We start from the raw sequence: 230,686 nt of genomic DNA, 5'->3' as shown, positions 1-230,686 counted from the left end.
TATTCATAAGATCGGGCAAGGATAAATAGGTTTGTCTGCCATTCACGGTAATTAATCCACCTTCCTTACCGTTTATTTTTAAAACACTGCCTTGTTTATCCAGTGTAACTCCTGGTATCCTTTGTAATAATTCAAAGGTATTGTTACCTGAAGACGCTAGGCTTTGGTCTACATTAAGGATCAATTTCCGTCCATCATATTCAAGGAGCTCCCTTTTTCCTTGGATGTCAACCTCCTTTAATATTAAGCTGCTTAATTTCAAGGACATTATCCCCAGGTCAGATCCCGGTTCAAGGTAAAGCTGCCGATATATCATTGGTTCATATCCTATAATTGATATTTTTAGCGTATAAAACCCTTTTTTTACTGCTTGAAATGTAAACCTTCCTAAAGAGTCTGTTTGAACCTTATTCAGGACCTTCAAGCTATCGTTAGCCAACTCGCAATTGGCATATACGATTGGCAAGTCCGAAGAATCTCTCAAAATGCCATGGACCTGACCGTAGCTGATTTTCACACATAGTGTTAAAATGCAAATAAAAAGTAGGGAAAACTGGTTAGGTTTAAATATCCATTTCATAAACTACTAATGATCATTGTATCTGAATAAAAGTTGAAAAATATTTTTAGCTTGAATCATGGCTTCAAGGTTTAATTTATAATAGCTAAGGAATAAGAATTTATGCACAACATCCTTGTCTAGGCAAAGTATACCTGAGAAACTTTTTAACAATCAAAAGCTTAGTTAATCATTGATACAGCTTAAAAATGGCAAAGGAAATTAAAAAAGTAAGAACGACTTAAGCTTCAGTTAATAAAGCTACTAACTATTTTTTAATAATGCAAACAATTCTAACATCAAGTAAGATGTTTAAAAAATAATGATTATGTCACTTTGTTTGAAATACGCTGTCAAATCATCTGATAAATACTCAATTCCAGCAGAAAATCAAGTCAAAGTCATGAGTAAGATCTAATGAAAAGAACAGATAGATTAGATAACTTCGAATAGATTATTTCACAACTTGTTTTCAGAGAAAAAAAATATTACATGATTAGATTGCGTTTTTCAATTCTTTAACTCTTGAAATGTAGGAGAATTTTTCAAGATAATGCTATAACGGGAAATATCATTTTATGAAAATATCTTTAAAGAATGCAATGTCACTTCATGTGCCAAAAGATGAATGATCTCATCGACATGGATCATAGTAGGAGAAATTTGATCAAGCCGTTGTAAAGTTTTTCATATCTTTTGTTTGGTTGTTATAAATATGTTCAGAAAGCCTGACTAGAGCTTTAGTGACACAAAAACAGTCTAATTTAATAGTTATGAAGTTCATGAAGATCGTTTTACTTGAACACTTGTATTTCTCTTCTATATCTGAATCTATGTCATCGCCCCAAATCATCTTTTGACCATGCTGTATGGGCCGTTATAGACTTACCAATTTTGGAGAAGGTTACAAATTTGGTAAGCCTACAGTTCTCACTCTTTCAACTATTTTATAGTTAACATTAGCGTAATGGGTTTATTATCGATGATAGATAGTCATCACACCCATTGCTAGAGCACTAACCTTTCGTGTGTGCATTCATCCACGTGGTTGGTAATAGCTTTGAATACTAGGAAACACTTTTTTGAGTAAAAATTAATAAAAACCATCTTGGGAATAGATAACAACAAAATAATGACGGTATTTACCGTTTCTTATGCACAAGTTCTTACTTTTACTACAATTACCTGAATCCAAATGAAAAAAACATACGGTACGTTGCCAGAATGGATAGCAAAACAAGCACAGTTGGGACCAAATATTAGCGTAGAAGGTAAACAGACTGAAAGTAACTCTTTTTGGTACTTACTGACCGTATGCTGCCCACTGATTTTTGAACAATATGCCATCGTACTCCATCCGTTCTGGATAAGTTTCGATCTTAAAAAATCGCCTAACCTCGAACAGCCAAAGAATGCGCACAACAAAAGCTTCGAACGAATATCATGGCCAGATTTTTTCACGATGTATCGTTATCCTTTTGACCTGCAATCAGCAAATAGGAATATGGAGTTGATCCGTAAACGGATTATTGAAACTGGCTGGCCTGAGGATATCCGTTATCCGAACGAGGGAAACTGTGAATCATGCGAATTAGAATACATCTTTGAACATATTAAAGATATACATGGCGATATATTAATCAATTTCTATTATTGCCAGTTAAAAACCCAGAACTGGGAAAAGGAAATAATATACCAAGGACATCTCACTGAATTTAATCTTTTGCAGTCTGAAAAAGAAGTGCTTGAAAACCCAACAGCAATATATCCAGATAATAAAAACTGGTGTATAGTTTCCGACTACGACTTACCGTTTACTTACATCGGCGGTTCTAAGACATTAATAGACCGTATTACCCAAAATAGTCCTTTTGATATTTATCCTATTGAACCTATCTTTAAAGCAAAAAACGTATAAAAAGAAATAGTAATACTTTTTAGCTCACCTGATAACATTCGACATAATAGTCGTACCGATCAAAGTCAAAAGAGCGATACAAAGCTACTAACGGAAGAAGGTATGGTTAAGAATGTTTGAGTGTTCGGAGTCAGGTTGTTCCTTGTATAATTTTCAGTAATCAAGTAAGTTTAGAATCTATGCTAAAATAGAGCCTTTGTAAAAATATAGGAAACACAAAAACAGATATAAAATTCTCTATTAGCTACTGAAGAACGGCTCTACATGATGAGTATCCATATATTCTTCAATTAATTCCACTTCGCTGGTAGGCACCAGCTGAACTGCGGAATAGGTTCTAATACTTTTCCAAATACTGTGATGCTCTGGAAGTTTTTTTGATGGTTCGTCACCGATGAAAAAGAATTTGGTATCCTTATTCTTTTCCTTCATTTTATCAACTAGAAACAAATGAGATCCAACTTGTTGTTTAAGCATATATAAGGCTTTGGTAAAATCGCTCATCTCCCCTACCACCTCTACATTATTTTTACCAACAAAAGTAACTTTAGATGGAACAATTAAGCCCGGCACCTCATTTTCCGTCATTTCTACATCGAAATTGACACGCTTTGCGATAGACTTGGCAAGTCTCTTTCTCACTATATCAATTTTACTTACTTTTTCTGTCCGATTAACAGGTATGTTAAAAACAAACTTCTCGAAAAGACGGTTAAAGTTATTCTGATCTAATGTGATGTTAATATTAGTAGGCGCAGAAAATGTAAGCAGATTATTTGCGTATACAGAAAGATAGCTAAAATAACTTTCGCTCAAAATGGAGCTACTTTTATGCGCATGCATAAAATCGTCCGCGTATGCATTTGCTAACTCACTGATAGCTCGCAGATTTGACTTTAAAAGCGAAAAAGCATCTCCCGGAATTAACTCTTTTAAGATATTTAGTTTCTCCTTCGAAAAAGAAAAGAAGCACCTTTCACCATCAGCCATAAAAAGGCCAATACTAATCCGTTCGTCCTGATTGGGGCGAATAGTACAGTACAATATGGAGTAAAACGCGCTCATCTCTTTATTATATACTCTGCTACCAGTTCTTTAAAGTTCGCTTTTGTATCCGCTATCCACGTAGCATTATCAATAATACTACTTTTTATTTGCTCGTGCAAAGTCCCCTTATCACTACACCAATCATTAGGGATACCAGCCACTATTTCAGGTAGTGCATTGTTACAGGCAGTTACAAAGTTAGGAAAGTTATTCAACAGTAGCCGTGTCTCTTCTGCAATTTTTTTATTGTTATATAACAAAGTCTTCGCCAAATCGGAAGACAATATACTATCATACTCAGTCAATTGGGCAAGATCCTGTCCCAACCTACATCCATCAAAAATGTCGGAATGGTCAATGGGTGTTATTTCATAATAGCCTTTATTTGAATTGATCAAAAGGTTATAATTATTGATACTTCTATCTGTATTGGCAATCCAAAGATCAAATAAACCGATTTTTAAGAGGTCATATCTATTTTGAAATTTCTGCAACTCATTGTAATCTGACTTTAACCCTACTAACAGATTGGAGGCGTCTGTTGCTAAGTTATTATACCGCAAACCGAAACAGGGTTTATTGAAATGATGTAATTGTGTGCGATTTGAAAGTATGCTTGTACCCACATGTTCGGGAAGGATCTGTACAATGGTGGCATCTAATATTGGTAATTCCCAAATACGTAAAAAACAATGAGCTAAGTATTCACTGATTAATTTGCTGCTGGCGTCGTATTTACATGCATAATCTTCTAAATCGTCTACCAAGACTACTACAGGCCGACTGCCATTGGTATCAATTACTCTACGAATAGATTCTATGGATATTCTAAGTGGCAGCATTTAGGCTTAGTTTCCGAATTATTATATCATTGGCAATTTAACGAATTTAGAAGAAATATTAAAAACTTCGACACATGCTAGGCCAAATAACCGTAAATATTAACGGTAGTCGTGCTTTATACTTGAACTTGAATCTTATGGTGCATCCAATCCATTTTCAATAGATTGAATGCACTATGAACTTAGCTAAAAAGTTTATCGCTCACGATATCTGGATTGCATTTCACAAAATTGCTAACGGTTAGGCGGTGTACCCCTAGAATTCTACCGATTGCAGAGAAAGACACTTGTTTATCCAATAGCTCTTTAATTTTCTTTTCCTGGCCCGTGAGCTTCATTTTAGACGATTTACTGCCGTGGGGGCGTCCTAGTGTAACTCCTTCTGCGCGCTTTCTAGCCAAGGCCTCTTTAGTGCGTTGGGAAATCAAATTTCTTTCAATCTCTGCGGAGAGGCCGAAAGCAAAAGCTAAAACTTTAGAGTTTATATCGCTACCTAAGCGGTAGTTATCTTTTATTGTCCAGACACGGATATCGCGGTTCATACACTCGTTTAGTACCCCCATGATCATCAGTAGATTCCTTCCTAATCTGGACAGCTCGGAACAAATAAGTACATCTCCTTTTTTCATTCGTTTTAATAAACGACCAAGCTTTCTCTCTTCCACACTCCTAGCTCCAGAGATTGTCTCTTCTATCCACTTATTGACGACAGTGCTGTTTCTATCGCAAAAATCATTAATCTCAAATCGTTGGTTTTCTACTGTTTGTTTGTCTGTACTTACTCGGATGTAACCGTAAATCATCATAGTTGAATCTGTTAAAATATGTTATACAATAATGGTTTAAATTAAACGGATATTGTCTAAAATAAAACATTGCTATTTTTATGACACAAAAAAACAGTACTTATTTAGACAATCAGCTTCGATCTGCGCCTTTTCAGGAGATTCCAGTTGGGTAATCTTAAGCGAAATTGAACAGCGAATCAAAGCCAAAATTGAAGCAATCGGAACGCCATTAAAGGAGTGGGGTATCAATATCTATCGTGGTATTCTTACCGGATATAACGAAGCTTTCATAATCGACAAACATAAGCGAGATGAGCTTATTGCAGAAGATCCAAAATCTGCCGAAATTATACGACCTATTTTACGCGGCAGGGATATAAAAAAGTATGGATATGATTTTGCGGATCTATGGCTAATAAACGTCCATAACGGCATCAAAGAAAAAGGCATAACCCCCATCAAAATAGACGATTACCCTGCTATAAAAAAGCATTTAGATAATTTTTACGTACAACTGGCAAAGCGAACTGACAAAGGTGATACTCCATACAACCTTCGCAACTGTGCTTATATGGACGATTTTTTTAGACAGAAAATAATTTATCCTGAAATAACAAAATTTCTGAATTTCTATCTGGATGATGTTCATTTCGTAACCAACAACAAATGTTTCATCTTAACTGGTGAAAAATTGAATTTTCTTACAGCTTTTTTTAATTCGAGCTTATTTAAGTACTGCTTTAAAGACAATTTTCCCGAGTTATTAGGAGGAACGAGGGAATTAAGAAAGGTTTTTCTAGAAGGCATTCCAATATTAAGAATAAATGAGGAGTCGGATAAACTATTCGAAAACCTTTTAAACAAATGGAAAGAACTAAAAAATGCGAGTAAACAGACGACAGATCTAGAACAGCAGATTGATAATATGATATTTCAATTATATGACTTAACAGCTGAAGAGATCAACGAAATAGGCTTTATTGATATTTAGTGAACCTTGTACTTTACATATTATCGACTTACCGTCTGATCAATAAAATTGATTTCTTCTTCTGTCAAATGGACTATGTGAGAAATTTCTTCCTCTATTAGACGTTCTAAATGCCGAAATTCTAAATCATTCCTTTTTGATTTATGGATATCTGCGACAAGGCCATTTATCTTTGTTTCTATATTGGGATCAACTTCTAATGGTATACATATTTGTTCGATATATATCTTTATCCACCTTCTAGTACCAGCTCCTGATGTGGTTGCTATCTTTGTGAAATACCATTCACATAGTTTTGTGTTTAGAAATGAAATGATATAAGGCAAGCGCTCACCGTTTATAAAAAACACAGTGTTGTTTAGCAATTTCCCACTATTATCAAGTGAAAAATTTGGCTTATCAGTAAGTTCGATCCAAACAATTTTCTGTCTAAAAAAATCGTCCCAATAATTTGCTCCCCATCGTTGCAGCGCATACCATTCATAGCGGATTCCTGTCTCTGCTTTATTACGATTACAAAGGGCAGATTTAAACTTTAATAGATGTCTATATACTGCAGGATATTGATTTTCAAATGCTTCTTCAGCTTGTTGGGATGCACCAGTTATACTTGGATCCTTGTGTAATGGGAAATGCCAAGGAATAAATAAAAGATACAAATCAGCAAACTCGTAAGAATATCTCTTAATATCACGTCCTCTTAATAAGGGTCGTATAATTTCATCACTTTTTGGGTCCTGTTCTATTAATTCTTTACGCTTAACACCATCTATGATAAACGCATCATTAAAGCCAGTTTTTATGCCATAGTTAATTTGGATATCCCAATCTTTGAGTGGAGTGCCTATCCGTTCTATTTTCTCTTTAATACTCCTTTCTATAGGCGAAAGTATGACCCAGCTGTCATTAGTTGTAAATTCTGCAATGGTTAGATGTCGTCTAAAATAAACGCTCAAATTATTTAACACCTTTTCTTTGATAATACAAGTCTCCGTTTGTTGTCTATTTTTATCGTTAGCAAACATCAAAATATTGGTATCGACTGTTGCTGTATCAAAAATCTGCGTACCGCCAAAATCTATCAAAATTAGTGGATCTGTTTTCTCTGCTAAAAACCTTCTTAGACTTTCTCCGTACGCTGCACGCATCCATTTATTGGATGTTATAAATGTCAACAAACCTTTTGGTCGTAAAATATAGAGTCCCTGTTCATAAAATAGGCTATAGATATCGCCTGTTTTGGCATAGGTATCATAGTTCATTTTTTGAAGAACATCGCTCTCGGTGCCCATTTTCTGTAATTGTATATATGGTGGATTACCGATCAACGCGTCAAAACCGACAAAATTGCCTTCGCCGTCCAATACCTCCGGAAACTCAAAACGCCATTCGAACGCATTTTTAAAATTAGCATTATCCAGTATCTCGTTCCTCTTCTTAATTTCTTTGTCGGCCTTGCTTTTTAATTTCTTTAACTCGTCCTTGTCCGCCTGCCTTAGTTTCTCACCAAATTGCAATAGATTTTGTTGACGTTGGCTTTCTTGTTCATATGCACCCATGGCTTTCTGTACAGCCTCTTTGATTTTTCTATCAAGGGTTGATTTGAAATTGCTTTTTATGGTGTCAATGATGTTTTGGATTTCCCTTTTCTTACTTTTAGAGTTCGTTTTTTTGTAGTCGTTAACTGCTTGCTTATAGTCTTCAATAGTATAACTGACTTCTTTATTCTTAAACGCCGATTTGAGACTGTCCTCTAGAGAAAAACGATGAATTAAAGAATTACCATGCTTGATATTAATATCAATATTAGGCAGTGTTTGTAGCTCCCCTTCGTCGGTATAATATGCATTCTTTAGAAGCTCAATCCATAGGCGCAAGCGGCATATGTTTACGGAATTGGGATTAATGTCTACGCCAAAGAGACAATTCTCAATAATGGTTTGCTTCTCGTGAAAAATCGTTTTCTGTATACGCAGGCTATTTGGATCATTCCTACGATATTCAAACAAATCTCCATGGGCGTCCGAAATATAAAGTTCATCGTTTTCAATCTGGATATCACACGGTAGACGATGGCCATGCTCGTCCACTAGGATCCCTAATTCGCTTTTTATAGCAATTAATTCATTAAGAGCAGAAACCAAAAAATGCCCAGAGCCCACCGCGGGATCACACACTCTGATAGAGTTAATGATTTCGTTAAACCGTTTTACATCTTGGTTCTTAAAGAAGCGAGCGCAGTAAGATTTAAGATCTTCAAAGTCATCAATTTGCGGATTCTCTAGAGCTTGAAACTTTTCGACTACCACTTTCCTCAGGGTCTCTCGACACATAAACATGGTAATGACACCGGGAGTATAGAAAGATCCATCTTTATAACCATTAATTTTTTCAAAAATCAGCCCAAGCACAGAAGCATTTATCAACCTTTTGCTTTCATGAGTATGGTCTGTTTCCGTACCCGCTTCAGCTGAAAAATCGTAAGCATCAAGAAATTTGAAAAGATATTCTAAGGTATTGATCTTGCCTTTTAGTCTACGGCCGTTGCTGTCTTTCAATATTGTCGCCGCATATACTTCCATTACCTCATCTTTTAGCGATGTAATATCAAAGGTGATCTGCTCAATATAGCTGCGCTCAAATAGACTACTATTGAGATATGGAATATGTTTAAATTTGTCTGCATACCGCGCATGACGCTCACCTAGTGGCTTGGCTAAAGCGGAGAAAAACAGGTCGTTTAGCTCATCAAAGCCATTAATAAAGTCGATATTCAGAAATTTATAGGCAGGTGTATGTAGATTATAACTTAATAATTGAGACTCTAGAAGCTTTAAGAATAATATTCGATTGACCCACGTCAAACACAACTCTAATCCTGCTGTGAAAGCTTTATTTGAGTCGTTCGGTATATGCTTTACATTACTAAGATAATCTCTATCCTCAAGAGTGAAGATAGTGTTCTCCATCAGGGAACCGTAATCACGATCTCTGTTTTGCTTACGCTGAATAATCCTTTTAGAGTTTTCTTTGACTTCTTCCAGACCGATAATATGCAATAGTTCGTTATAAAACTCTTTGTTAAGGTAATTGCTGTCATTACCGAAACTCTTACCCATTAGGTGAACGTCGGAAAATAGTTTATAGATGTTTACTAATTCTTTGGAACTATGCTTGGCAACATCTTTTGTACGGAAATCTATATAAACATAAGGCAGTTCATCTTTAACAGTTTCAATATTGGGAGATGCTATCTCACTGAAGAAAAGTTCATTTTTGGAGGTGTCTTTTAACCTGTCTCTAAAACGCTCGTATTCTTTGATTAGATTTTTGTTCTTGTAAAAAGCGTTGTAGAAATCCTCTCCTTTGAATAGAAACCACTCCAATCCATTTGTTATGATAAGATGCTTGATATTATTGTTTTTGTGGTCTACCCGCTCTCTCAAGTAATACAATAATAGTTCTTGAAGAGCCTTCTTATTTAGGTTTGCGTTGGTTGGAAATTCAGCCTTGTTACTTGGGCGTTTTGCTTCTATGACTACACCGATATCGCTTTTTGCATCCTGGCCTAGATAAATTGCGAGATCAATACGACCTTTCGTATTGATCTCATGCTGGCTGTAGAAAGTCGCTTCCAAAAATTTTCTAATAGGTGACTTTAAATGCTCTTCGCTTTCACCTTTCTGATCGATGAACTTAATAGTCTCAATGCACTGCTCCAGCTTTTCGACAAAATCATCCACATCCTTTTTCAGGGGTTTGAATTTTTTATATGCAGGATTTAAAGCTTTTCGAAAATCGGTTTGGTTTGCGCTCATGTTAATAGCTACTCTTTATTTCTGGTTAAAACTAATATATTTCGCTGAGTATTTAAAAGAAGGGAAGGTTTATATAGCTTGCTTCACCAAACTCATTATATACTCTAGGTTTTTAGTGTCGGATACGATTATTTCATAATCACCATTACCCCAGTGTCCCACAGATGAAACATCACGCGCGAATTCTTTAGGATCGTCCAAAAATCCTCTTTTTAGGTTGATCCAGATTTTCAGATTTGATTTAAGGATACAGATATCGGTAAAAATCTTTCCTTCCTTAGTAAAACCAATCTCCATTTTTTTTGGTTTGATATCGATGTTGTTATCCAAATTATAGATAGCTTGCTTAAATGTTTCATAAAGCTCATGGATATCATCAGATTTGCCTTCTAAATGGCCTTCTTCAGTATAAACCTTGATTTCCTTTGCTACCTTTTCTAATTCTGAATTATCCGCGCCTTGAATAGCTTTAATAGCAGGTGCAGCTTTGGATTTCTTGATTGGATTAACTACCACAGTACCCCCTTCATACTGCTTGATTTCCCACAGTTCAATAGGTAAATCTTTGAAATTGGAAGCCTGCTTTTGAAAATCTGTAAAGGATGGGGATACAAAGATTACTTTGGACTGCGACCAATCCACATCCGAGCGCTTGAGATTTTCTTGCTGTGTTTCGTTATACTCAACAATAAAATCAGCTTTATACTCTAACATAAGGTTAAGATATGACACGCCTTGATCTATAACAGAAAAATTTCGCTCTTTTTTGTATTCGATAATCACAAAGGACCTGCTACTAGGATCGTAAGCAAGGGTATCGAAACGTTGCGCTTTTATCACGAATTCGGACCTAACTAATTTTAATCCAGTAATCGTTTCAACATTAGCTTCAAACAGCCTTTGCATGTCCTTTTCGAGCTTAAAAGCTTTCTCCTTTAGGCTTACTAGTTGATTTTTGGTTTGGGTAAAAATTAACATAGACCAATATAAAGAATTTGTTTAATTCGACATAAGTCAACAAATAATATTTCAAAAAAGGAATTAACTGTCAGTTAAACTCGACTCACCAGGTTCAGGAAATTTCAATGTACTAATCTCATACAAGAAGTTCGAATTGCTTACCTCTCAATTAGGGAAAATACATAACGCTAGACTATAAGGTTTTGTTTAGATTGTTTACTAGCGTAAGATAGGAATTTTTGTGCAATTTCTGATTATAAATTGAGAAATTTAAATAACAGGGAAAAACCGCCTCTTCAATAAATTGATTATTGGCAACACTAATGCGTTCTTTCAACACACTATGGTAGGCTCGCTGTACCTCCTCTGGCGTGAAACATTGTAGTGTCTCCAAACACGCCTTATATAAAAACACCGGGGTTGCCTCCGGAATAAAGCCTGCCAGCATCTTCACCAATTTTAGATACTCAGGCTTACGCAATGAGCCCATCATGGTACGGATATCCAAATACTGTGTGGTGCTGATAGCCTTCCGTTCCTCGCTGATAGCGCCATCGCCTCCATAAACAAGCAAGCCCACATTACTGGGTAACAACTCAAAATATTTAGCGGCCAGTGTATGATGCGTAAAAACATACACCTTGGAAAAGGCTTTATAATAATCCAATAATTGGGTAGTCAGCCTTTCGGGCGTGTCCAGCTCGGTCTTGATCTCAAAGACTTTGTTTGTTCCGTTGATCAGCACCGCATCGGCAATGGAACTTCCGATACGGAACTCATTCAGCAGAACGGTATCTTCCAAAGCATAATGCTTCAGCACAAAATCGGTAACTAACCTGGATTTGTAAATATACTCGTGCCGATAATGACTGCAAAGCGTTTGGTAGGCCGCTGCAATGAGCGCTTCCAATGTGCGTGGCCGCCCCTCGCCCATCTGCTCCCAACCAAGGTATTTCTTCATCCTGCGGATATAGGCAGATTGGTTGGTACCGACACTCAACTTCTTGAATGCTGCGTGTGATACTAGCTTGGATAATCCCCGAAGGTTATTTATATCTACCGTAGTATTTACTGCCATATGATGCAAATGTATTAACTCTTGTTTGATTTTGCTAAATCAATGAGTGAATAAATGATTACTAGGACGAAAGTAACGAGGTCAATATTGACCTTTCTGGATAAATCAAACTTTTCAGTATTTTTGGTTAAGAAACTTTAAACAATGAAACCTAAACACCTATTCCTCTTTATTTTGCTATGCGCTATACTATCGGGGTGTAAAAAGGAGAGTAGTAATGAATATAAGATCTAATTCTCTTTAAAATCAATTTTCCGCCCCTTTATCAATTTCCTTTTGGATATTAGGAAAATAAAAATCGTCATTTATCACAGTTCCTGACTCGCTTACTAGGACATATCGGGGTATTGCATTAAACTTAAACAGATCTTGTAAACGTCTATAATCATCGCCGCTCAATCGATAGGTATTTGTCAATTGCTGTGATTTTATAAACGCAACATACCTGTCTTCAGGTGATTTCTCTTCTGAAGTAATGTATACGAATTCGAACCTGTTACTGTCTTTATATTTCTCTCGAAGCGCTTTACTCGATTGAATATTCTCGACACAAGGTGCACAAAATGTCCCCCAAAAGTCTATGAGTATTTTTTTCCCTAAGAACTTATCCGTTATCTTTCTAAGCACCGCTGTATTTTCATCATTAGGAAGCTTGTATCCCTGATTATTGCTCGTAAGGTATGCCTTTTTGAAAAGGCTTTCAGAAGTGACTTGCAAAACAGCTGCATTTAATTTTTTTTGGACACTGTTTAAAAACGTCTCGGCATCGTCTTTAGTAAGATTAGTGAAAATGAATTTCAGATCGCGTACTTTTACTAACTGGTAGACAAAGGTGTTATCTAAACCGTATTTTCTATTCAATATTTCATCCTGCCGTTCCCAATTTTTAAGAGATTCAGGAACATCATATACGCGTAGGTTATCTATATACTTCAGTTGATAATTTATAAATTGTTCCTGATAAAAATCTTCGAACGCGCGACGCTTACTTTCCGCATCCTTTAATATGGAAACTTTTTGTTCTTTTGTTAGTTGTTCCGATCTAAATTTCTCCAATATTTCTAAATATTCACGATCCTCTTTTCTGGGCTCATTATCAAGCTCGCCAAAAAGATATTCTGTAAAAGATTTTTTAGGTTTTTGTCTCAAAGCGACCATTATCGATTTTAAATTCAATGGGGCATTGCTTTCAAATTTATTGATAAAAGTTGAAAAGTTATATGTAGTAAGAAGAGTATAATCATTAAGCGGTACTTTAGTAAGAAAATCATAAAAATCATCAGAAATAGCATTGCTACATATTTGGTTTGTCGAATCTTCTTTTGCAATCCTGTCTCTCTCCAGCATATAGTTGTATATGTAAATAACATGGGATAAAATAACCTCATTTTTAGCGATCTTTTTCGTTCTATCGTCAAAACCCCTTCCCTTCATCTTTTCATCAATGGCCAATATATCCTCGTCCCACCGTTTTAACTGCCGTGCCAAAAATCTTTCCGGCTTTATCGTTCGTGCACCCTCTTTTAATGAGGCTAAGTTTAGAGTTTGACCGTGCAAGGCTACTAGTTCTTTATTTATTCTAGAAGTAGGGCCAAAGAACCGAACGTTTTCAGCAGTGACGGATTCATCATCGGAAAAATCATCTATAGCTAAGGCTAATGTTTGCCCTTGCTCTAAGTAAACACTGAAAGACTTATCCCTGAATGTAACAAGTATTCGCGAAGGATAGCTTAATGGAAAATTTGCTTCAAATTTTCCGTCCGGCTGTATGCGAATTAAAGACGTAATGGTTTCATTTGTCAAAACATTATCCGTATACACCATCCCCGTAGTAAAATCTTTACTACTGCTGTATTTTGTTAAATAGCCGATTAAACGAGCGGAATCAGACCTAAAAAAGTCTTCGGTAGATTTATAATTGGTTAAGGATTTTGTCTTCGCCTTCGATAGCTCCACATCAAACCACCTTTGAATAGATGAAGGGACTTCTACAATAGTATCTGGTTGAGCTGAAGAAGAAGCCCGGGAGATAGGCATATTATACCCAAAACAAAATATGATTGAAAACCAACATATAGCTAATCGAATCACCTTTATCGCGAAAATCATCGTACTAAAACAAAATAACCCACCATATTCAAAAACTGTGCTTCATTTCGCAGCAGTGAATAGAAACAAGTTAAGCGATCGCATCTCAAAGGGAGGCAAAACTTTCATTGCGAGCTTACGATATCATTTAATAGCTTTTATTTTAAATTTTTTCTGAATTACTTCTGCAAGATTCTCTAGCTCCTTTTTGTTTTCTTTACGCACAGGAATCCAAACCGGGATCAAAGGGTAATAACTACTCATAAAAATCAAATACCCCTTATAAAATTGTAATTTCTGAAACATTTGCCAGCCACATTCATTCACTAAATGCCCATAACTTATACGGACTCTCTTTTCATCCAAATCATAAACCATGCTCGTTTTTCCAACCTGCCTTTCGAATTCCCGCATAAATGGTATCCCTCTCAAAGAAGCGTTTAGCTTATAAAACCACCATGCTATCACCAATAATGCCGAAAACATCATAAAATACCAAAAGCGGACATCTAAAAGGAAAAGGCAATAATCATTGGAAGGGCCATCTTCTTGGTTGGCGCCTATTATTTGCGCCAGGCTATACACTGTAACAGTTGCCGACAAAAACAACCATCCTTTGTTTCGTTCATACCACCATCTTTTCGTCATTCGTTTATAAGTCTCCAGATAATGATCGTCTGTAATTATTAACTGCATAGATTGTTAAATCATGGGTATTTAGGTTTAATTCTTTCTTTGCTATCTGCCTGGTTTATTAGCACTAATTTATAAATTAAACGGAATTCCACAAAATGTATAAAAATTTGAAAATCACAATCTTTACTTCCCTATAAGCTTACTATCATTTAGCAGTATAATAATCCCAGGTTGCTTTGGCGATGGAGGCAATCATATCCTCCGCAGTTTTGTACTTTTCCGTTGTGTTATACACAAACACTGCAATTGCAAAATGTTTTCCGTTGGGTAATTGTATAATCCCTACATCATTAACCGCAGCCGTTAATCCTTGATCATTGGTAAAAGAGCTGCCCGGTCTATGCGCAACTTCTGCATTTGCAGGTAGTTTTCCTTTTATACGGTTCGGCCCAACAACCGTTTCTACCATAGTTTTATACAGGAATTCGGTTGATGATTTAGTTAAAATTCTTCCTTCGTAAAACTGCTTCAACTGCTGCGTGGAAAAATTTGGCGTTATTGTATTTACATATTGGGTATCCCAATTTCGGTGCATTTCTTCTTCGTTGTTTTTAATAACGAAGTTGGGACTGGCAATGAAGGTGTCAATAGCATGTACTCCTCCTACAAGTCTTATCAAAATGTCACAGATATTGTTATCGCTGTGGGAAACCATCCATTGCAACGATTCCTTTAGGGTAATATAGACATTTCCCTCCGGATATTTTTCCCTGAACGGACTCCATGTTTCTTCGAGCAATTCGTCTTTTTTTATAAAGATTTTTTGATTTAGTGATAGTTCACCTTTGTCAACCTTATTTAAAACTGTCAACGCAATTTGGAATTTGAAAACACTGATCATAGGATAGTGTTTGTAACCGTTAACGCTCAGGGTATCATTGTCTTCAATACCTAGAATAGAAACGCCTACTTCTGCGTTTCCCGTCAGGATAATTTCCTTTATCTGACGGCGAAGTACTTCTTTTGAAGATTGCGCGAGCGCATGAAAGGAAATAAATATAAAGAGGGCTGATATCAATAAGCGTGTTGGTAAACTATATTTCATAAGATGCTGTTAAAACGGCAAAATAATGTTTTTATACCTTATTTCACCTCTTTGTAAGATCAAATACGTGACGACTTGAATATTAACAGTAGTCCCTCTACAAAATATGTGAAATACTGAAAAACACCATCCTTCGCATTCTACTATATGCCAGAAACAAACTTAATTGGCTTTATTTTTAGGCTTCTATGGAAAACTATTTCCTAAAGAACGATCGATTGTTCGGAATCAGACAAGAGTGTCCGTATCTGAACAGCAACCGATTGGTATAGAGAGCTTAACATGTCTATGCAATCGGAATTCCCGTGTTTGGCAAACTTCTTGTCAAAGGATAACTAAAAGAAATACCATGAAAAGGTTAATCCTATTTGTTTTATCGGTGATTCATTTAGTATGTTCAGCACTTGCTCAATCGGATGATCGCTCAGCTGCTATTAGTGGTTTGTTCAAGGGGTATGATATCAATAACATGGCCGGTGTGAGCGTAATGGTGATCAAAGACAGCCAAATCATTTATAACCGATCTTTCGGCTTTGCAGATGCCGCTCATAAAGTACCCGCTACTCCGCATACGAATTATCGCCTCGCTTCCCTGAGCAAGCCATTCACTGCTATGGCTGTAATGATACTACGGGATGAGCGCAAGCTTTCACTGGATGACCCTCTGCATAAATTCTTTCCAAAGATTCGTATATATGGGAATCAGATAACAATACGCCATATGCTGACCCATACAGCCGGCTTACCGAATTACGGCGACCTCATTCCGCCGGGAACCACCAAACCGCTTACCGACTGGGATGTGCTCCATTTAGTAGAACAACAGGATACGGCTGCTTTTAAACCGGGGCAACGGTTCGAATACAGTAACACTGCTTATTCTCTACTTAGTCTTATTGTAGAAAAAGTATCCGGGATGCCGTATGATGAATTCATAAAACAGCGCATTTTTAAACCACTGGGAATGACCAATAGTACCCTGAACGTCATGGGCGACAGCATTCGGAACCGTGCTTATGGCTACGACAAAAAAGGCGATAGCCTGGTGATGAGCGATCAAAGTCTATACAGTTATGTTCTGGGCGATGGCGGCGTTTACTCTTCCGTAAGTGACCTTTTTAAATGGGATCAGGCTTTATATACTTCTAAATTGGTAAAATCTGAAACAATAGACGAGATGTTTACAATTAAATCCTGGGAAAATGACCACACAGCATACGGATATGGATGGTATATCGACGAAAAATACGGTCAGAAACGGGTTTCCCATTCCGGCGGTACATCAGGCTTTTCAACTTACATGATCCGTTATCCTACCCTGAAATTTTCAATTATCATACTTTCCAACCTGGATGAAGGTTTTACTGTGGGAGAGGTCGCCAATCGGATTGAGAATATTTATTTGAAAGGGCATTGACAGGTCAGCTTCAACGTCTCAGCGTAATAGTTCACGATAGAAAGGTCCGTGAGGAGTTCCAGTTTAGTTCCACTAGGTTATAAATTAAATGATATTTCACAAAGTTTGTAAAATTGAGAAGATTTCTTCTCCCCCATCCTGTCAACCAATTAGCTGCTTTCTTGTCAGGGTGTTAAACTATTGATAAGCATATAAATAATGTTTTCAATGAAAGCTAATTGATAAAGGTTTAGTTATCGCAAAACTTGCAACAGCCGTATTAGACGCTATCATGTAGACTATTACAATTCGGAGGTTATTATTTCCGTTGTAATTCCAAAATTGTCGCCCGCTTGTAGTTTAAGCCTTTTTCGGGATCGTGTAGTCTTGCTCATACCGATCTATAAAAAAGTAAGTGAGTGACGTAAATACAACACTAAATAAAGCTGCCAAACAGGGATAGAGTAAATTGACATACCAGGGATCTGTCACAAATAGATTCAGTACAAAACAACCCAGCATAACAATGTAGAACATAAACAATACGAACAGCGTAAGAAATTTCCTGTAAAAGGTATAGTTTCTACCCACTTTCCGCTCGTGATCTTTGATCAATTGGAAAGGCAATAAAAGGAAAATCAAGCAAACAAAATAAAGTAGAAAAAAGACCCCATAGTCATAAATAGAAGTTAAGTATTCATAAAATGATGCGAACCGTTGTCCGTTCGTTTCATATTTACCCGATATCAGCGCTTTGAAAACACCTTGTAAAGCGCCCACATGCAATACGATGGGTGACAATAAAGCCAAAAGCAGATTTAATGTTATTTTTCTTAAAGTCATGTAAAAGAACTTTATCCGATCCGGGCAATCTCACTTAATATCCCCCCTTTCACAAATGGTCTTACAGTACAATTAGCCGTCATAGATGGTAGTTGATTTACCAAAGAAACTGCTTAATTATTACTAAAACATTATGCTGTTGTTACTTTTAGGAAGAAAGGAATCGTAGCAGAACAAGAATCAACACTTCAAGCGTGGCGGCCGGACAGAGGTAGGAACCGATAATTGCGCCTTAGGCAGCACCTCCTGAACCACACCACCATATTTAGCTTTATTTACTTAATACTTCGATTTATTCTTCTACAATGTAAGTTCCCGTGTTGCTAGCTCCAACTGACAATCTGTGAAATATCGAGGAATACACTCCATCCTATTATAATTTTCCAAATAGCTTAATCATTTCTGTTTTGCTTTTTACGGGAAGCTGTAAAGGAAGGAGAAGTGTATAAAAAATGCCATCTAGGAGATGGCATTTTTAAACAATTATATCAGTTGTAAAACCTACAACTTCTCTACTACCGCCAAGGGCAGTTTTAGACTTTCAGCAATGACGTGGTTGGCTACACCTGCGTTTTTTAAAGACTGTGCAGAGGCCAATTTCTCTTGGTCTGCTTTTTTACGCTCCTTTTCAGCTGCTTTTTCAGCAGCCTTTTTCTCAGCAAGCGACATCGCGCTGTTCCATAACCACTTATCCTGCAAACTTGCTTCGTATGCCATTCTTTCCTCCTTTGTTAAATTGGACACTTCTGCTATTTTAAAAATTCGTTGAAATATCCGTTTGTTCATGAACGTTGGGATCTTATCCGCCTTACTTAGGTTATTCAATAGCCAGAACCACCTATCCTTATCCGTTTTGATCTCCTTGTCCTTCTTTACAGACCGAGCATAAAATTAAATAAAAAAATTAAAACACGTTTATGCGAGCTCTCGCCCGCCCTTTGAAACAAGCAATAGGCGAAACTTAGGGAGTTCTAGAAATATATAGCTCAATTTACTGTAAAAAATTCTTCCCGAATCTTTGTCTATCAGGGAGATACTCTTCAAATATCGTTCCCGTTCCGTATCATCCATCCTAAACTCCAATATGCCTATGAAAATCACTTCCGGCAGTTCAAAGTTCCAGTATTCAACTCCTTTGGGATACTGGCTGCTTATAAGCCGCGAAGTACTGAACATAACCCGCTCTTTAAAGTTATCGTGGTTCATACGCTGCATTTCCACAATGATTTCTTCTCCGTTATCACCTGTACATCGAAGATCAAAAATAACTTTCTTCTGATCGGCTGTTTCGCCCAAATATTCTGTGGGGCCATATACAAGGCTTTTGATACGTTTACTGCTTCCGATCAATTCATTCAAAAAGGGGATCAATATATCCTGATGGGCAGGTCTTCCAAACAAAAATTTGAATCCGAAGTCGCTCCCGGGGTCAATATATCGACCAACAGTAGGTTTGTCTAAGTTGTTTTTTGTCATGCTTTGATATTTAGGTCATTTACAAATATAGCAAAACAGATTTTAAATTACTAAAAAAATTAGCTTTGTTTTGTAGTTGGTTGTCGAAAACAATCATGTTTCTAACCGAATATAATCGGTTCTGCTTTGGGTTTTTACGATTTCCGTAAGTTGATAGGATTACTGATTTACCACCCGTTTTCCCAGAGCCGTCAATGTATACCGTTGCTCACTACTTGTAGGGTTATCTGGATTTGGCAACGCTACAAATCCTGCCTCGATTGCTGGACTTAAATAGTTTTTAGTGAAGTTTCCTATCTGATAAACCTAACAGATGTTGTAATTCTTGCCGTTTATGTTCTTTAGTAAACATAGCCAACAATCGCTCAACTTGGGGGGATACTTTGAACTTTCTAAAATCTTGGGCATACCGGATCCAAGTTGTTCTACCAATTACAGATCCCGATAAACCCGCATAAGTTCCCGATTTCTCGGAATGGATACACCATCAAAAGACTCTGCGACACTTAAACCTTCCGGCAATGTTCCTGCCGACGTAATTTCTATTCGATCGGAAAATATTTCAAATTTAGGGGGCACTTCTCTCGTAAAATCATTATGTACTACCGCCTTGTGTGTCTTTAGCTTACCACATTATCATTCTGTCTTTAGAGACTTGACCGGATTCATCAGAGCAGCTTTCAAGGATCGGTACCCAACGGTCAACAATGCTATGACCAACGTGATGGCAACAGCCATTATGAAGATACCGGCGCCAATATTGATCCGGTAAATAAAGTTTTCCAGCCAGCTATTCATTATCCACCAGGCCATGGGTGCCGCGATCAGAAAAGCAATAAGCAGTAGCCGAACAAACTCTCTTCCGTACAGCCATAGGATGTTTCTTATACTAGCTCCCAGCACTTTGCGTACACCAACTTCTTTGGTTTTCTGAGTGGTCATAAAAGAAACAAGGCCGTACAAACCTAGACAACCTATTATTATCGCAATGCCGGCGAAGGTCTGGACTAAGCGCAGTATCCTATAGTCCTGCTCGTAAAACCGCGCGATCTGATCATCCAAGAAGTCATATTCATATACATGGTTTGGAAAGGTCACTTTCCAAACCGGAGCAATCGCTTCCAACGTACGTCGCAAATTAGAAGGGTTGATCTTTACAGCAATCCGATTGTACCAGTTACTTTGCGTTGTTATGCAGAGTGGGTCAATACCTGTGTGGAACGATTGATTATGAAAGTCCTTTACTACGCCAACAATAGTACCTTTCGTATCGTTAATAATGGCATTCTTTCCGATCACTCCATCGTTGGACACTCCTAGTTTTTTCGCCAAGGTTTCATTAATAAGGTACTCACGTACAGTATCCGAAGGATGCAGATTACGCCCCGTCAACAGTTCCAATCCGAAAGTGGATAAATACTGCTCATCTCCCCCTTTGAAGACGACGTCGTAATTTTCCTTTTCGGTGCGGGTGTCGTATACAATTTCAAAGCTGTTGCCACTCTCACTGGCCGGAGCTTGTGTACAAAAACTCACCCTTTCAACCCCCGCCAGTCTGGAGAACTCGGAACGGAGCGTACTTACAGTTGATTTATCGCCGGTTGGCAGTGGCAATATTACGATAGCGTCCCTGGTAAATCCCATATCGGTCTGCCGGGTAAAGTTTATCTGATGTGCAATAACCAAAGTACCGATAATGAGGAGTTGAGAAATCGTAAACTGTGTCACGACCAATCCCCTTCGCAGTGAAAGGCCTCCTGTATGACGCTCGGATATTTTTCCCTTTAAGCGCCAGCACAGGCTGGAAACCCGCTAGAACAAGACCCGGATATGCTCCCGAAAGGAAAGTGATCAGAAGAAAAAGTAGCGGCAAAAATATCAGCAGATGATAATCGTAGAAAAAGATGCTCATAACAGGCACTTCAAACACTGATCTGAGCAAGGGCAAGGCCCAGTATAACAACGTGAATGCCAATACTATAGCTGTGAGGACAATGAGAGCCGTTTCGACCATAAATTGCCAGAAAAGTTGTTTTCGGAAGCTACCCAATGTTTTCCGTATGCCGATCTCTTTTGCGCGGCTCAATGCTTGGGCGGTAGCCAGGTTAACAAAATTTACCGATGCAGTTATAATGAGAAAAACCGCAATAAGCGACAACGCCCAAAGACTTTGCTTAGTTACCTTTCCATCGAAGTCCGAATTGAAGTGAATATCCGAAAGAGGTTGGAGACGGAACCGCCATTCTTTAACATAGTTTCCCTCGTAATACTTACTTGAAAAATCATGAAAAGCCTGATTGACGGTGGCAGGCAGGACGCCCGGTTTCAATAATACGAAACTTTGCAATTCGTCAGCATAACTGAGCCAGTTGTTGTCATTGCCTGCCCATGGATTGTAATCTTTCAGGTTGCCGTATGACAGATAGATCTCCTGCCTTCGATCCGTATTTTCCGGGAGATCTCGCAGAATACCGTCGATGCGGAAGTTTAGCTTATTATCTAAACGGATGATCTTTCCCATAGGGTCTGTATCTCCGAAATATTTTTTTGCTACCCGTTCGGTAATCAGGGCTGTATTTGGATTCGTTAAAACGGTATTTTTATCACCCTGCACTAACGGGAAGTCCAGGATATGGAAAAAATCCGGCTCGGCAAAAGCGACACCGTTTTCTTCCAAAAATTTTTGATTGTCAGAGGAATGCGGAAGAGAGATTAATCGTTCCCTTTTTACATAGATTCGGGCAACTTTTTCTCCAAATGTATAATCTTCTCTGAAAGCCCTCCCTAGCGGTGGCGGACCACCCGGACTATATACAGTTTGCTCAAGGCGGTTTTCCGTGACGATACGGTATATCCTATTTTTTTTTGCGTGAAAAGCGTCAACACTCAGGTGATATTTAACAAGAGAGAAGATGAAGACCGTACAGGCAATGCCCAGTGTCAGGCCCAGTAGGTTAGTCAGGGCATAGCCTCTATTACGGTTTAGGCTTCTTAGCGCAGTCTTGCAATAATTCCTTATCATTATCAGGCAGTTTTTTGAAAAAGCTCAAGAATATTGCCGGCTGTCGAAAATCAACTTCAAATACCATCGGCAATGATTTTAGCTTTCGGAAAGTGTCCGAATGCGAACACCCGGTGTCTGAAGTTGGACAGTGACTATTGCGCGTTGTGAGTGCCATCCTTTAACCTCAATTTTTGTTAGCATTTTGATTTTAGCTAATAGTTTCAGTTTAGTTCTACTAAGTTATAAAATAGATGTCATGTTACGATTTGTGAATATTGAGAAATTTCCCTCTCCTAGCCTACCATGCTTCGGAAATGAATCTAATCGGTTCTGCTCATTTTTTACGGGAAGCCGTAAGTTGATATGATTACTGATTTACTATTCGTTTCCTCTTTTCTGTGAATCAGCATAGGCGCCTGAAATCAGGTGATTGGTTTTATTTCCGCCAACTGCTGTTTTAATCGCTCCACCTCCTGCTTGAGTTCCCCGATCTGTCTGTCCTTGGGCGCTGTTATTTCGTCAATTTCCGACAGGCTATATTTCGGAGTGATGTGTTGTGGGCAATTCCAGTCATAGGCCTTGATGTGGAACAATAAGATACGTTCGGGCCTGAATTTATAGTCTTCGGGTTTGAGAAAATCGAATAGCTCCGGCCTATCATCGATCTCAACGATTTCAGCCTCGGCATACATCTTCAACCTTGCCCGCATTGGATAGGATACAAAAATCAGGGATACCTTGGGGTTCATGGTAATATTTCCTAGGGAAATGTATTGCCTATTTCCTGTGAAATCGATCAGACCGATCGTTTGATCATCAATTACCTTTACAAAACCTTTCGGCCCCCCTCGGTGCTGAATGTAAGGGTAACCATTATCCCCGAAGGATGCCATATAGAAGCTATCCAATTGACCGAGAAACTGAATTTCAATAGGTGTCAACCCATCTACATAAGTCATTTTCTCGACGCGCTTATAAGCCGTTCTGCTACCCAGTTTTTCCTGGAGGGTTTTAACGACATCGGTAAATGCAAGCTTTGGGTAATTCATATTAACTTGTTATGATGATTCTGTACTATATGAAAGCTTCATGTTTCATAAGTCAAATATCCATCATAAACAAATGCCGGTGTTAGGCAGAAATTCCCGCTGTGTAAACAATTTTTCCTTTTAGGCTGTTGCCCGTTCGGATTTCTCGCGGTACTGCACAGGAGACATTCCTTCCCTACTTTTAAAGAAACGGCTGAATGTTTGGACGTCCTCATAGCCGAGCTCATAGGCAATTTCCTTTATCGATCGATTCGAATAATTAATCTGTCGTCTGGCATGGATCATGATACGATCATGAATAATATTGAGTGGACTACGGTTGGAAACAATGGAAAATAGGTTTGATAGTGTTTTGGGAGATTTGTTAAGCCTGGAGGCATAATAGGCAACATCATGGTGCTCAGCAAAATGCCTTTCAACCAGATAGTTGAACTCCCGGACAATGTCGCTCTGATTTTTCTCCAGCTTATGAAAGTTTGTGGAATGGGTCAAAATGCGAGCGGATAAGATAAGCATACGTTTAAGGATGGCCTGCAGCATGTCCTGCTGTAATAGGTCGCTTTTACGGATTTCCGAAGAGAACATTTCCCAGGAGATTTCAAAATCCCTCAAGTTTCTTTCATCGACAGAGACGATGGGAACACCCGAAGCGCCGAAGAAAAGAAATCCCTTGCTACCCACCTCGTTATCATGGTTTACTATACAGTAAAACGGCTGATTGAACCGTACCATTCGCGCAGATTCCAAGTCAATGGCATCAATCTTGTGAAATTCGGTAAGGAAAATAATCTGATGCTTTTTCAGTTGGTAGGGGATTCGGTCGATGGTAAGGTTCATAACCTCGCCCGTGTTCCAGATAAAGGTCATATCCGTTTCTTTTACATCGAAAACGAGATTAATGTTTTCTTTATCCAGCTCATGCACGCCGATGCATTCGTTCGTATTATTGACAAAAAGCATACTTTTTCTTTTCAAAGATATAACGATATCCCAAAGTCACAAAGTCGGAATCAACTTTTAAACGGATACTATGAGGTATGGTATCGATTGGTGACACGACATACTGATGAGCAATGATTATCTTCTATTATTTTAGGAACGTACACTACTAACTATTTCGTTGATCTCGCCGTTTACTCTTACTTTTACGCGTGTAGGATTCGGTGAAGTAATGTGGTAATGAGTTACCTTTCCGTCTTTCCACTCGAAGTCTACCGTAAAGTTGCCACGGGCCTTTAGACCCCTTATTTCCCCGCTTCCTTTCCATGCATCGGGAAGGGCCGGCAGTAAGTCAATTATTCCGTTATGGCTTTGCAGCAACATCTCTGCGATTGCGGCAGTGCCACCGAAATTACCATCGATCTGCATGGGAGGGCCTGCTGTAAACAAACTCGGATAGGTGCCGCCGCCTGCACCGTAGTTGACGTGCGTTTCCCGGGTAAGTGTCAGTAATTGCTTGAACAATTTATAAGCCCGGTTACCATCCAACAGGCGAGCCCAGAAAATCTGTTTATAAGCAATGGCCCAGCTTGGACCATCATCTCCCCGTACATTGAGCGACTTTTTTGCAGCTTCGGCCAATTCAGGAGTTTTATAAGGCGAGATGAGATCGGCCGGGAATACGCCATATAGGTGGGAAATATGCCGGTGCTGCGAGTCAACTTCCTTGTATTCTTCCAGCCATTCCAATATCCGTCCGTCCGAGCCGATCCGGCCGGAGGGGGCCAAGTGTTTTAACTTATTCCGTAGGGTATCTTGGAAGGCGGGATCGATGCCAAACAGTTCCGCAGCGGTCAGCACATGCGTAAACAGTTCGCGCGTAATCTGATTATCGATCGTTGGCCCCATGCAGACATTGGCATGGTTGCCGTTTGGAAGATAAAACGCATTCTCGGGCGATACCGAGGGGCCGGTTACTAACCAACCCGATTTTGGATCTTCCATGAGCGCACTATTGTAAAATTGAGCAGACCCCTTGAGAACGGGATAGATGCGACGCAGGTACGCTGTATCCTTGGTAAAAGCATAGTGTTCCCAAAGATTATTGCATAACCACCCCGATCCCGCATTAGCCACTCCCCAGGAGGCGCTTTCGCCGGGCTCCGTGTATCCCCAAATATTGGTAATAACATGCGCCACCCATCCGTCTGCCGCATAGTAGGCTTTAGCGATTCGGGTTCCGGGCTCCACCAGTTTAGCTACCAATTCAACCAAGGGCAAATCAAGTTCACTTAGGTTGGCGGGGCCAAGATGCCAGTGGTTCATCTGCACATTGACGTCGAGGTGGTAGTCACCATTCCAGGGTGTTTGTATCTGGTTGGCCCAAAGTCCCTGCAAATTGGGTGGCAACAACCCGACCCGCGTACTGCTAATACTCAGGTAGCGTCCGAATTGAAAAAATAAGGCTGCCATTTGCGGATCGGCATCGGCGTTTTCGGCAAACCGGGCTAACCGCTGGTCGGTAGGCAGTCCGTCGGTAGTGGGTTCTCCTATCCGGATATCCAATCGGTTGAAAAGCTTTTGGTAGTTCGTGGTATGCTGCTGCAATTGCAAGTCATAGGTTTTGTGCATCGCCTTGGAGAGTGTATGCGAGGAAGCAGTCAAGTAATCAACGTTGTTGAAATCTGTTGCTGTGGTCAGATAGATTTCGGCAGCATCGGCTTGCCGGATAATCAGTGCATTTTCCGTCACTTCTATGTTGCCACCCGTTGTCTTTGCTTGTATGCGTGTAATAAACCGCATGCCTTGTCCATCCACCCCATCGTCCAACTGTCCCACCAATTGAAGTTCATTGCGTACCGTTTGGGCAGTTGCCCGCTCGGGCCGGTCGATTGTGATACGGACGTTGATTTTTCCTGATCGGTCGGCTCGAAGCCTGATTACACCTACGTCATCGCCAAAGCTGGTAAAATACTCCCGTGAATACTGTGTGCCTGCCAGGGAAAATGCCGTGGCCAAGCGTGCGTCATTTAGGTCAAGCTGGCGCCGGTAATCAATCGGTTCATTCGTTGCCGGTTCTCCGTAGTCGTATGCTAGGTGCAAGGTGCCCATCGTTTGAAAACATCCCCACTGCTTCCCGCCGGACCCAGGCCCCCGGCAGATAAAATGAGCATCTACCAGCTTCTGTGCCTCATCATTTTTCCCTTCGCGCAATAGTTTCCGTATTTGGGAAAGGTAGTTATTTGCTTCGTAATTATTGGCATCTTGCGGGCTACCGGACCATAGCGTGATATCATTCAATACAATGGTTTCTTCGCGTATTCCACCATCGGGCATCATGCCGATCTTTCCATTACCCAACGGAATGGCTTCTTCCCATTGCTGAGCCGGTTGGGTATACCATACTGTGAGTGGCTCCGCGTCGCACCGGATGGAAAAAAAAATAAGACAGAAGGCTAAGTTTAAGAAAATACGAAAACACAACATAGTACTAGGGAATAATTGTAATATCTTTCATTCGATACAAGAAAACATTCTGTTTTTTTATGCACACCCCGATCCTCTGAAATGACCTCGGCCATGGGTTAAATTTAATTTTTGGATTATCGTTTACTATTGGTTCTAACCACTGAAGGAAATGAACGAACAAAAGTAGCAGGCTTCGTGCGCTCAACAAATGGATGATTCTGTGAAAAACATGGATAATATTACCATTAATTGAGTACGGCAATTGCCCATCATCATATTTACATCTTGGACTTAATGGCTTGGTCGCTGATGCTCATACATGCGGTACTTTAGTGTCAAATGCTAATTAGGCAATCGAATCCTTATTAATAGGAAGTGCGGTAACAACCCCCGCTTCCAATATTTGCAGTTGGTGCTCAATACCGAGAATACGGAAAGCTTCTGTTAAGCTTGAGGTATTTTCGGTATAGTGTGACCATCCTTCTGCATGCAAAGGAATCAAAGTTGCCTGCGGAAATATATGGGCGGTATCGATTGCATCATTGGTACCCATGGTAACATTGAAAGGACCGCGCGGTCTCGCTGCTCCGGCAAAAATGAAAATATACCTAGGATCGATATGCTGTCCGAGCTTTTCGATTTCGTTGTAGTAAACGGTGTCACCGGTGATGTACAGCTCAAAATCATTGTCGCCACTGACTGACAGATGAAAACCGATTACATCCCCCGTAATTGATTCGATACCCGCAGGGCCGTGACGTGCCGGTGTCGCCGTGATCTTAATCCTATCACCGTTGGGCGCGTCGTACGTGCGATACTCACCCGGATCAAGACCGATTGCCGTTCCTTTCAACCGCTCAGCGCCTACTTTGGTCGTTAGCGTAGTCTGTACTTCTTTCAAAAAATTCCGCCCGCTTCCATCTAGGTTATCGAAATGCTGGTCGTGACTTAAAAGAACGATATCTATGGGAGTCTCCGGAAAAGCAGCGGGGCCGGAATATTTCTTTTCACTCATCCGCTCGTTCAGGACGAATTCCGTGCCTGCAGGATCAAGCGTTGGATCGGTCATTAACCGCAAACCACCTATTTCCAGCACTACCGTAGGACCTCCCAGGTAAGTTGCTTCCAGCGGGGCAGTCGATATTTTTTTCATTTTTCTGTTTAATGTTTATTTTGATTTATAAAATTTAAACGCTTCGCACTATCAGAAGCAACAACCAGTCCCGCAGCCATCATGACCACGTCCTTCAGCACAAGACGCCCTGCGCCCGATAAAACATGAAAGAAGGGCTTCCAGGATGGTTCAGTATTTAAATAGACTGTATCTGCCTGATCATCTGACTGGTAAAACCCCACTCATTATCGTACCAAGCCATCACCTTAACGAGATCACCATCAACCACGCGCGTCATCTCCAGGTCAATGGTGGCTGCAAACGGACTTTTGATAATGTCTGTGGAGACAAGAGGTTCGGATGTAACGGCCACTACCTGATTATATCTTTCGGTTTCGGACTCTTCGGTAAGAATTCTGTTGATCTCCTCCACATCGGTAGCCCGCGCTGCAATAAAAGTAATGTCTGATATGGAACCGACCGGAACGGGAACCCTTACGGCAATCCCATCAAATTTACCTGCATATTGAGGTAAAGCCTTCGTAGTCGCGATTGCTGCTCCGGTTGCAGCGGGTGCGAGGTTAATCCCTGCAGCCCTACCCATCCGCGGCTCCCGTTTGGAAGGTGCATCAACCAGCGCCTGCGAAGCGGTATAACCGTGTGTTGTATTCAAGATCGCCTTTTTTATGCCAAGTCGCCGCCCCAGGATTTCAATTACCGGACTTATGCTGTTAGTCGTACAGCTGGCACACGAAAATACAGACACCTTCCCATCTTCCGTGTTCACTCCGTGCACTACGGTAGGTGTATCTTTAGTCGGACCCGAAATTACTACGTAGCTCGCACCTGCGGTCAGATGCTTTTGAGCATCCGCATTGTTCGTAAAGATCCCGGTACTTTCAATTACCACATCTGCCTGTACAGCCTTCCAGGGCAATTGCTCAATGTTCCGGATACTGTGGTAAGCTATGGCCTTGCCGTCGACTAATATGTTATTACCTTCAACGCGTACCTCTTTATCGTATTTCCCGTAATTGCTGTCATATTTGAGCAAGTATGCCGCATTATCAATACTCATCAAGTCGTTTATGGCAACTACCTCCAAATCCGCAGTTTCAGCGGCTATCTTAAGTGCGGCACGTCCTATACGCCCGAATCCGTTTATTGCTATTCTTTTCATAATATATTTTTGTATTTTGTTTTATTTTAACTCAAAGTTGCAGCATAAAGAAAGATTGTTGTTAGGCATCAATTCCCGTCGTGTTGGCAATATTTCCTTCTAATTAAAATCTGTTTTTGTTCCTGATCTCCTCCGGTATTCATCTCCGTCAGTGCCACTAGATTTATATGATGATTATACCGACAGCTCATCAAAACATTCGTACCGTTCTCTTATCACTGTTTATATTGTCTTTTCTGTTCGTATCTGTTCGCTAAGTTCATCTATATTCCAATTAAAAAGATTGACATTTGTCAATACTTTTTTTTAGCAAAAGTCATCGTTGAGCGGGTAAAGAACGAGGCAAATTTGTGTCATTAAACGACCGTCTGGTTGGTAATGGGATTAACTATTTAAAACAAAACATTATGCACACAAAAGCTTTTAATCCGGAGAATTCAGCGATATTGTTAATTGATCATCAGGTGGGGACAATGGGCTGGACTCATTCACATGACATCAATCTTGTTAAACAAAACGCCATAAAATTAGCTAAGATTGCTGCTGCACTTAATCTTCCGGTTGTATTGACATCTAGTATGGAAGAAAATGTTCAGGGTCCGCTGATTTCAGAACTTGAGGAAATTTTACCTGAGGCATTTGCAGCGCGTATAAGGCGACCGGGCATTGTCAATGCGATGCATCACGATGGCTTCAACAAAGCAGTGAAAGCACTTGGCCGCAAAAAACTATTTGTAGCAGGTGTAACGACAGAAATCTGTGTTACATTTCCTGTTTTGCAAATGCTTGATGAAGGGTACGAAGTTCAGGTCTCTGCCGATGCTTCGGCGTCATACACAAAATATGGGGACGAATTGGCATTAGCACGCATGCGCTCGGCAGGAGCTATCATTACAACCGTTGATCAGATTATTTCAGAATTGGCAATTGACTGGACGAGTCCCAATGGTCAGAAATTGATGGGTATTCTAAACTATCATTAGATTCAGCCCCAACGGTACCCACATAAATCATCGTATTTTTCAATCTCTTAAATTGAAAATGCTATCAATTTTTTAGATGGGAAAAATTGATAACTCTTCGGGAAAGGGCGCCTAACATCTCCTTTTATATAATGGTCAACTTTGTGCTATCAAATTAGATAAACAAAATCAAAAATTAAAAAAATTATGGCACGTATTATAATGGTAGACCCAGCAGAAGCTACCGGAAAAACAAAAGAACTGCTAGATGTTGTAAAAGCTAAAATGGGTATGGTTCCCAATATGATGAGAACGATGGCGAATTCTCCCGCAGTGCTTAGCGGTTATCTTGGATTTAGCAGTGGGCTTAGCACCTCATCTTTAGGTGGTAAATTGGGTGAACTTATCGCGTTGACGGTAGCCAACGAAAATGGATGTAATTATTGTAATTCAGCTCACAGTTTTGTTGCCGGAAAAATGGGCATCAAAGATCAGGATGTTGCGGATGCGCGACATGCCTCCTCTACAGATCCAAAAATAAATGCCGCTTTAACTTTCAGCAAGGAGATTTTAAACAGCCGGGGTGCGGTCTCAGAGGAAGCATTAAGTAGTGTTAGAGCAGCCGGCTATAATGATCAGGAAATAGTTGAAATATTGGCGCAAGTTTCATTGAGCATTTTCACCAATTATGTCAATATTCTTGCGGATACGGACATAGATTTTCCTAAACAGCCACCCATTGAAAAGAAATAATAACCACTAAAAATTTAAACGATGAAAACAACTTTCAAAACCGAAAATATTAATGGAGTAGATATTTTTTACAGAGAGGCAGGAGATAAAAGTAAACCGACATTGGTATTACTTCACGGATATCCTACATCATCACATATGTACCGCAATCTTATCCAGTCCTTATCCGACAAATACCATTTGATTGCTCCAGATTACCCAGGTTATGGTAGAAGTGAACAGCCACCGATGGCAGAGTTTGAATATACCTTTGACAATTTTGCGAGAATAATTACAGCTCTTTTAAAAAAGCTTGAAATTCAAAAGTATAGTCTATATCTGATGGACTATGGTGCACCAATAGGTTTTAGAATTGCCAGTGCAAGCCCTGAAAAAATAGACACACTGATTGTACAGAACGGTTGCGCGTATGAGGAAGGATTGGAAGCGTTCTGGGATCCAATCAAAGCTTACTGGGCTGATAAGAACAACAAAGAGGCAGAAAACACGTTAAAAGGTTTTCATGATCTGAACGGCTTAAAATGGCAATATACACATAACGTTCCTGATCAAAGCGTAATCTCGCCGGACAATTGGGAAATTGATTTAAGACATCTTGAAAGACCGGAAAATGGTGCGATACAGCTTGCTTTATTTTATGACTATCAAAACAATGTACCATTGTACCCTAGTTGGCAACAATATTTCAGAGATCATCAACCGGAGATGCTGATTGTTTATGGGAAAGACGACTATATTTTTCCCGGCGCTGGAGCTGAAGCCTTCAAAAAAGATGTTAAGAAACTCGAATTTCATTTGTTTGACACAGGGCACTTTGCTTTAGAGTCGCATGGCGAGGAGATTTCGGCTATCATAGATGATTTTCTTGAGCGAAAAGTTCTTGCGAGTTAATCTTTAATTGCTTTTGTGTGTTGCTTAAGAATATAATTTCCCATTCACTGACGTTCAAGGTGAATGGGAATTAAGATTGGGGATTTCAATATCCGAAAATAGTACCGTTATTCTAATAACTAGCTCTAAAAACACTAAATCATGGAACAAAGACATCCTTTACCTCCATTTACCTTGGAAACAGCACTTCAGAAGGTTCAATTGGCAGAAGATGCATGGAACTCTAAAAACCCGGAAAAAGTTGCGCAGGCCTATACATTGGATAGCGAATGGAGAAATCGATCAACTTTTATAAATGGCAGGCAGGAGATTATCGAATTTTTAACCGAAAAGTGGAAAAGAGAACTTGACTATAAATTAAAGAAAACGCTGTGGGCATTCACTGATAACCGGATCGCCGTTCGTTATGAGTATGAATTTCATAATGCCGAGGGCCAGTGGTTCAGAGCATACGGCAATGAAAACTGGGAATTTGATGAGAATGGATTCATGCAAAAAAGATTTGCAAGTGTGAATGACCTTCCGATAGATGCATCGGAAAGAAGGCTGTAAGACACCGGTTAACTTGTATTTTGAAAAGCGGAATTTTTTATTATTTTTGGTATGCATGCTATTTGTACGATACCAAAAATTAATGAAGAATGTACGACCCGCTTTTTAATTATATCGAACGATACAGCGATGCTCAACTTCTACCTTTTGATAGGGACCGTATTGCCAGTATCATGAAACCTAAAAAACTCCGTCGTAAACAGCTGTTCCTCGAAGAGGGAAGTATATGTGCATATACGGGCTTTATTCTTAAAGGGGCTGTGCGCCAATTTAGCATATCGGAAAACGGTATGGAATGCATTAACCAACTATGTATTGAAAACTGGTGGATCACAGATCGCGAAAGCTTTATACATCGTATTCCGTCAACATATTATATTGAGGCATGGGAGGATACAGACCTACTTGTCTTTCGGAGGTCGGATCTTGATTTACTTCTGGAAATACCCGCGATTCAACGTATGTTCTGGAAAATGAGCGAAAATAATCACATCGCATTTCAAAAAAGGTTGGACGCAGCAATAAGCTTAAACGCTTTGCAACGTTACGAAAGATTCTTACGGTGTTATCCGGAAATCGTCCAGCGATTTCCTCTTCATCACATTGCATCATATTTAGGAGTAGTGAAAGAAACTTTAAGTAGAGTAAGAAAACCAAGTAAAATGTAAGGCGAAAACAGCGGTTCTATCTCCTCCACCTCAAGCCATCCAGGTCAATATCCAGATCGTACGTATATACACTAAAATCCGGGAACTGTTAGTGGCCCATAAGGATGTATTTTTGAGGGTAGAACAGGTAGAAGAACAGATGATAAAACAGGACCAAAAAATCGAGGTGCTTTTCAGTTATCTTAGTAAGTTTATTGAAAAAGAAGAAAAGCCAAAAAAAAGTTGGATACGAGATCGGAAAGAATAAAATCTAACAGATGTTGTAATTCTAGCCGTTTATGTTCTTATTTCAAATTTAGGGGGCACTTCTCTCGTAAAATCATTATGTTGATATGATTACTGATTTACAAGAGATTTGGTATATAATATTAAATCTTGAAACTAATTCTTTGCTTCCTTGAATTGAGCCGGCGTTAGGCCTGCTACTTTTTTAAATAGACGCGTAAAATACGATGGGCTTTCAAACCCCAGATCATAGGCAATTCCGGAAATGCTGCTGTCTGATCCCAACAATAGATTTTTCGCTTCTGTTACCAGATAGATATGGACATGCTCCAGCGCGGTTTTCCCGGTTTCCTGCTTCAGAAGATCGCTCAGATACCTGCTTGACAGAAACAGTTCTCCCGCGAGATAGTTTACGGTGGGCAACCCATCTTTTAGGTGCAGTTTCTTATCAAAATAGGTCTGTAATACTGCCTGAAACCTTTTAAGCGTTGCGCCCGAAACGTTGTTGCTTCGATCCGAAAACTGTCTTTTATAAAAACGGTCTGAATATTTTAGGATGGAATCAATATGTGACAGTATAATTTCACGGCTGAACTCATCCGAGTTTTCGTCATATTCTATCCTTATCTTTTCATATAGCTCCCACATAATCACTTCCTCAGCAGGCGATAAGTGAAGCGCTTCGTTTATCTCATACTCAAAATAACCATAGTTTTTGATCTGTTTATGCAGGATGTGTCCGGCCAGGTAATCCTCATGGAAAAATATAACAAAACCCTTTTCTGCAAACTGGACGTTACTGACTTCGATAATCTGTCTTGGCTTCACGAAAACAGCGGAACCGTTGCTGTGGTCATATTTTGTTTTACCATAAAGGACATATCCCGACTTGATCTTTTTCAGGGCAATCATATAAAAGTCACCTGTGAATCTGTCTTCTCCGACCGAATAGGTCATAAGTTCTTTACAGGTCATCAGGCTTAAAAGTGGATGTTTTGGAGTTTCAAAGCCACTTCTTTCGTGAAGTTCGGTTATGCTTTTATAATGATTGATCTTTTCCAATGTGTCTGATTTTAAAAAATTACTCGTTGAAATGATCCAAAATTACATTTTCGTAAATCTGTGCTATTCTTCCGCTGATATGGAGTAGAGCAAAGGCCTGGTCTGGATATAACTTTGTCTTATCAAAATAACAAATAAAATTCTAAACAATAACAAAATGGCAAAGACAATTTTCATTACAGGCGCAACATCGGGATTTGGAAAACTATGGGCTGAAGCACTATTGCAACGTGGAGACAACGTAGCGGCAACCTCCAGAAGAGCTAACGCTTTTACAGCGCTGTCAGAAAAGTATGGTGATCAGTTTTTACCGCTACAGCTTGATATTACCGATAGAGAAGCCGTATTTGCTACCGTTAACAAAGCTAAAGAACATTTCGGTCAGCTTGATGTGGTGATCAACAATGCAGGTTATGGAGTTTTCGGTGCAGTAGAGGAAGTGAGGGAAAAAGTAGCAAGAGATGTTTTCGATGCGAATCTGTTCGGAACACTATGGGTGACGCAGGCGGCACTGCCGATCCTGAGAGCACAGGCCCACGGACATATCATCCAGCTTTCAAGTGTACTCGGTGTATGGAGCCTTCCCACTCTCGGTATTTACAATGCAACCAAATTTGCGGTAGAGGGACTTAGTGAAGCGCTGGCTAGTGAGGTCAAAGATTTTGGTATCCATGTAACTTTGATTGAGCCGAATGGGTACAAAACTGAATTTGGAGGAAGTTCAGCGGTATTCGGCGATTCGCTCGATGTATATAATCCATTGAGGGAAAGCTTGGGGAAAATTGAGGGACTTGGACCGGATGATTATGGTACTCCCAAAGCCACTGTTCCAGCTATCTTGAAACTGATCGACAGCGAAAACCCGCCGCTTAGACTATTTCTGGGCAAATTGGGATATGTCAAAACAGAAAGGGTTTATGGTGAAAAACTTCAGCAGTGGAAAGAATGGAAGGATGTTTCAGAAGCAGCGCATGGATAATACGGTGCTTTTTATAAATAGGTTAACAAAACAAGAAAAATAAAAATGAGCAAAATAGTTTTTATAACAGGAGCTTCCAAAGGATTTGGAAAAATATGGGCTGAGGCCTTACTTAAAAGAGGGGATAAAGTTGCCGCGTCGGCAAGAAATATCAGTGCGCTGGCAGATTTAAAATCTGCTTACGGTGACAGTATTTTAGAAGTGAAATTGGATGTTAACAGCCGTGAAGATGTTTTTTCAGCTGTTAAAAAGATCAAGGACCATTTTGGACGGATCGATGTAGTGATTAATAACGCCGGCTTTGGCTTGTTTGGAACAACCGAAGAAACATCCGAGCAGCAGGCCCGTGATCAGATGGAAACCAATTTTTTCGGATCACTGTGGGTCGCTCAGGCAGTATTGCCTATTATGAGGGAGCAAAGGAGCGGTCATATTATTCAGGTCTCAAGCTTTCTTGGACTAACGACACTGCCATTATTGGGATTATATAATGCTTCGAAATTTGCCGTAGAGGGTTTGATCGAAACGATCGGTTCGGAAACTGCCCACTTGGGTATTAAAACCACTTTAATTGAGCCCAATGGTTTTGCAACAGATTGGGCTGGAGCATCTGCGGTTCAGACTTCTTCGGAGATTACGGATTACGACCCGGTGCGCGCAGCTTTTGCAGAGAGCGGTGACAATCCTGACACCTGGGGAAAACCGGAAGCGACCGTTGAGCCGGTTTTGAACATCATCGATAGCGAAAATCCGCCCAAGCGCATATTGTTCGGTAGAATTGCCTATCAGGTCATTAATGATGTATATACCAAAAGGCTTGAAGATATCCAAAACTGGAAACAGGTCAGTATTGCTGCTCACGGACATTAGAAGAAGCTGAAATGACTCATCGCTTGAATGATGATCGTTAACAACACCAATATCGTGATCATACAGTAGGACATATCAACCTTTTTTTACGTTAAATGAATCCTGCCTCCGGTAAAATCTTTTTAACATAGATAAAATTGAACCGATGCAACATTATAAAACCCTTACAGCATTACATCTGGGCAATCAATGGGAAGCCCCGCAGCATCCGCTCTTCAGTATGATCGGCTGTCAGTCCGAATGTAAATTGGGAAATAGGGAATTTACGACCGACTGTTATGTAATTGCTTTTAAGAAAATTAAATCCGGCAATTTTATGTACGGACGTACGAGCTATGATCACGATAACGGATGCCTTTTCTTCGCCAAACCACGGCAGATCATCGAAATGAAAGATCTTGAATTCGAAGAAAAAGGATATATGCTGATGATCCATGAAGATTACCTGCATGGTCATGAACTTTTCAAAGAAATCGAGAAATACAGCTTTTTTGATTACGAAGTTACAGAGGCGCTGCATCTTTCCCCGAAAGAAGAACAGATTATATTGGAGCTTCATTCAAAAATCCAGACAGAATACTTTAATAATCCGGACGAATACAGCCGTGAAATTATTTTGAGCCATATTTCCTCTATCCTGAAGTATGCGCAGCGCTATTACAAAAGACAATTTGTTGATAGGGCGCAAGTCATCGGGAAGACAGCGTCCAAGTTTAACGATCTGCTGAGAAAATATTTAAATCAGGGTCTGATGGTAAAAAGCGGGCTTCCGAATGTGGCATTTCTGGCTGATCAGCTATTTGTTTCTCCACGCTATCTGAGTGATCTGCTGAAGCAGGAAACCGGAAAGACGGCAATGGAGCTAATTCATATCTTTATGATTTTAGAGGCCAAAACTTGCTGCGGCTGGGGAAAAAGGGCATAGCCGGAGCTAAAATGAAGATCAGGTAATCGGAAGCCCACTTATTTTGCGGGCTTCCGACGGCTACGATTCGTTGTTTGTCGGTTGCTTATTCTTTTCTGTATACCGATCAACCAGAAAGTACAGTAGCTTGGTAAAAACAAGCTGGAAAGGCACCAAGATCAGAATGGTTGGCAAAGCATATTCTATTCTGGTTTGGGTATGAAAATTTGGAACAAACCGCCACTATAATGATTATGTTCGATTAAGACCGGATAAATTCCAAAAGGTCTTTATTAATAGTCTGATGCTCTGTGGTAGGCATTCCGTGCGAGAAACCAGGGTACGTAATCAGCTTCCCGTTTTTCAGCAGCTTCGCAGATTTTATAGCTGAATTCGCTATTGGTACGATTTGGTCATCTTCACCGTGCAACACTAAGACCGGAATATCAACTGCCTTTAAATCTTCTGTAAAATCAGTTTCTGAAAAAGCTTTAATTCCATCATAGTGGGCAACGATGCCGCCCATCATTCCTTGCCGCCACCAGTTCCTCTGCACACCTTCCTTTATATCTGCACCTTCACGGTTATAGCCATAGAAAGGGAAAGTTAAGTCAATATAAAATTGGCTTCTATTATTTAATGTCTGTTCTCTGATATTGTCAAATACTTCCATTGGGACACCATCAGGATTAGATTCACTTTTTACCATAACAGGCGGAACTGCACTGATTAAAACAGCTTTCTTCGCTCTACCTTTGGCATACTTGTTTACATAACGGATTACTTCACCGCCACCTGTGGAGTGGCCTATGTGTACCACTTCTTTTAACCCCAAAAACTCAACCAGCTCAGCCGCGTCAGAAGCGTATTGCTCGATAGTGTGACCATAAATATTCTGGCTGGAACGGCCGTGACCTCTTCTGTCATGCGCGATTACACGATAGCCTTTTTGTAAAAAGAAAATCACCTGTGCATCCCAGTCGTCTGAAGATAATGGCCATCCATGATGAAACATCAAAACCGGGCCTTCTCCCTGGTCTTTGTAAAAAATCTCTGTTCCGTCTTTTAATTTTAGCGTGCTCATTTTTCTTAAATTTTTAAAGTTTGTGATAGTTAATGTCAAGTAATCTTGCCCTAATTCTTTAGCAAAAGTAGTGTAACCAAATTCATTCGATCTTAATCTAGGTTAAGATCGCAAAAATTAATTGTAATTAAATCCGATCGGCTCACTTTGCCTGCATAAAGTATGCTATCTATAAATCCCCGGGAGGTATCTTCACTTTGATAAGGTTTCAGTAAACAAAGCAACTTCGGACGTTTGAACAAAGCCTGACTTTGATTGCCTACAGGAAAGAGTTTACAAAATCTTATTTGCCAAGTACGGTTTGCCGATGACGCAGCCCCCAGTAATGCAGTTCCTTCAATACATTTTCCAACGACATACCGTGTTCTGTAATGGAATATTCAACTGTGGGCGGAAAGGTATCATACACGTAACGATTGATGAGCAGATTGGCCTCCAAAGACTTTAATTCTTTAGACAGTGTTTTATCCGTAATGCCTGAAACCTCACGGGATATTTGTTTGAACCGTAACGGCCCATCTGATAGTGCAAATAAGATCAACAATTTCCATCTTCCTTCCAGGGCTTCCAGTGCGTCACTGATGGACAACATAGTTTTAGGGCAGCCTCCTTCTTCTAACATATGCTAATTTTTTAACGATACTTCCCGTTTGGATAGTGCTTTCCGAATGGGAAGTAATATCAATCAGATAGCTAATGTAAATAATTTTGCCCACATATAATTTTGAATTGATGATGAGAAAAACATTAAACGTAATTTGTTGGATTATGCAAGGTTTACTTGCCATTACATTGGTATGGGCAGGATATACTAAATTGTTTACCGCCAGAGACAAATTGGCTGAAATGTGGCCGTGGACTGCCGAATATCCGTCTTTGGTAATTGTAGCTGGAATCGCTGATATTTTGCTGGGAATAGGTATCATATTACCGTCTTTATTAAAAATCAAACCTCAATGGGCCACTTATTCAGCGATTGGTATAGTATCGCTTATGATATCAGCAGCGGTGTTCCATATTTCCCGTGGAGAAATTTCGGATATTGGCATTAATGTATTCGTATTACTATTGGCAGGATTTGTAGTCTGGGTGAAGGAAGACTGAAAAGTTATCTGCTTTCTGTTTACAAAACGATTGTCAGAAATATAAACTAAAAGAACTTCGGACGTTCGAACAAAGCTGGATTATATCAGTTGTAAAACCTACAACTTCTCTACTACCGCTAGGGGGCAGTTTTAGACTTTCGGCAATGACATGATTGGCTACGCCTACTTTTTTTAAAGACTGTACAGAGACCGATTTCCCACGAATCAAGAGCTGGAGGAACAGTCAACTGTTCGGAAATTCCGAACAGTTCAAGTAGAGGGAAATCGAAAGGTGGAGAGGGATAGGATACATTATAATTTAGACGTTATCATTTCAGTTGGCTGCCGCGTTAATCCTAACGCGGTACCTTGATTCATAGTTAAGCTTCTTTTGAAATCCTATAGTCTTGTTCATGCCGATCGATGAAAAAGTAAGTAAGTGACGTAAATACAAGACTAAATAAAGCTGCCAAACCGGGATAGAGCAAATTGACATACCAGGAATCTGTCACAAATAGATTCATTACAAAGCAACCCAGCATAACAATGTAGAACATAAACAATACGAACAGCGTAAGAAATTTCCTGTAAAAGGTATAGTTTCTACCCGCTTTCCGCTCGTAATCTTTGATCAATTGGAAAGGCAATAAAAGGAAAATCAAGCAAACAAAATAAAGCAGAAAAAAGACCCCATAGTCATAAATAGAATTTAAGTATTCATAAAATGATGCGAACCGTTGTCCGTTCGTTTCATATTTACCCGATATCAGCGCTTTGAAAATACCTTGTAAAGCGCCCACATGCAATACGATGGGTGACAATAAAGCCAAAAGCAGATTTAATGTTATTTTTCTTAAAGTCATGTAAAAAGAACTTTATCCGATCCGGGCAATCTCACTTAATATCCCCCCTTTCACAAATGGTCTTACAGGACAATTAGCCGTCATATAGGGTAGTTGATTTACCAAAGAAACTGTTCAATTATTACTTAAACATTATGCTGTTATTACTTTTATGAAGAAAGGTATCGCAGCAGAACAAGAATCAACACTTTAAGTTGTGACAGCCGGACAGAGGTAGGAACCGACAGTTGCGCCTTAGCATATAAAACAGAAAAGCCATCTCTTTGAAAGAAATGGCTTAAATATCTATTAATGGAATATCCTTTAGTGCTTTTTCTTGGCCAAATCGGCACGAACTTTTTGGACAAAGTCTATCGAAACTTTGGCAATTTCCGCAGCTTTTTCATCAGACAAACTGAGCTTTAAGACAAGGTTTTCTACTACGTCAGGGCTTTTTTCACCTCCCCTTCGGCTTTTCCTCTTGCTTCGCCTCTCCGAAACAACAATGGACTTTTAAACAAAGCAACTTCGGACGTTTGAACAAAGCCAGACTTTGATTGCCTGTTTACCTTTGTTTCATCAATAACGAATAAAATTTCTAAAAGATGGAAAAGAACAATTATCAGGGAGCATTGCAACAGCCAATAGGCTCGGGCTTCAACGCGGAATCAACAGCAGCAGACATCATCAAAGGTATTGACCTTTCAGGAAAAATCGCCGTTATAACAGGTGGTAACACAGGTATCGGTCAGGAAACCACCAAAACATTGGCGCAGGCCGGGGCAACTGTCATCGTACCGGCAAGAAATGTAGAAAAAGCAAAACGTAACCTGGATGGAATCGCCAATGTCGAAATAGAGCCGATGGACCTGATGAATCCGGCTTCTATTGATGCCTTTGCACAAAAGTTTCTGGACTCTGGCAGGCCTCTGCATCTGCTCATCAACAATGCCGGCATTATGTGGGTACCGCTTCGCCACAACAGCCATGGTATTGAATCACAACTGGCGACCAATTACCTGGCACAATTCCGGTTAACAGCAAAGCTATGGCCTGCTCTCAAACAAGCGAATGGTGCCAGGGTCATCAATGTATCTTCCCAAGGTCACCAGTTCGGAACCTTCGATTTTGATGACCCCAACTTTCAGCATCGTACATACGAAACATTACAGGCGTATGGTCAATCCAAAACGGCCAGTAATTTGTTCGCGCTTGAACTGGACAATCGGGCCAAAGCCTTCAATATACGGGCATACAGCCTGCATCCGGGTTCCATTGCGGGAACTGAACTTGGAAGGGAAGCACCCTTGGAATTATTTGTAAAAATGGGTTTTGTGGACGAACAGGGTAATATGTTGCCCGAAGTCTTGGCTTCACTCAAAACGATACCGCAGGGTGCTGCCACAACGGTATGGTGTGCCACTACGCCTTTGCTTGATAATATGGGTGGTGTGTACTGTGAGGATGCAGATGTTGCACCGTTAGCATCCGACAGCGGGCCGTCTCGGGGCGTAAAACGCTATTCGTTGGACGAGGCTGATGCCAAACGCCTGTGGAAATGGAGCGAAGAAACCAGCGGCATCTCTTTTCCAATGAGTTAATATCAAACTAAAGGGAATAAAAACGTTGAAAGATAAATCTGTCTGCCTTTCTTCGAAAGTTTAACAGGACTTTTAAACAAAGTAGATTAACTGATATTCTTTACTTTTACAGTAATTTTTCCGTACGGGATTACAATAAGAAACAGCTATGCAATACGAAGCCAAATACATAACGGATGATATCAAACTTTCCTGTTACGAGGATAAGTTTTTCAAATCAGACATTCTGTTTGAGCACCATATGCTGATCTGGTTCATTTCAGGCGAAACAAAAATTGTTCTGGCAGATGCGACTTATATTTTTAGAGAGGGTGATATTTTCCTGATTCCAAGAAACCAGCTCGCAACCATCATTAATTATCCCAAAGACGGCAAACCGCATCAGACAGTCGTGATGCATCTTTCCACAGCGAGATTAAGGGATTTTTATGCCAATCAGAATGGAGTTGCCAAAATCTTGGAACCGCCGAAAATCTATCATTTCAACAATCATCCGCTGCTGGAAAGTTGTTTATCTTCCCTGGTCCCGTATTTTGAAATGAACGAGCTTCCGGAGCATATCGCGTCATTAAAAATTACAGAGGCCATTAGTATCCTGAGGGCGATTGACAAAAGCATAGACAACATACTGACCAATTTTGAAGAACCGGGAAAAATTGATCTGACCGACTATATGGAAAAGAACTTTATGTTTAACCTTCCCCTGGAAAAATTCGCTTACCTGACTGGGAGAAGCCTCACTACCTTTAAAAGAGACTTCAGCAAAGTGTTTCATACTACCCCACAACGGTGGCTCACGCAAAAGCGGCTGGAATTGGCACATTACCAGTTTACGGAAAAACAGAAGCGCCCGATTGACGTCTGTTACGAAACAGGCTTTGAAAACCTGTCGCACTTTTCATACGCATTTAAGAAACATTTTGGCTATGCCCCAACTGAATTGCTGAACCAACCTGCCAAGCCCGCCGCAAACTTTAAATCCACGCCCGAACATTGAAACTTAAAATAATGCAAAGAGACAAGGGTTTGCCATAGCGGCTCATATGCAGGTAGTCAAATCTGGTAGGATAGTTATGTGCAGAAATAGCTCAGGTTACGCGCCGGTGAAACACGGATGTAATTCCGGCGCGACCAAAAGAAGATCAAGTATTTGTCAGAGCAGGTTTTCTTGTGCCGCCTGATAAACGGTTCTTATCGAAGGTTGAAAGCCCAAGCTACGGGCGAGCGAGGCATCGGCATGAAGATACCAAGGGTTTATCAACGGCTCTGCTGATGAAGTCATCGTTTCGCCAACAAGCTGCAAGAGCTCGTATAATGTCGTTGGGGCCTCATCTGCGATATTGACCACTCGCCTGTCCATGATCCCTTGCAAAGCCATGATGACAGCCGTGTATATATCGCGATGGTGGATGGTGCTCATCCGCATAGCCGGATGAAATTTTGCAGCAACCACGTGTTTAGGCAATTCTTCCAGGTGGCCGTCACCATCACCATAAACAAATGGGAAGCGCAGAACAGACCAGTTCAGTCCGCTTTCACTCAACTCATTTTCCGCAGCAACTTTACTAGCCGGATAGGCATGTTGCGGGTTAAGCGCATCATCCTCCCGACCGGGGTGCGGGCTATTTATATCATAAACATGGCTGGTACTTGCAAATATGAAACGGGCATCAGGGGCGTTGCTCTTTACGGCATCAATGAGATTGCGCGTACCCTCCAGATTACTTTTCCAGATCAGGTCCATATCCGTTGACCGGAACACGGCTGCCAGGTGAATAACAGCTACGGCGTCTTTTACAGCTTCTTGAAGTGTCTCCGGATCAAACAAGTCGCCTTGCACAGCCGTTACTCCGGTCGCGACTTCTTTGCCACGTACCAGTGCAAAACAATCATATCCCGCTTTAACAAGGCGAGGCAAAAGCCTTGACCCAACTAACCCGGTTGCACCGGTTAGTAATATTTTACCAAATTGTTTGTCCATAATTAAATCGTTTTGGACAAAAGTGCGGCTAATGTACTAGTAAGATTCGGACAAAAACCGCTTTTACAAGGACAAATCCCGGTAAAAAGCGGCTATCGTTTTACCGGTTACCTTTTTGAACAGACGCGAAAAATAACTCGGGTCATTAAAGCCGAGCTCAAATGCCAGTTCCTTTACCGATGTATTTTGGTTATTATACATTCTGCGTCTGGCCTCCATGATCAAACGGTCTGTGATGAATTCCTTAGGTGAAACGCCGGAATGCTGTTTTACGATTCTATACAAACAATCTGTGCTTAAGGCCAGCTTATCGGCGATCTCCGTGATGGCAGGTTGATCAGTAAGATTATCTTCTACAAATAGTTTGAACCCTAAAAACTTATCAAGACCCGCTGCCGTGTGCTTCTTATGTAATGCATAATAAGCGGCGTTTATTTCTGTAAGCAGGCTGTTCAGGTAAGCCAGAATCAGCTCCGGATCATTGTCGGCAGTACGTAGCAGTTCGTTCAAAATCTTAAACGTATTCCGAAGTCTAAGTGCAGCATCGGGTGGAAAACTGATTTTTTGCCGGTTCAGAGGGTTGAGCAAAAAAGGGAACTTTTTCGGCAATCGCGAGAGGCACTCATCGTCAAACCCCAATTTATAATAGTCTGCGCTATGGCCGGTTGTAGGCAGTTGCCTAAGTTGGTGGGGTAACGCAAAAAAAAGCTCATGTTCGCCTACTTCGATCGTTTTCCCGTCTATGACCTCTTGGCTGTTCCCGCGCAGCACGAAAAGAAAGAAATAATAAGGTAACCGTTGAGCAGAACCGTATTGAACCGCCATCTCTGATGATATATGGCCGAACTCCGGAGAAACGATACGTATAGAGAGCTCTTTGTTCTGGCTCAGATTTTCAGGAAAAGTATTTAGGGGCATAGTTTCTAACGATCACCTTTAAGCGAATTTACCAATTAATCTTTATATTTCATTATAAGTGAGGTTGGAACCATTATTCAATTAACTTTTATTCTGTAACGATACTCCCGTCCCAATCTCCTCCATTCGGAACAGAAGTGTGTTGGTGAATTAAAAGCCATTCATTCTTTTCGTCTTTTTTGAAACAGTCTGTTTCTCGGAATAATAAGGTCTTCTTAACATCATTTACGAGTACAATTTCTGCTTTTTGAATGGTGCATACAATGCCAATATCCTTGCTTAGAAATGTGTCCGTGTGAAGAATAGAAATTTTACACGACTTAAAGTTGCTAAAAGTAGTATCTAATTTTTTTATAGCAGGTTGAATACCGCGCGAAGCAAAAGGTGGGATATCGTACCATAAGGCATTTGTTGCCCAATTTTTTGTGCTTTCTAATCCTGATGTAGATTTTGTCATTGCTTCCACCATGGAAACAAGAATTTCTTTATCATCTTTTCTAATCATTATCAATTATCTTTTAGTTAATAGTGCAAATATATTAGCAAGAAAGTATACATTTGATACCTGTATACAAAAGGATACTTAATTTATGACAAATGAAGAAGAAAACCTGTTTCAAGAGAATATCAGGGCGGTACAAGATACAATGTATGTAATTGGTGGTAAATGGAAATTACCAATCATCCTATCTATTTATAAGGGTAACAAGCGTTTTAATGACATAGCTAATTCTATTCCGAAAATTACAAATCGCGTTTTGTCGAAAGAGTTGAAACATTTGGAGGATAATTTTTTGATTAAAAGAACCCTCGTGAACGAATACCCGGTTAAAATCGAATATTCCGTTGTAGACTATACATTTTCGCTTCACGATATTATAAGGCCAATGGAAGTTTGGGGTAAAAAGCATAAAGAGAAAATCAGAAAGGAGTTATAATATTATCAGTTTTTATCTCTTTACTTATTATTACCAAATAGTTTAAATCGGAATCATTCAAGATACGTTCCAACTCCTATCCATTTCAGCTTTTTAGGGGCATTAAGCAAGATTTTAAATGGAGAAGAAAGTTATTATTACTTCTCATTTCTAAAAACAAATATCGAACAAACTGCTGCTATCAAAATACTAGCGCCAAATAGCTGAAATGCGCTATCCAGACCGATATTGACGATCAGGCTCAATACGAGACTTCCCAAACCGTAACCTGTGAAAAGGGAAAAAGCGAAAAGTCCCGTAGCAATACCTTTTTTGGAACTAAATGTAGTGACAATGGCAGCAAACAAAGGATGGGATAAGTCAAATCCTAAAGATAGCAATGCTACTAAAACATGAGATGCGGCAAGGCTGAAATTCTGGCTTAGTAGTAGCACGGTTATACCGCTTAGCGCTAAGCCCACAGGTATTATCTTATTTCTTCCGTAGCGGTCAGCTAACCTGCCCAACAATGGACCCAACAACAGTCCTGGAATACCATAACCTAATAAGGCAAGACCGATCTGAAATTCGTTCAACCCATAATTCTTATAGAAGAAATAACCCAACCAAGCAAAAATACCACTATGGAACATACCGTTGAACATGACATAAAGATAGGTCCGCTTGGCCCTTCCGGTCGACAAAATACTCTGAATAGACAGTATAGTATTATCCCTTTTTTTTACCGCAGCTTTGGTTTTTCCGAAGATGTTCTTTTGCTGCATCAATATCAGAACCAAAATAGCCAATCCGATTGCTGCAACTTCCGCAAAAAGCCATTGCCAACCTATCAGGGAAGTAATTAATGCCCCTGTGGTGGCTCCAAATGCCGTACCACCTGCCATGGCGCCGAAAAAAATGCCGAGGGCGTGACCCCGCTTTTCGTAAGGATAGGAATCACCGATCCAACTAATGGTTGTAGGAGCAACACCGGCAGCACCAATTCCTGTCAATAACCTTAGGAAAATCATCTGGTTGACTCCGTTTACAAAAGCAGTCGACAAGGTAAATAAGCAAAACATAAAAAGGCTAAATACGATAACCCGGAACCTACCGAAGCGGTCGCTAAGTGATGCATATACCAATGTGAACAGTCCATACCCGAGTAAGTAGGCAGGTTCGATAAAACTGACGTGACGGACAGTAGTACCGAACTGCTCGGAAAGCATGGGCAGTAGCGGTGCGACCATAAAGCCTTGAAAAATGATAATAAAAGTAGCCAGTGATACGATATAGACTGGTAGCATAGACGCCTGTACGGCTGTTTCGCCGCTTTTATTTAATTTGCTCATTCTTTTCTTTATTGTAATCGCCCAAATTTCGGGAGGATGAAAAGAATATCGCTTATACCAATTCAGGTGATGATTGGACTTTTTATCGATTTTGGCTTTAGAGTGGGCGCCGCATGAGTTGAAGGGCATCATCACGGTAAGCCGTGGGTGTGATACCCGTCATTTTCTTAAAAAACCGGTTGAAATAAGGTGCTTCATTGAATTGTAGCAGGTCAGCTATTTCCGATACCTGAAGATCCGTATGTGTCAACAGGCTTTTTGCCTCCAGCAATATCTGTTCATGGATATGGTGCAACGCGGTGTGCCCAGTATACTTCTTGACAAGAAAGTTCAAATGACTGGGTGTGAGGTGTAGTTCATCTGCAATATTTTTTACGGTTGGTTTGTGCTCTTTTCTTTTGCTTGGTGCATCGATAGAATAACTATCCAACACTTTCCTGAACCTGATCATAAGGGATGCCTGTTTTAACTGAAAATCTGTTTTTGCCTCTTTGTCTTTATAGTACAGGCGACGGACACTAATAAGCAGCACCCTTAACAGCGGTTGTATCATTTCAAAATTATCCGCATTACCGGATTTCATCTCGCTGAGCAACGTTTCGGCTATATGTCCTACGGCATCCATATCTTCCTGCGATACCCTTAAAATTGAATTGGCTCCGTTCATGAAGAAGGGAAAGTCTTTTTCAAACCTCGGCCCTAGCGGGTCGGTTTCCGCAAATTCCGGCGTAAAACAAATGAGGTAGCCATATATGGTTTCCACACGTTGCCAGCTTTCTATCTTGCCCGGATACGCAAAATAGATAGAGTTTGAGGATGTACTTACGGTTTCGTCGGGCAACAGGAATCGGAGCCCCGGTGTTTTGCAAATGACAAGCCGAAAAAAATTTCCACGAAAGAGCGGCATGAACAATAACTTATCTTTTGATTGGTCTTCCATCCGCATAATCGTAAAAAAATTATTCTCAGCCTTCCCGATCCGAAAAGTATCGTAGAAGTCGCTGATTTTATCGAGCCAGGGAATATAGACTTTGGTATTTGGCATAAACTAAAAAGACCACCGTAAATTTAAGTAAAAATTCCTCGTCGGATGTAATTAGGTCTGAAAGCGATGCTCTCAAAAAGTATCCCATTGATGGTTGAGTTAAATGGCATGTCGTTGGACAAGGCAATCTGGTATGCAGATGATGATGGATTTTCGCGGTCAGGTTCTCCAAAGAATTCACTAAATCATCCCTTGATTTGCTTACAAGCTTCAGGGATTTGCATACACGCACGCAAGTTGGTTTACCGACCTTTGGATCATGGAAATTAAACAAATTGCATTGGGCAGCCAAGGTTTGGTTGTGCCGATGGTCGGCCTGGGCTGTATGGGTATGACGGGTTTTGAAGAAGGCCATATGTACGGGCCTGCGGATGAGCAGGAAGCGATCGCGACGATTCACCGTTCGCTCGAGTTGGGCGGCAATTTCTTGGATACTGCCGATCTGTATGGGCCGCTGAAAAACGAGCAGCTCATTGCGAAGGCAATCAGCGGTAAACGCGATCAGTATATTCTGGCCACCAAGTTTGGCTGGGAGATCGATGACAACAATAAAGTGACTTGGGCCATCAATGGTAAAAGGGATTATGTAAAGAAATCTTTAGAGCGTTCGCTGAAGAATCTCGATACGGATTACATCGATTTGTATTACCTACACCGTCTGGATAAAAATACGCCGATCGAGGAAACGGTGGAAGCCATGGCCGAGCTGGTTAAAGAAGGTAAAGTAGGTTATATCGGTCTGTCGGAAGTATCGTCTGAAACGGTTAAGCGTGCGCATGCCGTACACCCTATCACCGCAGTACAAAGCGAGTATTCTTTATTTGAACGAACGGTGGAAGAACGCGGAGTGTTAGCGACATTAAAGGAACTGGGTATCGGGTTTGTAGCTTACTCACCATTGGGCCGTGGCTTTTTATCGGGACAGATCAAAAGCATCGATGACCTGCCGGAGAACGATTTCCGCAGAGCGATTCCGCGTTTCCAAGGCGAGATGTTTAATAAAAATCTTGAATTGGTCAAGGCAATTGAAGCCATGGCTGAAGAAAAGAACGTAACTTCTTCGCAGCTGGCTTTGGCCTGGATCATGAGCAAGGGAATTTTACCGATCCCGGGAACAAAACGCAGAAAGTACCTGGAGCAAAACCTCGCAGCGACTACCATTGAGTTGACTGAAGCGGATATTTCACATCTGGAAAGCATTGTACCTTTGGGTACGGATACGGGTGCACCTTACGATGAGTTCAGTATGGGTTTAATTGATTAATTTTGTGTATGAACGCTATTAACTCCATATCAGAATTTCACCGACTCCTGTCATTGCCCGAACCTCGCCACCCGCTGGTGAGTGTGGTCAATCTGGCGGAAAGTGTTTTTTTGGAAGACGATATCTGGAAAGGTTTCGTTAACCGCTTTTATTGCGTGGCGCTCAAACGCGACGCCAAAGGCAAGATCAGGTACGGGCAGCAGCATTATGATTACGATAAAGGCGTATTGAGTTTTACCGCACCTAACCAGGTGCAACAGCTGGACCTGCAAAATATGGAATGCGGGTCCGGTTATCTCCTGATCTTTCACCCGGACTTCCTGCTACGGCATACGCTGGCGAACAGCATTCATCACTACGGTTTTTTTGATTATGCGGTTAATGAAGCGCTGCACCTGTCGGCCGAGGAAGAAGACGACCTGATCACGATCTTCCATAAAATTGAGAGGGAGTGCCGTCATATCGATAAGCATACGCAGGAGATCATTCTGACGCATATCGAGAGCCTACTAAAATATTCCAACCGTTTTTATGAACGGCAGTTTTTGACCCGCAAAAATAATAATTCAGCGCTGCTGACCCGGTTCGAGCAGTTGATCGATGATTATTATAACAACGGGGTACAGGGTTTGCTTACGGTACAATATATCGCTGCACAGATGAACCTGTCGCCAAACTACCTGAGCGACCTGCTTCGGGTCCATACCGGACAGAACACACAGCAGCATATTCATGAAAAATTGATCGCGAAAGCTAAAGAAAAACTCTCCACGACCAATCTTTCTGTTAGCGAAATCGCCTATGCATTGGGCTTTGAGCATGCGCAATCCTTTAGCACGCTTTTTAAGAAGAAGACGAATTTATCGCCGCAGGCATTTCGGCAGACTTTTAACTGATTACCGGATTTTACATACATTTAATGATCTAGTATCGAAAGTTGATAGCGTGCCCTACAGACGCTGCCCGTAATTAATGCTTTACTTGAATTTGGATTGAAGCACAGAAAAAAAAATAAAGACAGGTTAGGTTTCTACAATCTAAAGCAATTTATGCTTTTAATGCGAAGCCCAATACGCTTAGCATTTATATATTATACAATAGATGGAAATGAAGTCATTTTTACTAATCGGCCAATCGAATATGGCAGGCCGTGGATTTACACATGAAGTACCTTCGATTTACAATGAGCGAATTATGATGTTGCGAAATGGCAGATGGCAAATGATGACTGAACCTATTCATTTTGACAGACCAATTGCCGGCGTGGGCTTGTCGGCATCATTTGCAGAGGCATGGTGTAGCGATCATGAAGGAGAAAAAATTGGTCTCATTCCATGTGCAGAGGGAGGCAGCTCGATTGATGAGTGGTCGATAGATGGGACATTATTTCGCCATGCAATCAATGAAGCCAAATTCGCAATGGAAGATAGCGAATTAGCGGGCGTATTATGGCACCAGGGAGAAAGTGATAGTCACGATGGAAAACACAGGGTGTACCGTGAGAAAATATCGCGGATATTTGATGAAATAAGAAGAGCGTTATCAGCGCCTAATATTCCATTTATTATAGGCGCATTGGGCGATTACTTGGGTAAGGTAGCATTTGGAGCAGGGTGTATAGAATACAAACTCATTAATGAAGAACTGCAAAAATATGCAATGGATAACAAAAACTGCTATTACGTAACTGCTGAAGGACTTACAGCCAACCCGGACGGTATCCATCATGATGCGATGTCACAACGTATATTTGGTATAAGGTACTATGAAGCGTATCTTAAAAACAAACATATATATGAACCGTTACCAAATGAAAAAGAACTAGTGGAAAGGTGTCATAATAGGGTGAATACTTTAGCGGAAAAAAGGTATATGGCACTGGAAAAGTTCACCTTAGGAGCGATTACTTATGAAGAGTTGATGAAGACTTTTTCGTAGGGAATATATCAACGTTTTATTACCGGATTTATGAGGACGGATGTAACTTCACTCCTAGCAGATTTCTCAACGGTGAGATATTTTTTAAGCGTCTTATTTTGACGGTCTTGCATATTTCTTATCTTTGAGATACATGATGATGTCGACTGTACTTCTCTGTCACATGGGGCCACAGCACACATAGGTTACATATCAAGCTGTTTTATAAAATGTCGTAATTGTAAGCATTAACAAAGTTTGAAAATTGAAAGGAAGTAGATTAAAACCGGCTCAAAAAATTGCCGAATATGTTGACGAAATTCTCATCATTGAAAATTATGATGTTAAAGACAATTTCTCGCTGCCTCTTTTTGCAAATGGCAAACCGACGCTACTTTTTCAAAATACGTTAGGCACGATTAACAACACCAAAAATTATTTAACTCTTTTTGGACAGACGGTCCTTCCTGAAAAAATCACATTCTCTGACAACTTTACACTTATTGCCTACTTTTTTAAGCCGTTTTCTTTAAAGGCTCTTTTTGGCTTTTCTGCCCAAGAATTTACAGACAATCCTATTAACTTAAATTTAGTAGACTACAAAGTAGCGAATGAGCTACAGGAAAAATTACTAAATGCCCTATCCATTCAGGCAATGTTGACCATTTTGGATGGTTTCATTTTCGATCTTATTAATAAAATACAAATTTCCAATAAACTTATTGATTATGCTACGAAGCTAATTGCTGAAAATCCTTCAAAACAGATTTTAACAAAAGCTCAAAACGAGATTTTTGTAACAGAACGGACTTTTCAGAGAATGTTTAAAAAGGAGGTAGGGATTTCACCAGATCAATATCGAAGAATAGCCCAGTTCAATTCTGCCTTTCAGCAACTAAATACCGGACTGTTTAAGCAGCTGACTGATATCGTATTTAATAATGGTTACGCTGACCAAAGCCACTTTATAAGAACATTCAAGGAGTTTACAAATTTAACACCTAAAGCGTATCTGAACTTAGGTAAGCAATAAGATATTTTGTCGGGATCATTCTATTTTGAGGTATTGCGGCATCCTACATTTGCAATATCAAAACTTTAAAAATTTATTTGAAATGAAAAATCCGATTTATCCGTGTTTGTGGTTTGACGGGCAAGCACAAGAGGCAGCTAAGTTTTATTGCTCAATTTTTCCAAATTCAAAAATCACCGCTGACAATCAGATGGTGGTAACGTTTGAATTGGACGGAAAAAAGTTTATGGGTTTAAATGGCGGACCAAATTTTACATTCAATGAAGCCGTATCCTTTGTTATTGACTGTGATACACAAGAGGAAATTGACCATTATTGGGAAAAATTGACATCCGGGGGTGGGCAAGAAGGAAATTGTGGTTGGCTGAAGGATAAATATGGAATGTCATGGCAGGTAGTTCCTACAGTTTTACCGAAACTGTTGAGTGATCCTGAAAAATCGCAGAAAGTACTGGACGCTTATTTAAAAATGAAAAAGTTTGACATTAAGACTTTGGAGGAAGTTTAAAACGGTTATATGTTAAAATGCATTGGCGAAGTGACCGAATCTGCTACTTCGCCAATTTGTTATTCAAACGACCTTGGGTTCGACCGAATGCTTTATAAGATCCGGCCAATGAAAATATTTATTAACGGAATATTTCTGTTACTTATTCTTCAATTTCTGTAAACGTTCTTTTGCTGAAGGAATGACGTCATCATCTTCTTCATAGTTTTTAATCACACTTTCCAACGTCTTCCTCGCTTGGAGCTTATCGCCCTTGCCCGCATAGGCATCCGCAAGTAGTATGAAGCTTTTTGCCACCCAATAGTCGTATGACGCCAGGTTGTTGATCACATCAAAGGCTGTTTCCTGTGCTTTGTCGTATTCTTTGTCTTGATACTGCAGTTGCCCTATGCGGTACCTTGCCTCTGCACCGACTGCCGTTCGGCTCTTCAACGCCGCCTGATTCAGTTCATCCATGGCAGGCTCCACTTTCCCTTCCTGCAGCATGGCCCGTGCGCTGTATAAGTGTGCCTTGGCAATGTCCTCTTCAGACGACCGATCGTAATTCTTAATCAACTTCGCATACTTGGCCACCTGCTCGAAGTCGCCGATTTCGAAATAACAAATCATTAGGTTAGTTACCGCATAGCCATAGTTTTTTCTATATTCTGAAACGAGCTCCAGTTTTTTGAGGTGCACGATGGCCTCGTTGTATTCCTTCAAGCTCAGGTATAAGGCAGCAACCGTTAGCAAGGTCTTCTCCGTATACTGGCTCGTCCAGTCGTTCAAGATAATGTTTAGGTCGTGCAGGGCTTCCTTCGGGTGCCCGGTATGGTACAAACTCACCCCGCGGATATAACGGGCATGTTTTTCCTGTATGGGTTTTGGGAATTTATCAAAATATGCATTAATCGCTTCCACAGCCGGTCCGTACTCTCCCCTGGTAAACAAGGAATTGGCCACCTGAAAAGCTAGGTTATCCTGCTCCGCAGTACTCAGATCACCGATATTGGCACCGGTTGCGTATTGAATATAACTCGAGGCATCCCCTTGATCCAGATAGATGTTTTCAATGGAACGCAGCGCCTGCTTTGCCTCTTCGGTTGTGGGATATTTCTCTACCACCCGCTGAAAGGTGGCCTTCGCGGCTTCAGTTTCATCTTTATTGTACTGAACAAGCCCGATGGTCATCAATGCCCGGGGGACATAGCTGCTGCGGGGGTATTGTTCGATCATCTGTTGCAACCCTTCGATGGCGGCATCGTAATCTTCGGTAATGAAATACGTGTATGGAACCTCAAAAGCCACGTCGTCTGCATAGTTCGAACCGGGGAATTGTTCGATAACGGACCTTAGGGTGCTGAGTTTTGCTTCATTGTCGCCCTGCAATCCCTGAATAATACCACGCTGGAACAACGCGTAGTCCTGATTAGGAGCTTTGCTGTTGATCAGCTGGTCGTAGTATTCGTTGGCTCGGTCGTAATTACGCAGGGACAGATACGAATCACCCAAACGGGCAATTACGTCATGACGCATATTTTCCTCCAGCGAACTTCCTTCGACAGCCAAAAAGCGTTCAAAATAATCGGCCGCTATGCTAAAGCTGTCGTTGCGAAAAGCCGCATAAGCCAAGCCATAATTTGCATAATTGTATACATTTGTGTTTCGGGCGGCGGGCAACCGAAGGAACCGGGAAAAGTTTTCTACCGCCTCTCTGTACTTACGCACTTCATACATCGCCTCCGCTTTCCAGTACGTGGCCAACGCCGCCATTTCCGCATCGATTGGGAATTTTTCCGATCGCATGAACAGGGATATGCTGTTTTCGAAAGCGCGCTCATTATAAAACTCCAGTCCGCGGTAATACGTTACCTTTTGGTAGACCATATCGGCTTCCCGCCCCCTGCTTTTGAACGATTCCAGCATAGCTACCCCTGCATGGAAATTGCTCGTACCCGACAAGACCTCGGCCAACAGGGTTTCCACATTCTCTGTATTTTCAGCATCAGGTTTACGATCCGCATATTTCTGAGCGATATATTTCTGAAGGACCTCCTGAGCAACCTGGGTGGAGTCTAATTCATATAAGATTTTAGCATAATTAAACAGCCCATCTAATTTCAATGCCTGATCGAAATCCAGCCTGGACGCTTTCACGAACACATCCCGTGCACGTTGCTTATCGCCGGTTTCTACGGCAATATGGCCCAAAGTAATCAATGAGCCCTGATAAAAGGCATCCGGATCTGCCACTTTCTCCAGAATAGAGTTTGCTCTTTCGTATTCGCCTGCTAAATAGGCGATAGAGCCGATCCGGAAATTATCGATATTGCTGCGTGAAGCATCCGGATACCGTTCAATTAATTTAACGTAGTAAGCTTGTTTGAATTTGTTCTGTGCAAAATACGTGGCGGCAGCGATACGGCGCAGCTCGATTTCAAGCGCTTCGCGTTTGATATTCATATCCGGACTCCGACGGATCTTTACGGCATCGGCCAGCATCGGCCGGTAATCACGTACGACATCGATGGACCCCATAGGCGTAGATTGCCCTTCGTCTAGCTTTTCAGTGGCTTGCTGCTTCTCTTCCTGCTGTTCTTTTTCCTCCTGCGCATACCCCATAACTAGCAAGGCTGAAAAGGCTGCGGTAAGCAGGGATTTCAGGTAGTTATAACCGATCCTTTCTTTTGATATCATTGTTCGTCTGTATTTCTGAGCTCTTCCAACATTCCTTCGAGGCGATAAAAAGCCAATTTACTTTTTCAATAAATGCACAAATTTACGTATTTAAAATCTTTTCACAGAATTGCACAGGAACTAACAAAATGCAATTATGCCATCCACCGTTTCTCAATCTTTGGCAATGTAAATAGCTATCGTGCAATTACCTTCGTCAACATGCCGGAAACAAACTTAATCGGTTCTATTTTTAGGTAGGAGATACCGGAAAACAGCGAAGCGTATACAAAAAAGCCCAAATCGTCCCCGCGCTTTTTCATATTTTGTAGATAAGTGATCAAAATTAAAAAAGTAGACTTTTGTCTACTTACTTTTCCTACAAACATCTTCGTTCCGTTGCATTCTGGTGCTGAGATTTGTATGGCATCTTATAACGATGTTCATGCAGTACACGGATACATGATGAAAGGAAAACGACCTCAACTAAAACGGATCGATAGATCAATCAATAATATGCGCAGCTGATGAAACTAAAAACTGTATTGCTAATGGGTTTCTTTATATTGGTCAAATTTTCCTATGCCCAAAACTTTAAGCTGTTACGTTTTAATGAAGATTATTCAGCTTTAAAGGATAGTACCCGGACCTTTTACAACAGCTTGAAATACCTGCCGCTTTCGGAAAGCGGAAAAACCTATGTTTCTTTCGGTGGCGAGCTGCGGGCCGAACTGGACCGGGCGCAGCACGAAGACTGGGGCACAAGTAATATCGGCAGAAATATTTTCTTGCTACAGCGGTACCAACTGCATGCCGATCTGCACCTAAACGACAGGATCAGGATCTTCGGGCAGTTGCGAAGCGGTTTGGAGAACGGACGAAAGAACGGACCGCGGCCTATTGATGAGGATCAGCTGAACGTTCAGAATCTTTTCATAGATCTAATCCCTTACAAGGGAATGGATGGCAAAATGACCATCCGATTAGGACGACAGGAACTGCAGTATGGTAGCGGCCGACTGCTTGATGTTCGCGAGGGTCCCAATCTTCGTTTGTATTTCGACGGAGCCAAAGTGGCATATGCTGCTCCAAAATGGAATGTTGATGCTTTTGTCATGGCGGCCGGCCGTGTAAAAACAGGTGTGTTTGATAATGCCACTATTAGCCGAAAATCGAGTCTATGGGGCGTTTATAGCACACATACTGCAGATAAAATGCTCAATATCGACCTTTACTATATGGGTATTCACCGGGATGAAGCCCGGTTTGATGATGGTGTTGCCACTGAATCCCGCCATACCGTCGGCACCCGATTGTGGGCGAACGGAAATGAACTGCTCTACAACTTTGAGATCGGTTATCAATTGGGCAAATTTGGCGCGGCAGATATCCGCGCCTGGGGCGGCTCGATGGATATCACTTATCGTTTCACTAATCTGAACGGGGTTCCGACAATAAAGCTCCGCAGCGATTTTATTTCAGGCGACGACACCAAAGACGATGGCAAACTGGGCACATTTAACGCTTTATATCCGAACGGCGGTTATTTCGGCATGAATCCACAGGCCGGTCCGGCAAACCTGCTTTCTATTCACCCCAATTTGAGCTGGAGCCCCGTCGGGCATGTACTGCTTTCCTTTGAAACGGTCTTCTCGTGGCGGCAATCCCTGCATGACGGTATTTACCTCCCTGATGGTACACTCAGGCTGGCTTCCTCAAATTCAGACAGCCATTATATTGGCACGGCTTACATTACTACAGTATCCTGGCAGATCAGCAAATTTCTAAACTACAATGCCGGCCTACAATATTTTAACACCGGGGATTTTATTAACGACGTAATACCGCAACATAAAGATGGGGTTTTTATTAGTTCACTCTTAGGTTTTAAATTTTGATCAGCAATGTATGAAAATCCGCTGCCTGTGATTCATGATCCCTATAACAATCACCGGGGGAAGGCAAAACATGAGAGTCCTTAAATGGACCGACCGTTTGCCCTCCGCCATTTTTATAAATAGAATGTGGTGAAACAAAATTTTCAGTAATGGCATTTATTCCATATCTATTCCAATTTTACCATAAAAATTTTCATCACCGGCTTTGGTTTCCAATAAACGATGAGCCTTACCTATTTCCGACAGTGAAAAGACCTTATTTAAAATTGGCTTCAGCTTTTTATTTTCAACCAATCGGGTTAACTCATCGAGTTTATTTCTATTCTGTCGGGTAAAGACAAAATGGTAAGTGGCGTTTTTCCCCCATGCGTCAATAAGGTTCTGAGGTTTTTCGATATCAACCAATGTAACTACCTGCCCCATTTGACTAAGAATCTTCCCGCTGTCAGCGAGCGTATTTCCTCCAATGGTATCAATAATTACATCAACTCCTTTATTACCTGTCAATTGTTGAATAGCATGGATGTAATTTTCATTTTCATAGTCAATCACATAGTCAGCTCCCAGTTCAATAAGAAATTTATGATGGACTTTTCGTGCGGTAGTAAAGACAGTTCCTCCCATAGCTTTTGCAATTTGAATAGTTGGTATTCCTACACCACCGGCACCCCCGTGAATCAAAATAGACTGGTTGATTTTTAGTTGTGCTCTTGTAACCAGCATCTCCCAAGCTGTGCCCGCTGCTAAAGGAAGTGTTGCAGCTTCCAGATGGCTAATGTTTTTTGGTTTTCGCCCAATGATAGACTCGTGAGCACAGTGATACTGCGCATAACTTCCCTGCCCCTTAAAAATTTCGGGGGTATAATAAACTTCATCACCGATTTTAAAATTTTCTACTCCCGCACCGAGTTCCACTATTTCACCGGAGATATCATGGCCTGTGATGACGGGTAAGTCCAATTCATTTTTATAATCCCCACGCCGTACTTGATAATCTAAAGGATTGACAGAAGTTGCAAGTACCCTGACCAACACTTCCCTGAACCCCGGTTTTGGCACCGGCATTTCTACAATTTCAAAATTTTCGACGGGTCCGAACTCCTTTAATATTGCTGCTTTCATATTGTATTTAGTTAATTAGGTAAATACCTAAATTATATATTAAAAATTTTTAGAGTCTATCTTTTATATGCATTGCTAAATCCTGGATTAATTGCTCGTTCCTTTTATAATATGTCCATTGTCCATTTCTTGTAGCAATCAAAACATTAGCAGCCGACATGGTTTTTAAATATTCAGAAACGGTAGGCACCGACATTCCCGCTTTTTTGGCGATATCGGATACACATACGCCTACTTCGGATGTTTTTTCACTAAGCTCCTCTTCAGGAAAATGTGCATAAGGGTCTTTCAACCATTTAAGAATGTTTAAACGTGTCTCGTTCGATAGCGACTTGATGACTTCCAATAATTCCATTCTACAAATTTAGGAAATTTCCTAAATACCTACAAATAATTAATACGTATTTTTTAGGGTCTAGTATTTGCAGCGTTCAGCCTAAACTTCAGCTTTGATGAAAATGTGTTATATCCATCTATTGAGGCTGTGCTAAAGTCAGATAGGTAGAGTCCTATGCTTTTGCTAAACACTATTGTCCCGGACAGCGGCGTGTGGGGTTATTAGAACACCAATGAAAAGCACTACCATAAAGAATAGATAGGATGCGATAACAGACTGGATTTTATATCCAACTGCGAAAATGTTGAAAACGGTATTTTGAACACAAGCTTGTCCGGTTTGGAAACATTTGCAGTTTCTGCTATGCTTACTTTTGCCTAAACTTACTAAAATATCAATATGCAAAAAACAATTTTTATAACGGGCGCTTCAACAGGCTTAGGCAGAGCCACTGCCAAACTATTTCAGCAAAAAGGCTGGAAAGTAATAGCCACCATGCGCAACCCTGATAAAGCCGGTGACTTGGCTAATCTCAAAAACGTCACCGTACAACAGCTTGATGTGACCGATCTTGACAATATCAATGCAGCGGTATCTACCGCTATCGCTTCCAACGATATTGATGTTGTTTTTAATAATGCCGGTTATGGGCTTATGGGATCCTTAGAAGCATTATCCGATGAGCAGATATTAAGGGAGATTAACACCAATCTTTTAGGTGTGATCAGAGTTACGCAAGCTTTTACGCCGCATTTCCGCGAAAGAAAGCAGGGTTTATTTATCAGTACTACTTCAATGGGCGGCTTTTTGGGCTTTCCGTTGCATTCTATTTACCATGCAACCAAATTTGGCATAGAGGGTTGGTCTGAGAGCATGTCTTTTGAATTAGCACTGTATAATATCGGTATCAAAACCATCGCACCGGGCGGTATCTCTACTGAATTTCTTGGCCGTTCGCTTGACAGAAGCTTTCATCCTGCTTATAAAGAATTAGAGGATAAACTCTTTACCAATATTGACATGATGATGAAGGCTGCGTCAACGCCTGAGCAGATAGCAGCAATAGTTTATGAGGCGGCCACTGACGGTAAAGATCAAATACGCTATGTGGCCGGTAATGACGCCAATGCACTATATCAAAAACAACTGGAGATCGGCAAGGAAGCTTTTCGTATAGAGATCAGACAGCAATTTTTAAGTAAATGAAATAAACAGGCAAACGGTTAAAACTGCGAGCCTATTACTACATTTGTATAACAGTATGGTAACAATTAGCTCCATTACCGAGTTTCATCGTAGGCATGGCCTGTCTGATCCTGTTCACCCACTGATCAGCTTGTTCCGCGTGGAGGATCTTCGTTTTATCAATGATCCCATGTGGAAGCAATATTCGCTTAATTTTTATTGCGTATCGTTAAAGAAAGAAATCACCAGCAAAGTAAAATACGGACAACAATACTATGATTTTGACAAAGGCTTAATGACCTTTATTGCTGCCGGTCAGGTACAAACTCTGGAAATACCTGATGACGACTTATCCAAAGGTAGTGTTGGCACAGGCCATGCGCTGTTGTTTCATCCGGATCTACTATACGGGCATCCGCTTGCTGTAGCGATCAAAAACTATGGTTTTTTCTCTTACGCGGTTTATGAAGCGCTGCATCTTTCAGAGCAGGAAGAACAAAATGTGGTCGATATCTTTGACAAGATCGACCAAGAGATAAAATATATTGACCGTCATACGCAGGAGATTGTACTGTCACAGATCGATCTGCTGCTTAACTACAGCAAACGCTTCTACGAACGACAATTCATCACCCGGAAGGCTGTGAACCACGATTTGTTAAGCAAAATGGATAATTTGTTGACCACTTACTTATCAGATTCAGCAGCTTTAAAGAACGGGCCGCCTACGGTGGAGTATTTGGCTGAGCAACTTGCTCTTTCCTCACATTATCTGAGTGATATGCTTCGATCGCTAACCGGACAGGGCGCACAACAACATATCCACAACAAAATGATGGAGAAAGCGAAAGAGTACCTGAGTACCACTACACTTTCAGTAGCCGAAATAGCTTATCAATTGGGCTTTGAGTATCCTCAGTCTTTTAACAAACTGTTCAAAAAGAAAACCGATCTATCCCCCCTTGAGTTTCGTCGTTCATTCAACTGATCTATACTTATCTGCAGCGCTGGTATAATATTATAAATCTGATGAATTAAAGATAAAATCAACCTGTTCCATCTTGGAACAGGTTGCTGCAGGCTGTGAAAAAAGGTAATTTTAACATTAAATGATTTATCCCGGAATCTGCATGCGTTGAATTATACTCGTCTTGCTGGCTGAAGCACCTTTTATAAATATCTTACCTTACCGTCGGGTAGCTAATTCCTAATTGCTCAAGATAAGTGCCGTATTTGCTGGGGTCATAATAGTATTTTTTCATGAGCGGACGGAATTCTTCCATTATTTTTTTATTCAGAAAAGTAGCGGGTTTATCTTTTTCTGAAACCAAGGGCGTATATTTTATTTCCTTGGTTTGTACCTCATTAAAATAAGTCCAAGCGTCTTTAATAATTTGTGGATCTACTAGCATATCCAGTAACGTAAGCGCTTCCACTTTTGCCCCGGCGATAACACCTTTATGTGCAATAGGTGTTGCCATGGCAATGGCATTAGCCCAATGATGGCCTGGTAAACCAGGAATGTTGGAGGGATAACGTAACACTACGGTTGGCACGTTCCAGGCAATATCAGCAATATCATCAGACCCACCGCCCATGAGGGATGGATTGGCATTGGGAATACCGAGTTTACTTAATTCTACGTTCATTCCTTCGTCTTTAACATGAAGTTCCTTTTGTATCGCTTTGGCGAGTTGTTGATCCTGGGCGCTCCATGTAGGTAAACCCACTGCCTGAATGTTCTTGTACATGGTTTCGGCAATTGCTTGATTGAAATGTCCGGGCCAGGCGCTTCCTAACACTTCATAAGTCATCTTAGTATTGGTCATTTTAGCGGCACCCTCAGCGATCCGAATGCCATCTTCATACATTTGCATGATCTTTGGATAGGTCTTCTCCCTAAAATAATACCATACCGATGCTTTAGATGGAACTACATTTGGCTGATCGCCGCCATCGGTTATCACGTAATGAGAACGCTGTGTGGGCTCCATATGTTCGCGGTGGTAATTCCAACCTGCATTCATGAGTTCTACGGCGTCTAAAGCACTTTTTCCACGCCAAGGGGCACCACCGGAATGGGCTGCTTCGCCCTCGAAATTGAACTTAACGGAAATCATGCCGTTCCCGCCGCTGTCGCCATAGGATACCCCCAAGTTGTTTGCTACATGGGTGAAGATACAAGCGTCAATATCTTTAAAATAACCGTCACGTACATAATAAGCTTTTGTACCCAATTGCTCTTCTGCAACACCTGGCCATAAGACCAAGGTACCGCTGATGTGTTCGCGTTCCATTATCTTTTTTAGGGCCAGTGCAGCAGTAATATTTAAAGGAACACCCGAATTATGACCTTCGCCATGCCCGGGCGCCCCCTCCACTAGGGGAGCATGAAAGGCTACTCCCGGCTTTTGCGAGGCTTTGGGTATGCAATCAATGTCACTGCCAATAGCGATAACGGGCTTACCGTTTCCCCATCTCGCTAACCAGGCTGTTGGAACACCGGAAATGCCCTGCTCGATGGAAAAACCGTTTTCCTTTAGAATCCTGGTTAGATAGCGGGATGTTTCTTCTTCCTGAAAACCCAATTCGCCGAAACTAAAAACCATATCTACCATTTCCTGGCTCTTTTTCTGTTCTTTATCAATTTCAAGAATAAGCTCTTTTTTTAAAGTAGCTAATTTCTTGGCATTGATTTTTTGAGCGAAAAGTGGAGGCACACATGCAACTTGTATTATATAGAATACTACACTGATGAATAGAAGGTTGCTAATTTGATGTTTCTTCATGTTGAGCGTTTAATTGAATGAACACATTTGGTCTATAAAATGAAGCGACGGAGTTCCTATGGGAGCACCGGGAGGCATTTGCATAGGGGCTTCGATTTCAAATTTTGAAGGATTTTCCCGGAAAGATTTAATTTGAGTTAAACCAAAGTGTAAATTAGAGGCGTAAGCCGGTGATGCATTGCCGAGATGATCTTGCATCCAGGTGGCTAGGTTCTCGATCAAATAAATAGCTTGCCCTTTCACCACGGTGGACGTCTCCTTACCGGCTGCTAACTGTAGCAAATACTGCAACGTAACATTATTTACCATGGCTTGTAATGCTCCCTTATAGCCGCCAACGAGGGGTTTCTTCCAAGTGAGCTCTAAAAGTTTTTCGACCATGGGAATAAAACCGGGTTGTTTATCGTCTCTGCCTTGGTACTCAATTAACCTGGCTGCCCGCGCAGGATCTAATAGATGACCAAGCGTTGTGCTGGCCACTGTCTCTGCCGCGGCGATAGGATCAAAAGTGGGGCCTGTATAACGGTTAAAGACTTCACGGGTCTGTGGATATCCCGAAGGCCGGGGCGGGATTTTCTGTATTAGCTGCTCTGGCAGTGAGAGTGCGTCTGCCTGGATTGTGCTGATTAAGGCATCAAAGGCCTTCCATTGTTCTTGGGGTTCAATGAGTTTGGTAATAACCTGTCCGTCATTCTTTAGGGCATGGGTAAAATACAAACCACCTAAAGACTTGGCTGCGGCTTCTATCTGATAACGGTGCAGGAGATAGATAGGCACCAATACTTCTTCCAAGGTGGCCATGGGTGCATCTTCGGGAATGGCTTTCTCTGAAAAATTTTGTAATAGTCGATTCCTGATTTGCAACAGGCGTTTTAACTCGTTAGGTGCATTGGTACCTTCATCCCATTGATTGGCGATGGGATGGACATAACCGCCGATATCGGGAATGAAGATATGCCCTTGAGCGAGGGTTTCTTTCATAATATCATCGAGGGCCTTGTTTTCATCGGTTCCTTCGGGGAAGTCTTGGTATCCCCAGATAATGGCACGCTTATCCCACTCACCTATACCTACGGCATAGGCATCTACTACATTTATTTTACCTTGGTTGTCCATGCTAAAGCGAGGGAAGGGATAATCCATTACCGAAGCCCTGTTTTTCGTGCTGGAAGTAAAATTATGATATAAGCCAAGGGTGTGACCAATCTCATGAGCGGAAAGTTGACGAATACGCGCGAGCGCAAAGTTCTGCATATCATCATTTACTTCTTTTCCATCTTCATATTGCTGCAAAAGCCCCTCCACAATCAGGTAATCTTGCCGGTGCCTGTCTGCCCCCAATGTCACTACGCCTTTAATAATTTCACCGGTACGGGGGTCTATATGGGACATACCGGTTGAAAAAGCCCTGGGGTTTCCGGTACGGTTAATCCAATTGACGATGTTATATCGAATATCCATGGGATCAGCACCTTCCGGTAGCTCTTTGATCTGAAAGGCATTCTTATATCCGGCCGCCTCGAAAGCTTGATTCCACCAGGAACCGCCTTCGATGAGCGCTTTCTTGATCAGTGCGGGCGCACCACGGTCAACATAGTAAACGATCGGTTTTACCGGTTCACTGAGCGCAGCCGTAGGATCTTTTTTTTCCAGGCGTTGCCTACGAGTAAAACGTTTAACGATGGGTTCTTTCATGGAAGCGGAAAAATCCATGTAGCTATACATATTAAAACCGGAGCGCGGATCAAATTTACGGGGCTTATAGCCAGCTTCGGGCAGCTCCACGAATGATTGATGCATCTTCACGGTAACTGCATTGGGGTCCGGCGCGATACCGGGGCCCATCCCCCAACCTCTGCCCTGGATGCTGCCTCCTGTAAAAGTGATGATGGCTTCGAATTCTGTGTTTTTTGGAAAGTTTTTAGTATTGTCTAAATAGATGGCCGATCTGCTTTCATCAAAATTATAAGCCGGGCCCATCTGTTGTGAAGCACCAATATGGAGACCGGGAAGGTTGTTACGCCCAATACTGGAAGCTATCTTCTGACTATCTCGTACCAAGAACGGGCTCAGGTCAATGAGTACTTTCCCCTGCCCTACCGCCAACACTTTGAATGACCAGATAACGGACTGAGCAAAGGCGTTTTCTACGGCTTTTTGCTCGTCTTTATTATCAGTTATCGCCCGGTAAGCATAGTTGGGCTCTACCAGCAAGATCTTCTGACCTACTTGGATAAATTTAGCAATAACTGCTGTTGCCTGTCCCCTTTCCGGCCCGCCGGAACCTACCCCATCGGTAAGCGAGGTGTAATACAAAAATTCAGTCCCTAGCTTGTCTATTTCCAGATAAATCTTATCATTTTTTTCATCATAATAGAAATTAAAATAACCGGGGTACGCTTTTAGATTTTTGATGAAATCGAAGATACTTCCTGTTACAACGGGAGTAGCTATCGATTTCTGTGCCCGAAGGGTTTGGTAGGGTAGCAATCCACCGATAAGGGACAACGTTATCAGGAAACACCTTGTAATCGTTTTTTTTAGACACATCATGTTCTTCTTGTTTATAAATCTTTGTTAGTTAATAGTTCTGAATTGGGCAAGGGAAAAATATAGGCTTCTTCTGTTGGTGAAACAGCTGGAGCAGTGCCCTTTGCAGGAATAGTCTGCAAAGTACGCAACAGATCATTAGAACGCAATCCTTCGCCTAAAAACTCAATTCGGCGTTCATGTAAAATCGTTTGGATCAGAGCGTCTACATTATTGATGGCACTTGTTGGGAACTGATAAGATGCATCAGCTCGGTTTCTAACATATGTCAGCAGATCGCGTGCTTTATCAAGATCTTCCACATGCGCTGCCGCCTCGGCATAATTAAGTAACACTTCGGCGTATCGGATCACAGGAATATAATCTAAAAATGGAGAAGGCTTGCTGTATTTTTTGAGATACTTGGTAGCTCCACCGGTAATGAACAGTCGGCATTGATCGTTTTCGCGCCACTCCGTGTCAGCAATGATGCCCAGTGGGTTTAAATTATACTCCGAATTTCCTGGCGAGGTATTGAGATTGTATCCTATGGACGATTGACCGGTGGTAGAATCTAAATCAGTCATGGGCATACTAAAGATAGACTCTGTTGTGGTATAATTATTTGATAAAAAAGGAATAGTAGCGTCGTCTTGTAGCGCATGGGCAACACCTGTTTCGGCTCGGTACGGTGCATTGGCCGAAACGATTTTCTGCGCTTCTTGTATCACCATACTGTAATTTCCCATCGTAAGGTAAACACGCGTTTTGAAAGCAATGGCCGTGTTGCGGTGAGCGCGCGTGGTATTGAGTAGAGGCGTACCATAGGATAACGGCAGGCCCGTTTCGGCTTCATCGAGATCTTTTAGTATTTGTGCATATACTTCGGCTACTGTACTGCGGGCTAATGAATTGTTGGCCGAGGAAGTTTCGGCCAGTAGACGTAAGGGTAAACCCGGCGCATTGCCATTGTTCTCGATATAAGGTCTTGCGTATAGGGTTACCAGGGCGAAATAAGAAACTGCCCGCACAAATTTAGCTTCGGCAGCGTATGCAGTAGCTGCTTCGGGATCTACTTTATCTGCATTGTCAACTAATCCCTGTAAAAAAACATTGCATAAATTAATGGTACGATATGCTGCAGCCCAGAGGTTTTGCACTTCGTTGGAACCGGCATTTAAGGTATGATTCCAGGAATCAAAAGCCGTAAAAAGATTGGCGGTTCTATTAATATATTCTTCACCTCGTACTTCGCAGTAAATGTAATAACGACCGCCATAAAATTGCTGGTCTTTCATACCCCGATATAATCCATTTACCAAAGCCAGAACACGTTCAGGGGTGTCAAATGTTTGTTCTTGCGGAATATAAGTAGTGGGATCCGGATGCAGGTATTCCTTCTCGCTGCAAGAAACAAAGCATAGCACGGTAATCATGATTGATTGAATACCCTGTTTTAAAGTCTTATATTTTTTATTGTTCATAACCTATAATTTTATCGCTTTTTTTAAAATGAGTCTTGCTAGAAGCCTACATTGACACCCAGTGTGAAAGTGCGTGCCTGTGGTACAGAATTTTTATCAACGCCCGGCGTTAAATTGTCGTTACCATTGGAAGAAAGTGCCGGGTCTGAACCACTGTAGCCTGTAATGATGAATGCGTTGAACACCTGACCATAAAAACGCACCGAACTAATGCCGGATTTGCCCAGCAGTTTTGTCGGAAGCCGATAGCCCAATGACGCGGTTTGCAACCTGAGAAAATCTGCTTTTTCCACATTTTCTGATATGGGATAAGATGAGCCGTTTGAAATAACATCGCCATACACGAGGCGCGGGATATCTGTCTGCTGGCCCGGGCTTGTCCACCGATCATAGATTTCGGTGTAATTATTCCAGAAGCGCTGATCGCGAAGGGTAGCTTTGGTGCCATTTTGGATATAATTACCACCGGAATATACAAAACTTAAGTTGAGGTCAAAGTTTTTATACTGAAGTGTGTTGTCAAACCCACCATACCAGGTTGGAAGGGCATTTCCCAGCAGGTAATAGTCGGCGCCCGAAATTGCCTGAGCAGGTGAACCGTCCAGATAGGTCCATCTGCTTTCGCCCGCAGCCACCGCATGACTATATTGCACCCGCTCGCCGGCGCGGTTGATGAAAATACGCTGTCCTGTTTCGGGATTTACACCATCCGTTTTGGCTCCATATAAACTTCCAACGGAATAGCCAACCCGGGTAATATTAGTGGCTTCTGCCGCCGTACTGGTAGAGCCAACGATGTCGGCATTACCTTCTGCTAGGGCTGTAACGCGGTTTTTAATCGTTGTAAAGTTAAACGATGAATTCCAGGTAAAACCGTTTTGTTCTAAAACACGGGCATTGAAGGTGAATTCAAATCCGCGATTGTACATAGAGCCAACATTTAACATAATGCCGTTATTGGGTATTCCTTTCGACGGCGTTTGCGGAGCATTGAGAATTAATCCATTTACGTTATTATAGAAATAAGTCATTTCTACTTGCAAACGGTCGTTGAAAAAACCTAAGTCCGCCCCAATATTGGTCTGATCACTGGTTTCCCACTCCAAACCGCTATTTCCGGCTTGATAGTAGTTCAACATAGGCGCATCTCCATACAGGGCCGATTCATAAAGATTGAGCGAGGCAAACTTGTTTGGATTATTGGCATTTCCTACCCGCCCCCAACTACCACGCAATTTTATACTGTTTAAGGTTTCCGCTAGAGAAGACCCTTTATAGAAATTCTCCTCTGAAAGTGTCCAGCCAATGGAAGCCCCGCCGAAATTTCCGAATTTTGTTTTTTCTCCGAGTATGGAATTACCATCTCTTCGGAAGTTGATCGTTAAAAAATAACGCTTGTCGAAATCATAGTTTATCCTCGAAATATAAGAGATCAACGAAGATTCGGCATCTAGCATACTTCCAAAGGGTATAATACGTCCATAGCTTCCCTCAAAATTTTCATAATACTCATCGGATACCTGTGTACGGGTAGCACCCCATCGATTGAAATAAAAATGCTGCACTTCATAGCCACCTAATAAGGAAAGGTTGTGCTGACCAAAAGCTCTCCTGAAGGACATCGTATTGCTCCAATTCCAGGTGTTGATATTGTTAATTGTGTTGACAGCATTACCTTGAGGGGTAAAACCTGGTCCGTGTAGGGCACTTTCGAATGTTTTGTTTTCCACTTTAGTCCAATCCAATGCATAACTTGTTTTGAAATCTAAGCCTTTCAACAAGGTTACCGTAGCTCCCACATTTCCAATAATATGATCATTCTGTGCATCGTATCGGTTCAAACCCAATAAGGCGGTAGGATTATAGAAATTACTAACTACTGTATTGTTTCCCATCCCCATCGAATTGGTACTGCTAGCTATATTGTAAGTGCCATCGGGATTATACGGACTAACATTGGGAGCCGTTAGCCAAGCTAAACGAGCAATACCGGTGAGTAAGAAAGCGTTTCCCCGGAGTGATCCCGTGTTGGGAGATTGATTATTACTGCGCGTATAATTAGCTCCTCCTGTTAGTTTTAACCAGTTCGTTAAATTATGATCTACATTGAAACGCACGCCAATTCTGTCAAATTCGTTATTTCGGATAAAGCCTTTTTGATCTGAGTAATTGGTAGAAAAGAAATATTTGGTATCCTCTGAACCCCCGGTCACATTAAGACTATGATTATGGGAAAAACCGGTGCGATAAGTTTCATCATACCAGCGTGTGTCCACTAATGATCCATCCTCCTTATAAGTGGGGAAGAAATACGCACTCGCGACATTGTCGTTATCAGCGTTCCCACTTAAAATCTTTGAATTCAGTACAGCTTCGTTTTTTATCTCCATAAATTGAGCAGCATTAAGCATTGTTGGCAGTCTTACCGGGTTGGATATGCCCGTCCATCCCTCATAATTTACGCGTGCCTTGCCGGTTTTACCTCTTTTAGTGGTAATGATCATGACACCTGCGGCACCTCTGGAACCATAAATGGAAGTGGAGGCCGCATCTTTTAATATATTAACCGATTCGATATCCGCCGGATTGATATCTCCTAAAGGGTTATTAGTAACATTGGCATTCGATGAGACACTTTCTCCTGCATTGATCGGAATTCCATCCACCACAATAAGTGGATAAGAACTTTGAGAAATGGAGTTAACACCTCTGATACGGATAACGGGAGCATTGTTTAATACACCATTAGGTTGCGCTATATTGACACCCGATGCCCTGCCGGCCAATGCCTGGTCGAAACTTTGAACGGGTTGATCGGCCAGTTTTTCTCCTCCTATGCGGGTTGCAGAACCTGTAAATTCTTCTTTTCGCTGTACACCGTAACCTACTACCACTACCTCATTTAACTCCGCAGCTACCGGTTCCATTTGTAGGTTTACCTCGGCTTTACCGGACACAGGCACTTCCGTTGGTCTGTATCCCATATAGGTAATGATTAAAATTGCATCAGGGGGTAAATTATTAATAACAAATTGGCCTTTTTCGTTTGTACTCGTTACCAAGGTAGTGCCCTTTATTTTCACTGCTGCAAATGGAATGGGTTGCCCCTGCTCGTCTGTCACTACACCACGTACGCTTCGCTGTTGTACATTTACCGGCTTTGATTGTGCGGCAGCTATCTCGCTCGGTATATTTTTTTCGATAATGACGAAAAACCGATCATTGTTCTTCTTGAAGCTTAGCTTTCGGTCTGCTAATGCGCTCGATAAGGCTGCTTCGATAGTGGATGCATGCTGAAGTACGGACATATCGATCTGATTATTTTTTAATAATCCGCTACGATATGCAATGGAGACATGGAACTTTTCTTCCAGCTTTTTTAAAGCCTCCTCGAGACTCACCGTTTGAAAAGAAGGGCTGAAGGATTCAGAACTAGCTGCCATCAATTTTATGAGCTTTGGAGGCATAAACACACTCAATACCATTGTTAGACATATGATTTTTAGAATTTTACGAGCCATAATAATTGTTTTAGGATTGTTTGTTAAAAGGCAAAACGGTTTCATTAACCAGAAATAGATATTACTGATTTGGGTAGTACAAGGTCAATCTTACCTGTTCTGTTGCTAAGTAGACGATTGGCTTAGCAGCGCATAATGATGTTGATTAGTAATGATCTCATGTTTGTGGGTTTGAATGTTAAAAAAAGACAATAAAGAGCCGTTACGCACAAAAATGCGTGTAGCTTTTTGCAATAATGATGGCTTTTATCGACTCCTATTGGTGTGTAATGTGTTGCTTAGACTGAAATAAGAATCGATTATTCTTTCTCTTAATATCCAGATCGTATAATAATGCAATGTTAGAAATCATCTCTTCAATATCCACATTTAAGGGCATAGATCCTGAAGCATCTCTCTTTAGTAACCTGTCATCTTTTAGGACGATTTCTACACCTTGAGTTGCTTTTAATACGGAAATCACTTCGTTAAGTGTGCTGTTGCTAAGTAATAGCTTGTGCTTTTGCCAAAGAAAAAACACATCGATGGCAACATCGTTTTTCAGCTGATAATCACGACTGTTTTTAGCCAGCATAAAATGCTGCCCCGGTTGCATCTCGATTTTATAACTGTCTTGTTTACTAATACATCGAAAATTGATTTTACCTTCGCGTAATGCTATCAAAGTTTGGTTTCTATTTTGCACATTGAATTCTGTGCCTAGGACCTCAATAGAGGTGCTGTCGGATACATGTACGCTAAACCGTTGATTGTTTTGCTTATGTACAACAACAAAGCTTGCCTCACCATTTAACCAAACTTCCCGGTGGGCGTTAAAATTTCTTTTACGATAATATAAACGGGAATGGCCATTTAATTTTACTTGCGATCCGTCGGGTAAATGAATCATTTTGATCTCGCCATAGCCTGTTGTATATGTTATGGTAGGACCTTTTTGTAAGAATACAAAGACCGCAAATAATAAAATAACAGTAGCGGCACACCAAAGCATTTGATTCGAAGGTTTATACTTCTTCGGCGACGATATATTTGCGCGTGTTTTGATCTGGAATAACATATCATTGCCAAGCGCTTGCTTTGTTTGTGCAGAAAGTGTTTCGGTATATGCTTTACAGTGATCTGCTGCATTATACCAAGCTTCAAAACGCCGGGACATCTGGTTTTCTTCTGCTCTATGTATGTTATTTTGATCCATTCGGGATGTAAATACAATTAATAGTAAATTTAACAGGCATAGTACCTCTACTTTTTTTTCGATTATTTTAACAAGATGGTAAATAATAGCCAAATGAAGTGTTTAAGCTCCTTCCTGATTACTTTAAGTGCTTTGATAATATGTTTTTCTACAGTACTGGTTGATATTTTTAGAACAGCAGCAATTTCAGGATAGGTTAACCCGCCTTCCTGCTTTAATTTATAGGCACGCCTGGTTTGATTAGGTAATTTTTCAATACTTTTTTTTAAGGCTTGATGTAGGTCGATGTAATTTATCCGCTCTTCTGTTAAATTGTTTGTTGAATGGGGCCCATGATGCTTATAGATGAATTGTCTATAACGGTCTTGTACCTGCTGTGATTTGTAGTAGTTGTATATTTTAAATTTTAAGGCCTGGTGTAAATATGACGAAAGGGAGGTATGAATTTGTATTACCTCTCTATTCTGCCACAATTCTGTAAACAATTCCTGTATGAATTCTTTAACAATTTCTTCGTCAGCAAATCTTTTATAGGCTTGATCAAAAAGTGCGGACCAATATTTATGATAAATCAGCTCGAAAGCTTTAGTATTGCCCGATTTTAGTTTTAGGAAGATATCGATGTCCGACATTTTCTTGTTTACTGACATAAAAATGGAATATTTCTTTTAAAAACATATCTTTTAGTCAGTTTAACGGGGTTTTTATCGGTTAGTTGACACGAATTTAATTTAATTGCCTTATAAAAGCAACAAATCTGTTTTCTTTTTTTACATTTTAATATCGATTATTGTTGATACAGGCCATCGAAAACGACTTGCAGATAGTAAAGGAGATGGCTTTTTATCTATTAATGGAATTTTGTTCAGTTCTTCTTTGCTAAATCTGCACGGACTTGAATGAAGTCAACGGATACCTCCTCGATTTCTGCAGCCTCCTCATCGGTTTTTCCTCTTATTTAAAATTAGCAATTCATTCCACTTTTCTCTACTTTTAAAGTAGATAAAGAAGGAAAACTGAAATAGTATTTGCTTAAGTCAGATCATATGAAAAGAATAACATTACTAATCGTATTGCTATGCATGCACGTCATCCTGCTTATGGCGCAATCGAAAAAACCTAATATTCTAATTATTCTGGCAGATGATCTGGGATGGGGAGATTTAGGATATCTGGGCGGCACCATCAAAACCCCTGTAATCGATCAGTTAGCAAAAGACGGAATTCGCTTAAACCGATTCTATACGGCGGCAGTCTGCTCTCCTACCCGTGCCGGACTGATGACCGGTCGTTATCCGGACAGGTTTGGTTTAAGAGAAACCGTTATTCCACCCTGGTCTAAATTTGGCGTGAACACTGACGAGACCTTTTTGCCCGAATATCTGGCTAAAGCAGGTTATAAGAACAGGGCAATTATCGGAAAATGGCATCTGGGACATGCCTCCTTAAAATATCATCCCTTACATAGGGGCTTCACCCATTTCTATGGTCATTTAAATGGAGCGATCGATTATTTTACGCATAAACGAGAGGGCGAATTAGATTGGCATAATGATTTTAATTCAAGCTATGATGAAGGTTACGCGACAGACTTACTTGCGGATGAGGCGGTAAAAAGGATTAGGCAGTACAGTCAGGAGGAAAACCCATTCTTTATGTACTTGGCTTTTAATGCGCCTCATGGGCCGTTTCAAGCAAAAGAAGAAGGCCTATTAAAACCTCGCGGAGAAGACGATCTTAAAAAGCAAACTTATGCAGCCATGGTCAGGAGTTTAGATGGGAACATTGGGAAGGTCTTAGAAATATTGAAAACATTGAACATAGAAGATAACACCATCGTTCTTTTCTTTAGTGACAACGGGTATGCCCCGGATTCTCCCGGGTCATCCGGAGAACTGAAAGGGTCTAAATTTACCGAATGGGAAGGCGGCGTAAGGGCACCGGCCATTATAAAATGGCCTGCAAAGTTAAAAGGAGGAAAGACTATGGAGCACGTAACCGGGTATGTAGACGTTTTACCAACCTTGCTGGATATAGCCGGAATTACAGAAGCACCCGAGAACCCGCTGGACGGAATAAGCATATACCCGGTATTAAATGGAAGCAAATCAGGCATACAGCGAGATTTTTACCTTGGGGAGGGAGCGCTGGTAAACAGTAATTGGAAATTAATAGAAGCTGGTAACAACTCAAGAATGAAATTACAAAAGGATGTTTTATTTAATATATCCCGAGATATAGGGGAAATAAAAGATTTAAAAGATACAGAAACCGCTATTTATAAAGATTTAAAAACAAAATTAGAAATGTATAATTCGATCAAAAGTTCGAAACAAGTTCCTCCCTATGGGCAGGGCAGAAAGGGATTTGTAGCACCAAAAGAGTGGGGTGTAAAAGAATAAGATCCATGTCGCTTTGTTTAATTAGGATTACCAACTACTGTTTTCGGCTTACGCCATTTCCACGGTGCAATGGGATTATGGTCATGCCATAGTCCTACCCTATTTAATCTGGCCTCTTGTTCGAGTTTTCCGATCGAACTAGCATATTCAATACGGATTCGGCTTTCGTCAAAGTCATATTTCATATCCATCTTTCGAGCTTGCTTTGCATATTTGCACTATTGCCGAGAGCGCCATAACAGGGTAAATACTTTAGCGGTAGCGCTGCAAAGATCTACCTTAGGAGAGATTACTTATGAAGAGTTGATGAAGGCTTCTTCATAGAAATATATCAACTTTTTAAAAAGAAAATGGTTTACTACAAAAAGGACTTCTTTAATAAATAATTAAGTATACAAAATAATAGCACCTTTGTATATATATGATAGAGCTTTTAAAAGGAGATATTACAAAACTTGAGGTGGATGCCATTGTAAACGCGGCTAATTCATCCTTGCTCGGTGGTGGTGGCGTTGACGGAGCTATCCATCGTGCGGGTGGCCCAGCGATATTGGAAGAATGCCAGCGCATCCGTGCAAAATAAGGAGGCTGTATGGTGGGCGAAGCCGTTATCACTACGGGTGGTAATCTCCCGGCGAAATTTGTGATTCATACAGTAGGTCCAACTTGGAATGGGGGCAAAAACAATGAAGAAGCGCTGCTCGCCTCAGCTTACAGAAGCAGTTTGGCATTAGCGGTTGAACATCAGCTCCAGTCGATCGCTTTTCCGAATATTAGTACAGGTGTCTATCGATTTCCCAAAGATCGGGCTGCCGAAATCGCAATTGATACCGTCAAGGAATTTCTCAACTTCAGTAGCGCAGAGATTAAAGTAACGTTTGTATGTTATGATGAGGAGAATTATTGGATTTATGAGGAGCTGATATAACTTTCCAAAGAAATCAATGAAAGAGACTTATCATATCAGTTATTTAAAAATTGCGCACAAAGGCAGTTCTTCGCATAGACAAGAAATATTAAGCAGCAAATTATGTGGCTGTTTTTATTGTAAAAAGACATACCCTCCATCTGAGATTTTCGAATGGATCAATGATATTAACGGCGAAACCGCGATCTGTCCGAAATGTGGGATAGATGCTGTTTTGAGTTCTAAATATCCTATTGAAGACAATAGATTCTTAAACGAGATGAATAGGTATTGGTTTTAATGGAGGGCTATTTTAAAAAACGGCAGTCAAAGCGTGATATCCGCTCAACCTCAACAGTTATTTAAGCTGATCTTCTGTTAGATTTGGTTAATTTTGACTAGAATTTTATAAGAAAGACGCCGGCTTATTTGTGAGGAGCCGGCAACATATTAAAATGTGTCCATTATAATGAATATTGTATCGAATAGGAGTTAAAGATGATAGTTACAGAAAGTGAAGTAATCAATATCATTCTAAACTGTAAACATGAGCCAAAAGTTGTTTTAATGTGCGGACTGTCAGGCTCGGGAAAAACGACATTCGCAAAGAAGCTAGAGGGTTATAATTTTCATAGGTTATCCATTGACGAAGAGATTTGGAATAACTATGGGAAATTTGGAATAGATTATGCCGAAGAAGAATATGAAAAACTGCAAGATTCAGCTGACAAAGCATTGTTTGTCAAATTTTTAGAACTCTTGAAATCCAAGCGAAACGTAGTTGTCGACTTTAGCTTCTGGCAAAAAGCAAAGCGTGATAGCTTTAAACAAATAGTAGAAAATAACAACGGAAAATGGTTTCTTATTTACATGAATACTCCTATTTCAACGATAAAGGCTAGACTGAAAAGTAGAAATAAAAGATTTGAGGCCAATGCAGCGTTTCCAATTACAACGTCAATCCTAAATAAATATCTGAGCACCTTTCAAATGCCTGACCAAGAGAACCAATTTGAAATAATCTCCAATACCGTAAATTAGGCAAAACTTTTGGTATGGAACTTCCGTTGGTTAATTTTTCCGTTAGTTCGTTATAGTTGTAACGATCGTTACTTGAAACAGGTGAACCGATTAGCTCAACGACGAGACGTTGGAAAGGTTAGAGAATAACAAACAACAGCTCCGAAAAAAATCGAGGCTTTTATTTAATCACTACCTTCAAAAATTGCTAATTCTTTGTTCACCTCATTTAATAGCTGTTGTTCTGTTAGTAAGTAAATTTTTATGTTGGTAGCAACATTTTGCTTTTGCCTTTTTGGCAATCGTGAGTTTTACCATGGCCTTTATATCTGTTATGGATCAACTTATAATCAATCTAGTACTTATTTATAGTTAGTTAAAAATACTTATTTACGGGTATTGTATCTAATAAGAATGTCTCTTTAGATTTGCGCTTTAGATTTGCGCTTTATATTAATCTATGTACGAGGCTCATCTTAGGCTGGCTTTTATTGATTGCGTCTACTTTTATTAGAAACTATTTTTGGGCTAAGTCAAAGGATCCAAATTGTATTTTCATGAAAACAAACAAAATAACGAACTTCTCCATTATAATATGCACACTATTTATACTTGCTGGACTGTCCGCCTGTAATAAAAGCGATGGCGATATTGGTGATTCTGCAGAGAAATACTTGATTTGTAAGCTAAATGGTAAAGAACATCGTTTTAACTATCATGCAAATGCCAATGATAAACCCGCTGAAGAAACCATACATTTTGTGGTAATTAGCGGCTGGGAAGAAGAGAATACAGCGACATCTCCCGGTTTTGGTATTGATTTGGTTTTACCGGAGGGCGCAGAAGAAAAGACCTATTCGGTAGCTGGTGGAAGCACTCCAGAGCTGGATGGTCAGTACTATATACAGCATGCTAAGGATGGAAAGACTTGGACCACTGTATATAGTGGCGGCAGAAGCACGGGTACCGAATTTACACTTAACATCACAAGCTTGACAGATTGGGGCGTAAAAGGAACCTTTTCGGGAAAATTAAGGCTATCCGGCGGTGATGAATACATAACCGTAACTGATGGAAAGTTTTCGGCTCCTTACAATGGTAATTAACTTTATGAAAATCATTTTAGACAAAGTCTATCAATAATTTCTGTATGAGCAGGATACCTGTCAATTAACTTATCTTTTTCTCCAAGCTCGAATTCTGAGAATTCAAAACCTGGAGCAACCACGCAGCTTGAAAGAGAAAAACCGCGGCGGGTGGGAATTTCCGCAGCAAACCATGCCCCAGCTTCGATGATTACAGATAATGACCCTGTCTCATTAATGGAGAGTTCCTTCCTTTCATATTGGCCATCTGGTCTGAGGATATGAATGTGAAGTGGGGAACCCACATGAAAGTACCATATTTCGTCTGATTGAAGTTTATGAAAACTGGAAAAATCAGCATTTTGTAGCAGGTAATGGATGGAAGTGCACGAATTTTTTAGTTGACTTTCTCCCTTCCTTGTTACTTGCTGCTCCGAGCGGAAGACTTCATTGTAATATCCTCCTTCTGGGTGTGGTTTTAATCTTAAATGATTTATCCAGTAATCTGCTTGTGTCGAATTCATGCTCATCTTAATTTTAGTAATATGCTAATGTTGGTGTAAAAATACTTTTTTCGACGAAAATCATAAGTCTCACCGGCTTCCACTTCCTTATAATCATCATTTCATTTTCTATTGTAACTACCGTTCCGGTAGAACCACTAAAGCCTATTGTTCGCAACTTAAACAACATACTGTTCATCGACCTTATATCGGAGAACAACAAAGCCGTTTTCTAAACGGCTTTGTTGCAGCAAATCATTCTTTGTATTTTATAAAGGTTGCCCTGATTTTCTTTTCTTTTAAATCCATAGTGGTACTACTTCCAACAACGGTTGTTTTGTTCTTCTTTTTTTCATTTACGCTACCACCAGTTGAACTGGAGGTTCCAAGAACCTCTTCTTCAATCGAAAAAATGATACCATCAGCTCCTTTTTCTTTTGCCAAGTCGATAATTTTCTGCTGTGTTTTTTCCAATGAGCGAAAACCTTTTGCAAGCTCAGTTTTCCCCATAACCGTGTATTCCTTTTCAACATCGGCAGGATCATAAAACTCATCGACATTTTTTGTAGCCGTGTAGGTTTTTCCGAAATACTTTTGTGCATACGACATGTTAAAAAAGAAGAATCCCAAAAAGACGCTTAAAATTGCTTTTTTCATTTTTCTTAAATTTTGTGTTAATCTTAAGGCACAAAAGTAAACCTCCTCTCCATCGAGAACGGTTACTTTTTTGGTGAAGTGATTAAAGTTTAGCATAGAGTGGCGGATTGACACAGCAAACTGTAAAAGCGCAACGATACCTCGAGGAGTAACTTAGCCGATGGAGAAATCGTTAGTTAATAATCTAACCACGATTTAAATAAAGGAGCTTTGGTTCTACTTACGATAACCTCGTCTGTACTGTCTTTTATGTGAAGCTTTAATTTGCCATTGAAAAAATTATAGACCTTTTCAATGGAGTTGACGTGAATGATGTATTGGCGGTTCGCCCTAAAAAAAAACCTCGGATCCAGTTCCTGCTCCAATGTTTCCAGGGTCTGCGGAACTACCACTCTTTCTCCGTTCATTAGATTGGCAAAACTGACGTTCATATGCGCATAAAAAAAAGCAATGTCCTCGACTTGAATCTTCCTATAACCATCACGATATGGAAGAAGAAAACGTGCGCGGTATACTTTCGGCTGGATATGGTTAAGTAACCCTTCGATTAATGCATACTGCTGGTATGGCTGCTGTACGGTGTTTTCAAATTTTAGAATGGCAGCTTCCAACTCATCCTTTTCTATAGGTTTGAGCAGATAATCCACACTATTATATTTGAATGCCTTAACTGCATATTCGTCGTACGCTGTTGTAAATATGACCGGGCATTTCACGTCTGTTAGGTTAAAAATCTCAAAACTTAGGCCATCTGCCAGTTGAATATCCATGATAATCAAATCAGGATTATCGTTGTCGGCAAGCCAATCCACGGTCTTTTTAACGCTGGGCAAGACATTGACAATCTCGATTTGTGGTCTTATTTTGCGCATTAACCGTTGGATTCGTTCGGCATTTAGCTTTTCATCCTCGAGGATCAATATTTTTCTTATTGTATGCTTCATGTGATAAGGGGTACTTTTACCGTAAAAGTTTTATCGCTTTGCTCCACAGAGGGCACTCTGTCGCTCAATAGCGCATAGCGACTGATGATATTTTTTAAACCTATGCCTGTAGAATGAGGCTTTTTTATCAAAGGCAATAGGGAATTGGATACCACCAACTCGTCCTGGTCATTGGAATAAATATGGACGACCAAGGGATCTTCCTCCTCTGTACGATTATACTTTAGTGCATTTTCGATGAAGATTTGAAGTGTGATAGGTGGAATCAACATGTTAAGCTTCGATTCATCAATATTGATCTGAAAGACGCTCCCACTCCCCATGCGATTGTGAATAAGAAAGAGATAGGCATCTAGAAATTTAAGTTCTTCGGACAAAGGAACTAACTTCTTTTTCGAGTTGACCAATAGATACCGATAAACTTTTGTAAAATTTTCCGTATAGGCGTACCCTAACTGTTGGTCTTTTAGTATTAATTCTGAAAGCACGCTCAGGTTATTGAATACAAAATGTGGATCAAGTTGTAACTTTAAGGCTTGCAGCTCAATCTCAGCTGCTAGTTGTTTGTGCTCTGCAGCTTTTATTTTATAGGCTGCGGCCGTCATTGTGGCTGTCTTCCAATTGACAAGTAAATAATATCCTGTGTTTAAACCGCTGACCATTAGCGCCCACAGTATGACCGCGATAACCGTATATAACCCTTCTCTTAGGCCTACATAAGGTGACTGATTAGTATTTTGTTTACCAAACACATAATAAAGAAAAACCAAACATATGATGAGGAACAGGGTGCCTAAGATGTGTAATAGTGTTTGGACCAGTAAGCGCCTTATAGGATGAGTTATCCATGATATTTTCTTATTTAATATGTGATCGATAAAGAGACTTAACTCTACGATTACCAAACAAAATACTAAATTGATCAACACGTCAATGACGAGCGAGAAAATTGGCATGCCGAAATAACTTTTCCAATAGGCATAGGGAAATATAGTGAACGAAGTTACATATGAACAAATAAAAGTAAACGCAACCAGAATAAACCGCTTTGCCTTACTTTTTCCTTTTACATGAACTGTTTCTTCTTGATTGCGCATCATTTTTAAAAGACAGAAAACCAAATTACCATTTACTTCTTGAATAAAACGATTGTCTTGTTGAAATATATTTCGCAAAGCAAGCATCTTTTGAACAAATTTTTAAATGCAATGAATTGAAGTGTCTGAATAGTGTATTGAAATGACTTTCAGCTTTATTAAAGCGAAATACTGAGCGTTGATCTTGATAGATGCCTTTAAAGGTCTGCTTACCTTTTGTTTACTACTACAATAATCAGGAGAAATCGAAACAGACCGAAAGGCCCCCGATTGCTATGTTCGGTTTCAGGAATGGAGTATATTGTATCTTACCCTACCTACTTAAGAAAAGGAGCTTGCAAAATATCTGTTAAAAAGACCGGATAAAAAGTTGAAAGAAAATTTGCGAAACCGAAAAGTTGCACATATATTTGCAACCAATTGGTTTCTTAATTTAATAAAAAAATGAGAAGGGATGTTTTCCAAGCTATAGCCGACCCAACAAGAAGGGCTATCATAACGTTAATTGCCATACAGGCCATGACACCTAATGCGATTGCCGAGCATTTCGACACAACTCGCCAGTCGGTTTCCAAGCACCTGCGCATCTTGACAGAATGCGAACTCATAAAACATGAACAAAGAGGCAGAGAAATCTATTATCAGCTTGAGATTGATAAAATGAAAGAAATAGACAAATGGCTGGAACACTTCCGAAAAATCTGGGAAAACCGCTTTGATAATCTCGATAAATTATTGGCAAAAATGCAAAATAAGTAACCGATGGAAAACAGAAACAACTGAGCACAAATGACGAGAGCGGTAAAAGTGCTGATTGACCTCATTCGGAGTGTGTGAAAGAGTTAAAAAAGATGGATTTAATAGATTTTGAACGACGCAAAAAATATTTTGAACATAAAAATGGAAATCATGAACAGCAATTTATTATTTGACTTCACCGTCAACAAGGAAAACATGACAATCGAAATCAAACGTGAATTTAATGCCAGCTTAAAATTAGTCTGGCAAGCGTGGACAACCCCGGAATTACTCGACCAATGGTGGGGACCACAACCTTGGAGGGCCGAAACGAAGACGATGGATTTTCGGGTAGGTGGCTTTTGGCTTTACGCTATGGTAAGTCCTGAAGGCGAAAGGCATTACGCTAGAACGAATTTCATTTCTATTGTAACAGAAAAATCATTTGCGTCGAAAGGCGGATTCAGTGATGAAAACGGCACGATAAATCCTGCATTTCCCGTAAATTTATGGGAGAACAATTTTATAGAAGTGGGTGATAAGGTCCGTGTAGACATGTTACTGACCTATGATTCACTTGCCGATCTCGAAACGGAAATTGAGATGGGCTTTAAAGAAGGAATGACCGTAGATTTTCAGCAGTTGGATGAATTGTTATTGACCTTAACAAAGTAAGCGAATTAGCTTATAGCAAACCGGCAACTTGATTTTCTCGTATTTCTCAACCTACTGCTATCAAAGAGGACGCGTGTTGATTTTAATACGATAAAAAATTCATCTTTAAGTAAAACGACACGTTGCGTATTTGCTTTAATCAGATGTAATGATAGGACAAACAAAAGCAACATCTTGCGTGATTCAGGATGTTGCTTTATCGAACACCTTGGTTATGGTGCTGGAACAGGCATGTTGTTGTCACTCAAGGACCATGACTACGTCACAACCTTCTCCTGCAGCTCGGACAGATAGTATGATATCGCGTTCATTAAGCCTTATTGTACCTATCTCTATTAAAAACTCTTTACAAATTGTCTGACAGGTTCTATCGTGAACTTTGTTTTAATCGCATTAGTCATCTTTCAATATATAATATTTCTCAAGTTTTCATATTAAATTGTATACCATATTTAGGTTGTTTTATGGCTATCTTAGATAAAAACCTTATGAAAGCCAAATTTAACCTACCTCCACCCGGAATCAGACGTCTTCTTCTCGTTATTGGAGTTGTCCTTTGGATATCGCTTTTTGTATGGACTATTTCTGTGCGAAAAGAATTTTTGGTGGTAATCGTCATGCCAACCTTTTTCACTTTATTATATGGAATCTTAGCGGCCGTTGGCTTATGGATCTACGATGTTTTTTCTAAGGAGTAACTAGTTCGAAGCCAGCTTGTTCATTTGAAAAATCTTAAAGGATTTATTAGTCTATGAACGATTGCGACGCAAACCTTAAAATGCGCTACTTGATGGTACAGCCAAATATCATTCTAATGATGTAGAAGTTTCTATCTCCGGTTATATAATTGTTTTACGGGAATCGACGACATCGGCACCGAAGAACGGGTAAAAGCAAATATAAACCGAATGAGGTTGTTAATTATAACAAGAAACGCCTTATCGATTTTTTGGCTTAGATCTATTTTGCTTCTTTTATCTAAATTCGTTTTTGTTCGACCGGGGATGTTTCTCTGAAAGAAAGCTACGAAATCACCCGATCATCATTTGACTTATAAAAAGATTATTATGGCAAAAAGTAAATTACTGCGGATGGATAATATCGGCATTGTGGTAGAATCCCTCGATGAGACCATTTCATTCTTCGAAGAGCTTGGCTTAGAGCTCGAAGGGCGAGCCACGATTGAAGGGGAATGGGCAGGCCGCATTACGGGACTTGGCAACCAGCATGTAGAGGTTGCCGTGATGGTCACACCTGACGGTCATAGCCGCCTTGAAATTTCACGTTTTCTCAGACCAGCCGTCATCTCCGACCATCGGACCGCTCCTGTGAACGCATTTGGTTATTTACGGGCTATGTTTACCGTAGACGACATCGATGAATTACTCATTAGGCTACGACGGCACGGCGCTGAGCTTGTCGGCGAAGTAGTCCAGTATGAAAACAGCTATAGACTGTGCTATATCCGCGGACCGGAAGGACTTCTCATAGGATTGGCCGAACAACTTGATAATAAGTAAGAAGGAGATCTCAACTATTCCGTCTAATGAATAATTTGAGTTTGAGAGCGGGAAAGCAATGCTAATGCGAGTCAGTATAATTGATAGCAAAACGGTCGATATTGGGAATGGAACAGCGAACAGCTTTGTGGGGTTAAGGAAATCCTGTGCGAAACCGAACAGTATGCGTCCGATTTCGCACAGGACTTTTATTTTATTTAAGCATAAAAATATGATTTACAATCACTTAGTTTTATGGAAGTATTTTGGTAAGGTATTTATTGAATAATTGAATTTAACCAATACTGTATATATTGGACAATAAGACTAATGATCTAAAACATACCAATTATTATCCAGATAACTAAAGCGTTATTAAATACAGAGATTATGCTGAAAAATTATTTCAAAATCGCTTGGCGAAATATATTTCGATATAAAGCTAACAGTCTGTTCAACCTGCTGGGGCTAGCCTTGGGCATCGTATGTACGCTATTTTTAACATTATATATTAAAGAGGAGCTCAATTATGACAAATCATTCCCAAAACACGACCGTATTTACAGAATGGTATATACGGAATGGTCTAAATCCGCTCCACCTTTAGCTGAGGGATTAAAAAATTATTTCCCTGAAATAGAGCGAACAACACGCTTCGCACAGGCCGGAACTAACGTCGCGCGCACAAATGATAACAACCAGATGGAAATAGAGGGTTTCTATACCGATAGTTCCACAGTCCATATGTTTGATTTAAACAGCATTATCGGAAATGCTTTTCAAGCATTGAAAGAACCTTCCACGATCGTACTAACCAAATCTGTTGCTAAAAAGCTGTTTGGTAAAAAGAACCCTTTAGGAGAACAATTGATCTTTCAGGACGAGGAAGCTTTTCGGGTTAAAGCGGTGATAGATGACTTACCCGAAAACACCCATCTTAAGTTTGATTTTCTTGTCTCCATGCCCACTTTTATGTCGCTTGTTGAAAAAACTTATCCAGGATGGACGCAAAGCAAGGGATGGATGTTTGGGTGGACCTATGTGCAGCTTAACCATAAGGAGTCTATTAAACGTATTAAGCGAGACTTGACGCAATTTTATGTAAACTACCTAAAAGGAGAGGCTAGTGATGAACAAATAGCGGAATTTGCACAGAGTGCTCGGGTACAAGCACTCACTGATATTCATCTTAAATCGAATTTAGCGCAAGAATTGAGCCCAAACGGTAGCATGACTTATATCTATATTTTTATTGCTATTGAAGCGCTTGTTTTGCTTATGGCCTGTGTCAATTTCATTAATTTATTCACCACACAAGCATTAAAGCGCTTAAAAGAAGTCGGCGTCAGAAAAATTGTAGGCGCTAGCCGAAAACAGCTCATTCTGCAGTTTCTGTTAGAGGCCTTCTTACTCACCTTCATTTCTACCCTGCTAGCTGTTGTGTTATATTGGCTGATCCTTCCATTTTATAACCAATTAACGGGCAAATCCAATACGCTTTCGGATATCATGCAACACGGAAATTTATCAATTATACTAGCGATCCTTTTTACAATCACCTTAATTTCAGGATTATTTCCCTCTTTGTTTGCGTCTTCTTTCCTACCGGTAAAAGCTTTGAAATCGATTAAAACACCAAATACAACGGCAGTATACGTCAGGAAGTCTCTTGTTGTATTTCAATTTATCATAGCAGGCTTGTTGATTACTTCAACTTTATTGATTTATCAACAAATGCAATATTTTAGAAACAAAGAATTGGGATTTGATAAAGACCAAGTCATTGTGGCCAAATTATACGGAGATTTTAAAAAGACCTTAGAAAGTAACTCTTCGTTATTACAAACTGAGTTTCTCGCTAATCCAAATATTCTATCCGTCGCCAGAACAGCAAACATAATCGGCGACCCCCTGAGCGTTGAGTTTATTGCTCCTACTAAAAACCCGGAAAATAAGGACTTTGGAACTTTAAAAGTCGTTCGCGTAGATGATAATTTTTTGAACGCTCTTAATATTACGTTGAAAGAAGGTCGAAACTTTTCAAAAGCATTTGGTGACTCAAGTGCTTTTATTCTCAACGAACAAGCCGTAGCGAAACTTGAACTCGAAAACCCGGTTAACCAGTCGCTCACGAATCACACAATTGAAAGACAAGGCAATATTGTGGGTGTTATTAAAGACTTTAATTTTGAATCCTTACACCATCAAATTGAACCGCTTGTATTGGAATATGCACCTCAAAAAACAGGTACCATGCTCATTAAAATAAGGGGAGGAAACGTCGAAAGTACGCTTGCTTTCCTTCAAAAGAAAGTGAGGCAAATAGCTCCCAACACCTTATTCTCCTACACTTTTTTAGATGAAAAGGTGAATTCTCTTTACAAGAAGGAAAATACAATGACATCTATTGTGTTGGCATTTACATTGCTTGGAATCATAATCTCGTGTTTGGGGCTATTAGGCCTTATTGGTTATACAGCTGAAATTCGGACGAAAGAAATTGGAATTCGCAAAATAATAGGTGCAAGCATCCAAAACTTGGTAACGCTTTTATCGGTAGATGTACTATTGATGGTTATTATCGGCAATGTGATCGCCTGGCCGCTAACTTGGTATTTTATTCATCAATGGCTTGAAAATTTTGCCTATAAGAGTCCAATCAGTTGGTGGACATTTGCTATATCATTACTGATCACCTTCATTATCGCTTTTACAACGGTTATTTGGCATTGCTTAAAAACCGCTTTTGCCAATCCGATACACGCTTTAAGAAATGAATAAACTTTAAGAATAACTACATTTATAGTACTTAACCAAGTTTTTTTCTCAACCATTTCCGCACAGGCTCGTCATACCATTTCAGGGCGACATAAGCCAAAACGATGGAGCCGCATAAAATAAGTAAGGCGTATGGCCAGGCCTGTAGAATGGTTACCCCCTTATTGTTACTGATCCAAGCAACATAAAAGTAAACAAAGGGATAATGCACCAGATAAAGTGGATACGAGATGTCGCCAAGAAATTTACATAGCTTACGTTCCGTTTTTGTAGAAACAATGCCACTAGCACCCAGATATACAATAAGGGGAAAAACGAAGATGATACATACAGATTCATAAACACCGTTCAGCCAAAGATGTTCCGCGCCACCAATCCGTGGCATATACAGTACCGTGGCTACTAAAATACTGCACCATGTAAAGGCGTTCCGGATGCGGGTTAATTTCGCTACACGGGAAAGTAACAAGCCTGCAAAAAAGGGATATATTGTTCGGGTAATCCCGATGCGCATGTGTTCGGCATTCAACGTCCAGCCGCCGCTTACATCACCTTTGGGGCTGGTAATAGCAAAATGAGCAAGTGCTACTGCTGCTATGAAAACAAAAACCGCTAATGCCTTATTTGAGAATTTTCTTACTATCGTGGCATAAAGGATGTTAGCAATATATTCAAAAAATAAAGACCAACCGACACTGTTGAGCGGATGCATTTCCTCCCAACCTCGAATATCGAGAGCTAATGGTACCGGTAATATTGTATATCCTATCAGCATGACCAGAAGTAACTTCCACAAGGGAACCGTATGGATAAGTGGCCAGATTGCCGAATCGGTAAAATAGAATCCGATCGCTCCGAGGGTCATTCCCAGAATTACCAAAGGGTGAAGTCGTTCGACCCGACGTTTTAAGAAGCTTCCGAGCGTCATTTTATGCCAACGATCGTCATAAGCATAGCCGATCACAAAACCTGATAACAGAAAGAAAAAATCAACGGCCAGATAACCATGGTTCACAAGGTTGTCCAGATTTCCGGTCGACAGGGGTTCGCTCAAGTGAAAAGTAACTACAATTATGGCTGCAATGCCTCGTAAACCGTCTAATATAGGGTAATGGGGTTTTGTGAAAAGATTATTGTTATTCATTGATTTTGGGAATAGAAACTAATATCGGCCATTAGTGAGCTGCTAAAATTAGATAAAAGGGATCACCGGATCTTACAAGATCTTATCAAAGTTCAGACATATTGTCTCATTTTGAATGGCATGCGAATAGCTCTCAGGCCGAATAGAAGAGACCATGAGAACCCAATGACATTAGCCACAAAAAATAGCCTGAAGTTATGATTGCATCCAGCAGAAATTCTTTAAATTTTAAAACAATTGTTTCAAAAATATTTTATCTTTGTTTCATCATGGCAAGATTGATAGAATTTGATGAAGAACAAGCCATACAGAAGGCAATGGAAGTCTTCTGGAAAAAAGGTTATGCGGCTACTTCTATGCGCGACTTAACTGATGCTATGCAAATTAATAGTAGCAGTCTTTATAACACAATAGGCGATAAACATCGCTTGTTTGTTAGGTGTATCAAGCATTATATAAAAATGCGAATTGATGCGGTTGAGCAGCGTTATATAAGTTTCGCCTCGCCGATCCAGGCTCTTGAAAGCTTTATTAAAGATGCAGCAGACATCATTACGACTGAACCGAACAGCTGCCTGTGCGTAAAGGCAACTTTTGAAATAGAAGGGGACGACCCGGAAATACAGGCGATCATAACATCCTATGATAATTTTACACACCGGTTTTTGAAAGATTTAGTAGAAAAAGCACAAAGCCAGCATCAGATTGGTCAAAACGAGAACGCAGATACTGTTGCGGATTATCTTGTTAGTACATTTATCGGTTGGTACAATTCATTCATTTTACATCAAGATCGAAATAAAATTTTAAATATGGCAGATTTTATCATTCGCCAATTAAGGTGTTAAATTTTTTTGACTTATTTTAAAACAAACGTTTCAAAATTAATATAAACATTCAATTCAAGTATTCATTATGAACAGTTTTTTAGAAGGACAGATTGCCTTGGTAACAGGCGGTACAAAAGGTATCGGAAAAGCGATTGCGGACAAATTAGGCGACGGAGGCGCTCAAATTATTGTAACTGCCAGAACCGAACCGACGGAAAATCCAAACGGGTATTATTTTATTGCTGCCGATCTTGCTCAACCCGAAAGTGCAAACATCGTCGCAAAAGAAATTTTGGATAAATATGGAAAAATCGACATTATCGTGAATAATGCTGGAGGTAATCTGGGACCTGGTGGCGGTTTCAGCACACTTTCGGACGAGCATTGGAACAATGAATTACAATTGAACTTGATGTCCGCCGTCCGTATTAACAAAGCATTATTGCCGACTATGATTGAACAGCAAAGTGGTGTAATTATCAACATTTCCACTTATGTTGCACAACAGCCGATTTGGGATATTACAATGACTTATTCTGTAGCCAAAGCGGCATTAAATGCATACAGTAAAGCATTGGCGAACGAAGTTGGCTCAAAAGGTATACGTGTAAACACTGTTTCACCCGGAGCAGTGAGAACTCAATTGATGCAGGACTTTATTGAAAATTTAGCAAAGTCATCAAATACAACGGTAGATGAAGCCTTTAAACTCGTTATGAGCAAAATTGGGGATATTCCGTTGGGCAGAATGGCTACCCCCGAAGAAATTGCTAATTTGGTGAGGTTCCTTGCGTCTCCGGAAGCACAATATATCACAGGTTCCAATTACCTGGTTGACGGCGGCGTTAGTTCGGCAATATGATTTAACCGTTATCTTCCTGCCCGCTTGGTTGCGGGCAGGGATATGTTGGACTCAGTTTAGCAAATTGCAAAATATAGGCTTCCAGCCCTTTCATAGCAGCAAATTAGTAACTGGTCTACACACTATCATCATTTGGTAGAACAACTTCCTTAATCCTCCGGTTTCTCGCGTGCATCTGCCATTCTGACTATTCTTGGCTCAAATTTAGCCAACACGTCAACCAGATCATGTTGAGCGGCCATTACCGCATGGATATTCTTATATGCCATAGGTGCTTCGTCGAGATCGCTTCCGAGCAAGGTGATGCGTTTGTCAACTAAGTCAGCAGCAACGACCGCTCTATCCAACGTTTTGAAAGCTGCGCTACGACTCATGGCCCTGCCCGCGCCGTGACTGGCCGAGTTGATGCTTGGCGTATGACCTTTACCGCGTACTAAAAAGCCGGGCGCACTCATACTACCTGGAATAATTCCCAACACACCCTCACCTGCCGGCGTAGCACCTTTACGGTGTACCATTACTTCAGTACCATCAGCCAGTTGCTCTTTCCAGGCAAAGTTGTGATGGTTCTCGATCATCATGATGGGTCTAAGTCCTAAGGCTCGTGCTATTTTGTTATGGATTTCATGATGGTTGGCACTGGCATATTCCCCTGCCAAGTTCATGGCTATCCAGTATTCCTGTCCTTCGTCTTTATCCAGATCAAGCCATGCTAAATGTTTAGCCTCGCCCGGAAGTTTGGTTTTAGTCATCGCTATCCTACTGTAATGATCTGCAATTGCACCTCCAAAGCCCCGAGAGCCGGAGTGCGAAAGCAGCGCTAAATACTTACCCGCCGGTATATCATTCAAGGCACCTTCGCCTAAGGTTAGTTCACCCCATTCTACAAAATGGTTACCGGTTCCACTGGTTCCTAATTGAGCGTACGCCTTATCCTTTAAACTGCGGATTATCTTGGTCTCTCCCCAGGTTTTACTATCGAATAAGGAGCTGTCAAAATATGATTTGGTAGTACAGCCCATACCAAAATAGGTGTGATCAACTAACAGATTCTTTAATTTATCGGTTTCGGTATCGAGTGTCTCAGCAGGTAGGTCAAATATACTTAAACACATACGGCATGCAATATCGACACCCACAGCAAATGGAATAATCGTGTTGGCCGTAGTGGCCAACACTCCGCCAATGGGAAGCCCATAACCTTGATGAGCATCCGGCATTAAGGCACCGGCGACCGCAATCGGTAATTGTACCGCTGTCCGCATTTGTGATAAGGCTCCTACTTCAATCTGTTCCAAGCCCCATACCGGGAAGTCAACTATTTCTTCTTTCAGTTTAAAGTTGCTACGTTCTTGTTTAACAAACTTACCCTCTTTTCGCAAAGCAATCACATCTTCTGCCAGGTTTTTGAATTTACCACCTTTCTTTAATGTATATGGCATAGGATCATCAATTAAAGCTTCTAGATTAGCCAGTATTTCGGGTTTATTCATTACGTTATGCTTTAACAAACCATTGGCTACGCGGCTAAAATTGACTAGTACTTCCACAGCATTGATCCCTAATGCCTTTAACTCGTTGTTGCTTATCTTTTCCTTTTCCATATCTATTAATTTTATTGTATGCTTAAAGTCTCTAAACTAATCTCGCTTTTCCGGTTTGGAAACGGAGTTTCATCAAATGTCTCTGCTTTTGATAATACAAAGAGAAATAACAAGTACGCAACCTATTTGCGCAGTAAAGAAATATTATATAAATTCATTCAAAATATTTGCTGATACTATGCCGATTAACCGCAACGCCCTGATTCGCTACCGCACGATCGACCAATGTCTCCAAAATCGTTTTAAAAAGTGGACACTTGAAGACTTGATTGAAGCTTGTAGCGATGCCATTTATGAATACCATGGAATCGATACGGGCGTAAGTCGTCGTACCGTGCAGGCGGATATAGCCATGATGCGCAGTAACAAGTTAGGTTACGAAGCACCTATTGTAGTGGTTGATAAGAAATATTACACCTACAGCGACAAGAATTATAGTATTACCAGTATCCCGCTGAATCAACAGGACATGGAAGTGTTGAGTGAAGTGTCCGGATTATTAAAACAATTTAAGGGCTTGAACCATTTTACCGATCTGAACGAACTGGTAAGTAAATTGGAAGACAAGATTTATTCGCAAAAAACGCAAAGTACGCCTGTAATTGATTTTGAAAAGAACGATGACCTGAAGGGTCTGGAATGGCTAGAGGTAATACGTAAAGCGATTGCAGCCAAGAAAACCATCTGTATTACCTATCAATCCTTTAAAGCCCGGGAGGCTAGTAGCTTCTGCTTCAGTGGGTACCTATTGAAAGAATATCGCAACCGCTGGTTTGTATTGGGCATGCCGCATAAACGGAATGCGCACATTATGAACTTGGCTCTGGATCGGATACAAGCCGTGGAAGAACGCGAAGAACCGTATAGGGAAAATAGAACATTGGATCTGGCAACCTATTATGATAACTGTATTGGTGTAACGAAAACACCCGACCAACGGGAGTGCGAAGTAGTTTTTTGGATCGATGCAGATAATGCACCTTATGTTATAACTAAACCCTTGCATCACACGCAAAAACTATTAAGCGACCAAGATAACGGTAAGATCTTTAGTATCAAGGTAATTTTAAATTTTGAGCTCGAGCGGGAATTATTGGGTTTTGGCGCTAAAATAAAGGTATTAGGACCGAAAATCTTGGTAAAACAGATAAAGCAGCAACTAGTAAAAGCATTAGAGCGATATGGGGTAAAGGAAACTTAAGACGAAATCAAATCCTTATGCATTATACACGTTTCACTTAACTCCTATAAAAATAATTGATTGCATAATTTGATAAAATTGGTATTTGATTATGCCAAATGGCCGCAAACTCTTATATTCGTAGCATTTAAAATAAAAGACTCTGTTATTTTGAAACGTCTGGCCATTATATTTTTAATTCCAATTGTGCTATTGCAAAGCTGCGCCGGACTATTCATCATGACTGCATTTTATGCCAACCGATCCTATATAGCTAATAATCTGTGTGAGAATAGAAACACCGCTATGGCTCCGTCTTGTGCGGGGACATGTCTTTTGATGAAAAAGCTGAAGAAAGAACGCGAACGGGAAAACAAAAACCCTGAGCTAAAATTAAAGGATTTTCAGGTGCTTGCAGCTCCGATTGATTTCAGAACAGTGAAACATCCTGTCACCACCGTCAAAAAGGAGACCTTCATCTATGGGGGAAATCTGCTATACCAGCCCCCCGTGCTGGGGTCCATCTTCCACCCTCCTCTCAGCTAAACAATTTTTCTTTTATTCGTCCATGTATAAAGACAACCATCCTTTACATGGCTGCGTAGCTTTTTGTTTATTTATATTTTTTCGTCAGCTGCAATTCGGCTGATCGAAATCGCTTTACACACTGGAAATGGTCAGAAAAACACTGGTCTATCTGTTATTATTTACATTGACATTTCAATGTCTTGGAAGTCTTGGTGTATTGACTTGGTTTCAGGTTAACAGAAATTATATTATCCGGGCTCTATGTGAAAATCGGGATAAACCTGAGATGCAGTGTAACGGACAGTGTGTCCTGATGAAAAAACTGAAGAAATTGGAAGAGTCTGAAAAAGGTTCGCGGAGTGCCGCTACCTCTAAGGCGGAAGTTACGATGGTGGTTTCAGAGATGCTCCATTTGCAAAGTCCATTTCCGGTACATCTATCGGAGAACCATCCGTCCTACGGCATCCTCTATAGATATCTCTATACAAACAAGCCATTTTTACCTCCTAAAATAATCTAACATTCCTCAATTTATATTTTTCGAAAGCATTATGTAGGTTATACCGGTTGTACAAGCCTATTGCCTGCACGTGGATAATTCATGCCTATTTACGTTGGCATTGAACTCCTATGCCTATACGCTATTGAAAGAATCGATTTTTAACAAAAAACTTAATAATAGAAAATGACAAACTTAATAAAATGGAAAATGATGGCATGGATAGGCTTATTCATGCTAACTGTAGTCAGTTGTAAGAAGGTGGAATCTCCGGATATCGATAGCACGAAAACGGGTGACTTTTCGATCGAGTTCGATAACCTAGTGGGCGATTACGGATTACAATTCAACAATACCAATAAACCGTATATAAACGCCAAAGGTGAAGCCTTCACTGTATCCCGTGTACAATATTATATTAGTAATATTAAGGTAAAAAAGGCGGATGGATCGGAATATGCCGTGCCTCAGGATCCGGTTGAAGAAAGTTATTTTTTGGTATATGGTGATAATCGTGGCTCCCGTTTTGCAAAAGTGAAAGTTCCCGAAGGGGATTATACTCAGGTTTCTTTTGTATTAGGCGTGGATAGTGCGCGCAGTACCATGGGGCTTGATGCACGCACAGGCGTACTTGACCCGACCACAGGTGACCACGAAACGCAGGGCATGTACTGGGGGTGGAACAGTGGCTATATTTTCTTCAAGTTTGAAGGCAATTCGCCGGTAATATCAGATGATCAACAGGGCGACCCAACAGGACGGAAGCAGTTTAAGTATCATATCGGTGGCTTCGGCGGATACAATGCGCCTACCTTGAATAATATCAAGACAATTACGATAGACTTAACAAAAGCAGGTGTTGCGCAGGTAAGGGCTGGCTACCGCAGCAATGTACATCTTTTTGTTGATCTGATGAAAGTGTTTAACGGCACACATACTTTCAGCATCGCTGAACACCCTAATGTTATGTTCAGCGAATACAGCCAATACATCGCCGATAACTTTCTGGATATGTTTACGCATGATCATACTGAAAATGGTGTAACCAGTGAGGATCAATTATAATAAAGCCATGAAAAAATGGATTGTTTTAATCGGGCTGGTAATTGTTGCATATGCCTGTAAAAAAGCGAATGAAACCTTGCCAGACCTTGACGAATTATTTCCCGGTTTTTTAAAACCGGGACATTTTCCCGAACCTGTTTACAAATTCACCGAAAACGAAGTAACGGAGGCTGGTTTTGAATTAGGTAAGCGCCTGTTCCATGAACCACGTCTATCTCGCAACAATACGATTTCCTGTGCCAGCTGCCATATTCAATCGGCCAATTTTACCCACCACGGACACGATGTTAGTCACGGGATTGACGATCAATTGGGTATCCGTAATCCCATGCCTATCATGAATCTCGCTTGGAACAAAGCGTTTTTTTGGGATGGTGGGGTGTTTAATCTCGACCTCCTTTCCATTGTTCCTATTGAAAACCCGGTTGAGATGGGTGAAAGGGTGCCGAACGTACTAGTAAAGCTGAGAACGCACCCGGATTATCCTACACTTTTTGAAAAGGCCTTTGGAAGCAGAGAGATCACTTCGGCGAAAATGTCTAAAGCATTGTCTCAGTTTATGCTAATGGCAGTTAGTGATAACAGCAAATACGATCAGGTGATCCGCGGGGAAAAGGGTATCTCTTTTACTGAGTCGGAACAGCGTGGCTACCTATTTTTCCAGAACAATTGTTCTCGCTGCCATAGCGAACCGCTGTTTACTGATGGCGATTTTCATGACAATGGACTGGGACGAAATCCAGCAGGTGACGAGGGGCGCTATGCCGTAACCTTGAACCCTACAGATAAACTAAAATTCAAGGTACCCAGCTTGCGTAATTTAAAATGGTCGGCTCCCTATATGCATGATGGCAGTATTTATACATTGAGCGGTGTACTGGACCATTACCGGAAATTTATGCAGCATACGGAAAATCTGGACATGGGTTTCCGGCACATGGACGGAACACGAGGGGTTGCTATGACAGATGTCGAGAAGGAGGATTTATTGAATTTCCTTAACACATTGAATGATGAAACTTTTGTAAAAAAACAACTGCTATCGGAACCGGGCGGTGGCTTTGTTATCAATTAAAGAAAAATGAGAGAACTACTTTTGATTTGTATTATGGTTTTATGTTATGCTTCCGCAAAAGCTTGTGACATCTGTGGCTGTGGTGTCGGAAGCTACTATCTGGGCATTTTGCCTGACTTTAATAAACGCTTTATTGGCTTGCGGTATCAATACAATACCATGCAAACGCATCTTGGCCCCGAGGGCCGGCATACACCACTCACTGCGGATGAAACATATCAGATAGTGGAGCTATGGGGCGCTTACAACTTTGGTGATCGGGTCAGGGTGATGGCTTTTCTACCGTTCAATTTCAACCAACGTCGGGTTAATGCCATGGAAGAGTCCGGTGAAAAGAGCGGATTGGGCGATATTGCGGCAATGGCCTATTATCGTATCTTTGAAGGGGGTAACACCACCACCAAATTCAAGCTGTTCAACCACTCCCTATGGGCGGGCGCAGGCGTGAAAGTGCCCAGTGGCGAATATGATAACTCCGAACGTGCAAGCGTCTCCGCCGATTCGCCCAATAATTTCCAATTGGGAACAGGCAGCACAGACTTCACGTTCAACGTAACTTACGACGCGCGTCTGATGGACATGGGATTTAACCTGAACTTATTATATAAATTCAATACCGAGAATCAATACGAATATCGCTATGGAAATAAATTCACCTGTAATGCGCTTTTTTACTACAAAATCTTAATCGATCAAAAGCTTAGAATTGCGCCGAATATAGGAATACGTTACGAAAAAGCGGAACAGGATGTATCTTATAGACGCTTTTATATAAACCAGTCGGGAGGAAACCTTACCTCGGCCATTGCAGGGCTTGAGTTAAACATTGGCAGATACGCTCTCGGTGTTAATTATCAGCTACCGGTTGATCAGCACTTGGCAGATAAGCGCGTTCACGCGGGGAACAGATTAATGACTCACCTTTCTGTCTCTTTTTAAGCAACAAGGAAAATGAGGCAATTAAATAAAATCCAAAGGTTCAGTCCTAATGGTCGCCTGCTATTGATCATCCATTTGTTCGCCATGCGCCTACATGAGGAAATCTATTGATTGTAAAAATAGACACGGCTTCATTCATGATTATAAAAAACTGTTTGCCGGATAATTAAGTGAATCAATTATCCAGCAAACGTCTGTGATAATTGATTTGCCCGAGGTGATATGAAAGATGCATAGCAAGATGTGTTAAGAAATAACCATTCGTAACTTTCTGATCCAATACATCTTGTGGATATTCTGCTGTCAGTTGCTCATCACTTAATTTACTGAAAGCAATTTCTATCACCGATATGGTTTCATCAATGCGCCTGATCAGTTCGGATCTTGGCACATCCTTAGCGGAAAACTCAAGTGGGCGATTCCGAACATAGCCCGTTTGCGCAAATTCGGCACCTATGTAGGTATTTAAATTGCCTATGAGGTGCAAGCATAGATTACCGGCGGTATTAGCGATCTGCTTTTCAACATGCCATATTCTTTGCTCGTTTTGGTATAAGGTTATTTCTGTTTTCAACTTGCCGAGGTCGCGCAAGAACAATTGTTTCAATACAGTTACCATCATTGATATTTGAATGGGCAAGGTAATAATTTATAACAATTAAAAAAACCAGCGATAAGTCAAAAAAGGCAATCACCGAAAAATCGGAGGCTGGTTTAGAAATTCATTCTAAATCTGCAATACAAGAAGAAAATCAAAAGCACCGCTAGTAAGGACGGTTTTTGTTTGTTATTTTCGTTTACGTAATCAAAACTTACAATATATGACCTTTAGGCCGCGCGATCAGAACCAACCCCCGATTGAAGAAATGTATCAAATTGCGAAACAATACTCTCGTCGGCCGGAAGAAGTGGATGATTTGGTACAAGACCTGCTTCTTGAAGCGGTTAGAACGGGAAAGGATTTCCTGGACACTCGTTTTATGGCTTGGGGAAGAGGTTTTTTACGTAACCATGCCGCTTTCATTGCCCGTACAGAAGGCCGGCGTAGAAAGCGGGAAGAAGGGTATCAGGGGGATGATCCGAACCGTACTGATACTGATATAGGTAGACTTCCGGAAAACTTTATTGTTCCGCTCCGCCCATCCCTCCGAATACTGGCACGACTAATCAACGGCGGCCTGAGCAAAAAGGAAATTTTATATCTACTGGACATTCCGGATACCGCCCTGCGCCAGCGATTAACCGCCTTACGAAGAGAATGGAAAACTTATGCCACCGTAGGTTTTGAATCGGAAGGACCTGAAATTTTAACGCATACTCTACCTAGCGGATTAATGCGCCAATCTCTTTTACAAACATTCAAGCATGCCAACGATATAAAGCAGCAATTAATCGGGCGAGTTATTGGCAGCCACGACCCTGATGGACATTTATTTAGAATATATTCTTCTCCTGCTCACAAAAAAGAATTTCCCGGCAACAATGACCATGATAAATCGGGTTAAGATCCTGGACAATATTTAAAACTTTAAAAAAATCAACATGGGAGTAAAACTTAAAAAAGGTATCGCAGTTCTTTTCAACGTGAGCGATATCAGTCGTACCGAACGTTTTTACAGAGAAATTTTGGGAATCGAAGTGGAACGCCAACCTGGAGGCGATGAACCGGATTGGCTACTGGCTACGATAGGTAATGGTGTCGAACTACTTTTTTTTGAAGGAAAAGAAGAAATCGGCCGTTCGCCGATCGTAGTGTTCGAACTGGAAGAGGGTTACATTGAAACGGTGGTGGAAAATCTGGCTAAAGAGGGCGTAGAAGTGGTTACGCCGGTAACGGAAGCTCCGGGTGGTTGGAGCGCCGATTTCTCGGATCCTGACGGTCATCCGCTCGCATTTTACCAGTCTGGGGACTTGCCCTTAAGAAAATAGCAGGCCATGCCAAATTAGTACTCTTATGAAAAGCCCGACAGACTTCGGTATGTTTCGGGCTTTTTTCCCTTAACTTTCGAATGAATGTCTGCGAGACAGCTTTCTCCTACTTGTTGTAACCGTTACACCTCGTTCGTAACCCTTGCAAACTTATTTCTATACTCAATGGGCGTAAGGCCAGTAATCTTTTTAAATATGTCTCTAAATGCCTTTGTATCCGTATAGCCTACATCAAACATGGTTTCTGTCACATTTTTTCGTGATGCTTCGAAGAATTTTTTTGCAGCTTCTATTCTTACTCGTTGTATGTACTCAACAGGGGTATTGTTGGTTGCATCTTTAAATTTTCTTTCAAAAGTTCTACGACTTGTATTGATTAGGTTTGCCAGCGTTTCAATGGTTATTTTATTTTGATAATGTTTCTCGATATAATCTTGCACTTTTTTAATATCATCATCACCATGATTCCGTTGACCTTTAAATATTGCAAACTGAGATTGACTATCTCTCCCTATATCTAAAGCAAAATATTTTGAAATCATGATGGCTGTTTCTCTGTCGGCGAACTTTTCAACCAGATATAATATTAAATTCCACAAGCTGCTTGCTCCGCCGCTACTGTATATGTTGTCATGTTCGGTTATTATCGCACCATCCTCTACCTCCACTTCGGGATATCTTTCTTTAAATTCGTTGATATAAGCCCAATGTGTGGAGCATTTTTTCCCATTGAGTAAACCCGTTTCTGCTAAAAGAAATGCACCGATACATAAGCTGGCAATACTCGAACCTTTTTCATGCAATTTTTTAAAATAAGGTATTGCTTCTGCGTTGGCTTGTACGCCCTTGGCAGTGTCACCATAGGCAGGCGGGATGATAAGTAGGTCCGTTTTCGACACATCTTTGAGCAATCTATTGGTTTTGATTGTGTATTCGCCGTTATTGGCAGGTACATATTCTTTTAAACCTACATATTCAACCTCGAAGATCGGCTTTTTACCAAAAGTGTTTAAAAACTCATTAGCAGTATTAAAGGTTCTAAATGGTGGTGTAACCGCTTCAATTACGCCATACTCCGGTACAAAAACAGAAACTTGCATAAATTAAATCCTTACTATTAAGTCGCAAGATAAAAAAAAGTTTGTCACAATTCACCCCTAAAGTTGTCATTTTCACAACAGCCATAACTCGCTAAGCCGTTGTAATTTTGGATTATAAGATTTTAACAAATAAAAATTAAAAACAATGACACAAGCATCAAAAATTACGGTAGAAGCAACAGCAAATGCTCCCTTGGAAAAAGTTTGGAAAGCATGGAATACACCAAATGATATTATGCAATGGAACACTCCTGATCCAAGTTGGCATTGTCCAAGCAGTGAAAACGACTTGAGAACCGGTGGTAAATTCAAGAATAGAATGGAGGCTAAAGATGGCAGCTTCGGATTTGACTTCGAGGGTGTTTATGACAAAGTGGAACTACACAAGGAAATTACTTATACCATGGCTGATGGAAGAAGAGCCACTACACTGTTTACCGAGCAAAATGGTAAAACGAATATTGAAACTATGTTTGATCCTGAAACGGAAAATGATCCCGAATTTCAGAAACAGGGATGGCAGGCTATCTTGGACAATTTTGTAAAATATGTTGAATCGATCCATTAATTCATTAGCAAAGTGAAAAAGAATAAAACAATCTTTTGGGTAGCAACCACCATCATCATACTTTGGGAAGGTGTAATGCCCCTTGGCACCCTACTATTTGCGCCGCAATATGTAAACGCGGGTACAAAACCGTTGGGTTATCCCGATTACTTTGCCTATACGCTTATTATCTGCAAAGCACTGGGAGTGTTGGCGATTTCTCTCCCCAAAACACCGAACAAGCTAAAGGAATGGGCCTATGCAGGGCTTACCTTTAATTTGGTTTTCGCATTCATTAGCCACGCATGTGTAGATAAAAACATTGGTTTTATGTTAATGCCATTGGTGGTACTGGCTATTCTAGCAGTTTCTTACATTTATAACAACAAAATCCATGCAAATGGCTAAGACCAATTATCAAACTATTGATGAGTATCATCAGGATTTTAGCGGTGAAACCCTCGTGCGAATGCAAACCATCAGAAAAATCATTCACGAATTGGTGCCTGATGTAGCGGAAAGTATAAGCTATCAAATACCTTGTTTTAAATATAATGGTTACCTGATCTACTATTGCGCTTTCCCGAAACACATCACCTTGTCGAATCCCTACAGCGAAGTATTTTGGGAACATTTCAAGGCTGATCTCAAAGGGTATAAAACCAGTAAAGCGGCCATTCAGATTCCAATGGATAAACCACTACCCGAAGCATTGATTAGAAAAATCGTATCATTCCGAAAAAAAGAGAATGAGGAAAGGGTGAAGGATAAAAATGGCAAGTAATATGATTTCGCAACGTAAGCTAACGAAGGCAAGCCCCGAGAAGGTGTTTCAGGAATTTGCTACTGGCAAATTAGTGTCGGCCATTTTCATTACCTTTTCGGGTAATTGCAGAAAGGCCCTCACTTTTTATCAAACCTGCTTTGGTGGCAGATTACAATTTGAAACCTTTGAAAAAGAATTACAAGGATATACAGAAATACCGGTAGTTGTAGGATCGCTCGTTTCCGACAACATCATTATTTACGGCTCCGACTTGGTACACAACGAAGGAAGGACCATTGGAAATTATATATCTATTTTTCTACATTGCACCAACGTTTATGAAAGAAAAGCGCTGATAAAAAAATTGTTAGCAAATAAAAAGGACCGGATTATACCCGATCCTGACGATCAAAAATTAATCGAAATAACCGATGCTTTTGACGTGGGATGGGTATTGGGCATCTGACTTAGCGCCATCCCAATTCCGGCGCTACATGTTCCAATATCGCGGACAAGAGATGTACATTATAATCCACTCCCAGGGTATTGGGTATCGTTAGAAGAAGTGTATCCGCTTCTTGGATAGCTTCGTCCTGCTCCAATTCCTTGATGAGTTTATCAGGTTCGGCTGCATAACTTCGCCCGAAAATTGCACGTTTATCTTTTTCAATCATTCCAATTTTATCGTCACGACTAACTTCCTGTCCGAAGTAGTAGCGATCTTGATCGTTCATTAAGGCAAATATTGATCGGCTAACAGACACCCTTGGTTCGCGTTGGTGACCCGCCTTTTTCCAAGCTTCTTTGTACAACCGAATCTGTTCTGCTTGCTGAACATGAAAGGGTTTCCCACTTTCGTCGTATTTCAAGGTAGAGCTTTGCAGGTTCATACCATTTTCGGCGGCCCAAACGGCTGTACTGTTGGATGCAGCGCCCCACCAGATCCGCTCTCGTAAACCTTTAGCATGTGGTTCCAAGCGTAACAGTCCCGGTGGGTTCGGAAACATAGGATATGGATTGGGTTGTGCAAAACCGACACCGTCTAGCCTTTTCAAAAATTCCAGCGCTTTACGGCGTCCCATATCCGCATCAGTTTCTCCTTCTATCAATTCATAACCGAAATAGCGCCAGCCGTCGATTACTTGTTCCGGCGACCCCCTACTGATTCCCAATTGCAACCGGCCACCTGAAATAAGGTCGGCAGCACCCGCATCTTCCACCATATACGATGGGTTTTCGTAACGCATATCGATCACACCGGTGCCGATCTCTATTTTTTTTGTTTTAGCACCAATGGCTGATAGCAATGGAAAGGGCGATGCTAATTGAGCAGCAAAATGATGCACACGGAAATAGGCTCCATCCAGGCCAATCTCTTCCGCAGCTACAGCCAGATCGATGGATTGAAGCAGGGTGTCACTAGCTGTGCGAGTGCTATATGCCGGATGATTAGACCAGTGCCCGAAGGATAAAAATCCTATTTTTTTCATAAGTAACTATAGTAAAAACGATCTCAATTATTTTCGTTACTGCCAAATATACTCAAATACTGCTTGCTACCGCAAGCTCGCTTTGTTAAACGAGACATTTCCTTTACAAAAATACGCTCGTTAGATTTTAGCAAAATTAATCTTTCTAAAGTGAACGGTGCTCTCCCAAAGTGACTCTTTAAAGACAGCATCATTTTGATATTCGAGACGAGGAAGGATTCTGTATTCAAGGGTAAGCTCAAATTCGTTATCCGTAAAAGGCCAGGGATCAACACTTAATATACTACCGCTTTTGTCAAAAACATAATAACTGCGGGCTTCCGGCCCCTGACTGACTTCCAACTTTCTCCCTTCGGGGGGAATCTGATCTTGGCAAAGGATCAGTGATAGCGCATCGCACCATTGCAAAATCGCATAATGGGCTTGTACTGTATCCCTATCGATCCCAAGCTCCGCCATCCATTTATGCTGCAACGATTGTAAACTTTTACAATATTGCGCCGATTCATCGGATTCAGTTGCATACAAGAATTGAATATGAAAAGATAACAAGAGCGCAACGTATAGACTTCGGGTAAGACCTTTCTTCAATAAAGCCTCACAACGCTGAAGGTTGAAGGACTCCATTTTGAAATCTTTTGGCCCTTTAAACCGGTTGATAATCCCTTCAACCTCGAATTCATTATAGGTGTCGTCGTGTATTCCCGTCGCAAACAGCACATCCAGTTTGAAAGGATCTGCTTCTAACCATTTAAGCTGATTTAAAATGGCCGCTGCTAATCGCCCGTGATGCCTTTGGAGTACAATTTCGAATCCCCTATCGGTATAAGTTACAATCATTTTATTCGGTAATAAGTCTATTCACTTCGCTTTTTTTTTTCGGTGTCGAGTTTTCTGCGAGCCACCGCTTCTCTTTTTCTCCAAGTGTTAATATGCGGATCTTCATAGGTAGGCCTTCCTTTGTCATCCAAGAGGCCAAGTGATTTAGCAAGGCTTCGGCTAACGGTAGCAGAGCGGCGATTCGCTTTCTTCCAAGCCATCTGATCATCCCATAGATCTTTTTCATAGGCATCAATGCCCTGCTTGATAACAACGAGTTCATCCCGATATTGCTTCTGTCTTCGATAGATAATCATCAGGCGATTGTATGCTGCCGAGTGTAGTGGATCGGTTTGTATGATGCCCTTATATATCTTGACAGCGGCTGACATATCTCCTTCACGCTCTAATTCGCGGGCTTTCGTCATCTTTTCTTTTACGGACAATTTTTCTTTGGTCATTTGATATAAACATGATACTCAATCAACAAGTATCGGGCAAAGATGTTTATGTTATGATCTATGCTGGATAAAAACGTCTTTAGTTGCTGTCCCTTGCCAACTCTGTTGTTCGACACGCATATGAAGGCTTACCTTGAAGTGCTAAACAATATGGATTGGACGACGTTTATTAAGTCATATGGATCATAAGCTTAAAATGACAGTTGCCATTGTCGGATCGGGTGCCAGTGGTGTTACCTGCTTTATACAACTTGTATTAAAATATATAATAACCAAGCCGTCCAAGATACTTTCGATTATACTATTCGAAAAGAAAGGTGAATTTGGCACTGGTTTGGCCTATGGAACCGGACAAGAAGGACATTTATTAAACACAAAGGCTGGTTTAATGGGATTGTTTCCGCAAGAACGATTGCATTTTGTACGATGGATGCATGATCATAAAGACAGGATTGAGCAGGAATTCCCTCAAGTAAGTCCTCATCCCGATGCCTACCCGCCGAGAATGCTTTACGGTAAGTATGTTCAGGCCATGCTGGACGAGTATTGGCAGCTAGCCCGGCAAAAGGGCATTGAGGTGAGTAAACAGCAAGTAGAAATCGTTGATGCCGAAGTGCAGAAAGATAAGCGTGTTATATTGAGATCGGCCTCTGATCATAGCTACCCTGTAGATTATGTTATATTGGCGACAGGCACGCCTGAAGCAGCAACGTTTGAGAACCTAAAGAGCTCGGAAAGGTATATCGATTCACCTTGGCCATCAAAAAGAATTATACAAACCATTAAGGATAAATATGCGAAGATAAGTATTGTGGGTAGTAGTTTGACAGCCATTGATGCTTTGATTACTTTGGTTGCAAACGGGCATAAAGGTCCGATTACGTTTTTTTCATTGAGAGGGCTTTTGCCGCGGGTTCAATCGGCATCGGAAAAACCATTTCAGCGAAAAGTATTAACGCTATCTACTATCAAGACCCTGATCCGCGAGAATCGCCGGTCATTGCGAGTTAAGGATTTAATACGCCTATTTCGGAGTGAAGTAGAAGGTTATCTTGAACGTAAGCTGGACTGGGCGACCGAAGAACGAGTCAATAAAAATCATCTTCAATTATTAGAAGAAGACATAAGACAAGCTATGAATGGTGACAGTTTGTTTCAAAATATTCTGTATTCTTTACGGGAAGAGACTTACGCTATATGGAAATTATTACCCGTTGATCAGAAAATTTTGTTCGTTAAATGGATAAAGCCCTATTTTGACATTAACCGGCATGCGGTACCCATGGAGAATGGCATTAAGATAATGAACCTATTGAAATCAAATCAGTTGGAGGTTATCGGCAATAGCGAGGACATCAAATGGAAAGGAAATAAATTTGTATTGAAGACGGAGGACGGCCAAGTCTACAAAGCGGACTTTGTCATCAATGCCTCCGGACCGGCGAGCGTCATTCATAAGATGGAAGATCAAAAGTTGTTACAAGCTTTATTAAGCAAAAAGTATATTCAAGAGTATGGCGCCGGTGGACTGATAGTGGATCTGAATACGCTGCGGGTCAAAGACGTTTCATCAGAGGAAAGGACGCCGTTCTACGCGCTTGGGCATCTGATTACGGGATTGCAATTGGATGTAAATTCGTTATGGTTTAATGTGGAACAAGCAGATCTCCTGACGGATGATCTCATTCGTCAATTTCAATAATGGAGTTATTGCAAGAACTTCTTAACAAGGTACTACCTCTCTACGGCTTCATTCTTATTGGGTTCTTTGCTAAAAAAAGATGGCAGTTGGGCAGTAAATGGATTTCAAAAATTCTTTTATACCTTTTAATTCCCTTACTTATCATTGAAAATATGCTCCAGGCCGAGCTATCGGAAAGCGCTGTGGTTGGATCTATAATCTTTGTTCTTGCCTTGGCAATGAATATACCTGCTATTATCTGTAAACGTTTTGTAGCAAAAGATTTTAATGGTAGTCTTTTGAAAGGTAGCTTTTCCTACTATAACATTGGATGGTTTGGGATCCCGGTTGTAATGGCTCTTTTTGGTAATGAACAAATGCCATTAATTATCAGCGCGTATGTAGGCAATGTATTTTACGGTGACACCATAGGTTATTATCTGATATCGCGCACGAAAGGTCTTCCTGTGAAAGAGGCTGCGAAAAACGTTTTTCGCATACCTGCTCTGTATGCCTGTATTATCGCGGTGCTATTGAACTTGTTTAGCGTGAACTTACCTCAAAGAGCTGAACTTATTGGCGATGTGGTAGGCTGGACAGTTTCGGCTTCCGGAATGTTCATCATTGGCCTCACGCTGGCGGACATCAATTTCCAACAGATACGATTATGGAATTTTGCCAAAATATTAGGCTTGCGCTACATCTCGGGCGCGGTACTTCTGGTCCTGTTGTTATGTCTTGAAAAACAATTTATGCAAATACTTGACGATGATAAATCGAAATTAATGGGGCTGATTGCTAGTTTTCCTATTGCTGCAAACCTTGTGGTCTTCGCGTCCTTTCTGGAAACTGAAAAAAAGAATTCAGCCCTATTGGTTGGGATTTCTTCTATCATTTCACTTGTTTTGGTTCCTATATTGTGCTTGCTGCTATTTTGATTCGGCGAATAAATCAAAAACAGCCGTGATGCTAATTCTTTTTTTCCATAATCTCTTTTAACTTACCAGCCAGTTCAGCCACTTTATCAGGATATTTGCCGGCTAAATTTCGTTGTTCCCGGGGATCGTGCTTTAAATCATATAACTGCGGCTCTTGTTGCAGACCCGTTTCAACCGTTTTATTATCCAACCAATCGGGTGTTTTTTTGGAGACCGGTTCAATATACTTCCAGTTCTCCTTTCGAATAGCCATCGTAAACGATTCCTGTAACATAACGCGACGCCCTTCCTTTGACTTTCCCGTTAATGCATCAAGTAAGTTTTCGCTATCAGGTGCGATTGTCTCTCGATCGATTTTAACTCCGGTAAGGTTTGCCAAGGAAGCAAAAAAATCGATCTGATTAATGACCGCATCGCTAATTCCGGGCTGTATCTCATTTGGCCAACGAACAATCATCGGCATCCGCAATCCGCCTTCGAAGGCGCTGTACTTCCCTCCTCGGTATATACCGGCCGGCTTATGGTTGCCAATCAATTCTTCTGCATGATCGCCATAACCATCGTCAAGTACCGGCCCATTATCGCTACTGAAAATGACGAATGTGTTTTTATCGAGATTTAAATCTTTCAGCGTTTTCATAATCTCCCCCACCATGGCATCCATTTCAACAATGAGGTCTCCCCTAGGTCCCATGTTGGTAGTGCCCACGTATTTATTATTCGGCATACGTGGCACATGAATATGTGGCAGTGCATAATAGAGAAAAAAGGGCTCATTCTGATGTTGATGGATAAACGCTTTCGCCTTATCCGTAAATACGTCAGCAAAATCTTCATCTTTCCAATAAGCTTGATGCCCGCCCGTCATATAACCTATACGGCTGACTCCGTTAACAATAGTTCCGCTGTGCTGGGTGTCAGCCGCCATCTTCAGCATTTTGGGATGTTCGAGACCAATTGGATCTTTTCCTATTTTTTTATTATAATCCACCTGGATCGGATCTCGATGGTCTAAATCAACAACACGACTATTTTCTACATATACCGTAGGCACACGATCAGCCGTGGCTGGTAATAAAAAACTATAATCAAAACCTATCTCCAAGGGCCCAGGCTTTATGTCCGCATTCCAATCCGGACTTCCGTTGCCCAAACCTAAGTGCCACTTACCAACTACGCCTGCAGTATAGCCAGCCTTCTTCAACATCGACGCCAAGGTTTCACGATCGGGTTCAATAATCAGAGGTGCATCACCGGGCAAAATGGCCGCGTCGTTTCGAAAAGCATATCTTCCCGTCAGCATCGCATAACGTGACGGTGTACAGGTTGAAGCCTCGGAATAGGCATTGGTGAAACGTAAGCCTTCCGCTGCCAGTCTATCTATATGGGTTGTTTGCACTGCGCTTGCTCCATAGCAACTTAAATCACCATAGCCAAGATCGTCTGCATAAATAATAATGATATTGGGCTTTTTTACCGGCGAAGTGTTCTTTTGCTGGCAAGAGCTGAATACAATCGGGATGACAAGGGTGTAAAAGATATTTTTTATCATCTTCTTTGAATGAAAATCAATGCCTAATAGTAAAAATTCATATTCTCCAGGTTATCTTTAAACCAAGCCTGCTTTTAGCAGAAACAAATAAGCATCCTTGCTGTTCATCATTTCTCTGAATTAACGGTTGAATAGAAATCGGCTGCGGCTTTAATATCAGGTTTTAGTCGATTGTCTTCCCACTTTACAGGCACAAGAGCGGGGCGGCAGGTTTGGGAGAATTTCTTACCCATAGCGCCGCGTGGATTAAAAAAGATGGTTGACCACCAATGGCCGCTTTTATCCTGAAACAGATTATTATGTCCTCCTTCCAAAATAGCGGGGTATCGCGGTCCGTAAGGTCCGTAAATATAATCCGATTCTGCCACGACCACATCATAGCTATGTAATTGTTCACCGGGTGTTTCCTTTCTTAAATATGTATAGCGACCATTGGAAAGCGGTACAGACCATACCGTTTGTAATAACTGGTATTTGCCATGATGCTTGGTCAACCACACGCCTTCGATATAAGGTTCTTTAGCATAAGGTGTTTCTTTAAGTTGCTTAAAAGGCTCCGCGATATCACTCAGATCATTCTTCATACGAGCGATATAATGATCATGACCGACGAGATAAACCTCACCGTCCTCATCTTCGAAGGCGCTGAGGTCAATGTTATCGAAAATAGCATGCTGTTCATTTCCTTTGATATTGCGATAAGGCCCTTCCGGTTTTCCTGAAATACTCTCTAAAACGAAAGATCCCTGATTACCATTTAAACAGGCAATGAGCAACCATTTCTTCTTGCTTTTTATATAGTGTAATTCAGGCGCCCATACGGCTCGATACATTGAATCAAGGGGATCGCCGTTTAGGGATACTGATCCCTTTTTGATGGGTTTACCAACCCTCTGCCAGGTAGCGGCATTCTCGTCGAACGACCAAATTCTACCCATTGATTCCCAGTTCTTAAGGTCTGGTGAACGCCATAAATATAGACCATCATTATAGTCCCAGCAATGCACTTGTCCGGCAAACCGCCTCCCCGGGGAGGCGGTTGTTCCGGTTAAATAATAATTCCCGTCAGGTCCGAGCATCACATAAGTATCACGCATCCATACGTCTAACAATGGTTTTACGGTTGGAGGAACTGTAAGCAATGGATCTCCCACGGGTGCGCAAGGATTACTGAAAGATTGACGCTTGCTCCGGTTTTGAGCGTGACCAATGCAATAGCTTAAACATAATATAAGGAGTATGAATTTTATCCGTTTGGTTAACATAGCCGTCTTAGTGTGTTAATAAAATCTCTAATTATACCCCTTGTTCTGTACGCAAAGTTTATTCGCTTGGATTTCGGATTGTGGAATGGGGAATAGAAGTTTATCTGGCGTTGCTAAAGTAGCTGACACCCCTCTTGCTATTGCCGACGACAAGAAGGTTCCTTGTCTGATTAAATCTTCCCTCCTTTTACCTTCAGAGATAAATTCCCAGCCTCTCTCTTTAAACAGAGCTTCTCTGAAAAGTTCTTTCGTCCCTGCTTCGGTAAGTGTTAAATCGGGCAAACCGGCTCTTTTACGTATCTGATTAATAAGTGCAAATGCTTCTTCCGAGGGCCCGGATAGCTCATTCAACGCTTCTGCACGCGATAATAAAATATCTGCGTAGCGCAATACAGGCACGTCGTTTCCGCTGTTATTTCCGATGGTGCTGTTATCCCAATATTTAAAGCTTCGGGCATTGTCGTCATTGAGTATATTTACTGTTACGTTGTTATTATTTACATAACTGGTACAGATCAACGTACGCCGCTGGTCGTTTTCCGCCATACTATTTACAAAGGCGGTCCTTAAACGGTATTGGGTTGCGAAGTTAGACATAGATGCCTGGTAAACAAACTCAGGAAGTTGAGCTGTGCTTTTAAAATTTGGCGGAAGGGCTCCGGCCATAAACCAGTTTCCGAAATCTACTTCATTACGACAAGGTAATACTAATAGCATTTCGCGGTTGTTCATTCCTTCGTTTTCTACTCGAAAAAGATCTTTAAAGGCATATTGACCGATGCTATAGTAATTAAAATCAATAATGGTTTTACAAGCATCTGCCGCTTTTTGCCATTGCTTAGTATTTAAGTAAAACTTTGCCAAAATACCGCTTGCGTTTCCTTTATTGAAGCGACCAAAGGCTTCCTCCTGTCCTGGATCCGGTAGATCGGGGATCGCTGCAAGAAATTCTGATTCGATGAAGTTTTTTATTTCTTCCTCAGTTGCTCTTGCTAAATCGCCTGTTTGTTCAGTGGAAAGGCGAAGAGGTACCGGCCCAAAGAAATTATATAAAATAGCAAAAGCCTGTGCACGCAGTGCGCGCGCTTCCGCTAGAATCAATTTCTTACTTTCTTCCGAAGCATTTACCCCCTCTATATTTTCAATTACTCCATTAGCGTCGCGGATACAGCGGTAATTCGGTGCCCACATATCACCTTCAAAAGTACCTAAAGTAGGCTCCCAGCTAAAATTAATTAAGTGTAATAATTGTCCGTTTTCTGCTCCGCCCGAATTGAAAGCCATATCAGTGCATACCTCCGAATCGTTAATAATAAAGCGCGAATTCTGCTGCGTTTGTTGTTGCGCATAGGCGGAAAATAAAAGTGACTTGATACCAGCTTCTGTTGTGAGCACGTTGCCTGGTGCAAATTCAGAATTCGGCGTTACATCTAATACATCGCTACAGGACGAAAGGCTTCCCAAAAGCAACAATGTAATATATTGAGTGATTTTTTTCATCTGCATAAATTTTTCTATAAAAAATATATTTACATACTTACCAAACTAAAACTGCACATTAATCCCCGCCGTAAATGTCCTTGTAAGTGGGTATGAATTATAATCTACCCGCAGGATATCATCTCCGATTGCATTAACCGCAGGGTCTACTCCTGAATAGCTGGTAAACGTGTATAAGTTCTGTCCGTTAACAAATACCGTTGCCTTGCGAATAAATAGTTTTTCAGGTAAAGGGATCTGATAAGATAAGCGAACGGATTGTATACGTAGATAAGATGCGTCTTCTACGGTTTTATTCGTTATTTGTCTGGCACCCTGTACATCACCCGGAATAAAAGAGGGATACTCGTTACTTGGATTGGCTGCTGTCCATCGGTTAAGATATAGCTCAGCCAGTTTATTACGGCGAAAATCAACAGCATAATAAGAATCTACCAGACTACTATTGAGCATCTTAGCTCCTTTTGAGCCTTCTAAAAAAATAGATAAAGCTAGTTTTTTGTAGCGCATGTTGGCGTTAAAACCATAAAAGAAGTCTGGCAACGATTTACCTAAGATGACGCGATCATCTGCATTGATGATTTTGTTGTTATCGAAGTCCCTGTATTTCAGATCACCGGGTCTAACACCCGGTTGAGCTAGCGAAAAATCGTCCCCTTCTTGCCAAACGCCATCCACGATGTAACCATAAAACGAGCCCATTGACTCTCCCGGTTTTAATATGCTATACTGACCGATATTTCCAGGACCTGAGCCGATAAATTGTTCGACATTTCCTAAGCTCAACACCCTATTTTTTAACGTTGTAATATTAAAATTGGCATCTACCTTTAAATCCTCGCTTTCAACAATTACACCATTAACCGAAAACTCCATTCCTGTATTGCGCATACTACCCACATTTTCTGTCCGACCAGCGAAACCTGAACTTAAAGGTTGAGGAACGTTATACAGAAGGTTGGAAGTTTTTCGGTTATAATAGTCGATGCTTCCAGAAAGTTTAGAACTGAAAAAGGCAAAATCCAACCCAATGTCGACCTGATGGGCAGATTCCCATCTTAAGTACGGATTTGAGCTTCTCGTAGGGGCGATACTGGTTACTTTCTCTCCATCAAAAACGGCAACTCTTCCTGCAGCATAGGTTGAATAATAAAGGTAATTTACATTAGGTTGGTTGCCGGTAGCGCCATAACTAGCTCTAAACTTCAAGTCATCTATAAGGTTCATGTTCTTCAAAAAATCTTCTTGCTTCATTTTCCAAGCAATTGCCGCAGAAGGGAAATACCCGAAGCGATGCTCCGGACCGAACCGAGCCGAGCCGTCGGCACGTATCGATCCGGTGAACAAATATTTACCGGCATAGGAGTAGTTTACCCGTCCGAGGTAGGACAATAAAATATTTTCCTGCGCTCCGTTCCCCACCCCATTCAGCATTGCATCTCCTGATCCGATACCGAAATAGGTTAAATCCGGTAAAGCAAAATCCCGTGAATTGGCGATGAGTGAGCTAGAAGTATAACGTTCGTAAGTTGAACCGACCACTGCAGACAAATTATGCTTTCCGAAAGTTTTATTGTAGTTCAACGTACCCTCCACTAAATAATAAGTTCGTTTTCCATCACGGGCATCAGCATAACCATTATAGGAAGCGCCGGTTAGAGTAGAAGGATCAATCCAGAAATTACGCTGTGAAATATTGATATCGGCTCCTAATCTTGCCTTTGCTGATAAGGATGGAAGAATAAAATATTCAGCATAAAGGTTTCCAAAGGTACGATAGGTATCTCCTACTGAATATTGCCCATTAATTACGGCTAACGGATTATCCATTGGCGCCATTAAAGGGGAACGATAATAGGACCCATCCGAATTGTAAGGAGGTACTGTTGGATCATAATTCTGTGCCATATAAAGCGCACTGGCATTATCATTTAATCCGGTTCCGTTTGCATTGTAGTGGTCTTTGATATAGGCCGTGGCGAGGTTAATGCCTACGTTATACTTCGATGCCACACCCGTTTCCAGATTAACTCGCGCATTATAACGCTTGGTAGATGAGTTCAACATTACCCCTTCTTGATCAAAATAGCCTGCCGAAATGTGAAACTTGGTAAGCTCATTTCCACCGCTAAAAGACACATCATGACTTTGTATGGGTGCGTTTTTCAATAAGAGGTCCTGCCAATCGGTATTGTAAGTGCTCGCCTCTACGGGTTGATATACGCTGCCGTTCAACTGTCCTTCTTGAATGATGCCATTAACGGCAGAGGTATATTCTTCAGCAGTCATATAGCGTTGTGTTTTGGCAACCTGCTGTTGTCCGTAACTCGCGTCATAAGTAACCGCAATTTTCCCTGCTTTCCCCTTTTTGGTGGTAATTAACACGACGCCATTAGCTCCACGTGAGCCATAGATAGCTGTTGCAGAAGCGTCCTTTAATATTTCGATCGAGGCGATGTCTGCCGGGTTAAGAGCGTTTAGTGGTGTACGGTTATTCGGATTGTTCGTCGCTCCTCCTACACCGGCTGTGCCAATAGCAGCTGCATCATTCACGGGCATTCCGTCAATCACATATAAGGGAGCGTTATTTCCGGTGATGGAAGTGATACCACGGATTTGTACACTCATTGCTGCACCAGGCTCGCCACTTTTTTGGTAGATCTGCACGCCTGGCGTTCTTCCCTGTAAAGCTTGCTGCATATTAACATTTACACCTTTTGTCAAATCTTCTGCCTTTACGGAAGACACAGAACCGGTGAGATCACTTTTTGCCACCGCTCCGTAACCTATAACAACAATCTCGTCTAAAGCGGTACTTTCAGCTATCAGGGTTACTGACAGGTTATGTCTCCCGTTTAAGCCTAGTTCTTGTGTTTTGTAACCTACATACGTGAATTTTAAGGTTGCGTTTGTTTGGACGCCATTCAATGCAAACCGGCCCTTTTCGTCCGTCATCGTTGCCAAAGATGCCCCTTTAACGGATACACTTACACCGGACAGTGCCTGTCCTACTTGATCAGTCACTTTTCCGTTAACGCTTGTCTGTTGAGCTGCAAGTTGATGCATATGTACTAGCATCAGGCTTATCCATAGGAAGTGCTTTAGCCTATTGGTAAGCTTTTCTATTTTTAATCGATCCATAATTATTGGTTAGGTATTATCAAAGTATTTATACTCTCGTCATTTTAGTCAGAATAAATGCCTTCCTACCCACCGATAAGGTGGGATTCCATTATATTTCACCCGATACAATGATGACTCGCTATCTAGATGGCATCATGCGTCTTAAGGTTTCGGAAAAACGCTGTACCGGTTGGCTAATTCTTCCCATTTTTTCTTCATAGCTTCCATTCTTTGAGGATAAGTAGCCGACAGGTTTTGGGTTTCTGAACGATCTTTCGCTAAGTCATAAAGTTCCCATGGCGCATTGATATCTACCCGAACAATTTTCCAATCGCTCTGTCGCAGGGCAGCAGCACCGTTGTGTTCCCAGAACAATTCGTCATGAAGATGTGCTTTCTGCTTACCGGTCCACAGAGGCAATAGGCTTTTTCCCGGTGTAGGTGTGATACGATGTCCTTCAAAGGTCTCAGGGTATATTGCCCCCGCGATATCGGTACAAGTGGACATCAAATCAATAATATGTGCGGGTTCGTCGCTGATTTTATTTTGTGCCTTTATCTTATTTGGCCAATAAGCGATAAATGGCGTGGCGATTCCTCCCTCATGTTCTTTAGATTTCCAATAACGAAAGGGTGTACAGGATACGTTTGCCCACTCTGGTCCGATGCCGAAGTGTGTTGTTTGCGGGCCAGGCATTACATCCTTGTTGACAGAAAAACTGATCTTCCTACTATCTCGCGTCGTTCCTGAGCGATCGAAACCTGGGCCAAATTTAGCGGGTTGCTCGGGGCTAGCGCCATTATCTGAAAGGAAAACAATAAGCGTATTGTCAAGCTGGCCCGATTTCTGAAGCGCATCCATCATCTTGCCAATATTTTGATCCAGACGGGCTACCATTGCCGCATGAACCGCCATTGCACGCGCATCCCAAAGACTGTCAGCGTTTTTCTCCCAGCCCCTTTCTGGTGTCATAAATCTCGAAAGCTTTACTTGATTAGGCTTAATCAGTCCCAACTTCAGCATTTTTTGATAACGTTTTTCACGAATGTAGTTCCAGCCCTTTTTATATGTATTTTCGTATTTGCGGATATCACTTTCCAATGCTTGTAGTGGCCAATGGGGCGCCGTAAAGGCGACATACATAAAAAACGGCACCTCTTTTTGTGCGAATTGCCTTATATAAGAGGCCGTACTATCCCCAATAGCATTAGTGTAATAGAAATCTTTGGGAACTGACTGAATCGGCCGCGTGCCATTCACCAAGGAAAATGGGTCGAAATAGTCTACTACGCCCCAAATATTACCATAATATTTATCAAAACCTTTATGTACAGGATATGACAAAGTATCTGAAAAGTCGCGATTAGTGATCTGATGATCGAGCCAAGCCAATTGTTCCTCTTTAGTTGGTAAGGGTTCTGTTTCAGAAACATGCCATTTACCTACCATTCCTGTTTGGTAGCCGGCTCCTTTTAATACCTGAGCGATTGTGACTACATTGGGTTGTAAAAAACCTCTGTATCCAGGTTGCCCTTGATCGCTTGTCATATTCCCGATACCAGCTGTATGTGGATATTGCCCGGTTAGTAGGGAGGCCCGTGTTGGGCAACATCGACTGGCATTATAAAAACTCGTCATTCGTAAACCGTGTGAAGCGAGTCGATCCAAATTAGGCGTCTTAATTTCTCCTCCATAACAGCCTATGTCTGAGAAACCCAAATCATCTGCCATTACAATAATGATATTAGGTTTATTTTGCGCCGAGACCCCGGCTGCATAAATTAACCAAATAAACAATAAGCATAGAATTTTTGCGTGTCGAAAAAAAGCCATAAGTGTATGATTGGTTTACAAGAGCAATGTTAGACGAAAAACGCTATCATCAGTAGCACACATGTTAAATTTTATAGGACATTCGTTCAAAAACCGTATCTTAAACCCATTTAAAGCGATTTTCTATTTTTTTAGGAATTTCGTCGGATCTCGATAGACTAATCAATGCGTAAGCAATTCTACACCTGCGTTTTCTTTTTATTGTTGCTGATACAGGCAACGAAAGGTAGCGATATACGCTTCCGTAAAATAACCTCAAGCCAAGGTTTGTCGCACAATACGGTTTATGCTATCACCCAAGACGAACAGGGCTTTATGTGGTTCGGCACCCGAGAAGGCCTAAATCGATTCGATTGTCGTCATGTTAGAAGTTATTATATTGATGCTGCACCACCTGGAACGTCAACCAATCAGATTAATGCTTTACTGAGCCATCAAAAAAACATATATGTGGGTACCAATCACGGACTTTACCGCTACGATCTACGTCAAGATCGATTGATAGCCCACCCTTTAAATTCGGAAAGGCCCGCTGTAATTTTCATATCGGAAGAACAAAGCGTGCTTTATATAGGTACATCTAGAGGCTTATTTCAAATCAAAAACGGTAGAACGAGTCTACTGCTTAAGGGATTCGCGAGAGCCATTTGCCCTCTATCTACAAACAGATTGTTGATTGCTATCGACCGGCGTATTCTTCTTATCAATGAGGCAGGTGATATTGAGCATACCTTCACTACGAGCTCTTTTCCTCCGCTATCATTCTCCAATTTTACCATCTTCCAAATGCATCGCGATTTGAAAAATCGTATTTGGCTGGCTACATCGCGTGGACTTTATCTTTATAACGATGAAAAGCGACAATTTACTTCACTGCCCTTTACGAATGAAGAAAACACCGAGAACAGTACCGTTCGATCAATCACAGCAGACAAAGATGAACTTTTATATATAGGCACCGAAAATGGCCTTTATATATATGATATTAAAACAGGCCGAACGGAGAATCATTCGCAATCCTTCAATAACGAGCCTAAAAAGCTAAATGATAAAGCTATCTATTCTACCTTTATCGGTAAAGAGGGTACAGTTTGGATAGGCACTTATTTTGGCGGAGTCAACTACATCCCGGTAGGAAGTGATGGTTTTCAGAGCATGCTACCAACCGATAAAAATAATGGTTTGGGAGGAAAAGCTGTCAGTCAATTAATGGAAGACAGCTTGCACCGATTATGGATTGCAACCGAAGATGGTGGTATTTCTATCTACGATCCATCTACCGCAGCTTTTAGTCGAATTAATAAAAACACCGCCCCCTTTTATCTCAATACCAACAATGTCCATGCACTCCATACAGATTCTTATGGAAATGTATGGGCTGGAACCTTTTTTGGAGGCTTGCACCGCTTTGACCTTAATAAGCGAACGACCACTATTTATGCGAAGAATCCGGCCGATCGCAACTCACTTTCCAACAATCAAGTATATGCGATATATCAGGATAGTCGCGGCATACTCTGGGTGGGTACTCAACAGGGCTTGAATCAATTTAACTATATAACAGGCAAGTTCACTTTACTTGCTCCGGAAATTTTAGGCGATAAATTCATATATGATCTCACCGAAGACAAAAATGGTGATTTATGGATCTGTACCAGACAGGATGGCATTTACCGATACAACCCGATATCTAAAACCATGAAACACTATACTAACACGGGTAAAAATGCGCCTTTATTAAGCAATCAGCTAATCAGTGTGTATAAAGATCGTCACCAGCGTTTATGGTTCGGTACGTTAGACGGCGGCGTATGTGTTTATCATGCTGAAACAGATGCTTTTCAACATTATACCACAATTACCGGCTTGGCTAATAACAATGTCTATGGCATACTGGAGGACGATGCCGGTTTTATTTGGCTCAGTACCAACTTAGGTATTTCCAGGTGGAATCCAAACACGAAAAGATTTATAAACTATGATAATAGGCATGGCTTGAGTACGAATCAATTTAACTTTAAATCTTTCTTGCGAGGCAGCGACGGCACTTTTTATTTCGGCAGCATTAATGGCTTATGCTATTTTAATCCATTGAAGATGCAGGTAGACAGGCAATCCTATCCCCTGGTTTTTACAACCTTTCAGTTATTCAATAAGGAAGTACACCCGGATTCCGATTCTACAGTTTTGAAGCATCAGCTCGGTTACGCCCGTCAAATTAGTTTATCTTATGATCAGAATGTATTTACCATAAATTATATCACCATCAACTATGCAAACCCAACAAGCACCAACTACGCTTACTATTTAGAGGGATTTGAGGATCGATGGAATTATGTTGGTGATAAAACGAGCGCAACCTATACCAACTTGTCACCAGGCCGCTATACACTGCATGTCAAAACCCTAGATGACGCAGGCGGTTTTACCGGCCAGCAACAAAGTATTAGTATCCATGTGGCTCCTCCTTTTTACCGCACCAACCTGGCCTACCTCTTTTATGCATTTCTCTTATGCCTATGTATTTATATATATACCCGTTTTGTACGCTTTATTCATGAAAAGCGTTTGGAGATTCAACTCGCGCATATGGAGAAGGATAAAACAAAAGCACTTACACAACATCGAATTAACTTCTTCACTTTTATATCCCATGAATTTAAAACGCCCTTAACACTTATTCTTGCATCCATCGACAAATTTATAAATGAGAAGAATATCGATCTCAAGCAACATGTGGAGCTATCACATATCAAAAAGAATGCATCCAAATTATTTAAGCTCATTCACCAGCTAGCGGAATTCAGAAAGGTAGAGGGAGACGACCTGTCTGTGCATTTTAATCGATTGGATATGACCGCTTTTGTACGGCAAATCGTTAACGCTTTTGAGCCCTTGGCAAAGGAAAAAGATATTGCTATTTCTTTTGAGACGGAGATAGACGGACTTAATGTTTTTTTTGATAGCGATAAACTGGAAAAAATAATATCGAACATCTTGTCAAATGCTTTGAAACACACCCAAGCGGGTAGTGTTTCGGTATCTATGCGAACAACTCTTCAAGACGGACAGAATAGAGCAGATTTTGTCATCAGTGATACCGGAACAGGCATGTCTACGACCGATTTGAAACACCTATTTGACCCTTTTTATCGCTCGCCCTCCCAGACTGACATCTCAGGTTCGGGAATCGGTATGGCCTTAGTGCACCACTTGGTTAAAAGCCTTGAAGGCAGCATTGAAGCTTCCAGCACACTTGGCAACGGTACGACGATTTTTTTCAGTCTTCCAGTATACGAACAATTAACTGAACAACAAAGCGAACAACAAAATCCATCGGAAACTGACGTCAATATGGATGTCATCTCCCCGCCTATTGAAAAAAAAGAGCAACGACTAGACCGGCATTATACGCTACTTTTAGTAGAAGATAATAAAGAATTATTGAAATTTCTGGCACAACATTTTCAGAAGACGTACTCGGTAATAACTGCCTCAAACGGAGATATAGCATGGAAAAAGATCTGTAAAACATCTCCTGACATTATTATCAGTGATGTTAAGATGCCTAAAACCACTGGGCTGGACCTATGTTTAAGGATAAAACAAAATAAACAGTTTGATCATATTCCGTTTATCCTTTTGTCTGACAATCAGGATGAACAGATCAGGGTAAACGGATTGGATGTAGGCGCCGATGCCTATATCGGTAAACCGTTTAACTTAAATGAACTGGAGTTGGTAGTAGCCAATATGGTCAAATCAAGAATTAGTTTACGGGAACATGTAATAGGACTAGGCGCTTTTATTGATAACCCTGTTGTTGGCAATAACCGGGATCAGGACTTTCTTACCAAATTAAGTAGCGCTTTGGAGCGGCATTATAAAAACCCGGACCTATCCGTAGAAGATTTAGCGAATGAACTGAATACAAGCCGAACCTCTTTACATCTCAATCTTAAGCGTATTCTGCAAAAAAACGCCACAGAATTACTGAATGAATATCGCCTAAAAAAAGCATTGATGATGTTGGAAAAGGATGTCCCCGTTAACGAGATCTCTTACCATTGCGGCTATCGCGAACCGAATTACTTTAGTAGGGTCTTTAAAAAGCACTATCAGCTTTCTCCTCAGAAATACAAAGAGGTGCATTTTGATAAAAGTAAAGATTAGTGATATAGTAACATTTGCTTATAATGCTATACAATATTTTTGGCCTTGTAAGAACCGATTTATACTCTGATTTCGTTAAATGATGTTAAGCCTTTCGACTACAAGCTTCTTTATTGCTAATTTAGAGCCTATGACTAGTTATCGGTCCTTTCTAATTCTTATAATTCTATCTTTGACGGCAGGTGGTCTGTATGGTCAGATGCAAAAAATAAGTGGTACGATTGTGATAAATGGGGTCAAGAGCAGTGGTTATCAGATAAAAGTAACAGAAGCGGATATAAGGAACATGAAGAAAAAGATTTCTACTAGACCTGATAATCTGGGCAATTTTTATATCGATGCCCAGATTGGCGACTCGTTGGAAGTATACCTCCGAGGCTTTTCCAAAAAGTATGTCATAATAAGTAGTCATGATCATATGACCGTGTATTTAGACAATACTATTCTTTTGGAAGAAGTTGATATAAACGCAGCTATTAACAATAAAACCTTTTTGAAAAAGACTGCAGTTGATTACAACAAACAAAACAACATTTACTTCGGCGGAAAACCGCCGATAACGTTGCTATCACCTTTTGGAGGGAGTCCAATAACTTTTTTTCGTGAGCTACTCGGTAAGGACGGCGAAAAAGTGAGGAGATTCAATAAATATATTAACCAACAGATTGAACTTGAGGAAGTTGATGCTAAATTCAATACACAGACGATCAAGCAGGTAGTCGCCATTAACGATTACGAAATCAACGCATTTAAAGCTGCGTACAGACCAACTATAGAGGACATTAAAAAATGGACGAATTACGAACTGTACGATTACATCAAACAGTCGTATGAGGACTTTAAGAAAAGTAAATAATTTAACATTAATCTAACTGATTTTTTTGATTTATAGAAAAGCAAATAAGCGTTGTAAAGAAGATATCTCCTATGTAATTGCAAGAGATATCTTCTTTTAGGGGCCTATTTTAATAGGGTTTACAATCGTAACAAGTCACTTTCGAAAACGGATCTTATTCACTCCACAATAGGAACATTTAAGACATCACTGCCTTCCACTTTCTAACGTCAAGCACTAAAAAGAAATTAGCTACAACTACAAAACTGAGCAAACCGACTTGTGAGATATTATCTGATTCTTTGTAGATTGTTTCTCCTAAATGAAACACATTTAAAAGGAGTAGCATAATCGCCCAGGTAAAAAGGAACAATATGAAACCTTTCTTTTTAATATAGAGTGTTAATAAGGCTAACAACATACTGAACACTTCAAGTACAAATCGCATCAGGTGCATACTTACCGGAACTTTACCCGTAGCGCCAGGTATTTTTATGTCCATACCAAATACGGCCTGGCTAAAGTGGTAACTGCTGTGAAACAGATAACAAAGTGCGATCATAAGCCAGATAAAGGCGATTCTATGCTGGATGTTCATAATTTCCATTTTTTAAAATTTTAACCCGGCGCCCACAATGAAGTTACGCGGTGCTTGTGAATTGAATGTGGAATAACCTGTCCAATATTTCTCATTTCCAATATTGTTGGCTGAGAAGGTAATTCTAAATTTCTTTAGGTCGTAAAATATGGATGAATTGATAACAATGTAAGCGGGTGCATAGATTTTTCCAGCTGCAACTGAATTGACCAAGTAGTTTTTACTGGCGTAGTTACCACCAAAGCTAATGCCCAACCCTTCTGCTAACCCGAAAGGAATACGGTAACTTATATATAGATTACTTAAGTGGGTGGGGCCTGAAGTTTCGGGTCGCAGACCGTTTAAGCCGCCACTGGCACCATCTGCATCAATTTTTTCATATTTACTGTCGTTATAGGCATAACCGGCGATAATATTAAGTCCGTTAATTGGATTGGCTACAATCTCGGCTTCAAAACCCTTACTTAATTGGGTGCCATCCTGAATGTTTTGATTTGGTATTTGCGCGTAGGGGCGAACGATATCCTTCACTTTGATATTGTAATAGCTAAAAGTACCTGATAATTTTCCACCAAATGCGTCCAGTTTTACGCCACCCTCTAGCTGATTGGCCTCTTCCGGCTTAAAGCTTTTACCTTCATAGTCAACGCCCGTTTTATTTGTAAAACCGTTCTGGTAATTACCGAAAACCGATACTTGATCTTTTACAACCTGATAAATCAAACCGAACTTTGGCGAGAATGCCGTTTGAGCGTAATTATCAGAAGTGATATCAGTGGTCGCATTATAAATGCCCCTATTAAAGAAACGGTCAATCCTGATTCCTGCTAATGCAATCAGTTTGTCCGTAATATTGAGTGCATCAAACATAAAGGCACTGTAGGTATTGGTGTTTGAGTTTGGTTCGTAGTTTAATAAAGGTTTAGTTCCGTATAAGGTTGAAACTTTATCCTCGTTAAAGTCGTTGTAGTTTGGTGCCGGTCCTGTAGCAGGCACGAGATCAAAGAAATCAGGTGTCTGTTGACCGCCGAATACATTGATAAAACGCTCATAAGAAATATTACTCTTATACTTAAAATAATCCAGTCCCACAGTCAGCCTATTTCTCATCCCCCCTATTTTGAAATCACCTTGCAACAAAGGCTGTATTTCTATTGCATGATCGCTTCCATTCGGCGACCACACCATTCGTGCCAGGTTGTCCGCTCCAGGAGTAGCGATCCCCAACAAAGCGTTAGGAACGAGCATTAAATAAGGTGTTCGACCCTCCGAAGAGCTGTTGGTTACCGATACATTTGTTTGTAATTTCCAGTCGTTATTGATTTGATAGTTCATCGCACCGAATAAATTGATATTTTCGGATTTGTTATATAAACTATTATTGATAAATGCTTTGTCATAATCGATGTTAATCTCATCGATCCGGTCCGTACCTAAGTTAGCCACGGTATTGCCATAGAAAAAAACGCCCATAAAGTCGTTGGCTTTCCCTGAAAAGATTTCTGCGTCTAAATTAAAGTTCAGCTTATCGTTTACCTTATAACTTAAACTAGGAGCGAAAGCAAAGCTTTTACTAAAGCCTGCATCACGGAAAGAATGTTGTGTTGTATAAGCTGAATTTACCCTAACCAATACAGATTTATCGGCATTCAAGGGGGTATTGACATCTGCGGATATTCTATTGAGCCCGAAGCTTCCTGTACTGTAATCTATCCTGCCTCCCAAACTATCATACGGTGTTTTCATGACTCTGTTAATCAATCCGCCATAAGAAGTAATTGTATTACCAAATAAGGTGGCTGATGGGCCTTTGATGACTTCGATGCGTTCGATATTCACCGCATCAATGCTTGAAGCAACATTTCCCGATATGCCATTGCGAGCTTTTATATTCGTTATGAATCCTCGTTGGCTAAAAATTGGACCTCCAATTCCGGCTCGCCCTACTGCATCCCACATTTTATGGACGCCGGGGGCATTTTTTAGGGCGTCCTCCACCCTAAATAGTTGTTGTTCGGCAAGTAAATCCCCTGAAATAATGGAAATATTCTGTGGATTTTCCAGATTTCGCAGCGGCATTTTTGCTGACGCATCTGTCTTTTTAACAGCAAACTTATTGGTATGACCTGCTTTTATATTAACCTCCTGTAGTTGTGCTGAATTATAAGTAATATTAAAGTTGGCGGTAACGGTCTCTCCCAGCTTCACCGCAACGGATTGTGTTTCACTATTTGCTCCAACTGCGGTGGCTTTCAGGATATAATTTCCCGGTTTTACATTACTGATTTTATATTCTCCCCCGGTATTGGTTACGGCCCCTTGGCCAGTACCAGTTAATACAACAGATACATACGGTGCCGGATTTCCGTCTGATGTTAAAACTGTTCCGCGAACAACGCCGTTTTGCTGCGCAAAGACAGCCAGACTTGTCAGTATAAGGGTTACGAATAACTGAACGTGTAGTGTTATTTTCATTACTGTTTATTTAGATTAATTCCAAATACAAAAGAATAGATTAATTCTGACTCCCACAAATTATTTTGACACCGTTTCTTTACGCTTTACGATGGATTGCATTAGGAAAACTTAACCGATCTGAATTCACGCCTTGCACTGATACAGTACAGCTAAATGGCATCGAGGATGTGAAGGTTTAAAAGGCTGTACAGAAAGGCGGTATTGACACCAAATACCTTGGTACTTAACTAAGGCAGTTTCTACACTACCGGAACAAGAAGGTAAGCGAAGAGATCACACTGAGGCTTTTAATTTGTTAGACAAATAGGTAAAAATGTAAAAAGGCTTGTTGAACACAAGCCTTTTTACATTTTCTTCAAATAAGATAAATCGTTCTATCTTATAAGGTGGCAGATTTCTCATTTCTGCTCCGCTCTGGGTACGGAGTTCTGTTTTTCTTTCATCTTCTTATCTAATATCCCCCTGACTTTCTCACTTTGTTGATAGGCTTGTGCAATCTGCAAATAGGTCTCGACCTTTAAGCCTTCTTCTTCGACCGCCTTGGTCATCTTTCCTTCCAACCCCTGCTGCATGCCATTTATTTGTTCTGCCGCCTTTTGGAATACAGCCAGATCCTTCGGATCTTGCTTCGCAGCGGTGCTGTCCTGCTTTTGTTGCGCTTCTGCCATGGCATTGAATTTATCTACCGACATTCCTTCCTTCTCTATAATTTTCACCATCTCGCCTTGTGCTTCTGTCTGAATCGCGGTTATCTTTTGATTGGCATTGAGGAAACGATCCAACTCCTGCTCATTAAAATCTTCTTTTACCTGTGGTGTTTGCGTTTGGACGGGTGCTTGACCATATACGACTGAACTGCTCAAAACAATTAATAGCAATGCAAATGCACCCAAAGCTGTATTATACCTTCTTCTAATTCTGTTAAATGCTTTCATTTTTTTGTATTTTAATAGATGTACTTATTATTATAACGTAATGACATGATATTATTGCCCATTGGCTTAATTAAGATTGCCCAACCCGTTAAGATTTATGAACAATGATCTGGCTATTCTTTTAAAAGCGCTAATTTAAAAGGATGTTTCATTGCTCAATTTGATTGATATTTTCTTTATTTTTATTACAGGGCTATAAATGGCATAACTTCACACCCAAGAAATAAAAATGGACAAATCAAATGGTTATGAAAAAGTTGCGAAGACCTTTAGTGAAGTTCGTGGGCAAATTGTTGACGGAATCGGTGCATCTTCCGTCAGCATGTGGGCACAAACACTTCCTAAAGGTACAGTTATATTAGATCTCGGTTGTGGAACGGGCATTCCGATTACGAAAGTTTTGATAGATGAAGGCATGTCGGTTTACGGAGTGGACGCATCACCTACATTAGCTCAAGCTTTTCGGAAAAACTTCCCACATTGCCCTATTGCCTGTGAACAGGTAGAAGATTCATTATTCTTTAACCGTAGTTTCGATGCCATTATCGCATGGGGGTTATTATTTTTATTACCCAAGGATAACCAAGCCATGGTGATACGGAAGATGGCCGAAGTACTGCGGATTGGCGGTAAATTGTTATTCACGGCCCCATCTTCAATAAGCGAATGGACGGATATCCTTACCGGACAACAATCAAGATCGCTTGGCACGAAAAAATACAAAGAAATACTATCGGCTGTTGGATTGTCCTTGATAGAAGAATTTGAAGACGATGGTGAAAATCATTACTATCATGCTGTCAAAGTCCGATAAGGTTAATTGCTTTATATTTATAGATTTATCATATTTATTTCACCTACTTTTACTTCCACAAGCTTATTCAAATCTGCTTCTTGCATTTCACCTTTCTTTAAAACGTGTAATGCATGTGAATAAGTTATACTCCTATCTTTGTATCCATTTTGCTGTTCTGTATATTTGAAGTAAGTAAATCACTGTAAAAACACAATAAGCAGAACCAATTTTGATCTAAAAAATAAAAAAATGACCAAGTTAATAATGTGGAACATCATCACCCTCGACGGTTACTTTGAAGGTAGCCAACATTGGGACCTAAGTTTTCATAACAGTGTATGGGGGCAAGAACTTGAAAAATTAAGCCTCGAACAGTTGCGCGCAGCGGATTATCTTATTTTTGGGCGGATAACATATGAGGGTATGGCCGCTCACTGGACGAAAGCTAAAGGGGAAATTGCCGACCTTATGAACAGTATACCGAAGATTGTTTTCTCGACAACATTGAAAACGGCAACATGGAATAACTCCAAATTAATCAGCGGTAATGCTTCGGCAGAAATTAGCAAACTCAAAACGCAAAGTGCTAAGGATCTATATGTATTTGGTAGCGCTAATCTCTCAGAAACTTTTATAAATGACAATTTATTTGACGAATACCGTATTGGTATTGCACCTATAATTTTAGGAAGCGGAAGACCTCTTTTCAAACAAGGAATTTCGTCAAAAAATTTATCGCTCGTTTCAACACAACAGCTCTTGACGGGCGGTGTAGTATTAAAGTACACAAGTGCCCCTGAGCAATAACTTGAAAAAAATGGATAATACAAGAGTTTACAAAATGTCTTTTGCCGGCGTATATCCCCATTATATACAAAAGGCGGAAAAAAAGGGCCGTACGAAAGCGGAAGTTGACGAAATAATATACTGGCTGACCGGATATGATGAAGACGCGCTGCAACAACACCTCGACGATAAAACAAATTTTGAAACTTTTTTTGCTCAAGCGCCACAAATAAATCCGAACGTTTCAAAAATCACAGGTGTTATCTGTGGATATCGCGTGGAAGAAATTGAAGACAAACTCATGCAGAAGATTCGCTATTTGGATAAATTGGTGGATGAACTGGCTAAAGGCAAGACGATGGAAAAGATTTTAAGAAAATAAAGAAAAAACCACCGCTCAAAATTTGAGCGGTAGTCTAACACATTAATTATCATATTACTTGCTACCGATAAAGGTAGGCTTCTGAAATTAATACCGTATAAGAAAAAAAAGCCACCTCTTCAAAAAATAAAGAGGCAGCTCAAATGAACTTATAATGAATTGTTCTTCAAATATCGTTGTGACAGATTAGGGTGAAATAAGAAAAGCCGTCCTTAAATCTCAAAAAAGGACGGCCAAACAGAATGAAAAAAATTTACCTGTACCACTGAACACGTGGAATATCAAAGCTAGCCTTCACATATTAAATTGCCATAAGAATCGATGTAAAAAAACCGTCCTTTATGATGTGATCAAGGGCGGTTTAATTAATTCAGGTGAACTCCAACTAGTAGAGAAAGTACATAGAAGTATTTTTCTGACTTGAGGTCGGAAGTGGATTCGAACCACTCTGGGATCTCTTGCGGAGCTCTGCCTAACCGCTCGGCCATCCGACCTTGTTTATAGAACAAATTTAGTAATGTCTGTCATCTTTACTCGACACAAAACAATCACAGAAAAATGTATATTTATGTGACTGATATCTTTTTCTGTTTTGTCAAAAGGTGTTGATTTTTTAAAACTATGAAAGAAGAAGCCCGGTATTGATTTGAATAAATGGGTGGTGTGCTGATCTAAAGTATAATTAGGGAAAACGGGTATTTTGGGCAGGTGGGCAATAATGTAACACGGCAAAATGAAAGTATTTCGAATTTATCAGCTTTAAAAAACGAAAAAAATAAAGACATTTTTTTTATAACAGCTAAGCAGTTAATCGGTAACGATCACGAAGCAACAATGATGGTACAACATTTAACAGATTTGAGGTTCACGAGAATTTCAGAAACAATTAATAAGGTACTTGAGCAGGCGATTAACAAATAACGTGATACCAAACATTTCAGCAAAGTATGCGTTATCCACTGTAAGGTCGACGGTTTACCACTCAATCGTGCAAGTATTAAATCAATTGGTTAATTCATGAACAAGGAGGAAATAAATAGCCTAATCAACGCAGCAAGAATAGGCGACTTACAGCAGCTACAAGCATATATCACCGAGAGAGCAAACCTGGATGAGCGGGACGAAAGAGGTTACACACCACTCATTATTGCATGTTATAATAACCGATATGCGGCTGCAAAGCTGCTACTTGAAGCAGGTGTAGACGTTAACGCCCAAGATTTTGGTGGCAATACCGCTCTGATGGGCGTTGCTTTTAAAGGGTATCCCGATATTGCCGAGCTCTTAATTAGCCATGGCGCAGATTTAAACATACAACATGGAAATGGTGGGACGGCTATCATGTTTGCTGCCCTATTCGGGAGAAATAATTTGGTTGAATTATTACTTAATCATGGGGCCGACGTGACGATTCTCGAAAAAAGAGGATTAACCGTACTTGATCTAGCTGCTCAACAGGGCAACGAAGAGGCCATTACAATAATTGAAAAATATATTACTGAATAAAGCCATCCCTATAAGATGGCTTTATCTATCTTACGCAGGCACCTGCCGTGGTTTCTCCCGTTCCCAAAATCGATGTAAAGCAATGGCCTTTATAAACAGCCGCGCTAATTTTTTCTGGTCGGAGCTTACTGCAACACCTTCGGCCAATATCGTCTCTTCAGAAAAATCAGCGGGTAATTTATTCGCAAAGTAGGTTGCTTCGAGCACCTGTATAGCTTGTTCATCAGCCGCAATGGCTTTGCAATGTTTGAAGGCTTCATTTAAAAAGTGAACGGCATTTGCCTCGGCTTCAAGCGTTGCAACGCTGTTTGTACCTCCAGGCACATAAACGGCATCATACAAAACAGAGGCTGCTGTTAAAAAGCTTTCATCAACTGGCACCTCCTCTCCGTCCATACTGACGACTGCATTAAGTCTCGGCGCAATGATATGCACTACAGCTCCTTCAGAGACTAGAGCAGTTTTCATGTTGTTTACAGATTGCGCATTTACTCCATCAGCTACTAGAAAAGCGATCTTCCTTGAAATAATGCGATCTTTAACTGTATTTTTCATACTCAACGCTTCTGAACGAGCCAGTGAAGATTCTACCTGCGTCGGTTGATAATCAGCGGCGTTACCATCGGCAGGAATACTATGATTGATAGGTTGCTCTGGCTTTTGAGGTACTTTTAAGCCAAGCGCGTAGGCCACTTCTGAAGCAAGCCCTTTATCGATTAGGGACAAAATACCAATCATCCGTTGCCTTACGGCAACGGTTTTGACTTTACCAAGTTCGAAGGAGAAAGCATCAATCAGGTGATTTTTCTCCGGGTCGGACTGGCTATTAAAAAACAAACGCGCCTGACTAAAATGATCGAAAAAACTCTTGCTCCGTGCACGTACTTTTTTTGCATCAATACGTTCCTGATAACTTGCAAACCCGCCTTCAGAAGCTTTCGCTTGTATAGGATCTCCGTTACCTAATGAATTCGGATTATAACTGGATTTGCCTTTGTTTATCTGCTGTCGCATATAACCATCCCGCTGGTTGTTATGGATAGGTACGATCGATCTATTGATGGGAATTTCATGAAAATTGGGACCACCTAAACGAATCAATTGTGTATCTGTGTAAGAGAACAATCGTCCTTGGAGTAAAGGATCATTAGTAAAATCAATCCCAGGTACAATATGACCTACATGAAAAGCAGCTTGCTCCGTTTCGGCAAAAAAATTATCCGGATTACGGTTCAATGTCATCTTTCCAATACGCTTTACAGGCACCAACTCCTCCGGAATAATCTTGGTAGCATCTAAAAGATCAAAATCGAACTTGAATTCGTCTGCCTCCGGCACAATTTGTACGCCCAGTTCCCATTCGGGGAAGGCCCCACTTTCTATCGCTTCCCATAAATCCCGTCTATGAAAATCAGGATCTTTACCCGAAATATTCTGTGCTTCATCCCATGCCACTGAATGGACTCCTAACAATGGTTTCCAGTGAAACTTTACAAAGCTGGCCTCTCCCTTTTCGTTTATAAAACGGAAGGTATGAACACCGAAACCTTCCATCATCCGATAGCTGCGCGGAATCGCCCGGTCGCTCATGAGCCACATAATCATATGGGCCGATTCAGGCATTAGGGAGATAAAATCCCAGAACGTGTCATGTGCAGAAGCCGCCTGTGGAATCTCATTATCCGGCTCCGGTTTTACGGCATGAACTAGATCAGGGAACTTAATAGCATCCTGTATAAAGAACACGGGCATATTATTGCCGACCAAGTCGAAAATTCCCTCTTGTGTATAAAATTTTACAGCGAATCCTCGGACATCCCTAGCTAAGTCTGTTGATCCCCTAGACCCTGCCACTGTTGAAAAACGGACAAATACAGGTGTCTCTGCTGTCATATCATTTAAAAAATGTGCCTTGGTGTATTTATTCAAGGGCTCATATAGTTTAAATACTCCATGAGCACCGGAACCACGGGCGTGCACAATACGTTCGGGTATGCGCTCATGGTCAAAATGCGTGATCTTTTCGCGTAGTATAAAATCCTCCAAAAGTGTCGCACCGCGTTCACCTCCCTTCAGCGAATTTTGATCATCATTAACTTTTACACCCTGATTAGTAGTCAGGAATTGACCGGTACTCTGTTCCTTATCTGGCTCTAATTCCTCGATCTTCTTATTCACAGGTTGATCTTTTGATTGTTTTATTTTTTGTTTAGCCATTTGTTTTGTTCTTTAAGCTTCCTCCGCGGCTTGATAATTTATATCATTTTCAGCCACGTCAGTTAATAATTGATCAGCAGTCTTTTCTTCGATGAGGGTTTGCTCTAAGAGATTTGCAACTTCATTTAAACCCAAAGTAACAGCGAGCTGCTGAAGCCCCCCGTAGCTGGCAATTTCGTAGTGCTCGACTTTTTGTGCGGCCAAAATGATGCCTACATCTCGCGTCGCGGTTTGTGCCTCGGTGCTTTCGATAATGCTTTCTCCTTCCTTGGTTAACCCTTCCATAGCATCACATTTTTTAGCAATTGCTTTTTCGCCAAGTAAACTAAACACCTGCTCGAGCCTAGCGACGTGTCCTATCGTCTCTTTTAAGTGATTTTGAATTGCCGTAGCAAGTTTTGGAGAAGTAGCCTCCTTAACCATTTTAGGAAGATTTTTGACCAAATGGTTCTCTGCCCAGTAGATATCCATGATACCGTCCAGGAACAAGGCCCTTAACGCGGGCTCTGCTGTTACAGAAGTTTTTGTTTTAAATTTAGGCTCTGTGCCTGTTTCATTTTTCATAGTGATGATTTTATTGGTTTATTTTTACTGTTGCTGTAGATAGATTTACTCGTTATCTGGATCTATTATAAAACTTCGTCTTTACGCGAATTGTTTGTAACAATTAATAAGTCTGCGTCAGATTGAAGTTTGACTTAATTCAAATGGATTACTTAAACGGAGAACATCGTTGATCCGTTTATACCTTCCTCACATAGCACTGTCTAAATTTTCTCTCCATTTTCAGGAGCAAGTCTTTGACGATAGTCTATCCTCTTCTATAGATCTTCCTTTTCATATCCACCCAAACAATCCAGGCAGGCATTGGCATATGCATCATATTCATTGTAAGCAGCCCCGATTTTACCAAACAGCGTTATTATTCTATCTATGCGTATTTCACTCCCTGTATCCAAAACCACAAAAACGCCTTCGCTTTTCTTCTCTTCTATGCGAGTGACACTCCCCTTTGCTTCAGCAACTTGATTGTTTGCGTCGAAAAAGAAAATTTTACCCCTACTTCTTTTACTGATCTCTTCTTCTACTACCTCGCGATATTCCCAAGGCACAGGAAGGTATGACTCGTTTTTATTATCAGCCATAATAAGTTCTTTTCTTTGCTAACAATTAGGGAGTTAAAGTGTTTAGCGAAGTGCGATTTCGGAAGCTTGGCTGATAGCGGCATCGCCTAATCATTCAAGTACGCCCTGCAAGAATACATTTCTATTTTTTTTAAAACAATTTTGGCCAATTGCTTATTTATTAGATAACATCTTATTTAAATTAAAATTAAAAACCTATGGGAAATTTACTTTATATTGTAGCCGTTGTGCTCGTTATTATTTGGGCAATTAGCTTTTTTGGCGGTTACGCTCAGGGAGGAATTATTCACGTATTGTTGGTTATTGCTATTATTGCTGTACTACTGAGAGTAATAAGAGGCGCTGCATAAACGATTTTTCTTTTTGCAGAAGATTAGCTTGGAGCTTATTAGCTTCAAGCTACTTTCATATATGGATTGTTCAATCCATTCTATTAAAAAACATACTGATGAACGAGCTCAACGACTAACCCACCACTTAACAAAGAAAGATTCTCCGTTTACCTACAACTATCGTTAATTGAGCTAAATGTATCAATCCTAACCAACCACCTTTGTACAATCATTTAAAAACAAATAGAAAATGAGCACAAAGAAGTTCGTTACCCCTATGGTCGTTCGATAGTTTCACATCCGAAAGGACATCGCCTTATTTTGGACGAGGCGTAATATATCTCTAAAGAGCCATCTGCCTATTGAATGGTTGGAACCTGCTGTGTGGTTTAATTATGAATTTTCGGCAATGCCTCCGTCCATTTTAATTGTATGTTCGAAAGATACCAGGACAGCCCATCTCCGGTGTTATTTCCTTGAAAAAACAAATAGTATTTTCCATTTTTTGTTTTAAAGATATCCGGGTGGCCGGACTCACTTTGATTCCAGGTTCCGGCCTTGCCATTTGCCAAAAAAGGTTCCTGTACTACACGTTTCCAATGGACTCCATCTTCACTTTTTGCCAATCCAATTTGTTGTGGATCATTGTTATAACTTCCTGCATAGAACATATATAAGGTATTGTCCTTTTCGATCACAGAAGCAGCTTCAATACAGCTACCTTCCCAAGGCAGCTCGGGCTTTAAAATAGGACCATCATGAGCTAGTTTCCAATGCGCTTTGCTGAAATCAGTGCCCTTAGGAGCAACAGCAACTCCCTGCATCTGTATTTCACCTTTAGGGTCTCGTGTAGCAAAAAAGAGAAAATATTGCTCTTGAAAAAAACAAACTTCTGCATCGATTGCGCGACCATTATTCCAATCACCTGTAGGTCTAAAAATTGGATTACTGTTATTTCTAGTAAAATGAATTCCGTCAGTGGAATAGGCGTGGCAGATGGCGTCTTTAGGACCATTGCCATATGTTTGATAAAAAAGGTGAATGGTGTCACCACGTACCAAGGCACCGGGAGCACATAAGCCATTTTGCTCATAAGTCGACATTTTATTCAATGTTCCAACTTTCTCCCAATCGATCAAATTATTGCTTTTTGCAATACCAATATGCCAACCCTTCCCCTCTTTGCCAGGAATGGAATAATACATCCAATATGCATCATTAAAATATATTACTTTAGGATCTTTAGCAATGGGTTTTCCCGACGATCGATCAGTAAAGTACATTTCGGGCTTCTCCTGAGCATATAAGTTTCCGAACCAAAGAAGGATAAAGAAGAAGCCTGTAACGATAAGGGGTAAGCGCATTTCCTGTCTCATATTAGTGGTCTGAATGATCTATGATTAGCATCGAAAGCTAAATAACAAAATTTTATGGAGTTTAAAACAACTATAATGTATCAAAATAACTGCGATTTGACTCATTTGATAAGTTAATCCCAAGTGAAACGCACAAATTTGCTTAATACAAAACCTGTTAAACTTATCTTTCTTTAAAATGTTGTTGCTAGATCAAGGAGATAGAAAAAATCAATAAATCAAAAGAAAGTACGAGGATGAAAAGGAAACTTTTTTTGGAAAACACCGCTAAAAACAATATCGTTGGACAGGCTGCGGCTAGTCGTGTTGCCCTTGACGCAATCGCTATCGGGGCAATGGCTATTGGGGCGCTTGCAATAGGAGCAATAGCTATAGGCCTGTTGCGAATTAAAACCGGAAAAATCGGCAAACTCCATATAAGCGAGCTTAACATTGATAAACTGATAATGAAGGATCGATTATAAAACACGATCAATCGGCTTTTCTCATTAGAGCTACAATAATGGCCTAATATACAAGCACGCTCAACCGATCATTTACAATAAAATAGCTGGGGGTTTCCGTTATTAATGCAACAAAGGATAAAAAATTTGTGCTTAGCTAGACGCCGGGAATAGCTTTACAAAAGCTATTCCTCATATAGCAAAGTGGCATTATAGCCCATTCGGTGAAGCGCTTCAGCCAACACGGCACCCTTTAAGTTAATTGCCTGGACTATCAATAGGTTATAAATAGAGTCAAAATCAATTTTCCATTCTCGGATTTCAGAAAACTTATCAAGAATAGACTTAATACGGCCCATTTCCATAGGTGAATTGATGTCTGTCATAAATTTCAACGTTTCCATAGCTTGCGATTAAATTTTCGATGAGTGATTTTATATTACGATTCAGCTATCTGAAATAAATCAACATAATTTCGCTTCGGCGTCCATTTCAAATATAAACACTTTATTATCACCGCAAAAGCCAAAAACAGAACATTGTAACGAAACAGTGGTTTTATGTAATAAACATGAAGATGACTATATTTATAAAAACCAATCGCACCTTACGGTTCTAGATAGTCCAGGTTAAAGAATTGAAATGCCGCCTCGTTACCCTGCGGTCCTTTAAAATTTAATCCGGGCCGGGGACTACGATCCCAAGGTGGCAAAAAATCAATTGCATATTTGTAATTTTTGACAACTAATTCTTGCCATTCGTTAGACTGCTTCCAATATGCACTACAGGTAAAATCAGGAGATATTCGCATCTTTAAATAAACCGGGTACTGCTTTTTTGATAAAGGTTGCCTATCGAGCACCTCTCGCTTTCCGTCCTTTATTACCCAGAAAACCACCTCGTCACCCTCGCTCGCAACTCCAATTGACGTATTTTCATCACCGTAAACAACCAATCCTTTGATTGCTTCATTATTGTTTAGAACGAGTGTACTGATTTCATAAGCAACGCTATACGGTCTTAAAGTTAGCGCTATTCCGGCGCTGCTTGCTACATCATACTTCCCTGAAAGAAGTAATTGCCCATTTTGCCTTTGAATCTGTGGTTGCATATTTCGAAAATCCCATTGCCAGTAGGCCTGCTCTTCGTTTTTTCTAAAATCATGATGGCTATCATTATAGGCAAGTTTGGCTGAAATGGCCTTACCAAAGACTGGCCATTCACCCTTCCATGCTAATTCGGAAATATGCCCTTCCCTTCCTGTGAAAACGTGGCTCTTCTTATTATAAGCATGATATATATAAAAGGATTTTCCGTCCTTATCTTCAACAAAAGTGCCATGTCCGGGACATTTCCAACCGTCCAAATCACTTAAAATAGGATTACTATCATATTCTTCATAAGGCCCTTCGATTGCTTCTGCACGTGCCACTCGTACATTATAGGTGCATTCGAGACCACAACAGGCACCGGCAGAATAAAACAAGTAGTAATAGCGATCCTTCTTTAAAATACTTTGCCCCTCAATTCCTGCGCCTCTTGTATCCTTTAGCATGGTAAAGGGCTTCCCCATTAAAGAAAGTCCATCGTCTGACAGTTGACACCCTAAAATTTCAATTGGTCTTTTGTCCAAACCGTATGCTTTCCACGTGATATATAACTGTCCATTGTCGTTCACAACAAAAGCATCAATTGCTTCCTTTCCATATTCTATTAAAACACCTTGATCCTTAAAGCCGCGGTCGGGGAATCTGGAAGTTGCCACGCCAATACAGGAAACACCATCGCTCTTTCTTCGAGCTGTATAATAAACATAATAGGTTCCCTTATGGAAATAGTACTCGGGAGCCCAAAATGATCCTTTGGTCCACTTTGGAGCGTCTTCAAACAAAAAACCAACTTGCTGCCAGTTGTTCAAGTCAGTAGATTTAAAAATCGGAAAATGCGGTCCCCACTCACTCGATGTACCGATCGCATAATAGGTATTCTCTTGTCTTATAATGGATGGGTCTGCAAAATCACCAGGGATCACGGCATTTGTATGTTGAGCCAAAAGAATTTGGCACATTCCTAAATATACGACAAAAAACGGGGTAATCTTATTAAAGTCGAGCTTCATTATCTTAGACATCTGACATGTTATTTTGCCTGCAAACGTAGGTGCTAAAAATACATATTATAACAAAAGAACGAAGTGCCCTATTTCTCATTTATTCAATAGATCATCTCAAGGTATACTTTTTCAATTAACTTTTCAAGAAAATGAGCATCATGTCCATATTGTACCTGGAATGACCTCACAAAAGGAAGTGGCTAACGTGTTAAAAGCTAACATCAATTAGGCCTAAGTGTCCTGGAAAATGTACCCCCACATATTGGTAGGTGGTACATCTAAAATTTATTATTATGTGCCAACTGAGCAATCTCATTTTCCTGCAATGTTGTCTTAGGAGCGAAGGAAGATGACTGCATGTAGGCACTAAGGCTATATAATAATTGACGAGCCTCCGGCCTGTTTTGACGGTCCGTCAATAAATCGATTGCAGACACGATCAGTTTACCCTTTCCTATGTTGGCCTCAAAAACTAATCCTAACGGTCTTGCCGTAAACCAATCGTCAATTACGCGAACAATAGGCTTTAACGTTGGATTGATTCTATCGAGCCGCATAGCATCGGCATGAGTAATTGCATCCCACCACTGCCAGTTGGAATGGAAATCCGTTGGAAAATGTTGAAATGCCGGATGTTGGGGGTCGCAGAGGAGGCCAAGCGTAACAGGCGCCTGCCCACGCGTCCAAGCTGTATTCCAAAAAATGCTTGAAAAGCCTAAAGCGATATCGCCTCCCTTATCTTTCTTAAGAACACCTTTTCTTAAAGTGTACAGCACTTTACCTCCGCTTGCCAGTAGCTCCCTTGCCTTTTGATCAAAGCTAGCCGTCACATACACTTCGCTATTTACATTTGGCAGCGTTTTTGGAAAAACGAAAAAATCCCACTGATTCGCGTATTGGCCTAAGGTCACTATAAGCGTGAGTTTCTTCGCTTCTTTTATCTCATTCAAATTCATAGTGACGGCACCGGCTTGTTGGTTGTTTCCGATCCGCAGCGTATTGATCAAAAGACTTCCGGTACCATAAACATGCTTTGCCTCATCAATAATTTGCCATTTTACGCTCACATTGCTTTTTTCTTCTGCCCCATAATGAGCAATTTCTATGGGGACTTTTAATAATTGATCGTTGGTATATATAAAATTGGGAAAACGTGCCAGTGGTACGGTACTATTACAAAATTGCCTATAAGTTTTACCATCTACATAGCCCTTATCCTTCCAAAACGCATTTAACACACCTACCAAAGCCGTACCTTGACCGGGAAAATCGTGCAGATCTAATAGTTGAAAGCCCGCAAAACCAGGTGTTCGCAGAGCCGCTTCAATATCGGCCTTATAACATAATGTCTGCAACTTACCTGATGCTTGCAAAAACTGATCAGCTAAAGTGTCCATTCCGGTTTCGCGTAAGCGATCGCGGAAAATCTCTAAGTTTCTTGCTTTCATTACGCCTGTATAGGCGCTTATTTCTTTAAAATCCGGATACACACACCATTGGCCAATTTCATGACTGATCGTAGGAATGTCGAATTGAGCAATACGCTCGTGCCAATCGTAATCACTTCTCGGTTTTTGCTTATTAATGATCGAGTTCAATCCTTCACCCCAGGATTGTATTCGCGGTTCCGGTATGTTGTTGTAGTCATTTTCTGCGATGGCAGGCCAACCCGCCGCGGTAGTATATAAACGCCTCCCATCTTTGGCTTTCCACGTCTCCACAAATTTTCGAAGATACGCAACATGATTTTTTCCGCTAGGTTCATTTCCGTACGCCATCATTAAAAATGAGGGGTGATTTCCATACTGTGTCACGATCCGCTCGCTTTCACGATAGATATAATCATCCAGGGGTTTGCCATCTCCGATCGTAGCACCCTGATTTGCCCATGATGCACATTCTATTTGAAGATACATCCCAAGGCTATCGGCGGCTCTGAAAGCTGCTTCCGGAGGGCACCAAGAATGAAAACGAAGGTGGTTTAACCCGTAGGCCTTACAGGTTTTGATAATCTTCGCCCACGATGCAACGTCCGTTGCCGGATATCCTGTAAGTGGAAAAATGGCACTTTCCAGTGTACCACGTAAAAAAACAGGCCGTCCGTTTAAAGTGATTTCCTTTCCCTTAAGGGCTATCTCACGCATCCCAAAGTCTGTTTGATACCCAAAGGACTTCCCTTCTACCACTAAACTAGCTATCATGGTATATAAATTGGGGTTAAATTCGTCCCAGGTCTTAACGGCATTTCCCATCGGATAGTCTATTTTTATTTCATTAACACCACCTGTGAGAACTAATGTTTGTTGCACGTCTTTCAATCTCTCGCCCGCTTTCTCTGTTGCATAAAGTGTCAAAGAAGCGTTTACCGGCCGACTTATATTTACAATACGTGCACGGACAGCCACTGTTTTCTTTGATAGATCAGGAAAAACCTGTAAGCTCTCTACACGCAGTCTTTCCAATGGCTTCAAGGTCATCTTTCCGATCATTCCATTCCAGTTGGTTTGGGTATGATCAGTAATACTATGTGCATTGGGACCAACATCGATGGTTTTAACCCTATTGTCAATACGAATAGTGAGCAAGTGCTTTCCAGGCTTGAGACTCCCTTTAAACAAAAAGCGGTGCGGCGTGCTTAAGCTATTTTCAGTTCCCAGCTTTACGCTGTCTAACCAAACCGAACTTTCCCAATGGACCCGCTCGATGACAAGCTCTGCACCCTCCTGATAGGCACTATCAGGTATTTGAATCTCCTTTTGATACCAAGCAGCCCCTTTATAATATTTCACTGGTTGCAACCAAAACGGTACTTTTATATTCCCTGCCTTACGATAGCGAGCATACGCTGTATCCGTAAAGTAAGAAGAATCAACAATGCCCCCCGTCCAAGGCGTATGGACATCTATATCGAAGCCTTTACCATTTGTAGTGGTTGAGCCTGGCAGCTTCACTTTTTCCTTTAGACGCCTTGTAAACCATTTTTCCCTTTCGCCAATATCCGCTGTATCCAATGAAAAAGTCCATTCACCTGTCAGATCAAGATGGCTCTGCGTCGACTTGTCTACCTTACAAGCTGCGAACAACGCAAAACAAGAAAGTAAGAGCAATTTATTCATGGTCATTATAATCGTTTTTAAATTTTCGTATTCATTTGGTCATTACCAATTGGGATTTTGAACCATATTTGGATTTGTATTCAACTCATCTTGTGGAATTGGAAACAGTTCATGGCGTGGAAGCGTTAAAAACTGTCGGCCCTCTTTATCACTTGCCGCTATTTCATCCGCTAGTTTACCCCAACGCCTTAAATCATAAAATCGCAATCCTTCTCTAAAAAACTCGAGCATGCGCTGATGCATAATCTCTATCATCATAGCCTGCTGGTTTTTCCCCGCCGCAAGCGGAGCGAGTTTAGCACGCGTTCTTATTCTGTCTATAAGCGGATATGCTTCTTCTATCCGCCCCAATTGCACCAAAGCCTCAGCCCGCATTAACAAAACGTCTGCAAAGCGAATGACTTTTTCATTATTCTCGGAAATAAAAATTCCTTCATCATTATTTCTCCAATTTTGGTATTTACGAATCATGGCATTGAAGCCGAATTGTTTCTTAATTGTTGAAAAAGGACGATTGTAATACAAGGCCCCTGGGTAGTCCCATACCAACGACGCATACATACGTGCGTCGAAATCACCATCCACTGTTTTTTCCTGTTGGAAAGCCTGGAATATCTTGTTGGTAGGAAAAGCTTCAAACCAACCGGCAACTTCGGCCGGTGCGAATTCCTGTGCCACCGTGGTGCCCTGCGACTCATTAGCATTCTCTCCTGCCCAAGGTTGCGGTCCGCCCACATTTTGCATTTGAACCTCAAACAGGGATTCTTTGTTGTTATCATAGGCGGCCATAAAATTATGCTCGTAATCATCCAGCAGGGTATAATCATAAGGAGCTTTCGTTATAATGTCCAACTCATTTGCTGCATCTTCCCAACGTTCCATATATAAATAAACTTTCCCTAACTGCGCAATGGCAGCTCCGTTGGTTGCTCTACCAATGTAAACATCCGAATAGTTGAGCGGCAACGTATTCTTCGCTTCTGTAAGATCCGCAATTATAAAATTCCAAAGGTCTGTCTGATTGGCAGGGGGCGCAAAATATTGTTCGCGCTCCTTCGGTACTGAAGAAATAAGCGGTACGTCTCCAAAATTGATAATCAGATAAAAGTAGTTCAAAGCACGGAGAAACTTCGCTTCTGCTATTAGCTCTGCTTTTTTTGCTTCATCAATCGATGCATTAGGCGTATTTTCGATCACTTGATTTGCCCTAAAGATTCCCCTAAAGAAACCGTCATAAATATCTCTGGGGGTTGTAGTAGTAGGATTATTAGTAAAAGTAGATAACTGATAAAGAGACTGCACATCATTTCTGATAAAAAAATCGTCGCCTCTCCCATTTGACAGCTCCACCCCTCTTACTCCGAAATATCCGCGATTAATATCTTTTAGCACTTTATAGGTAGCGGCAAGGCCGCTTAATACGTCTTCTTCATTTTTCCAAAAATTAGCATCCGTCTGTGTATTTGGATTTTCCAACGACAGTTTATCCGTGCAGCCTACTGCAAATATCATCACACTGACGATCAACACAGCGGTAATTACACGCTTTACTTGTGATATATATTCAATATTCATTTTCTTAGATTTAGCTTTTAAAAAGAAACCTGTACGCCTAGCATGGCAGTTTGTGCCAATGGATAAGCAATATGCCCAAAATCAACTCCTCGATTTAAAACGCTCCCCGTCCTTCCCAAATCCGGGTTATAGCCTTTATATTTTGAGATCGTGAAAACATTATCCAAACTCACGTAGAATCTACAATTGTTTATCTTCAAATGCTCCAATGTGGCAGATGGAAGTGTATAGCCGAGCTGTACTGTACGAAGTCGCAGGTAGGATCCGCTTTCTAAAAAACGGTCGCTAGTTTGGCTATTAAGATTCGGGTCATTTATCACTGCCCGAGGCATATTTGTATTCGTGTTCTGTGGAGTCCATGCGTTTAGCGTAGTTTTCAGGTAATTAAACTCTAAGTTCATGCCTTCTAAATCTTGGCGTAAACCATTATAGATTTTGTTGCCGTAAGTACCCTGAAAGAACAAGTTGAGGTCGATATTCTTCCAGCGCAAATTCCCCCCAAATCCGTAGCTGAATTTAGGATTCGGGCTCCCCGCATATTGCCGATCATTTTGATCGATTTTACCATCGTTATTAACGTCCCTGAAACGGATATCTCCCGGTTTAGCATTCGGTTGAATCAGTTGACCATTTAAGCTATGCTGCTGTACTTCCTGTTCTGATTGAAATATACCATCTGCATGAATCAAGTAGAAAGCTCCAACTGGCCAACCCGCTTGCGTTACCGTTGCAGAAGCGCCGTGATGAGTTGGCTGCCCCCCAAAAATCTGTTGAGACCCGGTGCCGAGTGCCAACACTTCATTCGAGATTGTTGAAAAAGTGGCATTAATGCCATAAGAAAAATCACCTTTTTCATCGGCAAAGGAAAGATCTGCTTCAAAACCTTTGTTACGTATGCTCCCTGCGTTGATAAACGGACTGGCGGCGCTGGCTCCGGTAGATAAGGGTATGGGAACCTGCAAAAGTATATCATTGCTATTTTTCACAAAATAATCAGCGATCACCGATAGCTTGTTATTGAAGAGCCCTAAGTCTATACCCGCATTGTACGTTTCCGAGCTTTCCCATCGTATATCCGGTGTAGCAAAAGCCACCTGTGTTGCACCTGGCATCAAATGTTGATCTGCTCCAATGACATAGTTGATATTAGGGTTTATATTGGCCAGGAACTGATAATCTGAGATTTCCTGGTTACCTAGCTTGCCATAACCTGCCCGAATCTTGAAGGAACTGATTGCCGGAACGGCATCTTTGAAAAACGACTCATTCGATACATTCCAAGCGGCCGCTAAAGAAGGAAAATTACCGTACTTATAGGCTTCACCAAAGCGAGAGGAACCATCTCTGCGGATAATTGCGGTCAGCGTGTATTTGTCATCAAAGGTATATATTAATCTTCCAAAATACGAAATTAAGGTGTTCTCGAGCGCATTACTGCCTGTAACAGTATTAGTGGTTCCGGCATCAAGCACCTCAATTCCTCGGGGCATACCACTTTTACGCCCGCTCAGCTCCCGATATCTTGTATTCTGATAGGTATAACCTGCCATTCCCTGTAAACTATGTTTGTTCCACTGTTTATCGTACGTTAACGTGTGCTCTTGCAAGATAACTTGTTTTTCCGTACGTCTTTCATAGAGGTTAGCCATTCGATTAATAAATAAGGTACCTACTTCATAGGGATGCTGATAAGCGAAATCCTTCCCATAGGTTCGGGTATATCCTGCATTATATTTATATTTTAATCCGTCAATAATACTGACCTCCGCATAGGCGTTGATAAGAGCATTAGCCACTGAGTATTCCGGCCTATCCAAATGCAGTTGAGCAAGAGGGTTAGCTACGTTGACCACGGGACCATAAGCTCCGCCAAAACCTCCAACGGCATCTGGATTGTATATATCGAAAACAGGAATCATTTTAAGAGCTGCACCAACTGGACCGCCACCCTGGCCTCCCCAACCTCCTGACATGTTTCGCCATTTTTCGTCCGAGAGAATAATAGTTTCCCCAATCTTTACACGGCCTTTGGTAAGATCTGATTTAATTCGCAGATTATATCGTTCGTACCCAGTGGTACGAACGATCCCTTCTTGACCAAGGTAATCTCCCGAAATACTATAGTTATAATTTTCACCCCCACCGGCAGCATTCATATTGTAATTTTGCATTGGCGACTTGTGGAAGATTTCATCTTGCCAATCTACATCTGCTAACTGTGCATAGTTTTCCGCAACTTCAAGACGTGCTAAACCAGCATTATCGTGTGCTGCATTGCTTACTGATGCCCATTCCTGCGCATTGAGGACGTCTAACTTCTTGGCCAATTTTTGAAAGCCATAATAAGCATTAAGCGCAATAATATGATCTCCTTTTTTACCTGACTTGGTTGTTACCAATACGACGCCATTAGCTGCACGCGACCCGTATATAGCGGCTGCAGAGGCGTCTTTTAACACGTCCATGGATGCGATATCATTAGGTGCTATGTTATTGATGTTATCAACCTGTACACCATCGACAATGTAAAGTGGGTTATTATTGTTCAACGATCCTGTTCCGCGAATCAGTACGCGCACACCCGATCCCGGATTGCCACCCCCTGATTCTATTTGTACACCGGCTACTTTACCTTGAATGGCTTGCCCAACATTACTAAAACCCTCAGAAACAATATCTTCAGCCGAAATAGACGCAATTGCTCCAGTTATATTTGATCTTTTTTGTGTACCATACCCAACTACTACTACTTCGTCCAACGTTGTATTATCGGTTGCAAGTTGAATATGGAGAACCTGTTGCTCACCTATTTTTACTTCTTGGGTAATATAACCGATAGCGCTTATTACCAGCACATCTTGTGAGTTAGCACTTAATTGAAAATTACCTTCAGAGTCGGAAGACGTCCCTTTGGCAGACATTCCCTTAACCGTAATCGAAACTCCAGGAATAGCTTGTCCTACAGGGTCGGTGATCTTCCCTCGTATTTGTTGTTCTCCGTCGTCCTGTGCACTTGATGCAAGTGGAATGAGAAAGCAAAGGATACAAAGAATCGTCCTGGACAAAGTCCGTGCACCCTTCTGATTGAGACTTGATTTAATTGGTAGCATAAAAGATTTATTTTGGTTAAATGATCGCCCCGTGGTATTGCAAAACTACGTTGCGTCGATCCGCAAAAAATAGACAATTGTGGGTAAAAGATGGAAAATATTCTTTTGATCTACTTAAGGGATGACCACTCCTATTGATGGGGACTGGTCATTGTTCTTGCTTTGCTGTTTACTTTGGCTATATCCTGGTTATCGGCCATCTTAGGCTTATTCGTTAAAAGTTTGGAAGCAGCACAATGGACAGGGTTTGTCGTAATTTTCCCACTGACATTTGCCTCTAGTGCCTTCGTCCCTACTGACACCATGCCTAAGGCACTACGATTTTTCGCTGAAAATCAATCACTCACACACGTTATCAACGCCATGCGTGCTTGGCTGGTAGTAACCATCTGGAAATTCGACCTGGTTGGCGTTTATTTGGTGCATCGCTATTATTGCTATAGCAATGCCTGTTGCAACGTGGATATTCAAACGTCAGGCGAGCTAGGCTATTCTTAGTTTATAAGGAAACTTTAATTAATTAGTAATGGCAGAAAAACATGATTTTTGTATTTTCTGCCATTTTACCTATTTTCGTTCTCCTTAAAAATAAGCGTGGATAATACGAAACATATCGTTATTATAGTTCCTCCAATGACTTCTATTTTAGACATAGCAGGTCCTTTGGAAGTTTTTACGAAAGCTGCCGACTACGTCAGGGGGCATAAACCCGAAATAAAGAGAGCCTATGTTACCCACGTCCTTTCGGCGGATTCATCCTTCGTAGTCAATACATCGGCGGGTTTGCCCATTGTTTGCGAGGGAGGGATTGACTCGATCGATTACGAAATAGATACCATCTTATTTGCCGGAAAAGGCAATGCCTGTAGTTCCATAATCGAGAAAATCGCTAGTTGGCTCAAAGAAAATATTAGTAAAATACGCCGTATAGGATCCATTTGTGCCGGTGCTTTCATTTTGGCGGAAGCTGGCCTATTGAATGGCAAACGAGTGACTTCACATTGGCAGGTTTGCGATAAAATGGCGTCGCTCTATCCGGAAATAAAAGTAGAAAAAGACGCCATTTATGTCAAGGATGGGAATATATATACATCTGCAGGTATCTCCACCGGTATGGATTTATCACTTGCAATGGTAGAAGAAGACTTCGGTCGTGATATAGCCGTTATGGTAGCAAAAATATTGGTCCTATACCTAAAACGCCCTGGAAATCAATCACAATTTAGCAGTATTCTCATGCATCAAACGGTGGATTACGAACCTATTAAAGTTGCCCAAGATTGGATTATCGATCATTTGGAGGATGAGCTGAGCGTAGCGTTCTTGGCTGAGAAAGTTTCTATGAGTCCTAGAAACTTCGCGCGTGTCTTTTTACGAGAAACCGGAATTACCCCGGCAAAATATATTGAAAAAATACGACTTGAAATGGCACGCCGGCGATTAGAGGAAACCCAATTGACATTGGACGAAATCTGCTGTGAGTGCGGAATCGGAAGCACCGAGGGACTACGCCGCTTGTTCTTACGTCACTTGAAAACAACTCCTAGTGACTATCGCAGAAACTTTACTACCGCAATCGCTTAATATCAGCGAGAACGACAATTTACAGTCAGTCCCCGCTGAGACACAAAAGTTCTATAAGGAACCGAAATAGGCCACCGTGCGAACCATTTGCGATACAAAAGACATTTCATTATCATACCAAGAAACAGTTTTTACTAACTGTTTGTCGCCAACCGTTACAATCTTTGTTTGGGTAGCATCGAAAAGCGAACCATAACGTATGCCTAATGTATCTGCCGAGACAATGAAATCTTCTGTATATCCGTATGATTCATTAGCTGCGGCTCGCATCGTTGTATTGATTTCTTTTGCACTCGTTTCTTTCTCAAGTACGGTAAACAATTCAACAAGGGATCCTGCATGGACAGGAACCCGTTGGGACGAACCATCAAGTTTTCCCTCTAATTCAGGAATCACTAGGCCTATCGCTTTTGCCGCTCCCGTGGTATAGGGAATGATACTGTCCCCCGCTGCTCTCGATTTACGATAATTTCCTTTTAGATCCGGAGTATCCATTAAGGGTTGTGAGTTGGTATAAGCATGAATGGTTGTCATTTGGCCGGCAATAATGCTAAAATTATCATTCAGTACTTTAGCCATCGGTGCCAAACAATTCGTTGTACAAGAAGCACAACTGATTAGTTTGTCGCTGGCGTTAAGCAGCTGGTGATTTACATTATAGACGATTGTCTTAACTTCTTTATCAGATGGTGCGGAAATAATCACTTTTTTAGCCCCCGCCTCCAAGTGCGCCTTTGCTCTCTCTTTGGATTCGAAAATTCCTGTGCATTCCAATACCACATCAATATTATCATCTCTCCATGGCAGCTTTGATGGCTCACGCTCTGTGTACACCGTGATTTTCTTTCCATCAACAACAAGGGCATCTGTAGTGTAATCAACATCTTTTTCAAACCTTCCATGTATGGAATCGTATTTCAGCAAGTAAGATAACATGGAAGGATCTGCTAAATCATTAATAGCAACAACTTCCAATTTATCATTATTCACCATTTCACGGAGTGCTAAACGACCGATACGACCGAACCCATTAATTGCAACTTTAATCATAACTTTATCTTTTTAAACAAAGCTACCATTCCTTATTCATGTCAGAAAAGACAAAAAACCAACAATTTCTGCCAACTAATAGATACAACGGACCTCCGGTAAAGTAAGGCCGATCTTCATTTGTCCTCTCAACCACAAGGGGCTATATAAAATGGTATAAGAATACTACATTACCCGTATATGCTGGCTTGGGTTGATCTTTAATAGCGAGCGTGGCTTCAATAACAACTTTGGTAACACCTCTCAAGTTAACAGCGGAAACAAGTTTTGCTTTTAACTGAACTTCATTATCTACTAAGACTGGCTGTCCAAACTTCAGGTTTTCTATACCATAATTTATTTCCATTTTAATATTCCGTACATCCGCAATCTGCTTCCATAAATATGGAATTAATGACAGTGTTAAATAACCATGAGCAATGGTACTTTTGAACGGCCCCTCACTTTCGGCTCGCTCCTTATCTACATGTATCCATTGATGATCTAATGTCGCATCGGCGAATTTGTCAATTTGCGATTGATCTATTTTATGCCAATCGGAAACACCAAGTTCCTCTCCCACATGCGATTGATACTCCTCAAAATTATTGATTACTAACATATATATTTAAATGGTTAATGAATATTTCCGTAAACGTTTTTTGGCTCTCGACTCAAGGTCAACGGCATAAAAGTATTGAAAAAATATGAAATGACAACGGGGTCTCTTATAAAGGAGATTTATTTCTGTAAAGTATATTTACAAAGACTGTTCTTTTCAGGATTCAACCTTCAAAACAGCCCATTACTCTAAACAAGCTACAATTTCATACTTTTAAAGGTTCCGCGTCATATACCACCTCCTATTTACACACTTCCATTCTCGCACCTCTTCAATCTCAATGACATATTCGCCAACCAAAGTGGTAGGGTCAATACGGGAACGATGATTCAGGACAGAGAATTTTTTTCGGCATCAACCCAGTTGTTTGTGGTGAGATAAGCCTAACGCACAATGAAATACCAACAGACCATCTAAATCTTACAATAGTATTTTTAGCAGATTTTTTCTACCTAGTATATGCTCGTTTTCGAAATATTCAAAAGGGTGACTTTTAACCTCAATACTACTCATGGAATAGTAATAGGGCTTACATATGTCATTACTTTTTATTTGGTTAATAGAATAGGACAATTCCACCCTCCCGAAATTAGCTACGTCAATGCTAAATGGGTAATCTCCTTCTCCTGTCTCCGGAATAATCAATATAAGTGTACCATTTAATGGATTTCTATCGTTGTTAATAATCATTTTGGGATATGACTTTACGATATTCGCAGATCTTATTTTAATAACTGCGGTATCCAGCTTATTAGCTATAATAATGTTTTCATCAGTCTGTTTGTTAACGAACACAAATCCAATTTGTTTTGGCTGTGATTCGTTTAACAAACCTTCACATGGGCTTCTTTCTGCTTTTTTGCAGCTAAACCCCAAATAAGTAACTAATAAAATTAACATAAATAAGGCATAGGTTTTCGTTTTCATTATTAAGGTCTAATTATTAATATCATATTTTAGGTTGCCGTTTACTGAATGACGAAAAATGTCTTGTAAATGCTACTCTTTAGAAAAAATAAACAAGTGGCTTCATTTGAAGGAATGCCACCTGTTTGATCTGTTTCTAAAATTTTTCTTAGAATAATAATCAGTAAAATTCGCTATTGATCTGAAGTTATTCACTTACAAGAACCTGGTATTTTTTCCAATTATCAAAAATCACCCAAAGATTTATTAAAAACATAACACCGGCAATCGCCAATCCGGACGGCATATAGACGGCATTGTGTAATATGACACCTACCATAACAGGAAGAATCACAATGGCTCCAAGAGCTCTTGTCCTGGGCAAGATAAACAACAATCCGCCTATTACTTCTATGGCACCTATTAAAGGGAATAACCACTTAATCTGCATAAAGGCCTGTCCGACCTTCAACATCTCACCTTCCATTGGCGGAACGGGCATGTAGTGAAAAAATTTGTCCAATCCGGCGTTGATGAACATCAAGCCAAATAACACGCAGAGAATAGTTTTTACAATTTTCATATTGACTAATTTATAATTTATCGGCATTTGTCCACTTCTAATTCGTTTAATCACGGACATATTTTATTTGCCATTAAGCTTAACAAAAATAGTAAATTACCTGTTACAAAACAGTAGCGATTACGGCAAAGGAAGGGGGCGTCTACGACAAAAAAAGAACGCTGCTAAACCTGCTCATCTTTATGTTTTTCAGGGTTGACGTCTCGTAAATGGATGGTCCTCTCCATATCTTTCCGATCTCTTCGATTTTTCCGAAGGAACCATATAAGTATTGCTATTATAGCAATACTTACTAATGTAATAATGATGATGTTAGTTTCCATATTGATTCTTTTCAACTTCTATCCACAGCAACATATTTTTCTTCTTATTGTTCTCTTTATCAATATTTTGACACGAATAGTGATTTCCGAATCAATGAATTACGATGAGTTTAATTTATACCTAAAACCTTATAATATGAACGACATAAATGGTGGAGCCAAAGTTCTTTTTCCGAAGCCCGTAACAGATTAATGTTCCAGTTAAAAATCGTTAAAATCCCAGTTTCCTCGATATGGTCTTGACAACATTCCATTTGCATAGACATTATCAAATATTTCCTTCTTAGGATCCCACTGTAAAGACTTCTGTAATTCATAAGCAATATTCACTGCATTGCAAACTGTTGCTGTGCGATGCCCTGTCTCTACATCCACAATAGGTTGCTTTCTGGCCTTAACAGCATTAATCCAATCTTGATAGTGATTTTCACTATGGTATACTTTCTTATCGCTCGCCTTAAGTGTGATTTTGGCTAGCGGCTCGGGTTTTGAACGAAGGAATTCTCTTGCCACTTCAATCGTCCCATTGGTACCTACGAATTGTATTGCATTACCTTCTATCCATCTTTTATGATTTACCTGAATGCCGTTCGCATATTTAAAATACAAACCCTCTTGTGCGAGCGGTTGTTGTGGAGGCACAAACTCTACAGGACCCGATCGGTCCATATCCAGAGCCCACTGGACAATATCGAACATATGAGCGCCCCAATCCGTTACATAACCGCCACCAAAGCCGTGGTAATTTCGCCAGCCGGCCCAGCTTTCATCACCTAAAGGTGGCGAAAGTGTGGGATGGTACCCCCGATACAGGGAAGGGCCAATCTAGTTATCCCAGTCCAAATAATCCGGTGTCGGCAAAGTTGGTAAATCGCATGCCCTGACAGGTCCACCAATCGAAACGTTGATCTCTTTAATCTCTCCGATATAGCCATTTCTTACCAAATTCACGGCATCTCTGAAATATTGTTGAGATCTTTGCATACTTCCGGTTTGAAAAACTCTTTTATACTTACCAACGGCATCTACCATCGCTCTGCCTTCCGCAATGGTTAAGGAAAGAGGTTTTTCACAATAAATATCTTTTCCGGCTTTTGCCGCATCTACAACCATTTGGGCGTGCCAATGATCCGGAGAAGCAATCACAACCGCATCAATATCTTTCCTATCTAACAGCTCGCGATACTGTCTGTAGGCTGCTACTTCTGCTGCTGCCTTCTTTTTATTTTCGACAATAGCAGCTTGAACAAAACGTTGTAACTTCTGCTTATCCACATCGCTGGCGGCTAGTACCATAGTCTCCGGACATTTAGCGATAGCCTTAAGTAAGTAACTATTCTGTTTTCCGGTTCCTATATAACCTAAATTGATCCGATCGCTGGGCGCTAAAAAGCCCTGACCGCCCAATACATGCCTCGGCAATATGGTAATACCAACCGCCCCGATTAGGGTGTTTTTAATAAAATCTTTTCTTTTCATTTTGGTTTACTTAAAGGCGTTCTGGTTTATTTAGCATATAACTGACTAAGTACGTACAAGATAGCAAATCTAAAAGAACCAAGCAATAATTTGTTTTCTAACAAGTGTCCGATTTTTACAATTAGATTCACATGAGCTATCTTAACTTAGCTGTCGGAAAAGTTGTACAGCAGTTGTTTTCGCCTTGGTAGACAAGAAATACTTTAGACAATATGGGAACTAGTTATAGTATTACAGACAAATTTGGAGAAGATTTAGCATGTCTTCTAGCAGAAAAGATAGTAAAACGATATACTGACTTTCATTCAGCGGCTTTTATTAAAGAGGTTGCTGTCAGCACAAAGGGCAAAACTTATACCCAACGGGTGGAGGTGATTGCTGATTTGTTAGATATTCATTTACCGTTTGCATACAAAGAAGCTATTCATATACTACTTTCCATATTAGGAGAAGAAAATCCGAAGGAGACGGGAATGTTCACCAATTTTTACTGGGTTTTACCCATCGGTAAATATGTAGAAAAGTACGGCTTATCAGATTACAATGTTTCTATGCGAGCAATTGCCGAGATAACCAAAAGAAACACAGGGGAATATGCGATACGTCCCTTTATAAGAAACTTCCCTGCACATACGTTGCAAATAATGGAAAAGTGGGCGCAATCTGACAATTTTCACTTGCGGCGCTTGGCATCGGAAGGATTGCGCCCAAAACTACCGTGGGCTACAAGATTAGACACCTTTAATCATTGTCCTGAAAAAGTTTTTAAAATTCTGGAAATATTAAAAGAAGACCCTGTCTTGTTTGTGAAAAAATCCGTTGCTAACCATCTAACCGATTGGCTGAAAGTAGATAAGGATGCTACCATGCCTTTACTTAGAAGATGGGCAACGTCTAATAATAAACATACTATGTGGATCGTAAAACGTGCAAGTCGGAAAATTGACTTATTATTAGCTGATACAGTTGATAGGTAGCACTAAACGCACCTTGAAAAACTTGAATTAGCTAAACATAGAATTTACGCTGCCTATTGGTTTATCTTCCACTGATATTTCTGATCGTCGAACAGTTCTTTACCCCAAATGGGTAATTCGATCTTGATTCTCTCAACTACTTCCGTACATGCTTCAATTGCTGCCTTACGGTGCTGTGAAGAAGTGAATACAAAAAGGCAAATTTCTCCCGTCTTCACAACGCCTAAGCTATGGTGTACGTGCATACACGTCAACGCATACTTGTCGAAAATCTCTTCACGGATATTGTGCATTTTTTCCAATGCCATTTCTTCATAAGCAGTATATGCTATGGCAACAACTTCCTTTCCATCAATTAAATCAGCTCGTACCTGACCTAAAAAAATATTATGAGCCCCTATTTCTGTTTTCGTGGCATGTTTGGCAATGCTTTCTGAGATGAATGATGGACTTATCGGGCCATGTTGAAATATCTGTTTCATTTTTATAAATATAACTATGCTAAATTAGTAATTTATGTGCAAGGTTTTAATAAATTCATCTAATGCAGCAAGTGGATGCGATAGCGTAGTTAAAGCCCAAAACACAAAGTATTTCCTCAATGATTAATATATAAAGATTCCTATAACCGCTGCAACGGCTATTACAAAAACCGGATGTAATTTATATCGAACAGATAGGAACAGTGCCCCCAGAAACAGTAAAGGACTGAAGTAATCTATAAAGTTTTCGTGGTTCATTAAAGACACCGCTGCAAGTCCTATTAATGCAACGCTTAATAACCGAACTCCAGTCATGGCCCAGGTAAAATATTTATTGCTTCGAAAACGACTAAAAAAGTAAGATATTAAGATAATCAGAATAAACGAAGGTAAGCATAAAGAGAAGGTGGCTACGACTGACCCCAAAATAGACACAAAGGGAGAGCTTCCCGAATTTTCAAGGGCTGTATATCCGGCATAGGTCGCTGTATTTATCCCAATTGGTCCGGGCGTCATTTGAGATACCGCTATTAGATCGGTAAATTGCTGTTTCGTCATCCAATTGTTTTTTTCCACAACTTCGTCCTGAATCAATGAGAGCATGGCATAACCACCTCCGAAGCCAAAAACACCAATCTTTGTAAACACCCAAAATAGTCTAAAAAAAATCACCCTATCTCCTCTTATTTTTTTCTTTGAAAATATTATAGATTATTCCGGCAATACAGCCAAAAATAACAATGAAAATTGGCGATACATGTCCTTGCCACATTATGAGTAATGCCACAATAGGTATAATCGCTGTCTTATAAGTAAGTTTATTAGCTTTTATCGCCGAGAAACAAGGCGCCACAATAAGTGCGACCACCGCTGGACGCAGGGCTTTGAATGCTTTTGTGACCCATATATTTTCCTGAAATCTACTAAAAAAAGCAGCTATCATAATGATGATTGCAAAGGGCGCTACAATAGTTCCTAATGCGGCTATCGCACCACCCTTTAGCCCGTTTATTTTATAGCCTACAAGTGCAGCAATGTTAGTAGCAAAAACACCTGGTAAAGATTCCGTAATGGATAGCAATTCATAAAATTCTTCCTTAGACAGCCAACCTCGGGACACAATATCCCGTTCTATTAACGGGATAACTGCATATCCACCACCAATTGTAAACAAACCGATTCTAGTGAAAGTGACAAATAATTTAAAGAACATTCAAACTAAAAAAAGGTAAAAAACTTCTGTACAACGTCTTCTCTTTTGTTATACCGGGGTTATATTTTATCTTATAAAGATACAAAAAAAGGCGCTTTTTTGGGCAATTTTTAATAAAAAAGAAATATAATTAAAGAATAAAAAAGATGATAATTTCCGCTTCAGAAAACAACTAGCCTAATAAGTTCAGAGACAATCTATCGATGATAGAGCCATATATTTTCAAATTAGAAAAAGCAAATCGGATGAGACGAAATTTAGAAAAACTGAGACAGACGTTCACGATAGTCATCCATTTTTTGACTTTATTTGTGAGATGCTTTAGGAAAGATATTTCTTTGAATGTCCTGCGAGTTTCCACCGATTAAACATGTATAAAACAAAACCGAATTTTAGCCTTTTAAAGACAAAGCAGCATTTTGAGATTCTGGACGGATTAAGGGGAATCGCCGCAATAGCAGTGCTCATATTTCACTTCATGGAAATAGCTACTCCGGACTATCACGATAATTTTATAGCACATAGCTACTTAGCGGTTGATTTCTTCTTTTGTTTATCAGGCTTTGTGATTGCATACGCCTACGATAATAAGATGGATAGCATCGGCTTTATTTCGTTTCTTAAACTAAGGCTCATACGCTTGCACCCGCTCGTTATTATCGGCTCGATCATCGGTTTACTTGGTTTTTTGTATGATCCCTTCAGCGATCTGTATAAAGAATTTAGCCCCATTCAGATTGCGCTCATGTTTGCAAGCTCTTCCTTATTAATCCCATATCCTGCAGTGCCGGAAAGATACTTTAATTTATTTCATTTAAACCCACCCACCTGGTCATTATTTTGGGAATATATTGCGAATATTTCCTACGCTTTATTCCTTTATAAATTCCGTAACAAGATACTGTGGTGTCTCACCGGCATTGCAGCTCTTGCGCTATGTTACGAAGCCTATCGATCAAACTACTTGGGTGTGGGATGGGGAGCAGACAATATTCGAGGTGGCGGTATCCGTATCTCTTACTCTTTCTTAGTAGGCATGCTAGTTTATCGTTCTAACTGGGTCATCAAAAATAGATTAGGATTTATCTTGCTTGGAAGCTTACTCGCAATTACTTTCTTTATTCCTTTTTCTGAAAAAATCAATTGGGTGTTAGATCCGTTTATTGTGATCTTCTACTTTCCGTTCTTAATTGTGCTCGGTGTAGGAGTTAATGTTCCATCATCTTCCAATAATATCTGCAAATTTTTGGGAGATATTTCCTATCCGCTTTATATGATTCATTATCCGTTTATCTGGATATTTATGAGCTATGTGGAACAGTTCCATCCAACTTGGTCTCAATTACGTATCATTGTACTTTTAGCAGTCATCACTATAATCATTTTCGCCTATTTCGTTTTTCGCGTACTGGATCTTCCAATACGAACCTACCTCAAAAATAAATTCAAGAGAGATTGGGATAAATAATAAAAAGCGCTTTATCGAGTTTTCATATTTATAATGGATATACACAATGGTATTAAACCACATGATATCAAAATAAAAATGCTTACGCGAATATAGTTAAGTGTTCGCCAAAGATTTGCCCTATCCAACAAATCGGTTTCTGAAGCAGCTCCATTGGCAACATCTTGGAATGTCATAATGTTAGGTGCAAAATACATCAGTGTCCAAGCTCTGACTGCCATATGCAAGAAGAAAAGAAGCAGCAACCAATTTCTAATGGGCATTATTTTCCAACAAAAAATGAGTGCCACTACAAAGGTGATCTCGTGAATGGTATGGACAACAATCCAGAAAGTCTTTAAGTTTAGGCCATACCTTCCTCCCAGTAACTGAAAGGATTCAGGTGGTGAAGCTGTCCATTTAGGAACAATCACTGCAGTTTCAAAAATTTGCGCCCCATTCATCAGAAAGTAAACAAGTGTCGTAATGAAGAGCCATGTCTCAGCCCTTACAATATAATTTGCGCCGTATTCCATATTTATTGTTTTCTTAACTGTTCAATCATTTCATTCATAATATCAATGGCAGAAGTAAAATACTTTTCAAGTACGGTGATTTCTTGATCGGAAAAGGAATTCACCAGCTTAGATGTTTTTTCATTTAATTTATCAAAAAAGGGATTTAATAGCTTTAAGGTATTTTTGGTGTTCGGCACAATAATTACTTTGCGTCTATCCTCGCTATCAAACTTCCTTTTGACTAATTTTTTTTTCTCCAGCCGATCTACCAAGCCTGTGACAGCCCCTGTTGTCAGACCTGTTAATCTGGAAAGCTCACCGGCAGTCATTTCTCCATTTTGTATTATAAAACCTAAGTATTTATGATCTGTCCCCGATAATCCTATTTCACGAGCAATCGCTTCGTGCATTAATATAGAGGTGTCTGAATACTTCCTGCTGAGGGATCTAAAGTTTTGAGCTTGCTGCTCTTTCGTTCTATCGGTCATTTCAAAATATATTAGCAACTAAATATCTTAGTTGCAAAGATAAAAAACAAAATCATACAAATCAATTCATTTTTTCCCCGAGGTTAAGAGTAGAGCTGCTCATGTATCTTAGTTCTGCCTGAAAGCAAGCCGCTTTCTTACTTTTTCAAGTTGCCTGCTGGCAAAAATTTGTGGCAGGTTTTAACATTTTGCAATTCCTTAAAACAAAATCGGCATCTAAATTCTTTTATGTGCATGGAAATCTCAACAAATAATATCGTCGCGCAAGTAAAAGAGCAGTTATTAGATCGTTTTGTAACGAGTGGCGCACATGTTGACCTCTTCGACGCAATACATGGGCTTTCTTGGGAGCAGGCCGGACAAAAAAACGAAACTTTTCCTTATAATATTTGGCAGCTAACAGAACATATTCGTATTTCTCAATTTGATATATTGGAATTTTGTCGCAATCCGAGTTACCGGTCTCCTGACTGGCCCTCAGGTTACTGGCCTAAACAGAGTAGTCCAAAAAACAGCTTGGAGTGGAAGCAAACGCAGGATAAAATTCGGGAAGATTATCAGGCCTTCATCGAATTAATACGAGAAAGCATGGAAATTTTTAAACGCTTTGATCACGGTACGGGGCAAAGCGTGTTTAATGAGGCCTTGTTGATTTTAGATCACAATGCGTATCATGTCGGACAAATCGTCCTAATTAGAAAAGTAAATGGATGGTGGCATTAATGCTGAATGTATTTAAGATAAGATCAATCGTATTTACAACTCCTTCCGCATATACATTGCTAACTGCTGATCACTTAAATCGCTATGGGACTGTAAGTCATTAATGATTTTTTCCCGTTCCAAACGCGTTTTATTCTGACTTAGCTTTTTAACTCCTTGAATATTCGATACTTCTAATTTAAACGCAACAATGCCCTTAATCATTCGGTCGATATATTCCTTTGGCAACGATTTCCATTGCTCATTATAGTCCTTATCATAGAAATTGATAGTAGCATTAAGTACCCGTAATATTTCTTCCCGCTCCCATATTAAACTAACGGTTCCATAAACATGAACCGCAACATAATTCCACGTCGGGACGCTTTCTATCTTTTCATAATTTTTAGGCGAAATATAAGCATGCGGCCCCGAAAACACCACTAAAACACTCTTTTCTTCTATCGACTTCCATTGCGTATTCGCTTTGGCAAAATGCGACTTTAATATTAATTGTCCGTTTTGGTGTTCAATGGCGAAGGGTAAGTGCGTTGCCACTGGAACCATCTGCTCATTCCCATTTATGATAAGACCAAAACTGTTCGCTTTTATAAACTCCAGTAAGTCATCTTGGTGTTTAAATACAAAATTTTTCGGAATATACATCTATTTCACCGTCTTTAAAACAATTTTAACAACATCTATTAGAAGTATGGTGTTTCCTCCCGAAAGTAGCATTGCGAAAAGAGGAAGCTTTCGTGAATTATCCTAGAATCCTATAAAAAAACGGCACGTACTTATTCATGCACTTGCCGTTTCCTGTCTAGTTTACGAAAGATTTACTCCGTAACCAATTGGGTATTTTTAAGCTGACTCCTTGTAGAAGTTGTCAATTCGCGTTTTGCTAAAGCATGACATTCCTCCAAAGCTTGGCTGAACATCATTTGTTCAGGAGGAGTTTTCTGAGTTGCAGCAGACGGCCCACGTAATGCTCCGACGATTCCCAATTCCCTAGCTACATATACATATCGTATAGCATCAATTACGACGCCAGCGGAATTTGGAGAATCCTGAACAGATAATTGTGCGTCTAATATCACCGGTGCCCCCATAAACCCTTCGAGTTCCAACCTAAAATTGGCCACTTTGTTGTCTCCATAATAAGCAATATACTCCGATGGCCCTGCGTGCAAAAAGCTATTCTCAGTAGATATGTTCCTGATATCGTTTTGTGCTCTAATAACATTCTCTTTGGAAATCTTCTTCGATTTCAAGCGATTCTTGTCTTCCATATTCAAAAAATCGGTATTCCCTCCAATATTTCTTTGAATATGGGCTTTTACGTGATGTCCGCGCGCAAACGCAAGTTCTTGCAGCATTTGCGATAAAATACTCGCTCCGAATTGGCTTCTCATATCATCTCCAATAATCGGAATGCCTGCATCAATAAATCTTTGCTCCCAGGCAGGATCAGAAGCAATAAATACCGGAATACAATTTACAAGTGAAATGCCTAGCTCTAAACAAATTTCTGCAAAAAATTCCGTGGCAATTTGTGAACCAACAGGTAGATAATTGATCAGAATCTCAACCTGATGCGCCTTTAGCTGGTTAATAATCTGCTCACGGAAGACTTCAACAAGACCTTTGTCATATGTTGAGCTATCGAGCATATCTGTGGCTTTCAATGATTCCGCAACTTTGAATCTTTGCGCCTCCGGGTAGGAAGCCATCATTGGTGAAACACCATCAAGAACAACGGATGGATATATGGGTGCATTGGAGCTGATTTGATCATATAAAACCATTGTACAATTTGGTTTCTCAAAAATAGCATCTTTCAAAGTTTTTCCGATTTTCCGCTCGTCGACATCAAATCCGCAAACAAATTCAATGTCAGCAGCACGATATCCTCCAATGTCATCTGTCATTAAGCCAGATTTTTGATCGGGGTGGTTAGTATAATACTCAACACCTTGTACCAATGAGCTTGCGCAATTTCCTACACCCAGGATTGCGACTTTTATTTTATGTTCCATTAGTTAAAATATATTATTTTTTTTCATGTAAAACAAGTATTTAAAGTAAGTTTGCGGACGGATACAACTTATTACTGCTTCTCTAAATTACCTGTGGTTAAAATTATTGGTTCCAAAGGTAGCCAATGGTTTAAAATTCTCATCGAATAAAATATCTTTTTTTTGAAAGTTTTACTTTTTTATTAACATAGTCAAGATATTGGTATATTCTAAATGTAAATATCGGATAATTTTCCGTTATAGTAAGGCTATGAGCAAGTTATAGACAGTGAGTTTTTTTTCAAAAGATGCGAATTAAATTGGTAGTAGGTTATCGGAAACAGATACCGGATACCATATCGGTTTTAGCGACGATCAGCCCCCAATAAGAAAAAAGGGCCTTGAGTCAACTATCAAGCCCCTTTTTATTTCAGATCGGTAAACCTATCGTACCGTTCTACCAAAACTGTAACGAATAGTCGCTCCAAATGTACGTGGGTCACCCAGCACAGCAGCATAGTGACCAGCATTGCCTGCAGCGGGAAGCAATTGCTCGAAGTAATCTTTATCTAGCAAGTTTCTACTCCAGATAAAGAACGATACACTTTGACTCGCTTGAAACCCGAGTCGCGCGTTCAGTAAAAGATAACCGTCCACATTTAAATATTGAGATGGAGACGGGCTCGATGAAAATGAAGAACGAAAATAAGAATCAATCGCGAAAAAGTAGCTCCCGCCTAAAGTAAGGAATTTACCCGGAATGTCAACTTGTCCACCTAAAGATCCCGCCCATTTTGAAATTCCAGGCAGCTTGCCGCCTGAAATATCCTTGAAGGCAGACTCTCCGCCCGTTTCTTCTAACGGAACAGGTGCATTTTTAAAGGAAATGTACTTACCGTCGGTATACGAGAGCGCTCCATATAATGAAAAAACGTTGCCAATAAACACATTACCATCAAGCTCTGCTCCGCGTACCCTCACTTTTTCTGCGTTTGCTAAATAACCACGATTTACGCCTACTTCCGCGGTTTGCACTTGCGTTTGAAAATCTTTGATATCTGTATTATAAACAGAAAAATTTAAAGTAGCATTGTCCAAAGGAGTAGTTTTTATCCCAATTTCGTAATGTGTAACATATTCCGGTTTAATTTTTGCCAGTTCCAGCATTGGCTCACCGTTATTAGTAGGTAACCCCCCGAGGTTAAGTCCTACCGGTTTGTAGTTAGTTGAGAAAGTAGCGTAAGAATTGATACGATCATTGGGTTTATACGCTAGGGTTAGTTGGCCGGAAAGATTCGTATTATCGGTATTTGCGTTAAATACCTGATCCGTATAAACTGCTCTTTTAATTGCCAAAAGGGCTGGGTCATCGGTTTGAAGCCCTCCATAAGTTTGGCGGTTGAAATCTACTTTTTTGTCATCGTAATTAAACCTCAGTCCTGGCAATAGATGCATTTGGTCTGTGATCGACCAGTCGAGCTGGCCAAATACTGCCCCACTAAAAGACGTAAGCTTTGAATATGTCCGAATACCGTATCCATCGAGCAATCCCGGTGTGGCCCATAAATCACTCGTTGAATTTTGCGAGAACCGCCATTGCGCTGCACCTGATTCCTCCGTATGGTATGGATCTGTCTTCAATCGTTGTCCGATCGCATAAACACCAAACACTCCACTTAGACGGGATGAAAGATCACCGGCATAGCGAATTTCCTGCGACCATTGTTGATGTTTGGAAGGCGCTTGTGAGAGCGATAAAACTGGGAGCCCTGTAAAATCGCGATCGTTTGAGGGATTCCAGTTCCAATATCGCCACGCGGTCGTTGAAGTCAATGTACCTGATCCGATTTTAATATCTGCATTCAAAGAAACACCTCCTAAGTCATTATCTGATCGCCAAGGTGTGTCGTGGTCTATTTTTCTATCAAAAGGATTACGGCTTGGTAGATTATATCCCAGATCGGCAATAATTTGTTCAAATTGCCGATAAGCTGCTCTTTGTGTAGGAACTACCCCGGCGACAACTTGGGCATAACCATTGGGACGCTGTCTTGACACATCACCCGCAAATAGAATATTGACGTTATTGGAAGGTGCATAAAGTAATTGTCCTCGAAAGCCTAAATTATTAAGATCATTTACGTTTTGATCGGTAGCGACGTTATATAATACACCATCGCGCTGCGTACCGGAAAAAGAAACTCGGGCTGCCAAATTTTTCGTCAGGGGACCGGTAACGGAGCTTTTTGCCTGGACATAACCAAAATTTCCATAGCTCGCTTCGAAATTAACCTCCGGTGTAAAGCTAGGTTTACGAGTAGTGATGTTGAAAGCTCCTGCTGTCGTATTCTTTCCAAATAGCGTACCTTGGGGACCTCGCAGCACCTCTATTCGCTCAACATCAATAAAATCGAGTGTAGTTGCTGCTGGGCGTGCAAAGTAGACGCCATCGACGTAAAAACCTACACCGGGGTCTATGCCATCATTCGTAAGTCCAAACGTCGAACCTAACCCCCTAATATTCAAAGTCGTATTTCTAGGATTAGATGAATATAATTGCACCGCTGGCACCAATTCTTTTAGACGATTAACATTGAATGCACCTGCATTTTCAACACGAGCTCCGCCGACAACAGAAATAGGAATGGGAACATTTTGCACACGTTCTGTACGACGCCTAGCCGTTACGGCAACTTCTGAAAGCTGGAAATCATCGGCAAGTAATACAATATTGAACTTGTTTCCACTCGCCTGTTGGACCTGCACTTCTTTTGTTCTGAATCCTACGGAACTGACAGAAAGTGTAAACGGCAAAGTTGTTGTCCCTTGAATGGTGAATTCACCATTAACGTCAGTAACAGCTTTTAAATTAGTACCCTTTATTAATACTGTTGCACCAAGAATAGCCACATCATTGGCATCTTTAACAATTCCCGTGACCGTTTGCTGTGCAAAAACAAACTGCGAGATTAGTGTGATTAGAAAAAGGAAAAGTAGCTTTTGTTTAAACATAATAAAATCTATAGAATAAGTAGACAAATATAGATATTCTTTTGATATTCCGTAGATTTTATAGAAATAATGAGGACGCTTATTAATGCGCATTTATTAATGGAGATGACGCTATTTTATCCAGGACAAATTACCATGGGAGAACATAAAGTAATTTAACACCAAGTAATCTCTGCGCTTATGTTTTGTATTCTTTTTCGGTTGATAGAATGCGATAACAATGGTGCGGAAATGCAAAATGTAAACAAAATTTTGTTCTTTTGTGTAGATGTTGCCACTTGCACTACGTTAATAACCGGTTATGAAATCATCATTATATTATTTAAGTCAACTGTTCTCTCAATAAATCCGGTGCCTGCTTGTAATAGACAAGCCTTTATGGTCATTGAAACAAATTTATAGCAATGAAAAATCAATCTGATTTACGGTTATTACCTGTGGTCGTACGAATTTTTATCGTCGGGTTAATTGTAGGAACGTTGGATATAACTGCAGCCTTCATAAAATACTATTTAGAAACGGGAAAGAACCCGCTGTTTATTTTCAAGTATATTGCAAGTGGGGTACTTGGTTCAGAAGCTTTTTCAACAGGAATGCCGGCAATTCTCCTCGGATTATTTCTACACTACGGTATTGCGCTTTCATTTACGATAGTTTTTTGTGTAATATACCATAGGCTTCCGATTATATCGAAATATAAAGTGTTATCCGGTATCTTTTTTGGCTTTTCGATTTGGGTTATCATGAATTTCCTGATCGTGCCGCTAAGCAGCACTCCGAAGGGCGAGTTTAAGGCAGGTAATGCAATAAAAGAACTCCTAATTTTGATAGGCATGATCGGCTTACCACTACCCTTCCTAGCAAATTGGCTTGTTTTTAACGAACGAATCCTTAAAAGGGTTTAGTTATTAAAAAGTTTCCGGATCGCTAACCGAACAGATCACGTTCTCCGTAAAACTGACGAATAATCTTCACAAATTCATCTCCCAATTCTTTGGCTTTTCCGACCCCTATACCTTTAATTTGAGCTAACTCTCCCAAGGATTTTGGTGATTTGGCTGCAATAGCGATACAAAGTTGTTCACTCAAAATGAGATAGTCTGCAACCCCTCTCTTTTCGCTATTTTTCGTTCGCCAAGCGAAAATTTCGTCGAGTAATAAGGGATTAACCAAGTCGCTAATTTTAGGTTCGTTCATCCCTTTTTTTCCTACTTGATAAACCGGAACGTAATTTATGGCAGCCTCCATCGATACTGATGATAATTTTTGGCTATCGACTTGGACCGGATCAATCTGTAAGACGGCCAGTTTCCCTTTCAGATGCATTACAAACTGATTGTATATCTCAAAAAATTCAGGGTCGAGTCCCTCTTCTATTGGTAACGTTAGTATTTCTTTTACCATATCCAATAGCAATTCGACTTTGGGCTTGAAATAGGTTACCGCTTGTTTTAAGCGAAGTGTAAAATTGCCTTGCGCCAACGGAAGCCGGTAATCTAAATTATTCAATTCTCGCCTCAAGAATTTGTCAGCCACTTTTCTCACCTGATCGACTAAAAGCTGCTCAATCTCATTCACACGAGTGGCAACGGAAACCTCATTGACTGAAGATTGTAACATGGACTTCAAGAGGTTCCATTCAATTTCGATGTTCTTAAAGTCAAAGATATCCGCAATTAACTTATACTCCTGTTCTAACATCGCATGGCTTAGCAAGTCAGCCTCTTCACTTTGCATTCGACTTTGATGCATAAACGAAGTTATGCGTGCATCTGTCATTACATTCTCGGCTTTTACGGGTGCCTTTAATATCAATCCTTCCAAATTTCTACACCGGCTGAGCGCCACATATGTTTGGCCGTGTGCAAATGCAGCCTCCACATCGATCACCGCTTTATCAAATGTCAAACCTTGACTCTTATGAATAGTAATTGCCCAGGCCAGTTTGATTGGATATTGCGTAAAAGAACCATTGGATGATGACGCTATTTTCCCTTCCAACTCATTGAGAGCATATTTGGTGTATTCCCAAGTCTCCGGCATCACGTCAAATATAGAGTCATCATCTAGAAAGCGGACCTGTATACTGTCGTGTGTTGCCTTTAAAACGCAAGCCGTCCGCCCATTATAATATTGCTTCTTACCACTTGGATCGTTTTTTATAAAAATAACTTGCGCACCCACCTTAAGACGTAGTTCCGGTTCAGCAGGATAGGCGTCTTTAGGAAAATCGCCGGCAATAATCGCCTTATAAACCATGATCTCTCCTTCCAAATCTCTTAAGCGGGTCTCGTTGATCTCTCCCACAGAGCGATTATGTGTCGAAAGCGTAATATAGTCAGTCAGCTCGGCAGCAGCCATTCCCGGTTTAAATTGCCGATTCAAAACAGAAAGAAGCGATTCATCGACATTGCCATCCCTTATGCTGTTTAGAATGTTAATAAAAGTGGGATCTGCCTGCCTAAAAACTTCCGTAAGTTCGAAACTGACTAACGGAAAAGACGCAAAAATCCAACTACTGAAAAAATAGGGGCTGGTATAATACTGCTTTAAGATAGGCCAATCATTCTGATAAACCGGAGGTAGTTGATAGAGATCGCCAATCATGAGTAACTGAACGCCGCCAAATGGCCTGTCAGAACCTTTAATACTTCTCAAAATCAAATCAATTCTGTCAATGACATCTGCGCGAACCATACTGATTTCATCAATAATGAGCAACTGTAGACTGATGAGCATCTTTGCTTTGTCGGGCGCCATGCGAACCGCCTTATGATCTTTGAAATCACCGAGATCTTTTCGAGGAATCAGCGGACCGAAAGGTATTTGGAAAAGCGAATTGATAGTAACACCACCTGCATTTAAAGCAGCTATTGCGGTGGGAGCTACTATCGCGATGTTCTTTGCTATAGTAGTTTTTAGATAGTGAAGAAAGGTAGTCTTGCCCGTTCCTGCTTTACCTGTTAAAAAAACGGGCTTATCCGTTTTTGTTAAAAAATCGATAACGCGCCTATGAATAACATTTAAGTTCATATAATTTACGATGTATCTGCGAAATTCGTAGCAAGACTCGTCAGCAAAGGTAGAAAAATCATATTATGCCTTTTCCTGTTTTACGCATTTTCTGAAATTTAGACTACTTTTCAGTAGAACAACAAATTATGTTTTTATACGTTAAAACGAAAAGGCCGATTAACACCCTAAACATGAATGATACGTTTTTGATTGATAATCAAACTATAGACGATTTACAGCTTTTCGAAAGTCCAAAATACAATCGCAGCGTTTATGCTTACTTCGATTATACAACTACCCTTGGCGGTAAAACACGCCTAAAAGAACTCTTTCAAACGCCGCTCAGGAACATATATGACTTACAAACACGGGTTGAGGATTTAAGATTTCTTTACGAGGAAATCGAAAATATATCCTTTCAGAAAGAACCGACGGACTTTATTGAATTTTATTTAGCGAATTCAGATAGTCCAAAAAAATATTCCTTCTTTCGAGCCTTGAAAAAATCAATTCAATATCAATATAAAAAGAAACAGGAACAATATAATAAGCAGCGTGGCTTAATCGAAATACTGGATACGATATCTTTCCTGAACGAGCTTTGTCAAGAATTACAGAAAAAAGGCCAAGTTTCTTTTATCAAGAACTTATCCATATTGATAAACACAATCTATGCCGATGCGTTCATAAGGAATTGCTTAGAAAAAAATTACCGGAAGTTAAAAGGAATTCGATTAGAACGTTGCGACTATTTAATAAGGAAAATTTATAGACAAGAAATTCGGGACATACTGAATTATGTTTATCAATTAGATGCCTATTATTCCGTTGCATTGGCGGCAAAAAAGCATTCCTTCTCTTTTCCCCAATATATCCAACATGACAAAAGCAAGCTCGAGCTGAAGGCAGTTTTTCATCCCTTTTTACACAATCCCATTGTTAACGACTTCAGCCTAACAGCGAATAATCATCTATGCTTTCTTACGGGGGTAAATATGTCCGGAAAATCGACATTAATGAAATCAATTGCCATCGCAACCTATCTCGCTCATATTGGTTTTCCTATACCGGCAAAAAAGATGACAACTGGATTGTTTAACGGCTTACTGACAACAATCAATCTTGCGGACGACCTAACACAGGGACGCAGCCATTTTTACAACGAGGTCTTACGCGTAAAATTCGTTGCACAAGAGCTTTCTACGCGCAAAAATCTACTTATTATCTTCGACGAACTCTTTAGGGGTACCAATGTAAAAGATGCCTATGAATGTTCATTGTTAATAGTTGAAGCTTTTTCGAAGCACCCAAACAGCCTCTTTGTGATTTCAAGTCATTTGGTAGAAATTGCCCATAATTTAAAAGATATCACTCCCATTCAATTCAAGCATTTTCAAACCCAATTCGGAACAAACGGACCAACCTTTAACCATATCTTATTAGATGGTATCACAAGCGACCGGATTGGCACTTGGCTTTTAAAAAACGAAGGGATCTTGGAAATGCTAAACGATATGACTAATAATAACGACACTGGCCACTAATGCCAACCTTCAATGTAACGAGCGGGATAACAAATTGTTTACCCCGCTTGTCAAGATATACCTTTTTACAAGATCAGCTTGGGTCGCTTTTCTGAATAAGTGATTTATAAATTAAGGCTCCTATGATTGCTCCTATTATGGGTGCTGCCCAAAACAACCATAACTGACTAAGATATTCGCCTCCGGCAATTATCGCTTGCGAAGTAGAACGAGCAGGGTTCACCGATGTATTTGTTATGGGAATTGAAATCAAGTGAATTAAAGTAAGTGCCAACCCAATGGCTATACCGGCAAATTTACCATTCGCAAACTTATCGGTCGCTCCCAGTATAACAATCAGGAAAAAAGCCGTTAATACCGCTTCTGCTAAAAAAGCCGCACCAAATTGATAACCATGGGGCGACAAGACACCATACCCATTTGCTGCAAACGCCCCTGCCTTCGTATTATCAATCGCAACAGGGTTCGCATTGCCGGTTAATATTAAATAAAGAATTGCGCCGGCAGCAAGCGCTCCCAAAACCTGCGAAAGAATGTATGGCAGCAAATCCTTGGCCTGAAAACGGCCGCCTACTAAAAGTCCAATAGAGACTGCAGGATTAAAATGCCCTCCTGAAACATGACCTACAGCGTAGGCCATAGTAAGGACTGTTAAACCGAAAGCAAACGCTACTCCCATATAGCCAATGCCTAAATCTGGTATACCCGCAGCAAACAACGCGCTGCCACAGCCGCCAAAAACCAACCAGAAAGTTCCGAAAAATTCTGCGAAATAGTTTTTCATAATCTGTTATTATTAATTGGAAAGTGATTATTAGCGATTTACGCTAGGTAAATATATTAATTTATTTTAAAGAAAAGTAATTTTTTTAATTGCCGTTACAGTAAACCACACTATTGTGCAAACCTGTGTACTTTTTAAAAAGCAGCAATATTCGGGTTTTACAATACTTGAACATTAATTTATTTTGAAGAAATGTTTTATTATAATGTATCGACATATTGAACTTGGCAAAACCGGAGGAGAGAGAATGATCAAACTTCGGGCATTAATTCATAAAAAAAAAGTCAGCTTGGCAGGTTATTGGCCAAAAAAAATATATGGTTTATTGTCATGTGGTTCGGGCAAACGTATGAAAGTGGCACATCGTGTATTTTTCTATGACGAACAGGAAGCCGTTGCGAAAGGATATCGCCCGTGTGGCCATTGCCTGCGGAGTGCGTATGAAAAATGGAAATCAACTCAAAAACATTACTTTAAATAAGATGGAACAAATTTTTTCATTAATTGAAACACAAGATTGGAGCCGCATTTCCAGGTCTTTGCATGAAAAGGGTTTTGTAATTATAAAGAACCTTTTCTCCACCGATTTATGTGAGGAACTAATAAACTCATATGATAACGACACCCGTTACAGAAAGACCATTCTAATGGAAAGGTATCGTTTCGGTTTGGGTGAGTATAAGTATTTTAAATATCCTTTGCCTGAGCCAATTTTGGCGTTGCGTGAAGGTATTTATCCAAAGATTGTATCAGTGGCCAATCGTTGGATGAATGAACTAAAAATAAACGCTGCGTTTCCTTCAACTTTTAATGAAATGCAAAGACATTGCCATGAGCAGGGACAGACGAAACCTACGGTATTGATATTAAAGTACCACGAGGGAGGATTTAATACCTTGCATCAGGATTTATACGGAACCGTTTACTTTCCCCTGCAAATGGTTATTATGCTCAATCAAATCGGAAAGGACTACACGGGCGGTGAATTTGTCATCACCGAACAGGTGCCACGTGCACAATCAAAGGCTAATGTACTACAGCTCAATCAAGGCGACCTATTAATATTCACTACAAATTTCCGATCTGTAAAGGGAGTAAAAGGTTTTCATAAAGTGAACATGAAACACGGCGTGAGTCCATTGCATACCGGTCAGCGATACGCGCTTGGTATTATTTTTCATGATGCGCTGAATTAATTTTCGCATCCTTCGAAAGACTATGCCATAAATAGAAGACGATGTAAGATTCCCAGTCCTTAAACTGTCTGAAAAACTGCTTAGTGCCAACTAAGTCTTTTTTGTCTTCTATTATATGAAATTTCACAAGCGCGTTCAGTAGTCCTGCGTCTCCGTAAGGTATGCTATTATGCACTCGTAAACATTTCATCAAGACATAATTTGCTGTCCAAAGACCAATTCCCTTCACAGACATTAATAACTGCTGTTTCAATTCGAAACTTGGTAAACCTGCTACAATTTTCTTACTGATTCTACCTTCTAAAAAGGCTTTAGCTACCTCAATGATATAGTTAGCTTTACTCTTGGAGAGTTGTATTTTCAGTAGGTCCTGTGGATTTACGGCTATAAAATCCTGAGGAGAGGGAAAAACATAATAAGTATCGCCCTGATAAACAACACAACGGCCATACTCCTCTACCAAGCGCCTTTTTATTTTATAAGCAAATGTCAAATTGATCTGTTGTCCTATAATGCACCAAACAATAGCTTCAAAAAGATCCGGAATACCGATTAATCGCAAACCATAAAAAGCGGTGGACATGTAGTTCAATTTCCCGGAAGAGGATACAATCGCATAGTAATTCTCTAAGTTATTTTCAAGATCAAACCATTCAACTAAATACTGTTTAATATAAACAATCGTTTCTTCTTCTAACACTTTACCTGCTATTGTCACTTTAAGTCCTTCGGTATCTCCAAAAACATCCAAAATGATCTTTTCATTTTCTACAATCAGCGCCTTTCGAAAATGATCGTCATAAATGCGAATCAAACAGTCATCATATCCTCTATCAAGAAACCACAAACACTCTTTGAAGTTAAGAGGTCCGTTAACCGGTATTATCAAATGCTGATTTTGCATGAGTCGAAATTAAGGAAAGTAAGACTGGTCTACAATCCGTTTCTTGCTCGAATTTTCACAAAGCACGTTTACCCCTATCTTCGAAACCCATTGGTTGTCCTAATAGGGAACCGGTGCTATGGTGATTTTTTAAACCGGCCACTCAAATTCTACCTTTTCTCATTTTGAAGTTTATTATCAATAATCTCCCAATCCAGGATGTGAGCAGGTTGGTGCTCCCGAGCAACAATTCTATCAAATTCATGCAATAGTTCGGCATGCTGTTGTGCCAGGTCATTGGTTTCGCGGGGATCCTCTCCAAGATTAAACAACATCCATTTCGCTTTTCGATTCCCTTTCATATTAAGCTTGATTGCTTTCCAATCCCCTTTCCGAATTGCCAGTTGGCCTCCCTTTTCCGGATATTCAAAGTATAGAAATTTATGCTGTTTTTGTTTTTTCTCTTTCCCAAGCAAAGTAGGGAGAAACGAAATGCCATCTGTATTACCTGCATCCTCTCCGATAAGATCCGCTATAGTCGCCATCAAGTCGTATTGCGCCGAAACGTGGTCCGTTTTGCTGTTTGGTTTTATTTTACCGGGCCATCGTACCAGAAATGGCTCTTTAATTCCTCCTTCAAAAACATCCATCTTCAGACCTCTTAAACCTGCAGTACTATCAAAGAAGGTATAATCCACACCTCCATTGAACGCGGTCCCGTTATCACTCGAAAACATAACAATCGTCCGTTCATCTAAACCCAGCTCTTTTAATTTTTGTAAAATGAGACCGACCTGTGCATCCAAATAGGATATCAATGCAGCGTAGGTTGCTCGGGGATATTTCGTGGCCGCATACCCATGCTGCCCGTAATAAGGTTGATCGTTAAACCGATCTTTATATTGATTTACATATTCTTCGGGAGCTTGAAGCGACACGTGGGGAATCGTATAGGGCAGGTAAAGAAAAAAACGCCTCTCTTTAGATCTTTCGATAAACCGAAGCGCCTTGTCTGTCATTAGACCAGGGGCATAGCTATTACCTTTGAAGTAATCAAAATCAGTATCATCTGCTTTCAAGGAATCGACAGGGCGATGCACAAATATATCCGGATTCCCTAATTTAACATATTGATCATTTTCCCATAAGTGAGAAGGGTAATAATTATGCGCTTGTTTCTGATCCAAATAACCAAAATAATAATCGAAGCCCTGCTTTAAGGGAGAACCGGTGGTATTATGCATTCCCAATCCCCATTTTCCTATTAAACCGGTCGCATATCCGGCTTTTTTTAGCATTTTAGCAAGTGTATAAGTCCCCTCCGGAAGGGGCATTTGCCCGCCTTCTAAGCTGTCCGGAAAACCACCCATCTCATAGTTTCCCCTAATATAGGAATGGCCACCATGCTTACCTGTCAGCAGCATACAACGTGCGGGCGCACAAACCGGTGTGCTTGTATAATGATTGGTAAATTGCATGCCTTCTTTCGCCATTTGATCCAAATAAGGCGTTTTTATTCTTTTCTGTCCATAAGGACTGATGTCACCATAGCCGAGATCGTCCGCATAAATATAGATAATGTTAGGCGGCAACGTATTATTCTGCGCGTATCCCATTAAAGGCAGGACAAAAATTATTACTTGACCAACTATTGCAAGCCACCGCATTAATCTATTAGATTTCATAATAAGTTATACATTTAGTGTTTTCGATTTCGGTTCCATATTGGCGTTCTGAGCAATTTTACGGCTTAAAATACTTAAAACCAAAAGCAATGTAAACGCAACCGTTTGCGAGACAAACGTTTCGATGGCAAGTGAGTAGAACAAGATTGATATTTTATTGTTATCAATCAGTGCAGGACAGCTAAGATGCGTTGCGAATGGTGAGGCGCTTAAAATAAACAAAGATGATATTACAAACTCGCAAGACATTCAGCAGTTATTCAGCTGATGATATGGAGAAAGCTGAAGCTTTTTACAAAAACACATTAGGATTACAGGTGACACGTGCCGAGATGGGTGTGCTCGAACTTCATTTGACAGGTGGTCATACCATTATTATCTATCCAAAAAAGAATCATCAACCTGCCACTTTTACCGTACTTAACTTTGTGGTAGAAGACATAGTCAGTACGGTTAATCAACTTTCTGCCGACGGTGTTCATTTCCTTTCATATACAGGAGAAATTCGCACCGACGAACGAGGTATCGCTAATGCCGATGACACAGGGCCAGGCCCCAAAATAGCTTGGTTTGCAGACCCTGCCGGCAATATTCTATCAATACTCGAAGAGCGTGTATAACAGGGGACTATAGCTCTTTACCAAAGGCTCCATAATATGCTGCTCCCGTCAATGCAGTTCGGTTCTTTAGAATTAGGTGTATGGGAATACGCTGCAATAAAAGCTCCATGCGATCACTTTGGATAAACTGCTGCCGGAACAGCTCATCGCGTAAGAGTGGATAAATTTTTGGAGGAATCCCCCCTCCCAGGTATAAACCACCTGTAGCTTTCAATTTAAGAACCAAACTAGTGGCTTCTCGAGCCATATAACTTACAAATAACTGCATGGCTTTAACGCATCCATCGTTTAATTCACGCATTGCTGTGTGGCTTACCACAGCAGCGGGGTCTTCCGTAGTTAATTTTTCGCTCAACCAAGCAGGTTCTTTATAGCCTTTTACATCCCGTAGAAAGGAATAAATTCGGTATATCCCGGCCCCCGAAATCAAATGCTCCCAACTGATCAACGGACTTTCGTTTCGTAAATAATGAAAAAGTTCTATATCCGTTTCAGTACGCGGCGAGAATTCGCTATGACCTCCTTCCGTAGCAAAAGGCCGATAGAATTTTCCATCCCAAAAAAGCCCTGCTTCTCCCAATCCGGTACCCGGTGCTAGGATAGCAATATTCCCGGCCTCAGGTTCTCCCGAATATAACGTTGCCAAATCATCTTTTGCAATTCCCGCTAAACCATAAGCCATTGCTTCCAGGTCATTCAATATACATACTTTACTCCACCCGCTATTTTGTTGCAGCATCTTGGCATCAATATTCCATGATAAATTAGTCAATTTTACGGCATTATTTACCACGGGTCCTGCTACACCAATAGATAACACTTCAGGTGGTGAATTAACATCATTTCTTAAATATTCATCTAAAATCTGATCGAAAGATAAATAATCTCGGGACGGAAAGGTTTGCTCCCGTAGTAACTTAATTTGTGCATCTTCTACCTTAAACGTACCTAGGCTTGTTTTTGTCCCTCCAATATCAGCAGCAAGCAATAAGACATTTTTCCCATTTTGTTTATTGGGTAAATAAAGCGGTATACGGGTCATATTATGTTTTTTCTATAAACACGGAAGCGTGCATTTTGATTGCTTCTCCTTTCTTTTTCTACACATTAAAATGATTATTGTTTAATACAGCAGTTATGCCATAAGCCTTCGTTAGCACTATATGGTCAATTTTCCTATATTTGATTCACCGTCAAAACAGACACTTTTTATGAAATCATTTACCCTATACCTTTGCATTTTTTTGTTAATTACTAAAGCCTCTTACAGTCAACAAACACAGAAACCACCTCTATACGGTAAAAATTGGATGGCGATAACCGGTAAGCCGCTCGCTGCTACTGCCGGAGCCATGATCTTCCAGAAAGGAGGAAACGCCGTTGACGCAGCCTGTGCCATGCTTGCTGCAACATGCACAATGTGGGACGTTTTAAGTTGGGGTGGGGAAACTCAAGCACTTATCTATAACCCGACAACGAAGAAAGTGATCGCCATCAATGCTTTGGGTGTTGCCCCTACCGGCGCGACTGTTGACTTTTTTAAATCGAAGGGCTACGACTTTCCACCCGAATACGGTCCTTTGGCAGCAATAACGCCAGGTACGCCAGGTGGACTTTGCTATATGTTGGCCAAATATGGTTCTCTAAGTCTGCAAGAAGTTTTGAATCCTTCAATCGAAATGGCCGCTGGGTATCCAATTGATGCTCAAACCGCGAACAGTATTGAACGTAATAAAGAAAAAATAAAAGAATGGCCTTATAGTAAAGCCGTTTTTCTACCGCATCTTGGTAGTAAGCGGGAGGCTCCTGCAGCTGGAGAAATTTTTCGTCAACCACAGCTGTTAGCTACACTCAACAAACTGGTAGAGGCCGAGCAACAAGCCTTGAAAGAAGGCAAAAACAGAGAAGAGGCAATTATGGCTGCTTATAATCGCTTTTACAAAGGTGATATTGCCGATGAATTCGTACGCGGTTCAGCTGAGCAAGGAGGTTTAATTACAAAGGCCGACTTGGCGAACTGGACACCCATCGAAGAAGAACCTCTTCATGTAAATTATCGTGGGGTTGAGGTATATAAACTTCAAGAGTGGACGCAAGGCCCTGCCTTGTTACAGAGTTTGAATATTCTCGAAAATTTTGATCTCAAAAATTTGGGATATAATTCTGCTCAATATATTCATACCCTATATCAAACAATGAATTTGGCATTCGCAGATAGAGACTTTTACTATGGAGATCCTTACTTCAGGCCACGTCCTCCTATTAGTGGGTTGCTTGATAAAAATTACGCCAAAAAACGGGCAGCAATGATACCAAAAGACAGGAACCTCATGATTGCATTACCTGGAGATCCCTTTCCGTTCCAAAATGAAAGCAATCCGTTTAAAGGTCTTTTAAAGAAAAGATCTTTGTTGCTAGACAGCAACAGTAACGAAAAGATTAAGGATTTTGTACCTAAACACGACGCTTCAAATCAAGCCCTACTAAACAGTGAGACAGCGGAAGACAGTCTATATCGTGATCGACTTTGGAGAGGGACTACTAGTGTTGTTGCAGCGGATAAAGAAGGATGGCTTGTTGCAATTACACCGAGCGGTGGTTGGGTGCCCGCCTGCATTGCCGGAAATACCGGAATCGGTATGAGCCAACGCTTACAAAGTTTTGTTTTGGATTCAATCGTTAATCCTTACAACGTGATACAACCAGGCAAACGGCCCCGAGTGACATTAACACCTTCCTTAGCATTAAAAAATGGCAAGCCGTTTCTGGCTTTCGCTGTACAGGGAGGAGATACACAGGATCAGAACCTCCTTCAATTCTTTCTTAATATTGTTGAGTTCGGCATGACTGTACAGCAAGCAACGGAAGCAGCCAACATTAACAGCAATCAACTTTGGCTGTCGTTGGGTGGTACTCAAATGAAAGATAGGGTACCAAAATCGGGAAGCATCTTGTTAAATAGCAACACTAAAGAGGGAATAAGAAATACCTTAAAACAGATGGGCTACAACATGACTTTCGGCGAACGTACGAGTGGACCGATAAATGCTATCTTTGTCGATCAGGAACATGGCACCTTTTGGGGAGGGAGCAGTAACCATGGAGAGGATTACGGTATCGGTTGGTAAAGCCTTTGAAAGAAATGACTAAAAGAAGAATAATAGTAGGTATTAGTGGAGCCACGGGGATCCAATATGGAATAAAGGCACTTGAACTGCTGCAAGAACTGGATATTGAAACACATCTCATTATAAGCAAGGCCGCCGAAATGGTACGAACCTATGAAACGGGTTATAAACATGAACATGTGGTTTCGCTGGCCCATAGGGTTTATGCCCTGTCGGATGTTGGGGCTGCTATTTCCAGTGGATCTTTTAAAACGATGGGCATGTTAATTGCACCCTGTTCAGTAAAAACCTTGTCGGAAATAGCTACAGGCGTAACCAGCTCGCTTTTATCACGTGCAGCGGATGTAACATTAAAAGAAAGGCGAAGATTGGTTCTACTTTTTAGGGAAACACCATTACATGCTGGGCACATAAAAACAATGCTACAGGTAACTGAAATGGGAGGTGTTGTGATGCCCCCTGTGCCAGCCTTCTATATGCAACCTCAAACAATCGATGAAATGATTACCCACACCGTGGCACGGGCACTCGATTTATTCGGTTTCGATATAGACATTCCTAGATGGGAAAAGTAAACCGGCTCCTTTGTTATGTTCGGTTATCAAATGGAGCTCATAACTTAAGCTTTCTCGGTTGAATCTCTTAAAATCAATTGAGCAGATAGTTCTTTATGAAAGGTTTTATCCGTAACTTTACCAAGCTTTAAATCAACAAGCAATCGATCAATAATTAATTTTGCCATATCCTCAAGAGGTTGTTCAACCGCAGTTATGGCTGGTTGAAATAGGCGAAGTGCCTCATTATCGTCAAATGCTAGTACCGAAATTTTTGTCGGAATCTTTATTTTACGATGTCTCATTACTTCCAAGCCCCCTACCGCTAAATAATTGGTAGCAAAGCAGACGCTATCGATCATTGGATTTTTCTTTAGAAATTCTTCAAAATCGGACAACAATCGTTCTTTTCTTTCCCTATAAGGAATGTATAAAATATATTCATTCAAATTTCGCTCTTTTATTAATTTTTTGTAACCTTCCAACCTACTAAGCATCTGAGTTTGTTGCGAATCAGTCGTGATTAAAGCTATATGCTTCTTTCCTTTGTTCGCCAAATGCCGGCAGGCTTCATACATTGCATTTTCATTATTAATTCCTATATAATGGGAATCAATTTTCGGCAAGTATCTGTCGAAAAGTACAACTGGCCTATTTTCTTCCCTCAATTGTTTGATTTCGTCTTCCAGGCCTTCTGTAGGACAAATTATGTAGCCATCCACCCCCCGGTCTCTGAACATCCGTATAAGTTCAACCGCCTTTTCTGTCTGTCCATTTGTACTACTGTAAATTATCTTGTAGCCGTTATTATAAGCCTGTTCTTCTATTAGCGAGGCGATTTGCGAGAAAAAAGGATTGCCAATATTCTCTACTATAAATCCTATTGTATTAGTTTTACCTGTCACCAAGCCTCTTGCTAAGTAATTAGGTGTATAGCCTACCTCTTTTACATAAGCTAAAACACGTTCAGCAACTTGCGCGCTTATTCGCATTTCCTCGGCCTTCCCATTCAAGATGAAAGAGATGGTCGTATTGGAAAGCCCTAAGGCCTTCGAAATATCTTTAATGGAGATTCTATTTCTTTTCATTGATTATGCAATTGGTAATAGCATTGTTTAGCTGATAAGGTTGTGGTAAAGATAATATTTAAAGAAAGAAAAAGGCAATCGTTTTCACATAATTGTTAAAAAGATCCTCAAACCATCCCTATTCCAGTACAAATTTTAAAAAGTTCTTTGATATTAACATTTTTATTAAGAAGTTAGCCGACTATTAATAAAACAAGCTAACAAACCACGGTGACCATGATGAACGAAATTTGTGCCTTTAAAACTAAAACAATTTAGCTGGTTAATGCCACGCTTCTTATTTTTTTAGATCGTTCCTAAAGCGATTTAGTAACAATCTATTTACAATTCCGTACAAAATCAAGCATTTTACATTCTGATTATTAAGCATTTATGACCAATCAAAAAAACAAACCAATTAAAAACATAGCCTTAACAGGAAGTTTGGCTTTGTTGATTTCTGTTGGGATCCCCTTCTGCCCTTCGCAGGCTGCGGCTTCCAACAGGTTAACTTCCAATGCTACTTATCTTGCGAATAAGAAGCAACAACAAATTGCCGGTACAGTTACCAGTGCGACCGACCAAACGCCCTTACCTGGTGTTTCTGTGTTGGTAAAAGGATCCTCAAAAGGTGTTACTACCAATGAAAAAGGACAATTCACCATTGAAGCTTCTTCTTCTGATATACTAGTATTCAGCTATATAGGTTTTTTAACGACGGAAAGAACTGTCGGAAGCTCTACCAATTTAAATGTAGCACTACAAGAGGATAGCCAAAGTTTAGATGAGGTGGTTGTCGTCGGATATGGAACACAAAGAAAAGTAGATATTACCGGTTCCGTTGCGGGCGTTAAGTCTGAAGAACTAACGCAGCGCCCGGCACAAAACGTAAACCAAGCACTTAGTGGTCGGATAGCGGGTGTTAATGCATCAACAAACTCGGGAAGACCAGGTGGTAGAACACAAGTTCGTATCCGTGGATTTAGTTCAATTAACGCAACAAATGAGCCACTTTACGTTGTTGATGGAATTATCTTTACAGAAGATATATCCACCATCAACCCAAGTGATATCGAATCAGTTGATGTTCTAAAAGATGCATCTTCAACGGCGATCTACGGAACACGCGGGGCAAACGGTGTTATTATGATCACTACCAAACGCGGTAAAAAAGGACAAAGCCAGATCAACTATGATGCCTTTATGACCGTGAACAAAATGACACGTAAGCAAGATGTACTCAACTCCGCGGAATGGATGGAGATAGAAGCTTTGGGTTATCAAAATGCACAAAAATATGACCCGGAAGGCTTTGCAGCGGGTCGATATGAAAACCCTGTTGAGAAGCACAAGCGCTATGCCGTTGGCAACACTTTCGGCAACCGAGAACTGTTCACCGCTGATGGACAGCCTCTTTACGACGTAGATTGGCAAGATCTATTAACCCGTACAGCTATTGGTCAATCTCACAATTTATCTTTTACAGGAGGAAGCGATAAATCAACTTATGGTCTTTATTTAGGATATTTTGACGACCAAGGGATTATTGTAAATAGTTTTCAAAAACGATATAGCGCACGCGCCGTTATTGATCATCAAGTGCGCGATTGGCTTAAAGTTGGTGGAACGATCAGTTACTCTAACAACACAGAACGCAGACAGGATGATGGTGTCGGGGGAAATATCCCACCCCGCATGATGATTGAAATGGTTCCGTTCATTCCTTACAAGTATCCTGATGGCACATACGGTCGTCGTGAAGACTATGATGGTTTAGAAACCGGTGACAACCCTCGGGCACAAGCTGATGAAATAACGCGTCTTTATAAACGCAATGTATTCACAGGTAATGCCTATGCTAAGGTTACCTTAATGGAAGGCTTAGACTTTACTTCAACTATTGGTGCAAACGTACGCGACCAACATCAACCTTATTTTGTAAGTAGTTTATCGAACTTCGATGGTGGTTTAGGAAGAACTTTTGCAAGAATTGGCGCTGAAAGTTCATTCTTTTGGCAATGGTCTAACCACATCAATTACAACAGAACATTCGGCGATCATACAATTAGTGCAACGCTAGGTACAGAAGCGCAAAAGTTTGAAGTATTAGAGTGGGAGGCATCGGCTAATGATATCGCTGACGACTTTTATCAGTGGAATAACCTTGGTATGGGAGCTACACCAATGCCGCCTACTTCCGATGTGCAAAACTATCAAATGAATTCTTATTTTGCCCGTGCTAACTACGGCTATAAAGATAAGTACTTATTAACTCTTACCGGTCGTTTTGATGGATCATCTCGCTTCGGTGAAAACAATAAGTTTGCTTTTTTCCCATCCGCGGCAGCCGCTTGGCGTATTTCGGAAGAGGACTTTTTAAAAGGGAGCGAAACAGTTAGCAATCTGAAGTTACGTTTAAGCTACGGTTTAACCGGTAACTCCGAAATTGATAGTTATCTGTCTAGAGCCAACTTACAATCAGGTAATTATGTGTTTGATGGACGTTTATCAGCCGGAACCGTTATTAGCACATTACCAAACCCGAACTTAAAATGGGAAAAAACAGCGCAATATAATGCTGGTTTTGATTTGGGTTTATTGAATGATCGCATCAACATTGTCTTCGATGCTTATCTTAAGAAAACTTCTGACCTACTTCTTGCCGCACCTGTTCCGGCTTCTAGTGGATACACAAGCATGATGACAAATATTGGAGACATGAAGAACAGTGGATTTGAATTTGGAATCAATACGGTAAATATTGACAAAGGCGACTTCTCTTGGACTACCGCGTTAAACTTCTCTTATCTAAAGAATGAGGTAACGGCTTTGGGTACAAATAATGAAGACGTATTTATGAACCCATTCTTCATTGGAAGTAACAGTAATATTTTACGTGTCGGCAACCCCGTAGGTAGTTTCTATGGATTGATCAGAGAAGGTACTTGGAGCACTGCCGAAGAAGCGGAAGCAGCCAGATATAACCGTTTGCCGGGCGACATCAAGTATCGCGACCTGAATAATGACGGCCAGATAAATGACGCGGATAGAACTATTCTTGGAAAAGGTATTCCTGATTTCTATGGTGGCTTCTTTAATACCTTGCGCTACAAGAATTTTGATCTTACGCTCGAATTACAATATTCTTACGGAAACGATGTTTTCCGCATGAGTCAACATTCATCGGAAGATCGCACGGGTATTGCTAATAGCTATGCCACGGTCTTGAACGCATGGACTCCGGAGAATCAAAATACACCGATTGCCCAAATAAGAGGTGCGGGTGTACGTTACGACACCTTACTCGATTCACATAAAGTGGAAGACGGGTCTTTTATTCGCGGTAAAAACTTAATGCTAGGTTATAACCTTCCTTCTAGTGCATTGGAAAAGATCAAGTTAAGCAGACTGAGAGTGTACGCATCTGTCCAAAACTTTTTCTTAATAACAGATTACAGTGGCTATGATCCGGAAGTTACTACTTATGATGACACTTTTGCACAAGGCATTGAGTTTCATGATTACCCAAAACCCATGACGTTTACCTTCGGATTAAACGCGACCTTTTAACTTATACACGAAAGAACGATGAAAAAATCTATAATATCCATCTTTGCAGCTGCAACTTTACTTACAGCGAGTTCGTGCAGCGAGAGCTTCCTGGATGAAAACAACAAGAGTAATCCAACACAGGATAGCTATTTTCAGAATGCAACACAAGCTCAGACCTTTGTTAACGGTATTTACACCAATTTAAGAGCCAACACAAGCGGTGATGGGATTGGTTATGGTGAGAGCCCCTGGATAAACCTCGAATTACTCGTTGGCCATGCTTCGACAAATTCACAAAGTAACTTTAACTTGGGTGTTATCAACCACACAACCGGAACCGAGAACCCCGGCTTTTACAGCTATTGGCAAGGCTTTTATGAAGGTATAGCAAATGCCAATGTAGCAATAAGCCGCATTCCGCAGATTGATATGAATGACACTCAAAAATCTAATTTGATGGGTCAAGCTCATTTTTTGCGTGCATACTATTATTTCTTTCTTACCCGACTGTTTGGGGATATCCCATTGGTAACACAGCCGGTTGATCCAACAGACGATAGTCAATTGCGCCCTCAAAGAGCCAATAAAGAAGAAATATATGAGCTTATTGTCAATGATTTAACAGCTGCTGAAAATTCTTCTATACCAGATGTAGACCGGACGGGAAGAGCATCTAAAGGGGCAGTTAAATCACTATTGGCCAATGTTTATCTTACAATGGCGGGCTATCCTTTAAATAAGGGTACTGAATATTATCAGTTAGCAGCGGCCAAAGCAGCCGAAGTAACTACACAGGGTGATGCCTGGTATCCCTTGTTTAGTAATTTGGAGTTTCTCCACGATAGACCGAATAAAAATTTAGGGGAATTCATTTTACAGGTACAATACCTGGGCGGTGTAGCGGAAAATAACATCACCCAAATGATTATTCCTTATAATTCCTCAATCTCTAGACACGGTGATGAATATGGTTCATTGGTTCCACGTCGAGAGTTTGTTAACAGTTATGAAGCGGGTGATAAACGTAGCGCCGAACGCGGATTTTTCTTTACCAGTGCCCCAAGGGCAAAAAATGGTACCGGAACTATTACCTTTCCACCAGCCTTATATAAATATTGGTTGGAAGCTTCTTCGGGTGTTAATGGCGACTTAACACCGGATATCAACTTTACATTAATCCGCATGCCGGAAGTATATTTAATTCATGCCGAAGCTGAAAATGAGGTTAATGGACCTACCGACGCAGCCTATGCTTCTTTGAATAAAGTAAGACAAAGAGCAGGATTGGCACCATTAAGTGGCTTATCACAAAGCCAATTTAGGGAAGCTGTTTGGCGTGAAAGATATCACGAACTATGCTATGAAAATAAAGCTTATTTCGACATCCAACGGACGCGTAAAGCCTATAACTTAGCGGCTAATAGCTTTGTTGACTTAATAGGTTATAGAAACGAAAGCGGTACCACTTGGACAGAAAAGTACTTATTATTACCAATACCTCAACGAGAACTTCAGGCGAATCCTAATTTAGCGCCAAATAATCCCGGATGGTAATGGGGTCGTACTCATCGCACCGAGTCAAAAGATAGCGCAGTTTTTAAGGCTTCTTTAGATAAATGCAAAACAGCAATTTTCCTTTTGGAAAATTGCTGTTTTTTTTACCCCTCCTCTATGATCACGAGCAACGTTTTTATTCATGACAAAAAGAGTGTGCATTACCGTCAATCTACTTGCCAAATAATATTGTTAGTTGTGTATACATTTCACAAATTAGCAAAAACTCTTTGATATTAATTTTTTTCTTAAGAAGTTAGCCTTTTGAAACTATATAAACTAACAAAAACCATTTAAACTATGATAAAAAAACTAAAACAGTTTAGCGTATCTACATTTTCTTAGGGTAACCAAGGCCTTTTTTTCGATTATTTTACTAAAGCGATTTAGTGAGGTGAGTATTTATTGACTTGATTTTTTGCTCACCGATCAATTTATAAACTTGATTATTAAACATTTATGACCAATCAAAAAAACAGACCAATTAAAAGCATGGCCTTAACGGGAAGTTTGGCTTTGTTAATTTCCATTGGGATGCCAGGCGTCCCATCTTTTGCCGAAGCGTCAAGTAGATTCGCTTCCAAATCGACCACCCGCTCGTTCAAACAACAGCAGAAGACAATCGCCGGAACGGTAACGAGCGCAACAGATCAAGCTCCTTTACCGGGAGTTTCGGTTTTAATAAAAGGCTCATCAAAAGGAGTAACAACTGATGAAAAGGGCCGCTTTCAGATCGAAGCTTCAACAAATGATGTGCTGGTGTTTAGCTATTTAGGTTATTTAAGCGCAGAGCAACCTGTTGGTAATAGAAGTATTGTCAATGTATCCTTACGGGAGGAGAGCAATAATTTAGAGGAAGTCGTTGTTGTGGGATACGGTACACAAAAGCGGAGCGAAATCAATTCAGCGGTTGCTAATGTGAAGGCCGAAGACTTCAATGCAGGGGGAACACGATCACCCATGGATTTAATCCAGGGAAAAGTAGCTGGTTTGAATATTACGCGCACACAAGGGAACAATCCAAATTCGACTACTTCAATTCAGTTAAGAGGGATTAATTCATTAAAAGGAGGCACGACACCGCTGATCGTTATCGACGGTATTCCGGGAGGTAACCTGGATTTACTGCAACAAGATGATATCGAATCTTTCTCAGTTTTAAAAGATGGATCCGCTGCTGCCATTTATGGTACACGCGGAAATGCGGGCGTAATTTTAATTACCACAAAAAAGGGTAAGGCAGGGGAACCGAGGTATGACTACTCTACTTATATACAGCATGAGTCAGTAGATAAAAAGCCGGAGTATCTATCAGCATCCGAATTCCGCGATCTGATCAATCAGGGATTAATCGCTCAGGATTTGGATTTAGGCGGATCCACAGACTTATACGACGAGCTGGTAAACAAAGACAACTTTAGCCATTACCATAACTTAGCAGCGTCAGGAGGAAGTGAAAAGTCGAATTACCGTGCGTCACTTTATTTTAACAACGCACAAGGGATTGCAAAAGAAAATGGGAGGCGGCAATTTGGCGGACGGGTTAATGTGAATCAAAAGGGATTGCAAGATCGACTGGAGATGCAATTTAACTTAGCAGCCAACTTAAGTAAGGCGAACTTATTGGGTGGCGGCGTAAATGACGATATCAACTCGGTAGATTACGGAAAGACAACGGGTTCTGATTTTGAACAAGCGATACAGCGAAATCCGACGGCTCCGATTAGAAATCCCGATGGTTCCTTTTTAGAGACCCAAGGCTTTAACAATTATAATCCCCTTTCCAGATTAGAGAACCGCATTTTTGAACGTAATCAATCTACTATCAGTGGTGATGCTCGATTTACCTACAACATTATAGAAGGCCTAAAAGCTTCTGCCTTTGGCTCCTATGTTCGGGATGAATATAACGATCGGAGGTATCGCTCGATCAATGATTGGGATCAACGGCAAAATTCTGAATATCAGGGGATGGGATATGCCGCTAAAGCGAACTACCTCACCTGGTCGCAGACCTTCGAATCGACGCTCGACTATACCACTACGATCGCAGATGACCATTCGTTAAACGCGACAATAGGCTATAGTTATCAATATAATACGCTAGAAAAGTTTAATGTGAATAATAACGGCTTTACTAATGACGCCATGTTGGATTGGAATCTTGGTGGTGGTAGCGCTATTAATAACACGCTACTGCCTCGCCCGGGTATGGGCAGTTTTAAAGATGACAATACGCTTGTAGCTTTTTTTGGTCGAATAAACTATTCTTATTTAGGAAAATACTCTGCACAATTTATTCTTCGGAGAGAGGGTTCTAGCCGCTTTGGTGAGAACAATAAATGGGGAAACTTTCCCGCGGCATCTATCGGTTGGACCATCAGTGAAGAGGAATTTTTAAAGAATACAACACTTGTCAATAATTTAAAGTTACGAGTTGGCTATGGTGTTACAGGCAATCAAGATATAAGTAATTACCAATCCCTGCTTACGCTTAGTACTGGAGGCACATACTTAATGGATGGAACTTATTATCAAACATTTGGCCCAGCAAGAAACGCCAATCCTAACCTTAAGTGGGAGCGCAAAGCCGAGTGGAACTTCGGTTTGGATTTTGCCTTATTAGACAATAGACTTTCCGGTTCATTAGATGTTTATAACCGTTTAACGAAGGATTTAATATATGACTATAATGCGCAGCAACCATCTTTCGTTCGCGACAAGATCTTAATGAATGTGGGCTCAATAACGAACAAAGGCGTTGAATTGATACTGAGCGGCACCCCGGTTAAAAAAGACAACTTCACATGGAACATCGATTTGGCTGGTAGCTTGCAAAATAACCGGCTAAAACAGTTATCAAGTGATGTATTTCAGGCTAATTTCCTTGAGTTCGGAGGGCTGCCCTCTCCAGGCAATCTTGGAAACGCCATTCGTCTTGAAGAAGGAGGTAAGGTTGGTAATTTCTATGGAAAACGATTTGCGGGCTTCACAGACGATGGGAAATGGCAATTTTATAAAGCTGATGGATCGGTGGCAACTACCAGTGAAATGAATAACGACGATCTTACCATAATCGGAAATGGTGTTCCGAAATACAATCTATCCCTTAATAATACATTACGCTACAAAAACTTTGATCTTACGGTATTTTTCAGGGGTAAATTCGGTTTTGACATTCTGAATACCAAAGAAATGTATTTTGGAAACAAGAAATGGCTTCCAAATAATATCTTCAAAAGTGCCATTACTACCCATAACCAGCTGAACGATGATCCGCAATACTCGGATTACTACTTAGAAAAAGGTGATTTTGTAAAATTGGATAATGTCACTTTAGGGTATACATTCAAATTGAGTTCGAACTATATAAGAAATTTAAGAATATACGCTGCCGGCAGAAATTTAGCAACATTCACGGGCTACAGTGGAATAGACCCTGAAATTCAAGACACTGGTTTTACGACAGGTATAGACGGTCGTGGTTTCTATCCTCGAACCAAATCATTCACGCTTGGTGTAAATGTTGGATTTTAAAAACATAAAAAGATGAAACAACTCCTAAAAAAATCTATATATATTTCTGTATTTGGTATGATAGCAATGAGCTATCAAGCTTGTACCAAACTGGACGAAAATCCTTATAGCGAAATAAGCAACGATAAATTTCTCAACAACAGAAGAGAAGTATTGCAAGCGGCCTTACGCCCAATGACCCATATGCAATCATGGCTAGCGCCTACCGGAGGCAGTGGTTATTACTACCATTCGGAATTGTCGTCTGATCAATTGGCCTGGCCGCAAAAAGGCAGACATGGCTATGATGCAGGAGATCATTTTAGACAGCATTATCACACATGGACAGACAATGAATCTCGCACACGCGATGCTTGGATTGGAATGTGGACAGGCTTAGGTTATGTTAACAACGCGCTCAATCGGATTCAAGCAACCCCACCAGAAAAGGTAGGTATGGAGCCTGACGAACTGAATGCGATCATTGCAGAACTCAAGGTACTTCGCGCTTATAATTACATGAAAATAATGGAATTATGGGGCAATGTACCCATTGTTGAAGAAGTGTCTGAAGAAATAGCCAATCCAGAGACCAAACCACGTACGGAAGTCTTTGCTTTCATACAAAAGGAGCTTGAAGAAAATGTTCCTAATTTATTACCGCTTTCGGATGCATTAATTGGAAGAGTAAACAAGGCTGCGGGATACGCCATGCTAGCAGAACTCTATCTTAATGCTGAAAAGTGGGTAGGACAGCCCATGTGGGACGAGTGTATTGCAGCCTGTGATCAGGTTTTAAATGGTGAAGGGGGCGGCTTAGGGGGTGGTCCTAACCTGGCTGCTGATCTGACGTCTACATTTAGTAATACGAATCAACGTGCAACAGAGGCTCTTTTTCAATTTGCATATAGTCAAAAAGGAGGTTTCGCATTTGATTGGGGCGGCTTCTTTATGGGCTATGATTATATGAAAGATGTACTTAATGTCGGATACGGCGGATGGAATGCCTTCGTAGTGATACCAACCGCTTTTGATGCTTACACTGAAAACGACTTACGCAAGAAAGAGTGGTTTTTGTTCGGCCCACAATACAAATATGGCACACAAACACCGGTGTTAGGCACGGAAGAATGGAGCGGAAAACCTATTGTTTTTGTAAACAGTATCCGCCGTGAAAGCGAGGGAGACTTAACCAGCGCAGGCGGTATGGCACAAGGAGAAGAAAATAGTGGAGCTAGATTCAATAAATATAAATCCGGGACCTTACAAGATGCCAACTATCGTGAAAACCACTATATGATCTATCGTCTTACCGAAATATACTTTAATAAAGCAGAGGCCATTATGCGAAAAAATGGCGGTGTTGCCACCCAAGAGGCAGTAAATTTAATTAATGAAAGTAGAAAACGAGCCTTTTCCGCCGAAGATTGGCCTGCTGCACAATATACAACGGCAAGCTTGACACTAGATGAATTATTGGCTGAGCGAGGTCGTGAATTTATTTTTGAAGGAAAAAGACGTACCGATCTTATTCGTTTTGGAAAGTATACAACAGCCGCTTGGTGGGATCACAGACCTAGTAGTGACCCAAACCGGGAATTGTATCCGATTCCGAATACGCAAATTGCCATTAATCCAAATTTGAAGCAAAATCCGGGATACTAAACAACAGAGGCGCTCAAAAAATGAGCGCCTTTTTATCATATCCAATGATGTACCACCAATTTTACGGTCAGTTGGGAGCATGGCTTCTCAATCAAAACTCTTTGCCATCTTGACTTTAAAAGATATTCTCAACAATATTCGTTCATTATTTTTATAAATAAAACAATTCTGTTAATTTGCCTAACACAGTACCAACAAAACAGACACCAATGACCCTAGTTTACATTGCCCTATCCATTTTCTTGTTAATCCTACTGATTAATACATTCAAAGTACATCCCTTCCCTGCCTTTTTACTCGTTTCAATCTTTGCCGCAGCTACTTTAGGCTTATCTATTGATAAAATTGCGACAACATTAGAGAAAGGAATTGGCGATATTTTATCATCCTTACTAATATTAATTACGTTTGGAGCCATGTTCGGTAAAATCATTGCTGTAAGCGGTGCTGCGCAAAAAATAGCCGCGGTGATGATGTCGTGGGTGGGGCAAAAAAAAATTCAGTGGGCCATGATGATTGTTGGCTTTATCATCGGTATTCCACTTTTTTACGGAGTAGGTTTTGTGCTGATGGTGCCTCTTATTTTTTCGGTAGTCTATAAATATAAACTTCCGGCGGTCTTCATTGGCTTGCCTATGTTAGCAGCGCTGTCGGTTACGCATGGCTTTTTACCCCCTCATCCTTCACCCTCCGCACTGGTTATCCAATTCAACGCCAATATGGGTTTAACGCTTGTATATGGCTTCGCTCTTGCTATACCGGCTATCATTATCGCCGGTCCTTTCTTTGCACAATTTCTCAAAAAAATCCCATCGCAACCCTTACAGACATTCATTTCAGAAGACTTACCCGATGATCAATTACCAGGCACTTTTAATAGCTTTTTTACGGCATTGTTGCCCGTTATACTACTAATTGCAACGACATTTATCCAACATGTATTTACGTTGAGTCCAACAGTTCAACAGCTATTAATATTTCTGAGTTCGCCATCGGTGGTTTTGATGATTGTATTTTTTTATTCACTTTTCTCCTTGGGAGTCGTTCAAAAACTTAAAATGGACGATTTAATGAATCATTGTACGCAAGCGGTGAAGGACGTTGCTACCATCATTTTGATTATTGCCGGTTCAGGAGCGCTCAAAGAAGTATTTACACAAACCGGTGTAAGCGAGGAGATTGCTACTTCATTGAGAGCACTTCCGGTTCCGCCGCTTGCCTTAGGTTGGTTAATAGCGGCTATTATACGAATATGCGTCGGATCGGCAACTGTAGCGGGATTGACGACCGGTTCGATGATTCTACCACTGATTCAATCCACTGGAACTGACCCTAATTTGATGGTGCTAGCGGTCGGCGCAGGTAGTTTAGCCTTCTCACATGTCAATGATTCAGGCTTCTGGATGTTTAAGGAGTACTTTAATCTGACAATCAAAGATACCGTGCTAACTTGGTCGGTAATGGAATCCATTGTTGCCATCGTCGGCCTCATCGGTGTTCTGTTGTTAAATCTGGTTGTATAAGATCAACGATTTTATCCTAATAAATTATTGGTAAACTTAATACGTATACCCGACTGGAAATTTTCCACAGTCTTAAAAATTTCCTTTAAGGTAACACGTTCAATACGTGTAATCTTATCAATATCAATATAGTTGTCCGGCTCACCCTTATCAACGATCATGCGCACCGCCTGATTTTTTAGACGCATTGTCATTAAGTAATAATAAGATAAGCTTAATTCCTGATATTGATTTTCAGTGAACACGCCCATATCTCGCAACATTTTCATTCGTTCTCCGGTATTCTCTAAAAAAATCCGATTCCGTAGAGCATAAACACGCACCAAGTCTACGATTGGGGTCATCGCTTTTTTAATATCAAAGACCTCGCGGCCTTGTACTGTTATCGTCTTAATTGGTTTAAAGAACGTTAATGGCGGCACGTATTGCAAGGCATTTTTAGCCAAATACACAAAAAACTTCTCTAAAGGCTGCTGAAGCTCTACATCTAGAAAGTCTCGAAGATTATCCATGATTGCTTTATCTCCATAAATCAATCGGCAATCAAAAAAAGTCGAAAATTTAATGGCAGTCTCCGGAAGCGATTCCTCCATCCATTTTTTATAATTGCTCTTCCAATGCGATAAGGAGTGTGTCCATTGTGGATTACTCGCCATATAGCCCCCCGTACAATACGCGAAGCCTACAAAATGCAATCGATCAGACACTTTTTGCGCAAACTCAAGGAACCATTTCCGAACTTCTTCCCGATGTTCGTTCGCCTTATCCTCATAAATTAGCGCATTATCCTGATCTGTTTTCAAAGTCTGTTCTTTACGTCCCTCGCTTCCCAACACCATAAAAACGAATTTAGAGGGTGGATTGCTCATTTCGCTCAACACTTCTTCTATTACATTCTGCGCAATTGTATCAGCAATAGCGGTTATTAATTGATTAACAATCTCAGCTTGTACACCTTTACTCAATAACTGATTGACAATGTACGGAACACGAGACCACTTCTCTTTTAACTCGATACTCGTTCTAGCTAATTTTACAGATTGAATAAAGACTAATGGCGATTGAGCTTGTTCACTCATCAATTTATTTCTGCTAACAAATCCTACGTATTTGCCTTCTGACTCTACCAGCAAATAGCGTAATTTTGTTTCATACATCGTCAGCAGCGCTTCATATATATAGGTATCGATGGAAATTGACTCAATGGCGCGATCCATAAAATAATACACAGGTTTAGTAAGATCAGCTTTTTTCGCGATCACATTATCACGCAACGTTATATCAGTAATGAAGCCGTCGATATTTCCACTTTCACTGGTGACAAACAAACAACTAACCTTATTGGCAGCCATAATACGGGCGGCTTCGTACACCGGCATGCTTTCTTTGCAGGTCACCAGCTCCCTGAAAGCTATATCACTGATTCTTCTCGAATAGACCTGTTCAGGCATCAGGTAACTTTCATCAAATGAAGGGGCTTGTTCTTTTGTATTATCCATGAGTTTTTCTATAAAACTATAGTCATTAATTGAAGTGCATATAAACGACTTATAAACGCTTGAAAACTAACGAACAGACAATTAAAGCAATCAAAAAAAACAAAATTATTAACACCGTTGATATGCTCCATGGTGACTTATCAAGAATCAGTTGTTTTGATAATTTGACTTGCTGTTCTTCAATTGTTTCTTCTGTAACTTCTTTTCTTTTGACCAGCTCAAAATAACTCTTTGCTGTGGCGTCTGCATCTAATAAAGCATTATGGGCCTTCTCCAGCTCCTTTTCAAAAAGTTCCTGGTAGAGTTCGTTTAAACGGAGGTATTTTATCCAAGGTTTTTTAACGTATCCGGAACTCGCTAACATGGTACAAAATAGGCGTAAATCGCCAAGTGGGTTTTCCATAGCGCAGCGATAAAAATCCGCTCCCAATACATGAAAGTCGAGTGCGACAAAGTGCCCCACGACTAGAGGTTTAAATTGCCGGAGATCACTGCTGAGTTTTTCCATTACGGCACAACGCGGTACTCCAAACGTTCTTAAGTATGAATCCTTTATCCGATGCACTAATTGCGCTTGCCGACTAACCACCACATCGTCTTCGTTCACATAGAAATTTTCTCGCTTGATTTCCCTTCCGTCCTTTGTAAACACAATCCAAGCGACTTGAACGGCACTTGGCCAATTATCTTTTGTAGAATATCCTACCGTCCACTTTTTGGGTAGCCCCGTTGTTTCCGTGTCAATAAATAAAAGATATTCTTGCATGCAAGAAAAATAACTCTTTTTAATAACAAGTGCAATAAGAGACGGAAAATCCTGCTGTTTATATTGAATTATTCATTGCTCGGCTATTATAAAACGAAGGTGTCTCCTACATTTGTCTTTGACAAGCATAGGAGACACCCGCTTAGTATTTATTCTATTAATCTTCCAAGATTTCGGCAACTCTTCCGATCTGCCCATCTTCGAGTCGAACTTTAATTCCTCTGGAATGAAAGGTGGCCGATGTTAAAATATCCTTGACATAGCCATAAGTAATGTTCCCCGTACGCTGATCTTTCTTCAGGATAATCCCTACATTTTGTCCTCTAAAAATTTCCTTACGATATTGTCCGTTGCTCATACTTTCTAAATATATTCAAGTATACACTATTTAGGCGACTTCATCTTTATACAAATATAATTCGTCCACTAAATGCAAAAAATGCATTAGCTCAAATGGTTTCTTCACGTAGGCTTCTGCTCCACATCGCTCTTTAATTTTTGCTATATCATCGGAAGCGGATACCATCGCAACCGGAATATGGCTTGTTAACGGATTCTGCTTTAATTCCATGCACAAATCACTACCCCACATCCACATGAGGCGTTCATCTAGTAGAACCAACCCAAACTTTCCGGTTCTCAAAATACTGTGCATATTTTTTCCTGTATCTATTTTAACATCGTAGCCCTCCGGTTTTAGTATATCCGCAACCATTGCCGCGAAATCCGTATCGTCATCTACGCAAAGAATATTCTTCATTTTAAATCCTATTTTTTTGATAATCATCAACTCGCATATTTTATCACCTACTTTAAGCGGTGGTTTATGCAAGTATATCAGTCTTACTTTTAAAATTTTGAAGCGGGCAAAGCCACAATGACCAATCGTCATTCACTGAATAGACGCTTCTTTTATTAATTTATTCCGATACAATCCAAAACAACAACTCCATACGTGTTTCTATACCCATTCAAGAAATAATCGTATTGAATTATTTTTATAACGTTGGCCATCGCAACTCAGTATGTCTTGTTATCAAATATTCAACCAAAATCTCAGCTTTAACCCACAAAACAAGCCTTAAAAACACTCAACAAGTTGATTTTTAAAACCAAATCCATTTATCATTTTTTTGTTAATTTTTTGTTCACGTTGAACAGGCTCATTTATCAACTGTCAATCCCTCCCCTTGCATGATTATCCATGATATTTTTTTTCATATTTAATTTGTATAGAATGTGAGCAATTCAAGCATCTTTCGTTTACGTAAATTTACCATTAAATTACTTTGGTTTGAAGTTTGTAATATTAAGTTGTAAATAGAAAGTGGGGGAGTTTGACTACTTTATTATACAAAACATCTCCTATTTTGCTAGGCATAGGATACTATACTGCTAATGTATGAAGCAAATTGACGAAAATAAATTTTCATTTTCCGCTCGTACTTACAATAGGGAATTGGATCTGCTACTAACCGCTTTAGATACTACAAAAGTCGGTGTAGTAATAACCGATTGCTCGCAGCCCGATTATCCCATTGTCTACTGCAACAAGGCATTTGAAGAGCTCACTGGCTATTCGCGCAATGAAGTTATTGGCCATAATTGTCGTTTTTTACAAGGCAATGATGACAACGAAGAACAAAAAAAAGTCATCAAAACAGCCTTGCATCTGGGGCAGCCATGTGAAATAGAAATAAAAAACTATAAAAAAGACGGATCTCTATTTTGGAATCAACTTCGCTTACAACCAATAAGAGACGAGGAAAATAATGTTACTTATTATATTGGTGTTCAAAACGATGTTACTCGCTTAAAACTAACCAATCAGCAGCTCCGAGTAGAAAAACTTAAAGTAAAAAAAACGTTAGTTGAACATGACAACAATCTATCGGATGATGAAGGTCTCCTGACGGCCGTAATAGACACGGTTAGGGATTCCGTGTTGATTTTGACGGAGAATCTTCATATTATAAAGGTCAATAGATCTTTCCTTAAAACTTTCCATATTGCCGAGGACGAGGTACTGGACCAACATATCCTGGGCATCGACAACGGGAAGTGGAACACTATGGGGCTACAAAACCTCGCCGAGCAATTAAGCTCAAAAAAAACGAGCATAAAGGATTATTTGTTGGAAGACTTTCCAACTCGTGTCGGAAAAAAAGTATTGAATTTTGATGCTCATTTTATATCACACACGACTAATGCAAACATCATTTTAGCGATTAGCGATATAACGGAGTTACGGGAGCTCGAGAAAAGAAAAGATGACTTTCTAAGTACAGCCAGTCATGAACTTAAAACTCCGTTAACAGCCATTACAGCGAGTTTACAATTAACACAACGGATGCTTCCTCCTGATGCAAGCGAAACACTTAAGGGAACACTCAATAAAACAAAATCTTATGTAGACAAATTGGAGCATCTGGTTATTGACCTCTTGGATGCATCCAAAATTAAAACCGGAAGAATAGAACTTACCAAACAGGCATTTGACTTTGACGCAATGATCTTAGAGGTCGTAGATAAATTACGAGGAAAATATCATGATAACCATTTCGAGGTTCAGGGAGCAGCAAGTAATTATTATATAGGAGATAGACTGCGCTTGGAGCAAGTCATCTTAAACTTATTAACTAACTCCATTAAATTTTCCCCCGTCAATAGATCAATTAATATACATCTTTCACGATTAAGTGATTTCATAAAAGTTTCAATTACCGATTATGGTTTGGGTGTAGACCATCAATATCAGAAGAAAATATTTGATTCTTTTTATCGGGTGGACGAAATACAGAAACAGTATCCCGGCATCGGTGTCGGTCTGTATATAAGCAACCAGATCATAAAAAAACATAAAGGAACCCTTTGGGTTGAAAGTACAATCGGAGAAGGCGCCACCTTTAGTTTTACATTACCCCTAAAATACCAAGATCATGATAAAGAAAATTATGATATGTGATGATGATGAAGGCATATTAGACATTACGGGCTTATTATTGGAAAGCTATGGATATCAGGTATTACTGGAGTCCAATAGCTCACGTTTGCTTCCAAGAATTTCATCGGAAAAGCCCGACTTGCTGTTAATCGATATCTGGATGCCCTTATTAATGGGGGACGAAATTGTGAGAATTTTAAAGAACAATAAAGAAACTGCTCACTTACCGATCATTATGTTTTCCGCTGGCAGAGAAAGCGAACGTATAGCATCCGAAGTTGGTGCTGACGATTATATAGCAAAACCTTTTAATATCGAGGATTTAAACAATAAAATCGTTGCGCTTGGATAAATTACTTACTATTTTTTATTTAATATCACTTTTTTCCAAAAATCCTGCATGAATCCCAAACCATAGGCAGTTAATTGAATCATAGCAGCTACCACACCAAGGCCCGCCACCCTAAGCGACTTGCTCTGAGACCAAGCGTGGAAAAAAAGTAATAAGACATAGACCCCTAGCAGAAAATTACAACACCATGTAACTAATGGAATTCTAAACAAAATAAAACCTTGTAAAAAATTCAGTGCGACGGTAAAAATTAAAAATAGCGTAAAAAGTGCCGGAAAAAAATGAACAAGTTTCAGCTCTGAGGGAAAGTGCTTGTAAATATTAATTCTAGCCCTTCCAAAAAAATGAAGCTGTTTATAAAACTGACTAAAATCAGTTCTCCGTTTGTGATAGACAATGGCTTCGGGGATTAGGCCGATCTTAAATCCTGCTCTTTGAATCCGTATACTATATTCTATATCCTCCCCTAATCTAGTCAACTTATATCCACCGACGGCCTCCCACACCTCTCTGGAAACGCCCATATTGAAACTTCGAGGATGAAACTGCCCGATATGCTTTTTATTCCCTCTAATCCCACCGGTAGTAAGGGGCGATGTCATGGAATAACTAATAGCTTTCTGAATGGGTGTAAACGACGCATGTGCGGCATCGGGACCGCCATAAGCGTCCAACTTATGAAGAGATAGATAATCGTTAACCAGCTGTAGATAGTTAGCCGGAATCAAACAATCAGAGTCGAATACAATAAAGTAATCTCCCTTTGCACGTTCGAAACCAAAGTTTCGACTGAAACCTTGCCCTTCGTTGGGTTTGAAAAAATATCGAAGATTAAGTTTATCCCGGTAGCTTTCAACGATCTTCCCGGCACTATTTGTAGATCCATCCTCAATCACCAGCACTTCAAATTCAGGATAGCCTTGCTGTACCAGTGTAAACAGAAGCTCGTCTATTTCTTGCGGTCGATTATATAAAGGAATAATAATTGAAAAGAAAATCATAGCGGAAAATAAAAGCTATCTAGATCACTTTTTCTATTTGATAATTATTTCGGTCATGTGCATTGCGCGAGACCAACTCAGCAATAAAGCCGGTTAAAAATAGCTGCGTACCTACTATAATTGCAACTAGAGCAATGTAAAACAAAGGTTGATCGGTAACATTTCGATAGGAGGTACCTTTCGATATGCTGATCAGTTTATCCGAAATCAGCCAAAGAGTCATAATAAAGCCCCCCATAAAACTCAGTACACCTAGACTTCCAAAAAAATGCATCGGTCTTTTACTAAATTTGCCAACAAAAAATATTGACAGTAAGTCTAAAAAACCATTGATAAATCGACTGAAACCGAATTTGGTCGTGCCATACTTCCTAGGATAATGCTTTACAACCTGTTCTTCTATTTTTGTAAAGCCTGCCCATTTTGCAATAACGGGGATATAACGGTGCATCTCTCCGTAAACCTCTATATTTTTAACTACATCCTTTCGATAAGCCTTCAGCCCGCAATTGAAATCATGTAAGTTATTGATACCTGAAACCCTGCGTGTCACCGCATTAAAAAGTTTGGTAGGCAGCGTTTTATTTAAAGGGTCATGCCTTTTTTGTTTGTATCCCGACAATAAATCCAGCTTTTCCTCTTTTATTCGATGAAAAAGAACCGGTATCTCATCCGGACTATCTTGTAAGTCAGCATCCATGGTGATAACAACATCGCCCGATGCAGCTGCAAAACCGACATTCAATGCAGCTGATTTTCCATAATTCCGCCGAAATTTAATGGCATAAATTTCAGGATAGGTTAATTTTAGCACCTCAATTTCACGCCATGAACCGTCTGTGCTACCGTCATCTATCATAATCACTTCGTAACTGAAGCTGTTCTCATCATTTACCCGTTTAATCCAAGCCACCAATTCAGATAAAGATTCAACTTCATTGTACAAAGGTATGACGACAGATATATCCATGTGTTAATAAGCAATTATCAAATGATTTGTTTATCGGTTTATTCCTGAGGTTCTTCAGAGATTGTTTGAAATATGGGTCGTTCTTTCTTAAATAAAGCACCAAATATTAGAGCAATCACGAAAACAACAATAGTAGAGATCGCAAAACCACGCAATGTATTAACAATATTAACTTCACCTGCCTTTTCTATTTGCTCATCTATCTTTTCCAGTTGCGTGTCAATCTGCTCAGCATCAGCACCTGATTTCTCCATGTACTCAATTGAGTTATTCGCTATGTTACGCATATAGCGTTCTCTCATATCAGGCTCTATATACTTCTCAAAAACAAATCCGGAGACTGAGGAAATAAAGCTTGCCACAAGCAACATGGAAAAAACACCGATTACAGCTTGCTTAAAACTCCAATAGCCGCCGATAGTTCCTCGCAATCTAAATGTGAATAAAATAGCTAATACTAAAGGAAGAAAAAAGCCGGTGATGACCGGGCCAATAATGACCATCCAAAACGAGGAACTGGAAGCATAATAGTACATGGGAATAATGGTTAATACAATCATCAGTATTCCCACTACAATCCCTAACTTAGCTCCTTCTTTCCGTAATAAGCTGTTGTTTTCCATTTACTTTTAGTTTTTATTATAGGCCACTATAAGTGCATAAACCGCTGCGTCCATTGACGGATCGCCACTAGCTCTTAGATATTCGGTAAATTGGCTTTCCGATGGATTCTGTTCAGCAAAGAAGCTCATTATCGGATAAAACAGCCCAGCCAGCTCTTGCTCCTCGCCAAGATTAGCTGCTACTCGACTTATTTCTTTATAATTGCTCTCCACTAATATTTGGTTGGCAATCATCGGTTCATAAATACGATGTTCATCTTGAAATTCATCTTCATCTACCAACAGGAATTCTTTTAGAAAATCACTTAACTCCGGCTCGATTTCCTCATCAATGCATTCTCTTAAGTATAACAGTAAATTGAGCAACTCGGTTCCCCGATCTATAGTCTGCTCTTCAATATCTTCCCACTCCTCCGATTCGAGATAATCCTCTTCCAATTTTTCGACATCTGCTGCAAAAAAGTTCATCAGCAAGAGGTCGAACGCAATTTCCCTTAAATCTTCATAAGAAGGATAAGCATCAAAACATTCGTCTAACAAATCCACCTTTTGCATATAGCTCTCATCGCTATTAAAAGCTGCGAATAAATTCGTTCGAAAAACCTCGTTTGTTCCGTTTATCTTATCAAAAGCAGAAAGTGCAGCAGTTAATGCTTTCTCAATACGTGCGTCCATCATATTAATTTAGTGTACTATATACTTTATTATTATTCACCACCAAATTTACTTTGCCCATTAAAGTAGCGCCATAAAAAGGACTATTAATCGATTTGGAATAGTTTGTATTTATATCAAAGGTCCAATTTTCTTTCGGATTAAACAAAACTAAATTCGCAGCAGCTCCAACGGTCAAAGATGGCGTCGGAAGCGATAAAATCTCGCGCGGCCTTATTGAAATTTTTTCTATTATTAAATCGATTGATAATTGTGCTTCGAGTAGCAAAGGCAAAGTAGTTTGAAGGCCGATTATACCATTTTTTGCAATTTCAAACTCTACGCGCTTATATTCTACTTCATGGGGCGTATGCTGAGAAACAATCGCATCGATCGTACCGTCTAATAGCCCTTCTTTCAATGCCTGTATATCTTCTGCTGTTCTCAACGGGGGGCTCACCTTATAATTACTATCGAAACCGGCGACACGATCATCCGTTAAAACCAGATGATGAGCGGCGACGTCACAAGTGACCTGTATTCCCTTCTGCTTGGCTTCCCTTATCAGGGATACACTCCCTTTTGTACTAATTGTGCTAAAATGAATAACAGTGTTGTGGTAATTAGCGAGCGATAAATCTCTCGATATCATCAATTCTTCAGCAAGCCCGGGATTTCCCTTCATTCCCAAATAGGTACTCATAACACCCTCATTCATTTTTGAGTGATTTGCAATCGAAGCATCTTCCGCAAAAGACATGATCAGTGCACCGAATCCCTTGCAGTAGAGGAGTGCTCTACTCATTAGTTCTGCCTGTTGAATACTTTTATTGCCATTGGAAAAAGCAACAGCTCCCGCTAACTTCATATCATAAAGCTCTGCCAGATCATTACCCGTTCTCCCTTTACTTATAGCTCCAATCGGGTAAAGAGATACCAGTTGATTTCTCGCTAAATTTACAACCATGGATATCTCTCCTTTACTATGTAGGGCAGGCTCTGTGTTAGGTTGCATCGCTAATCCGGTAAAACCACCTGCCGCAGCAGCGGCACAACCGCTTTCAATCGTCTCCTTTGTCTCCAATCCCGGCTCGCCTAAATTTACGTTTAAATCGAAAAATCCCGGAGCCAAGTATTGTCCATTAGCGTCAATAACCGTTGCATCTTCGTCGTTTATGATATTCTTATTTTCAATGGCCTCGACTATACCCCGATTGATGAGAACATCTAGCGTTTGACCATTTTTTTCATGTCCGGGAAAGGCTAACGTGGCAGACTTTATCAGTATTTTATCCATGTAAAACAATACGTTTTTTGACAAATAAATATAAAGTGTCAGTGGCTTTCAGTGAAAAGCTTGACAACATCGTGCAAAAAGGGAAAAATTGTTTTAATATAACCGATGGGGTTATAAAACTCATTGAAGAATGAAGTACAATCTGAGGAACTTTCATTAAAAAACAAAAGTACAAAATAGTCGTTAATGCTAACGAATATTTTGTACTGAATTTGATGTGCCAGTTAGCTGATACGATCGTTAGCTAACTGCGAGTTGGCCGACAATTAACCGATAATCGTATTATCGGCAATCACGGCTCGTTTCTTAATAACGATAATGCCGTCCTTCACCGTATAGGTTTCAAAGTCTCCATCCGGCAGATGTGGGCCACCTTTAATCTGTACATTGTTACCGATTGAACAGCTCTTATCTAAAATTGCCGTGTCAATATAGCAATCTTCTCCAACCCCAACAATGGGCTTGTTAGTTCTCTTTGCATCTTCAAGCTCTTCAAGGTTTTGATAAAAATCACTCCCCATCATATAGGTATTCTTGATAACCGTACCCTTCCCTATCCTAGAACGGACGCCGATAACCGAGCGTTCGATTTCCTTCGCAGCAATAATACAACCATCCGCCACAATAGCGTTATAGAGCGTAGTCGCAGCCATTTTAGATGGAGGTAGCATACGAGGTCTTGTAAAAATACTCTGTTTATCAAAGAGGTTAAAGGCAGGTATTTCATCTGTTAAACCAATATTAGCTTCAAAGAAAGAATCAATGTTACCAATATCAGTCCAATAGCCATCATATTGATAGCTTATCACTTTCTTTTGATCGGTAATTGCATCAGGTATCAGTTCTTTACCGAAATCCAATCCCTGATTTTGTGTTAGCAGGTCGTTTAGTACCCCTTTACTAAAAACGTAAATTCCCATCGAAGCGAGATAAACCCTTCCCGCATCTTTCATTTCGTCACTTACCTCCGAACTCCAGTCAACAAGCAATTCTGTTTTAGGCTTTTCTATAAAGGAGGTAATATGCCCCTCATCATCAGATTTCAATATACCAAAAGAAGTAGCGTCCTTTGCGTTAACGGGGATCGTGGCAATGGTGATTTCTGCTTTCTTACTAATATGAAATTCAATCATCTCTTGGAAATCTATCTGATAGAGTTGATCGCCCGATAAAATAAGGATAAAATCATAATCGTGATTGACCATGTAACGTAAAGAGTGCCGCACGGCATCAGCGGTTCCCTGAAACCATTTATCTCCTTCAATCGTCTGTTCGGCAGCGATAATATCAACGAATCCTTTACTGAAAACACTAAAGTTATAAGTGTTTTTAATATGCGTATTTAGTGATGCCGAATTGTATTGGGTCAATACAAAAATTCGATTGAATCCCGAATTCAAACAGTTGGAAATAGGTATGTCGACTAAGCGATATTTACCGGCAATTGGCACCGCCGGCTTTGACCGTTTATCAGTTAAGGGTGCTAACCGGGAACCCCTCCCCCCTCCTAGCACGATGGATATTACCTTTGGAGTCATATTAATTAATTAGTTTTTTATATAAATCTGTATACTTGGCTGCCGATTTTTCCCAGGAAAAGTCGAGCTTCATTAATTTCTTCCTTAGGGCAGTCTGCTGCTTTTGGTCCGTTTGACGCCAAAAGTGCAAAGCGCGTTCAATGCCCTCGCAAACCCCGTTAACACTAATGTCATTAAATAAGACACCATACCCTTCTCGACCGATATCTACCACGGTATCTTTCAGCCCTCCTGTTGCATGTACTACAGGCACCGTTCCGTAACGCATAGCATACAATTGATTTAACCCGCAGGGTTCAACTCGAGACGGCATCAATAAAAAATCTGCACCGGCATATACTTGGTGAGCCAGTTCTTCATTATAACCAATAAACAAGGCCAAATGTTGTGAAAATTGTTCGCGTATTTTTAATAATGACGCTTCGATGCCCTTATCTCCTGATCCTAAAACGAAGAAATTAACCTCTCCTTCAAACCGTTCTAAAACAGATACGAGAACAGATGCTAATAGATCAGCTCCCTTCTCCAAAGCAAAACGACCGATGAAAACAAACAATGGTAGACTTGCGTCCATACCGTAAGTATCACACAGGATGCTCTTATTATTTTCTTTACCCTTCTTAACAGCAGCTGGTGAAAAATTATTTTCAAGCATGGGATCGGTAGCCGTATCCCAAACCTCTGTATCAATCCCATTTACAATCCCATATGACTTCGTCCTTTCAGCCTCAAAAAGGCCCTCCAAACCATTAGCTCTTACGTATAACTCATGTAAATATCCTTCTGAAACCGTCGTGTAAGCCCAACAACATTTGATTAGGGCTGCTAAGGGGTTAATTAATCCGTTCCAATCGAGCAAGCCCCATCGCCACGTATCAAAAGTGGGCATGAGCGAAGCGCTATTCCAGCTTAGCCATCCCTGATACTGTCCATTGTGAACGGTGGCAACTGTTGGAACACCCTTTAACAAGTTAAATTGATCCACATTTTCAATATAAAATGGAATCAGACCTGCATGATGATCATGGCAGTGTATAATGTCGGGCCGTTGGTAAGTTGCACATAGCCAATCCAAAGCGGCATGTTGAAAAGCCAAGAATTGTTCGCTTTCATCCGGGTAGCTATATACTTCCTCCCGATCAAGTAAGCCAGGTATTTTAATCAAAATTAACTCAAAGCCTAGCAGATTGCTGCGTTCTCGTAAAACGCTGTAATGGTAAGAGGAATTGCCTTGTTGGATGCTACCTTCGTGTAGAACTTCGAACTCATTATTCTGTACAAAAGTCTTGTTATAGAAAGGCATCACAACGGAGGATTCAATTCCAGCCTTCCGCTGATATTTGGGTAAAGAACCCAGCACGTCCGCTAAACCACCAACTTTGGCCACAGGATAACATTCCGCGGCGAAATGAATTACACGCATTTTTCTTTCGTTTTACCTTGTCCTTTTCAAAACTAAACCACTTAATGGAGGTAGCGTAAACTTCGCCGAATAGGCCTTGTTCATCCAATGATAAGGTTCGGCTTTAATAGGCTCGCAGTTAATTCCACTTCCAAAATATACTTTATCGTCTGAATTCAATAGTACCTCATAAGTTCCTTTATGAGGAAGACCGATACGATAATAATATCGCACTACAGGTGTCAGATTTAATATAACAACCAAGTCATCCTTCTCCGATCTCCCTTTCCGATAATAAACAAGCACCGAATTTTCATGGTCACCTAATTCTACCCATTCAAAACCCTCCGGCGAAAAACTTTTTTCATATAAAGCGGGTTGCGTCTTATATAAATTATTTAAATCTTTCACAAAACGAAATAAGCCTTCGTGTGGCGGAAAATTGAGCAAATGCCAATCTAGCGATTGGTTGTAATCCCATTCCGCAGTTTGTCCGAACTCACCTCCCATAAATAAAAGTTTAGTGCCCGAATGCGTAAACATATAAAGATATAACGCCCGGAGGTTTGCGAAACGTTGCCATTCGTCCCCGGGCATTTTGTAGATTAACGAATGTTTTCCATGCACAACCTCATCATGCGACAAGGGAAGCATAAAATTCTCATGAAAGGCGTATACGGTACTGAAAGTTATCTGTTGATGATTATACTTACGATAAACGGGATCCTGTTTAAAGTAGTTCAAGGTATCATGCATCCACCCCATCATCCATTTCATGCCAAATCCCAAACCACCGGTAAAAGTAGGTCTACTAACTCCTGGCCAAGCCGTCGATTCCTCAGCAATTGTTTGCACATCAGCAAAATTTGCATAAACGGCTTCATTTAGTTCTTTAAGGAAACTCACCGCTTCCAAGTTCTCACGACCACCGTATTCATTCGGGATCCATTCACCTGCATTGCGCGAATAATCTAAATATAACATAGAAGCCACCGCATCTACCCTTAAACCATCCGCATGAAATCGGTCCAGCCAAAATATTGCGTTACTTATCAAAAAGGCCCTAACTTCATTTCGTCCATAATTAAAGATATAGGAGCTCCAATCGGGATGATATCCCTGTCGTGGATCTTGGTGTTCGTATAAATGCGATCCATCGAATCGATACAACCCGTGAGCGTCCCCCGGAAAGTGTGAAGGAACCCAGTCGAGAAATACACCAATATCGTTCCGGTGCAGTTGCTCAATGAGATACATGAGTTCTTGCGGTGGACCGTAACGAGCACTAGCGGCGAAATAGCCGGTTACTTGATAACCCCATGAAGGATAGTAAGGATGCTCCATGATAGGCATAAACTCTACGTGCGTAAAACCGGCCTCTTTAATGTAGGGTACCAATTTATCAGCAATCTGCCCGTAACTTAATAAATGATCAGGATGCTCGGGGTCTCGCATCCAAGACCCCAGGTGTAATTCATATACAGATATAGGCCTATCCAAACCATTGTGAAGATGCCGTTTCTCCATCCAATCCTGATCCTTCCATTCATACCAGGTGGTACCGACTTTAGAAGCAGTTTTTGGCGGTGTTTCCCAAACTAAAGCAAAGGGATCTCCCTTTTCCAGATTTTCTCCGGTTGCCGTCTTGATAAGATACTTATAATTGGCCCCTAAAGGCACGTCAGGAATGAAGCCCTCCCAAATACCAGAGGCATCCCATCGAATATATAAGTGGTGCAAATGGGGGTTCCATCCATTAAAATCACCAATTACGCTGACTGATCGGGCATTAGGCGCCCAAACGGCAAAATAAGTTCCTTTTCTTTCCTCTTTTTCTAGATGATGAGCACCGAACTTTTCGTATAACTTAAAATGTTTTCCTGCTTTGAAAAGACTAACATCAAAATCAGTAAACAGTGAGAATACTTCAACAGTATTATGCATATAGTGTTTTTTTACAGTTAGGTGCGCTCTATAATGATTACTTAGCTAAAAAGCAACCTGTCCGAACTTATTTCGGAGACACATTTCATTTCTACAAAAGAGAATATTGACCGTTACGTCAAACCTTCGCCCTTCTGACTCTTTATTCGACAACAATATTCCGGAAATCTTTATCAACCTGAATAGTAGGAACCCCTTCTTCTTCTTTCCATTCAGTAATTCGATTATCAACCAATATTCTATTTATTTCAAATGGTAAACCTATAAAACTCAGTTTATAAGTTTCATATCTCTCTGTAAACAATCCATCGATCGTTTGGTTTAAGGTTAAGCTATTTTTTTCGCCTTTTAGTACAATTTTTTTCTCAAGGTAAATCTCCTGTTCGTAGGCAAACGTATCGCCATGATCTTCATAAAGGAAAGAATTCACTTCTATGTCCGCGTAATAAACTCTTAGCTTTAAACTATCAACCTGCCGAAGGTCCACGTATTGCATAACAGGATACTCGGGAATTACGGCTCCTGCTTTGATAAATAAAGGCATTTCATCTAACGGCGTTGCTATATCGTGTTCTTCCCCCCCTTTTAACACCGTATCAGACCAATAGTGATACCAGTAACCTGCAGGTAGATAAACTTTTTTGCTCACTTGTCCAGGATTGACTACAGGAGAAACCAACACCTTATCACCAAAAGAAAACTCCTCCTCTCTTGGGATATTCGATTCTATTGCCTGCTCTAGCATAGAGATCGGTCTCAGAATCGGAAAGCCATACTGCGCATGTTCCCAAAAAACCGAATAAATGTAAGGTAGAAACTTATAGCGAAGCTCGATGAACTTTTTGTTGATTGCTTCTAGTTCCGCACCAAAACTCCAAGGTTCCCGCTCTCTTGTATCGCCGGCCGAATGTGCTCTCATAAAAGGTGAGAACACCCCAAATTGGATCCACCTAGTAAACAATTCGCCATCAGGTTCACCGCTAAATCCACCGATATCTGTTCCACAAAAAGACATACCCGATACCGAAAGCCGTTGGAGCTGCAGAACACCCAAGCGAAGATGTTCCCAAGTAGCCACATTGTCGCCCGTCCAGACGGAAGAATATCGTTGAGTTCCGGCATAGGCCGCTCGGGTTATAGTGAATGGTCGCTTACCATGATTCAATTTCTTAAGCCCTTCATAGGTGGCTCGTACCATCTGCATTCCATATACATTATGCGCTTTGCGATGAGAGCCCCGGTAGCCGTCGTAGTTATGTCTCACATCGTTCGGGAATGTACCACGACCAAATACAGCCGGTTCATTCATATCGTTCCATACGCCGGCTACCCCGACATCAACCAACCCCTTGAATAAACCGCCCCACCATTCACGTGTTTCGGGATTGGTAAAATCAGGAAACTGACATCGTCCGGGCCATACATGACCTTCCATAAAATAATCATCACCTCTTCTACAGAAATATTTGTTTTCTTTGCCTTCTTTAAATACCCAATAATTATCATCCACTTTAATACCCGGGTCTATAATAACAACCGTTTTAAATCCCTGATCTGCCAAGGTTTTGATCATCTTTTTTGGATTTGGGAAATAATGTTTATTCCAAGTAAAGCAGCGATAACCATCCATGTAATCGATATCGAGATATATGGCATCGCAGGGAATATTTCTGGATCGAAAACCTGCCGCTATTTCGTGTACTTTGCTTTCCGGATAATAGCTCCATCGGCATTGGTGAAATCCCAAAGCCCACAAGGGAGGTAAATAATGAGTACCTGTAATACTATGATAGCGCTTCACGACGTCCATCATATGGGGGCCATGAATGTAATAGTATTGTAGCTCACCTCCCTCCGACCAAAAGCTGGTTTGGTCATGTTTTTCAGCAGCAAAATCAAAATAGGTTTTGAACGTATTGTCAAAGAAAATTCCATAAGCCTCCCCTTTGTTCAATCCAATATAAAAAGGGATACTTCGATACAAGGGATCTTGATCAAAGGAAAATGAATAGGTGTCTGAATTCCAATTGGTCAATCTTTTACCACGCAAATTTAGGTGCGTGGGTTTATCGCCTACACCATAAAAAGCTTCTTGCTCTTCCGCAACTTTGGTACAATAAACATAATACCCCCCAAAATCCGGATTTTCTTCCCAATGCATCGGCGTGTGATCCCGATTGATAACCTGTCCTTCACGGTCCTGAAAAGATATCAAGAAATCCTTTTTATTGATGACGCAAGTCACAGTATTAGTACTTACGCTATAAGTATCCTCTTCTTCCTGAAATGCGTAAAGCGCTACATGTTGATCAGGATTTGGAACTGCATAAGAAAAATCGTCTAAAAATTGGCTATGGGGTGCTAGCCTAATCCGTATGATTTCATCACTTACCACCTTTACTTCTACAGCGGCAGAACCATCTGTAAACACGTAACTATTACCTCTTTGTACATATCCTGTGATCTTTTGAAGATACTTTTTCACAATCTGCGGCAAATCCAGTACCGGGTTATTAACATGTTGTATACCGGATTCTAACGTCTCTTCCTGAATCGGTTCAATTGCATCTTTATTAATTGTCTCAGCCATATTCCGTCAATTTCAAATTTATATAGCCAATGTACAGTATTTGCGGTATGAATGCAATAGTCTGAAAACGATTTATAATTGTTTCATTTATACTGGATATCTACGACGATCTGCCCTAAGAATTGATGTCTTTTTTTACCGCTTTTTTTACATTCACTTGGTCGAAAGAGAAGTCCGAATAATTTCAAGCGCGCGCGTTTGAAAGGCTCGTGCCACAGGATAAGACAGGAAGTTTTCGTCTGATGTAAACATAAAATCGATCTGTCCCTTAAAGCTGGTAATGGATAAGGTAGAAGGATTACCCAAAGCAAAGAGACTAGCTGGCGCGTACAAGTTTTCAATGGCAAGTGCGCCGTAGTGCTCCTCCAATTGAACACGTCCCATATTTGAAAAAGTAAAGGCGTGCGTCCCTTTGTCTTTCTTTGCATAGTTGGTTATTTGCGGTATTAACGGCGTGAGCCCTTCACTAAAAACCAACGTATCATAAACCGTTAACTTTTCCATACGTTTTGCTAATGCAACCTTTAACATCTCCGCTTGTTGCCAAATGTTGCGAGCGGAACTTTTTTTCAGATGTAGGGGAACCATTGCAGGAAAAGCAAAGAGCATGTCATTTTTTACTTCCTTAATAAATCTTCTCATATCGATCGAACAAAAGAGTTTTACACATCGCCTGCTGCCATCAACATCACCATAAGCTGTCAAAAATACGGCGCTCAAAAAGGTGTGGATAGAAAGTCCTTTAAACTTGCATTGTTCAAGAATCGCTTTTGATTCTTCTTTGCTTAAATTCCAATGAATAAAATAGGGGTTACATCGATTGATTTCTTTCTTAAAGGCGGCAAAGCGTAATGCCGTTTTTACTATCATTGGAAGGCATTTGGCGATAAACCTGTTACCCTTATTACGTTTTACATGCTCCGGGATAAAATCGAGCACAGACGAAAATTGGTCATAGCTACCAATATCCATTGCAGGATTCCCTAATACACAGAGGGTCTCATTCATTAAATTCAGCACGGATCTGCCATCACAAATACAATGATGGCCAACAAACATTAAGTCTGAAAGATTCTCGCCTCTAATCCACACAACACGCAAAAGTAAGCTATCAGTGGCATCGAAGGGGGCGAGACATTCCCGCACGAATTCGCTTTTCCAATCGTCGTCGGTAAGACGGTCAATAACTCGGACTTGAATATCTTTTTTTATTGTAGCTTGGACAAAATAGGGCGCACTGCTAACATCTTGCTCAATGTGAACATTTAAAAGAGGATGTCTCCGTTGTACTTTATCGAGAGCCGCCTGTAAACATGCCTTACTAAAGCTTCCACGAATCGTAACCGTCGTAACGACATTATTGGCAATGGCACCGCCAGCATATAAAGTTCCTTCCAGAAAAGTTAATTTTCTTTTCATTTGCTTATAATAGGCTATGGGACCAAACTAATAGGCAAGGTCAATGTCTCATAACATGAGGCATTCATCCCATATTTAATGTGAAGATAAGTAAAAAACCTAAAAAGTGAAGTACTATCGTTTTTGTTACACATGAATTTTTGCTAATAAAATTCACCTTTTATTTGCAAAAACAAAATTGAATCCTATATTTGCAACATTCTTCTTAACAAAGAAGTTCAGAATAAGAAAATGTTAAAAGTCTTCACACATCACGTACATTTCCATCATCGCCCTTGTGGCGATATGTAATAAGTATGTTTCTACGTGAAGCAGTTAAACCCCGATTCATTTACTTTTTTATATTCATCTGCATGTGCTTTGATACATGTAATAAAATATTATACTATCCATGTCATCCTTAAAAATAGCTATCCAAAAGTCGGGTAGATTAAACGAAAAATCTGTAGAGTTATTAAAAAACTGTGGCCTAACTTTCGAAAATTATAAAAGCTCACTCATATCCTCCGTATCCAATTTTCCACTGGAAATTCTTTTCTTACGGGATGATGATATACCGGAGTACGTTCAAGATGGGATCGCCGATTTAGGTATTGTCGGTGAAAATGTGATTAGTGAAACTGGAGTCAACGTACATTTTTTGCAACGCCTTGGTTTTGGAAAATGTACTTTGAAGATTGCCATACCAAATGAAAGCGAATTAGTACAAATAAATGATTTAGAGGGGCGAGCCATCGCCACTTCTTACCCCAACATCCTAAAAAAATACCTTTCTGACAATCAAATTAATGCAACGATTCGCACCATATCCGGATCAGTTGAAATTTCGCCGGGATTAGGATTAAGTGATGCTATATGCGATATCGTTTCCACAGGAGGCACCTTAAAAAGTAATGGCTTAAAACCTTTTGCTGACGTTATGTCATCGGAGGCCATCCTAATCGGCAAAAACGGAATCGAAGAAGAAGAAGCTGTGAAAGAGCTAATGCAGCGAATTCAATCCGTTTTGAAGGCAAAGGAAACTAAATACGTTGTACTTAATGTGAAAAGAGAAAATCTTCAAATAATAGTAGACCTGCTCCCCGGCGTAAAAAGTCCAACAGTGGTGCCTCTTGCCGAGGAAGGTTGGGTAGCCGTCCATACGGCCATACAAGAGCGTGACTTTTGGGAAAAAATAAATAAACTCAAAGCCGCCGGTGCTCAGGGAATTGTTGTCATGCCCATTGAAAAGATTATTATGTAATTGGACCCAAGATATTGGTAGCAAGACGTATGTAGCAAGATGCAAGACAACCGTATAAGAAGGTGAAGAAAAATAACGTCTACCTGTCCCGATACTTTCGTCTTGATACTTTATCCTAATACAAGTAAAGCATGTTAAACACATATAACTATAAGGAGCTTTCCCCTGATGCGTTAAGCCAGCTGATTATTCGCAATACAGATCCGGCTCATACCATTCAGGAAACGGTTGACAATATTATCCAAAATGTCCGACAGAAGGGCGATGCCGCACTGTTTGACTTTACGGAACGGTTCGACAAAGTTAAACTGGATCGTTTGTATATTGAAGAGGACGATATTCAGTTACTAGCAACCAGCATTGGTAGAGACCAGCAAAGGGCGTTGGAAATCGCTTTTAACAACATTTACAAATTTCATCAAAATCAATTACGTAAGGAAAAGAAGATCGACACGATGCAAGGCGTCACGTGTTGGAGGGAGGCGCGCCCCATTGAGCGTGTAGGACTTTACGTTCCCGGTGGGTCGGCTGTACTTCCAAGTACTTTTCTTATGCTTGGTGTCCCTGCTCGAATAGCGGGATGCAAAGAAATTGTCGTATGTTGCCCCCCACAAGCCAGTGGACTTATAAATGGCTATATTGCTTATTGTGCATATTTATTAAAAATTAAACGGATTTATCTGGTCGGCGGTGCCCAAGCGATCGCCGCAATGGCATATGGCACTGCAACCATTCCGAAAGTTGACAAGATTTTCGGTCCGGGCAACCAATTTGTAACAAAGGCTAAAACCATTGTACAAGCTACCACGAATACGGCGATCGACATGCCTGCCGGCCCCTCGGAAGTACTCATTATAGCTGATAAGACGAGCAATCCTATTTATGTAGCAGCCGATCTGCTTGCACAGGCTGAACATGGAAAAGATAGTCAAGCTATCTTGGTTAGTGATAGTGAATCCCTTATAGAACAAGTTAATCAAGAGCTAGCTAAACAGGTAGAAGCGCTCCCAAGAGTTGAAATAGCTAAAGCGGCCATCGCTCATTCCTATGCCGTGCTTTGCAGTGATTTAACACAAGCGATGTCGTTCAGCAATGCCTATGCCCCGGAGCACTTAATTCTTGCGCTCGATGACTGGCAATCTATTATAAACAAAATAATCAATGCCGGATCGGTTTTCTTAGGGCACTTAACACCTGAAAGCGTGGGAGATTATGCTTCAGGAACGAATCACACGTTACCGACAAGTGCTTATGCAAAGGCTTATTCCGGTGTGTCAGTAGATTCTTTTATTAAAAAAATAACTTTTCAACACATTACGCCAATTGGAATAAACCAATTAGGTCCTACCGTTGAAATATTGGCAGAACTTGAAGGGTTACACGCACATAAAAACGCTGTAAGCGTTAGATTAAGGCATAAAGCTGAGTAGCATTTTTTTACCACCCCTACGGGTGGCAAGCTTTTTACATTTTACTTTTTACTTTAAAAATGACCATCAACATTCAAAACCTGTTAAGGGACAATATTAGAAAGCTTACACCTTATTCTTCCGCTCGTGACGAATTTAAAGGAGAAGCTTCTATCTTATTAGATGCAAATGAAAATGCATTTGGTTCACCTTTACCTGTAAATTACAACCGATATCCGGACCCACTACAATTAAACTTAAAGGAAAAAGTCCGCCAAATCAAAGGTGTTCCTACGGAACATATTTTTGTTGGCAATGGAAGCGACGAAGCAATTGACCTTCTATTGAGGGCCTTTTGTCGCCCGGGTATAGACAATATTATTATCGTTCCGCCAACCTATGGAATGTATGAAGTATCCGCCAATATCAATGATGTTTTAATTAAGCGCGTCCCGCTGACGACAGAATTCCAGTTAGACCTTAATAGCATAGCTGAGACGATCGATGAAAACAGTAAAATTATTTTCATCTGTTCGCCCAACAATCCTACCGGGAATTCGATCAATAGAGCAGATATAGAAACGCTGTTGAATAACTTCAACGGTATAGTAGTGGTAGATGAAGCCTATATAAACTTCGCCAAACAACGATCTTTTATACAAGAGTTGACAGAATATAATAACCTGGTAGTGCTGCAAACGCTTTCTAAGGCTTGGGGATTGGCGGGATTGAGAATAGGAATGGCTTTTGCGGCCCGCGATATCATTGATGTGCTTAACAAAATAAAGCCGCCATACAACATTAACGAAGCGTCTCAAACACTTGCAATACAAGCTCTTGAAAATGTAGACGAAATCAACACATGGATAAAGACTACCGTCAGAGAAAGAGAGAAATTAGTTAAAGACCTCTCAACGCTCCCGCTTATACAATACATCTATCCTTCGGAGGCAAATTTCATCTTGGTAAAAATGACTACCCCTCGGGAAATTTACAAATACCTTGTTGAACTAGGCATTATTGTACGCGACCGATCGTCGGTCATATTATGCGAAGGATGCCTACGTATAACTATAGGCACTCCCGAAGAAAACCAGCAACTCTTACATGCACTTCGCACGTATCCGTTGGTTAATGGTCAGTAGAATAGTACTTTTGGATAATAAAACAGAAAGCTAAGTAAACACAACGGTGGCGTGCTTGGCTAGATTGTAAAGAATGATCGATAATATGGCTAGTAGCAATAATAAAAAGCGAATTTTGTTCATCGACCGCGATGGAACATTGATTATTGAACCGGAAGATGAACAGATAGATTCCTTTGAGAAACTTAAATTTTATCCTGGGGCATTACAATACTTACCCCGGATAGCCAAAGAATTGGACTATGAATTAGTTTTAGTGACTAATCAAGACGGTTTAGGTACCGATTCGCATCCTGAAGCCAATTTTTGGCCTGTACACCGCTTCATTATGGAAACTTTCGCCGGTGAAGGCGTGCACTTTAGCAAAGAGCACATCGATCGTACTTTTCCACATGAACAAGCGGAAACCAGAAAACCAGGCATCGGTATGCTAAAAGAGTATTTTGATACCGAAAAGTATGATTTAGCGAACTCCTATGTGATAGGTGATCGGATTAACGATGTGCGTCTTGCACAGAATCTAGGTGCAAAGGCTATCTGGTTACGAAATAACGACGCACTTGGAGCAAATGAAAACCTTCTCGTTGATGCCGGTGTTATTGCCTTAGAAACAACCGAGTTCAAAAAAGTGTATGAATTTTTGAAAGTTGGCAATCGCGCGGCGGTGCATCAACGAACAACGAATGAAACAGATATTTACGTCTCTGTCAACTTGGATGGGAAAGGTCAAGCGGCAATCGAAACAGGTCTTCCATTTTTCGATCATATGCTTGATCAATTAGCTCGCCACGGTAGCATGGACTTGACGATAAAGACAAAGGGCGATCTTCACATCGACGAGCATCACACAATCGAAGATACTGCCTTGGCATTGGGAGAAACGATATTGAAAGCACTGGGTGATAAAAGAGGCATCGAACGATATGGTTTTTGTTTACCGATGGATGATTGCCTGGCACAAGTAGCTTTGGATTTCGGGGGAAGGAACTGGCTGGTATGGGAGGCGGAATTTAAACGCGAAAAAATAGGTGAAATGCCTACAGAAATGTTTATCCACTTTTTTAAATCCTTTTCAGATGCAGCTAAATGTAATCTGAACATTAAAGCAGAAGGACAAAATGAGCATCACAAAATCGAGGCAATTTTTAAGGCTTTTGCCAAAGCGATTAAAATGGCGGTAAAAAGGGATCCCGACCGAATGGAACTTCCCAGTACGAAAGGTGTGCTTTAAAGGTTTAGGGTGTAAGGTGTAGGATGAATGTAGCGGTTTGAGTAGATAGTAATAATATTGGTAATTTTTTAGAGCTGATAGCTGTGTGCTAAAGGCGAATAGCTAAACATGATTGGAATAATAAACTACGGTGCGGGCAACATTTTTTCGTTGACTGCCGCGCTCGATCGGCTGAGCTTAAAATATGGTATGGTTAATGCAGGAGATAATATGGATCGATATAGTCACATTATTATACCCGGCGTTGGCCATGCAGGAGCCGCCATGCAGAAACTGCAAACATCTGGACTAGTTAATTCGATAAAGGCTCTGACAAAACCGGTGTTGGGAATTTGCGTCGGCATGCAATTACTGACGCGCCATTCGGAAGAAGGAAATGCTCAATTATTGCATATTATGGATATTGACACACTGCATTTTGCTCATAAGATCCCCTATAAAGTTCCTCACATGGGATGGAATAGCGTGAATTCAAGTTATGATAATAACCTTTTTAAAGGAATACCGGCTGATGCATATTTTTATTTTGTCCACTCTTATTTTATCGAATATAATCCTACTTTTACACTCGCTTATACAACGTATGGTCTTAAGTTTTCTTCAGCTATACAGTTTAACAATTTTTATGGAGTCCAATTTCACCCTGAAAAATCAGGAGAAGCAGGAGAACAATTATTAAAAAATTTTTGTGCAATCTAATCAAGAAAAGTCATGTATATTATTCCAGCAATCGATATATTGGATAAAAAGGTAGTTCGTTTACGAGAAGGTAAATACGATGATATTACCACCTATGATATCAGTTTGGAGGAGATGATAGAAAAATATCAGTCGAACGGCACCGAATTTGTACATATTATTGATCTCAATGGCGCAAAAGGCGATTTCAGCAATCAACAGTATCTTTTTGACATTATCAAAAAAACCGACATGAAGGTTCAGTACGGCGGTGGGGTCAGAAGCATCGATAAGGTTAAGGAATTGATTGACTCCGGTATACATCGCGTCATCGTTGGAACGCAAGCCATCACCAATCCGGAGTTTTTAGATGAGCTTAGCCACCTTTACTGTAATGGAATCAAATGTTCCGATCACATTGTAGTTGCTATAGACGTACTAGACGAGGTCATTAAATATTCGGGCTGGATGGAAAGTTCACCTTTAAAGTTAATCGATTATATAGACAGATGCCTTGGTTTGGGCTTCTTCAGGTTCCTTTGCACAGACATCAACAAGGACGGAAAACTTGGCGGAGCGGGTATTGATTTGTATAAAAAACTTTTAGATCACTCCCCTATCATCAAATTAATTGCCTCCGGTGGTATCAGTTCCATGGATGATATCAAAGCCCTCGACGAACTTCGGATAGAAGCATGTGTTGTTGGAAAAGCCATATACGAAAATAGAATAAGTATTGAAGAGATAAAAGAATGGAACCTTCGCTCACTGATCAATTTTTAAATACGGGCGTTGCTAAGCGTATTATCCCTTGCTTGGATGTAAAGGATGGGAGAACCGTTAAAGGAGTTAACTTTGTCGATTTACGCGATGCGGGTGATCCAGTTGAGCTGGCATGGCAATATTCCAAGCAAGATGCTGATGAATTGGTTTTTCTGGATATAACCGCCACGCACGAAAAACGCAAGACAACGATTGATATGGTCAAAGCCGTTGCGAGAAATGTGAATATTCCTTTTACCATTGGCGGAGGCATACATGAGATTGGCGATGCAGATATATTATTAAATTCCGGTGCAGATAAAATTTCCATTAATTCTGCAGCTGTTAGAAATCCAGGATTAATCGACGAACTGGCCGATGCATTTGGTATTCAATTCGTTGTTGTCGCTATTGACACGAAGTACGTTGACGGCAAAAATTATGTTCACCTCAATGGTGGACGGATAAAAACGGATATCCTTACAGAAGAGTGGATAAAGGAGGCCGAAAGCAGAGGCGCCGGCGAAATATTACTCACATCCATGGACCATGACGGAACAAAGAATGGTTTTGATTGCAAGTTACTCCGTACTGTTAATCAAAGCTTAAGTATACCTATTATTGCCTCCGGCGGAGCGGGCAATCAACAACATTTTGTAGATGTTTTCTTAGAAACACAGGTAGATGCTGCTTTAGCAGCTTCCGTTTTTCACTATGGGGAAATTCGTATACCTGACCTGAAGGGAACACTGAGAGCACATGGTATAGAAGTCCGTTAATGTAATTTATTTTAAAAATGCTAGATTTTAATAAAGGAGCAGGCTTAGTTCCCGCTGTCATTCAGGATTATCAAACATTAGAAGTACTTATGCTGGGTTACATGAATGAAGAGGCATGGGAAAAGACGCAAAAAGAACAACGTGTCACCTTCTTCTCACGCACTAAGAATCGCTTATGGACAAAGGGAGAAGAAAGCGGTAATTACTTAGAGCTGGTTGAAGCGTCTGTTGATTGTGATAACGACACCCTACTAATTAAGGTAAATCCAAAAGGCCCAACCTGTCATACCGGATCTAGAAGTTGCTTCAAAACTGATTTTAATCAAAATTTCATTTTTCAATTAGAAAAAATTATTGATGATCGCTTTATCAATCCTAATGAAAGTTCTTATGTAAACAAACTGCGGGACAAAGGCATTAATAAAATCGCGCAAAAAGTGGGAGAAGAAGCTATAGAGACCGTTATAGCTGCACTGAAAGAATCAGACATGGATTTTATTAACGAATCATCAGACCTGATCTTTCATTTACTTGTTCTATTGAGAGAAAAAAACATCCCCTTGGTACGTATTGCTGAGAATTTAGCTAAACGGCATCATAAATAGTCATGAACAGAATAGAGGTTAATAAGAAATATACTTTATCAGGGCATCAAAATCCGATCTTTGCCGTTGAGACGGGAAGTACTCCCTCTATGCTGTTCACGGCAGGCAATGACAAAGGTGTGGTGGAATGGGATCTCGATGTAGGTAAATTTAAAAGAATACTCCTCCCTGTAAAAAGCTCTGTATATGCGCTGCACTACCTTCCTGCCGGCAAATTACTAGCCATTGGCGAAAGAAGCGGTTTGGTGACTATTGTGGATGTTGAAAAACATTTGGTGGTGGCTAGACTGCAACATCACGAAAAGCCGATTTTCGGGATACAGGCCTTCCTTACAAAACCTGAGCTGATTGTGTCGTCAGAAGATGGTACGGTATCTGTCTGGGACACTGTGAATTTCAAGTTGCTATATCATTTCAATGTGTCTGCAGAAACGGTCCGCTGCATTGCACTTAACCGCACCGAAGATACCATCGCGTTCGGTGCAAAAGACAGTAAAATAAGATTATTTCATGCCCGGGACTATCTGCAATTTCAAGAAATCAATGAGCATAGTGCCGCCATTACTGCACTCACATTTTCTCCCGATGGCAACTTTCTATTAACCGGCGGACGCGATGCACAATTAAATGTATTCGAGACAAAAGATTTTTTATTAAATAGAAATATCACGGCACATATGTTCAGCATTTATGGCATCGCTTACCACCCAAGCTTTCCCTTATTTACTACCGCGAGCCGCGATAAAAGCATTAAGATATGGCGCGCCACGGATTATTCCTTAATGAAAAATATTAGTTTGGAAAAAGGGTACGAAACACATCGTTTATCGATAAATAATATAACCTGGATCAACGATCATACCTTCGCCTCAGTAAGCGATGATAAAATGGTCCTTATTTGGAATACAGAGCTTATTTAGCACGCTTTTCGGGTTCCTTATTATCCAGCTTAATTTTCTCCTTGGCCGCGGAGCTTAAATCTTTATACTTATTATAAGAATCCATAATGTATAGACGGAGGGTCTCGTCATTCGCTTCCTGAATGAATGACGCTTTCGGACGATATTTTGCCATAAATAAGCTCAAATCTTCTCCTCTTAATGGTGTCAAGCTTGTAATCAACTCCTCTGTAAATCGCGCATCTATAATCCGATTATTACTTTCTACTTCCAACATTCTATATTGTCTTCGGGCGTTACGAGCGCCCTTCCCAAATATGCGCGAGGGAGAAAAACCAATTCCTCCCATACGCTGTGTACCATTTGCGCTACTTCCTCCTGAAACTGTATTCGCAAACTGCCCTTCTTTTCTCAAACGTTCTTTCTCTTCGGCAATCCGGCTATTAGTCAAAGCGTTAATATTGACCTCATCCAACATTCGAGGATCGTTAACGGAGGTGAGGTATACTCTTTTTAAAGCAAAATCTGTTACTACTAAACTGTCCGTACGGTAACCTGGGTAAGAAAACACCAAAATATCATCCTTATCGGCTCGAAGAGAAAATTCCCCTGATCTATTACTACGTGTACTATCATGTTTATTTAAATTCTTCACCGAAACCTCCGGCATTAGCTCGTTGCTCTTATACTCCAAGACAATCCCTCTAAAACGATCCTGAGCACTTACGGTAATAACACTAGCCAATAGCAAGGAAAATAATATAAAAGGCTTTATCATATATTCAATGAATCTGGTATTTTCAGGTACAAACTAAACAGTTTTTGGCGAAAAGTGTTAGCTAAAACATAAAATTTAACATTTATTGCACATCGGTCCAATTATTATTGGCAGGATTAATGTCCGGAAAAACTTTATCAGGATCAATAACAACCGATTTAAGCCTTTCATTTGTAGCCACTTTAAATGAGAATGTCTGATTTCTTTCCCAAATTTCTACCGGAAGCTTTATCCGCTGCTTGTTACCGTTTGCTGATACAATTTCAACTATGAGCGGCATAGGCATTTCCTCGAGATTGGAAACGGTGATGATCGCACCTTTGGCAGGATCGTTTTCTACATATTTCACGCCTTCAACCGCTTGATCCAATTTCCAATTATACTGAAACCATGACCGCCAAAACCAACTTAAATTTTCGCCTGCCACGTTCTCGATGGTTCTAAAGAAATCAAATGGTGTAGGGTGTTTATAGGCCCAATAGTCAATATAAGTTTTAAAAGCCCTATCGAAGCGTTCCTCGCCCAATATATGTTCGCGCAAAATTGTTAATGCCAACTGCGGCTTCCTGTAGGCAAGTGTCCCTATATTACTTTCCTTCATATTTTGTGGAGACGACATAATAGGTTCAACGTCATCGCTAAAATAAACACGCGCCAAATCATGTCCATTGTATTTCGCTGTTCTGTATTCACCGTTATTAAACGCTTCTTTTGATAGGGTATTGATAAAGCTATTGAATCCTTCATCCATCCAGGCATACAGACGCTCGTTACTTCCCACAATCATAGGAAACCAGATATGACCAAATTCGTGGTCTGTTACGCCCCACAGGCTGCTTGCTTTGGCGGTGCTTCTACAGAAAACAATTCCCGGATACTCCATCCCTCCTATGTTCGAGGCAACATTTACGGCAATCGGATAAGGATAGGGATACCATTTGCTTGAATAATATTCTATAGATGATTTCGTATATTCTGTTGATCGTTCCCAAGCATTATTACCATTACTTTCCATCGGATAGGCAGACACGGCCATTGATGTTTGTCCGTTAGGTAAGTTAATTTTTGCGGCATCAATAATAAACGAGCTCGATGAAGCCCAAGCAATATCTCTGCTACGATTAAGTCTAAATCGCCAAGTCAGTTCTTTTTTGCCCTGTGGCCTGGATGTTGGGTTTGTCACTTCTTCACCGGAACGGATCATAACAGTTTTATCGCTTTTTTTAGCTTTTTCCCATCTTTTTAGCTGCTCCTCGGTATAGACTTCATCGGGATTTAACAGCTCTCCTCCACAAACGACAATATGTTTGCTAGGAGCCGTAATTTCAACATTGAAATCACCGTATTCTAAATAAAATTCGCCCGGACCTGTATAAGGCTGTACATTCCAGCCTAACACATCATCATAAACAGCCATTCTGGGATACCATTGTGCAATGGCGAAAATATCCCCATGGGCAGTTTGCAGTATGCCGGTTCTATCTGCGCCATAATCCGGTATCGTATAGCGATAATGGATGGCAAGCTTGGTGTTTCCTCCCGTTGCGTCCAAAGCTTCCGGTAAGAAAACTTGCATTCTTGTATCATTGACCTGATAAGCTATACTCTTACCATCGGCTCCTTTAACAGCCTCAATCGTATAGCCTCCGTCAAAAGGTGTATCATGTGAACCGTATCTGCTTTTTCCTACCGGAACGATCTGTGCCCCGCGACTCTTTTTCGAGAAAAGGTTTTGATCCAATTGTAACCACAGGAAGTCAAGCCTATCCGGACTGTTATTGGTATAATCTAAATATACAACGCCTTCTATCTCTTTGCGTTCCTCATTCAAGCGAACTTTTATTGTATAATTAACACGATTCTGCCAATATTTTACGCCAGGTTTCCCGCTAGCTGACCGATATTCGTTTCCATTTTGGGTATAAAAGATCGGGGCAAAGGCTTTTTCATAATCGTATTTGCTTGGCGCAGGGACAGTCTGACCAAAGGAGGTCCCTATCGTAAGAATAAAAGCAATGAGCGCAATGAAGGGTTGTTGTTTTAGCATACTTATAAATCGAAAAATAATTTGTAAGGCAAAAATTTGCCTTGGCTTTGACTATAAGCCGCTAATATAACTTTATTTTTAAGGCTGCCTATAAAAATAAAGGCTTAAAATATCTATTTTAAGCCTTTGTAACAATTATTTTAGTTTATCTTGGTATTCCTTTTCGTCAAACCCAAGAATCAGGCCTTTCGGCGATTCAATAACCGGTCTCTTAATAACGCTGGTTTTTGCTTGCATCAATTTATTGGCCGTTTGCTGATCTATGACTGCCGTTTTTTCCGCATCGCTTAAACTTCGCCAAGTTGTACCTTTTTTATTTACTAAGGATTCCCAGCTCACTTCCTTTTCCCAACGTGCTAAAGTATCTTCACTGACACCTAACTTCTTGAAATCCTGAAATTCGTAAGAAACGTGGTTCTTATTTAACCAATCCAATGCTTTCTTTACCGTGTTGCAGTTTTTGATTCCGTAAACTTTCATATTTTTAATATTTAACACTTAGGTATTAGCTAATGGCTAAGCCCTACAGCTTTAACTACAGTTATTTATTAAAATTTGTCATTGTCAATTCCAAGCCTACCGTTACGAAACTCTTAATTGCTTCCACGGAATGTGCAATAAGTGCCGGTAAGTCGGCTTTTTCTTCTTGATCGAATGGTCCTAAAACATAATCTATTTGCCGCCCCTTTGGGTAGTTATCACCAATACCAAAGCGCAAACGTGGGTATTGCTGTCCTCCACAAAGAGCTTCGATATTTTTGAGTCCGTTATGTCCGGCAGCACTCCCTTTCGGTTTGATACGAACGCTTCCAAAAGGTATAGCTAAGTCATCCACAATAACCAAAACATTGGAAATAGGTATTTTAAGCTCATGCATCCAATAGTTAACGGCCTTTCCACTCAAGTTCATGTAAGTAGTGGGCTTAATGACATGAACGGTTCTACCCTTATGTTTAAATTCCGAATAAAAAGCATATTTCAAGGTAGAATACCCGGCACCAAATTCTTTTACGAGTTCATCCGCTACCATAAAACCTATATTATGTCTTGTGTCCGCGTATTCCTGCCCGATATTACCTAAACCAACGATTAAATATTTCATTTTTACCCTATAAAAAAAGCATCCGATGCTGATCACCGGATGCTTTTGGTAAATTCTTAAAAAGATTTTTATTTTTTACCGGCTTTAGCAGCTTCCTGTTCAGCTTGTTTTAATGCACGCGACATAATTACTGAAACGATCGTATCATCAGCATTGTTAAGGATTTTAGCATTCTTAACTTCCACCGCACCGACACGTACTGACTTACCTACTTCTAATGACTCCAAGCTTACTTCAATTACTTGAGGCATATCTTTAGGTAAGGCTTTTACACGTAATTTACGCAATTTCTGAACCAACTTACCTCCCATTTTTACACCGGGTGATGTGCCTGTCAAGGCAATAGGAATATTCATTGATACAGCTTTATCATCACTTAAAGCCAAAAAGTCAACGTGAATAATTTGATCCGTAAGCGGATGATATTGTGCTTCTTGAACGATTGCTTGATACTTCTTTCCGCTAATTTCAAGATCTACGAAATTAACTTCAGGTGTATAAATCAAAGGTTTCAAATCAGCTGCGGACACAGCGAAGTGATATTGTTCACCACCTCCGTAAAGAACAGCAGGCACCTTACCGGCGTAGCGTAATTCTTTTGCGTCTCTTTTCCCTACGTTCTCTCTAGGAGAACCGCTAATAGCAATTGATTTCATTTATTTCTATTTATTTATTTTTTATACGTCTAGAATATAATGATATACTCCGTTTTTCAAGGCTGCAAAGATAGAAAAAATTTTGATCGATTATCTATTTTGATCAAAAATTTTGAACAGATCACTTATTGATCCGTGCTCATTGATGTTTGTTATCGCACGTGCAAATAAGTCAGCCGTCGATAACACCTTGATTTTGCTGCTCTCTCCCTTTAAAGGAATTGTATCGGTAACGATCAATTCGCTTAATACCGAGTTCTCTACCGTCTCGTAAGCCTTGCCGGAAAGGACGGGATGCGTACATACAGCCCGTACGCTGCTGGCACCATTTTCCATGATGAGGGAAGCTGCTTTTGACAAAGTACCGGCGGTATCGCAAATATCATCTATTAACACAATATCTTGCCCCGTTACATCGCCGATAATAGACATTGATTCAATCTCATTCGCCCGCTTGCGCTGTTTATCGCAAATAACCACTTCGGCATTAAAGTATTTGGCGAAGGTTCGCGCTCGGTAAGAACCGCCCATGTCAGGCGAAGCTATTGTAAGATTGGGAAGATTCAGCGATTTTATATAAGGCACAAAAATACTCGCCGCATCTAAGTGGTCAACAGGTATATCGAAGAAACCTTGAATTTGAGCGGCATGCAGATCCATTGTCATAATCCGATGAGCCCCCGCAGCTGTCAACAAATTTGCGATCATCTTCGCTCCTATAGCCACCCGAGGTTTATCTTTGCGATCCTGACGGGCAAACCCAAAATAGGGCACCACTGCCGTTATATAGTGGGCAGATGCTCTTTTTGCAGCATCAATCATTAAAAGCAATTCAAATAAGTTATCAGTGGGCTGATAGGTAGACTGAATCAAAAATACGTCGCTACCACGAACCGATTCGTTATAAAAAGGCTGGAATTCACCATCACTAAAGCGAGACAAAGTCATCTCACCTAATTCCTTTCCATAAGCTTGAGAGATTTTTTGAGCCAGTTCTTTGCTACCAGATCCGGCAAATAATTTAACCGTGTTAAATTGAAGAGGCATGAGTGCGGGTTTGGTGTTTAAAAAAATTCGGGCCGTTTTAAAACGACCCGAGTTCTCTTTTGTTATGTTGCCCGACCAGGATTCGAACCTAGACAAACTGAACCAAAATCAGTTGTACTACCTTTATACTATCGGGCAATCCTTTGTGTTTATCAGCCTTCTGCCGTAAACGGAGTGCAAATATAAAGCGATATTCTAAATACTCAAAATATTTTATTCATTTTTTTTCGCTTTTTTAGCACCTACTTGAATATCAAGCGGATTTTTTTCACTACCCCTTTTTTTACTTTTTACTTTTTAATTTTTCCTTTATATCAATACTAATACTTATTTTCGGCACTTAATTGTATTATAATGATATATTATGCGTTTATCCTAACAAGGTATGGGCATAAAAGAATGAAATAAACAATAGTAACTGATGGATTATAACAAAACAAACAATTTACTTGGATGGATAACATTTATGGTGTCCACCTTAGTTTATGTGTTAACCCTAGAACCTACAGCCAGTTATTGGGACTGTGGTGAATTTATCGCAGCGGCCTATAAGATGCAGATTGTGCATCAGCCCGGCGCCCCACTTTTTTTGATGTTGCAAAATATCTTTAGCAATTTGGCTTTCGGCAATAAAGAGTCCATTGCCTATTGGATGAACTTTGGGTCTGCTGTTTCCAGTGGCTTAACCATTCTGTTCTTGTTTTGGACCATCACCGCGTTAGCGCGTAAAGTACTATGGAGAAGCGGTACAGAACTTACACAGGGGAATCTCATTCAAATTATGGGTGCAGGCCTTGTGGGCGCTCTGGCTTATTCCTTTTCAGACACTTTTTGGTTTTCTGCTGTGGAGTCCGAAGTGTACGCTATGTCCTCACTGTGTACTGCTATCGTGTTCTGGGCAATCTTGAAATGGGAAGCTCATGCAGAGGAACCCCGTGCCGATAAATGGCTATTATTAATAGCTTATGTAATGGGGCTTTCTATTGGTGTTCACTTGCTCAATTTGTTAACCATTCCGGCATTGGCACTGGTCGTTTATTTTAAACGGGTTAAAAGTCCGACTAATAGCGGTGTTTTTAAAACCCTTCTTATCGGCTGTGTTATTGTGGCATTTGTACTATGGGGAATCATTCAGTACTTAATCAAGTTTGCCGCCTATTTTGACCTTTTCTTTGTCAACACATTGGGCCTGGGCTTTGGTACCGGTGTTGTATTCTTTGCTTTATTGGTAATAGGAGGCTTGACATTTGGCATATTCCACTCAATTAAAAAAGCAAAACCCCGGCTCAATCTTATTTTGCTGGGCATATGCTTTATTATTTTTGGATATGGTTCTTTTGCTATGATTTTAGTACGTGCAAAAGCTGATCCAAGCTTAAACAATAGTGATCCCGATAATGCATTTTCATTTTTGGGTTATCTTAATCGCGAACAATATGGTGAAGAACCACTATTGAAAGGACCCTACTTTACCTCAAAAATTATTGATCGGAAGGAAGGGGGCAACAGTTATATCAAAGGCGAAGAAAAGTATGAGAATATAGGAAAAAAATACAGTTATGTTTATGATCGCGAAACCATATTCCCGCGTATTTATAGTAATGATCCGGGAAGAGGGCATCCGCAATTTTACAGAAGCTGGTTAAACTTGGGAGAGAACGACCAACCGACTTTCGGGAACAACCTCAGTTTCTTTTTCACTTACCAAGTCGGACATATGTATGCCCGCTATTTTTTCTGGAATTTTGTTGGAAGACAAAATGATCAAAAAGGTGACGGCAGCTTCACCGAAGGGAATTGGATTACGGGTATCAAACCAATTGACCAAGCCCGCCTAGGTGGCCAGGACGCACTACCTGAATCATTAAAAACAGATCCCTCGAATAACAAATTTTATGGATTGCCTCTAATTCTAGGTATAATTGGCGCATTATGGCACTTTAAGCGTCATCAAAAAGATGCCGGTATTGTTGGTCTGCTCTTTTTCTTTACCGGTTTGGCTATTGTACTTTATCTTAACCAAACGCCACTCCAACCACGCGAACGCGATTATGCGTATGCAGGATCTTTTTACGCTTTTGCTATTTGGATCGGATTAGGCGTCATTGGCCTGGCTGATATGCTACAGAAGAGAACCAATGCCAAAACAGCAGGCATCGCGGCTACGCTCATTGGCTTACTCGCAGCTCCTGTTTTAATGGCGAAAGAAGGTTGGGATGATCACGATCGCTCTACTAAATATGTAGCAAGGGATCTCGCAAAAGATTATTTGCAATCCTGTGCGCCTAACGCTATTTTGTTTACATATGGAGACAATGACACCTACCCGCTTTGGTATGTGCAGGAAGTTGAAAATTTCAGACCCGACGTCCGCATTGTTAATCTTAGTTTATTGAGCGCAGATTGGTATGTACGCCAAATGAAAGAAAAAGTGAACGAAGCGGATGCCCTGCCTATCACTATGAAGGATAGTCAGTTTAAACAAGGAACACGTGATGGTTTATCTTTTATGGATGCCGGATTCAAGCAACCGATTGAATTAAGCTCCGTTCTGGACGTTTTGTTGTCCGACAATCCAAATGATCAAGTTGAATACCAAGATGGTAGTCGGTCAAACTATCTGTTTACCAAAAACTTTAAACTGACGGTAAATAAGGCTGACGTTTTGAAAAACAAGGTAGTTCCTACAAAATGGGATAATAATATTGTGGATACAATGGTTTGGACCTATAATAAGGATTTTGTATCTAAAGCAGAATTGGCCATGTTTGATATTTTGGTACATAACAACTGGAAACGGCCGATCTATTTTGCTACAACCGTACCTAACAGTAACTATTTGGGTCTTGACAACTACCTGATTAATGAAGGTTTCGCATTACGACTCATGCCGGTTAAATTTAATAAGACGGAAGAGCAGATGCGGATGGGAGAAACTGTAAATGTCGATGCCCTCTATGATAATACGATGAATAAATTTGTATGGGGCAATATGGCCAAGGCACGTTATCTTGATCATGAGTCTTATGGAATGCTTTCTTTGATTATCAACAACTTCAGTACACTTAGCCAGACTTTATATGAAGATGGGCGCAAGGAGGAAGCTAAAAAGGTATTGGAAAGATGCTTAGCTGTGGTTCCGAAACGTATTTACTCACTTGGCCAATCAAGGGTGCTATATTTCTTGTCTCGACAATTGTATCAGGTTGGTATGACTGATAAAGCAAATGCACTCTTGGAACAAAATGGCAAATATGTAGATGAGCTTCTGCGGTATTACATCGCAATTGCAAACACAAAGCCCAATTTAGAAATGCAAAATATTCAAATCGGCACACAGATTATCTACAGTTCAGCGGAACTTGCTAAAGAGTATAAACAAAGCAAACAAGCAAAGTCTTTGGAAGACGCCTTAAACAATATCGAAAAGCTATTTTCGGGAACTCCCCAAGGCTAAGAAAAAAGCGCCTATCGCATTTGTCGATAGGCGCTTTTTTTTCTAAGCAGCATAATTGAACAAGCTACAATCCTAATTTTTTAGCTATATCTTTAGGCAAGCCCCCTTTGTGCAACATAAACGCAGTGGTTTTAAATTGGACAAAGGCTTTGGTCACGTAAAGATAACCGTTATAATCGTTTGATACACCCCACGAATTTTTCACTATATAATACTCCTTACCATTTTGATCTTTGGCTAAACCCACGATATGCATTCCATGATCATCCGTGGTAGAATAATCGTCAAAAGCTTGTTGCCTCAAATCTTCCGTTATGGCCAGTTCAGGCTTCGGACCATTGAACATAGTCGCCTTCTCTTCCTCCGTCATTTTTTCATAAGCTTTCTCGGGCACATAAGCCACGCCGTTTTTCCAACTGAACCCTTTCTCACTTACATCTGTAGCCCAACCTACCGTATACCCATTTTTTAATGCATGATCGATAATAGCAGTGATATCGGTCATTGAAACATTATAAACTTGATCAAAAGACCAATTGTCTGGAATCAGAAGCGTAAATTTACTATAATAAGGATGGTCTTTAAAAGAAGAAAGCTCTATATAGTCATCCGCATTTAAGCCGATCACTTCTTTAGCAAAGGATTTTGGTGTATAACTTTTCCCTTTGTAATTGAACGTTTCAGGAACTTTCCCTAAATAAGTATCAATTGTATTGGTATAGGCACTGATCCAATTGGGCGTTAACTTACCATTCGGATTTTTCACAACCGCAGCTAATATGGCATCTGTCATCGCGCTCATTTCTGCCAACTTGTTCCCCTCCGTTCCATAATTTAATCCGGTATATACGTCACGAGGCACCGCACCATATTTACGATACATATTGATCACATCGTGCAGTTGCCCGCCTTCGCCCAAACTCAAACCACCATGTAAACGAACATAATTTTTGCCTTTCTCAATATATACATTTCTTGCGGTAAATAATTGAGATATTTCTACCGGCTCTCGCCCATTTCTGATCATTTCAGACTCAAGGAAGGAATTTCCTGAATAACTCCAACATGTACCCGATGACCCTTGATTCTTTACAGATGTATTTTGCAGGTTGATTACTTCTGTAAACTTAAATCCGAATTTACTGCTGTCGCTTCGGTTGTTCTGAAGCGCCCTCACCAGATTGTCTTGTGCAAAGCTCTGCCCACTGCCTGCGATAAAGAAGGCCGCGGCAACGACGAGCGTTTTCATATTAAATTTTAGCATGTGTGAAATATGTTTAGGGCCGTAAATGTAGAATTTTAGGAAACAAACTACAAGAAGAGGTTGATATATTGGAAGGTTCGTGGTAAAATGTGCTTATTCACGATACCCAAAAAAGAACAAAAGCCCTGTAACTTAATTGCTTACAGAGCTTTGTAAAATCTTTATTAAGCTAACTTAGCGTTTACTGAATTTAAATTCCAAAAACGAGTCGTTATTACCTCCCGTATTTACGGGCATTTGTAAAGTAAATGTTTGCTCATCTGCATAAGCCAAATCCAACCGGTAACCTTCAGTTACATTTTTAGCTTTTTCTCCGGGATAAAGCTTTTTAAATTGAAATTGAGCCTCTCCCCCATTTTCAGGTTCATAAATCGACCAAAAAATGTCTCGTGTTGCACCAGGTGCGCAAAGTTCACCATCAGTTGAGAACGTAATGGTGCCTTTTCCATTAGCGATCAAGTTCCAAGTACTTCCTATAAAGCAATCAATCGGTGCTTCATCAAAAATACGCTTCACATTAGCGCCTGAGGGAAAGTTCTTTTTCTCAACACTATTAAGTACCCATTGTCCCTTCACACCTCTCTTCCATTGTCCGGAACTAGGCGAGGATGACGATACTGCTTGTTTCGAGGATGAACAACCAACGAAAAAGAACAGAAAGGGCACTAAAATTAAAAGTTTCAAAGTTGTTTTCATTCTTACTAGTTATTAATGGTAAAGTACTCACTAAAGATTACTCCGATTGCGATACGAATCGCATCCGATAGCCGTTTATTCTTTAGTGATAGATTTTAATCTTAATACAATAAAGTTGTACATTTGTTTCCTTTGTAAAGGTTTCAGTAATAAAAAACGCAACGCAAATATATAGCATTGTGCAGCTTTTTAAAATTATTATCGCTCGATTTAATTATAGGCAGCTGCAAAAAAATAACAAAATAAGTACATGAAGTCTAGTTCTAAGAAATCCATATCCAAAAATCATACCATAAGTAAATTTGTTTCCAAATTATTGGTACGCCTTTTTATCCTTATCTTGGCAGCAGCTGTTATCCCTGTTTTTGTAGACGATGAGATCGGCGCAAAAATGGAAACTACTTACGTGTATATTGAAAACAAATGGGTCTTTGTATTTCCGTTAATCTTATTTTTAAGCTTTTTAACCTTATTAATCTTAACAGGAAGGGCTCGCCACGAAAAAACAGACCTCAACTGGATGCTCTCGCTAAACACCTTACTTCTGATCATTTATGTAATCATGCTCTTTATCCGCTTAGCTCCTCTGATCTATAAATAGCCCCAATGACCAAACAGACACTCTGGACTACTTCCAAATTACTCTTAAAATTTGCCGTTACCGCCCTGGCCTTATATTTAGTATTTACTAAAGTAAGTTTGAACGACTTGAAGGAAGTTTTCACAAAATCTGACCCTTTGTTTCTCTTCCTTGGCTTTTTGAGCTTCTTTATTTCGATTGTTATCTCCGCATGGCGGCTAAATACGTTTTTCAAAGGCATTAACCTCAATCTTCCGGAGTTATACAATTTCAAATTGTACTTGTTGGGTATGTTCTATAACATATCATTACCCGGTGGTATAGGTGGCGATGGTTACAAAATATACTTTTTGCGTAAAAAATATCAAGTAAAAGGGAGAAAGTTACTGTCATGCGTTTTTTTTGACAGACTAAGTGGTTTATGGGCTCTCTGTCTGATAACTGCTGCACTCGTTATTTTCATTCCAAAACTTGGCATTCCCAATTGGATCCCCATTTTCGTAGTCATCATCGGAACGATTATATATTATTTAATTATGCGCCGATTTTTTAATGACTATGCCTATTCATTTACTTTCAAGCACCTCAAGGCATTGGGTGTTCAATCGCTACAGGTAATTTGCGCGATATGCATTTTGTATGGACTACATTTCGAAGGCAAATTCTCTCCTTACCTATTGCTCTTTTTGCTTTCGCAAATTGTTGCGGTGATTCCTTTGTCAATAGGCGGATTAGGAGCAAGGGAAGTCGTATTTATGTATGGGTCAGATTTTTTCCATTTAGACTCCCACCGTGCGATCTTGATCAGTTTAATATCATACTTTATATCAGCAATTATATCCTTGCTGGGCTCCTATTTCACCTTTCATCCGAAAGCCTTGGGAGAGGAAAAGCTTCCCGAAACCAATGAGATAGATTTAGCCGACTAAGGAAAAGAATATTAACTTTATATAAACATTTACAGCACTGGAATGTAGTGCATAGTAGGTGAAAACTAGTGTTAAATATGAATATAGTAATAACGGGTGCGAGCAGCGGTGTAGGATTTGAAGCCGTTTTGGAGCTAATCTTACGAAATGAACATCATGTCGTGGCTTTGGCCCGATCACATGATAAGCTAAAAAAGCTGTTCGAAATAGCTAAAGGTCTAAATCCCGATTGCAATATATATCCGGCAAGATTTGACATCGTCCATGATGACTATGAGTCGGGTCTGTTGCCGTTTATTGTAGAAAAAATAGGTCATGTTGATATATTAATTAACAACGCCGGGGTTCTCATCAATAAATCTTTTGAAGAAACGAGCACGATTGATTTTGCAGAAATGTTACAAACAAATGTTTTAGGACATGTAAAAATGATTAAGCACCTTTGTCCAATCATGCCGGCTGGAAGCCATATCTTAAATATCGGCAGCATGGGCGGATTTCAGGGTAGCGTAAAATTTCCAGGCCTGGCAGCCTACTCGGCGAGTAAAGCGGCACTTCATACACTGACAGAGTGCTTGGCCGTTGAATTTGCAGAGAGAAAGATTCACATCAACTGTCTCGCACTGGGGTCGGCACAAACAGAAATGCTTGAAAAAGCGTTCCCTGATTACCAATCACCGATTGCTGCTTTTGAAATGGGTAAATATATTGCGGATTTTGCATTGACCGGACATAAGTTTTTTAATGGGAAAGTATTACCGGTGGCGGTTACAACACCATAAAATGCAATGATGATCTGCAAGTTCTAGACGCTTGCAAGTCAGTATCAAAAGGAATTTTTGGACTTTAGTAAAAATCACATGAGAGCAAAAAAGTCATTCACAAGAATTATCATTATAACAATGATGTCCTTTTTAATTTTCGCTTGTCGAAACGAACAAGAGAATAAAGCTAATCGAACTAGCTCAGACACCGTTGATACAGCGAAAACTATTTCCTCAGCGAGCAAAACGCTGACCTTGCCCTTTATTGCTGTTGTTGACTCAAATACAACACGCATAGAGCTACAGGCGAATCCACAGAAGAGTAAAGTTCCTTTAAATAAAGAAGAACTTGCTGAAGCACTAAATATCAAATATCCTGAAATTAAATTAGAACTTGGAAAAACCAGCCACGATACGTTATTAGTCAATATTCCAAGTGCTACTTTTTTGACGCAGCAAATGGGAACAACCGGTGCTCTTACTTACCTGGCAGAAGCAACGTATGCTTTTACTGACTTAGCAAATATTAAAGTGGTAAATTTTGTATTCAAAGAGGGGGATCATGCTGTTCCCGGCCCGTATACTCGTAAGAGTTTTAATACAAAAAACATTTAATTTTTATGCAATTGTCCCACTAGGACCATAGCGGGACAATGCTCCGATAGCTATTCAGAATGCGTTTCCATCTTACGAATTGCCTGCACCTCATTGACAACGATTTCCGTGGCATATCTGATTACCCCTTCTTTATCCGTGTAGCTTCGATTGATTAATCTTCCTTCGATGGATATTTCACTTCCCTTATCCAAACTTTTTTCAACAAAGGAAGCTTCTTTCCCCCAAAAAACCAGTTGATGCCATTGAGTATCCGTTAACCATTCTCCTTCTTGATTTTTGTAACGCTCGTTGGTTGCAAGTGATACACGCGCTAAACATTTGTTATCGCCAAATTTTTTAATAACAGGTTTATTCCCTAAAAAGCCTGTCAATCTTACGCTGTTTTTTAAAGTGCTCATAATTACTGATTAATTTGAAAAACTGTATGTACCCACAAATTTCGCACAGCTCCATGATCTAGTCGTATAATAAACGGGTATATCCGTTTATATCCGTTTATAAACGGTTAAAGAAACCGAAAACGACCAATAAATCTTTCCGTGAGATCACTTATTGATTGCCGTGATTTCCTCCATTTTTTTTATGTTTGAAAAAAATTTTATTATCATCATGCAGGATCCCATAACGCTTACCTCGGTCGCAGAATTTCATAAAACATTTAAACATCCTATTCTTGAAGATCCCACAATTCCCAGTGAACAACGTTGCAAACTACGTGTTTCACTCATTGCCGAAGAATTGAAAGAATTAGAAGAGGCTATCCAAAACAACGACATTGTAGAAGTTGCGGATGCGCTTTGCGATATTCAATATGTGCTGTCAGGAGCTATTCTTGAATTTGGTTTAGCAGAAAAGTTCAAGACACTTTTTGACGAGGTCCAACGTTCAAACATGAGCAAAGCCTGCAAAAGTATAGAAGAAGCCGAGGCAACGGTACTTCATTATAAAAACAAAGGTGTCGACTGTTTTTACGAGCAACAGGAAGATCTATACTTGGTATATAGAACGGAAGACCGCAAGACCTTGAAGTCGATCAACTATTCTCCGGCCAACCTTAAAGGTATTATCGAAAGTTAACAGATCATTTGTTTGTTCTAAAGAAACCGGCTTACAAACGAGCTGTATTTTATTTATATTTTCCACCATGCAGAAAACACATCAATACCGACTTCAAACGGAATGGACGGGTAATTTGGGGAAAGGTACGGCGAACTATAGTGCATATGATAGAAGTTATAAAATAGCTGTTAATCAAAAAGTAGTTATAGAAGGCTCTTCCGATCCCGCTTTTAGAGGGGATCGTACTAAATATAATCCCGAAGAGCTTTTGCTCGCATCCTTATCGAGCTGTCATATGCTGTGGTATTTGCATCTATGCGCAGAGGCCAAGATAACAGTTCTAGCGTATACGGATGATGCGACGGCATCCATGATTGAAACAAATGAAGGTGGAGGCGCTTTCAGCGAGGCTCACCTTCACCCAAGTGTGATTATCGCCGAAGAAGATATGATAAAAATGGCAATCGCCCTTCATAAGAAAGCAAATGAACTTTGTTTTATCGCTAACTCAGTTAATTTTAAAGTACACCATCACCCTACGTGTTCAGTGAAACAGGGATAAATGATTCCCTTACTGTTATTACTGAACCGTTGCAGGAAACTATTGTCTTTCCTACAAATTTTACATAGCTTTGCTATTGTGGAAAAGACATTACAAGGTCATTTAGGGAAGATCTCCTTCTATACAATTCATCGTTGTATGGAAAGTTTTTACCGTTTTTCCAGTCTTAAGGAATTCCACATGCAAACCCCGGACTTCCCTTTCAAGAAATCCACTTAGTCTCGGGGAAAAATCACTTAGCATTCAATAATTTTTCTAAGCTCATCCTGATTGATGAGCTTCTGCAATTTCGTTCAATTTAATTTTGCTATCTATAAAACTATAAAGAATATGAATAATCTAAAAAATCAAGTTGTATTATCCGAGGAGGACTATAATGTACTCATCAAACACGTAAGACCTTCCAATAATCCCGACCAGACCATGTCGCTGGCTTATGAGTTAGGGCGAGCAAAGGTTCTTGCAAAAGATGCCATTGAAAAGGAACGGGTGAAACTCAATTCGCAAGTTATGGTAAAAGATCTCGATAGCCAAAACACCATGGTATTTCGTATCGTAACACCCGACTTGGCCGATATGAAGCAACAGAAAATATCTGTTCTTACCCCCATGGGTTCTGCCCTAATCGGATTTAAAGAAGGTGATCAGGTAGAATGGAAAATGCCGATAGGTATAAAAAGATATGTTATATTGAAAGTAGAGTGAGCAAACACCGGATAATTTTCAGGATGAAATCGAAAAATTTAAATTGTTCAGTTTATTCATTCTCTAGTCGTGCCGTAGCATTCGTTGTTTATTTTGGTATATTGCAACATTCAGCCTATTGAGCAACACTAATCGCGCATTTAACTATGAATCGGTTTTGTTTAGATTGCCAGGAGCCTTTAATTGGTCGTTCAGATAAAAAGTTTTGCAACGATGCCTGCCGAAGTAATTTCAACAATAAACTGAAAACTCAAGATCAGAACTATGTTCGTCGCATAAACGCTATACTCAAAAGGAATAGGCGGATAATAATGGATCTCAATCCCAACGGAATGAAAAAGGTCCTCAAAGAGGACCTTTCAAACATGGGTTTTGATTTCAAACATTATACGCATATACTCAATACCGCCAAAGGAAGCAGGTATTTTTTCTGTTATGAATTTGGTTACCTATTCATCAAACAAGATGAAGTGCTATTGGTAAAGAACGAATCCTTACTCAATCAATAGACCGCGCTGTTTGGTTTCTTTCGTTAGCGACATATCCCAGCGTACCAATAGCCACTGCAGCAGTTACTAATGCAACGCCCCGCCCCTTTGTCTTCTTGTTAAAGAAAGTATCTCC

Annotated in this window: 208 protein-coding genes, 2 tRNA genes and 2 pseudogenes (2 of these 212 only partly in view); 95 read left to right on the top strand and 117 right to left on the bottom strand. The window is 40.4% G+C overall.

Annotated features, from left to right (window positions below; translation table 11 throughout):
• Positions 1–517 carry the beginning of a TonB-dependent receptor domain-containing protein gene (locus E0E36_RS15150; protein WP_165447000.1) on the bottom strand. 1,808 nt of this gene lie to the left of the window's left edge, so the window shows 517 of its 2,325 coding nt (coding positions 1–517); it begins with the start codon at positions 515–517; its stop codon lies beyond the left edge, outside the window.
• Positions 518–1,754: 1,237 nt separating this feature from the next.
• Here E0E36_RS15150 and E0E36_RS15145 point away from each other — a divergent pair.
• Positions 1,755–2,477 carry a hypothetical protein gene (locus E0E36_RS15145; RefSeq protein WP_130856635.1) on the top strand — a complete coding sequence of 241 codons (723 nt, stop codon included), beginning with the start codon at positions 1,755–1,757 and terminating at the stop codon, positions 2,475–2,477.
• 240 nt (positions 2,478–2,717) lie between these two features.
• Here the strand turns inward: E0E36_RS15145 and E0E36_RS15140 are convergent, their stop codons facing one another.
• From E0E36_RS15140 to E0E36_RS15130, 3 genes are all read right to left on the bottom strand, one after another.
• The gene (locus E0E36_RS15140; RefSeq protein WP_130856634.1) at positions 2,718–3,542 is read right to left on the bottom strand and encodes a hypothetical protein; all 825 of its coding nucleotides are present in this window, start codon (positions 3,540–3,542) and stop codon (positions 2,718–2,720) included.
• The gene (locus E0E36_RS15135; RefSeq protein WP_130856633.1) at positions 3,539–4,366 is read right to left on the bottom strand and encodes a HipA family kinase; all 828 of its coding nucleotides are present in this window, start codon (positions 4,364–4,366) and stop codon (positions 3,539–3,541) included. The genes E0E36_RS15140 and E0E36_RS15135 overlap by 4 nt, the downstream gene beginning before the upstream one ends.
• Positions 4,367–4,548: 182 nt before the next feature.
• Positions 4,549–5,172 carry a master DNA invertase Mpi family serine-type recombinase gene (locus tag E0E36_RS15130; protein WP_242627235.1) on the bottom strand — a complete coding sequence of 208 codons (624 nt, stop codon included), beginning with the start codon at positions 5,170–5,172 and terminating at the stop codon, positions 4,549–4,551.
• 52 nt (positions 5,173–5,224) lie between these two features.
• Between E0E36_RS15130 and E0E36_RS15125 the strand changes: the two genes are divergently transcribed.
• Positions 5,225–6,145, top strand: a complete 921-nt coding sequence (locus E0E36_RS15125; protein ID WP_207303770.1) for a TaqI-like C-terminal specificity domain-containing protein — start codon at positions 5,225–5,227, stop codon at positions 6,143–6,145.
• Positions 6,146–6,165: 20 nt separating this feature from the next.
• On the opposite strand, the gene E0E36_RS15120 is transcribed toward E0E36_RS15125, so the two are convergent.
• The 6 genes from E0E36_RS15120 to bla all read right to left on the bottom strand — a co-directional run bounded on the left by E0E36_RS15120 (position 6,166) and on the right by bla (position 15,830).
• Complete coding sequence (locus E0E36_RS15120; RefSeq protein WP_130856631.1) at positions 6,166–9,963, bottom strand: type IIG restriction enzyme/methyltransferase; 3,798 nt, start codon at positions 9,961–9,963, stop codon at positions 6,166–6,168.
• A 69-nt stretch (positions 9,964–10,032) separates the two neighbouring features.
• Entirely contained in the window at positions 10,033–10,941 is a 909-nt protein-coding gene (locus tag E0E36_RS15115) for a DUF5655 domain-containing protein (RefSeq protein WP_130856630.1), read from the bottom strand.
• A 175-nt stretch (positions 10,942–11,116) separates the two neighbouring features.
• A complete protein-coding gene (locus E0E36_RS15110; RefSeq protein WP_130856629.1) occupies positions 11,117–12,001 on the bottom strand; it encodes a sce7726 family protein in 885 nt (294 codons plus the stop codon).
• A 246-nt stretch (positions 12,002–12,247) separates the two neighbouring features.
• Positions 12,248–14,038, bottom strand: coding sequence for a TlpA family protein disulfide reductase (locus tag E0E36_RS15105; RefSeq protein WP_165446999.1), 1,791 nt, complete (start codon positions 14,036–14,038; stop codon positions 12,248–12,250).
• 195 nt (positions 14,039–14,233) lie between these two features.
• Positions 14,234–14,785, bottom strand: coding sequence for a hypothetical protein (locus E0E36_RS15100; protein ID WP_130856627.1), 552 nt, complete (start codon positions 14,783–14,785; stop codon positions 14,234–14,236).
• 145 nt (positions 14,786–14,930) lie between these two features.
• Positions 14,931–15,830: a class A beta-lactamase, subclass A2 gene (gene bla, locus E0E36_RS15095; protein WP_130856626.1), complete on the bottom strand. Its 900-nt coding sequence runs from the start codon at positions 15,828–15,830 to the stop codon at positions 14,931–14,933.
• Between the two features lie 349 nt (positions 15,831–16,179).
• On the opposite strand from bla, the gene E0E36_RS15090 reads away from it, so the two are divergent.
• Entirely contained in the window at positions 16,180–17,247 is a 1,068-nt protein-coding gene (locus E0E36_RS15090) for a serine hydrolase domain-containing protein (RefSeq protein WP_130856625.1), read from the top strand.
• A 339-nt stretch (positions 17,248–17,586) separates the two neighbouring features.
• On the opposite strand, the gene E0E36_RS15085 is transcribed toward E0E36_RS15090, so the two are convergent.
• The 12 genes and pseudogenes from E0E36_RS15085 to E0E36_RS15030 all read right to left on the bottom strand — a co-directional run bounded on the left by E0E36_RS15085 (position 17,587) and on the right by E0E36_RS15030 (position 29,300).
• Positions 17,587–18,069 carry a hypothetical protein gene (locus E0E36_RS15085; protein ID WP_130856624.1) on the bottom strand — a complete coding sequence of 161 codons (483 nt, stop codon included), beginning with the start codon at positions 18,067–18,069 and terminating at the stop codon, positions 17,587–17,589.
• Between the two features lie 501 nt (positions 18,070–18,570).
• Positions 18,571–19,545, bottom strand: a pseudogene (locus E0E36_RS15080) (Rpn family recombination-promoting nuclease/putative transposase).
• Between the two features lie 159 nt (positions 19,546–19,704).
• Positions 19,705–19,842, bottom strand: coding sequence for a Fic family protein (locus tag E0E36_RS28370; protein ID WP_377477798.1), 138 nt, complete (start codon positions 19,840–19,842; stop codon positions 19,705–19,707).
• Between the two features lie 135 nt (positions 19,843–19,977).
• Complete coding sequence (locus E0E36_RS28365; RefSeq protein ID WP_130856623.1) at positions 19,978–20,124, bottom strand: ATP-binding protein; 147 nt, start codon at positions 20,122–20,124, stop codon at positions 19,978–19,980.
• A gap of 57 nt (positions 20,125–20,181) precedes the next feature.
• The gene (locus E0E36_RS15065) at positions 20,182–21,189 is read right to left on the bottom strand and encodes an ABC transporter permease (RefSeq protein WP_130856622.1); all 1,008 of its coding nucleotides are present in this window, start codon (positions 21,187–21,189) and stop codon (positions 20,182–20,184) included.
• Positions 21,137–22,567 carry an ABC transporter permease gene (locus E0E36_RS15060; protein ID WP_130856621.1) on the bottom strand — a complete coding sequence of 477 codons (1,431 nt, stop codon included), beginning with the start codon at positions 22,565–22,567 and terminating at the stop codon, positions 21,137–21,139. The genes E0E36_RS15065 and E0E36_RS15060 overlap by 53 nt, the downstream gene beginning before the upstream one ends.
• Positions 22,568–22,971: 404 nt before the next feature.
• On the bottom strand, positions 22,972–23,598 hold the full coding sequence (locus tag E0E36_RS15055) for a pyridoxamine 5'-phosphate oxidase family protein (RefSeq protein ID WP_130856620.1): 627 nt from the start codon (positions 23,596–23,598) through the stop codon (positions 22,972–22,974).
• 120 nt (positions 23,599–23,718) lie between these two features.
• A complete protein-coding gene (locus E0E36_RS15050) occupies positions 23,719–24,558 on the bottom strand; it encodes a helix-turn-helix domain-containing protein (protein WP_130856619.1) in 840 nt (279 codons plus the stop codon).
• A 132-nt stretch (positions 24,559–24,690) separates the two neighbouring features.
• Positions 24,691–27,024: a glycoside hydrolase family 95 protein gene (locus E0E36_RS15045; RefSeq protein ID WP_130856618.1), complete on the bottom strand. Its 2,334-nt coding sequence runs from the start codon at positions 27,022–27,024 to the stop codon at positions 24,691–24,693.
• Positions 27,025–27,352: 328 nt separating this feature from the next.
• Positions 27,353–28,159: an MBL fold metallo-hydrolase gene (locus tag E0E36_RS15040; protein WP_130856617.1), complete on the bottom strand. Its 807-nt coding sequence runs from the start codon at positions 28,157–28,159 to the stop codon at positions 27,353–27,355.
• 8 nt (positions 28,160–28,167) lie between these two features.
• Positions 28,168–28,362 carry a DUF417 family protein gene (locus tag E0E36_RS28185; protein WP_130856616.1) on the bottom strand — a complete coding sequence of 65 codons (195 nt, stop codon included), beginning with the start codon at positions 28,360–28,362 and terminating at the stop codon, positions 28,168–28,170.
• Entirely contained in the window at positions 28,317–29,300 is a 984-nt protein-coding gene (locus E0E36_RS15030; RefSeq protein ID WP_130856615.1) for a type I glyceraldehyde-3-phosphate dehydrogenase, read from the bottom strand. The genes E0E36_RS28185 and E0E36_RS15030 overlap by 46 nt, the downstream gene beginning before the upstream one ends.
• 407 nt (positions 29,301–29,707) lie before the next feature.
• Here E0E36_RS15030 and E0E36_RS15025 point away from each other — a divergent pair, with 407 nt between their 5' ends.
• The 5 genes from E0E36_RS15025 to E0E36_RS15005 all read left to right on the top strand — a co-directional run bounded on the left by E0E36_RS15025 (position 29,708) and on the right by E0E36_RS15005 (position 33,126).
• Positions 29,708–30,283, top strand: coding sequence for an isochorismatase family protein (locus E0E36_RS15025; protein WP_130856614.1), 576 nt, complete (start codon positions 29,708–29,710; stop codon positions 30,281–30,283).
• 186 nt (positions 30,284–30,469) lie between these two features.
• On the top strand, positions 30,470–31,015 hold the full coding sequence (locus E0E36_RS15020) for a carboxymuconolactone decarboxylase family protein (protein ID WP_130856613.1): 546 nt from the start codon (positions 30,470–30,472) through the stop codon (positions 31,013–31,015).
• Between the two features lie 21 nt (positions 31,016–31,036).
• The gene (locus E0E36_RS15015) at positions 31,037–31,906 is read left to right on the top strand and encodes an alpha/beta fold hydrolase (protein WP_130856612.1); all 870 of its coding nucleotides are present in this window, start codon (positions 31,037–31,039) and stop codon (positions 31,904–31,906) included.
• Between the two features lie 141 nt (positions 31,907–32,047).
• Positions 32,048–32,458 carry a nuclear transport factor 2 family protein gene (locus tag E0E36_RS15010; RefSeq protein ID WP_130856611.1) on the top strand — a complete coding sequence of 137 codons (411 nt, stop codon included), beginning with the start codon at positions 32,048–32,050 and terminating at the stop codon, positions 32,456–32,458.
• An 89-nt stretch (positions 32,459–32,547) separates the two neighbouring features.
• On the top strand, positions 32,548–33,126 hold the full coding sequence (locus tag E0E36_RS15005) for a Crp/Fnr family transcriptional regulator (RefSeq protein WP_130856610.1): 579 nt from the start codon (positions 32,548–32,550) through the stop codon (positions 33,124–33,126).
• Positions 33,127–33,507: 381 nt separating this feature from the next.
• Here E0E36_RS15005 and E0E36_RS14995 read toward each other — a convergent pair whose 3' ends face one another.
• Complete coding sequence (locus E0E36_RS14995) at positions 33,508–34,413, bottom strand: helix-turn-helix domain-containing protein (RefSeq protein ID WP_130856609.1); 906 nt, start codon at positions 34,411–34,413, stop codon at positions 33,508–33,510.
• 157 nt (positions 34,414–34,570) lie between these two features.
• Here E0E36_RS14995 and E0E36_RS14990 point away from each other — a divergent pair, with 157 nt between their 5' ends.
• The 3 genes from E0E36_RS14990 to E0E36_RS14980 all read left to right on the top strand — a co-directional run bounded on the left by E0E36_RS14990 (position 34,571) and on the right by E0E36_RS14980 (position 37,187).
• A complete protein-coding gene (locus tag E0E36_RS14990) occupies positions 34,571–35,392 on the top strand; it encodes an SDR family NAD(P)-dependent oxidoreductase (RefSeq protein ID WP_130856608.1) in 822 nt (273 codons plus the stop codon).
• 45 nt (positions 35,393–35,437) lie between these two features.
• Entirely contained in the window at positions 35,438–36,262 is an 825-nt protein-coding gene (locus E0E36_RS14985; protein ID WP_130856607.1) for an SDR family NAD(P)-dependent oxidoreductase, read from the top strand.
• Between the two features lie 145 nt (positions 36,263–36,407).
• On the top strand, positions 36,408–37,187 hold the full coding sequence (locus E0E36_RS14980) for a helix-turn-helix domain-containing protein (RefSeq protein WP_130856606.1): 780 nt from the start codon (positions 36,408–36,410) through the stop codon (positions 37,185–37,187).
• A 241-nt stretch (positions 37,188–37,428) separates the two neighbouring features.
• Here E0E36_RS14980 and E0E36_RS14975 read toward each other — a convergent pair whose 3' ends face one another.
• The gene (locus E0E36_RS14975; protein WP_130856605.1) at positions 37,429–38,250 is read right to left on the bottom strand and encodes an alpha/beta fold hydrolase; all 822 of its coding nucleotides are present in this window, start codon (positions 38,248–38,250) and stop codon (positions 37,429–37,431) included.
• A gap of 283 nt (positions 38,251–38,533) precedes the next feature.
• The gene (locus E0E36_RS14970) at positions 38,534–38,872 is read right to left on the bottom strand and encodes a winged helix-turn-helix transcriptional regulator (RefSeq protein WP_130856604.1); all 339 of its coding nucleotides are present in this window, start codon (positions 38,870–38,872) and stop codon (positions 38,534–38,536) included.
• 110 nt (positions 38,873–38,982) lie between these two features.
• Between E0E36_RS14970 and E0E36_RS14965 the strand changes: the two genes are divergently transcribed.
• Both E0E36_RS14965 and rhuM read left to right on the top strand, forming a co-directional pair.
• Positions 38,983–39,354 carry a DoxX family protein gene (locus E0E36_RS14965; RefSeq protein WP_207303769.1) on the top strand — a complete coding sequence of 124 codons (372 nt, stop codon included), beginning with the start codon at positions 38,983–38,985 and terminating at the stop codon, positions 39,352–39,354.
• A 180-nt stretch (positions 39,355–39,534) separates the two neighbouring features.
• Complete coding sequence (rhuM, locus tag E0E36_RS28360) at positions 39,535–39,708, top strand: RhuM family protein (protein ID WP_130856836.1); 174 nt, start codon at positions 39,535–39,537, stop codon at positions 39,706–39,708.
• A 7-nt stretch (positions 39,709–39,715) separates the two neighbouring features.
• Here rhuM and E0E36_RS14955 read toward each other — a convergent pair whose 3' ends face one another.
• A complete protein-coding gene (locus E0E36_RS14955; RefSeq protein ID WP_130856603.1) occupies positions 39,716–40,198 on the bottom strand; it encodes a hypothetical protein in 483 nt (160 codons plus the stop codon).
• Between the two features lie 584 nt (positions 40,199–40,782).
• Here E0E36_RS14955 and E0E36_RS14950 point away from each other — a divergent pair.
• Positions 40,783–41,778 carry an SDR family NAD(P)-dependent oxidoreductase gene (locus E0E36_RS14950; RefSeq protein ID WP_130856602.1) on the top strand — a complete coding sequence of 332 codons (996 nt, stop codon included), beginning with the start codon at positions 40,783–40,785 and terminating at the stop codon, positions 41,776–41,778.
• 148 nt (positions 41,779–41,926) lie between these two features.
• Entirely contained in the window at positions 41,927–42,775 is an 849-nt protein-coding gene (locus E0E36_RS14945) for a helix-turn-helix domain-containing protein (protein WP_130856601.1), read from the top strand.
• 156 nt (positions 42,776–42,931) lie between these two features.
• Here the strand turns inward: E0E36_RS14945 and E0E36_RS14940 are convergent, their stop codons facing one another.
• From E0E36_RS14940 to E0E36_RS14930, 3 genes are all read right to left on the bottom strand, one after another.
• On the bottom strand, positions 42,932–43,759 hold the full coding sequence (locus E0E36_RS14940; RefSeq protein ID WP_130856600.1) for an NAD-dependent epimerase/dehydratase family protein: 828 nt from the start codon (positions 43,757–43,759) through the stop codon (positions 42,932–42,934).
• Between the two features lie 63 nt (positions 43,760–43,822).
• Entirely contained in the window at positions 43,823–44,677 is an 855-nt protein-coding gene (locus E0E36_RS14935) for an AraC family transcriptional regulator (RefSeq protein WP_130856599.1), read from the bottom strand.
• Between the two features lie 88 nt (positions 44,678–44,765).
• Entirely contained in the window at positions 44,766–45,182 is a 417-nt protein-coding gene (locus E0E36_RS14930) for a Cif family virulence factor (protein ID WP_130856598.1), read from the bottom strand.
• Positions 45,183–45,267: 85 nt separating this feature from the next.
• Here E0E36_RS14930 and E0E36_RS14925 point away from each other — a divergent pair, with 85 nt between their 5' ends.
• Positions 45,268–45,615: a winged helix-turn-helix transcriptional regulator gene (locus tag E0E36_RS14925; RefSeq protein ID WP_130856597.1), complete on the top strand. Its 348-nt coding sequence runs from the start codon at positions 45,268–45,270 to the stop codon at positions 45,613–45,615.
• Between the two features lie 137 nt (positions 45,616–45,752).
• Here E0E36_RS14925 and E0E36_RS14920 read toward each other — a convergent pair whose 3' ends face one another.
• Both E0E36_RS14920 and E0E36_RS14915 read right to left on the bottom strand, forming a co-directional pair.
• Positions 45,753–46,946, bottom strand: a complete 1,194-nt coding sequence (locus E0E36_RS14920) for an MFS transporter (RefSeq protein ID WP_130856596.1) — start codon at positions 46,944–46,946, stop codon at positions 45,753–45,755.
• A gap of 97 nt (positions 46,947–47,043) precedes the next feature.
• Positions 47,044–47,991 (bottom strand): helix-turn-helix domain-containing protein, encoded by a 948-nt coding sequence (locus tag E0E36_RS14915; RefSeq protein WP_130856595.1) that lies wholly within the window; start codon positions 47,989–47,991, stop codon positions 47,044–47,046.
• A 259-nt stretch (positions 47,992–48,250) separates the two neighbouring features.
• Between E0E36_RS14915 and E0E36_RS14910 the strand changes: the two genes are divergently transcribed.
• The 5 genes from E0E36_RS14910 (at position 48,251) to E0E36_RS14885 (ending at position 52,713) form a co-directional block, all read left to right on the top strand.
• On the top strand, positions 48,251–49,255 hold the full coding sequence (locus E0E36_RS14910; protein WP_130856594.1) for an aldo/keto reductase: 1,005 nt from the start codon (positions 48,251–48,253) through the stop codon (positions 49,253–49,255).
• 8 nt (positions 49,256–49,263) lie between these two features.
• Complete coding sequence (locus tag E0E36_RS14905; RefSeq protein ID WP_130856593.1) at positions 49,264–50,151, top strand: helix-turn-helix domain-containing protein; 888 nt, start codon at positions 49,264–49,266, stop codon at positions 50,149–50,151.
• Between the two features lie 211 nt (positions 50,152–50,362).
• A complete protein-coding gene (locus tag E0E36_RS14895; protein WP_130856592.1) occupies positions 50,363–51,193 on the top strand; it encodes a sialate O-acetylesterase in 831 nt (276 codons plus the stop codon).
• Positions 51,194–51,437: 244 nt separating this feature from the next.
• Positions 51,438–52,205: a helix-turn-helix domain-containing protein gene (locus E0E36_RS14890; RefSeq protein ID WP_130856591.1), complete on the top strand. Its 768-nt coding sequence runs from the start codon at positions 51,438–51,440 to the stop codon at positions 52,203–52,205.
• Positions 52,206–52,287: 82 nt separating this feature from the next.
• Positions 52,288–52,713 carry a VOC family protein gene (locus tag E0E36_RS14885; protein WP_130856590.1) on the top strand — a complete coding sequence of 142 codons (426 nt, stop codon included), beginning with the start codon at positions 52,288–52,290 and terminating at the stop codon, positions 52,711–52,713.
• Positions 52,714–52,851: 138 nt separating this feature from the next.
• Here E0E36_RS14885 and E0E36_RS14880 read toward each other — a convergent pair whose 3' ends face one another.
• Positions 52,852–55,389: a tetratricopeptide repeat protein gene (locus E0E36_RS14880; RefSeq protein ID WP_130856589.1), complete on the bottom strand. Its 2,538-nt coding sequence runs from the start codon at positions 55,387–55,389 to the stop codon at positions 52,852–52,854.
• Positions 55,390–55,565: 176 nt separating this feature from the next.
• Positions 55,566–55,691, bottom strand: coding sequence for a hypothetical protein (locus E0E36_RS28180; protein ID WP_278045568.1), 126 nt, complete (start codon positions 55,689–55,691; stop codon positions 55,566–55,568).
• A 204-nt stretch (positions 55,692–55,895) separates the two neighbouring features.
• Between E0E36_RS28180 and E0E36_RS14875 the strand changes: the two genes are divergently transcribed.
• Positions 55,896–57,266, top strand: coding sequence for an alginate export family protein (locus E0E36_RS14875; protein ID WP_130856588.1), 1,371 nt, complete (start codon positions 55,896–55,898; stop codon positions 57,264–57,266).
• A 156-nt stretch (positions 57,267–57,422) separates the two neighbouring features.
• Here E0E36_RS14875 and E0E36_RS14870 read toward each other — a convergent pair whose 3' ends face one another.
• Together E0E36_RS14870 and E0E36_RS14865 are read right to left on the bottom strand one after the other, a co-directional pair.
• Complete coding sequence (locus tag E0E36_RS14870; RefSeq protein WP_130856587.1) at positions 57,423–58,388, bottom strand: zinc-dependent alcohol dehydrogenase family protein; 966 nt, start codon at positions 58,386–58,388, stop codon at positions 57,423–57,425.
• A gap of 49 nt (positions 58,389–58,437) precedes the next feature.
• Positions 58,438–58,743: an ArsR/SmtB family transcription factor gene (locus E0E36_RS14865; RefSeq protein WP_130856586.1), complete on the bottom strand. Its 306-nt coding sequence runs from the start codon at positions 58,741–58,743 to the stop codon at positions 58,438–58,440.
• A 381-nt stretch (positions 58,744–59,124) separates the two neighbouring features.
• Here E0E36_RS14865 and E0E36_RS14860 point away from each other — a divergent pair, with 381 nt between their 5' ends.
• Both E0E36_RS14860 and E0E36_RS14855 read left to right on the top strand, forming a co-directional pair.
• On the top strand, positions 59,125–59,931 hold the full coding sequence (locus tag E0E36_RS14860) for an SDR family oxidoreductase (RefSeq protein ID WP_130856585.1): 807 nt from the start codon (positions 59,125–59,127) through the stop codon (positions 59,929–59,931).
• Between the two features lie 55 nt (positions 59,932–59,986).
• On the top strand, positions 59,987–60,898 hold the full coding sequence (locus tag E0E36_RS14855; RefSeq protein WP_130856584.1) for a helix-turn-helix domain-containing protein: 912 nt from the start codon (positions 59,987–59,989) through the stop codon (positions 60,896–60,898).
• Between the two features lie 193 nt (positions 60,899–61,091).
• On the opposite strand, the gene E0E36_RS14850 is transcribed toward E0E36_RS14855, so the two are convergent.
• The 6 genes from E0E36_RS14850 to E0E36_RS14825 form a co-directional block, all read right to left on the bottom strand.
• Entirely contained in the window at positions 61,092–62,699 is a 1,608-nt protein-coding gene (locus tag E0E36_RS14850; protein ID WP_130856583.1) for an amidohydrolase, read from the bottom strand.
• Positions 62,700–62,708: 9 nt separating this feature from the next.
• Positions 62,709–65,252 (bottom strand): zinc-dependent metalloprotease, encoded by a 2,544-nt coding sequence (locus tag E0E36_RS14845; RefSeq protein WP_130856582.1) that lies wholly within the window; start codon positions 65,250–65,252, stop codon positions 62,709–62,711.
• An 11-nt stretch (positions 65,253–65,263) separates the two neighbouring features.
• Positions 65,264–66,712: a RagB/SusD family nutrient uptake outer membrane protein gene (locus tag E0E36_RS14840; RefSeq protein WP_130856581.1), complete on the bottom strand. Its 1,449-nt coding sequence runs from the start codon at positions 66,710–66,712 to the stop codon at positions 65,264–65,266.
• Between the two features lie 38 nt (positions 66,713–66,750).
• Positions 66,751–70,233: a SusC/RagA family TonB-linked outer membrane protein gene (locus E0E36_RS14835; RefSeq protein WP_130856580.1), complete on the bottom strand. Its 3,483-nt coding sequence runs from the start codon at positions 70,231–70,233 to the stop codon at positions 66,751–66,753.
• A 256-nt stretch (positions 70,234–70,489) separates the two neighbouring features.
• On the bottom strand, positions 70,490–71,428 hold the full coding sequence (locus E0E36_RS14830) for a FecR family protein (protein ID WP_130856579.1): 939 nt from the start codon (positions 71,426–71,428) through the stop codon (positions 70,490–70,492).
• 62 nt (positions 71,429–71,490) lie between these two features.
• Complete coding sequence (locus E0E36_RS14825) at positions 71,491–72,078, bottom strand: RNA polymerase sigma-70 factor (protein ID WP_130856578.1); 588 nt, start codon at positions 72,076–72,078, stop codon at positions 71,491–71,493.
• A 396-nt stretch (positions 72,079–72,474) separates the two neighbouring features.
• On the opposite strand from E0E36_RS14825, the gene E0E36_RS14820 reads away from it, so the two are divergent.
• Positions 72,475–73,830, top strand: coding sequence for an arylsulfatase B (locus E0E36_RS14820; protein WP_130856577.1), 1,356 nt, complete (start codon positions 72,475–72,477; stop codon positions 73,828–73,830).
• A gap of 17 nt (positions 73,831–73,847) precedes the next feature.
• Here E0E36_RS14820 and E0E36_RS27790 read toward each other — a convergent pair whose 3' ends face one another.
• Positions 73,848–74,021, bottom strand: coding sequence for a hypothetical protein (locus E0E36_RS27790; protein ID WP_157622304.1), 174 nt, complete (start codon positions 74,019–74,021; stop codon positions 73,848–73,850).
• 230 nt (positions 74,022–74,251) lie between these two features.
• Here E0E36_RS27790 and E0E36_RS14810 point away from each other — a divergent pair.
• The 3 genes and pseudogenes from E0E36_RS14810 (at position 74,252) to E0E36_RS14795 (ending at position 76,863) form a co-directional block, all read left to right on the top strand.
• A pseudogene (locus E0E36_RS14810) lies at positions 74,252–74,758 on the top strand (O-acetyl-ADP-ribose deacetylase).
• A 477-nt stretch (positions 74,759–75,235) separates the two neighbouring features.
• Positions 75,236–75,778, top strand: coding sequence for a P-loop nucleotide/nucleoside kinase family protein (locus E0E36_RS14800; RefSeq protein WP_130856576.1), 543 nt, complete (start codon positions 75,236–75,238; stop codon positions 75,776–75,778).
• A gap of 536 nt (positions 75,779–76,314) precedes the next feature.
• On the top strand, positions 76,315–76,863 hold the full coding sequence (locus E0E36_RS14795; protein WP_242627230.1) for a hypothetical protein: 549 nt from the start codon (positions 76,315–76,317) through the stop codon (positions 76,861–76,863).
• A gap of 11 nt (positions 76,864–76,874) precedes the next feature.
• Here the strand turns inward: E0E36_RS14795 and E0E36_RS14790 are convergent, their stop codons facing one another.
• The 4 genes from E0E36_RS14790 to E0E36_RS14775 all read right to left on the bottom strand — a co-directional run bounded on the left by E0E36_RS14790 (position 76,875) and on the right by E0E36_RS14775 (position 80,121).
• A complete protein-coding gene (locus tag E0E36_RS14790; RefSeq protein WP_165446998.1) occupies positions 76,875–77,366 on the bottom strand; it encodes a cupin domain-containing protein in 492 nt (163 codons plus the stop codon).
• A 234-nt stretch (positions 77,367–77,600) separates the two neighbouring features.
• Positions 77,601–78,002 (bottom strand): hypothetical protein, encoded by a 402-nt coding sequence (locus tag E0E36_RS14785; protein WP_130856574.1) that lies wholly within the window; start codon positions 78,000–78,002, stop codon positions 77,601–77,603.
• 176 nt (positions 78,003–78,178) lie between these two features.
• On the bottom strand, positions 78,179–78,946 hold the full coding sequence (locus tag E0E36_RS14780; RefSeq protein ID WP_130856573.1) for a LytR/AlgR family response regulator transcription factor: 768 nt from the start codon (positions 78,944–78,946) through the stop codon (positions 78,179–78,181).
• Complete coding sequence (locus E0E36_RS14775; RefSeq protein WP_165446997.1) at positions 78,943–80,121, bottom strand: sensor histidine kinase; 1,179 nt, start codon at positions 80,119–80,121, stop codon at positions 78,943–78,945. The genes E0E36_RS14780 and E0E36_RS14775 overlap by 4 nt, the downstream gene beginning before the upstream one ends.
• A 366-nt stretch (positions 80,122–80,487) precedes the next feature.
• Between E0E36_RS14775 and E0E36_RS14770 the strand changes: the two genes are divergently transcribed.
• The 5 genes from E0E36_RS14770 to E0E36_RS14750 all read left to right on the top strand — a co-directional run bounded on the left by E0E36_RS14770 (position 80,488) and on the right by E0E36_RS14750 (position 85,736).
• Entirely contained in the window at positions 80,488–80,802 is a 315-nt protein-coding gene (locus E0E36_RS14770) for an ArsR/SmtB family transcription factor (RefSeq protein WP_013668221.1), read from the top strand.
• A 150-nt stretch (positions 80,803–80,952) separates the two neighbouring features.
• The gene (locus tag E0E36_RS14765; protein ID WP_130856571.1) at positions 80,953–81,456 is read left to right on the top strand and encodes an SRPBCC family protein; all 504 of its coding nucleotides are present in this window, start codon (positions 80,953–80,955) and stop codon (positions 81,454–81,456) included.
• Positions 81,457–81,944: 488 nt separating this feature from the next.
• Positions 81,945–82,154 carry a hypothetical protein gene (locus E0E36_RS14760; protein WP_130856570.1) on the top strand — a complete coding sequence of 70 codons (210 nt, stop codon included), beginning with the start codon at positions 81,945–81,947 and terminating at the stop codon, positions 82,152–82,154.
• A gap of 369 nt (positions 82,155–82,523) precedes the next feature.
• A complete protein-coding gene (locus E0E36_RS14755) occupies positions 82,524–82,976 on the top strand; it encodes a VOC family protein (protein ID WP_130856569.1) in 453 nt (150 codons plus the stop codon).
• Between the two features lie 369 nt (positions 82,977–83,345).
• On the top strand, positions 83,346–85,736 hold the full coding sequence (locus tag E0E36_RS14750) for an ABC transporter permease (protein WP_130856568.1): 2,391 nt from the start codon (positions 83,346–83,348) through the stop codon (positions 85,734–85,736).
• Between the two features lie 28 nt (positions 85,737–85,764).
• Here E0E36_RS14750 and E0E36_RS14745 read toward each other — a convergent pair whose 3' ends face one another.
• The gene (locus E0E36_RS14745) at positions 85,765–86,877 is read right to left on the bottom strand and encodes an acyltransferase family protein (RefSeq protein WP_130856567.1); all 1,113 of its coding nucleotides are present in this window, start codon (positions 86,875–86,877) and stop codon (positions 85,765–85,767) included.
• Between the two features lie 269 nt (positions 86,878–87,146).
• Here E0E36_RS14745 and E0E36_RS14740 point away from each other — a divergent pair, with 269 nt between their 5' ends.
• Positions 87,147–87,725 (top strand): TetR/AcrR family transcriptional regulator, encoded by a 579-nt coding sequence (locus E0E36_RS14740; RefSeq protein ID WP_041388747.1) that lies wholly within the window; start codon positions 87,147–87,149, stop codon positions 87,723–87,725.
• A gap of 67 nt (positions 87,726–87,792) precedes the next feature.
• Entirely contained in the window at positions 87,793–88,569 is a 777-nt protein-coding gene (locus tag E0E36_RS14735) for an SDR family oxidoreductase (RefSeq protein WP_130856566.1), read from the top strand.
• A gap of 149 nt (positions 88,570–88,718) precedes the next feature.
• Here E0E36_RS14735 and E0E36_RS14730 read toward each other — a convergent pair whose 3' ends face one another.
• On the bottom strand, positions 88,719–90,173 hold the full coding sequence (locus E0E36_RS14730) for an RtcB family protein (RefSeq protein WP_130856565.1): 1,455 nt from the start codon (positions 90,171–90,173) through the stop codon (positions 88,719–88,721).
• A gap of 178 nt (positions 90,174–90,351) precedes the next feature.
• Here E0E36_RS14730 and E0E36_RS14725 point away from each other — a divergent pair, with 178 nt between their 5' ends.
• The 6 genes from E0E36_RS14725 to E0E36_RS14700 all read left to right on the top strand — a co-directional run bounded on the left by E0E36_RS14725 (position 90,352) and on the right by E0E36_RS14700 (position 95,459).
• On the top strand, positions 90,352–91,374 hold the full coding sequence (locus E0E36_RS14725) for a helix-turn-helix transcriptional regulator (protein ID WP_013668230.1): 1,023 nt from the start codon (positions 90,352–90,354) through the stop codon (positions 91,372–91,374).
• A gap of 60 nt (positions 91,375–91,434) precedes the next feature.
• Complete coding sequence (locus E0E36_RS14720; protein ID WP_130856564.1) at positions 91,435–91,899, top strand: hypothetical protein; 465 nt, start codon at positions 91,435–91,437, stop codon at positions 91,897–91,899.
• A gap of 127 nt (positions 91,900–92,026) precedes the next feature.
• Positions 92,027–92,401, top strand: coding sequence for a hypothetical protein (locus tag E0E36_RS14715; RefSeq protein WP_013668232.1), 375 nt, complete (start codon positions 92,027–92,029; stop codon positions 92,399–92,401).
• Positions 92,402–92,566: 165 nt separating this feature from the next.
• Complete coding sequence (locus tag E0E36_RS14710) at positions 92,567–93,445, top strand: MbnP family protein (protein WP_013668233.1); 879 nt, start codon at positions 92,567–92,569, stop codon at positions 93,443–93,445.
• A 7-nt stretch (positions 93,446–93,452) separates the two neighbouring features.
• On the top strand, positions 93,453–94,520 hold the full coding sequence (locus tag E0E36_RS14705; RefSeq protein ID WP_130856563.1) for a cytochrome-c peroxidase: 1,068 nt from the start codon (positions 93,453–93,455) through the stop codon (positions 94,518–94,520).
• 6 nt (positions 94,521–94,526) lie between these two features.
• Complete coding sequence (locus tag E0E36_RS14700; protein ID WP_130856562.1) at positions 94,527–95,459, top strand: transporter; 933 nt, start codon at positions 94,527–94,529, stop codon at positions 95,457–95,459.
• Between the two features lie 175 nt (positions 95,460–95,634).
• Here E0E36_RS14700 and E0E36_RS14695 read toward each other — a convergent pair whose 3' ends face one another.
• Positions 95,635–96,081: a DUF1572 family protein gene (locus E0E36_RS14695; RefSeq protein ID WP_130856561.1), complete on the bottom strand. Its 447-nt coding sequence runs from the start codon at positions 96,079–96,081 to the stop codon at positions 95,635–95,637.
• Between the two features lie 199 nt (positions 96,082–96,280).
• On the opposite strand from E0E36_RS14695, the gene E0E36_RS14690 reads away from it, so the two are divergent.
• Together E0E36_RS14690 and E0E36_RS14685 are read left to right on the top strand one after the other, a co-directional pair.
• A complete protein-coding gene (locus tag E0E36_RS14690) occupies positions 96,281–96,964 on the top strand; it encodes an RNA polymerase sigma factor (RefSeq protein ID WP_130856560.1) in 684 nt (227 codons plus the stop codon).
• 37 nt (positions 96,965–97,001) lie between these two features.
• A complete protein-coding gene (locus E0E36_RS14685; RefSeq protein ID WP_013668238.1) occupies positions 97,002–97,388 on the top strand; it encodes a VOC family protein in 387 nt (128 codons plus the stop codon).
• A 122-nt stretch (positions 97,389–97,510) separates the two neighbouring features.
• Here E0E36_RS14685 and E0E36_RS14680 read toward each other — a convergent pair whose 3' ends face one another.
• Positions 97,511–98,488 carry a GlxA family transcriptional regulator gene (locus tag E0E36_RS14680; protein ID WP_013668239.1) on the bottom strand — a complete coding sequence of 326 codons (978 nt, stop codon included), beginning with the start codon at positions 98,486–98,488 and terminating at the stop codon, positions 97,511–97,513.
• Positions 98,489–98,633: 145 nt separating this feature from the next.
• On the opposite strand from E0E36_RS14680, the gene E0E36_RS14675 reads away from it, so the two are divergent.
• From E0E36_RS14675 to E0E36_RS14660, 4 genes are read left to right on the top strand one after another with little or no spacing between them, the layout of a single operon-like run.
• Complete coding sequence (locus tag E0E36_RS14675) at positions 98,634–99,056, top strand: SRPBCC family protein (RefSeq protein ID WP_130856559.1); 423 nt, start codon at positions 98,634–98,636, stop codon at positions 99,054–99,056.
• Between the two features lie 12 nt (positions 99,057–99,068).
• On the top strand, positions 99,069–99,443 hold the full coding sequence (locus tag E0E36_RS14670) for a DoxX family protein (protein WP_130856558.1): 375 nt from the start codon (positions 99,069–99,071) through the stop codon (positions 99,441–99,443).
• On the top strand, positions 99,436–99,819 hold the full coding sequence (locus E0E36_RS14665) for an iron chaperone (RefSeq protein ID WP_130856557.1): 384 nt from the start codon (positions 99,436–99,438) through the stop codon (positions 99,817–99,819). Before E0E36_RS14670 ends, E0E36_RS14665 begins: the two co-directional genes overlap by 8 nt.
• Complete coding sequence (locus tag E0E36_RS14660; protein ID WP_242627228.1) at positions 99,809–100,267, top strand: VOC family protein; 459 nt, start codon at positions 99,809–99,811, stop codon at positions 100,265–100,267. Before E0E36_RS14665 ends, E0E36_RS14660 begins: the two co-directional genes overlap by 11 nt.
• A gap of 1 nt (position 100,268) precedes the next feature.
• Here the strand turns inward: E0E36_RS14660 and E0E36_RS14655 are convergent, their stop codons facing one another.
• The 3 genes from E0E36_RS14655 to E0E36_RS14645 form a co-directional block, all read right to left on the bottom strand.
• Positions 100,269–101,291, bottom strand: coding sequence for an LLM class flavin-dependent oxidoreductase (locus tag E0E36_RS14655; RefSeq protein WP_130856556.1), 1,023 nt, complete (start codon positions 101,289–101,291; stop codon positions 100,269–100,271).
• 120 nt (positions 101,292–101,411) lie between these two features.
• Entirely contained in the window at positions 101,412–102,131 is a 720-nt protein-coding gene (locus tag E0E36_RS14650) for a DUF3891 family protein (protein ID WP_130856555.1), read from the bottom strand.
• A 17-nt stretch (positions 102,132–102,148) separates the two neighbouring features.
• A complete protein-coding gene (locus E0E36_RS14645) occupies positions 102,149–102,571 on the bottom strand; it encodes a tetratricopeptide repeat protein (protein WP_130856554.1) in 423 nt (140 codons plus the stop codon).
• A gap of 178 nt (positions 102,572–102,749) precedes the next feature.
• On the opposite strand from E0E36_RS14645, the gene E0E36_RS14640 reads away from it, so the two are divergent.
• Both E0E36_RS14640 and E0E36_RS14635 read left to right on the top strand, forming a co-directional pair.
• Positions 102,750–104,273: an FAD/NAD(P)-binding protein gene (locus E0E36_RS14640; protein ID WP_130856553.1), complete on the top strand. Its 1,524-nt coding sequence runs from the start codon at positions 102,750–102,752 to the stop codon at positions 104,271–104,273.
• The gene (locus E0E36_RS14635; protein ID WP_130856552.1) at positions 104,273–105,190 is read left to right on the top strand and encodes an AEC family transporter; all 918 of its coding nucleotides are present in this window, start codon (positions 104,273–104,275) and stop codon (positions 105,188–105,190) included. The genes E0E36_RS14640 and E0E36_RS14635 overlap by 1 nt, the downstream gene beginning before the upstream one ends.
• A gap of 31 nt (positions 105,191–105,221) precedes the next feature.
• Here the strand turns inward: E0E36_RS14635 and E0E36_RS14630 are convergent, their stop codons facing one another.
• From E0E36_RS14630 to E0E36_RS14610, 5 genes are all read right to left on the bottom strand, one after another.
• Positions 105,222–106,742 carry a sulfatase family protein gene (locus E0E36_RS14630; protein WP_130856551.1) on the bottom strand — a complete coding sequence of 507 codons (1,521 nt, stop codon included), beginning with the start codon at positions 106,740–106,742 and terminating at the stop codon, positions 105,222–105,224.
• 107 nt (positions 106,743–106,849) lie between these two features.
• On the bottom strand, positions 106,850–107,896 hold the full coding sequence (locus E0E36_RS14625; protein ID WP_242627227.1) for a family 43 glycosylhydrolase: 1,047 nt from the start codon (positions 107,894–107,896) through the stop codon (positions 106,850–106,852).
• 138 nt (positions 107,897–108,034) lie between these two features.
• Positions 108,035–109,507, bottom strand: a complete 1,473-nt coding sequence (locus E0E36_RS14620; protein ID WP_242627225.1) for a RagB/SusD family nutrient uptake outer membrane protein — start codon at positions 109,505–109,507, stop codon at positions 108,035–108,037.
• A gap of 45 nt (positions 109,508–109,552) precedes the next feature.
• Positions 109,553–112,648 carry a SusC/RagA family TonB-linked outer membrane protein gene (locus E0E36_RS14615; RefSeq protein ID WP_130856548.1) on the bottom strand — a complete coding sequence of 1,032 codons (3,096 nt, stop codon included), beginning with the start codon at positions 112,646–112,648 and terminating at the stop codon, positions 109,553–109,555.
• Positions 112,649–112,792: 144 nt separating this feature from the next.
• The gene (locus E0E36_RS14610; protein ID WP_130856547.1) at positions 112,793–114,463 is read right to left on the bottom strand and encodes an arylsulfatase; all 1,671 of its coding nucleotides are present in this window, start codon (positions 114,461–114,463) and stop codon (positions 112,793–112,795) included.
• A 165-nt stretch (positions 114,464–114,628) separates the two neighbouring features.
• On the opposite strand from E0E36_RS14610, the gene E0E36_RS14605 reads away from it, so the two are divergent.
• On the top strand, positions 114,629–118,636 hold the full coding sequence (locus E0E36_RS14605; protein WP_130856546.1) for a hybrid sensor histidine kinase/response regulator transcription factor: 4,008 nt from the start codon (positions 114,629–114,631) through the stop codon (positions 118,634–118,636).
• A gap of 130 nt (positions 118,637–118,766) precedes the next feature.
• Positions 118,767–119,492, top strand: coding sequence for a hypothetical protein (locus E0E36_RS14600; RefSeq protein WP_130856545.1), 726 nt, complete (start codon positions 118,767–118,769; stop codon positions 119,490–119,492).
• 178 nt (positions 119,493–119,670) lie between these two features.
• Here E0E36_RS14600 and E0E36_RS14595 read toward each other — a convergent pair whose 3' ends face one another.
• The 3 genes from E0E36_RS14595 to E0E36_RS14585 all read right to left on the bottom strand — a co-directional run bounded on the left by E0E36_RS14595 (position 119,671) and on the right by E0E36_RS14585 (position 123,482).
• Complete coding sequence (locus E0E36_RS14595; protein WP_130856544.1) at positions 119,671–120,078, bottom strand: hypothetical protein; 408 nt, start codon at positions 120,076–120,078, stop codon at positions 119,671–119,673.
• Between the two features lie 3 nt (positions 120,079–120,081).
• Positions 120,082–122,544 carry a TonB-dependent receptor gene (locus E0E36_RS14590; protein WP_130856543.1) on the bottom strand — a complete coding sequence of 821 codons (2,463 nt, stop codon included), beginning with the start codon at positions 122,542–122,544 and terminating at the stop codon, positions 120,082–120,084.
• 401 nt (positions 122,545–122,945) lie between these two features.
• On the bottom strand, positions 122,946–123,482 hold the full coding sequence (locus E0E36_RS14585; protein ID WP_013668259.1) for a DUF4168 domain-containing protein: 537 nt from the start codon (positions 123,480–123,482) through the stop codon (positions 122,946–122,948).
• Positions 123,483–123,711: 229 nt separating this feature from the next.
• On the opposite strand from E0E36_RS14585, the gene E0E36_RS14580 reads away from it, so the two are divergent.
• The 3 genes from E0E36_RS14580 to E0E36_RS14570 all read left to right on the top strand — a co-directional run bounded on the left by E0E36_RS14580 (position 123,712) and on the right by E0E36_RS14570 (position 125,446).
• The gene (locus E0E36_RS14580) at positions 123,712–124,296 is read left to right on the top strand and encodes a class I SAM-dependent methyltransferase (RefSeq protein WP_130856542.1); all 585 of its coding nucleotides are present in this window, start codon (positions 123,712–123,714) and stop codon (positions 124,294–124,296) included.
• Between the two features lie 231 nt (positions 124,297–124,527).
• Positions 124,528–125,085, top strand: a complete 558-nt coding sequence (locus E0E36_RS14575) for a dihydrofolate reductase family protein (protein WP_130856541.1) — start codon at positions 124,528–124,530, stop codon at positions 125,083–125,085.
• 10 nt (positions 125,086–125,095) lie between these two features.
• On the top strand, positions 125,096–125,446 hold the full coding sequence (locus E0E36_RS14570) for a DUF2200 domain-containing protein (RefSeq protein ID WP_013668262.1): 351 nt from the start codon (positions 125,096–125,098) through the stop codon (positions 125,444–125,446).
• Between the two features lie 423 nt (positions 125,447–125,869).
• Here E0E36_RS14570 and E0E36_RS27785 read toward each other — a convergent pair.
• Positions 125,870–125,940 (bottom strand) — tRNA-Cys (locus E0E36_RS27785).
• Between the two features lie 214 nt (positions 125,941–126,154).
• Between E0E36_RS27785 and E0E36_RS28355 the strand changes: the two genes are divergently transcribed.
• Both E0E36_RS28355 and E0E36_RS14560 read left to right on the top strand, forming a co-directional pair.
• A complete protein-coding gene (locus E0E36_RS28355; RefSeq protein ID WP_165446996.1) occupies positions 126,155–126,367 on the top strand; it encodes an SGNH/GDSL hydrolase family protein in 213 nt (70 codons plus the stop codon).
• A gap of 96 nt (positions 126,368–126,463) precedes the next feature.
• A complete protein-coding gene (locus E0E36_RS14560) occupies positions 126,464–126,952 on the top strand; it encodes an ankyrin repeat domain-containing protein (RefSeq protein ID WP_130856540.1) in 489 nt (162 codons plus the stop codon).
• Positions 126,953–126,982: 30 nt separating this feature from the next.
• On the opposite strand, the gene E0E36_RS14555 is transcribed toward E0E36_RS14560, so the two are convergent.
• From E0E36_RS14555 to E0E36_RS14545, 3 genes are all read right to left on the bottom strand, one after another.
• Entirely contained in the window at positions 126,983–129,169 is a 2,187-nt protein-coding gene (locus E0E36_RS14555; RefSeq protein WP_130856539.1) for a catalase, read from the bottom strand.
• Positions 129,170–129,181: 12 nt separating this feature from the next.
• Positions 129,182–129,733, bottom strand: coding sequence for a YciE/YciF ferroxidase family protein (locus E0E36_RS14550; RefSeq protein ID WP_130856538.1), 552 nt, complete (start codon positions 129,731–129,733; stop codon positions 129,182–129,184).
• 257 nt (positions 129,734–129,990) lie between these two features.
• Positions 129,991–130,314, bottom strand: a complete 324-nt coding sequence (locus E0E36_RS14545; RefSeq protein ID WP_130856537.1) for a hypothetical protein — start codon at positions 130,312–130,314, stop codon at positions 129,991–129,993.
• Between the two features lie 197 nt (positions 130,315–130,511).
• Here E0E36_RS14545 and E0E36_RS14540 point away from each other — a divergent pair, with 197 nt between their 5' ends.
• Positions 130,512–130,664: a lmo0937 family membrane protein gene (locus tag E0E36_RS14540; protein ID WP_130856536.1), complete on the top strand. Its 153-nt coding sequence runs from the start codon at positions 130,512–130,514 to the stop codon at positions 130,662–130,664.
• Between the two features lie 371 nt (positions 130,665–131,035).
• Here the strand turns inward: E0E36_RS14540 and E0E36_RS14535 are convergent, their stop codons facing one another.
• Positions 131,036–132,022 (bottom strand): family 43 glycosylhydrolase, encoded by a 987-nt coding sequence (locus E0E36_RS14535; RefSeq protein ID WP_165446995.1) that lies wholly within the window; start codon positions 132,020–132,022, stop codon positions 131,036–131,038.
• Positions 132,023–132,258: 236 nt separating this feature from the next.
• Between E0E36_RS14535 and E0E36_RS14530 the strand changes: the two genes are divergently transcribed.
• Complete coding sequence (locus tag E0E36_RS14530) at positions 132,259–132,486, top strand: hypothetical protein (protein WP_130856535.1); 228 nt, start codon at positions 132,259–132,261, stop codon at positions 132,484–132,486.
• 164 nt (positions 132,487–132,650) lie between these two features.
• Here the strand turns inward: E0E36_RS14530 and E0E36_RS14525 are convergent, their stop codons facing one another.
• From E0E36_RS14525 to E0E36_RS14505, 5 genes are all read right to left on the bottom strand, one after another.
• On the bottom strand, positions 132,651–132,869 hold the full coding sequence (locus E0E36_RS14525) for a hypothetical protein (protein ID WP_013668270.1): 219 nt from the start codon (positions 132,867–132,869) through the stop codon (positions 132,651–132,653).
• Between the two features lie 203 nt (positions 132,870–133,072).
• The gene (locus E0E36_RS14520; protein WP_130856534.1) at positions 133,073–134,596 is read right to left on the bottom strand and encodes a glycoside hydrolase family 43 protein; all 1,524 of its coding nucleotides are present in this window, start codon (positions 134,594–134,596) and stop codon (positions 133,073–133,075) included.
• 260 nt (positions 134,597–134,856) lie between these two features.
• Positions 134,857–137,694 carry a glycoside hydrolase family 2 TIM barrel-domain containing protein gene (locus tag E0E36_RS14515; RefSeq protein ID WP_242627224.1) on the bottom strand — a complete coding sequence of 946 codons (2,838 nt, stop codon included), beginning with the start codon at positions 137,692–137,694 and terminating at the stop codon, positions 134,857–134,859.
• Positions 137,695–137,736: 42 nt separating this feature from the next.
• A complete protein-coding gene (locus E0E36_RS14510; RefSeq protein WP_130856532.1) occupies positions 137,737–139,269 on the bottom strand; it encodes a RagB/SusD family nutrient uptake outer membrane protein in 1,533 nt (510 codons plus the stop codon).
• Between the two features lie 17 nt (positions 139,270–139,286).
• On the bottom strand, positions 139,287–142,379 hold the full coding sequence (locus E0E36_RS14505) for a SusC/RagA family TonB-linked outer membrane protein (protein WP_130856531.1): 3,093 nt from the start codon (positions 142,377–142,379) through the stop codon (positions 139,287–139,289).
• 144 nt (positions 142,380–142,523) lie between these two features.
• On the opposite strand from E0E36_RS14505, the gene E0E36_RS14500 reads away from it, so the two are divergent.
• Both E0E36_RS14500 and E0E36_RS14495 read left to right on the top strand, forming a co-directional pair.
• A complete protein-coding gene (locus tag E0E36_RS14500; RefSeq protein WP_130856530.1) occupies positions 142,524–142,877 on the top strand; it encodes an ABC transporter permease in 354 nt (117 codons plus the stop codon).
• 96 nt (positions 142,878–142,973) lie between these two features.
• Positions 142,974–143,963, top strand: a complete 990-nt coding sequence (locus tag E0E36_RS14495) for a GlxA family transcriptional regulator (protein ID WP_130856529.1) — start codon at positions 142,974–142,976, stop codon at positions 143,961–143,963.
• 51 nt (positions 143,964–144,014) lie between these two features.
• On the opposite strand, the gene gap is transcribed toward E0E36_RS14495, so the two are convergent.
• The 7 genes from gap to E0E36_RS27935 form a co-directional block, all read right to left on the bottom strand.
• Positions 144,015–145,013 (bottom strand): type I glyceraldehyde-3-phosphate dehydrogenase, encoded by a 999-nt coding sequence (gene gap / locus E0E36_RS14490; protein WP_130856528.1) that lies wholly within the window; start codon positions 145,011–145,013, stop codon positions 144,015–144,017.
• A gap of 142 nt (positions 145,014–145,155) precedes the next feature.
• Positions 145,156–145,614 carry a MaoC family dehydratase gene (locus E0E36_RS14485; RefSeq protein WP_130856527.1) on the bottom strand — a complete coding sequence of 153 codons (459 nt, stop codon included), beginning with the start codon at positions 145,612–145,614 and terminating at the stop codon, positions 145,156–145,158.
• A gap of 420 nt (positions 145,615–146,034) precedes the next feature.
• Complete coding sequence (locus E0E36_RS14480; protein WP_130856526.1) at positions 146,035–146,541, bottom strand: hypothetical protein; 507 nt, start codon at positions 146,539–146,541, stop codon at positions 146,035–146,037.
• A 187-nt stretch (positions 146,542–146,728) separates the two neighbouring features.
• On the bottom strand, positions 146,729–147,103 hold the full coding sequence (locus tag E0E36_RS14475; RefSeq protein ID WP_041388762.1) for a DoxX family protein: 375 nt from the start codon (positions 147,101–147,103) through the stop codon (positions 146,729–146,731).
• Between the two features lie 164 nt (positions 147,104–147,267).
• Positions 147,268–147,426 (bottom strand): LPXTG cell wall anchor domain-containing protein, encoded by a 159-nt coding sequence (locus tag E0E36_RS14470; protein ID WP_013668280.1) that lies wholly within the window; start codon positions 147,424–147,426, stop codon positions 147,268–147,270.
• A 201-nt stretch (positions 147,427–147,627) separates the two neighbouring features.
• On the bottom strand, positions 147,628–148,239 hold the full coding sequence (locus E0E36_RS27940) for a Gfo/Idh/MocA family oxidoreductase (RefSeq protein WP_242627249.1): 612 nt from the start codon (positions 148,237–148,239) through the stop codon (positions 147,628–147,630).
• Between the two features lie 12 nt (positions 148,240–148,251).
• Positions 148,252–148,905 (bottom strand): Gfo/Idh/MocA family protein, encoded by a 654-nt coding sequence (locus tag E0E36_RS27935; protein ID WP_207303766.1) that lies wholly within the window; start codon positions 148,903–148,905, stop codon positions 148,252–148,254.
• Positions 148,906–149,117: 212 nt separating this feature from the next.
• On the opposite strand from E0E36_RS27935, the gene E0E36_RS14460 reads away from it, so the two are divergent.
• The gene (locus E0E36_RS14460) at positions 149,118–149,882 is read left to right on the top strand and encodes a DNA alkylation repair protein (RefSeq protein WP_130856525.1); all 765 of its coding nucleotides are present in this window, start codon (positions 149,118–149,120) and stop codon (positions 149,880–149,882) included.
• 53 nt (positions 149,883–149,935) lie between these two features.
• Here E0E36_RS14460 and E0E36_RS14455 read toward each other — a convergent pair whose 3' ends face one another.
• The 3 genes from E0E36_RS14455 to E0E36_RS14445 form a co-directional block, all read right to left on the bottom strand.
• Positions 149,936–150,364: a molybdenum cofactor biosynthesis protein MoaE gene (locus tag E0E36_RS14455; RefSeq protein ID WP_130856524.1), complete on the bottom strand. Its 429-nt coding sequence runs from the start codon at positions 150,362–150,364 to the stop codon at positions 149,936–149,938.
• Between the two features lie 123 nt (positions 150,365–150,487).
• Positions 150,488–151,012, bottom strand: a complete 525-nt coding sequence (locus tag E0E36_RS14450; RefSeq protein WP_242627222.1) for a chromate transporter — start codon at positions 151,010–151,012, stop codon at positions 150,488–150,490.
• A 25-nt stretch (positions 151,013–151,037) separates the two neighbouring features.
• On the bottom strand, positions 151,038–151,577 hold the full coding sequence (locus tag E0E36_RS14445; RefSeq protein ID WP_130856522.1) for a chromate transporter: 540 nt from the start codon (positions 151,575–151,577) through the stop codon (positions 151,038–151,040).
• Positions 151,578–151,947: 370 nt separating this feature from the next.
• On the opposite strand from E0E36_RS14445, the gene E0E36_RS14440 reads away from it, so the two are divergent.
• A complete protein-coding gene (locus E0E36_RS14440) occupies positions 151,948–153,045 on the top strand; it encodes an acyltransferase family protein (RefSeq protein ID WP_130856521.1) in 1,098 nt (365 codons plus the stop codon).
• Between the two features lie 11 nt (positions 153,046–153,056).
• Here the strand turns inward: E0E36_RS14440 and E0E36_RS14435 are convergent, their stop codons facing one another.
• Together E0E36_RS14435 and E0E36_RS14430 are read right to left on the bottom strand one after the other, a co-directional pair.
• Complete coding sequence (locus tag E0E36_RS14435; protein ID WP_013668288.1) at positions 153,057–153,560, bottom strand: hypothetical protein; 504 nt, start codon at positions 153,558–153,560, stop codon at positions 153,057–153,059.
• 2 nt (positions 153,561–153,562) lie between these two features.
• On the bottom strand, positions 153,563–154,030 hold the full coding sequence (locus E0E36_RS14430) for a MarR family winged helix-turn-helix transcriptional regulator (RefSeq protein ID WP_013668289.1): 468 nt from the start codon (positions 154,028–154,030) through the stop codon (positions 153,563–153,565).
• 234 nt (positions 154,031–154,264) lie between these two features.
• On the opposite strand from E0E36_RS14430, the gene E0E36_RS14425 reads away from it, so the two are divergent.
• On the top strand, positions 154,265–154,753 hold the full coding sequence (locus tag E0E36_RS14425; RefSeq protein ID WP_165446993.1) for a DinB family protein: 489 nt from the start codon (positions 154,265–154,267) through the stop codon (positions 154,751–154,753).
• A 33-nt stretch (positions 154,754–154,786) separates the two neighbouring features.
• Here E0E36_RS14425 and E0E36_RS14420 read toward each other — a convergent pair whose 3' ends face one another.
• The 3 genes from E0E36_RS14420 to E0E36_RS14410 form a co-directional block, all read right to left on the bottom strand.
• Entirely contained in the window at positions 154,787–155,398 is a 612-nt protein-coding gene (locus E0E36_RS14420) for an FMN-binding negative transcriptional regulator (RefSeq protein WP_130856519.1), read from the bottom strand.
• 173 nt (positions 155,399–155,571) lie between these two features.
• On the bottom strand, positions 155,572–156,771 hold the full coding sequence (locus tag E0E36_RS14415) for an inositol-3-phosphate synthase (RefSeq protein WP_130856518.1): 1,200 nt from the start codon (positions 156,769–156,771) through the stop codon (positions 155,572–155,574).
• A gap of 423 nt (positions 156,772–157,194) precedes the next feature.
• Complete coding sequence (locus tag E0E36_RS14410; protein ID WP_242627221.1) at positions 157,195–159,762, bottom strand: TonB-dependent receptor; 2,568 nt, start codon at positions 159,760–159,762, stop codon at positions 157,195–157,197.
• A gap of 404 nt (positions 159,763–160,166) precedes the next feature.
• On the opposite strand from E0E36_RS14410, the gene E0E36_RS14405 reads away from it, so the two are divergent.
• Positions 160,167–160,667: a hypothetical protein gene (locus E0E36_RS14405; protein ID WP_130856516.1), complete on the top strand. Its 501-nt coding sequence runs from the start codon at positions 160,167–160,169 to the stop codon at positions 160,665–160,667.
• 22 nt (positions 160,668–160,689) lie between these two features.
• On the opposite strand, the gene E0E36_RS14400 is transcribed toward E0E36_RS14405, so the two are convergent.
• The gene (locus tag E0E36_RS14400; RefSeq protein ID WP_130856515.1) at positions 160,690–162,795 is read right to left on the bottom strand and encodes an HRDC domain-containing protein; all 2,106 of its coding nucleotides are present in this window, start codon (positions 162,793–162,795) and stop codon (positions 160,690–160,692) included.
• A 173-nt stretch (positions 162,796–162,968) separates the two neighbouring features.
• On the opposite strand from E0E36_RS14400, the gene E0E36_RS14395 reads away from it, so the two are divergent.
• The gene (locus tag E0E36_RS14395) at positions 162,969–164,321 is read left to right on the top strand and encodes a MutS-related protein (protein ID WP_165446992.1); all 1,353 of its coding nucleotides are present in this window, start codon (positions 162,969–162,971) and stop codon (positions 164,319–164,321) included.
• A 73-nt stretch (positions 164,322–164,394) separates the two neighbouring features.
• On the opposite strand, the gene aqpZ is transcribed toward E0E36_RS14395, so the two are convergent.
• Positions 164,395–165,105, bottom strand: coding sequence for an aquaporin Z (aqpZ, locus tag E0E36_RS14390; protein ID WP_013668298.1), 711 nt, complete (start codon positions 165,103–165,105; stop codon positions 164,395–164,397).
• A gap of 205 nt (positions 165,106–165,310) precedes the next feature.
• Here aqpZ and E0E36_RS28275 point away from each other — a divergent pair, with 205 nt between their 5' ends.
• Together E0E36_RS28275 and E0E36_RS14380 are read left to right on the top strand one after the other, a co-directional pair.
• On the top strand, positions 165,311–165,586 hold the full coding sequence (locus E0E36_RS28275) for an Ada metal-binding domain-containing protein (protein ID WP_130856513.1): 276 nt from the start codon (positions 165,311–165,313) through the stop codon (positions 165,584–165,586).
• Positions 165,483–166,301: a 2OG-Fe(II) oxygenase gene (locus E0E36_RS14380; protein ID WP_341273588.1), complete on the top strand. Its 819-nt coding sequence runs from the start codon at positions 165,483–165,485 to the stop codon at positions 166,299–166,301. The genes E0E36_RS28275 and E0E36_RS14380 overlap by 104 nt, the downstream gene beginning before the upstream one ends.
• On the opposite strand, the gene E0E36_RS14375 is transcribed toward E0E36_RS14380, so the two are convergent.
• The gene (locus tag E0E36_RS14375; RefSeq protein WP_130856511.1) at positions 166,276–167,205 is read right to left on the bottom strand and encodes a DNA-3-methyladenine glycosylase family protein; all 930 of its coding nucleotides are present in this window, start codon (positions 167,203–167,205) and stop codon (positions 166,276–166,278) included. The genes E0E36_RS14380 and E0E36_RS14375 overlap by 26 nt on opposite strands.
• A gap of 149 nt (positions 167,206–167,354) precedes the next feature.
• The gene (locus E0E36_RS14370; protein ID WP_242627219.1) at positions 167,355–168,869 is read right to left on the bottom strand and encodes an arylsulfatase; all 1,515 of its coding nucleotides are present in this window, start codon (positions 168,867–168,869) and stop codon (positions 167,355–167,357) included.
• A 224-nt stretch (positions 168,870–169,093) separates the two neighbouring features.
• On the opposite strand from E0E36_RS14370, the gene E0E36_RS14365 reads away from it, so the two are divergent.
• Positions 169,094–169,489, top strand: coding sequence for a VOC family protein (locus E0E36_RS14365; RefSeq protein ID WP_130856510.1), 396 nt, complete (start codon positions 169,094–169,096; stop codon positions 169,487–169,489).
• 7 nt (positions 169,490–169,496) lie between these two features.
• Here E0E36_RS14365 and glk read toward each other — a convergent pair whose 3' ends face one another.
• Positions 169,497–170,531 carry a glucokinase gene (gene glk / locus E0E36_RS14360; protein ID WP_013668303.1) on the bottom strand — a complete coding sequence of 345 codons (1,035 nt, stop codon included), beginning with the start codon at positions 170,529–170,531 and terminating at the stop codon, positions 169,497–169,499.
• A gap of 169 nt (positions 170,532–170,700) precedes the next feature.
• Here glk and E0E36_RS14355 point away from each other — a divergent pair, with 169 nt between their 5' ends.
• The gene (locus E0E36_RS14355) at positions 170,701–172,617 is read left to right on the top strand and encodes a gamma-glutamyltransferase family protein (protein WP_130856509.1); all 1,917 of its coding nucleotides are present in this window, start codon (positions 170,701–170,703) and stop codon (positions 172,615–172,617) included.
• Between the two features lie 14 nt (positions 172,618–172,631).
• Complete coding sequence (locus tag E0E36_RS14350; protein WP_130856508.1) at positions 172,632–173,192, top strand: UbiX family flavin prenyltransferase; 561 nt, start codon at positions 172,632–172,634, stop codon at positions 173,190–173,192.
• Positions 173,193–173,236: 44 nt separating this feature from the next.
• On the opposite strand, the gene E0E36_RS14345 is transcribed toward E0E36_RS14350, so the two are convergent.
• Entirely contained in the window at positions 173,237–174,259 is a 1,023-nt protein-coding gene (locus E0E36_RS14345) for a LacI family DNA-binding transcriptional regulator (RefSeq protein ID WP_013668306.1), read from the bottom strand.
• Between the two features lie 372 nt (positions 174,260–174,631).
• Here E0E36_RS14345 and E0E36_RS14340 point away from each other — a divergent pair, with 372 nt between their 5' ends.
• From E0E36_RS14340 to E0E36_RS14320, 5 genes are all read left to right on the top strand, one after another.
• On the top strand, positions 174,632–177,808 hold the full coding sequence (locus E0E36_RS14340) for a SusC/RagA family TonB-linked outer membrane protein (RefSeq protein ID WP_013668307.1): 3,177 nt from the start codon (positions 174,632–174,634) through the stop codon (positions 177,806–177,808).
• A gap of 18 nt (positions 177,809–177,826) precedes the next feature.
• The gene (locus E0E36_RS14335) at positions 177,827–179,344 is read left to right on the top strand and encodes a RagB/SusD family nutrient uptake outer membrane protein (RefSeq protein WP_207303765.1); all 1,518 of its coding nucleotides are present in this window, start codon (positions 177,827–177,829) and stop codon (positions 179,342–179,344) included.
• A 459-nt stretch (positions 179,345–179,803) separates the two neighbouring features.
• Positions 179,804–182,881, top strand: coding sequence for a SusC/RagA family TonB-linked outer membrane protein (locus tag E0E36_RS14330; protein WP_130856507.1), 3,078 nt, complete (start codon positions 179,804–179,806; stop codon positions 182,879–182,881).
• A 12-nt stretch (positions 182,882–182,893) separates the two neighbouring features.
• On the top strand, positions 182,894–184,525 hold the full coding sequence (locus E0E36_RS14325) for a RagB/SusD family nutrient uptake outer membrane protein (protein ID WP_130856506.1): 1,632 nt from the start codon (positions 182,894–182,896) through the stop codon (positions 184,523–184,525).
• Between the two features lie 209 nt (positions 184,526–184,734).
• Positions 184,735–186,048 carry a gluconate:H+ symporter gene (locus E0E36_RS14320; RefSeq protein WP_013668311.1) on the top strand — a complete coding sequence of 438 codons (1,314 nt, stop codon included), beginning with the start codon at positions 184,735–184,737 and terminating at the stop codon, positions 186,046–186,048.
• Between the two features lie 11 nt (positions 186,049–186,059).
• Here E0E36_RS14320 and E0E36_RS14315 read toward each other — a convergent pair whose 3' ends face one another.
• The 4 genes from E0E36_RS14315 to E0E36_RS14300 all read right to left on the bottom strand — a co-directional run bounded on the left by E0E36_RS14315 (position 186,060) and on the right by E0E36_RS14300 (position 189,073).
• Positions 186,060–187,547, bottom strand: coding sequence for a DUF294 nucleotidyltransferase-like domain-containing protein (locus E0E36_RS14315; protein ID WP_013668312.1), 1,488 nt, complete (start codon positions 187,545–187,547; stop codon positions 186,060–186,062).
• Between the two features lie 49 nt (positions 187,548–187,596).
• Complete coding sequence (locus E0E36_RS14310) at positions 187,597–188,313, bottom strand: 3'-5' exonuclease (RefSeq protein WP_013668313.1); 717 nt, start codon at positions 188,311–188,313, stop codon at positions 187,597–187,599.
• 157 nt (positions 188,314–188,470) lie between these two features.
• Complete coding sequence (locus tag E0E36_RS14305; protein WP_013668314.1) at positions 188,471–188,671, bottom strand: YwbE family protein; 201 nt, start codon at positions 188,669–188,671, stop codon at positions 188,471–188,473.
• 30 nt (positions 188,672–188,701) lie between these two features.
• Positions 188,702–189,073, bottom strand: a complete 372-nt coding sequence (locus tag E0E36_RS14300) for a response regulator (RefSeq protein ID WP_157622309.1) — start codon at positions 189,071–189,073, stop codon at positions 188,702–188,704.
• Between the two features lie 642 nt (positions 189,074–189,715).
• Here E0E36_RS14300 and E0E36_RS14295 point away from each other — a divergent pair.
• Together E0E36_RS14295 and E0E36_RS14290 are read left to right on the top strand one after the other, a co-directional pair.
• Positions 189,716–191,278 (top strand): PAS domain-containing sensor histidine kinase, encoded by a 1,563-nt coding sequence (locus tag E0E36_RS14295; protein ID WP_130856505.1) that lies wholly within the window; start codon positions 189,716–189,718, stop codon positions 191,276–191,278.
• Complete coding sequence (locus tag E0E36_RS14290) at positions 191,253–191,609, top strand: response regulator (protein ID WP_013668317.1); 357 nt, start codon at positions 191,253–191,255, stop codon at positions 191,607–191,609. The genes E0E36_RS14295 and E0E36_RS14290 overlap by 26 nt, the downstream gene beginning before the upstream one ends.
• A gap of 8 nt (positions 191,610–191,617) precedes the next feature.
• On the opposite strand, the gene E0E36_RS14285 is transcribed toward E0E36_RS14290, so the two are convergent.
• The 10 genes from E0E36_RS14285 to E0E36_RS14240 form a co-directional block, all read right to left on the bottom strand.
• A complete protein-coding gene (locus E0E36_RS14285; RefSeq protein ID WP_165447012.1) occupies positions 191,618–192,607 on the bottom strand; it encodes a glycosyltransferase family 2 protein in 990 nt (329 codons plus the stop codon).
• A gap of 22 nt (positions 192,608–192,629) precedes the next feature.
• Entirely contained in the window at positions 192,630–193,580 is a 951-nt protein-coding gene (locus E0E36_RS14280; RefSeq protein WP_130856503.1) for a glycosyltransferase family 2 protein, read from the bottom strand.
• Between the two features lie 38 nt (positions 193,581–193,618).
• Positions 193,619–194,203 (bottom strand): DUF4199 domain-containing protein, encoded by a 585-nt coding sequence (locus E0E36_RS14275; protein WP_013668320.1) that lies wholly within the window; start codon positions 194,201–194,203, stop codon positions 193,619–193,621.
• A 6-nt stretch (positions 194,204–194,209) separates the two neighbouring features.
• A complete protein-coding gene (locus E0E36_RS14270) occupies positions 194,210–194,881 on the bottom strand; it encodes a hypothetical protein (protein ID WP_130856502.1) in 672 nt (223 codons plus the stop codon).
• 1 nt (position 194,882) lies between these two features.
• On the bottom strand, positions 194,883–196,154 hold the full coding sequence (locus tag E0E36_RS14265) for a dihydroorotase (RefSeq protein ID WP_130856501.1): 1,272 nt from the start codon (positions 196,152–196,154) through the stop codon (positions 194,883–194,885).
• Between the two features lie 266 nt (positions 196,155–196,420).
• Positions 196,421–197,692: a glucose-1-phosphate adenylyltransferase gene (locus E0E36_RS14260; RefSeq protein ID WP_013668323.1), complete on the bottom strand. Its 1,272-nt coding sequence runs from the start codon at positions 197,690–197,692 to the stop codon at positions 196,421–196,423.
• Between the two features lies 1 nt (position 197,693).
• Entirely contained in the window at positions 197,694–199,115 is a 1,422-nt protein-coding gene (locus E0E36_RS14255) for a glycogen synthase (RefSeq protein WP_130856500.1), read from the bottom strand.
• Positions 199,116–199,127: 12 nt separating this feature from the next.
• Positions 199,128–201,038, bottom strand: a complete 1,911-nt coding sequence (gene glgB, locus E0E36_RS14250) for a 1,4-alpha-glucan branching protein GlgB (protein ID WP_130856499.1) — start codon at positions 201,036–201,038, stop codon at positions 199,128–199,130.
• Between the two features lie 142 nt (positions 201,039–201,180).
• On the bottom strand, positions 201,181–203,628 hold the full coding sequence (locus E0E36_RS14245) for a glycoside hydrolase family 31 protein (protein ID WP_013668326.1): 2,448 nt from the start codon (positions 203,626–203,628) through the stop codon (positions 201,181–201,183).
• 153 nt (positions 203,629–203,781) lie between these two features.
• Positions 203,782–205,047, bottom strand: a complete 1,266-nt coding sequence (locus tag E0E36_RS14240) for a condensation domain-containing protein (protein WP_130856498.1) — start codon at positions 205,045–205,047, stop codon at positions 203,782–203,784.
• 391 nt (positions 205,048–205,438) lie between these two features.
• Between E0E36_RS14240 and hisG the strand changes: the two genes are divergently transcribed.
• The 9 genes from hisG (at position 205,439) to E0E36_RS14195 (ending at position 213,819) form a co-directional block, all read left to right on the top strand.
• The gene (hisG, locus tag E0E36_RS14235; RefSeq protein WP_130856497.1) at positions 205,439–206,290 is read left to right on the top strand and encodes an ATP phosphoribosyltransferase; all 852 of its coding nucleotides are present in this window, start codon (positions 205,439–205,441) and stop codon (positions 206,288–206,290) included.
• A 131-nt stretch (positions 206,291–206,421) separates the two neighbouring features.
• The gene (gene hisD, locus E0E36_RS14230) at positions 206,422–207,720 is read left to right on the top strand and encodes a histidinol dehydrogenase (protein ID WP_013668329.1); all 1,299 of its coding nucleotides are present in this window, start codon (positions 206,422–206,424) and stop codon (positions 207,718–207,720) included.
• Positions 207,721–207,779: 59 nt separating this feature from the next.
• Complete coding sequence (gene hisC, locus E0E36_RS14225) at positions 207,780–208,844, top strand: histidinol-phosphate transaminase (RefSeq protein ID WP_013668330.1); 1,065 nt, start codon at positions 207,780–207,782, stop codon at positions 208,842–208,844.
• A gap of 73 nt (positions 208,845–208,917) precedes the next feature.
• On the top strand, positions 208,918–210,075 hold the full coding sequence (gene hisB, locus E0E36_RS14220) for a bifunctional histidinol-phosphatase/imidazoleglycerol-phosphate dehydratase HisB (RefSeq protein ID WP_242627218.1): 1,158 nt from the start codon (positions 208,918–208,920) through the stop codon (positions 210,073–210,075).
• Between the two features lie 108 nt (positions 210,076–210,183).
• Positions 210,184–210,774, top strand: a complete 591-nt coding sequence (hisH, locus tag E0E36_RS14215; protein WP_130856496.1) for an imidazole glycerol phosphate synthase subunit HisH — start codon at positions 210,184–210,186, stop codon at positions 210,772–210,774.
• Positions 210,775–210,786: 12 nt separating this feature from the next.
• On the top strand, positions 210,787–211,536 hold the full coding sequence (locus tag E0E36_RS14210) for a 1-(5-phosphoribosyl)-5-[(5-phosphoribosylamino)methylideneamino]imidazole-4-carboxamide isomerase (RefSeq protein WP_130856495.1): 750 nt from the start codon (positions 210,787–210,789) through the stop codon (positions 211,534–211,536).
• Complete coding sequence (gene hisF, locus E0E36_RS14205; protein WP_013668334.1) at positions 211,506–212,294, top strand: imidazole glycerol phosphate synthase subunit HisF; 789 nt, start codon at positions 211,506–211,508, stop codon at positions 212,292–212,294. Before E0E36_RS14210 ends, hisF begins: the two co-directional genes overlap by 31 nt.
• A 17-nt stretch (positions 212,295–212,311) precedes the next feature.
• Positions 212,312–212,899 carry a bifunctional phosphoribosyl-AMP cyclohydrolase/phosphoribosyl-ATP diphosphatase HisIE gene (hisIE, locus tag E0E36_RS14200; protein ID WP_130856494.1) on the top strand — a complete coding sequence of 196 codons (588 nt, stop codon included), beginning with the start codon at positions 212,312–212,314 and terminating at the stop codon, positions 212,897–212,899.
• 2 nt (positions 212,900–212,901) lie between these two features.
• A complete protein-coding gene (locus tag E0E36_RS14195) occupies positions 212,902–213,819 on the top strand; it encodes a WD40 repeat domain-containing protein (protein WP_130856493.1) in 918 nt (305 codons plus the stop codon).
• Here the strand turns inward: E0E36_RS14195 and E0E36_RS14190 are convergent.
• The 7 genes from E0E36_RS14190 to E0E36_RS14160 form a co-directional block, all read right to left on the bottom strand.
• Positions 213,812–214,576 carry a hypothetical protein gene (locus E0E36_RS14190; RefSeq protein WP_130856492.1) on the bottom strand — a complete coding sequence of 255 codons (765 nt, stop codon included), beginning with the start codon at positions 214,574–214,576 and terminating at the stop codon, positions 213,812–213,814. The two genes, E0E36_RS14195 and E0E36_RS14190, sit on opposite strands and share 8 nt — an antisense overlap.
• 82 nt (positions 214,577–214,658) lie before the next feature.
• A complete protein-coding gene (locus E0E36_RS14185) occupies positions 214,659–216,623 on the bottom strand; it encodes a M1 family metallopeptidase (protein ID WP_130856491.1) in 1,965 nt (654 codons plus the stop codon).
• A 135-nt stretch (positions 216,624–216,758) separates the two neighbouring features.
• Positions 216,759–217,103: an arsenate reductase gene (locus E0E36_RS14180; RefSeq protein ID WP_130856490.1), complete on the bottom strand. Its 345-nt coding sequence runs from the start codon at positions 217,101–217,103 to the stop codon at positions 216,759–216,761.
• A 61-nt stretch (positions 217,104–217,164) separates the two neighbouring features.
• Entirely contained in the window at positions 217,165–217,725 is a 561-nt protein-coding gene (gene pth, locus E0E36_RS14175; protein ID WP_013668340.1) for an aminoacyl-tRNA hydrolase, read from the bottom strand.
• Between the two features lie 68 nt (positions 217,726–217,793).
• On the bottom strand, positions 217,794–218,381 hold the full coding sequence (locus tag E0E36_RS14170; RefSeq protein ID WP_013668341.1) for a 50S ribosomal protein L25/general stress protein Ctc: 588 nt from the start codon (positions 218,379–218,381) through the stop codon (positions 217,794–217,796).
• Between the two features lie 90 nt (positions 218,382–218,471).
• Positions 218,472–219,428, bottom strand: coding sequence for a ribose-phosphate pyrophosphokinase (locus tag E0E36_RS14165; RefSeq protein ID WP_013668342.1), 957 nt, complete (start codon positions 219,426–219,428; stop codon positions 218,472–218,474).
• 67 nt (positions 219,429–219,495) lie between these two features.
• Positions 219,496–219,566: transfer RNA gene (locus E0E36_RS14160), tRNA-Gln, on the bottom strand.
• A gap of 283 nt (positions 219,567–219,849) precedes the next feature.
• Between E0E36_RS14160 and E0E36_RS14155 the strand changes: the two genes are divergently transcribed.
• Positions 219,850–222,885, top strand: coding sequence for a glycosyltransferase family 117 protein (locus E0E36_RS14155; protein ID WP_130856489.1), 3,036 nt, complete (start codon positions 219,850–219,852; stop codon positions 222,883–222,885).
• 64 nt (positions 222,886–222,949) lie between these two features.
• Here E0E36_RS14155 and E0E36_RS14150 read toward each other — a convergent pair whose 3' ends face one another.
• Both E0E36_RS14150 and E0E36_RS14145 read right to left on the bottom strand, forming a co-directional pair.
• Entirely contained in the window at positions 222,950–224,134 is a 1,185-nt protein-coding gene (locus E0E36_RS14150) for a C1 family peptidase (RefSeq protein ID WP_207303764.1), read from the bottom strand.
• 189 nt (positions 224,135–224,323) lie between these two features.
• Positions 224,324–224,845, bottom strand: a complete 522-nt coding sequence (locus tag E0E36_RS14145; RefSeq protein WP_013668345.1) for a hypothetical protein — start codon at positions 224,843–224,845, stop codon at positions 224,324–224,326.
• A 250-nt stretch (positions 224,846–225,095) separates the two neighbouring features.
• Between E0E36_RS14145 and E0E36_RS14140 the strand changes: the two genes are divergently transcribed.
• From E0E36_RS14140 to E0E36_RS14125, 4 genes are all read left to right on the top strand, one after another.
• Positions 225,096–225,446, top strand: a complete 351-nt coding sequence (locus tag E0E36_RS14140) for a hypothetical protein (RefSeq protein ID WP_013668346.1) — start codon at positions 225,096–225,098, stop codon at positions 225,444–225,446.
• A 5-nt stretch (positions 225,447–225,451) separates the two neighbouring features.
• Positions 225,452–226,354 carry a lysylphosphatidylglycerol synthase transmembrane domain-containing protein gene (locus E0E36_RS14135; protein ID WP_130856487.1) on the top strand — a complete coding sequence of 301 codons (903 nt, stop codon included), beginning with the start codon at positions 225,452–225,454 and terminating at the stop codon, positions 226,352–226,354.
• 77 nt (positions 226,355–226,431) lie between these two features.
• Positions 226,432–227,136 carry an SDR family NAD(P)-dependent oxidoreductase gene (locus E0E36_RS14130; protein ID WP_013668348.1) on the top strand — a complete coding sequence of 235 codons (705 nt, stop codon included), beginning with the start codon at positions 226,432–226,434 and terminating at the stop codon, positions 227,134–227,136.
• Positions 227,137–227,214: 78 nt separating this feature from the next.
• The gene (locus E0E36_RS14125; RefSeq protein WP_130856486.1) at positions 227,215–227,733 is read left to right on the top strand and encodes a hypothetical protein; all 519 of its coding nucleotides are present in this window, start codon (positions 227,215–227,217) and stop codon (positions 227,731–227,733) included.
• A gap of 50 nt (positions 227,734–227,783) precedes the next feature.
• On the opposite strand, the gene E0E36_RS14120 is transcribed toward E0E36_RS14125, so the two are convergent.
• Positions 227,784–228,134 (bottom strand): single-stranded DNA-binding protein, encoded by a 351-nt coding sequence (locus E0E36_RS14120; RefSeq protein ID WP_130856485.1) that lies wholly within the window; start codon positions 228,132–228,134, stop codon positions 227,784–227,786.
• Between the two features lie 211 nt (positions 228,135–228,345).
• Between E0E36_RS14120 and E0E36_RS14115 the strand changes: the two genes are divergently transcribed.
• From E0E36_RS14115 to E0E36_RS28030, 4 genes are all read left to right on the top strand, one after another.
• Positions 228,346–228,813 (top strand): pyrophosphohydrolase domain-containing protein, encoded by a 468-nt coding sequence (locus E0E36_RS14115; protein ID WP_013668351.1) that lies wholly within the window; start codon positions 228,346–228,348, stop codon positions 228,811–228,813.
• A gap of 67 nt (positions 228,814–228,880) precedes the next feature.
• On the top strand, positions 228,881–229,357 hold the full coding sequence (locus E0E36_RS14110) for an OsmC family protein (protein WP_013668352.1): 477 nt from the start codon (positions 228,881–228,883) through the stop codon (positions 229,355–229,357).
• 330 nt (positions 229,358–229,687) lie between these two features.
• Positions 229,688–230,062: a GreA/GreB family elongation factor gene (locus E0E36_RS14105; RefSeq protein ID WP_013668353.1), complete on the top strand. Its 375-nt coding sequence runs from the start codon at positions 229,688–229,690 to the stop codon at positions 230,060–230,062.
• A 332-nt stretch (positions 230,063–230,394) separates the two neighbouring features.
• Positions 230,395–230,571, top strand: a complete 177-nt coding sequence (locus E0E36_RS28030; RefSeq protein WP_242627217.1) for a hypothetical protein — start codon at positions 230,395–230,397, stop codon at positions 230,569–230,571.
• Here E0E36_RS28030 and E0E36_RS14095 read toward each other — a convergent pair.
• Positions 230,561–230,686 carry the end of a hypothetical protein gene (locus E0E36_RS14095; protein WP_130856484.1) on the bottom strand. The gene runs 711 nt beyond the window's last position, so only the last 126 of its 837 coding nucleotides appear in the window; the start codon falls outside the window, past its right edge — the gene reads right to left on this strand; the stop codon is at positions 230,561–230,563. The two genes, E0E36_RS28030 and E0E36_RS14095, sit on opposite strands and share 11 nt — an antisense overlap.

The organism is Olivibacter jilunii (assembly GCF_900607235.1).
GTDB classification, from domain to species: Bacteria; Bacteroidota; Bacteroidia; order Sphingobacteriales; family Sphingobacteriaceae; genus Olivibacter; species Olivibacter oleidegradans.
The sequence above is the reverse complement of the archived record's forward strand: the minus strand, read 5'-3'. Positions and strand labels throughout refer to the sequence as shown.

Excerpts from the sequence above, each read along its gene's own strand:
- E0E36_RS15145 (WP_130856635.1), top strand. The coding sequence starts at position 1,755 with ATGAAAAAAACATACGGTACGTTGCCAGAATGGATAGCAAAACAAGCA.
- E0E36_RS15140 (WP_130856634.1), bottom strand. The coding sequence starts at position 3,542 with ATGAGCGCGTTTTACTCCATATTGTACTGTACTATTCGCCCCAATCAG.
- E0E36_RS15135 (WP_130856633.1), bottom strand. The coding sequence starts at position 4,366 with ATGCTGCCACTTAGAATATCCATAGAATCTATTCGTAGAGTAATTGAT.
- E0E36_RS15130 (WP_242627235.1), bottom strand. The coding sequence starts at position 5,172 with ATGATGATTTACGGTTACATCCGAGTAAGTACAGACAAACAAACAGTA.
- E0E36_RS15120 (WP_130856631.1), bottom strand. The coding sequence starts at position 9,963 with ATGAGCGCAAACCAAACCGATTTTCGAAAAGCTTTAAATCCTGCATAT.
- E0E36_RS15115 (WP_130856630.1), bottom strand. The coding sequence starts at position 10,941 with ATGTTAATTTTTACCCAAACCAAAAATCAACTAGTAAGCCTAAAGGAG.
- E0E36_RS15110 (WP_130856629.1), bottom strand. The coding sequence starts at position 12,001 with ATGGCAGTAAATACTACGGTAGATATAAATAACCTTCGGGGATTATCC.
- E0E36_RS15105 (WP_165446999.1), bottom strand. The coding sequence starts at position 14,038 with ATGCCTATCTCCCGGGCTTCTTCTTCAGCTCAACCAGATACTATTGTA.
- E0E36_RS15100 (WP_130856627.1), bottom strand. The coding sequence starts at position 14,785 with ATGCAGTTAATAATTACAGACGATCATTATCTGGAGACTTATAAACGA.
- bla (WP_130856626.1), bottom strand. The coding sequence starts at position 15,830 with ATGAAATATAGTTTACCAACACGCTTATTGATATCAGCCCTCTTTATA.
- E0E36_RS15090 (WP_130856625.1), top strand. The coding sequence starts at position 16,180 with ATGAAAAGGTTAATCCTATTTGTTTTATCGGTGATTCATTTAGTATGT.
- E0E36_RS15085 (WP_130856624.1), bottom strand. The coding sequence starts at position 18,069 with ATGACTTTAAGAAAAATAACATTAAATCTGCTTTTGGCTTTATTGTCA.
- E0E36_RS15065 (WP_130856622.1), bottom strand. The coding sequence starts at position 21,189 with ATGGGATTTACCAGGGACGCTATCGTAATATTGCCACTGCCAACCGGC.
- E0E36_RS15060 (WP_130856621.1), bottom strand. The coding sequence starts at position 22,567 with ATGATAAGGAATTATTGCAAGACTGCGCTAAGAAGCCTAAACCGTAAT.
- E0E36_RS15055 (WP_130856620.1), bottom strand. The coding sequence starts at position 23,598 with ATGAATTACCCAAAGCTTGCATTTACCGATGTCGTTAAAACCCTCCAG.
- E0E36_RS15050 (WP_130856619.1), bottom strand. The coding sequence starts at position 24,558 with ATGCTTTTTGTCAATAATACGAACGAATGCATCGGCGTGCATGAGCTG.
- E0E36_RS15045 (WP_130856618.1), bottom strand. The coding sequence starts at position 27,024 with ATGTTGTGTTTTCGTATTTTCTTAAACTTAGCCTTCTGTCTTATTTTT.
- E0E36_RS15040 (WP_130856617.1), bottom strand. The coding sequence starts at position 28,159 with ATGAAAAAAATATCGACTGCCCCGCTGGAAGCAACTTACCTGGGAGGT.
- E0E36_RS15030 (WP_130856615.1), bottom strand. The coding sequence starts at position 29,300 with ATGAAAAGAATAGCAATAAACGGATTCGGGCGTATAGGACGTGCCGCA.
- E0E36_RS15025 (WP_130856614.1), top strand. The coding sequence starts at position 29,708 with ATGCACACAAAAGCTTTTAATCCGGAGAATTCAGCGATATTGTTAATT.
- E0E36_RS15020 (WP_130856613.1), top strand. The coding sequence starts at position 30,470 with ATGGCACGTATTATAATGGTAGACCCAGCAGAAGCTACCGGAAAAACA.
- E0E36_RS15015 (WP_130856612.1), top strand. The coding sequence starts at position 31,037 with ATGAAAACAACTTTCAAAACCGAAAATATTAATGGAGTAGATATTTTT.
- E0E36_RS15010 (WP_130856611.1), top strand. The coding sequence starts at position 32,048 with ATGGAACAAAGACATCCTTTACCTCCATTTACCTTGGAAACAGCACTT.
- E0E36_RS15005 (WP_130856610.1), top strand. The coding sequence starts at position 32,548 with ATGTACGACCCGCTTTTTAATTATATCGAACGATACAGCGATGCTCAA.
- E0E36_RS14990 (WP_130856608.1), top strand. The coding sequence starts at position 34,571 with ATGGCAAAGACAATTTTCATTACAGGCGCAACATCGGGATTTGGAAAA.
- E0E36_RS14985 (WP_130856607.1), top strand. The coding sequence starts at position 35,438 with ATGAGCAAAATAGTTTTTATAACAGGAGCTTCCAAAGGATTTGGAAAA.
- E0E36_RS14980 (WP_130856606.1), top strand. The coding sequence starts at position 36,408 with ATGCAACATTATAAAACCCTTACAGCATTACATCTGGGCAATCAATGG.
- E0E36_RS14975 (WP_130856605.1), bottom strand. The coding sequence starts at position 38,250 with ATGAGCACGCTAAAATTAAAAGACGGAACAGAGATTTTTTACAAAGAC.
- E0E36_RS14970 (WP_130856604.1), bottom strand. The coding sequence starts at position 38,872 with ATGTTAGAAGAAGGAGGCTGCCCTAAAACTATGTTGTCCATCAGTGAC.
- E0E36_RS14965 (WP_207303769.1), top strand. The coding sequence starts at position 38,983 with ATGATGAGAAAAACATTAAACGTAATTTGTTGGATTATGCAAGGTTTA.
- E0E36_RS14955 (WP_130856603.1), bottom strand. The coding sequence starts at position 40,198 with ATGACTTTAAGAAAAATAACATTAAATCTGCTTTTGGCTTTATTGTCA.
- E0E36_RS14950 (WP_130856602.1), top strand. The coding sequence starts at position 40,783 with ATGGAAAAGAACAATTATCAGGGAGCATTGCAACAGCCAATAGGCTCG.
- E0E36_RS14945 (WP_130856601.1), top strand. The coding sequence starts at position 41,927 with ATGCAATACGAAGCCAAATACATAACGGATGATATCAAACTTTCCTGT.
- E0E36_RS14940 (WP_130856600.1), bottom strand. The coding sequence starts at position 43,759 with ATGGACAAACAATTTGGTAAAATATTACTAACCGGTGCAACCGGGTTA.
- E0E36_RS14935 (WP_130856599.1), bottom strand. The coding sequence starts at position 44,677 with ATGCCCCTAAATACTTTTCCTGAAAATCTGAGCCAGAACAAAGAGCTC.
- E0E36_RS14930 (WP_130856598.1), bottom strand. The coding sequence starts at position 45,182 with ATGATTAGAAAAGATGATAAAGAAATTCTTGTTTCCATGGTGGAAGCA.
- E0E36_RS14925 (WP_130856597.1), top strand. The coding sequence starts at position 45,268 with ATGACAAATGAAGAAGAAAACCTGTTTCAAGAGAATATCAGGGCGGTA.
- E0E36_RS14920 (WP_130856596.1), bottom strand. The coding sequence starts at position 46,946 with ATGAGCAAATTAAATAAAAGCGGCGAAACAGCCGTACAGGCGTCTATG.
- E0E36_RS14915 (WP_130856595.1), bottom strand. The coding sequence starts at position 47,991 with ATGCCAAATACCAAAGTCTATATTCCCTGGCTCGATAAAATCAGCGAC.
- E0E36_RS14910 (WP_130856594.1), top strand. The coding sequence starts at position 48,251 with ATGGAAATTAAACAAATTGCATTGGGCAGCCAAGGTTTGGTTGTGCCG.
- E0E36_RS14905 (WP_130856593.1), top strand. The coding sequence starts at position 49,264 with ATGAACGCTATTAACTCCATATCAGAATTTCACCGACTCCTGTCATTG.
- E0E36_RS14895 (WP_130856592.1), top strand. The coding sequence starts at position 50,363 with ATGAAGTCATTTTTACTAATCGGCCAATCGAATATGGCAGGCCGTGGA.
- E0E36_RS14885 (WP_130856590.1), top strand. The coding sequence starts at position 52,288 with ATGAAAAATCCGATTTATCCGTGTTTGTGGTTTGACGGGCAAGCACAA.
- E0E36_RS14880 (WP_130856589.1), bottom strand. The coding sequence starts at position 55,389 with ATGATATCAAAAGAAAGGATCGGTTATAACTACCTGAAATCCCTGCTT.
- E0E36_RS28180 (WP_278045568.1), bottom strand. The coding sequence starts at position 55,691 with ATGAAAAAGCGCGGGGACGATTTGGGCTTTTTTGTATACGCTTCGCTG.
- E0E36_RS14875 (WP_130856588.1), top strand. The coding sequence starts at position 55,896 with ATGAAACTAAAAACTGTATTGCTAATGGGTTTCTTTATATTGGTCAAA.
- E0E36_RS14870 (WP_130856587.1), bottom strand. The coding sequence starts at position 58,388 with ATGAAAGCAGCAATATTAAAGGAGTTCGGACCCGTCGAAAATTTTGAA.
- E0E36_RS14865 (WP_130856586.1), bottom strand. The coding sequence starts at position 58,743 with ATGGAATTATTGGAAGTCATCAAGTCGCTATCGAACGAGACACGTTTA.
- E0E36_RS14860 (WP_130856585.1), top strand. The coding sequence starts at position 59,125 with ATGCAAAAAACAATTTTTATAACGGGCGCTTCAACAGGCTTAGGCAGA.
- E0E36_RS14855 (WP_130856584.1), top strand. The coding sequence starts at position 59,987 with ATGGTAACAATTAGCTCCATTACCGAGTTTCATCGTAGGCATGGCCTG.
- E0E36_RS14850 (WP_130856583.1), bottom strand. The coding sequence starts at position 62,699 with ATGAAGAAACATCAAATTAGCAACCTTCTATTCATCAGTGTAGTATTC.
- E0E36_RS14845 (WP_130856582.1), bottom strand. The coding sequence starts at position 65,252 with ATGATGTGTCTAAAAAAAACGATTACAAGGTGTTTCCTGATAACGTTG.
- E0E36_RS14840 (WP_130856581.1), bottom strand. The coding sequence starts at position 66,712 with ATGAACAATAAAAAATATAAGACTTTAAAACAGGGTATTCAATCAATC.
- E0E36_RS14835 (WP_130856580.1), bottom strand. The coding sequence starts at position 70,233 with ATGGCTCGTAAAATTCTAAAAATCATATGTCTAACAATGGTATTGAGT.
- E0E36_RS14830 (WP_130856579.1), bottom strand. The coding sequence starts at position 71,428 with ATGGATCAAAATAACATACATAGAGCAGAAGAAAACCAGATGTCCCGG.
- E0E36_RS14825 (WP_130856578.1), bottom strand. The coding sequence starts at position 72,078 with ATGTCAGTAAACAAGAAAATGTCGGACATCGATATCTTCCTAAAACTA.
- E0E36_RS14820 (WP_130856577.1), top strand. The coding sequence starts at position 72,475 with ATGAAAAGAATAACATTACTAATCGTATTGCTATGCATGCACGTCATC.
- E0E36_RS27790 (WP_157622304.1), bottom strand. The coding sequence starts at position 74,021 with ATGGATATGAAATATGACTTTGACGAAAGCCGAATCCGTATTGAATAT.
- E0E36_RS14800 (WP_130856576.1), top strand. The coding sequence starts at position 75,236 with ATGATAGTTACAGAAAGTGAAGTAATCAATATCATTCTAAACTGTAAA.
- E0E36_RS14795 (WP_242627230.1), top strand. The coding sequence starts at position 76,315 with ATGAAAACAAACAAAATAACGAACTTCTCCATTATAATATGCACACTA.
- E0E36_RS14790 (WP_165446998.1), bottom strand. The coding sequence starts at position 77,366 with ATGAATTCGACACAAGCAGATTACTGGATAAATCATTTAAGATTAAAA.
- E0E36_RS14785 (WP_130856574.1), bottom strand. The coding sequence starts at position 78,002 with ATGAAAAAAGCAATTTTAAGCGTCTTTTTGGGATTCTTCTTTTTTAAC.
- E0E36_RS14780 (WP_130856573.1), bottom strand. The coding sequence starts at position 78,946 with ATGAAGCATACAATAAGAAAAATATTGATCCTCGAGGATGAAAAGCTA.
- E0E36_RS14770 (WP_013668221.1), top strand. The coding sequence starts at position 80,488 with ATGAGAAGGGATGTTTTCCAAGCTATAGCCGACCCAACAAGAAGGGCT.
- E0E36_RS14765 (WP_130856571.1), top strand. The coding sequence starts at position 80,953 with ATGAACAGCAATTTATTATTTGACTTCACCGTCAACAAGGAAAACATG.
- E0E36_RS14760 (WP_130856570.1), top strand. The coding sequence starts at position 81,945 with ATGAAAGCCAAATTTAACCTACCTCCACCCGGAATCAGACGTCTTCTT.
- E0E36_RS14755 (WP_130856569.1), top strand. The coding sequence starts at position 82,524 with ATGGCAAAAAGTAAATTACTGCGGATGGATAATATCGGCATTGTGGTA.
- E0E36_RS14750 (WP_130856568.1), top strand. The coding sequence starts at position 83,346 with ATGCTGAAAAATTATTTCAAAATCGCTTGGCGAAATATATTTCGATAT.
- E0E36_RS14745 (WP_130856567.1), bottom strand. The coding sequence starts at position 86,877 with ATGAATAACAATAATCTTTTCACAAAACCCCATTACCCTATATTAGAC.
- E0E36_RS14740 (WP_041388747.1), top strand. The coding sequence starts at position 87,147 with ATGGCAAGATTGATAGAATTTGATGAAGAACAAGCCATACAGAAGGCA.
- E0E36_RS14735 (WP_130856566.1), top strand. The coding sequence starts at position 87,793 with ATGAACAGTTTTTTAGAAGGACAGATTGCCTTGGTAACAGGCGGTACA.
- E0E36_RS14730 (WP_130856565.1), bottom strand. The coding sequence starts at position 90,173 with ATGGAAAAGGAAAAGATAAGCAACAACGAGTTAAAGGCATTAGGGATC.
- E0E36_RS14725 (WP_013668230.1), top strand. The coding sequence starts at position 90,352 with ATGCCGATTAACCGCAACGCCCTGATTCGCTACCGCACGATCGACCAA.
- E0E36_RS14715 (WP_013668232.1), top strand. The coding sequence starts at position 92,027 with ATGGTCAGAAAAACACTGGTCTATCTGTTATTATTTACATTGACATTT.
- E0E36_RS14710 (WP_013668233.1), top strand. The coding sequence starts at position 92,567 with ATGACAAACTTAATAAAATGGAAAATGATGGCATGGATAGGCTTATTC.
- E0E36_RS14705 (WP_130856563.1), top strand. The coding sequence starts at position 93,453 with ATGAAAAAATGGATTGTTTTAATCGGGCTGGTAATTGTTGCATATGCC.
- E0E36_RS14700 (WP_130856562.1), top strand. The coding sequence starts at position 94,527 with ATGAGAGAACTACTTTTGATTTGTATTATGGTTTTATGTTATGCTTCC.
- E0E36_RS14695 (WP_130856561.1), bottom strand. The coding sequence starts at position 96,081 with ATGATGGTAACTGTATTGAAACAATTGTTCTTGCGCGACCTCGGCAAG.
- E0E36_RS14690 (WP_130856560.1), top strand. The coding sequence starts at position 96,281 with ATGACCTTTAGGCCGCGCGATCAGAACCAACCCCCGATTGAAGAAATG.
- E0E36_RS14685 (WP_013668238.1), top strand. The coding sequence starts at position 97,002 with ATGGGAGTAAAACTTAAAAAAGGTATCGCAGTTCTTTTCAACGTGAGC.
- E0E36_RS14680 (WP_013668239.1), bottom strand. The coding sequence starts at position 98,488 with ATGCAAGTTTCTGTTTTTGTACCGGAGTATGGCGTAATTGAAGCGGTT.
- E0E36_RS14675 (WP_130856559.1), top strand. The coding sequence starts at position 98,634 with ATGACACAAGCATCAAAAATTACGGTAGAAGCAACAGCAAATGCTCCC.
- E0E36_RS14665 (WP_130856557.1), top strand. The coding sequence starts at position 99,436 with ATGGCTAAGACCAATTATCAAACTATTGATGAGTATCATCAGGATTTT.
- E0E36_RS14660 (WP_242627228.1), top strand. The coding sequence starts at position 99,809 with ATGGCAAGTAATATGATTTCGCAACGTAAGCTAACGAAGGCAAGCCCC.
- E0E36_RS14655 (WP_130856556.1), bottom strand. The coding sequence starts at position 101,291 with ATGAAAAAAATAGGATTTTTATCCTTCGGGCACTGGTCTAATCATCCG.
- E0E36_RS14650 (WP_130856555.1), bottom strand. The coding sequence starts at position 102,131 with ATGATTGTAACTTATACCGATAGGGGATTCGAAATTGTACTCCAAAGG.
- E0E36_RS14645 (WP_130856554.1), bottom strand. The coding sequence starts at position 102,571 with ATGACCAAAGAAAAATTGTCCGTAAAAGAAAAGATGACGAAAGCCCGC.
- E0E36_RS14640 (WP_130856553.1), top strand. The coding sequence starts at position 102,750 with ATGGATCATAAGCTTAAAATGACAGTTGCCATTGTCGGATCGGGTGCC.
- E0E36_RS14635 (WP_130856552.1), top strand. The coding sequence starts at position 104,273 with ATGGAGTTATTGCAAGAACTTCTTAACAAGGTACTACCTCTCTACGGC.
- E0E36_RS14630 (WP_130856551.1), bottom strand. The coding sequence starts at position 106,742 with ATGATAAAAAATATCTTTTACACCCTTGTCATCCCGATTGTATTCAGC.
- E0E36_RS14620 (WP_242627225.1), bottom strand. The coding sequence starts at position 109,507 with ATGAAAAAAATCACTCAATATATTACATTGTTGCTTTTGGGAAGCCTT.
- E0E36_RS14615 (WP_130856548.1), bottom strand. The coding sequence starts at position 112,648 with ATGGATCGATTAAAAATAGAAAAGCTTACCAATAGGCTAAAGCACTTC.
- E0E36_RS14610 (WP_130856547.1), bottom strand. The coding sequence starts at position 114,463 with ATGGCTTTTTTTCGACACGCAAAAATTCTATGCTTATTGTTTATTTGG.
- E0E36_RS14605 (WP_130856546.1), top strand. The coding sequence starts at position 114,629 with ATGCGTAAGCAATTCTACACCTGCGTTTTCTTTTTATTGTTGCTGATA.
- E0E36_RS14600 (WP_130856545.1), top strand. The coding sequence starts at position 118,767 with ATGACTAGTTATCGGTCCTTTCTAATTCTTATAATTCTATCTTTGACG.
- E0E36_RS14595 (WP_130856544.1), bottom strand. The coding sequence starts at position 120,078 with ATGGAAATTATGAACATCCAGCATAGAATCGCCTTTATCTGGCTTATG.
- E0E36_RS14590 (WP_130856543.1), bottom strand. The coding sequence starts at position 122,544 with ATGAAAATAACACTACACGTTCAGTTATTCGTAACCCTTATACTGACA.
- E0E36_RS14585 (WP_013668259.1), bottom strand. The coding sequence starts at position 123,482 with ATGAAAGCATTTAACAGAATTAGAAGAAGGTATAATACAGCTTTGGGT.
- E0E36_RS14580 (WP_130856542.1), top strand. The coding sequence starts at position 123,712 with ATGGACAAATCAAATGGTTATGAAAAAGTTGCGAAGACCTTTAGTGAA.
- E0E36_RS14575 (WP_130856541.1), top strand. The coding sequence starts at position 124,528 with ATGACCAAGTTAATAATGTGGAACATCATCACCCTCGACGGTTACTTT.
- E0E36_RS14570 (WP_013668262.1), top strand. The coding sequence starts at position 125,096 with ATGGATAATACAAGAGTTTACAAAATGTCTTTTGCCGGCGTATATCCC.
- E0E36_RS14560 (WP_130856540.1), top strand. The coding sequence starts at position 126,464 with ATGAACAAGGAGGAAATAAATAGCCTAATCAACGCAGCAAGAATAGGC.
- E0E36_RS14555 (WP_130856539.1), bottom strand. The coding sequence starts at position 129,169 with ATGGCTAAACAAAAAATAAAACAATCAAAAGATCAACCTGTGAATAAG.
- E0E36_RS14550 (WP_130856538.1), bottom strand. The coding sequence starts at position 129,733 with ATGAAAAATGAAACAGGCACAGAGCCTAAATTTAAAACAAAAACTTCT.
- E0E36_RS14545 (WP_130856537.1), bottom strand. The coding sequence starts at position 130,314 with ATGGCTGATAATAAAAACGAGTCATACCTTCCTGTGCCTTGGGAATAT.
- E0E36_RS14540 (WP_130856536.1), top strand. The coding sequence starts at position 130,512 with ATGGGAAATTTACTTTATATTGTAGCCGTTGTGCTCGTTATTATTTGG.
- E0E36_RS14535 (WP_165446995.1), bottom strand. The coding sequence starts at position 132,022 with ATGAGACAGGAAATGCGCTTACCCCTTATCGTTACAGGCTTCTTCTTT.
- E0E36_RS14530 (WP_130856535.1), top strand. The coding sequence starts at position 132,259 with ATGAAAAGGAAACTTTTTTTGGAAAACACCGCTAAAAACAATATCGTT.
- E0E36_RS14525 (WP_013668270.1), bottom strand. The coding sequence starts at position 132,869 with ATGGAAACGTTGAAATTTATGACAGACATCAATTCACCTATGGAAATG.
- E0E36_RS14520 (WP_130856534.1), bottom strand. The coding sequence starts at position 134,596 with ATGTCTAAGATAATGAAGCTCGACTTTAATAAGATTACCCCGTTTTTT.
- E0E36_RS14515 (WP_242627224.1), bottom strand. The coding sequence starts at position 137,694 with ATGAATAAATTGCTCTTACTTTCTTGTTTTGCGTTGTTCGCAGCTTGT.
- E0E36_RS14510 (WP_130856532.1), bottom strand. The coding sequence starts at position 139,269 with ATGAATATTGAATATATATCACAAGTAAAGCGTGTAATTACCGCTGTG.
- E0E36_RS14505 (WP_130856531.1), bottom strand. The coding sequence starts at position 142,379 with ATGCTACCAATTAAATCAAGTCTCAATCAGAAGGGTGCACGGACTTTG.
- gap (WP_130856528.1), bottom strand. The coding sequence starts at position 145,013 with ATGATTAAAGTTGCAATTAATGGGTTCGGTCGTATCGGTCGTTTAGCA.
- E0E36_RS14485 (WP_130856527.1), bottom strand. The coding sequence starts at position 145,614 with ATGTTAGTAATCAATAATTTTGAGGAGTATCAATCGCATGTGGGAGAG.
- E0E36_RS14480 (WP_130856526.1), bottom strand. The coding sequence starts at position 146,541 with ATGAAAACGAAAACCTATGCCTTATTTATGTTAATTTTATTAGTTACT.
- E0E36_RS14475 (WP_041388762.1), bottom strand. The coding sequence starts at position 147,103 with ATGAAAATTGTAAAAACTATTCTCTGCGTGTTATTTGGCTTGATGTTC.
- E0E36_RS14470 (WP_013668280.1), bottom strand. The coding sequence starts at position 147,426 with ATGGAAACTAACATCATCATTATTACATTAGTAAGTATTGCTATAATA.
- E0E36_RS27935 (WP_207303766.1), bottom strand. The coding sequence starts at position 148,905 with ATGAAAAGAAAAGATTTTATTAAAAACACCCTAATCGGGGCGGTTGGT.
- E0E36_RS14460 (WP_130856525.1), top strand. The coding sequence starts at position 149,118 with ATGGGAACTAGTTATAGTATTACAGACAAATTTGGAGAAGATTTAGCA.
- E0E36_RS14455 (WP_130856524.1), bottom strand. The coding sequence starts at position 150,364 with ATGAAACAGATATTTCAACATGGCCCGATAAGTCCATCATTCATCTCA.
- E0E36_RS14445 (WP_130856522.1), bottom strand. The coding sequence starts at position 151,577 with ATGTTCTTTAAATTATTTGTCACTTTCACTAGAATCGGTTTGTTTACA.
- E0E36_RS14440 (WP_130856521.1), top strand. The coding sequence starts at position 151,948 with ATGTATAAAACAAAACCGAATTTTAGCCTTTTAAAGACAAAGCAGCAT.
- E0E36_RS14435 (WP_013668288.1), bottom strand. The coding sequence starts at position 153,560 with ATGGAATACGGCGCAAATTATATTGTAAGGGCTGAGACATGGCTCTTC.
- E0E36_RS14430 (WP_013668289.1), bottom strand. The coding sequence starts at position 154,030 with ATGACCGATAGAACGAAAGAGCAGCAAGCTCAAAACTTTAGATCCCTC.
- E0E36_RS14425 (WP_165446993.1), top strand. The coding sequence starts at position 154,265 with ATGGAAATCTCAACAAATAATATCGTCGCGCAAGTAAAAGAGCAGTTA.
- E0E36_RS14420 (WP_130856519.1), bottom strand. The coding sequence starts at position 155,398 with ATGTATATTCCGAAAAATTTTGTATTTAAACACCAAGATGACTTACTG.
- E0E36_RS14415 (WP_130856518.1), bottom strand. The coding sequence starts at position 156,771 with ATGGAACATAAAATAAAAGTCGCAATCCTGGGTGTAGGAAATTGCGCA.
- E0E36_RS14410 (WP_242627221.1), bottom strand. The coding sequence starts at position 159,762 with ATGTTTAAACAAAAGCTACTTTTCCTTTTTCTAATCACACTAATCTCG.
- E0E36_RS14405 (WP_130856516.1), top strand. The coding sequence starts at position 160,167 with ATGAAAAATCAATCTGATTTACGGTTATTACCTGTGGTCGTACGAATT.
- E0E36_RS14400 (WP_130856515.1), bottom strand. The coding sequence starts at position 162,795 with ATGAACTTAAATGTTATTCATAGGCGCGTTATCGATTTTTTAACAAAA.
- E0E36_RS14395 (WP_165446992.1), top strand. The coding sequence starts at position 162,969 with ATGAATGATACGTTTTTGATTGATAATCAAACTATAGACGATTTACAG.
- aqpZ (WP_013668298.1), bottom strand. The coding sequence starts at position 165,105 with ATGAAAAACTATTTCGCAGAATTTTTCGGAACTTTCTGGTTGGTTTTT.
- E0E36_RS28275 (WP_130856513.1), top strand. The coding sequence starts at position 165,311 with ATGTATCGACATATTGAACTTGGCAAAACCGGAGGAGAGAGAATGATC.
- E0E36_RS14380 (WP_341273588.1), top strand. The coding sequence starts at position 165,483 with ATGACGAACAGGAAGCCGTTGCGAAAGGATATCGCCCGTGTGGCCATT.
- E0E36_RS14375 (WP_130856511.1), bottom strand. The coding sequence starts at position 167,205 with ATGCAAAATCAGCATTTGATAATACCGGTTAACGGACCTCTTAACTTC.
- E0E36_RS14370 (WP_242627219.1), bottom strand. The coding sequence starts at position 168,869 with ATGAAATCTAATAGATTAATGCGGTGGCTTGCAATAGTTGGTCAAGTA.
- E0E36_RS14365 (WP_130856510.1), top strand. The coding sequence starts at position 169,094 with ATGATATTACAAACTCGCAAGACATTCAGCAGTTATTCAGCTGATGAT.
- glk (WP_013668303.1), bottom strand. The coding sequence starts at position 170,531 with ATGACCCGTATACCGCTTTATTTACCCAATAAACAAAATGGGAAAAAT.
- E0E36_RS14355 (WP_130856509.1), top strand. The coding sequence starts at position 170,701 with ATGAAATCATTTACCCTATACCTTTGCATTTTTTTGTTAATTACTAAA.
- E0E36_RS14350 (WP_130856508.1), top strand. The coding sequence starts at position 172,632 with ATGACTAAAAGAAGAATAATAGTAGGTATTAGTGGAGCCACGGGGATC.
- E0E36_RS14345 (WP_013668306.1), bottom strand. The coding sequence starts at position 174,259 with ATGAAAAGAAATAGAATCTCCATTAAAGATATTTCGAAGGCCTTAGGG.
- E0E36_RS14340 (WP_013668307.1), top strand. The coding sequence starts at position 174,632 with ATGACCAATCAAAAAAACAAACCAATTAAAAACATAGCCTTAACAGGA.
- E0E36_RS14335 (WP_207303765.1), top strand. The coding sequence starts at position 177,827 with ATGAAAAAATCTATAATATCCATCTTTGCAGCTGCAACTTTACTTACA.
- E0E36_RS14330 (WP_130856507.1), top strand. The coding sequence starts at position 179,804 with ATGACCAATCAAAAAAACAGACCAATTAAAAGCATGGCCTTAACGGGA.
- E0E36_RS14325 (WP_130856506.1), top strand. The coding sequence starts at position 182,894 with ATGAAACAACTCCTAAAAAAATCTATATATATTTCTGTATTTGGTATG.
- E0E36_RS14320 (WP_013668311.1), top strand. The coding sequence starts at position 184,735 with ATGACCCTAGTTTACATTGCCCTATCCATTTTCTTGTTAATCCTACTG.
- E0E36_RS14315 (WP_013668312.1), bottom strand. The coding sequence starts at position 187,547 with ATGGATAATACAAAAGAACAAGCCCCTTCATTTGATGAAAGTTACCTG.
- E0E36_RS14310 (WP_013668313.1), bottom strand. The coding sequence starts at position 188,313 with ATGCAAGAATATCTTTTATTTATTGACACGGAAACAACGGGGCTACCC.
- E0E36_RS14305 (WP_013668314.1), bottom strand. The coding sequence starts at position 188,671 with ATGAGCAACGGACAATATCGTAAGGAAATTTTTAGAGGACAAAATGTA.
- E0E36_RS14300 (WP_157622309.1), bottom strand. The coding sequence starts at position 189,073 with ATGAAGAATATTCTTTGCGTAGATGACGATACGGATTTCGCGGCAATG.
- E0E36_RS14295 (WP_130856505.1), top strand. The coding sequence starts at position 189,716 with ATGAAGCAAATTGACGAAAATAAATTTTCATTTTCCGCTCGTACTTAC.
- E0E36_RS14290 (WP_013668317.1), top strand. The coding sequence starts at position 191,253 with ATGATAAAGAAAATTATGATATGTGATGATGATGAAGGCATATTAGAC.
- E0E36_RS14280 (WP_130856503.1), bottom strand. The coding sequence starts at position 193,580 with ATGGATATATCTGTCGTCATACCTTTGTACAATGAAGTTGAATCTTTA.
- E0E36_RS14275 (WP_013668320.1), bottom strand. The coding sequence starts at position 194,203 with ATGGAAAACAACAGCTTATTACGGAAAGAAGGAGCTAAGTTAGGGATT.
- E0E36_RS14270 (WP_130856502.1), bottom strand. The coding sequence starts at position 194,881 with ATGATGGACGCACGTATTGAGAAAGCATTAACTGCTGCACTTTCTGCT.
- E0E36_RS14265 (WP_130856501.1), bottom strand. The coding sequence starts at position 196,154 with ATGGATAAAATACTGATAAAGTCTGCCACGTTAGCCTTTCCCGGACAT.
- E0E36_RS14260 (WP_013668323.1), bottom strand. The coding sequence starts at position 197,692 with ATGACTCCAAAGGTAATATCCATCGTGCTAGGAGGGGGGAGGGGTTCC.
- E0E36_RS14255 (WP_130856500.1), bottom strand. The coding sequence starts at position 199,115 with ATGCGTGTAATTCATTTCGCCGCGGAATGTTATCCTGTGGCCAAAGTT.
- glgB (WP_130856499.1), bottom strand. The coding sequence starts at position 201,038 with ATGCATAATACTGTTGAAGTATTCTCACTGTTTACTGATTTTGATGTT.
- E0E36_RS14245 (WP_013668326.1), bottom strand. The coding sequence starts at position 203,628 with ATGGCTGAGACAATTAATAAAGATGCAATTGAACCGATTCAGGAAGAG.
- E0E36_RS14240 (WP_130856498.1), bottom strand. The coding sequence starts at position 205,047 with ATGAAAAGAAAATTAACTTTTCTGGAAGGAACTTTATATGCTGGCGGT.
- hisG (WP_130856497.1), top strand. The coding sequence starts at position 205,439 with ATGTCATCCTTAAAAATAGCTATCCAAAAGTCGGGTAGATTAAACGAA.
- hisD (WP_013668329.1), top strand. The coding sequence starts at position 206,422 with ATGTTAAACACATATAACTATAAGGAGCTTTCCCCTGATGCGTTAAGC.
- hisC (WP_013668330.1), top strand. The coding sequence starts at position 207,780 with ATGACCATCAACATTCAAAACCTGTTAAGGGACAATATTAGAAAGCTT.
- hisB (WP_242627218.1), top strand. The coding sequence starts at position 208,918 with ATGATCGATAATATGGCTAGTAGCAATAATAAAAAGCGAATTTTGTTC.
- hisH (WP_130856496.1), top strand. The coding sequence starts at position 210,184 with ATGATTGGAATAATAAACTACGGTGCGGGCAACATTTTTTCGTTGACT.
- E0E36_RS14210 (WP_130856495.1), top strand. The coding sequence starts at position 210,787 with ATGTATATTATTCCAGCAATCGATATATTGGATAAAAAGGTAGTTCGT.
- hisF (WP_013668334.1), top strand. The coding sequence starts at position 211,506 with ATGGAACCTTCGCTCACTGATCAATTTTTAAATACGGGCGTTGCTAAG.
- hisIE (WP_130856494.1), top strand. The coding sequence starts at position 212,312 with ATGCTAGATTTTAATAAAGGAGCAGGCTTAGTTCCCGCTGTCATTCAG.
- E0E36_RS14195 (WP_130856493.1), top strand. The coding sequence starts at position 212,902 with ATGAACAGAATAGAGGTTAATAAGAAATATACTTTATCAGGGCATCAA.
- E0E36_RS14190 (WP_130856492.1), bottom strand. The coding sequence starts at position 214,576 with ATGATAAAGCCTTTTATATTATTTTCCTTGCTATTGGCTAGTGTTATT.
- E0E36_RS14185 (WP_130856491.1), bottom strand. The coding sequence starts at position 216,623 with ATGCTAAAACAACAACCCTTCATTGCGCTCATTGCTTTTATTCTTACG.
- E0E36_RS14180 (WP_130856490.1), bottom strand. The coding sequence starts at position 217,103 with ATGAAAGTTTACGGAATCAAAAACTGCAACACGGTAAAGAAAGCATTG.
- pth (WP_013668340.1), bottom strand. The coding sequence starts at position 217,725 with ATGAAATATTTAATCGTTGGTTTAGGTAATATCGGGCAGGAATACGCG.
- E0E36_RS14170 (WP_013668341.1), bottom strand. The coding sequence starts at position 218,381 with ATGAAATCAATTGCTATTAGCGGTTCTCCTAGAGAGAACGTAGGGAAA.
- E0E36_RS14165 (WP_013668342.1), bottom strand. The coding sequence starts at position 219,428 with ATGCCTCTTCAATTTAACACGGTTAAATTATTTGCCGGATCTGGTAGC.
- E0E36_RS14155 (WP_130856489.1), top strand. The coding sequence starts at position 219,850 with ATGGATTATAACAAAACAAACAATTTACTTGGATGGATAACATTTATG.
- E0E36_RS14150 (WP_207303764.1), bottom strand. The coding sequence starts at position 224,134 with ATGAAAACGCTCGTCGTTGCCGCGGCCTTCTTTATCGCAGGCAGTGGG.
- E0E36_RS14145 (WP_013668345.1), bottom strand. The coding sequence starts at position 224,845 with ATGAAAACAACTTTGAAACTTTTAATTTTAGTGCCCTTTCTGTTCTTT.
- E0E36_RS14140 (WP_013668346.1), top strand. The coding sequence starts at position 225,096 with ATGAAGTCTAGTTCTAAGAAATCCATATCCAAAAATCATACCATAAGT.
- E0E36_RS14135 (WP_130856487.1), top strand. The coding sequence starts at position 225,452 with ATGACCAAACAGACACTCTGGACTACTTCCAAATTACTCTTAAAATTT.
- E0E36_RS14130 (WP_013668348.1), top strand. The coding sequence starts at position 226,432 with ATGAATATAGTAATAACGGGTGCGAGCAGCGGTGTAGGATTTGAAGCC.
- E0E36_RS14125 (WP_130856486.1), top strand. The coding sequence starts at position 227,215 with ATGAGAGCAAAAAAGTCATTCACAAGAATTATCATTATAACAATGATG.
- E0E36_RS14120 (WP_130856485.1), bottom strand. The coding sequence starts at position 228,134 with ATGAGCACTTTAAAAAACAGCGTAAGATTGACAGGCTTTTTAGGGAAT.
- E0E36_RS14115 (WP_013668351.1), top strand. The coding sequence starts at position 228,346 with ATGCAGGATCCCATAACGCTTACCTCGGTCGCAGAATTTCATAAAACA.
- E0E36_RS14110 (WP_013668352.1), top strand. The coding sequence starts at position 228,881 with ATGCAGAAAACACATCAATACCGACTTCAAACGGAATGGACGGGTAAT.
- E0E36_RS14105 (WP_013668353.1), top strand. The coding sequence starts at position 229,688 with ATGAATAATCTAAAAAATCAAGTTGTATTATCCGAGGAGGACTATAAT.
- E0E36_RS28030 (WP_242627217.1), top strand. The coding sequence starts at position 230,395 with ATGAAAAAGGTCCTCAAAGAGGACCTTTCAAACATGGGTTTTGATTTC.